The organism is Massilia paldalensis, from assembly GCF_044901715.1.
In the GTDB taxonomy this organism is placed as follows: Bacteria; Pseudomonadota; Gammaproteobacteria; order Burkholderiales; family Burkholderiaceae_D; genus Telluria; species Telluria paldalensis.
Map to the genome: position 1 here is coordinate 512,139 of NZ_JBJCIU010000004.1, position 224,728 is coordinate 736,866.

203 protein-coding genes, 1 tRNA gene and 1 riboswitch (1 of these 205 running past the window's edge) are annotated in these 224,728 nt (G+C 66.6%); of the genes, 84 read left to right on the plus strand and 120 right to left on the minus strand.

The annotated features are described in order from the left end of the window. Both pdxH and ACI1V7_RS21665 read left to right on the plus strand, forming a co-directional pair. Window positions 1-1,041: the 3' portion of a pyridoxamine 5'-phosphate oxidase gene (pdxH, locus tag ACI1V7_RS21660; protein WP_404533921.1), read on the plus strand. The gene continues 198 nt to the left of window position 1, outside the view; only the last 1,041 of its 1,239 coding nucleotides appear in the window; its start codon lies off the left edge, out of view; its stop codon occupies window positions 1,039-1,041. Window positions 1,042-1,082: 41 nt separating this feature from the next. Next, window positions 1,083-2,285, plus strand: coding sequence for a class I SAM-dependent methyltransferase (locus tag ACI1V7_RS21665; RefSeq protein ID WP_404533922.1), 1,203 nt, complete (start codon window positions 1,083-1,085; stop codon window positions 2,283-2,285). An 83-nt stretch (window positions 2,286-2,368) separates the two neighbouring features. Here the strand turns inward: ACI1V7_RS21665 and msrA are convergent, their stop codons facing one another. Beyond that, entirely contained in the window at window positions 2,369-2,908 is a 540-nt protein-coding gene (gene msrA / locus ACI1V7_RS21670; protein WP_404533923.1) for a peptide-methionine (S)-S-oxide reductase MsrA, read from the minus strand. Between the two features lie 118 nt (window positions 2,909-3,026). Between msrA and ACI1V7_RS21675 the strand changes: the two genes are divergently transcribed. Together ACI1V7_RS21675 and ACI1V7_RS21680 are read left to right on the plus strand one after the other, a co-directional pair. Next, the gene (locus ACI1V7_RS21675) at window positions 3,027-3,536 is read left to right on the plus strand and encodes a flavin reductase family protein (protein WP_404533924.1); all 510 of its coding nucleotides are present in this window, start codon (window positions 3,027-3,029) and stop codon (window positions 3,534-3,536) included. A 126-nt stretch (window positions 3,537-3,662) separates the two neighbouring features. Then, complete coding sequence (locus ACI1V7_RS21680; protein WP_404533925.1) at window positions 3,663-4,853, plus strand: acyl-CoA dehydrogenase; 1,191 nt, start codon at window positions 3,663-3,665, stop codon at window positions 4,851-4,853. A gap of 119 nt (window positions 4,854-4,972) precedes the next feature. On the opposite strand, the gene ACI1V7_RS21685 is transcribed toward ACI1V7_RS21680, so the two are convergent. The 13 genes from ACI1V7_RS21685 to ACI1V7_RS21745 form a co-directional block, all read right to left on the minus strand. Further along, window positions 4,973-5,452, minus strand: a complete 480-nt coding sequence (locus ACI1V7_RS21685; protein WP_404533926.1) for an OmpW/AlkL family protein — start codon at window positions 5,450-5,452, stop codon at window positions 4,973-4,975. A gap of 3 nt (window positions 5,453-5,455) precedes the next feature. Then, complete coding sequence (locus tag ACI1V7_RS21690) at window positions 5,456-5,653, minus strand: hypothetical protein (RefSeq protein WP_404533927.1); 198 nt, start codon at window positions 5,651-5,653, stop codon at window positions 5,456-5,458. 29 nt (window positions 5,654-5,682) lie between these two features. Beyond that, window positions 5,683-7,047 (minus strand): SGNH/GDSL hydrolase family protein, encoded by a 1,365-nt coding sequence (locus tag ACI1V7_RS21695; RefSeq protein ID WP_404533928.1) that lies wholly within the window; start codon window positions 7,045-7,047, stop codon window positions 5,683-5,685. Window positions 7,048-7,241: 194 nt separating this feature from the next. Then, window positions 7,242-8,756 carry an alpha/beta hydrolase family protein gene (locus tag ACI1V7_RS21700; RefSeq protein WP_404533929.1) on the minus strand — a complete coding sequence of 505 codons (1,515 nt, stop codon included), beginning with the start codon at window positions 8,754-8,756 and terminating at the stop codon, window positions 7,242-7,244. A gap of 228 nt (window positions 8,757-8,984) precedes the next feature. Then, window positions 8,985-10,025: an L-threonylcarbamoyladenylate synthase gene (locus ACI1V7_RS21705; protein ID WP_404533930.1), complete on the minus strand. Its 1,041-nt coding sequence runs from the start codon at window positions 10,023-10,025 to the stop codon at window positions 8,985-8,987. 2 nt (window positions 10,026-10,027) lie between these two features. Continuing rightward, window positions 10,028-11,224 (minus strand): 5-(carboxyamino)imidazole ribonucleotide synthase, encoded by a 1,197-nt coding sequence (locus tag ACI1V7_RS21710; protein ID WP_404533931.1) that lies wholly within the window; start codon window positions 11,222-11,224, stop codon window positions 10,028-10,030. Next, window positions 11,221-11,730, minus strand: coding sequence for a 5-(carboxyamino)imidazole ribonucleotide mutase (gene purE, locus ACI1V7_RS21715; protein WP_404533932.1), 510 nt, complete (start codon window positions 11,728-11,730; stop codon window positions 11,221-11,223). Before purE ends, ACI1V7_RS21710 begins: the two co-directional genes overlap by 4 nt. Window positions 11,731-11,733: 3 nt before the next feature. Beyond that, on the minus strand, window positions 11,734-12,630 hold the full coding sequence (locus ACI1V7_RS21720) for a phosphoribosylaminoimidazolesuccinocarboxamide synthase (RefSeq protein WP_404533933.1): 897 nt from the start codon (window positions 12,628-12,630) through the stop codon (window positions 11,734-11,736). Between the two features lie 221 nt (window positions 12,631-12,851). Next, window positions 12,852-13,916, minus strand: coding sequence for a class II fructose-bisphosphate aldolase (fba, locus tag ACI1V7_RS21725; RefSeq protein WP_404533934.1), 1,065 nt, complete (start codon window positions 13,914-13,916; stop codon window positions 12,852-12,854). Window positions 13,917-14,147: 231 nt separating this feature from the next. Beyond that, window positions 14,148-15,608, minus strand: coding sequence for a pyruvate kinase (gene pyk, locus ACI1V7_RS21730; protein ID WP_404533935.1), 1,461 nt, complete (start codon window positions 15,606-15,608; stop codon window positions 14,148-14,150). A gap of 54 nt (window positions 15,609-15,662) precedes the next feature. Then, a complete protein-coding gene (locus ACI1V7_RS21735) occupies window positions 15,663-16,868 on the minus strand; it encodes a phosphoglycerate kinase (protein WP_404533936.1) in 1,206 nt (401 codons plus the stop codon). A 163-nt stretch (window positions 16,869-17,031) separates the two neighbouring features. Beyond that, window positions 17,032-17,376, minus strand: coding sequence for an AzlD domain-containing protein (locus ACI1V7_RS21740; protein WP_404533937.1), 345 nt, complete (start codon window positions 17,374-17,376; stop codon window positions 17,032-17,034). Beyond that, on the minus strand, window positions 17,369-18,124 hold the full coding sequence (locus tag ACI1V7_RS21745) for an AzlC family ABC transporter permease (RefSeq protein ID WP_404533938.1): 756 nt from the start codon (window positions 18,122-18,124) through the stop codon (window positions 17,369-17,371). Before ACI1V7_RS21745 ends, ACI1V7_RS21740 begins: the two co-directional genes overlap by 8 nt. A 206-nt stretch (window positions 18,125-18,330) precedes the next feature. Here ACI1V7_RS21745 and ACI1V7_RS21750 point away from each other — a divergent pair, with 206 nt between their 5' ends. The 3 genes from ACI1V7_RS21750 to ACI1V7_RS21760 are packed head-to-tail and all read left to right on the plus strand — an operon-like array spanning window position 18,331 to window position 20,165. Further along, the gene (locus ACI1V7_RS21750) at window positions 18,331-18,525 is read left to right on the plus strand and encodes a zinc-finger domain-containing protein (RefSeq protein WP_404533939.1); all 195 of its coding nucleotides are present in this window, start codon (window positions 18,331-18,333) and stop codon (window positions 18,523-18,525) included. 40 nt (window positions 18,526-18,565) lie between these two features. Beyond that, window positions 18,566-19,558, plus strand: a complete 993-nt coding sequence (locus ACI1V7_RS21755) for a YheT family hydrolase (protein WP_404533940.1) — start codon at window positions 18,566-18,568, stop codon at window positions 19,556-19,558. 4 nt (window positions 19,559-19,562) lie between these two features. Continuing rightward, complete coding sequence (locus ACI1V7_RS21760) at window positions 19,563-20,165, plus strand: DUF2946 family protein (protein ID WP_404533941.1); 603 nt, start codon at window positions 19,563-19,565, stop codon at window positions 20,163-20,165. A gap of 152 nt (window positions 20,166-20,317) precedes the next feature. On the opposite strand, the gene ACI1V7_RS21765 is transcribed toward ACI1V7_RS21760, so the two are convergent. Beyond that, window positions 20,318-21,919, minus strand: coding sequence for a M48 family metalloprotease (locus tag ACI1V7_RS21765; RefSeq protein WP_404533942.1), 1,602 nt, complete (start codon window positions 21,917-21,919; stop codon window positions 20,318-20,320). A 105-nt stretch (window positions 21,920-22,024) separates the two neighbouring features. Between ACI1V7_RS21765 and moaC the strand changes: the two genes are divergently transcribed. Beyond that, a complete protein-coding gene (gene moaC / locus ACI1V7_RS21770; RefSeq protein WP_404533943.1) occupies window positions 22,025-22,519 on the plus strand; it encodes a cyclic pyranopterin monophosphate synthase MoaC in 495 nt (164 codons plus the stop codon). 6 nt (window positions 22,520-22,525) lie between these two features. Here the strand turns inward: moaC and ACI1V7_RS21775 are convergent, their stop codons facing one another. Further along, window positions 22,526-23,950, minus strand: coding sequence for a sugar porter family MFS transporter (locus ACI1V7_RS21775; protein ID WP_404533944.1), 1,425 nt, complete (start codon window positions 23,948-23,950; stop codon window positions 22,526-22,528). A gap of 388 nt (window positions 23,951-24,338) precedes the next feature. Here ACI1V7_RS21775 and pqqA point away from each other — a divergent pair, with 388 nt between their 5' ends. Genes pqqA through pqqE form a run of 5 tightly spaced genes read left to right on the plus strand, consistent with a single transcriptional unit; the run spans window position 24,339 to window position 27,505 of the window. Further along, window positions 24,339-24,413, plus strand: coding sequence for a pyrroloquinoline quinone precursor peptide PqqA (pqqA, locus tag ACI1V7_RS21780; RefSeq protein WP_404534177.1), 75 nt, complete (start codon window positions 24,339-24,341; stop codon window positions 24,411-24,413). A gap of 54 nt (window positions 24,414-24,467) precedes the next feature. Continuing rightward, window positions 24,468-25,382: a pyrroloquinoline quinone biosynthesis protein PqqB gene (pqqB, locus tag ACI1V7_RS21785; RefSeq protein ID WP_404533945.1), complete on the plus strand. Its 915-nt coding sequence runs from the start codon at window positions 24,468-24,470 to the stop codon at window positions 25,380-25,382. After that, complete coding sequence (gene pqqC / locus ACI1V7_RS21790) at window positions 25,379-26,071, plus strand: pyrroloquinoline-quinone synthase PqqC (RefSeq protein ID WP_404533946.1); 693 nt, start codon at window positions 25,379-25,381, stop codon at window positions 26,069-26,071. Before pqqB ends, pqqC begins: the two co-directional genes overlap by 4 nt. Window positions 26,072-26,085: 14 nt before the next feature. Next, window positions 26,086-26,346: a pyrroloquinoline quinone biosynthesis peptide chaperone PqqD gene (gene pqqD / locus ACI1V7_RS21795; RefSeq protein WP_404534179.1), complete on the plus strand. Its 261-nt coding sequence runs from the start codon at window positions 26,086-26,088 to the stop codon at window positions 26,344-26,346. 10 nt (window positions 26,347-26,356) lie between these two features. After that, window positions 26,357-27,505, plus strand: coding sequence for a pyrroloquinoline quinone biosynthesis protein PqqE (gene pqqE, locus ACI1V7_RS21800; RefSeq protein ID WP_404533947.1), 1,149 nt, complete (start codon window positions 26,357-26,359; stop codon window positions 27,503-27,505). A 46-nt stretch (window positions 27,506-27,551) separates the two neighbouring features. On the opposite strand, the gene ACI1V7_RS21805 is transcribed toward pqqE, so the two are convergent. Next, a complete protein-coding gene (locus ACI1V7_RS21805) occupies window positions 27,552-27,878 on the minus strand; it encodes a hypothetical protein (RefSeq protein WP_404533948.1) in 327 nt (108 codons plus the stop codon). A gap of 328 nt (window positions 27,879-28,206) precedes the next feature. On the opposite strand from ACI1V7_RS21805, the gene ACI1V7_RS21810 reads away from it, so the two are divergent. The 3 genes from ACI1V7_RS21810 (at window position 28,207) to ACI1V7_RS21820 (ending at window position 33,056) form a co-directional block, all read left to right on the plus strand. Next, on the plus strand, window positions 28,207-29,994 hold the full coding sequence (locus tag ACI1V7_RS21810) for a methyl-accepting chemotaxis protein (protein ID WP_404533949.1): 1,788 nt from the start codon (window positions 28,207-28,209) through the stop codon (window positions 29,992-29,994). A gap of 61 nt (window positions 29,995-30,055) precedes the next feature. After that, a complete protein-coding gene (locus ACI1V7_RS21815) occupies window positions 30,056-32,143 on the plus strand; it encodes a S9 family peptidase (protein ID WP_404533950.1) in 2,088 nt (695 codons plus the stop codon). Window positions 32,144-32,339: 196 nt separating this feature from the next. Continuing rightward, complete coding sequence (locus ACI1V7_RS21820; RefSeq protein WP_404533951.1) at window positions 32,340-33,056, plus strand: flagellar brake protein; 717 nt, start codon at window positions 32,340-32,342, stop codon at window positions 33,054-33,056. 46 nt (window positions 33,057-33,102) lie between these two features. Here the strand turns inward: ACI1V7_RS21820 and ACI1V7_RS21825 are convergent, their stop codons facing one another. The 6 genes from ACI1V7_RS21825 to recA form a co-directional block, all read right to left on the minus strand. Continuing rightward, a complete protein-coding gene (locus tag ACI1V7_RS21825; protein WP_404533952.1) occupies window positions 33,103-33,564 on the minus strand; it encodes a pilin in 462 nt (153 codons plus the stop codon). 326 nt (window positions 33,565-33,890) lie between these two features. Continuing rightward, a complete protein-coding gene (gene sucD / locus ACI1V7_RS21830) occupies window positions 33,891-34,772 on the minus strand; it encodes a succinate--CoA ligase subunit alpha (RefSeq protein WP_290414538.1) in 882 nt (293 codons plus the stop codon). Window positions 34,773-34,789: 17 nt separating this feature from the next. Continuing rightward, on the minus strand, window positions 34,790-35,959 hold the full coding sequence (gene sucC, locus ACI1V7_RS21835; RefSeq protein ID WP_290414539.1) for an ADP-forming succinate--CoA ligase subunit beta: 1,170 nt from the start codon (window positions 35,957-35,959) through the stop codon (window positions 34,790-34,792). A 66-nt stretch (window positions 35,960-36,025) separates the two neighbouring features. Continuing rightward, window positions 36,026-36,583 carry a DUF2889 domain-containing protein gene (locus tag ACI1V7_RS21840; protein WP_404533953.1) on the minus strand — a complete coding sequence of 186 codons (558 nt, stop codon included), beginning with the start codon at window positions 36,581-36,583 and terminating at the stop codon, window positions 36,026-36,028. 410 nt (window positions 36,584-36,993) lie between these two features. After that, window positions 36,994-37,458 (minus strand): recombination regulator RecX, encoded by a 465-nt coding sequence (gene recX / locus ACI1V7_RS21845; RefSeq protein ID WP_404533954.1) that lies wholly within the window; start codon window positions 37,456-37,458, stop codon window positions 36,994-36,996. Between the two features lie 30 nt (window positions 37,459-37,488). Continuing rightward, window positions 37,489-38,568, minus strand: coding sequence for a recombinase RecA (recA, locus tag ACI1V7_RS21850; RefSeq protein ID WP_404533955.1), 1,080 nt, complete (start codon window positions 38,566-38,568; stop codon window positions 37,489-37,491). 189 nt (window positions 38,569-38,757) lie between these two features. Here recA and ACI1V7_RS21855 point away from each other — a divergent pair, with 189 nt between their 5' ends. From ACI1V7_RS21855 to ACI1V7_RS21870, 4 genes are read left to right on the plus strand one after another with little or no spacing between them, the layout of a single operon-like run. Beyond that, window positions 38,758-39,465, plus strand: a complete 708-nt coding sequence (locus ACI1V7_RS21855) for a response regulator (protein WP_404533956.1) — start codon at window positions 38,758-38,760, stop codon at window positions 39,463-39,465. Next, window positions 39,462-40,982, plus strand: coding sequence for a sensor histidine kinase (locus tag ACI1V7_RS21860; protein ID WP_404533958.1), 1,521 nt, complete (start codon window positions 39,462-39,464; stop codon window positions 40,980-40,982). The genes ACI1V7_RS21855 and ACI1V7_RS21860 overlap by 4 nt, the downstream gene beginning before the upstream one ends. Next, window positions 40,972-41,298: a DUF4212 domain-containing protein gene (locus tag ACI1V7_RS21865; RefSeq protein WP_404533959.1), complete on the plus strand. Its 327-nt coding sequence runs from the start codon at window positions 40,972-40,974 to the stop codon at window positions 41,296-41,298. The genes ACI1V7_RS21860 and ACI1V7_RS21865 overlap by 11 nt, the downstream gene beginning before the upstream one ends. After that, entirely contained in the window at window positions 41,295-43,388 is a 2,094-nt protein-coding gene (locus ACI1V7_RS21870; RefSeq protein WP_404533960.1) for a sodium:solute symporter family protein, read from the plus strand. Before ACI1V7_RS21865 ends, ACI1V7_RS21870 begins: the two co-directional genes overlap by 4 nt. A gap of 178 nt (window positions 43,389-43,566) precedes the next feature. On the opposite strand, the gene purM is transcribed toward ACI1V7_RS21870, so the two are convergent. After that, window positions 43,567-44,610, minus strand: a complete 1,044-nt coding sequence (purM, locus tag ACI1V7_RS21875) for a phosphoribosylformylglycinamidine cyclo-ligase (RefSeq protein ID WP_404533961.1) — start codon at window positions 44,608-44,610, stop codon at window positions 43,567-43,569. A 175-nt stretch (window positions 44,611-44,785) separates the two neighbouring features. Between purM and hda the strand changes: the two genes are divergently transcribed. The 7 genes from hda to thpR all read left to right on the plus strand — a co-directional run bounded on the left by hda (window position 44,786) and on the right by thpR (window position 49,875). Continuing rightward, window positions 44,786-45,481, plus strand: a complete 696-nt coding sequence (gene hda, locus ACI1V7_RS21880) for a DnaA regulatory inactivator Hda (RefSeq protein WP_404533962.1) — start codon at window positions 44,786-44,788, stop codon at window positions 45,479-45,481. Continuing rightward, window positions 45,478-46,161 (plus strand): HAD family hydrolase, encoded by a 684-nt coding sequence (locus tag ACI1V7_RS21885; RefSeq protein ID WP_404533963.1) that lies wholly within the window; start codon window positions 45,478-45,480, stop codon window positions 46,159-46,161. The genes hda and ACI1V7_RS21885 overlap by 4 nt, the downstream gene beginning before the upstream one ends. After that, window positions 46,158-47,540: a polynucleotide adenylyltransferase PcnB gene (gene pcnB / locus ACI1V7_RS21890; RefSeq protein ID WP_404533964.1), complete on the plus strand. Its 1,383-nt coding sequence runs from the start codon at window positions 46,158-46,160 to the stop codon at window positions 47,538-47,540. Before ACI1V7_RS21885 ends, pcnB begins: the two co-directional genes overlap by 4 nt. Further along, a complete protein-coding gene (folK, locus tag ACI1V7_RS21895) occupies window positions 47,537-48,013 on the plus strand; it encodes a 2-amino-4-hydroxy-6-hydroxymethyldihydropteridine diphosphokinase (RefSeq protein ID WP_404533965.1) in 477 nt (158 codons plus the stop codon). Before pcnB ends, folK begins: the two co-directional genes overlap by 4 nt. After that, window positions 48,013-48,360, plus strand: coding sequence for a DMT family protein (locus ACI1V7_RS21900; protein WP_404533966.1), 348 nt, complete (start codon window positions 48,013-48,015; stop codon window positions 48,358-48,360). Before folK ends, ACI1V7_RS21900 begins: the two co-directional genes overlap by 1 nt. 87 nt (window positions 48,361-48,447) lie before the next feature. Continuing rightward, window positions 48,448-49,317, plus strand: coding sequence for a 3-methyl-2-oxobutanoate hydroxymethyltransferase (gene panB / locus ACI1V7_RS21905; RefSeq protein ID WP_404533967.1), 870 nt, complete (start codon window positions 48,448-48,450; stop codon window positions 49,315-49,317). A 15-nt stretch (window positions 49,318-49,332) separates the two neighbouring features. Next, window positions 49,333-49,875 carry an RNA 2',3'-cyclic phosphodiesterase gene (gene thpR, locus ACI1V7_RS21910; protein WP_404533968.1) on the plus strand — a complete coding sequence of 181 codons (543 nt, stop codon included), beginning with the start codon at window positions 49,333-49,335 and terminating at the stop codon, window positions 49,873-49,875. A 70-nt stretch (window positions 49,876-49,945) separates the two neighbouring features. Here the strand turns inward: thpR and ACI1V7_RS21915 are convergent, their stop codons facing one another. After that, window positions 49,946-51,154 (minus strand): MFS transporter, encoded by a 1,209-nt coding sequence (locus tag ACI1V7_RS21915; RefSeq protein ID WP_404533969.1) that lies wholly within the window; start codon window positions 51,152-51,154, stop codon window positions 49,946-49,948. Continuing rightward, window positions 51,151-51,948: a DeoR/GlpR family DNA-binding transcription regulator gene (locus ACI1V7_RS21920; RefSeq protein ID WP_404533971.1), complete on the minus strand. Its 798-nt coding sequence runs from the start codon at window positions 51,946-51,948 to the stop codon at window positions 51,151-51,153. The genes ACI1V7_RS21915 and ACI1V7_RS21920 overlap by 4 nt, the downstream gene beginning before the upstream one ends. A 375-nt stretch (window positions 51,949-52,323) precedes the next feature. On the opposite strand from ACI1V7_RS21920, the gene ACI1V7_RS21925 reads away from it, so the two are divergent. The 3 genes from ACI1V7_RS21925 (at window position 52,324) to ACI1V7_RS21935 (ending at window position 55,867) form a co-directional block, all read left to right on the plus strand. Next, the gene (locus tag ACI1V7_RS21925; protein WP_404533972.1) at window positions 52,324-53,412 is read left to right on the plus strand and encodes a sensor histidine kinase; all 1,089 of its coding nucleotides are present in this window, start codon (window positions 52,324-52,326) and stop codon (window positions 53,410-53,412) included. Beyond that, window positions 53,409-54,152 carry a LytR/AlgR family response regulator transcription factor gene (locus ACI1V7_RS21930; RefSeq protein WP_404533973.1) on the plus strand — a complete coding sequence of 248 codons (744 nt, stop codon included), beginning with the start codon at window positions 53,409-53,411 and terminating at the stop codon, window positions 54,150-54,152. Before ACI1V7_RS21925 ends, ACI1V7_RS21930 begins: the two co-directional genes overlap by 4 nt. A 257-nt stretch (window positions 54,153-54,409) precedes the next feature. Beyond that, complete coding sequence (locus ACI1V7_RS21935; protein WP_404533975.1) at window positions 54,410-55,867, plus strand: high affinity choline transporter 1; 1,458 nt, start codon at window positions 54,410-54,412, stop codon at window positions 55,865-55,867. 88 nt (window positions 55,868-55,955) lie between these two features. Here ACI1V7_RS21935 and ACI1V7_RS21940 read toward each other — a convergent pair whose 3' ends face one another. The 3 genes from ACI1V7_RS21940 to ACI1V7_RS21950 all read right to left on the minus strand — a co-directional run bounded on the left by ACI1V7_RS21940 (window position 55,956) and on the right by ACI1V7_RS21950 (window position 59,704). Next, a complete protein-coding gene (locus tag ACI1V7_RS21940) occupies window positions 55,956-57,392 on the minus strand; it encodes an aspartate aminotransferase family protein (RefSeq protein WP_404533976.1) in 1,437 nt (478 codons plus the stop codon). 35 nt (window positions 57,393-57,427) lie between these two features. Further along, window positions 57,428-58,798 carry a glutamine synthetase family protein gene (locus tag ACI1V7_RS21945; RefSeq protein ID WP_404533977.1) on the minus strand — a complete coding sequence of 457 codons (1,371 nt, stop codon included), beginning with the start codon at window positions 58,796-58,798 and terminating at the stop codon, window positions 57,428-57,430. Between the two features lie 123 nt (window positions 58,799-58,921). Further along, window positions 58,922-59,704 carry a gamma-glutamyl-gamma-aminobutyrate hydrolase family protein gene (locus ACI1V7_RS21950; RefSeq protein ID WP_404533978.1) on the minus strand — a complete coding sequence of 261 codons (783 nt, stop codon included), beginning with the start codon at window positions 59,702-59,704 and terminating at the stop codon, window positions 58,922-58,924. A 567-nt stretch (window positions 59,705-60,271) separates the two neighbouring features. On the opposite strand from ACI1V7_RS21950, the gene ACI1V7_RS21955 reads away from it, so the two are divergent. Beyond that, complete coding sequence (locus ACI1V7_RS21955; RefSeq protein ID WP_404533979.1) at window positions 60,272-61,945, plus strand: methyl-accepting chemotaxis protein; 1,674 nt, start codon at window positions 60,272-60,274, stop codon at window positions 61,943-61,945. Between the two features lie 100 nt (window positions 61,946-62,045). Here the strand turns inward: ACI1V7_RS21955 and ACI1V7_RS21960 are convergent, their stop codons facing one another. From ACI1V7_RS21960 to ACI1V7_RS22005, 10 genes are all read right to left on the minus strand, one after another. Further along, window positions 62,046-62,411 (minus strand): nucleotide pyrophosphohydrolase, encoded by a 366-nt coding sequence (locus ACI1V7_RS21960; protein WP_404533980.1) that lies wholly within the window; start codon window positions 62,409-62,411, stop codon window positions 62,046-62,048. After that, window positions 62,408-63,088 (minus strand): carbonate dehydratase, encoded by a 681-nt coding sequence (gene can / locus ACI1V7_RS21965; protein WP_404533981.1) that lies wholly within the window; start codon window positions 63,086-63,088, stop codon window positions 62,408-62,410. Before can ends, ACI1V7_RS21960 begins: the two co-directional genes overlap by 4 nt. A 98-nt stretch (window positions 63,089-63,186) precedes the next feature. Then, window positions 63,187-64,314: a molecular chaperone DnaJ gene (gene dnaJ / locus ACI1V7_RS21970; RefSeq protein ID WP_404533982.1), complete on the minus strand. Its 1,128-nt coding sequence runs from the start codon at window positions 64,312-64,314 to the stop codon at window positions 63,187-63,189. Between the two features lie 262 nt (window positions 64,315-64,576). Continuing rightward, window positions 64,577-66,523 (minus strand): molecular chaperone DnaK, encoded by a 1,947-nt coding sequence (dnaK, locus tag ACI1V7_RS21975; protein ID WP_404533983.1) that lies wholly within the window; start codon window positions 66,521-66,523, stop codon window positions 64,577-64,579. 97 nt (window positions 66,524-66,620) lie between these two features. Continuing rightward, the gene (gene grpE / locus ACI1V7_RS21980) at window positions 66,621-67,169 is read right to left on the minus strand and encodes a nucleotide exchange factor GrpE (RefSeq protein ID WP_404533984.1); all 549 of its coding nucleotides are present in this window, start codon (window positions 67,167-67,169) and stop codon (window positions 66,621-66,623) included. Window positions 67,170-67,696: 527 nt separating this feature from the next. Beyond that, window positions 67,697-68,818, minus strand: coding sequence for a ferrochelatase (gene hemH / locus ACI1V7_RS21985; protein ID WP_404533985.1), 1,122 nt, complete (start codon window positions 68,816-68,818; stop codon window positions 67,697-67,699). A 63-nt stretch (window positions 68,819-68,881) separates the two neighbouring features. After that, a complete protein-coding gene (locus ACI1V7_RS21990; protein ID WP_404533986.1) occupies window positions 68,882-69,211 on the minus strand; it encodes a hypothetical protein in 330 nt (109 codons plus the stop codon). 5 nt (window positions 69,212-69,216) lie between these two features. Next, window positions 69,217-70,881 (minus strand): DNA repair protein RecN, encoded by a 1,665-nt coding sequence (gene recN, locus ACI1V7_RS21995; protein ID WP_404533987.1) that lies wholly within the window; start codon window positions 70,879-70,881, stop codon window positions 69,217-69,219. A 33-nt stretch (window positions 70,882-70,914) separates the two neighbouring features. Beyond that, window positions 70,915-71,817 carry an NAD kinase gene (locus ACI1V7_RS22000; protein ID WP_404533989.1) on the minus strand — a complete coding sequence of 301 codons (903 nt, stop codon included), beginning with the start codon at window positions 71,815-71,817 and terminating at the stop codon, window positions 70,915-70,917. A gap of 154 nt (window positions 71,818-71,971) precedes the next feature. Next, complete coding sequence (locus ACI1V7_RS22005) at window positions 71,972-72,973, minus strand: DUF3667 domain-containing protein (RefSeq protein WP_404533990.1); 1,002 nt, start codon at window positions 72,971-72,973, stop codon at window positions 71,972-71,974. Between the two features lie 127 nt (window positions 72,974-73,100). Between ACI1V7_RS22005 and ACI1V7_RS22010 the strand changes: the two genes are divergently transcribed. The 5 genes from ACI1V7_RS22010 to ribB all read left to right on the plus strand — a co-directional run bounded on the left by ACI1V7_RS22010 (window position 73,101) and on the right by ribB (window position 76,694). Continuing rightward, complete coding sequence (locus ACI1V7_RS22010; RefSeq protein ID WP_404533992.1) at window positions 73,101-73,424, plus strand: hypothetical protein; 324 nt, start codon at window positions 73,101-73,103, stop codon at window positions 73,422-73,424. Continuing rightward, window positions 73,421-74,719, plus strand: a complete 1,299-nt coding sequence (locus ACI1V7_RS22015) for a PQQ-dependent sugar dehydrogenase (protein ID WP_404533993.1) — start codon at window positions 73,421-73,423, stop codon at window positions 74,717-74,719. Before ACI1V7_RS22010 ends, ACI1V7_RS22015 begins: the two co-directional genes overlap by 4 nt. A 19-nt stretch (window positions 74,720-74,738) precedes the next feature. After that, window positions 74,739-75,167 carry an OsmC family protein gene (locus ACI1V7_RS22020; RefSeq protein ID WP_290413304.1) on the plus strand — a complete coding sequence of 143 codons (429 nt, stop codon included), beginning with the start codon at window positions 74,739-74,741 and terminating at the stop codon, window positions 75,165-75,167. A gap of 126 nt (window positions 75,168-75,293) precedes the next feature. Beyond that, entirely contained in the window at window positions 75,294-75,710 is a 417-nt protein-coding gene (gene gloA, locus ACI1V7_RS22025) for a lactoylglutathione lyase (protein WP_404533994.1), read from the plus strand. A gap of 76 nt (window positions 75,711-75,786) precedes the next feature. Next, window positions 75,787-75,940, plus strand: a riboswitch (FMN riboswitch). Between the two features lie 97 nt (window positions 75,941-76,037). Continuing rightward, window positions 76,038-76,694: a 3,4-dihydroxy-2-butanone-4-phosphate synthase gene (ribB, locus tag ACI1V7_RS22030; protein WP_404533995.1), complete on the plus strand. Its 657-nt coding sequence runs from the start codon at window positions 76,038-76,040 to the stop codon at window positions 76,692-76,694. Window positions 76,695-76,760: 66 nt separating this feature from the next. On the opposite strand, the gene ACI1V7_RS22035 is transcribed toward ribB, so the two are convergent. The 4 genes from ACI1V7_RS22035 to ACI1V7_RS22050 all read right to left on the minus strand — a co-directional run bounded on the left by ACI1V7_RS22035 (window position 76,761) and on the right by ACI1V7_RS22050 (window position 79,993). After that, on the minus strand, window positions 76,761-78,128 hold the full coding sequence (locus tag ACI1V7_RS22035) for a TolC family outer membrane protein (protein ID WP_404533996.1): 1,368 nt from the start codon (window positions 78,126-78,128) through the stop codon (window positions 76,761-76,763). 49 nt (window positions 78,129-78,177) lie between these two features. Continuing rightward, window positions 78,178-78,501, minus strand: a complete 324-nt coding sequence (locus tag ACI1V7_RS22040) for a rhodanese-like domain-containing protein (protein ID WP_314541776.1) — start codon at window positions 78,499-78,501, stop codon at window positions 78,178-78,180. 11 nt (window positions 78,502-78,512) lie between these two features. Next, complete coding sequence (locus ACI1V7_RS22045) at window positions 78,513-79,166, minus strand: protein-L-isoaspartate O-methyltransferase family protein (RefSeq protein WP_404533997.1); 654 nt, start codon at window positions 79,164-79,166, stop codon at window positions 78,513-78,515. Window positions 79,167-79,330: 164 nt separating this feature from the next. Beyond that, on the minus strand, window positions 79,331-79,993 hold the full coding sequence (locus ACI1V7_RS22050) for a TetR/AcrR family transcriptional regulator (protein WP_404533998.1): 663 nt from the start codon (window positions 79,991-79,993) through the stop codon (window positions 79,331-79,333). A gap of 147 nt (window positions 79,994-80,140) precedes the next feature. Between ACI1V7_RS22050 and ACI1V7_RS22055 the strand changes: the two genes are divergently transcribed. The 3 genes from ACI1V7_RS22055 (at window position 80,141) to recQ (ending at window position 83,249) form a co-directional block, all read left to right on the plus strand. Beyond that, window positions 80,141-80,413, plus strand: a complete 273-nt coding sequence (locus ACI1V7_RS22055) for a YkgJ family cysteine cluster protein (protein WP_404533999.1) — start codon at window positions 80,141-80,143, stop codon at window positions 80,411-80,413. Window positions 80,414-80,556: 143 nt separating this feature from the next. Continuing rightward, window positions 80,557-81,390 carry an undecaprenyl-diphosphate phosphatase gene (locus tag ACI1V7_RS22060; RefSeq protein ID WP_404534000.1) on the plus strand — a complete coding sequence of 278 codons (834 nt, stop codon included), beginning with the start codon at window positions 80,557-80,559 and terminating at the stop codon, window positions 81,388-81,390. Between the two features lie 38 nt (window positions 81,391-81,428). Continuing rightward, entirely contained in the window at window positions 81,429-83,249 is a 1,821-nt protein-coding gene (gene recQ / locus ACI1V7_RS22065) for a DNA helicase RecQ (RefSeq protein ID WP_404534001.1), read from the plus strand. Between the two features lie 140 nt (window positions 83,250-83,389). On the opposite strand, the gene ACI1V7_RS22070 is transcribed toward recQ, so the two are convergent. The 3 genes from ACI1V7_RS22070 to trmB all read right to left on the minus strand — a co-directional run bounded on the left by ACI1V7_RS22070 (window position 83,390) and on the right by trmB (window position 86,195). Then, window positions 83,390-84,148 (minus strand): LytR/AlgR family response regulator transcription factor, encoded by a 759-nt coding sequence (locus ACI1V7_RS22070; RefSeq protein ID WP_404534003.1) that lies wholly within the window; start codon window positions 84,146-84,148, stop codon window positions 83,390-83,392. Further along, window positions 84,145-85,386 (minus strand): sensor histidine kinase, encoded by a 1,242-nt coding sequence (locus ACI1V7_RS22075; protein ID WP_404534004.1) that lies wholly within the window; start codon window positions 85,384-85,386, stop codon window positions 84,145-84,147. The genes ACI1V7_RS22070 and ACI1V7_RS22075 overlap by 4 nt, the downstream gene beginning before the upstream one ends. 128 nt (window positions 85,387-85,514) lie before the next feature. Continuing rightward, window positions 85,515-86,195 carry a tRNA (guanosine(46)-N7)-methyltransferase TrmB gene (trmB, locus tag ACI1V7_RS22080; RefSeq protein ID WP_404534181.1) on the minus strand — a complete coding sequence of 227 codons (681 nt, stop codon included), beginning with the start codon at window positions 86,193-86,195 and terminating at the stop codon, window positions 85,515-85,517. A gap of 138 nt (window positions 86,196-86,333) precedes the next feature. Between trmB and ACI1V7_RS22085 the strand changes: the two genes are divergently transcribed. After that, window positions 86,334-87,452 (plus strand): succinylglutamate desuccinylase/aspartoacylase family protein, encoded by a 1,119-nt coding sequence (locus ACI1V7_RS22085; RefSeq protein ID WP_404534005.1) that lies wholly within the window; start codon window positions 86,334-86,336, stop codon window positions 87,450-87,452. 149 nt (window positions 87,453-87,601) lie between these two features. Here ACI1V7_RS22085 and ACI1V7_RS22090 read toward each other — a convergent pair whose 3' ends face one another. The 3 genes from ACI1V7_RS22090 to ACI1V7_RS22100 all read right to left on the minus strand — a co-directional run bounded on the left by ACI1V7_RS22090 (window position 87,602) and on the right by ACI1V7_RS22100 (window position 93,519). Then, on the minus strand, window positions 87,602-90,295 hold the full coding sequence (locus ACI1V7_RS22090; protein WP_404534006.1) for a bifunctional diguanylate cyclase/phosphodiesterase: 2,694 nt from the start codon (window positions 90,293-90,295) through the stop codon (window positions 87,602-87,604). Between the two features lie 185 nt (window positions 90,296-90,480). Beyond that, window positions 90,481-92,547: a hybrid sensor histidine kinase/response regulator gene (locus ACI1V7_RS22095; protein WP_404534008.1), complete on the minus strand. Its 2,067-nt coding sequence runs from the start codon at window positions 92,545-92,547 to the stop codon at window positions 90,481-90,483. A 69-nt stretch (window positions 92,548-92,616) separates the two neighbouring features. After that, window positions 92,617-93,519, minus strand: a complete 903-nt coding sequence (locus tag ACI1V7_RS22100; protein WP_404534009.1) for a LysR substrate-binding domain-containing protein — start codon at window positions 93,517-93,519, stop codon at window positions 92,617-92,619. A 101-nt stretch (window positions 93,520-93,620) separates the two neighbouring features. On the opposite strand from ACI1V7_RS22100, the gene dkgB reads away from it, so the two are divergent. The 4 genes from dkgB to ACI1V7_RS22120 all read left to right on the plus strand — a co-directional run bounded on the left by dkgB (window position 93,621) and on the right by ACI1V7_RS22120 (window position 96,868). Beyond that, on the plus strand, window positions 93,621-94,424 hold the full coding sequence (gene dkgB / locus ACI1V7_RS22105) for a 2,5-didehydrogluconate reductase DkgB (protein WP_404534010.1): 804 nt from the start codon (window positions 93,621-93,623) through the stop codon (window positions 94,422-94,424). A 10-nt stretch (window positions 94,425-94,434) separates the two neighbouring features. Then, a complete protein-coding gene (locus ACI1V7_RS22110) occupies window positions 94,435-95,376 on the plus strand; it encodes a TIGR03571 family LLM class oxidoreductase (protein WP_404534011.1) in 942 nt (313 codons plus the stop codon). Beyond that, window positions 95,369-96,484: an alkene reductase gene (locus ACI1V7_RS22115; RefSeq protein WP_404534012.1), complete on the plus strand. Its 1,116-nt coding sequence runs from the start codon at window positions 95,369-95,371 to the stop codon at window positions 96,482-96,484. Before ACI1V7_RS22110 ends, ACI1V7_RS22115 begins: the two co-directional genes overlap by 8 nt. A 117-nt stretch (window positions 96,485-96,601) precedes the next feature. Next, window positions 96,602-96,868 (plus strand): DUF1488 family protein, encoded by a 267-nt coding sequence (locus tag ACI1V7_RS22120; protein WP_404534013.1) that lies wholly within the window; start codon window positions 96,602-96,604, stop codon window positions 96,866-96,868. 7 nt (window positions 96,869-96,875) lie between these two features. Here ACI1V7_RS22120 and ACI1V7_RS22125 read toward each other — a convergent pair. After that, window positions 96,876-96,949 (minus strand) — tRNA-Gly (locus ACI1V7_RS22125). Between the two features lie 266 nt (window positions 96,950-97,215). On the opposite strand from ACI1V7_RS22125, the gene epsC reads away from it, so the two are divergent. Continuing rightward, entirely contained in the window at window positions 97,216-98,148 is a 933-nt protein-coding gene (epsC, locus tag ACI1V7_RS22130) for a serine O-acetyltransferase EpsC (protein WP_404534014.1), read from the plus strand. Window positions 98,149-98,245: 97 nt separating this feature from the next. Here epsC and ACI1V7_RS22135 read toward each other — a convergent pair whose 3' ends face one another. The 4 genes from ACI1V7_RS22135 to ACI1V7_RS22150 all read right to left on the minus strand — a co-directional run bounded on the left by ACI1V7_RS22135 (window position 98,246) and on the right by ACI1V7_RS22150 (window position 103,220). Continuing rightward, window positions 98,246-99,271, minus strand: coding sequence for a TraB/GumN family protein (locus ACI1V7_RS22135; protein WP_404534015.1), 1,026 nt, complete (start codon window positions 99,269-99,271; stop codon window positions 98,246-98,248). Between the two features lie 30 nt (window positions 99,272-99,301). Next, window positions 99,302-100,351, minus strand: a complete 1,050-nt coding sequence (locus ACI1V7_RS22140) for a TraB/GumN family protein (protein ID WP_404534016.1) — start codon at window positions 100,349-100,351, stop codon at window positions 99,302-99,304. A gap of 104 nt (window positions 100,352-100,455) precedes the next feature. Beyond that, window positions 100,456-101,994: a UdgX family uracil-DNA binding protein gene (locus ACI1V7_RS22145; protein WP_404534017.1), complete on the minus strand. Its 1,539-nt coding sequence runs from the start codon at window positions 101,992-101,994 to the stop codon at window positions 100,456-100,458. Next, window positions 101,991-103,220: a putative DNA modification/repair radical SAM protein gene (locus tag ACI1V7_RS22150; protein WP_404534018.1), complete on the minus strand. Its 1,230-nt coding sequence runs from the start codon at window positions 103,218-103,220 to the stop codon at window positions 101,991-101,993. The genes ACI1V7_RS22145 and ACI1V7_RS22150 overlap by 4 nt, the downstream gene beginning before the upstream one ends. A 189-nt stretch (window positions 103,221-103,409) precedes the next feature. Between ACI1V7_RS22150 and ACI1V7_RS22155 the strand changes: the two genes are divergently transcribed. Continuing rightward, the gene (locus tag ACI1V7_RS22155) at window positions 103,410-104,213 is read left to right on the plus strand and encodes an alpha/beta fold hydrolase (RefSeq protein WP_404534019.1); all 804 of its coding nucleotides are present in this window, start codon (window positions 103,410-103,412) and stop codon (window positions 104,211-104,213) included. Window positions 104,214-104,287: 74 nt separating this feature from the next. Here ACI1V7_RS22155 and ACI1V7_RS22160 read toward each other — a convergent pair whose 3' ends face one another. The 14 genes from ACI1V7_RS22160 to ACI1V7_RS22225 form a co-directional block, all read right to left on the minus strand. After that, complete coding sequence (locus ACI1V7_RS22160; RefSeq protein ID WP_404534020.1) at window positions 104,288-105,889, minus strand: tetratricopeptide repeat protein; 1,602 nt, start codon at window positions 105,887-105,889, stop codon at window positions 104,288-104,290. 16 nt (window positions 105,890-105,905) lie between these two features. After that, on the minus strand, window positions 105,906-108,137 hold the full coding sequence (locus ACI1V7_RS22165) for a putative bifunctional diguanylate cyclase/phosphodiesterase (RefSeq protein ID WP_404534021.1): 2,232 nt from the start codon (window positions 108,135-108,137) through the stop codon (window positions 105,906-105,908). 7 nt (window positions 108,138-108,144) lie between these two features. Further along, window positions 108,145-110,292, minus strand: a complete 2,148-nt coding sequence (locus tag ACI1V7_RS22170; RefSeq protein WP_404534022.1) for an HDOD domain-containing protein — start codon at window positions 110,290-110,292, stop codon at window positions 108,145-108,147. 321 nt (window positions 110,293-110,613) lie between these two features. Beyond that, window positions 110,614-111,885, minus strand: coding sequence for a multidrug effflux MFS transporter (locus ACI1V7_RS22175; RefSeq protein WP_404534024.1), 1,272 nt, complete (start codon window positions 111,883-111,885; stop codon window positions 110,614-110,616). Between the two features lie 5 nt (window positions 111,886-111,890). Beyond that, window positions 111,891-113,123, minus strand: a complete 1,233-nt coding sequence (locus ACI1V7_RS22180) for a THUMP domain-containing class I SAM-dependent RNA methyltransferase (RefSeq protein ID WP_404534025.1) — start codon at window positions 113,121-113,123, stop codon at window positions 111,891-111,893. Window positions 113,124-113,253: 130 nt separating this feature from the next. Beyond that, on the minus strand, window positions 113,254-113,853 hold the full coding sequence (locus tag ACI1V7_RS22185) for a 2-hydroxychromene-2-carboxylate isomerase (protein WP_404534027.1): 600 nt from the start codon (window positions 113,851-113,853) through the stop codon (window positions 113,254-113,256). A 53-nt stretch (window positions 113,854-113,906) separates the two neighbouring features. Next, window positions 113,907-114,317: a CopD family protein gene (locus ACI1V7_RS22190; RefSeq protein WP_404534028.1), complete on the minus strand. Its 411-nt coding sequence runs from the start codon at window positions 114,315-114,317 to the stop codon at window positions 113,907-113,909. Window positions 114,318-114,428: 111 nt separating this feature from the next. Then, a complete protein-coding gene (locus ACI1V7_RS22195; RefSeq protein WP_404534029.1) occupies window positions 114,429-115,694 on the minus strand; it encodes a glutamate-5-semialdehyde dehydrogenase in 1,266 nt (421 codons plus the stop codon). A gap of 65 nt (window positions 115,695-115,759) precedes the next feature. Beyond that, a complete protein-coding gene (gene holA, locus ACI1V7_RS22200) occupies window positions 115,760-116,773 on the minus strand; it encodes a DNA polymerase III subunit delta (RefSeq protein WP_404534030.1) in 1,014 nt (337 codons plus the stop codon). A gap of 134 nt (window positions 116,774-116,907) precedes the next feature. Further along, window positions 116,908-117,429, minus strand: a complete 522-nt coding sequence (locus ACI1V7_RS22205) for an LPS-assembly lipoprotein LptE (RefSeq protein ID WP_404534032.1) — start codon at window positions 117,427-117,429, stop codon at window positions 116,908-116,910. A gap of 3 nt (window positions 117,430-117,432) precedes the next feature. After that, window positions 117,433-120,078, minus strand: coding sequence for a leucine--tRNA ligase (gene leuS / locus ACI1V7_RS22210; RefSeq protein ID WP_404534033.1), 2,646 nt, complete (start codon window positions 120,076-120,078; stop codon window positions 117,433-117,435). A 200-nt stretch (window positions 120,079-120,278) separates the two neighbouring features. After that, window positions 120,279-120,605, minus strand: a complete 327-nt coding sequence (locus ACI1V7_RS22215; RefSeq protein WP_314541849.1) for a barstar family protein — start codon at window positions 120,603-120,605, stop codon at window positions 120,279-120,281. A gap of 177 nt (window positions 120,606-120,782) precedes the next feature. Then, window positions 120,783-121,607, minus strand: a complete 825-nt coding sequence (dapB, locus tag ACI1V7_RS22220; protein WP_404534034.1) for a 4-hydroxy-tetrahydrodipicolinate reductase — start codon at window positions 121,605-121,607, stop codon at window positions 120,783-120,785. A gap of 2 nt (window positions 121,608-121,609) precedes the next feature. Continuing rightward, the gene (locus ACI1V7_RS22225) at window positions 121,610-122,221 is read right to left on the minus strand and encodes an outer membrane protein assembly factor BamE (protein WP_314541852.1); all 612 of its coding nucleotides are present in this window, start codon (window positions 122,219-122,221) and stop codon (window positions 121,610-121,612) included. A gap of 204 nt (window positions 122,222-122,425) precedes the next feature. Here ACI1V7_RS22225 and fur point away from each other — a divergent pair, with 204 nt between their 5' ends. Beyond that, window positions 122,426-122,857, plus strand: coding sequence for a ferric iron uptake transcriptional regulator (gene fur / locus ACI1V7_RS22230; protein WP_314541854.1), 432 nt, complete (start codon window positions 122,426-122,428; stop codon window positions 122,855-122,857). 177 nt (window positions 122,858-123,034) lie between these two features. On the opposite strand, the gene hrcA is transcribed toward fur, so the two are convergent. After that, window positions 123,035-124,048 carry a heat-inducible transcriptional repressor HrcA gene (gene hrcA / locus ACI1V7_RS22235; protein ID WP_404534035.1) on the minus strand — a complete coding sequence of 338 codons (1,014 nt, stop codon included), beginning with the start codon at window positions 124,046-124,048 and terminating at the stop codon, window positions 123,035-123,037. A 93-nt stretch (window positions 124,049-124,141) separates the two neighbouring features. Continuing rightward, entirely contained in the window at window positions 124,142-124,915 is a 774-nt protein-coding gene (locus ACI1V7_RS22240) for an HAD family hydrolase (protein ID WP_404534036.1), read from the minus strand. Between the two features lie 219 nt (window positions 124,916-125,134). Here ACI1V7_RS22240 and ACI1V7_RS22245 point away from each other — a divergent pair, with 219 nt between their 5' ends. Both ACI1V7_RS22245 and ACI1V7_RS22250 read left to right on the plus strand, forming a co-directional pair. Continuing rightward, on the plus strand, window positions 125,135-125,728 hold the full coding sequence (locus tag ACI1V7_RS22245; RefSeq protein ID WP_404534037.1) for a hypothetical protein: 594 nt from the start codon (window positions 125,135-125,137) through the stop codon (window positions 125,726-125,728). A 20-nt stretch (window positions 125,729-125,748) separates the two neighbouring features. Beyond that, entirely contained in the window at window positions 125,749-126,432 is a 684-nt protein-coding gene (locus ACI1V7_RS22250) for a hypothetical protein (protein WP_404534038.1), read from the plus strand. 393 nt (window positions 126,433-126,825) lie between these two features. Here ACI1V7_RS22250 and ACI1V7_RS22255 read toward each other — a convergent pair whose 3' ends face one another. Together ACI1V7_RS22255 and ACI1V7_RS22260 are read right to left on the minus strand one after the other, a co-directional pair. Next, window positions 126,826-127,020 carry a hypothetical protein gene (locus ACI1V7_RS22255; protein ID WP_404534039.1) on the minus strand — a complete coding sequence of 65 codons (195 nt, stop codon included), beginning with the start codon at window positions 127,018-127,020 and terminating at the stop codon, window positions 126,826-126,828. Between the two features lie 32 nt (window positions 127,021-127,052). Next, window positions 127,053-127,247 (minus strand): hypothetical protein, encoded by a 195-nt coding sequence (locus ACI1V7_RS22260; RefSeq protein WP_404534041.1) that lies wholly within the window; start codon window positions 127,245-127,247, stop codon window positions 127,053-127,055. A 250-nt stretch (window positions 127,248-127,497) separates the two neighbouring features. Between ACI1V7_RS22260 and ACI1V7_RS22265 the strand changes: the two genes are divergently transcribed. Further along, complete coding sequence (locus ACI1V7_RS22265; protein WP_404534042.1) at window positions 127,498-128,298, plus strand: DUF6851 domain-containing protein; 801 nt, start codon at window positions 127,498-127,500, stop codon at window positions 128,296-128,298. A 1-nt stretch (window position 128,299) separates the two neighbouring features. Here the strand turns inward: ACI1V7_RS22265 and rsmA are convergent, their stop codons facing one another. The 4 genes from rsmA to ACI1V7_RS22285 are packed head-to-tail and all read right to left on the minus strand — an operon-like array spanning window position 128,300 to window position 134,006. Further along, window positions 128,300-129,076: a 16S rRNA (adenine(1518)-N(6)/adenine(1519)-N(6))-dimethyltransferase RsmA gene (rsmA, locus tag ACI1V7_RS22270; protein ID WP_404534043.1), complete on the minus strand. Its 777-nt coding sequence runs from the start codon at window positions 129,074-129,076 to the stop codon at window positions 128,300-128,302. Window positions 129,077-129,115: 39 nt separating this feature from the next. Next, a complete protein-coding gene (gene pdxA, locus ACI1V7_RS22275; protein WP_404534044.1) occupies window positions 129,116-130,156 on the minus strand; it encodes a 4-hydroxythreonine-4-phosphate dehydrogenase PdxA in 1,041 nt (346 codons plus the stop codon). Window positions 130,157-130,160: 4 nt separating this feature from the next. Then, on the minus strand, window positions 130,161-131,630 hold the full coding sequence (locus ACI1V7_RS22280; RefSeq protein WP_404534045.1) for a peptidylprolyl isomerase: 1,470 nt from the start codon (window positions 131,628-131,630) through the stop codon (window positions 130,161-130,163). 33 nt (window positions 131,631-131,663) lie between these two features. Beyond that, a complete protein-coding gene (locus ACI1V7_RS22285; RefSeq protein ID WP_404534046.1) occupies window positions 131,664-134,006 on the minus strand; it encodes an LPS-assembly protein LptD in 2,343 nt (780 codons plus the stop codon). 96 nt (window positions 134,007-134,102) lie between these two features. Between ACI1V7_RS22285 and ACI1V7_RS22290 the strand changes: the two genes are divergently transcribed. From ACI1V7_RS22290 to ACI1V7_RS22305, 4 genes are read left to right on the plus strand one after another with little or no spacing between them, the layout of a single operon-like run. Next, window positions 134,103-135,161, plus strand: a complete 1,059-nt coding sequence (locus ACI1V7_RS22290) for an aminoglycoside phosphotransferase family protein (protein WP_404534047.1) — start codon at window positions 134,103-134,105, stop codon at window positions 135,159-135,161. Between the two features lie 19 nt (window positions 135,162-135,180). Further along, window positions 135,181-135,900, plus strand: coding sequence for an N-acetylmuramate alpha-1-phosphate uridylyltransferase MurU (gene murU, locus ACI1V7_RS22295; protein ID WP_404534048.1), 720 nt, complete (start codon window positions 135,181-135,183; stop codon window positions 135,898-135,900). Beyond that, window positions 135,897-137,249 (plus strand): Xaa-Pro aminopeptidase, encoded by a 1,353-nt coding sequence (gene pepP, locus ACI1V7_RS22300; RefSeq protein WP_404534049.1) that lies wholly within the window; start codon window positions 135,897-135,899, stop codon window positions 137,247-137,249. The genes murU and pepP overlap by 4 nt, the downstream gene beginning before the upstream one ends. 7 nt (window positions 137,250-137,256) lie before the next feature. Beyond that, window positions 137,257-138,447, plus strand: coding sequence for an FAD-dependent monooxygenase (locus ACI1V7_RS22305; RefSeq protein ID WP_404534050.1), 1,191 nt, complete (start codon window positions 137,257-137,259; stop codon window positions 138,445-138,447). A gap of 66 nt (window positions 138,448-138,513) precedes the next feature. Here the strand turns inward: ACI1V7_RS22305 and ACI1V7_RS22310 are convergent, their stop codons facing one another. Genes ACI1V7_RS22310 through ACI1V7_RS22320 form a run of 3 tightly spaced genes read right to left on the minus strand, consistent with a single transcriptional unit; the run spans window position 138,514 to window position 141,465 of the window. Then, window positions 138,514-139,971 carry an NAD(P)(+) transhydrogenase (Re/Si-specific) subunit beta gene (locus tag ACI1V7_RS22310; protein ID WP_404534051.1) on the minus strand — a complete coding sequence of 486 codons (1,458 nt, stop codon included), beginning with the start codon at window positions 139,969-139,971 and terminating at the stop codon, window positions 138,514-138,516. After that, window positions 139,968-140,315: an NAD(P) transhydrogenase subunit alpha part 2 gene (locus tag ACI1V7_RS22315; protein ID WP_404534052.1), complete on the minus strand. Its 348-nt coding sequence runs from the start codon at window positions 140,313-140,315 to the stop codon at window positions 139,968-139,970. The genes ACI1V7_RS22310 and ACI1V7_RS22315 overlap by 4 nt, the downstream gene beginning before the upstream one ends. A 34-nt stretch (window positions 140,316-140,349) precedes the next feature. After that, a complete protein-coding gene (locus tag ACI1V7_RS22320; protein ID WP_404534053.1) occupies window positions 140,350-141,465 on the minus strand; it encodes a Re/Si-specific NAD(P)(+) transhydrogenase subunit alpha in 1,116 nt (371 codons plus the stop codon). Between the two features lie 276 nt (window positions 141,466-141,741). Between ACI1V7_RS22320 and ACI1V7_RS22325 the strand changes: the two genes are divergently transcribed. From ACI1V7_RS22325 to ACI1V7_RS22340, 4 genes are all read left to right on the plus strand, one after another. Continuing rightward, complete coding sequence (locus ACI1V7_RS22325) at window positions 141,742-142,224, plus strand: NUDIX hydrolase (protein WP_404534054.1); 483 nt, start codon at window positions 141,742-141,744, stop codon at window positions 142,222-142,224. Between the two features lie 16 nt (window positions 142,225-142,240). Further along, entirely contained in the window at window positions 142,241-143,350 is a 1,110-nt protein-coding gene (mnmA, locus tag ACI1V7_RS22330; protein WP_404534055.1) for a tRNA 2-thiouridine(34) synthase MnmA, read from the plus strand. Between the two features lie 242 nt (window positions 143,351-143,592). Beyond that, a complete protein-coding gene (locus ACI1V7_RS22335; RefSeq protein WP_290413376.1) occupies window positions 143,593-144,072 on the plus strand; it encodes a chemotaxis protein CheW in 480 nt (159 codons plus the stop codon). Between the two features lie 113 nt (window positions 144,073-144,185). Beyond that, a complete protein-coding gene (locus tag ACI1V7_RS22340; protein ID WP_404534056.1) occupies window positions 144,186-145,877 on the plus strand; it encodes a methyl-accepting chemotaxis protein in 1,692 nt (563 codons plus the stop codon). Between the two features lie 78 nt (window positions 145,878-145,955). Here ACI1V7_RS22340 and ACI1V7_RS22345 read toward each other — a convergent pair whose 3' ends face one another. Then, on the minus strand, window positions 145,956-147,743 hold the full coding sequence (locus tag ACI1V7_RS22345) for a putative bifunctional diguanylate cyclase/phosphodiesterase (protein ID WP_404534058.1): 1,788 nt from the start codon (window positions 147,741-147,743) through the stop codon (window positions 145,956-145,958). 236 nt (window positions 147,744-147,979) lie between these two features. On the opposite strand from ACI1V7_RS22345, the gene ACI1V7_RS22350 reads away from it, so the two are divergent. Next, window positions 147,980-148,729 carry a GAF domain-containing protein gene (locus tag ACI1V7_RS22350; RefSeq protein ID WP_404534059.1) on the plus strand — a complete coding sequence of 250 codons (750 nt, stop codon included), beginning with the start codon at window positions 147,980-147,982 and terminating at the stop codon, window positions 148,727-148,729. Between the two features lie 4 nt (window positions 148,730-148,733). Here ACI1V7_RS22350 and ACI1V7_RS22355 read toward each other — a convergent pair whose 3' ends face one another. From ACI1V7_RS22355 to ACI1V7_RS22365, 3 genes are read right to left on the minus strand one after another with little or no spacing between them, the layout of a single operon-like run. Beyond that, window positions 148,734-149,138: an ANTAR domain-containing response regulator gene (locus tag ACI1V7_RS22355; RefSeq protein ID WP_404534060.1), complete on the minus strand. Its 405-nt coding sequence runs from the start codon at window positions 149,136-149,138 to the stop codon at window positions 148,734-148,736. 25 nt (window positions 149,139-149,163) lie between these two features. Beyond that, window positions 149,164-149,937 carry a 5'-3' exonuclease gene (locus ACI1V7_RS22360; RefSeq protein ID WP_404534061.1) on the minus strand — a complete coding sequence of 258 codons (774 nt, stop codon included), beginning with the start codon at window positions 149,935-149,937 and terminating at the stop codon, window positions 149,164-149,166. A gap of 19 nt (window positions 149,938-149,956) precedes the next feature. Continuing rightward, window positions 149,957-150,640 (minus strand): glutathione S-transferase, encoded by a 684-nt coding sequence (locus ACI1V7_RS22365; protein WP_404534062.1) that lies wholly within the window; start codon window positions 150,638-150,640, stop codon window positions 149,957-149,959. 191 nt (window positions 150,641-150,831) lie between these two features. On the opposite strand from ACI1V7_RS22365, the gene ACI1V7_RS22370 reads away from it, so the two are divergent. From ACI1V7_RS22370 to ACI1V7_RS22385, 4 genes are all read left to right on the plus strand, one after another. Beyond that, window positions 150,832-152,388 carry a methyl-accepting chemotaxis protein gene (locus ACI1V7_RS22370; protein ID WP_404534063.1) on the plus strand — a complete coding sequence of 519 codons (1,557 nt, stop codon included), beginning with the start codon at window positions 150,832-150,834 and terminating at the stop codon, window positions 152,386-152,388. Window positions 152,389-152,499: 111 nt separating this feature from the next. Then, window positions 152,500-154,428, plus strand: a complete 1,929-nt coding sequence (locus tag ACI1V7_RS22375; protein WP_404534064.1) for a CocE/NonD family hydrolase — start codon at window positions 152,500-152,502, stop codon at window positions 154,426-154,428. 166 nt (window positions 154,429-154,594) lie between these two features. After that, the gene (locus ACI1V7_RS22380) at window positions 154,595-155,164 is read left to right on the plus strand and encodes a PEP-CTERM sorting domain-containing protein (RefSeq protein WP_404534065.1); all 570 of its coding nucleotides are present in this window, start codon (window positions 154,595-154,597) and stop codon (window positions 155,162-155,164) included. Window positions 155,165-155,288: 124 nt separating this feature from the next. Then, on the plus strand, window positions 155,289-156,170 hold the full coding sequence (locus ACI1V7_RS22385; protein WP_404534066.1) for a DUF72 domain-containing protein: 882 nt from the start codon (window positions 155,289-155,291) through the stop codon (window positions 156,168-156,170). Between the two features lie 88 nt (window positions 156,171-156,258). Here ACI1V7_RS22385 and ACI1V7_RS22390 read toward each other — a convergent pair whose 3' ends face one another. Genes ACI1V7_RS22390 through ACI1V7_RS22400 form a run of 3 tightly spaced genes read right to left on the minus strand, consistent with a single transcriptional unit; the run spans window position 156,259 to window position 158,702 of the window. After that, window positions 156,259-156,528, minus strand: coding sequence for a DUF6587 family protein (locus ACI1V7_RS22390; RefSeq protein WP_404534067.1), 270 nt, complete (start codon window positions 156,526-156,528; stop codon window positions 156,259-156,261). A 1-nt stretch (window position 156,529) separates the two neighbouring features. Further along, a complete protein-coding gene (feoB, locus tag ACI1V7_RS22395) occupies window positions 156,530-158,419 on the minus strand; it encodes a ferrous iron transporter B (RefSeq protein WP_404534068.1) in 1,890 nt (629 codons plus the stop codon). Between the two features lie 13 nt (window positions 158,420-158,432). Then, window positions 158,433-158,702 (minus strand): FeoA family protein, encoded by a 270-nt coding sequence (locus ACI1V7_RS22400; RefSeq protein ID WP_290413388.1) that lies wholly within the window; start codon window positions 158,700-158,702, stop codon window positions 158,433-158,435. Between the two features lie 251 nt (window positions 158,703-158,953). Between ACI1V7_RS22400 and ACI1V7_RS22405 the strand changes: the two genes are divergently transcribed. The 3 genes from ACI1V7_RS22405 to bfr all read left to right on the plus strand — a co-directional run bounded on the left by ACI1V7_RS22405 (window position 158,954) and on the right by bfr (window position 160,735). Continuing rightward, the gene (locus ACI1V7_RS22405) at window positions 158,954-159,172 is read left to right on the plus strand and encodes a (2Fe-2S)-binding protein (protein WP_404534069.1); all 219 of its coding nucleotides are present in this window, start codon (window positions 158,954-158,956) and stop codon (window positions 159,170-159,172) included. A 289-nt stretch (window positions 159,173-159,461) separates the two neighbouring features. Then, window positions 159,462-160,142, plus strand: coding sequence for a PepSY-associated TM helix domain-containing protein (locus ACI1V7_RS22410; protein WP_404534070.1), 681 nt, complete (start codon window positions 159,462-159,464; stop codon window positions 160,140-160,142). A 122-nt stretch (window positions 160,143-160,264) separates the two neighbouring features. Beyond that, window positions 160,265-160,735, plus strand: coding sequence for a bacterioferritin (gene bfr / locus ACI1V7_RS22415; protein WP_404534071.1), 471 nt, complete (start codon window positions 160,265-160,267; stop codon window positions 160,733-160,735). Between the two features lie 167 nt (window positions 160,736-160,902). Here the strand turns inward: bfr and ACI1V7_RS22420 are convergent, their stop codons facing one another. Together ACI1V7_RS22420 and ACI1V7_RS22425 are read right to left on the minus strand one after the other, a co-directional pair. Further along, entirely contained in the window at window positions 160,903-161,829 is a 927-nt protein-coding gene (locus tag ACI1V7_RS22420; RefSeq protein WP_404534072.1) for a PfkB family carbohydrate kinase, read from the minus strand. Between the two features lie 16 nt (window positions 161,830-161,845). After that, a complete protein-coding gene (locus ACI1V7_RS22425; protein ID WP_404534073.1) occupies window positions 161,846-162,460 on the minus strand; it encodes a glutathione S-transferase C-terminal domain-containing protein in 615 nt (204 codons plus the stop codon). A 149-nt stretch (window positions 162,461-162,609) separates the two neighbouring features. On the opposite strand from ACI1V7_RS22425, the gene purB reads away from it, so the two are divergent. From purB to ACI1V7_RS22445, 4 genes are all read left to right on the plus strand, one after another. After that, complete coding sequence (gene purB, locus ACI1V7_RS22430; RefSeq protein ID WP_404534074.1) at window positions 162,610-163,986, plus strand: adenylosuccinate lyase; 1,377 nt, start codon at window positions 162,610-162,612, stop codon at window positions 163,984-163,986. 397 nt (window positions 163,987-164,383) lie between these two features. Then, a complete protein-coding gene (locus ACI1V7_RS22435; protein WP_404534075.1) occupies window positions 164,384-164,923 on the plus strand; it encodes a cytochrome b in 540 nt (179 codons plus the stop codon). A 13-nt stretch (window positions 164,924-164,936) separates the two neighbouring features. Then, window positions 164,937-165,491: a YceI family protein gene (locus ACI1V7_RS22440; protein ID WP_404534076.1), complete on the plus strand. Its 555-nt coding sequence runs from the start codon at window positions 164,937-164,939 to the stop codon at window positions 165,489-165,491. A 50-nt stretch (window positions 165,492-165,541) separates the two neighbouring features. Beyond that, complete coding sequence (locus tag ACI1V7_RS22445) at window positions 165,542-166,117, plus strand: YceI family protein (protein WP_404534077.1); 576 nt, start codon at window positions 165,542-165,544, stop codon at window positions 166,115-166,117. Between the two features lie 106 nt (window positions 166,118-166,223). Here the strand turns inward: ACI1V7_RS22445 and ACI1V7_RS22450 are convergent, their stop codons facing one another. Further along, window positions 166,224-167,720 carry a hypothetical protein gene (locus ACI1V7_RS22450; protein WP_404534078.1) on the minus strand — a complete coding sequence of 499 codons (1,497 nt, stop codon included), beginning with the start codon at window positions 167,718-167,720 and terminating at the stop codon, window positions 166,224-166,226. A gap of 339 nt (window positions 167,721-168,059) precedes the next feature. On the opposite strand from ACI1V7_RS22450, the gene ACI1V7_RS22455 reads away from it, so the two are divergent. From ACI1V7_RS22455 to ACI1V7_RS22465, 3 genes are all read left to right on the plus strand, one after another. Continuing rightward, window positions 168,060-168,329 (plus strand): GlsB/YeaQ/YmgE family stress response membrane protein, encoded by a 270-nt coding sequence (locus ACI1V7_RS22455; protein WP_020656446.1) that lies wholly within the window; start codon window positions 168,060-168,062, stop codon window positions 168,327-168,329. Between the two features lie 90 nt (window positions 168,330-168,419). Further along, window positions 168,420-169,679: a cardiolipin synthase gene (gene cls / locus ACI1V7_RS22460; RefSeq protein WP_404534079.1), complete on the plus strand. Its 1,260-nt coding sequence runs from the start codon at window positions 168,420-168,422 to the stop codon at window positions 169,677-169,679. A 116-nt stretch (window positions 169,680-169,795) separates the two neighbouring features. Beyond that, window positions 169,796-171,955, plus strand: coding sequence for a S46 family peptidase (locus ACI1V7_RS22465; protein ID WP_404534080.1), 2,160 nt, complete (start codon window positions 169,796-169,798; stop codon window positions 171,953-171,955). A gap of 165 nt (window positions 171,956-172,120) precedes the next feature. Here the strand turns inward: ACI1V7_RS22465 and ACI1V7_RS22470 are convergent, their stop codons facing one another. After that, entirely contained in the window at window positions 172,121-173,605 is a 1,485-nt protein-coding gene (locus tag ACI1V7_RS22470) for a SulP family inorganic anion transporter (RefSeq protein ID WP_404534081.1), read from the minus strand. 401 nt (window positions 173,606-174,006) lie between these two features. On the opposite strand from ACI1V7_RS22470, the gene ACI1V7_RS22475 reads away from it, so the two are divergent. After that, window positions 174,007-175,107 (plus strand): NADH:flavin oxidoreductase/NADH oxidase, encoded by a 1,101-nt coding sequence (locus tag ACI1V7_RS22475; RefSeq protein ID WP_404534082.1) that lies wholly within the window; start codon window positions 174,007-174,009, stop codon window positions 175,105-175,107. Between the two features lie 199 nt (window positions 175,108-175,306). On the opposite strand, the gene ACI1V7_RS22480 is transcribed toward ACI1V7_RS22475, so the two are convergent. Continuing rightward, on the minus strand, window positions 175,307-176,797 hold the full coding sequence (locus ACI1V7_RS22480) for an APC family permease (RefSeq protein WP_404534083.1): 1,491 nt from the start codon (window positions 176,795-176,797) through the stop codon (window positions 175,307-175,309). Window positions 176,798-177,040: 243 nt separating this feature from the next. Between ACI1V7_RS22480 and ACI1V7_RS22485 the strand changes: the two genes are divergently transcribed. Then, a complete protein-coding gene (locus ACI1V7_RS22485; RefSeq protein ID WP_404534084.1) occupies window positions 177,041-178,234 on the plus strand; it encodes a globin domain-containing protein in 1,194 nt (397 codons plus the stop codon). Window positions 178,235-178,310: 76 nt separating this feature from the next. Here ACI1V7_RS22485 and ACI1V7_RS22490 read toward each other — a convergent pair whose 3' ends face one another. From ACI1V7_RS22490 to ACI1V7_RS22535, 10 genes are all read right to left on the minus strand, one after another. Further along, window positions 178,311-179,177, minus strand: coding sequence for a GIN domain-containing protein (locus ACI1V7_RS22490; RefSeq protein ID WP_404534085.1), 867 nt, complete (start codon window positions 179,175-179,177; stop codon window positions 178,311-178,313). A gap of 122 nt (window positions 179,178-179,299) precedes the next feature. Continuing rightward, the gene (locus ACI1V7_RS22495) at window positions 179,300-180,415 is read right to left on the minus strand and encodes an NADH:flavin oxidoreductase/NADH oxidase (RefSeq protein ID WP_404534087.1); all 1,116 of its coding nucleotides are present in this window, start codon (window positions 180,413-180,415) and stop codon (window positions 179,300-179,302) included. A 118-nt stretch (window positions 180,416-180,533) separates the two neighbouring features. Further along, a complete protein-coding gene (locus tag ACI1V7_RS22500; RefSeq protein WP_404534088.1) occupies window positions 180,534-181,538 on the minus strand; it encodes a succinylglutamate desuccinylase in 1,005 nt (334 codons plus the stop codon). 4 nt (window positions 181,539-181,542) lie between these two features. After that, window positions 181,543-186,249 carry an NAD-glutamate dehydrogenase domain-containing protein gene (locus tag ACI1V7_RS22505; RefSeq protein ID WP_404534089.1) on the minus strand — a complete coding sequence of 1,569 codons (4,707 nt, stop codon included), beginning with the start codon at window positions 186,247-186,249 and terminating at the stop codon, window positions 181,543-181,545. A 197-nt stretch (window positions 186,250-186,446) separates the two neighbouring features. Continuing rightward, on the minus strand, window positions 186,447-187,790 hold the full coding sequence (astB, locus tag ACI1V7_RS22510) for an N-succinylarginine dihydrolase (protein ID WP_404534090.1): 1,344 nt from the start codon (window positions 187,788-187,790) through the stop codon (window positions 186,447-186,449). 14 nt (window positions 187,791-187,804) lie between these two features. Beyond that, window positions 187,805-189,274: a succinylglutamate-semialdehyde dehydrogenase gene (astD, locus tag ACI1V7_RS22515; RefSeq protein WP_404534091.1), complete on the minus strand. Its 1,470-nt coding sequence runs from the start codon at window positions 189,272-189,274 to the stop codon at window positions 187,805-187,807. A 44-nt stretch (window positions 189,275-189,318) separates the two neighbouring features. Next, entirely contained in the window at window positions 189,319-190,359 is a 1,041-nt protein-coding gene (gene astA / locus ACI1V7_RS22520) for an arginine N-succinyltransferase (protein WP_404534092.1), read from the minus strand. A gap of 14 nt (window positions 190,360-190,373) precedes the next feature. After that, on the minus strand, window positions 190,374-191,414 hold the full coding sequence (locus tag ACI1V7_RS22525) for an arginine N-succinyltransferase (protein ID WP_404534093.1): 1,041 nt from the start codon (window positions 191,412-191,414) through the stop codon (window positions 190,374-190,376). Window positions 191,415-191,484: 70 nt separating this feature from the next. Next, window positions 191,485-192,726, minus strand: coding sequence for an acetylornithine/succinyldiaminopimelate transaminase (locus ACI1V7_RS22530; RefSeq protein ID WP_404534094.1), 1,242 nt, complete (start codon window positions 192,724-192,726; stop codon window positions 191,485-191,487). A 258-nt stretch (window positions 192,727-192,984) separates the two neighbouring features. Then, entirely contained in the window at window positions 192,985-193,926 is a 942-nt protein-coding gene (locus tag ACI1V7_RS22535) for a GlxA family transcriptional regulator (protein WP_404534095.1), read from the minus strand. A 43-nt stretch (window positions 193,927-193,969) separates the two neighbouring features. Here ACI1V7_RS22535 and ACI1V7_RS22540 point away from each other — a divergent pair, with 43 nt between their 5' ends. The 3 genes from ACI1V7_RS22540 (at window position 193,970) to ACI1V7_RS22550 (ending at window position 195,301) form a co-directional block, all read left to right on the plus strand. Beyond that, window positions 193,970-194,122 carry a hypothetical protein gene (locus tag ACI1V7_RS22540; protein WP_404534097.1) on the plus strand — a complete coding sequence of 51 codons (153 nt, stop codon included), beginning with the start codon at window positions 193,970-193,972 and terminating at the stop codon, window positions 194,120-194,122. Beyond that, on the plus strand, window positions 194,119-194,400 hold the full coding sequence (locus ACI1V7_RS22545) for a hypothetical protein (protein WP_404534098.1): 282 nt from the start codon (window positions 194,119-194,121) through the stop codon (window positions 194,398-194,400). The genes ACI1V7_RS22540 and ACI1V7_RS22545 overlap by 4 nt, the downstream gene beginning before the upstream one ends. Window positions 194,401-194,467: 67 nt before the next feature. Next, entirely contained in the window at window positions 194,468-195,301 is an 834-nt protein-coding gene (locus ACI1V7_RS22550; RefSeq protein WP_404534099.1) for an HDOD domain-containing protein, read from the plus strand. A gap of 365 nt (window positions 195,302-195,666) precedes the next feature. Here ACI1V7_RS22550 and secF read toward each other — a convergent pair whose 3' ends face one another. The 5 genes from secF to queA all read right to left on the minus strand — a co-directional run bounded on the left by secF (window position 195,667) and on the right by queA (window position 201,424). Beyond that, a complete protein-coding gene (secF, locus tag ACI1V7_RS22555) occupies window positions 195,667-196,689 on the minus strand; it encodes a protein translocase subunit SecF (RefSeq protein WP_404534100.1) in 1,023 nt (340 codons plus the stop codon). 16 nt (window positions 196,690-196,705) lie between these two features. After that, window positions 196,706-198,598, minus strand: a complete 1,893-nt coding sequence (secD, locus tag ACI1V7_RS22560; RefSeq protein WP_404534101.1) for a protein translocase subunit SecD — start codon at window positions 198,596-198,598, stop codon at window positions 196,706-196,708. A 67-nt stretch (window positions 198,599-198,665) separates the two neighbouring features. Beyond that, window positions 198,666-199,001: a preprotein translocase subunit YajC gene (gene yajC, locus ACI1V7_RS22565; RefSeq protein ID WP_404534102.1), complete on the minus strand. Its 336-nt coding sequence runs from the start codon at window positions 198,999-199,001 to the stop codon at window positions 198,666-198,668. Between the two features lie 240 nt (window positions 199,002-199,241). Continuing rightward, complete coding sequence (gene tgt / locus ACI1V7_RS22570) at window positions 199,242-200,381, minus strand: tRNA guanosine(34) transglycosylase Tgt (RefSeq protein ID WP_404534103.1); 1,140 nt, start codon at window positions 200,379-200,381, stop codon at window positions 199,242-199,244. Between the two features lie 8 nt (window positions 200,382-200,389). Further along, on the minus strand, window positions 200,390-201,424 hold the full coding sequence (gene queA, locus ACI1V7_RS22575; protein ID WP_404534104.1) for a tRNA preQ1(34) S-adenosylmethionine ribosyltransferase-isomerase QueA: 1,035 nt from the start codon (window positions 201,422-201,424) through the stop codon (window positions 200,390-200,392). A 159-nt stretch (window positions 201,425-201,583) separates the two neighbouring features. On the opposite strand from queA, the gene recG reads away from it, so the two are divergent. Further along, the gene (recG, locus tag ACI1V7_RS22580; RefSeq protein WP_404534105.1) at window positions 201,584-203,656 is read left to right on the plus strand and encodes an ATP-dependent DNA helicase RecG; all 2,073 of its coding nucleotides are present in this window, start codon (window positions 201,584-201,586) and stop codon (window positions 203,654-203,656) included. 131 nt (window positions 203,657-203,787) lie between these two features. On the opposite strand, the gene ACI1V7_RS22585 is transcribed toward recG, so the two are convergent. From ACI1V7_RS22585 to pyrC, 7 genes are all read right to left on the minus strand, one after another. Then, entirely contained in the window at window positions 203,788-204,081 is a 294-nt protein-coding gene (locus ACI1V7_RS22585) for a hypothetical protein (RefSeq protein ID WP_404534106.1), read from the minus strand. Window positions 204,082-204,118: 37 nt separating this feature from the next. Further along, window positions 204,119-204,496 (minus strand): hypothetical protein, encoded by a 378-nt coding sequence (locus ACI1V7_RS22590; protein ID WP_404534107.1) that lies wholly within the window; start codon window positions 204,494-204,496, stop codon window positions 204,119-204,121. Between the two features lie 137 nt (window positions 204,497-204,633). Next, the gene (locus ACI1V7_RS22595) at window positions 204,634-205,011 is read right to left on the minus strand and encodes a hypothetical protein (RefSeq protein ID WP_404534109.1); all 378 of its coding nucleotides are present in this window, start codon (window positions 205,009-205,011) and stop codon (window positions 204,634-204,636) included. Between the two features lie 146 nt (window positions 205,012-205,157). Further along, entirely contained in the window at window positions 205,158-205,532 is a 375-nt protein-coding gene (locus ACI1V7_RS22600; protein ID WP_404534111.1) for a 50S ribosome-binding protein YggL, read from the minus strand. Between the two features lie 26 nt (window positions 205,533-205,558). Continuing rightward, on the minus strand, window positions 205,559-206,545 hold the full coding sequence (locus ACI1V7_RS22605) for a Gfo/Idh/MocA family protein (RefSeq protein ID WP_404534113.1): 987 nt from the start codon (window positions 206,543-206,545) through the stop codon (window positions 205,559-205,561). After that, window positions 206,542-207,336 carry a DUF3025 domain-containing protein gene (locus tag ACI1V7_RS22610; protein ID WP_404534114.1) on the minus strand — a complete coding sequence of 265 codons (795 nt, stop codon included), beginning with the start codon at window positions 207,334-207,336 and terminating at the stop codon, window positions 206,542-206,544. Before ACI1V7_RS22610 ends, ACI1V7_RS22605 begins: the two co-directional genes overlap by 4 nt. 7 nt (window positions 207,337-207,343) lie before the next feature. After that, window positions 207,344-208,393, minus strand: a complete 1,050-nt coding sequence (gene pyrC, locus ACI1V7_RS22615) for a dihydroorotase (protein WP_404534116.1) — start codon at window positions 208,391-208,393, stop codon at window positions 207,344-207,346. Between the two features lie 117 nt (window positions 208,394-208,510). Here pyrC and ACI1V7_RS22620 point away from each other — a divergent pair, with 117 nt between their 5' ends. Beyond that, window positions 208,511-209,287, plus strand: coding sequence for a sulfite exporter TauE/SafE family protein (locus ACI1V7_RS22620; protein ID WP_404534118.1), 777 nt, complete (start codon window positions 208,511-208,513; stop codon window positions 209,285-209,287). Window positions 209,288-209,325: 38 nt separating this feature from the next. Here ACI1V7_RS22620 and ACI1V7_RS22625 read toward each other — a convergent pair whose 3' ends face one another. Further along, complete coding sequence (locus tag ACI1V7_RS22625; protein ID WP_404534120.1) at window positions 209,326-210,051, minus strand: amino acid ABC transporter ATP-binding protein; 726 nt, start codon at window positions 210,049-210,051, stop codon at window positions 209,326-209,328. A gap of 270 nt (window positions 210,052-210,321) precedes the next feature. On the opposite strand from ACI1V7_RS22625, the gene ACI1V7_RS22630 reads away from it, so the two are divergent. Together ACI1V7_RS22630 and ACI1V7_RS22635 are read left to right on the plus strand one after the other, a co-directional pair. Then, a complete protein-coding gene (locus ACI1V7_RS22630; RefSeq protein ID WP_404534121.1) occupies window positions 210,322-211,593 on the plus strand; it encodes a dicarboxylate/amino acid:cation symporter in 1,272 nt (423 codons plus the stop codon). Between the two features lie 76 nt (window positions 211,594-211,669). Beyond that, window positions 211,670-212,740: a type II asparaginase gene (locus ACI1V7_RS22635; protein ID WP_404534123.1), complete on the plus strand. Its 1,071-nt coding sequence runs from the start codon at window positions 211,670-211,672 to the stop codon at window positions 212,738-212,740. 112 nt (window positions 212,741-212,852) lie between these two features. On the opposite strand, the gene kdoO is transcribed toward ACI1V7_RS22635, so the two are convergent. Both kdoO and ACI1V7_RS22645 read right to left on the minus strand, forming a co-directional pair. Then, window positions 212,853-213,734: a Kdo hydroxylase KdoO gene (kdoO, locus tag ACI1V7_RS22640; protein WP_404534125.1), complete on the minus strand. Its 882-nt coding sequence runs from the start codon at window positions 213,732-213,734 to the stop codon at window positions 212,853-212,855. Window positions 213,735-213,748: 14 nt separating this feature from the next. Next, window positions 213,749-215,587, minus strand: coding sequence for an ABCB family ABC transporter ATP-binding protein/permease (locus ACI1V7_RS22645; protein WP_404534127.1), 1,839 nt, complete (start codon window positions 215,585-215,587; stop codon window positions 213,749-213,751). A 63-nt stretch (window positions 215,588-215,650) separates the two neighbouring features. Between ACI1V7_RS22645 and ACI1V7_RS22650 the strand changes: the two genes are divergently transcribed. Further along, window positions 215,651-216,085, plus strand: coding sequence for an acyl-CoA thioesterase (locus ACI1V7_RS22650; protein ID WP_290413437.1), 435 nt, complete (start codon window positions 215,651-215,653; stop codon window positions 216,083-216,085). A 19-nt stretch (window positions 216,086-216,104) separates the two neighbouring features. After that, complete coding sequence (locus ACI1V7_RS22655; RefSeq protein WP_404534129.1) at window positions 216,105-217,688, plus strand: alkaline phosphatase D family protein; 1,584 nt, start codon at window positions 216,105-216,107, stop codon at window positions 217,686-217,688. Window positions 217,689-217,801: 113 nt separating this feature from the next. On the opposite strand, the gene ACI1V7_RS22660 is transcribed toward ACI1V7_RS22655, so the two are convergent. The 4 genes from ACI1V7_RS22660 to ACI1V7_RS22675 all read right to left on the minus strand — a co-directional run bounded on the left by ACI1V7_RS22660 (window position 217,802) and on the right by ACI1V7_RS22675 (window position 224,698). Further along, window positions 217,802-219,484, minus strand: a complete 1,683-nt coding sequence (locus tag ACI1V7_RS22660) for a long-chain-fatty-acid--CoA ligase (protein WP_404534131.1) — start codon at window positions 219,482-219,484, stop codon at window positions 217,802-217,804. Between the two features lie 148 nt (window positions 219,485-219,632). Then, on the minus strand, window positions 219,633-221,315 hold the full coding sequence (locus tag ACI1V7_RS22665) for a long-chain-fatty-acid--CoA ligase (RefSeq protein ID WP_404534132.1): 1,683 nt from the start codon (window positions 221,313-221,315) through the stop codon (window positions 219,633-219,635). Window positions 221,316-221,488: 173 nt separating this feature from the next. Next, a complete protein-coding gene (locus ACI1V7_RS22670) occupies window positions 221,489-222,607 on the minus strand; it encodes an aminopeptidase (protein ID WP_404534134.1) in 1,119 nt (372 codons plus the stop codon). Window positions 222,608-222,616: 9 nt separating this feature from the next. Beyond that, window positions 222,617-224,698: a molybdopterin-containing oxidoreductase family protein gene (locus tag ACI1V7_RS22675; RefSeq protein ID WP_404534136.1), complete on the minus strand. Its 2,082-nt coding sequence runs from the start codon at window positions 224,696-224,698 to the stop codon at window positions 222,617-222,619. Window positions 224,699-224,728 lie beyond the last annotated feature (30 nt).

A 224,728-nucleotide genomic window follows, 5' to 3' on the forward strand; every position in this document is an offset into this window, starting at 1 on the left:
CACCACGAGGACGAGGAACAGGACCTGATCCCCATGCTGCACGCGACCGCCACCGGCGAGGACGCGGCCACGCTGGCCGCGCTGGCGCCGCAGATCCTGCAGGAGCACAAGGACATGGATGCGATGTGGCAGGACCTGCACGAGCAGCTGAGCCTGATCGCCGATGGCAGCGGCACGCAACTGTCGGCCGGCACGGTGCACCGTTTCGTGCAGTGCTACCGGCAGCACATGGAGCGCGAGGAAGGCACGATGGCGCCGATGGCCGTTCGCATTTTCGACACAGGCCAGATGGCCAGGCTGGGCCAGGCGATGCGGCAACGGCGCGGTATTTCCGTTAATAATGATGTGAGCATAGGCAACGCCGCGACGGCATCCCCATGCGAGCCGGCCGCGGCCGGCATCGGCGAGCGCGTGGCCGACCTGCGCAAGGATTACGGCCAGGCCAGCCTGGACGAGGGCGATGTCGCCGCCGACCCGATCGCGCAGTTCACGCGCTGGTTCGAGGAAGCGCTGAAGGCCGAGGTCAACGAGCCCAATGCGATGGGGGTATCGACGGTCGGCGAGGATGGCCGGCCGAGCTCGCGCATCGTGCTGGTCAAGCAGTTCGACGAGCGCGGCTTCACCTGGTACACGAATTACGACAGCCAGAAGGGCCAGCAGCTCGCCAGCAAACCTTTTGCTGCTCTGCTATTCTTTTGGAGTGAACTGGAACGGCAGGTGCGCATCGAAGGCAAGGTCGTGCGTACATCCGCGGAGGAAAGCGACAAGTATTTCAACAGCCGGCCGTTGAAAAGCCGACTGTCGGCGATCGCGTCGGAACAGAGTGCGCCGATCGCCAGCCGTGCGGATCTCGAGCGCAACTACGACGAGGTCGCGCGGCAATACGGCGAGTCGCCGTCACGGCCATCGCACTGGGGCGGCTATCGCTTGGTGCCGGAACGGATCGAGTTCTGGCAGGGGCGGCGTTCACGCTTCCACGATCGCATCGTGTACACGCGGTCGGAGGACGGCAGCTGGACGCGGCAACGTTTGCAACCCTGAGCCGGGAGGCAGCATCCGGCCAGACAAGCCGGAGAAACCACGTGTTCGATCAACTGAAGCTGTCCGCCTGGAGCACAGGCATCCGTAACAAACTCAACCTGCCGCTGCGTGTGGAATTGTGGAATGGCGACCACGTCGACCTCTCGGCCGAGCAGCCGCGCGTCAAGATCCGGGTGCCCAGCGCCGGCAACCTGCGCTACCTGCTCTCGCCCACGCTGGACAACCTGGGCGAGGCCTACGTCGAAGGCAACCTCGAGATCGAGGGGCGCGCAGCGGACATGATCCAGATCGGCAGCGCGCTCGCGGAGAACAGCGGCAAGCCGGCACGCGTGTCCAAGGTATTGAGCCTGCTCTCGCCGCACACGCGCGAAAAGGACGCGGAAGCGATCCGCTACCACTACGACGTCTCCAACGAGTTCTACAGCAACTTCCTCGATCCGGCCATGGTGTACTCCTGCGCCTATTTCGAGAACGGCGACGAAGACCTGGAAACGGCGCAGGTCAAGAAGATCGACCACATCCTCACCAAGATCGGCGTGCAGCCGGGCCAGACGCTGCTGGACATCGGCTGCGGCTGGGGCGCCCTCGTCATCCGCGCCGCGCAGAAGTTCGGCGCGCGCTGCGTCGGCATCACGCTGTCCGAGCGCCAGTACGAGCTGGCGCGCGAACGCGTCAAGCGCGCCGGACTCGAAGACCGGATCGACATCCGCATCCAGGACTACCGCGACATCGACGGCCAGTTCGACCGCATCACCAGCGTGGGCATGTTCGAGCACGTGGGCGTGCAGCACCTGCCGGCATACTTCAGCCAGATCAACCGGCTGCTTGCGCCGGGCGGCGTGGTCATGAACCACGGCATCACCACCACCGACGTCGGCGAGCGCAACAGCCCTTACGGCGCCGGCAACTTCATCGACAAGTACGTGTTCCCGCACGGGGAACTCGCGCACCTGTCGACCGTGATCCGCACGATGCAGGAAGGCGGCCTGGAAGTGCGCGACGTGGAAAACCTGCGCCGCCACTACGCCCGGACCTGCGCGCTCTGGACCGAGAACTTCGAGCGCAACGCCGAGCGCATCCGCCAGACCGCCGATCCGAAGACCTTCCGCATCTGGCACGTGTACCTGGCCGGCTGCGCGTACGCGTTCACGCACGACTGGATCAGCCTGTACCAGATCGTGGGCGGCAAGGCCGGCCAGGATCCGGCGCAGATCCCGTGGTCGCGCAGCTATATGTACCGTTAAAAATACCCATAGGGGTCAGGGCCCGGTGTTGCTTTTCAAGGGGCTCTGACCCCGGTGTGGAGCGGAGCCATCGGGCCCTGCGGTTATTTGATGCGCTCCGCGAAGGTCTTGCGGAACTTCGCCACCTTCGGCGCCACCACGAAGGCGCAATAGCCCTGCAGCGGATGCTGGGCAAAATAATTCTGGTGATACTCTTCGGCCTTGTACCACTGCTCGGCCGGCTGCACCTGGGTCACGATCGGGGCGTCCCATACGGCGGCCATCTCGGCCATGACCTGGCGCGCCGTCGCGTCCTGCTCCGGCGAGGTGGTGAAGATCACGGACCGGTATTGCGTGCCCACGTCGTTGCCCTGGCGGTTCGGCGTGGTCGGGTCGTGGATGGTGAAGAAGATCTCGAGGATGTCGCGATAGCCGATCACGGCCGGGTCGAACTCCAGGCGGACCACCTCGGCATGGCCGGTCGTGCCGGAACACACCTGTTCGTAGGTCGGGCTGACGGACTCGCCGCCCATGTAGCCGGACTCGACGCGGGTGATGCCACGGGCCTCGAGGTACACGGCTTCAGTGCACCAGAAACACCCGCCGCCCAGGATTGCCACTTCGGTTGCGGATTGCTGGCTCATAACAGCTCCTTCGTTGGGGATGGATGGTCGATGGCTTCACTCTAACGCAAAGCGCACGCCTGTGCAGAAACCGCCGCCGTGCGGCGGGTGCCCCGGGTATTGGTGGCATAATGCGTTCATGAACACCAGCTCTCCCCGCGCCACCGAACGCGGTTTCGACTCCGCCCATTTCCGGCAAGCCCTGTCCCAGTTCGCGACCGGCGTCACCGTCATCACCACGCGCCTGGCCGACGGCAGCTTCCGCGGCCTGACGGCCAGTTCCTTCAATTCGGTCTCGCTGGATCCGCCGCTGGTGCTGTGGAGCCTGTCCAACGGCGCCAACAGCCTGCCCATTTTCACGGGGAATTCCCATTACGTGATCAATGTGCTGGCGGCCGGCCAGGAAGACCTGGCGCGGCGTTTCTCGCGCCGCGGCGAAGACCCGTTCCTCACGGCCGACTACGCGCTGTCGCGCACCGGCCAGCCGATCCTGAAGGGCGCCGTGGCCTGGTTCGAATGCCACAACCGCAGCCGCTATCCGGAAGGCGACCACGTGATCTTCGTCGGCGAGGTCGAGGACTGCGCCGTGCATGCCCAGCCCGCGCTGCTGTTCCACAGCGGCAAGTTCGGGACGACGGCGTCTTGCTGAAACGCGCGGGCTCCCCGGCGCCGATTTCTTGTTCGTTGAAAAATGAAAATGCCTGTCGCAGTTTGAAAAGATGCGGTCAGGCCGGGTTTCTATAATGGTCCGAAACATTTTGGAGACAGGATTCCCATGAGCAGTTCCGCCACCCGCAAGGCCCAATTCCACTGGGACGACCCGCTGCTGCTGAACGAGCAGCTGCTTGACGACGAGCGCATGGTGCGCGATGCCGCCAGCGCGTATTGCCAGGACAAGCTGCAGCCGCGCATCCTGGAAGCCTTCCGCCACGAAGCCATGGACACGTCCGTGTTCCGCGAGATGGGCGAGCTGGGCCTGCTGGGCCCGACCATCCCCGAACAGTATGGCGGCCCGGGCCTGAACTACGTGGCCTACGGGTTGATCGCGCGCGAGGTGGAACGCGTCGATTCCGGCTACCGCTCCATGATGAGCGTGCAGTCCTCGCTCGTGATGGTGCCGATCCACGAGTTCGGCAACGAGGAAACGAAGCAGAAATACCTGCCCAGGCTGGCCAGCGGCGAATGGATCGGCTGCTTCGGCCTGACCGAGCCGAACCACGGTTCCGACCCCGGCTCGATGGTCACCCGCGCGCGCAAGGTCGACGGCGGCTACCGCCTCACCGGCTCGAAGATGTGGATCACCAACTCCCCCGTCGCCGACGTGTTCGTCGTCTGGGCCAAGGACGACGAGGGCGCGATCCGCGGCTTCGTGCTGGAAAAGGGCTGGACCGGCCTGTCGGCCCCCGCCATCCACGGCAAGTTCGGGCTGCGAGCCTCGATCACGGGCGAGATCGTGATGGACGACGTGTTCTGCCCGGAAGAAAACGCGTTCCCGGAAGTGCGCGGCCTGAAGGGCCCGTTCACCTGCCTGAACTCGGCCCGCTACGGCATCGCCTGGGGCGCGCTGGGCGCGGCCGAGGACTGCTGGCACACGGCGCGCCAGTACGTGCTCGACCGCCAGCAGTTCGGCAAGCCGCTCGCCGCCAACCAGCTCGTGCAAAAGAAACTGGCCGACATGCAGACCGAGATCACCCTCGGCCTGCAGGGCGTGCTGCGCCTGGGCCGCATGAAGGACGAAGGCACGGCCGCCGTCGAGATCACCTCGATCATGAAGCGCAATTCCTGCGGCAAGGCCCTGGACATCGCGCGCACGGCACGCGACATGCTCGGCGGTAACGGCATTTCGGACGAGTTCGGCATCATCCGCCACATGGTCAACCTGGAAGTGGTCAATACCTACGAAGGGACGCACGACATCCACGCACTGATCCTGGGGCGCGCACAGACGGGTATCTCGGCGTTCTGACGCCGCCCCGTCGTCCCTGCGCAGGGACGGTGTCGTCTGCAAGCGCGCCAGCCCACGGGGCCGCTTGCACAACAAAAAAACCCGCCGAAGCGGGTTTTTTTGTTGGAAGCGGCTGCCGCTCAGAAGCGGTAGCCGACCGTCACCAGGAAGGAATCCGGATCCAGCTTCATGCGCTGGTTCTGGCCCGTCGAGAAGTGCACGTCGGTGCGCAGGCGGGTCTTGACGTAGGCCGCGTTGGCGAACCATTTTTCGTTGATCGCCACGGTGGCGCCGACCTGGCCCGACACGGTGACCTTGTTGTCGATGCTGAAGGTGGTCGCGGTGCCGGCGCCCGGGTTGGTCAGCGCGGTCATCTTGAACGAGCCGGTTTCCTTGAAGAAGTAGGCATACGTGACGCCCAGCCCCACGTAAGGACGGATGAAGGCGTTCGGCTCGAAGAAGCGGTACTGCAGGAAGGCCGTCGGCGGCAGGGCCTTGACCGAACCCAGCTCGCCACCGGCGGCAATCGCGCCGGCGCCGTACAGCTTGTGCTTGTACGGGGTGCCGATGGCGGCTTCCGCGGTGATGTTGTCGGTAATGCCGTAGTTGAACACGGCCACCGGCTAGGTATCCTTGCTGACGTCGCCGAACGAGTTCGGCAGTGCGGGCGCCGAGATCGCGCCGCTCGTCACGTCCGGCCGGATCTGGTTGGCACCCACCGACACGGCCCACTGGCCCTTCGATTGCGCGGCGGCGCTGCCCGCCGCGGCCAGCGCGCCGGCCACGACCAGCAGTTTCACGACCTTGTCATTGCATTTCATGGTATCTCCTGATTTTTATATGTCGTGAATTACAGCCAGCCCTTGCCGCTCATCTGCAGCAGGACATAGCGCGCCACCAGGGCGTTTTCGAACGGGGTCGGGTGCACTTCGTCGGCGAACATGTAATGGCTGACGTCGCCGCTGATCACGTTGCTCGCGTTGCAGACGAGCGAGGATGCGGCGAGGGCGTTGTTGCCGCAGGCCGGGGTCGAGGTATTGGTGAGGCCGTACGGACCGGGGTTGGTGACCTGGTCGTGGCTGACCGACCACAGGTCGACGTACAGCACCTTGGCTTCGCTGGCCACACCGTTCTTGAGCTGGGTATTGAAGGTATCGACGGCGGTCTTGATCAGGCCCTGGATCGCTTCGCTCTTCGACTTGCCGGCCGGCGTCGAGGCGACGTCCGGCAGGTTGTTCACGAGGACGTAGCTGGCGCCCTTGGCGACGATCTGGGTCTTGACCAGGTTGGCCAGCTCGGCGCCGGCGGTGCCCATGGCCTGCACGATGGCCGGGCCGTTGGCGGCGGCGTAGTCGGCGCCGGCCTTAGCGCCGGCGGTCGTGGCGGCGGCCTGGGCGGTGGCGGCGATCGCGCTCGCCTGCGACGGCGCGCCCGTGTTGCCGGCCTGGACGGCGGCGACGACGCCGGCCTGGACGATCGTCTGCGGCGTGCTGCCGCTGCGCGCGGCTTCCGTCTGCACGGCCAGGCCGATGCTCTGGGCAGCGGTCTGCGGATTGGTCGCGCCGGCGGCCAGCTGGCTCACCAGCGAGGTCGCGAAGGCCGTGTTGCCGGCGGCGGTACCGGCGGCGGTGGCCTTGGTCGACAGGTCGCCCAGCAGGAACAGGATGTCGTTGCCGCCGGCCATCACGGTCACCAGCTCGGTGCCGCTGAATTTGCCGCCCGTCTTGGCCAGGTGGTTCGCGATCTGGGTCACCACCGGCACGGTGGTCAGGCCCAGCGTCGGGTTCAGCAGCTTGTTGTTCGGGCCGACCGGGTTGGTCACGCGCGCGCCGCCCTGGGCATAGTTGAAGCAGTTGGCGTTCCTGGTGACGGGGACGTTGAAGCCCTTGCTGGCGTCGCCTTCCAGGCCCGTCTGCGCGGCGCAGGGTGCCGGCAGGTTGAGCTGTGCTGCCACGTATTCGGTCCAGTTCTTGCCCGTCAGTTCGGGATTGATCGACGTATTGTTGCCGTTGATCGTGAACTTGCCGCCCTTGAGGGCCGCGACCGCGCCGACGTTGTAGCTGCCCACGTCCGACAGGCTGTCGCCGAACGATACCTGGCCGCTGAACTGGGTTTTCGGGGTCTGGTCGCCGCCGCGCGGGCTGGTGCTGCTACCGCCGCACGCGGCCAGGACGGCCGCGGTCATCAGCGCGAGCGCATAGGTGGTCTTACGCATTGTGTCTCCTGATATAAAAATTTTTGTATGAAACGAACGGCCGTGCTATTCGTGTCCTGATTAATATGCCAGCGTTCAGATCGGTTGTATAGCGAAAACGTTTCTGCTAGTGCACCCGTAACAACAGCACACATCCAGGGCCGGAAAGCGCCCGTCGGCACGGGATTATAACCATGCAATAGTCCTTGCCCCTATCAAAAGGCCAGGGTTTTTTGGAAATAATCGCGGGCCGCGATCATGCAGAACGGCGCCACCAATCCGGCGTGGTAATTGGTCTGCACGGCAGCGTCGCCTTCCGCCGCTTTCAGCAGCGACCGCGCCGCCACGAAGCCGGCCTTGGCCGTGCGGTAGGGGTCGTTCAGCGTCGGCGTGTCGTCGATGTCGAGCTCGGTGACGTTGGCGCCCCTGCCGCGGAAATAGACGGCCGCCGTGCTCGTGTTGAAGTAAGGGACGATGGGATCGTCGTGGCCCGCGCACAGCAGCGTGGGCGCGGCCGGCTGGTAGCTGCGCAGGTCGTTGCGCACCAGCCATTTGCGCAGCGCCTGCGCCGGCGCGCAGGACAGCGGCGCCGTGGCACTGGTGTCGCACGGATGCGCAGCCAGGTCGGCCAGGTAGGCGGCGCGGTAATCGCTCCTGATCAGGTTGCCGGCGCCGAAGTATTGCGTGTAGCCGGCCGTCTGCGGCATCGAGTCGGCCGCGAACAGCGCGCTCGGCGGCAGCTTGCCCTGGTCGACGAGCGCGCCCGTCCCCAGCGTGCCCGGGACCAGGTCGGCGATCGTCGCCGCGTACCGGGCTTCGTAGATCTCGGCCGGATTCGCGTACAGCGCGGCGCTCGCGTGCTGGCCGGCGTTGACGATCATGGGGACGATCACGGTGGCGCCGTTGCGCGGCGCGCCGCCGAACAGTTCGTCGCCGAAGCGGGCCAATGCATACGGGCCGGACAGGCCGGCCGCCGCCGTCACGGTGAATTCCGCGTTGCCCGCTTCCTGCATCGCACGCTGCGCGGCCAGCGCGACGTAGCCGCCCTGCGAGTAGCCGGACACCAGCAGCTTGCCGGAATCGCGCACGCCCAGCGCCGTGAACGACGCACGCGCGGCGCGCAGCGCATCGACCATGTCGGCGCCCTGCTGCACGCGATCGAGGTAGGCGTGGTAGCCGAGCGACGATCCCGCATAGCCCGCATAGTTCGGCGCGACGACGATGAAGCCCTGCGCCGCGAACACGGCCGCCGCCAGGCGCGCTTCCGTGTTGCCGGCGATGTCGGCCATGTCATAGGACTTCTGCAGCGAGGTGCCGTGCGCGTACAGCAGCACGGGACGCGAATTGCCGCACGAGGCGCCGCTCCCCGAGGGCACGAAGATCGCCGCGCTGGCCTCGGTGCTCTCGCCCGCGCCGCCGACCGTGTTGTAGCGCACGCGGTAGACGGAGACCGCGCATTGCGGCTCGCCGGCCACGACGGTGGTGCCCTTCTGGGCCGATTCCAGGAAGCCGGCCAGCACGGACGGCGACAACGTGGTCACGCTCGATCCGGCGACGCCGAGGGCGACCGGACTGGCCTGAGCGACGATGCTGCCGCGCACGGTGCCCGGCAGCGGAGTGGGATTGCCGACGCCTTGCGGGGTGCCGCCGGTGGTGGTGCCGCCGCCGCCGCAGGCGGCGAGCAGGATGCCCAGGCCGAGGCTCCGGCCCAAGGTAGAGAACAGACGCATTGTTTTCCTTCGATTGACTCTGCACCGTCGCCCCTGCGCAGGCAGGGGCCCGATGTGCACGCATCCCTGCTGCGCACACAGAATTGGGTCCCTGCCTGCGCAGGGACGACGTGCGTGCTGCGAGCAGCGTCAATACAAGGAAGACGAATGACGGCCCTGCCCGGCACATCCGCCAAGGATGCACCGCGCATAAGCTTTTGGGAAGTTTCCCGGCAGATTTAGCGCCGTTTACGGCCGGGACGTGGCGCCGGCGAGACGTTCGACGATGCCGCTCGAGCCGTGCGCCGCGCGGCGCAGGCGGTCGTTGACGCCGAGCCAGGCATCGTCCTGCGGCGGCGCCTCGACGAGGATCAGGCTCGCACCCGTCTCGTCCATGCTGCGCAGGGCCGCGTACAGGCCGTGGGCATAGCCGGCCGGATCGAACGGCAGCTGCGTGGCCGCGTGCACGACGGGGATCGCGCCATGATGGATGACGGCGACGCGGTGGCCGGAAGCGTGCAGGCGCTGCACGGCGTGCGCGAGTTCGATCCCATCCAGCAGCGCCACCGGCGTGCGCGGCGCGTAATGCGATTCGAGCGTGCCGGATGCGCGCGGCGCCGCCACGTCGGGGCTCGCCGGCAGGCGTCCGATGACGTCCGCGATCTGCCCGGCCGAGACGTGGCCGGGGCGCAGCAGCACGGGGCCGTGCGTGGCCAGGCGCGACAGGTCGACGATCGTCGATTCGATGCCGACGTCGCTCTGGCCCCCTTCCAGCACGGCGGCCAGCAGGGGCTCGTCGCCGAATTCCGCGCGCACGTGGGCGGCGGTGGTCGGGCTGACGTGGCCGAACTTGTTGGCCGACGGCGCCGCCAGGCCGCCCTGCCCGCCCTTGAACGCCTGCAGCAGGCGCAGCGCGACGGGGTGCGAGGGGCAGCGGATGCCGACCGTGTCCTGGCCGCCGGAGACGGCGTCCGGGATGTGCGGCGCGCGCTTGAGGATCATCGTCAGCGGACCGGGCCAGAAGGCGGCGGCCAGAAGGCGCGCTTCCTCGGGGATGTCCGTGGTCCAGTGGTCGAGCGCGGCGGCGGACGCCACGTGCACGATCACCGGGTGGTCCTGCGGACGGCCCTTGGCCGTGTAGATGGCGGCGACGGCCGCCGGGTTCTCGGCATCGGCGCCGAGGCCGTACACGGTCTCGGTGGGGAAGGCGACCAGCGCGCCCCCTTCGAGCGCGCGCGCGGCGCGCTCGATCTCGGCCTGGCCGGCTTCCTGCGTCGGCGTCGACGTCATCGTCAGACCTCGATGCCCAGGATGGCGCAAGCGGCGTCGAAGCTGGCCTGGGCCTGCGCCAGCGTGGGCGCGACGAAGGTCACGTGGCCCATCTTGCGGCCGCGGCGCGGGTCGGTCTTGCCGTACAGGTGCAGGTTGGCGCCGGGCAGCGCCAGCACCTCGTCCCAGGCCGGCTCACGCGCGACGTTGCCGTCGCCTTCGAACCAGACGTCGCCCAGGATGTTCAGCATGACGGCCGGCGAATGCTGGCGCACGTCGCCCAGCGGCAGCCGTGCCATCGCCCGCACCTGCTGGGCGAACTGGCTCGTCACGCAGGCGTCGATCGTGTAGTGGCCGCTGTTGTGCGGACGCGGGGCCATCTCGTTGACGACCAGCGAACCGTCCTGCAGCACGAAGAATTCGATGCACAGCACGCCCACGTAACCCAGTTCGGCGACGATGGCGCGCGCCGCCTGCTGGGCCTTGACCGCGCGCTCCTCGGACACGTTCGGTCCCGGCACGGTGGTGGTGAACAGGATGCCGTCGCGGTGCACGTTTTCCGCGATCGGGTAGACGACGGATTCGCCGTCCGCGCCGCGCGCCGTCAGCACCGACACCTCATAGGCCAGCGGCAGCATCTTCTCGAGCAGGCAGGTAACGCCGCCCATCGAGGCGAAGGCGGCGCGCACGTCGTCGCGCGAACGCACGCGCACCTGGCCCTTGCCGTCGTAGCCCATGCGCACGGTCTTCAGGATGCCCGGCAGCAGGTCGTCGCCGATGGCGTCGATGTCCGCTTCGGACGCGATGGTCTTGTGCGGCGCCGGCAGCACGCCCGACTTGGGCGCGCAGGACACGAAGAAGGCTTTTTCCGCGATGCGGTCCTGGGCCACCGAGACGCCGTGGGCGCCCGGCGCCACGAACACGCGTTCGGCCAGGCGCGACAGGCTCGCGGCGGGCACGTTCTCGAATTCGGTGGTCACGGCCACGCATTGCGCGGCCAGCGCATCGAGGCCGGCCGCGTCGTCGTAGCCCGCCTCGACGAGGCGCTCGGCGACCTGCCCGGCCGGGCAATCGCCGGAGGGTTCCAGCACGGCCACGCGGTAGCCCATGGCCTGGGCCGCGTGCGCGAACATGCGGCCCAGCTGGCCGCCGCCCATCACGCCCAGCCAGGCCGGCTCGGCCGCGGCCGGCAGCGCCGGGGAAAACGTCGTGCCGCTCATCGCTGTTCGTTCACCGGCAGGACCATGGCCTTGGCGGCCGCGGTCTGTTGCGCGCGGAACGCTTCCAGCTTGCCGGCCAGCGCATCGTCGACGGTGGCGATGATGGCGATGGCCGTCAGCGCGGCATTCGCGGCGCCCGCTTCGCCGATGGCGAAGGTCGAGACCGGCACGCCCTTCGGCATCTGCACGATCGACAGCAGCGAATCCTCGCCGCGCAGGTATTTCGACGGCACGGGCACGCCCAGCACCGGCACGACGGTCTTGGCGGCCACCATGCCCGGCAGGTGGGCCGCGCCGCCGGCGCCGGCGATGATCGCGCGCAGGCCGCGCGAACGGGCGGTCTCCGCATACGCGAACATCTCGTCCGGCATGCGGTGCGCCGAGATCACCTGCGCCTCGAACGGCACGCCGAATTGTTCGAGGATGGCGCAGGCGTGCTGCATTACGTCCCAGTCCGAGCTGGAACCCATGATCACGCCGACGAGCGGCTTGTTCTGCTCAGCCATCGCTTATACCTTCAGCTTCTCGCCGGTCAGGCGTTCGATGGCTTCGAAGTACTTGGCCTGGGTTTTTTCGATGACTTCCGGCGGCAGCGCCGGCGCCGGCGGGGCCTTGTTCCAGTCCTTCAGCGTTTCCAGGTAGTCGCGCACGAACTGCTTGTCGAACGACGGCGGCGACATGTCCGGCGCGTACGAGTCGGCCGGCCAGAAGCGCGAGGAATCGGCGGTCAGCACTTCGTCCATCAGGTGCAGTACGCCGTTCTCGTCCAGGCCGAACTCGAACTTGGTGTCGGCGATGATGATGCCGCGGGTGGCCGCGTAGTCGGCGGCGGCCGTGTACAGCTGGATGCTCACGTCGCGGATCTTGTTCGCGAGTTCCGTGCCGATGCGCTGTTCCATGTCGGCGAAGCTGATGTTCTCGTCGTGCTCGCCCAGGTCGGCCTTGGCGGCCGGGGTGAACAGCGGCTCCGGCAGCTTGTCCGCCTGGCGCAGGCCGGCCGGCAGGTCGATGCCGCAGATGGAACCCGTGGCCTGGTAATCCTTCCAGCCCGAGCCGATGATGTAGCCGCGCACGACGGCCTCGACGAGGATCGGCTTGAGGCGCTTGGCGACGACGGCGCGGCCCTTCACCTGGTCCACTTCCTCCGGGGCGACCACGGACTCCGGCGCCACGCCGGTCAGGTGGTTCGGCACGATGTGGCCGAGCTTCTCGAACCAGAAATCGCTCATCTGGTTGAGCACCATGCCCTTGCCGGGGATCGGCTCGTTCATCACGACGTCGAACGCCGACAGGCGGTCGGTGGTAACGATCAGGATCTTGTCGTCGCCGACGGCATAGTTGTCGCGGACCTTGCCGTGGCCGAGCAGCGGCAGGGAGGAAATAGTGGACTGGTAAAGGCTTTTCATAGAGGGGATGTCTTGATAAAGCGAAACCGGCGGTGTTGGCCGCCGGTATGAGGATTCAGGGCTTGATGCCTGCGCCAAAGCGGTATTTTACGCGAATTCTTCGCTACTTCTTTCAATAAAAACGTCGTCCCCGCGAAGGCGGGGACCCAAGTTCGTGGCTCGGCGACGAAAATTGGGTCCCTGCCTGCGCAGGGACGACGGCTTCAAGGACGTGGCGAAGGTTACTGCACGATCTGCGCCAGCTCGCCCTTCTTGTAGCGCTCGGCCATCTTGTCCAGCGGGATCGGCTTGATCTTCGCGGCCATGCCTTCGCAGCCGAAGGCCAGGTAGCGCGCCTTGCAGACTTCCGTCGCCGCTTCGCGGGCCGGCTTCAGGTAGTCGCGCGGGTCGAACTTGGCCGGGTTCTCGAACAGGTACTTGCGGATCGCGGCCGTCATCGCCAGGCGGATGTCTGTGTCGATGTTGATCTTGCGGACGCCGTGCTTGATGCCTTCCTGGATTTCCTCGACCGGCACGCCATAGGTTTCCTTCATGTCGCCGCCGAATTCGCGGATGATCGCCAGCAGTTCCTGCGGCACCGACGAGGAGCCGTGCATCACCAGGTGGGTGTTCGGGATGCGCGCGTGGATTTCCTTGATGCGGTCGATGGCCAGGATGTCGCCGGTCGGCTTGCGCGTGAATTTATAGGCGCCGTGCGAGGTGCCGATGGCGATGGCCAGCGCGTCGCACTGGGTCTTGGCCACGAAGTCGGCGGCCTGGGCCACGTCGGTCAGCAGTTCTTCGCGGGTCATGGTGCGGTCCGCGCCGTGGCCGTCTTCCTTGTCGCCCTTCATCGTTTCCAGCGAACCGAGCACGCCCAGTTCGGCTTCGACGGTGACGCCGATCGAGTGCGCGAACTTGACGACTTCCTTCGACACTTCGACGTTGTACTCGTACGAAGCGACCGATTTGCCGTCCGCTTCCAGCGAACCGTCCATCATCACCGAGGTGAAGCCCGAGCGGATCGCGGCCATGCACACGGCCGGCGACTGGCCGTGGTCCTGGTGCATGACGACCGGGATGTGCGGATAGGCCTCGACGGCGGCGTCGATCAGGTGGCGCAGGAAGGCTTCGCCGGCGTACTTGCGGGCGCCGGCCGAGGCCTGCATGATCACCGGGCTGCCGGTGGCGTCGGCCGCGGCCATGATGGCCTGGACCTGTTCCAGGTTGTTGACGTTGAACGCCGGCAGGCCGTAGCCGAATTCGGCGGCGTGGTCCAGCAGTTGACGCATTGATACGAGTGCCATGGTTTAAGCTCCATACAATAAAGAAAACGGTACAAAAGCAATGCTCACCGTCGCCCCTGCGAAGGGAGGGGCCCAATTTGCCGGCGTTACGGCTGCGCTCGCCAAATTGGATCCCTGCCTGCGCAGGGACGACGTGGTTTGAGCACTACTTTTACGGGAGCCATACAAACCTGCTGCGCTCACATCCTGGCACGTTCAGCCAGAATGCATGCGGTGCTCGCTACGGTTTGTTCAAGCTCCCGTTTGATCGAGATCGCCGACACGGACGATCTTCAGTGCATTGGTGCCGCCGGCCTGGCCCATCGGGGAACCCCAGGTCACGACGATCAGGTCGCCCTTGCGTACGACGCCTTCGCGCATCAGCAGTTCCTCGGCCTTGCGCAGCACGGCATGGCTGCCGCCTTCCTGCAGCAGGTGGAAAGCCTGCACGTTACGATACAGCGACGCCTTGCGCTGCGTCGTCTGCGACGGGGTCAGCGCATAGATCGGGGTATCGATCGAGTGGCGGCTCATCCACAGCGCGGTCGAGCCCGATTCGGTCAGCGCCACGATCGCCTTCACGCGCAGGTGGTGCGCGGTGAACAGCGTGCCGTAGGCGATCGACTGGTCGATGCGGGTGAACTGCACGTTCAGGAAGTCCGCTTCCAGCTTGTTGTACTCGGAACGCTCCGCTTCCACGCAGATCGCCGACATCATCTCGATGGTCTCGACCGGGTACTTGCCCGATGCGGTCTCGGCCGAGGTCATCACGGCGTCGGTGCCGTCCAGCACGGCGTTGGCCACGTCCGAGACTTCGGCGCGGGTCGGGACGGCGTTGACGATCATCGACTCCATCATCTGGGTCGCGGTGATGGCCAGCTTGTTCGATTCGCGCGCCATGCGGATCATGCGCTTCTGCAGCGCCGGCACGGCGGCGTTGCCGACCTCGACGGCCAGGTCGCCGCGGGCGACCATGATGCCGTCCGATGCGTCCAGGATTTCCTGCAGCACGGGAATCGCCTCGGCGCGCTCGATCTTGGCGATCATCATCGGCTTGTGGCCGAACGGCTCGCCCGCGATATTGGCCAGCTGGCGCGCCATTTCCATGTCGGTCGCGCTCTTCGGGAACGAGATCGCCAGGTAGTCGCACTGGAAGCTGGCCGCCGTCTTGATGTCCTCCATGTCCTTCGAGGTCAGCGCCGGCGCCGTCAGGCCGCCGCCCTGGCGGTTGATGCCCTTGTTGTTCGACAGTTCGCCGCCGACCTTGACGACGGTATAGATCTCGTGGCCCACGACGCGGTCCACGACGAGCACGATCAGGCCGTCGTTCAGCAGCAGGCGGTCGCCCGGCTTGACGTCGCGCGGCAAGGCCTTGTAGTCCAGGCCGACGCGTTCCTGGTTGCCCAGTTCGCCGTTATCGCCCCACTTCGCATCCAGGATGAACTGGTCGCCATTGTTCAGGAAGATCTTGCCTTCCTCGAACTTGCCGACGCGGATCTTCGGACCCTGCATGTCGGCCATGATGGCGACTTCGCGGCCGCACTCGGCGGCGGCGCGGCGCACGAGGGCAGCGCGGTCGATATGGTCCTGGGCCTTGCCGTGCGAGAAATTCAAGCGCACGACGTCGACGCCGGCACGAATCATGCGGACGAGGGTGTCGAAATCCTGGGAAGCAGGGCCGATGGTGGCGACGATCTTGGTACCACGAGACATTGATCTATCCTTGAAAGAAAAGCGCAGCCCGAAGCTGCGCCGATACCGTTTATATTATTTTGCAGCACTGCGCTGCAGCAGGATCTCCACTGCCGGCAGCGTCTTCCCTTCGAGGAACTCGAGGAAGGCGCCACCGCCGGTCGAGATATAGCCGATCTGGTCGGCAATTTGGTATTTGGCGATCGCAGCCAGGGTGTCTCCTCCACCTGCAATCGAGAATCCTTTGGAACGTGCAATGGCGTGCGCCAGGGTCTTGGTTCCCTCGGCGAACTGGTCGAACTCGAACACGCCGACGGGGCCGTTCCACACGATGGTGCCGGCCTGGCCGATCTGCTCGGCGAGCTGGGCAGCCGTCTTCGGGCCGATGTCCAGGATCATGTCGTCGTCGGCGACATCCTTGACGTCCTTGACGGTCGCGGCGGCGGTCGGCGCGAATTCCTTGGCGCACACGACGTCGACGGGAATCGGCACCTGCGCGCCGCGCGCGGCCATCTTGTCGATAATGGCCTTGGCTTCGTTCACCAGGTCCGCTTCGGCCAGCGACTTGCCGATGTTCAGGCCCACGGCCTTCATGAAGGTATTGGCGATGCCGCCGCCGACGATCAGGTTGTCGACCTTGTCGGCCAGGCTCTGCAGGATCGACAGCTTGGTCGAGACCTTGGAGCCGGCGACGATGGCCAGCAGCGGGCGCTGGGGCGCGCCCAGGGCCTTGCCCAGCGCATCCAGCTCGGCCGCCAGCAGCGGGCCGGCCGCCACGACCGGCGCGAACTTCGCGATGCCGTGGGTGGTCGCCTCGGCGCGGTGGGCGGTGCCGAACGCATCGTTGACATAGACGTCGCACAGCTTGGCCATCTTCTGGGCCAGGCCGTCGTCGTTCTTCTTTTCACCCTTGTTGACGCGGCAGTTCTCCAGCAGCACGACCTGGCCGGGAGCGACGTCCACGCCATCGACCCAGTCCTGTTTCAGTGCGACTTCCTGGCCCAGCAGCTCGGACAGGCGCTTGGCGACGGGCGCCAGGCTGTCTTCCGGCTTGAATTCGCCCTCGGTCGGACGGCCCAGGTGCGACGTGACCATTACGGCAGCACCGGCATCAAGCGCGGCGCGGATCGCGGGAACCGAAGCGCGCACGCGCGTGTCTTCGGTAATGTTGCCGGCGTCGTCCTGCGGTACGTTCAGGTCGGCGCGAATGAAGACGCGCTTGCCTTTCAGCGCGCCTTGGTCGATCAGGTCTTGCAAGCGGGTGAAATTGAGAACGGCCATTGTCAGCAGTCTTGTCTGGTGAAAAAAAAGCTATTTTACTCTACGAAGAAGCTTGATCCAGCGTCGCGAGCGGCAGCAGGACGGGATGAGAAGCGCAGCTGTACGGACGTACAGCGAGCATCGCAGGCCCGCCCTGCAACGCGCAGCAGCTGGCTCGGGCTTCTTAGCTAACGTTGCCAAAAATATGAGATATGCGCAAGAGTGTGAAGACCAGCATGCCAAACACGATGGTCTGCAGCATGTTACGGCGCCACAAGTAATATCCCAGCGACGCCATTGCCGCCAGCAGCTTCGGATTGGCCAGGTCGAGTTCGACTTCGCCATGCGTACCGAGTACGAGGTCGGGGCCGATGATGGCCGCCAGCGCACAGGCCGGCGCATAGCGCAGCATCTCCTGCACGCGCGGCGGAATATTGACGCGGTGGCCGACCAGCCAGAACACGCTGCGGGTGCACGCCGTCGCCGCGCACAGCACGGGGATCACGAGCCAGATTTCCCACTCAGCCATGGCGCCCTCTCTTGCGCAGGATGTTTTCCTCGACCGCCATCGCCGTCACCATGCCCACCAGCACGGCCAGCAGCAGCCCCAGTTTGTACGGCAGGCCACAGGCCAGCACGGCGACGACGCCGGACACCACCACCCCGCACAGCGCGGCGCTGTTCACCGTCAGGGGCACCATCACGCACAGGATCGCCAGCGTGCCGGCAAAGCCGAGCTGCCATTCGCTCGGCACGGCGCTGCCCAGGAAGATGCCGGCCAGCGAGCCGATCTGCCACGACACCCAGTTCGGCACCATCAAGCCCTTGAGGAAGGACAGCTTGCCCGGCGCCGGCGTCGGGTTCGGATAACGCTGCAGGTAGAGGGCGATGGAGATGTCGCCAGAGATATAGCCGAGATAAAAGCGCTGGAACCACGGCAGGTGCGAGAAATGCGGGCCGAGCAGGACGGAAAAGATCACGAAGCGCAGGTTCACGACGAGGGCCGTCGCGAAGATCACCCACAGCGGCGCGCCGGCGACGATCAGCGGCAGCGAGGCCAGCTGGGCCGAGCCGGCGAACACGGTCAGCGTCATGACGGTGGCCTGCCATACGGTCAGGCCGCCCTTGACCATGGCCACGCCGATGACGAGGCCCCAGGCGCCGATACCGAACAGCGTCGGCAGGCCGGTCTGGAAGCCGTCGCGCCAGGCCACGGGGTCGTGACGGTCGAATGCCGCAATGTCGAGCTTGCCTGCGTCCGGATGCGCCGAATTCATGTCGCATTCCTGCAACAAAAGCAATGATCCAGGGCGGCAAGCAAGAGGCGATGGGGCATACAACGTTGTGATAGTTCGCGTGAATTTCTAAATAGAAACTCTACTCGACAGTAATCGGCTCGCTATTCTACCGAAGGCCGCCGCCAATGAGGTCGAATCCGTTAAAATCATGATCTTGTCGATATTATTTCTTGATGGAGCTGTCAATGAACGAGAAGACCATCCCCGTGGTGGAACTGCAGGCGAAAGATTTGCCCGCGTATTGCCCGAACCCGGCCATGCCGCTGTGGTCGTCCCACCCGCGCGTCTTCCTGGATTTCGATCACCACGGCCATGCCAAGTGCCCGTACTGCGGCACCCAGTACCAGCTGGCGGCAGGCGTATCGCTCGGCCACCACTGATCCGGCTCCCGCGCCGCCTGCCGGCCTGTACTGTAGCGCCATGAAGGAATACCGGGCGCCATGGTGGCTGCCGGGCGGCCACCTGCAGACGATCTATCCGGCGACGTGCATCGCCAAGCCGCCGGTCGCGTTCCGTCGCGAGCGCTGGGACACGCCCTGCGGCCAGGATTTCATCGACGTCGACCACGTCGACGGCGAGACGGGCAGTCCCTGCGTGCTGCTGTTCCACGGCCTGGAAGGCTCGTCGGACAGCCATTACGCACGCTCGCTCATGGCCGCCGTCAAGGCGCGCGGCTGGCACGGCGTCATCCCGCATTTCCGCGGCTGCTCGGGCGAGGCGAACCTGGCCCCGCGCTTCTACCATTCCGGCGACGCCGAGGAACTCGACTGGATCATCCGCCGCCTGCGGCCGCGCCATCCGGGGCCGTTCTACGCGGCCGGGGTCTCGCTGGGCGGTAACGTCCTGCTGCGCTGGCTGGGCGAGCAGCGCCACGGCGCGGCCATCGTCGATGCCGCCGTGGCCGTCTCCGCCCCGCTCGACCTGGCCGCCGGTGGCGCGGCGCTGTCCACCGGTTTCAACCGCTTGTACACGCGCATGTTCCTGGAAACCCTGAAACCCAAGGCGCTGGCCAAGCTGGAGCGCTATCCCGGCCTGTTCGACCGCGAGCGCTTGATGGCCGCGCGCGACCTGTACAGCTTCGACAATGTCGTGACGGCGCCGCTGCACGGCTACCGCGACACGGACGACTATTGGCACCGCGCCAGCGCCAGGCACGTCCTGCCCGACATCACGGTGCCCACGCTGGTGCTGAACGCCCGCAACGACCCTTTCCTGCCGGGCCACCACCTGCCGACCGCGGCCTCGCGCGCCGTGACGCTGGAGTATCCGGAACAGGGTGGCCACGTGGGCTTTTCCACCGGGCCATTTCCAGGCCGCCTGGACTGGCTGGCAACACGCATCCTGCATTTCTTCGACACGCTGGCGGGGTCGCCGATGCGCGCGCCGGAACCGGCAAAGGTATGCCAAGCTTGATCGCATGGACGACATCGTAAGACAGGCAATGGCCAAGTGGCCGAACGTGCCGCACTGCTACGGCTGGCTGGCCCTCGATGCGCGCGGCGCCTGGCGCATGCGCGACGAAGCGGCCCAGCAAGCGGGCAGCCCCGGCGACAAGCTCAACAACGAGGCGCTGGTCGGCTTCATCAACCGCAACTACCTGCACGACGAACGCGGCTGCTGGTATTTCCAGAACGGCCCGCAGCGGGTCTACGTGAACCTGGAAGCGACGCCCTTCATCGCGCGCACCGACCCGGTCCACGGCTTCGTGCTGCAGACGGGCCAGCCGCTGGCCGCGCCGGACGAGGTATTCCTCACCGAGGCGGGCGCGATCGTGCTGCGCGCGGGGGACGTCACCGCCCAGGTCGACGACCGCGACGTGGCCTACCTGCTGCATGCGCTGGAGCGCGACGGCAAGCCGGTGGGCGACGAGGAACTGCTGGCGTGGCTGGAGCACGGCGGCGGGGAACTGGCGCTGTGCTGGAAGGGAGGCTTGGTGAACGTGCAGCGGATCCGGGCGGACGGGATGGCGGAGCGGTTTGGGTTCGTGCAGCGGCCGGATCGGTTGAACCCGCCGAAATAGCATTGTCCGCACCACGTAACGACAAACCACGTCGTCCCTGCGCAGGCAGGGACCCAAGTTCTGTTAGCGTTACGGCTGCGCCTACAAATTGGGTCCCTGCCTGCGCAGGGACGACGGCACTGATGACGTCGCGTTGATGACGCTTATTCCGCTTACTCGTCCTTCTTGTCCTTCTTGTCCTGCTTCTGCTTTTCCTTCAATTCCCGCTCGCGCGCATCGATCACCGACTGGTCGTAGAACGACACGTCCTTCGCCTTGCGCGCCAGGTCGAGCTGATCGACGGCCGCCGGTACCGCCCCCGTCAGCACATAGGACTCGGCCAGCGCCATGTGCTGCAGGGCGATCTTGCCCTGGGCCGCATAGGTCTTGGCCAGCTTGTCGTACAGCTTGGGTTCCTCGCGGTACTGCTGCACCTGATCCCGCAGGAAGGCGCCGGCCTGGTCCAGCTTGCCGGCCGCGATCAGCGCATCAGCATACTGGCGCGCCGCCATGCGCGACAGCGGGTAGCGGTGGTAGACCTGTTCCGCCTGCTGGGCGGCCTGGGCCACCACCTCGGGCGGCTGGCCGGGTGCCATCTTGATGTCGATCTCGAGCTGGGCGAACATCGCCTCGCCGTTCGGACCGGGACGCTCCGCGGACAGCACGCCGGGTTTCGGTTTCGTCGAGGCACGCGCCTTGTCGAGCCAGGACTGGGCCCCTTTCAGGTCGCCCTGCCTGAAGGCCAGGAAGGCCATGCCGTACATGCCGGCCGTCTGGTGCTGGGTGTTCTGCTCGGCCATCTGGGCCTCGAACGTGGAGCGCGCCTCGTCGCGTCCGTTCTGGCTTTCGTCCTGCAGCACGCGGGCGCGCGCGCGCACAAGGTGGAATTCGATGCTGTCCGGCTTGATGCGGCCCGGCTTCGGATTGTCGCGGATGCGCGCCTGGATGTCGGCGATGCGCTCGCCCGTCAGCGGGTGGCTGGACAGCCAGGCCGGCGCCTCGCCGTACAGCCGCGTCGTGCTCTGCAGGCGCTTGAAGAAATTGACCATGCCGGTCGTGTCATAGCCCGCCGTGCGCATCGTCTGGAAGCCGACGCGGTCGGCCTCGCGCTCGGCGTCGCGGCTGAAATTCAACTGGCGCTGGATCGCCAGGCCCTGCCCGCCCATCGCCACGCCGATCGCCGCATCGGCCCCGCCGCCGGCCTTGCCCACCAGCGCCGCCAGCAGCAGCGCGGCCAGCGGCAACAGCGCATCCTGCTTCTGCTGGCCGATCATGCGCGCGATGTGGCGCTGCTGCACGTGGCCGATCTCGTGCGACAGCACGGAAGCGAGCTCGGATTCGTTCTGGGCCGCGATCAAGAGCTGCGAGTGCACGCCGATGAAGCCGCCGGGCAGCGCGAACGCATTGATCATCGGATCGCGCACGGCAAAGAAGAAGAAATCCGCATTCGTCTCGCCGCGCGCGCCCGGCGCCGCCTGCACGAGGTTCTCGCCGAAATTGTTCAGGAACTCGAGGGTCGGGTCGTCGTCGAGGTAGTCGCGGTCGCGCCGGATGTCGTTCATGATCTCCTCGCCGATCTTGCGCTCGAAGACGGGCGACAAATCGGCGCGCGCCGTATCGCCCAGCGTCGGCAGGCTGTTGAGATCGGTAACGCCGCGCAGGACGGGCGTCGTCGGCGTGGGGGACGTGGCGGGGGCGGCCAGCGCAAAGCCGGCGGCGACGGCCAGGCAGGCGGCCGTGACCACGCGCCGCCAGGATGGTGATTGCTGCAACATCGCTCGAATCGGGTTCGGTTTCACGGTGCTATGATACCCGCTTCCCGGCCGGTGTTACCGTCCGGCCAAACTTCGATACGACAGCTCAGACCCAGCATTCACACCATGACGACGCCCGCCTCCGACCACCTCACCCACTTCGACGACGCCGGCCAGGCCCATATGGTGGACGTCGGCGCCAAGAACGAGACCCACCGCGTCGCCGTCGCCGCCGGCACCATCCGCATGAAGCCGGAAACCCTGGAACTGGTTAAAAGCGGCAGCGCCAAGAAAGGCGACGTCCTCGGCGTCGCCCGCATCGCCGCCATCATGGCCGCCAAGCGCACCAGCGACCTGATCCCCCTGTGCCATCCGCTGGCGCTGACCCGCGTCGCCGTCGACTTCGAGATCGACGATGCGAAGAACAGCGTGCACTGCCGCGCCCAGGTCGAGCTGGTTGGCAAGACGGGGGTCGAGATGGAGGCGCTGACGGCCGTGCAGGTCGGCTTGCTGACCATTTATGACATGTGCAAGGCGGTCGACCGCGGCATGGTCATGACGGACGTGCGCGTGCTGGAAAAGCATGGCGGCAAGTCCGGGGACTGGACCGCCGCCGTCTAGTCGCCCTCAGGCGCCCGTCAATTCCTTCTCCAGGTACTTCTCCAGCCCTTCCAGCGACTTGCCCTTGGTCTCCGGCAGGCAGGTCGCGACGAAGATCAGCGAGCCGACATTGATGGCGGCGAACACGAAGAACGTGGCGCTACCGAACTGGGCCATGGCGATGGGGAACAGCAGCGCCACCAGGGCGTTGAAGATCCACTGGCAGGCGACGGCGGTGCCGGTCAGCACGCCGCGCAGGTGCATGGGGAACAGTTCCGACATCAGCAGCCAGTACACGGGCGAAATCAGCATCTGCATGAACAGCAGGAAGCACAGGATGCAGGCCAGCGCCGTATAGCTTTTCGCCAGGCCGTCTGGCATCCACAGCAGCACGGCGCCCAGCGCGGCCTGGGAGGCGACGACGAAGCCGAGGCCGGTCATCAGCATCGGGCGGCGGCCATGCTTGCCGATCAGCCAGATGCCGAAGAAGGTGGCGATCACGGCCACGACGCCGTTGCCGATGGTGGCCGTCAGCGCCGCGTTCGTGCCCAGGCCCGTCGACTTCAGGATGATCGGCGTGAAGTACATGAAGGCGTTCACGCCCGTGAACTGGGCCACGAAGCCCAGGCCGATGCCGATCCACAGCAGCTTGCGGATCCAGGGCGTCGCCATCACGGCCGACCAGCCGACCTGGTCGTGCTCGATCTCGTTCAGCTTGACCATGTCGGCCATTTCCTTGTCGATCTGCTTGTCGCTCGACCGGATCTGTTGCAGCACGGCGCGCGCCTCCTCCATGCGGCCCTTGCTGGCCAGCCAGCGCGGCGACGCCGGCACGAACAGCATCCCGATGCCCAGCAGCACGCCCGGCACCGCGGCAATGCCGAGCATGTAGCGCCACACGTGCGGGGAATCGGACAGGTAGGCCAATAGCGCGTTGAGAATGTAGGCGATCAACTGGCCGCTGACGATCATCAATTCGTTCTGGCTGACGAGCCGGGCGCGGCGGCTGGGGCCGGCCATTTCGCCGATGAACACGGGCACCGTCGACGAAGCTCCGCCCACGGCCAGGCCCAGCACGAAGCGCATCGCGACCATGACGGCGACGGAGGGCGCCAGCGCCGTGCCCAGCACGCCGATCATGAACACGAGCGACAGGCCCAGCAGCGTCGTGCGGCGGCCATAGCGGTCGGAGAGCGTACCGGCCATCAGCGAGCCGAACGCGGCGCCGAACACGAGGGCCGAGGTCACGATGCCTTCCGTGACGGGGGTGAGGCCGAGGCCGCCGTTTGCGACCGGGGTGCTCATGAAGGGCAGCGCACCCGAGATGACGCCCGTGTCGTAGCCGAAGGCGAGCGCGCCCATGGTGGCGGCGAGCGCGACTTTGAAGACGAAGCGGCTTTCCTTCGTATCGGGCGGCGCCGTTACGGCGGCCGGCGTGGTAGTGGTAGACATCGATGCGTATCCTTTGGCTGGTGGACGGAACTGTCGCAAGACAGCGGGTCTCCTCCTTCTCGCCCAGGAACACGTCTGGAACACGATTGATTGCTTATATCGCAATAGCTTCGCTTTTCTTTCATGAAGGATACATCAACCCCATTTGCACGAATGTTTGGGAACGTACATAATTCACCATTCGACACCTTTTTTGCTGTGCCGGAAGCGTGTCAGTACGCGTCGGTCGTTGTTCAGTTTTGCCACACATGAAGGCCTGGACGGGCGGCGGCCGGGCGTCTGCCAGTGGCATGGTTATTGCGTGTTCCATATCGCCTACACCCTGCGTGGCTTTCCAGTAGAGTTACGTGTAGATGCATTCTTCCTCAACACTTCCAGGAGAACGACCATGAGCTGGACCAAGCCGCAATTCATCGACCGCCGTTTCGGTTTCGAAATCACGATGTACATCCTGAATCGCTGATATGCACGGTGTCGGCAATAATGACGCCATGTCCGGCACCGGCTGGCTCGCCCGATGAAGATTCTCGTCCTGGGCTCCGCCGCCGGTGGCGGTTTTCCGCAGTGGAATTGCAACTGTCGTAATTGTGCCGGGCTGCGCAACGGCACCCTCCGCGCCACGGCGCGCACGCAATCGTCGATTGCCGTGTCGTCCAACGGGCAGGACTGGGTGCTGATCAATGCCTCGCCCGATATCCTGACCCAGATCCGCGCCACCCCTGCCCTGCAGCCGGCACGCGCCGCGCGGGATACCGGCATTGCCGCCGTCATGCTGATGGATGCGCAGATCGACCATGTCACCGGCCTGCTGATGCTGCGCGAGGGGAAGACCCTGCCGCTGTACTGCACGGCGCCCGTGTGGAACGAACTCGAGCACGGACTGCCGCTGGCCTCCGTGCTGTCCCATTACTGCGGCGTGCACTGGCACGCATTGCCCGTCGACGGCAGCGCCGCGACGCAGGTGCCCGGCATCGATGGCATCCGCTTCACGCCGCTGGCCCTGCGCAGCAAGGCCCCGCCCTATTCCAAGCACCGCGAGCGGCCCGAGCCGGGGGACAATATCGGCCTGCTGATCGAGGACATCGCCAGCGGCCGCTCCGTGTTCTATGCGCCGGGACTCGGCGTCATCGAGCCGCACGTGGAGGCGGCGATGCAAGCGGCCGACTGCGTGCTGGTCGACGGCACGCTGTGGACGGCCGACGAGATGATCGCGCTGGGCCTGTCCAAGAAGATGGCGGCCGACATGGGCCACCTGCCGCTGTCGGGCGAAGGCGGCATGATCGAGGTGCTCGACCGCATCGGCGACCGGCGCAAGATCCTTATCCACATCAACAACACCAATCCGATCCTGGACGAAGACTCGCCCCAACGCGCGCAACTGGCGCGCCACGGCATCGAAGTCGCGTTCGACGGCATGGAGATCGTCCCATGACGCTTGCTGCACCCTGGAACCGCGAGGAATTCGAAGCGCAATTGCGCGCGCGCGGTGCCGGTTACCACATCCACCATCCGTTCAACGTCCGGATGAACGAGGGCCTGTTGCGGCCAGAACAGATTCGCGGCTGGGTCGCCAACCGCTTCTATTACCAGATCAACATTCCGCGCAAGGATGGCGCCATCATCGCCAATTGCCCGGACCGCGAGACGCGGCGCAAGTGGGTGCGGCGCATCCTCGACCACGACGGTACCGGCGAGGACGAAGGCGGCATCGAAGCCTGGGTGCGGCTGGGCGAAGCCGTCGGTCTCGGCCGCGACGAACTCTGGTCGCAGCGCCACGTGGTGCCGGGCGTGCGCTTCGCCGTCGACGCCTACGTGAATTTCGCGCGCCAGGTGCCGTGGCAGGAAGCCGTCTGTTCCTCGCTGACGGAAATGTTCGCGCCCAAGATCCACAAGGACCGGCTGGCCAACTGGCCCGTCCATTACGGCTGGATCGACCCGGCCGGCCTGCAGTATTTCCGCAGCCGCATCTCGCTGGCCGAACGCGACGTCGAACACGGCCTGCAGGTCACGCTGGACCATTTCACCACGCGCGCCCAGCAGGAACGCGCGCTCGAGATCCTGCAGTTCAAGCTCGACATCCTGTGGGCCATGCTCGACGCCATCGACAACGCCTACCCCTGACGGAAGATGCCATGATGACCGTTCCAGAAAAGCCCGCCTTGTCCCGCCTGTTCCGCATGCAGTGGGAAGAGGCGCAGAACAGCTACGTGCTGCTGTATCCCGAAGGCATGGTGAACCTGAACCAGAGCGCGGCCGAGATCCTCAAGCGCTGCGACGGCAAGCATTCCGTGCCGGACATGGTCGCCGAGCTCGAACAGGCGTTCGACCAGCGCGGCCTGCAGGACGACGTCGAGGAATTCCTGCGCGCGGCCAGCGAGCGCGGCTGGATCAGCTGAGGCCGCGACCATGAACGCGCCCCTACCTGCCGCCGTCACGCCGGCCATCGCGCCACCGCTGTGGCTGCTGGCCGAGCTGACCTACCGCTGCCCCCTGCACTGCCCGTTCTGCTTCAATCCCGTCGGCTATGCGAACGAGCGCGCCGAGCTGGACACGGCACAGTGGTTCGACGTGATGCGCCAGGCGCGCCAGCTCGGCGCGGCCCAGCTCGGCTTTTCGGGCGGCGAACCGCTGATGCGCGACGACCTCGAGGAACTCGTCGGCGAAGGCCGCCGGCTGGGGTTCTACACGAACCTGCTGACGTCCGGCATCGGCCTCACCGAGGCGCGTCTGGCGCGCATGAAGGAACTGGGCCTCGACCACATCCAGCTGTCGTTCCAGGATTCGACCCGGGAAATGAACGACTTCCTGTCGAGCACGAAGACCTTCGACCTGAAGTCGCGGGTCGCCCGCCTGATCAAGCAGTACGACTACCCGATGGTGCTGAACGTCGTGCTGCACCGCTTCAACCTCGACCACGTGGAGCGCATCATCGAGATGGCGCTCGACATGGGCGTGGAATACCTGGAGCTGGCCAACACGCAGTATTACGGCTGGGCGCTCGTCAACCGGGCGCAGCTGATGCCGACGCGCGAACAGCTGGCGCGCGCCGAGGCAACGGTCGAGGCATGCCGCGCGCGCATCGGCAACCGGATGCGCATCCTGTTCGTGGTGCCCGACTATTTCGAGGAACGTCCGAAGGCCTGCATGAACGGCTGGGGCTCCGTCTTCCTCGGCATTGCACCGGACGGCAGCGCCCTGCCCTGCCACGCGGCGCGCTCGCTGCCTGGGATCGCCTTCCCCAACGTGCGCGATACATCCTTGCGCGACATCTGGTACGCCAGCGGCGCCTTCAACCGCTACCGCGGCGATGCGTGGATGAAACCGCCCTGCCGCGATTGCAGCGAAAAACACCGGGACTTCGGCGGTTGCCGCTGCCAGGCCTATGCGATGACGGGGGACGCGGAGAATGCCGACCCCGTCTGCGCCAAATCGCCCAGCCATGGCGACGTGCACGCCATCGTGATGCATGCCCAACGCGCGCAGGCATTGCCGCAGGGTACACAGCCGATCCTGTTCCGCACCGACGCCAATTCACGCACGCTAAGCCCGAAATAGGCAGGGGCAGGCGCCGCGCCGCGCCTCACGTGCGTGGCCTGCCCCCTCAGGCCTTGCCGTCGCCCGTCCAGCCCGCCGTCCATGCCCGCCCCATCAGGCCGAGCGCCTGCTGGTGCGCGTCGGCGAACCGCACCATCGATTGCTGCTGCACCGTCATGGCATTCCTGGCCAGCGCCTCCGCGCAGGCATTGGATGCGGCCATGAAGGCACGCATCGTCTGTTCCTGGATGATGCTCGCCGAACTGAGCACCAGTTGCTGGACGCTGGCCTGCATGGCGTCCCGGTACAGGGAGGCGACGCCGGACCAGGTATCGACCCACTGGGCGGGTACGGGGGTAAGGGAAAGGATTGCTTCCGGTTTCATGCTCGTCATGATGACTCCTGAGGGTTACGGTGGATACCGCGCATCGAGCTTACTTCCGGATCCGGCACGCACATTGATCGCGCCGGACCGTGCGCCGAATCTGGGACAACCATTACATGATGAATGTAACTTAATGACACGATCTGGCGCCAGTGGCGCGCTGCCACCTGGGCAATATTGTCAATGTAACGTGGGAAAAATACGCCAGTCTCGACGATTTATTTCACATATCCTTCGATAATTTCCACGGATCAATTAACATTTCTCCAGAAACCACTAATTGCCGGCTACGCCGAATCCTCGCCTGCCTGGCCCATCCATTCTGGAGAATGACGACATGTTTCAACAAATGAAGGTCGGCACGCGGCTGATCCTGGGTTTTCTTGCCATTGCCCTGCTCGGCACCATCGTGGCCGCCATCGGCATCGTCAGCATGGACCAGATGAACGAGCGCGCCAAGCGCCTGTATCAGAACGAGCTGCTCGGCCTGTCCTATACCAAGGAAGCGAACATCGACCTGATCTACATCGGGCGCGCCTTGCGCGGCGTGATGCTGGCATCCAGCGACGAGCAGCGCAGCAAGACGCTGGCGAATCTCGAGAACTACAAGAAGATGATGCATGACAACCTGGACCGCGCCCGTCCGCTGTTCACCACCGACGACGGGAAGCGCGCCTTCGCCGAGCTCGATGCGCAGCTGAGCAGCTATGACAACGACATTGCTGCGCTGCTCAAGCTGGCCAAGGACGATGCCCTGCAGCCGCAGCGCGCCTCGATCGACTACCTGTTCGGCACCTTCATGCCCCGTTCCCAGGTGGTCGACGACAAGATGACGGAACTGGCCAAGCGCAAGGAAAAGCTGGCCAGCGATACCAACGACGCCAACTTCGCCTCCTACCGCACCAGCCGCACGATGATGCTGCTGCTGGTCGTGTGCAGCGCCCTGTCCGGCGTCGCGCTGGGCGTGCTGATCACGCGCAGCCTGACGCGCCAGCTCGGCGGCGAACCGGCGTATGCGGCCGACGTCGCGGGCCGCATCGCTTCGGGCGACCTGGTCAGCGACGTGCAGCTGCGCGCCGGCGACACGTCGAGCCTGTTGTTCGCGATGAAGAGCATGCGCGACCGCCTCGCCACCATCGTCACCGAAGTACGCGCCGGCACCGATGCGATCGCCTCGGCCTCGAGCCAGATCGCCAGCGGCAATATGGACCTGTCCTCGCGTACCGAAGAGCAGGCCGGCTCGCTCGAAGAAACGGCCTCGTCGATGGAAGAACTGACGTCGACGGTCAAGCAGAACGCCGACAATGCGCGCCAGGCCAACACGCTGGCGATGACGGCCTCGAGCGTGGCAACGCAGGGCGGCGCCGTCGTGGCGCAGGTGGTCGAGACCATGGGCTCGATCGACGCCTCGTCGAAGAAGATCGTGGACATCATCGCCGTCATCGACAGCATCGCCTTCCAGACGAATATCCTGGCGCTGAACGCCGCCGTCGAGGCGGCTCGGGCCGGCGAGCAGGGCCGCGGCTTCGCCGTCGTGGCGGGCGAGGTGCGCACGCTGGCGCACCGCTCGGCCACCGCCGCCAAGGAAATCAAGGAACTGATCGGCGACTCGGTCGACAAGGTCGGCGCCGGCAGCAGGCTCGTGGGCCAGGCCGGCAGCACGATGCAGGAAGTGGTCGACAGCATCCAGCGCGTGGCCGACATCATGGCCGAGATCACGGCGGCGAGCGGCGAGCAGACCACAGGCATCGAGCAGATCAACGAAGCCATCAGCCAGATGGACCACGTCACGCAGCAGAACGCGGGCCTCGTCGAGGAAGCGGCGGCGGCGTCGGAGTCGCTGCAGGCGCAGGCCGGCAAGCTGTCGGAACTGGTCAGCGTGTTCCGCACCGCCGCGCGCCAGGCGACGCCGGCGTCGGCCCCTGCATCGGCAATTGCGTCGGCCCGTGCTTCGGCCCCTGCAGCCGCGTCCGCTCCGGCACCGGCGCCAGCATCCGGCGCGAAGCAGCCGGCCAAGGCCGCGCTGGCGGCACCGTCCGCCGCGGCGCGCACCGTGCGTCCTGCCAAAGCCGGCAAGACTGCCAAGGCCGCCGCAACGGCCGAAGGAGACTGGGAAGAGTTCTGAACGATTCCCGGCCCAGCTTGCGCATGGTAAATTGTTCCCTTTGCCTTGCATGAGGACGGGAATGAAAGTAAGTACGCTAGCGCTGGCTGTGGCCATGGCGGCATCGAGCGCGGTTGCAGTGCCCGCAGTGGCCGCGCCGCGCGGTTTCACGGTCGAGGACATGGTCGCGATGGACCGTGTCGGCACCCCGGTGGTGTCGCCGGACGGCAGCCGCGTCGTCTACACGGTGCGCAGCACCGACGTGGCCAAGAACAAGAGTCACACCGACCTGTACCTGGTCGACCTGAAGGCGGCCAGGCCGGCGCCGCAGCGCCTGACCTCCCATGCCGCCAGCAGCACCGACCCGGAATGGTCGGGCAAGGGCGACGCCATCTATTTCCTGTCCGCGCGCTCGGGTTCGTCGCAGGTATGGCGCCTGCCGCTGAAGGGCGACAAGGCGGGCGAGCCGGTCCGCGTGACCGACCTGCCCCTCGACGTCGACAACTTCCGCGTCTCGCCCACGGGTGACCGCATCGCCCTCAGCATGGCCGTGTTCCGCGACTGCGCCGACCTCGCCTGCACCAAGGCACGCATGGAAGCGAAGGCCAAGGACAAGGCCACGGGCATGGTCTACGACCGCCTGTTCGTGCGCCACTGGGACACCTGGGCCGACGGCCGCAACGCCGTGCTGTATTCGCTGCCGCTGGACGCCGCCGGCAAGGTCGCCAAGGGTGCCGGCGAGCCCGTCAGCCTGTCCGGCATGCTCGACGGCGACGTGCCCTCGAAACCGTTCGGCGACCGCGAGGAATACCGCTTCAGCCCGGACGGCAAGGCTATCGTGTTCTCCGTGCGCATCGCCGGCAAGACCGAGGCATGGTCGACCAACTTCGACCTGTACACGGTCCCTGCTGCGGGCGGCCAGGCGCCGCGCAACCTCACCGCCGACAATCCGGCCTGGGACGCCAAGGGCGTATTCTCGCCGGACGGCCGCACCCTCGCTTACCTCGCCATGGCGCGTCCCGGCTTCGAGGCCGACCGCTACCAGGTGATGCTGATGGACGTGGCCAGCGGCGCCAAGCGCAAGCTGGCCGCCGACTGGGACCGTTCGGCCGGCGGCCTGCAGTGGAGCGCAGACGGCAAGGCGCTCGTCGTCGATGCGGAAGACGTCGGCCAGCACCGCCTGTTCTCGATCGATACCGCCTCCGGCAAGGTCACCGCCCTGACCGGCAAGGGCGCCATCGGCGGCTACGACCTGCGCGGCGGTACGCTCGCCTACACGCAGGCGAACCTGTCCTCCGGCGCCCAGCTGTATGCCGTCAAGGCGGGCAGCGTCAACCCCGTCCAGCTGACCACCCTGAACACGGAACGCCTGGCCGACGTGCGCTGGGGCGAATCCGAACAGTTCTCGTTCAAGGGCGCGAACGGCGACACCGTCTACGGCCACGTGATGAAGCCGTGGAACTACGAACCGGGCAAGCAGTACCCGATCGCCTTCCTGGTCCACGGCGGCCCGCAAGGCAGCTTCGGCAACGGCTGGAGCTACCGGTGGAATCCGCAGACCTATGCCGGCGCCGGCTATGCGGCCGTGTTCATCGACTTCCACGGCTCGACCGGCTACGGCCAGAAGTTCACGGACGCCATCAGCGGCGACTGGGGCGGCAAGCCGCTCGAGGACCTGCAGAAGGGCCTGGCCGCCGCAGTGGCCAAGTATCCGTGGCTGGACCGCTCGCGCGCCTGCGCGCTGGGTGCTTCCTACGGCGGCTACATGATGAACTGGATCCAGGGTAACTGGTCCGACGGCTTCAAGTGCATCGTCAACCACGACGGCGTGTTCGATACCCGCGGCATGGCCTTCTCGACCGAGGAACAATGGTTCACCGACTGGGAAAGCGGCGGCTCCTACTTCAAGGTGCCGCAGAACCACGAGAAGTTCAATCCGGTGCTGTTCGTGAACAACTGGAAGACGCCGATGCTCGTCGTGCAGGGCGACCTCGACTTCCGCATCCCCACGGCGCAAGGGCTGTCGGCATTCACGGCGCTGCAGCGCAAGGGTATCGAGAGCAAGCTGCTCGTGTTCCCGGACGAGAACCACTGGGTGCTGAAGCCGGCCAACTCGCTGCTGTGGCACCATACCGTGAACGGGTGGCTCGACCAGCACTTGAAGCAATAAGTCACTCCTCACTACCCGTCGTCCCTGCGAAGGCAGGGACCCAATTTTTCCGCGCCGTCGAGATGCGTAATGAACTTGGGTCCCTGCCTGCGCAGGACGACGGACGGTCCCGTTTGTATGAACGGGACCATATTATTGCCAGCAATAAAATGTTTCCTCACTTATACTGTCAGTATCTCATCAATTGACAGTAACAATGAGGATGAACGACGCGCCGGCGGAGCGCGAATTCCCACCGCAAACCTTCGACTTCGAATCGATGAACCTGCAGGTCGGCGTCCGCCTGCAACTGCTGACCCACCGGCGCCTGAAGCCAGTCCAGCATTTCTCTACCCTCATCGGCTGGCTGAAGGACGAGTACCTGATCGTCAAGATCCCGTTCGAGAAGAATGCGCCGATCGCGCTGACGGAAGGCGAGCGCGTCACCATCCGCGTGTTCTCGGGCGTGAACGTGTGTTCCTTCGCCTGCACGGTCGAGCGGGTCTTCGACCGGCCGCTGTTCTACGCCCACCTCTCCTTCCCCCGCACCATCCAGGGCACGAGCCTGCGCACGGCGATGCGGGTGCGCGTCGACATCGCTGCACAGCTGGACGCCGACTGGGCCGGCATGCGGGACTGCCAGCTGACGAACCTGAGCGTGCACGGTGCGCGGGTGGAGATGCGCGAGCCCCTGCCGCGCGAGAGCGGCGAACTGGACTTGATGTTCTCGCTGGTGTCACCGGCGAACGAGGAAGACGTGCCGATCAAGGCGCGGGCGGCGATCCGCAACGTGAACGTGCTGGGCGGGGGGACGGAACAGTCGGCGGGATTCGCGTACGGGGTGCAGTTCGTGGACCTGGATCCGGTGCACTTCACGCTGCTGCAGAATCTGACGTACGAGGTGGTGCTGGCGGATCGGCAGCGGATTGTGTAGGCGAAAAAAAACCCGGCCGAGGCCGGGTTTTTTCTGCATTGCTGTATTACTGAGCGGCTGCAATAGTAATGGTGTTGGTGCCATCGCACTTGCTCGTTCCAATCACGTTGGCAGAGCCAGTGCCGATGTTCTGGTGGCAAACCCAACCGTCGGCGTCGGTACGACGCAGGCTAACGATCTTGCCAGCGACGGCCGACGGGCCGCCTTGGATCAGGCAGGTGATACCATCAGCGCTAACGCCCACGCGGCTGCAGTTGGCAGTGCCGTCTTTCATACCGATTTCGCCAGCGCTGGTCGGAGCAGTACCGTTTTCGTTCAGTTTGACATCGAAACCGGTTTTACCGGCCGAGATTTCAGCCAGCGCAGCCGAAAACTTCGACTTGGCCACATAGTTCTGGTACTGCGGAATCGCCACAGCAGCCAGGATGCCGATGATCGCGACGACGATCATCAGTTCGATCAGGGTGAAGCCGCCTTCGGCCTTCTTGTTGATGTGCGGTGCTTTCATGGTATCTCTCCAGTTGGGTGATGCGTTAAAGGTCGTATTGCGTATCCGGTTACTGCTTGCTTCTGCTCTTCTATATGCAAGCGGCGTGCCAGTTTATTTCCGTACGGAATTTTTCGGTTTTTGCCACCAAACCCGGCAAAACCCGTCGTTTGCACGGGCCCGAGTGACAATTTTTGTCACTTGGCATGCGCAAAATTTGTCGGCCTGCCAAAACCCGTCGGTACGCAGCCAAAAATTGTCGCCCCAGGCCGCCACCCATGCCACCCGCACAAACAAAAAGGAGCGCCGTAGCGCTCCTTTTCAGTGGCAGATCGAAGACCGCAGGGTTACAGCATGGCCTTCAGCAGGCGTGCCATTTCCGACGGGTTCTTGGTGACCTTGATGCCGCAGGCTTCCATGATTTCCAGCTTGGCTTGCGCGGTGTCGGCGCCGCCCGAGATCAGCGCGCCGGCGTGGCCCATGCGCTTGCCCGGAGGAGCGGTGACACCGGCGATGAAGCCGACGACCGGCTTCTTCATGTTGTCCTTGATCCAGTAAGCAGCGTTCGCCTCGTCCGGGCCGCCGATCTCGCCGATCATGATGACGGCATCGGTATCCGGATCGTCGTTGAACATCTTCATCACGTCGATGTGCTTCAGGCCGTTGATCGGGTCGCCGCCGATGCCGACTGCCGACGATTGGCCCAGGCCCAGCGCGGTCAGCTGGCCGACTGCTTCATAGGTCAGGGTGCCCGAGCGCGAGACGACGCCGATGCGGCCCTTCTTGTGGATGTGGCCCGGCATGATGCCGATCTTGATTTCGTCCGGGGTGATCAGGCCCGGGCAGTTCGGGCCCAGCAGCAGGGTCTTCGAACCGGCCTTGGCCATGCGATCCTTGACTTCCATCATGTCGCGGACGGGGATGCCTTCGGTGATGCAGATTGCCAGGTCCAGCTCGGCTTCCACGGCTTCCCAGATGGCGGCGGCGGCGCCTGCCGGCGGGACGTAGATGACCGACACGTTGGCGCCGGTTTCGGCCTTGGCTTCTTTGACGTTCGCGAAGATGGGGATACCTTCGAAGTCTTCACCGGCTTTCTTCGGGTTCACGCCGGCGACGAATGCCTCGCGGCCGTTCGCGTAGTCACGGCACATGCGGGTGTGGAACTGGCCGGTCTTGCCGGTGATGCCTTGGGTGATGACTTTGGTGTCTTTGTTGATCAGAATCGACATTTTGTTTCCTTCGCGAATTAGGCTTGTCCAGCAGCAGCGGCGACGACCTGCTTCGCTGCGTCTTCCATGGTATCGGCCGAGATGATCGGCAGGCCGGAGTCGGCCAGCATCTTCTTGCCCAGGTCTTCGTTGGTGCCCTTCATGCGGACGACCAGCGGCACCTGCAGCGAGACGGCCTTCGAAGCGGTGATCACGCCTTCGGCGATCACGTCGCAGCGCATGATGCCGCCGAAGATGTTGACCAGGATGGCTTTCAGGCCCGGGTTCTTCAGCATGATCTTGAAGGCTTCGGTGACCTTCTCCGCGGTGGCACCGCCGCCCACGTCCAGGAAGTTGGCCGGCTCGCCGCCGAACAGCTTGATGGTGTCCATGGTGGCCATGGCCAGGCCGGCGCCGTTCACCAGGCAGCCGATGTTGCCGTCCAGCGAGATGTAGGCGAGGTCGAATTTCGACGCTTCGACTTCGGCCGGATCTTCTTCGTCCAGGTCGCGGTAGGCGACGATTTCCGGGTGGCGGAACAGGGCGTTCGAGTCGAAGTTGAACTTGGCGTCCAGGGCGATGACCTTGCCGTCGCCGGTCAGGATCAGCGGGTTGATTTCAGCCAGCGACGCGTCGGTTTCCCAGTAAGCCTGGTACAGGCCTTTCAGGTTCGCGCGGGCGGCTTCGATCGAGCCTTCCGGCACGCCGATCTTGCGGGCGATGTCGTCGGCCTCGGCATCCTGCAGGCCGGCTTTCGGGTCGATCGCGATGCTGTGGATTTTTTCCGGGTTGCTGTGTGCGACTTCTTCGATGTCCATGCCACCTTCCGACGAGGCCATCAGCACGACTTTCTGGGTGACGCGGTCGGTGACCAGCGACACGTACAGTTCTTTCTTGATGTCGGCGCCTTCTTCGATCAGCAGGCGACGGACTTTCTGGCCTTCCGGACCGGTCTGGTGGGTGACCAGTTGCATGCCCATGATCTGGTTCGCGTATTCGCGCACTTGATCGATCGACTTGGCGACCTTGACGCCGCCGCCCTTGCCGCGACCGCCAGCATGGATCTGTGCCTTGACAACCCAGACCGGGCCACCGAGTTCTTCAGCTGCCTTGACGGCTTCGTCGACCGACATGCACGGAATGCCGCGCGGAACGGTCACTCCGAATTTCCGGAGGATTTCTTTGCCCTGATACTCATGGATCTTCATGCTGGCTTCCCTTCTTCGTTACTGATTAAGTACGGTTGAATAAATAAAAAGCGAGAAATCGCGATACTACCCCGGCACCGCCTTCACAGCCCAGCGCGGATAATACTTTTCGACGACGGGGCCGTCGAGGCGCAGTGCATGGCAGCGGTCCAGTTCATACGGCCGTTCGGACGCGGTCTCGCCCGGACGGTTGGCCATCTCGTCATCGGCAAAGGCCTGGATTGCCGCGGTGGGCAGGATTTGCGCGAGTTCGGTCAGGTGGGTGCAGCCGAGGACGCCGGACAGGCGGTCTTTCAGATGCAAACGGAAATGTTTCAGCAGCGACAAGCCGATCAGCTGCTTGTAGGCAGGCGTGATGGCGTCGCAGAAACCGGGATAGGGAACGGCATCGGACGCAGCTTCTGCGTCGACGATGACCATGTCGCGATCGATGGTCACGCGCAGCTTGAGGTCGTGTACCGGCACATTGGCCGGACGGCGCCCGGAAGGCAGCTCGATGTCATGCTTCTTGACGTCGCGGATGCACGCGTCGAGGTCCCACATGCCGTCGTCGCGCAGGAACGCTTCGACGGTAATGGCGCGCGTGTGCCTGAGCTGACGCGGAGCTGGTGGAGACAGGGGCATAAACACCAATGCCGGAATGCGGCGAAAAATATTGCAGCCGTTGTGCCTGATGCACGTTGCCGCAGCTTCTACGGCAACAACCGCTCTTGCGGCGCTGCTTAAACCACGAAAGTTTAGCACAGCACGTCACCGGTTGCACCGTTACCGCGGCTATATAAGGGTTTTTACGGAGGGAAGCGGGGAGGAATGTTGCCGTCTGCGCCAGAAAAGCGACAGGAACGCGCGGGGAGAGAAGCGCAAGCGTGCAGCGTCATGACGCCGTTTGAGGAGTGTGCCCCGGTCGAGCGGCACATCGGCGGATGGCGCTGGACGCTTGCGCTTCGAATGACAGCGGTACTTGCCTGTCATAAATAAAACAACAGGCAGATATTCACGACAGGTCAGCCGTTCAGATATTCATGCGCTGAAGCTCAGTCATGAAAATCCTCGTCGTCGACATGGCCCTTGAGCGCGGCACGCACCGCGCCCTGGGAAAACCCGCGCTGCAGCAGGAAACGCATCTGCTTGCTGCGTTCGGCGGCGTCCTGGGGGACGCGGTCGAACTTGCGGCGCCAGACTTCCTTCGCGCGGGCGACTTCGGTGTCCTTCAGTCCTGCCTTCAGTTCATCGAGGTCGTCGCCCTTCACGCCGTGCTGCTGCAGTTCGGCCAGCACACGGCTGTTGCCGTAGCGGCCGGCACGACGGTGGACGAGCGATTCGGCAAACCGCTCCTGGGACAGCCAATTGTTCCGTTCGAGGAAGTCGAGCAGCGCTTCGACGTCGTCGCCCTCCTCGGCGTAACGGGCCAGTTTGCGTCCCAGTTCGAGACGGCTGTGCTCGCGCGTCGACAGGTACTTCAACGCGCGGGCCTTCAGGCTGAGCGGAGGCTGCCTCATGCCGACAGCCTTTCAACCACCACCGTCGGATTACTCGTCGTCGGCGACGGTCGCCGCCTGCGGGGCAGCGTCACCGGCCGGCGCCGGCGGCAGTTCGCGCACGCCCAGGGCGGCACGGACCTTGTTCTCGATCTCGCGTGCCAGTGCCGGACGCTCTTTCAGGTAGACACGTGCATTGTCCTTGCCCTGGCCGATGCGTTCGCCGCCGTAGCTGTACCACGAACCCGACTTCTCGACGATCTTGTTGTCCACGCCCAGGTCGATGATCTCGCCTTCGCGCGACGTGCCTTCGCCGTACAGGATGTCGAAGTGCGCTTCCTTGAACGGGGGCGCGATCTTGTTCTTGACGACCTTGACCTTGGTTTCGTTACCGATCACCTCGTCGCCCGACTTGATCGAACCGGTACGGCGGATGTCCATGCGCACGGAGGCGTAGAACTTCAGCGCGTTACCGCCCGTCGTGGTTTCCGGGCTGCCGAACATGACGCCGATCTTCATACGGATCTGGTTGATGAAGATGACCAGGGTGTTCGTACGGTTGATCGAGGCGGTCAGCTTGCGCAGCGCCTGCGACATGAGGCGGGCTTGCAGGCCCGGCAGGGAGTCGCCCATGTCGCCTTCGATCTCGGCGCGCGGGGTCAGTGCCGCCACCGAGTCGATGACCACGAGGTCGACGCTGCCCGAACGCACGAGCGCGTCGGTGATTTCCAGGGCCTGTTCGCCCGTGTCCGGCTGCGAGATCAGCAGTTCGTCCAGCTTGATGCCCAGCTTTTGCGCATAAGTGACGTCCAGCGCGTGCTCGGCGTCGATGAACGCGCAGGTACCGCCCAGCTTCTGCATCTGAGCAATGGTCTGCAGGGTCAGCGTGGTTTTACCCGACGATTCCGGACCGTAGATTTCCACGATACGGCCGCGCGGCAGGCCGCCGACACCCAGCGCAATGTCCAGGCCCAGCGAGCCGGTGGACACGGTTTGCACTTCTTCCACGGGGGCATTGGCGTCCATGCGCATGACGGAGCCCTTGCCGAATTGTTTCTCGATTTGCGCGAGGGCTGCTGCCAGCGCCTTGCCCTTCTCAGCTACGTTCAGTGCAGTTTTTTTGTCGTCCATGATATTCATTCAGTCCTAGAGTGAACCAAGATAGGGGCCGCTCGCGCGATTTCAATAGGAAGTACTGTATAAAATCCCAGTGGTTTTGGCAAGGCTTATTTACGTCTTCCGACACATTCGACACGTTGCGAAATATCAAACACAATATGCGCGCAAGCCAGGTCAAACGATCCACGAAGGAGATGCAAGATGCGTATTCTACTCGCCGAAGATGATAGCGTACTGGCCGACGGCCTGACGCGTTCGCTGCGCCAATCCGGCTACGCCATCGATTGCGTCAAGAACGGCCAGGATGCCGACACCGCGCTGTCGACCCAGGAGTTCGACCTCCTCATCCTCGACCTCGGCCTGCCCAAGCTGTCCGGGCTGGACGTGCTGCGCCGCCTGCGCGCGCGCGGCTCCCTGCTGCCGGTGCTCATCCTCACCGCCGCCGATTCCATCGAGCAGCGCGTGGGCGGGCTCGATGCGGGCGCCGACGACTACATGCCCAAGCCCTTCGCCCTGTCCGAACTGGAAGCGCGCGTGCGCGCCCTGACGCGGCGCGGCCAGGGCGGCGGCTCGACCATCATCCGCCACGGCCCGCTGGTGTACGACCAGGTCGGACGCAGCGCCACCATCAACGACCAGATGCTGGACCTGTCGGCGCGCGAACTGGGCCTGCTGGAAATCCTGCTGGCGCGCACGGGACGCCTCGTCTCCAAGGAGCAACTGGTCGACCACCTGTGCGAATGGGGCGAGGAAGTGTCGAACAACGCCATCGAGGTCTACGTGCACCGCCTGCGCAAGAAGATCGAGACGGGCGGCATCCGCATCGCCACCGTGCGCGGCCTCGGCTATTGCCTCGAACGCTACGCCGACAGCGCCCGCAAGGCCGCCGCCGCGGCCGGCAACCCGTGAGACGGGGAGCCAACGCCATCGCCGGGGACACGGCGGCGCCCGAGCCGCTCTACGTCCCGCCCAAGCCCGAACCCGAGGAAAGCATCCAGCATTCGCTGTTCGGCGAGATCCTGGACTGGATGCTGGCCCCGCTGCTGCTGCTGTGGCCGATGAGTATCGCCATCACCTACCTGGTGGCGAAGTCGATCGCCAACCAGCCGTTCGACCATGCGCTGGAAGACAGCGTCACCGTGCTGGCCCAGCAGGTCAAGGAAGTCGACGGCAAGGTGGCCGCGCGCCTGCCCGGCACGGCGCGCGACTTCCTGCGCGCCGACGACGTCGACAGCGTCTACTTCCAGATCACGGGGCCGCGTGGCGAAGCCATCGACGGCGACCGCGAGCTGCCGCAGCCGCCGCCGGACGACGCCGAACGCAGCGGCCGCGTGCACTTCCGCAACGAGAACCTGCACGGCACGCCCGTGCGCGTGGCCTATGCCTGGGTCAACCTGCAGCCCCTCGCCGATCCGAAAGTCGAGCCGCGCCTGGCCCTGGTGCAGGTGGCGGAGACGCTCGACAAGCGCGCCCAGCTGGCCAACGAAATCATCAAGGGCGTGATCCTGCCCCAGTTCATCATCCTGCCCGTAATCCTGGCCCTGGTCTGGTTCGCCCTGTCGCGCGGCCTGTCGCCGCTGGCCCAGCTGCAGGAACGCATCCGCGCGCGGCCCTCGGACGACCTGTCGCCCATCGATCCGCGCCAGGTGCCGGAAGAGATCTCCCCGCTGGTCGGCTCGCTCAACGACATGCTGGCGCGCCTGACCCACACGATCGACGCCCAGAAGCGCTTCATCGCCGACGCCGCGCACCAGATGAAGACGCCGCTGGCCGGCATGCGCATGCAGTCGGAACTGGCACTGCGGCAGGTCGACCCGGACGAGATCCACCGCTCGCTCGAGCAGCTGGCGAAGAGTTCGGAATCGGCCACGCGCCTCGTGAACCAGCTGCTGGCGCTGGCGCGCGCCGAAAACCAGCCGCAGGCCGGCGTGGCGCTGGAACCGCTCGACCTCGGCATGCTGGCGCGCGACGTCGTGCAGGACTGGGTGACGGCCTCGTTCGCGCACGAGATCGACCTCGGCTACGAGGAGCCGGAGGCGAGCGTGGAGATCGACGGCAGCGCCATCATGCTGCGCGAGCTGCTGTCGAACCTGATCGACAATGCGCTGCGCTACACGCCGGCCGGCGGCAGCGTCACCGTGCGCGTGCGCGCCAGCGGCAACCTGGCGCTGCTGGAAGTCGAGGACACCGGCCCCGGCATCGCCCCGTCCGAACGGCGGCGCGTGTTCGAGCGCTTCTACCGCATCCTCGGCTCCAGCGCATCCGGCTCGGGCCTGGGCCTGGCGATCGTGCGCGAGATCGCGCGCCAGCACGGCGCCGACATCGAGATCTTCAACAACCCGCGCAGCACGCACAAGAAATTCCCGGGCAGCCTGTTCCGGCTGACCTTCCCGCCACTTGCCATGCCTGACCCCGATGTCGACTGACCATTCCGTCCCTCTTCCCGCCGATCCGCCCGATCCCGACCTGCAGCGCACGCGCATCGTCGCCGCCCGCGCCCTGCACTGGACACGCGCGCGCCGCCTGATCGCCTGGCTGCTGGCGCTGTGGCTCGCCACCAGCTTCTGCACGGTGTTCTTCGCGCGCGACCTGGCGCACCTGTCGGTGTTCGGCTGGCCGCTGTCGTTCTACCTGGCGGCCCAGGGCGCGTCATTGATCTACCTGGCCATCATCGGCGCCTACGCCTGGCGCATGCGCGTGCTCGACCGCGACTTCGCGCGCCGGCTCGGGGAGGCCACGTGAACGCGCCGGGCACGCCCGCCGCCAAGGCCGCCACGAAAGAGAACACGCGGCGCTACTTCCGGCGCCTGTCGCGCTACTACCTGTGGTTCACGCTGTGCTTCGGCCTGTTCCTGGGCGCGCTGGGCATCCTCGAGAAGGAAGGCATGCCGCGCCAGTGGATCGGCCACCTGTACATGTTCGCCACCATCGTGCTGTACGCCACCATCGGCGTGGTCAGCCGCACGTCGAACGTGTCCGAATACTACGTGGCGGGGCGCAGGGTGCCCGCCCTGTTCAACGGCATGGCGACGGCCGCCGACTGGATCTCGGCGGCCAGCTTCATCAGCCTGGCCGGCACGCTGTACCTGCACGGCTTCGACGCGCTCGCCTACGTGATGGGCTGGACCGGCGGCTACTGCCTGGTGGCCCTGCTGATCGCCCCCTACCTGCGGCGCTTCGCCCAGTACACGATCCCCGACTTCCTCGCCGTGCGCTACGGCGGCGGCGACGGCAACGGGCGCCGCGGCAACCAGGTGCGTGCGCTGGCCGTGGCCGCCACGATCGTCGTGTCGTTCACCTACGTGGTGGCGCAGATCTATGCGGTGGGCCTGATCGCCTCGCGCTTCACGGGCGTGGATTTCTCGGTCGGCATCTTCCTGGGCCTGGCCAGCATCCTGGTCTGCTCCTTCCTGGGCGGGATGCGCGCCATCACCTGGACCCAGGTGGCGCAGTACATCATCATCCTCGTGGCCTTCCTGATCCCGACCATGTGGCTGTCCATGAAATTCGCCGGCAACCCCGTGCCGCAGGTGGCCTACGGTTCGGTGCTGCCCAAGCTGGCGCTGCGCGAGGCGCAGCTGGCGATCGACCCGGGCGAGGAAGAGGTGCGCGCCCGCTTCCGCGCCCTCGCCGACGGCTACGGCGCGCGCCTGGCCGGCCTGCCGCAGTCCTGGGAGGCGGGCAAGATCGAAGCCCAGCGCCGCCTGGACGCGGCGCGCGGCCGCAACGCCTCGCTTGGCGAGATCCGCAACGCCGAGCGCGCGCTGATGGAGTACCCGCGCAGCGCCGAGGACGCCGCGCGCGCCTGGGCCGAGCTGCGCGCCGCCAACCTGGAGCGCGCCCGCCCGCCCGTGCCGCACGCCGAGCCCTTCCCGGGCGACACGCGCGAAGAGTCCGACATCCGCCGCAACAACTTCCTGGCGCTGGTGTTCTGCCTGATGTTCGGCACCGCCGCCCTGCCCCACATCCTGATGCGCGCCTACACCACGCCCTCCGTGCACGAGACGCGCGTGTCCGTGTTCTGGACGCTGTTCTTCATCCTGCTGATCTACCTGACGATGCCGGCTCTGGCCGTGCTGGCCAAGTACGACATCTACACGGCGGTGGTGGGCACGGAGTACTCCTCGCTGCCGACCTGGGTGTCGTACTGGGCCAACGTCGACAAGGCCAATCCGCTCATCAGCATCGTCGACATCAACGGCGACGGCATCGTGCAGCTAGCCGAGATCGCCATCGACGGCGACGTGCTGACGCTGGCCACGCCGGAAATCGGCGGCCTGCCCTACGTGGTATCGGGCCTGGTGGCGGCCGGCGGGCTGGCGGCGGCGCTGTCGACGGCGGACGGCCTGCTGCTGGCGATCTCGAACGCGCTGTCGCACGACATCTACTTCAAGATCGTGGATCCGGGCGCGTCCACGCAGAAGCGGGTGACGATCTCGAAGCTGCTGCTGCTGGCCGTGGCCTTCATCGCCGCCTACGCCGCCTCGCAGAAGCCGGCCGACATCCTGTCGCTGGTGGGCGCCGCCTTCTCGCTGGCCGGCTCGACGATGTTCCCGGCGCTGGTGGCCGGCGTGTTCTGGAAGCGCGCCAACCATGCCGGCGCGGTCGCCGGCATGGCCGCCGGCTTCCTGGTATGCCTGTACTACATGCTGCACGCGAACCCGATCCTGGGCGGCAGCGCGGACGCCGCCTGGTTCCACATTGCGCCGATCTCGGCGGGCGTGTTCGGGGTGCCGGCGGGGCTGGCGACCCTGGTCGTCGTCAGTTTGCTGACGAAGGCGCCGCCGGCGGCGAGCAGCGGGCTGGTCGACCATATCCGGGCGCCGGAATAAAACGTCGTCCCCGCGCAGGCGGGGACCCAATTTGCGCGCGTTTCGATAGCGCATGCAAAAATTGGATCCCCGCCTGCGCGGGGACGACGGTGTTTGCTGCTCGGTGCCGCTCGGTGCTTGCTGCTCGGTGCCGCTCGGTGCTTGCCGCTCGGTGCCGCTCGGTGTTTGCCGCTCGGTTTTAAACGACGATCGTCTGGTGCTCGCCTTCCGCACGCGCACGGATCTCGCCGATGCGGTACACGGTCTCGCCGGCCGCCTGCAGCTGGGCCATGGCGGCGTCCGCGTTCTCCTTGGCGACGATCACGGTCATGCCGATGCCGCAGTTGAACACGCGGTGCATTTCGGCGTCGGCCACGCCGCCGTGCTGCTGCAGCCACTGGAACAGCGGCGGCAGGGTCCAGGACTTGCTGTCCAGCACGGCGGTCAGGTTGTCCTGCAGCACGCGCGGGATATTCTCGACGAGGCCGCCGCCGGTGATGTGCACGAGGCCCTTCACTTCCATCGACTGCATCAGCGCCAGCAGCGGCTTGACGTAGATGCGGGTCGGCGCCATCAGGGCGTCGGACAGCTTCTGGCCGTGGAAATCGCCTTCCAGGTCCGGTTTCGAGACTTCGATGATCTTGCGCACCAGCGAGTAGCCGTTCGAGTGGATGCCCGACGAGGCCAGGCCCAGCACGACGTCGCCCGGGGCGATCTTGGTGCCGTCGATGATCTGCGATTTTTCCACGGCGCCGACGGCAAAGCCGGCCAGGTCGTATTCGCCGTCCGGGTACATGCTCGGCATTTCGGCGGTCTCGCCGCCGATCAGCGCGGCGCCGGCCTGTTCGCAGCCGGTGGCGATGCCCTTGACCACGGCGGTGGCGGTCGGCACGTCCAGCTTGCCGCAGGCGAAGTAGTCGAGGAAGAACAGGGGCTCGGCACCCTGCACGAGGATGTCGTTGACGCTCATGGCGACCAGGTCGATGCCGACAGTGTCGTGGCGGTTCAGCTCGAACGCCAGCTTGAGCTTGGTGCCCACGCCGTCGGTACCGGACACCAGCACCGGTTCCTTGTATTTCTTGCTGATCTCGAACAGCGCACCGAAACCACCGATGCCACCGAGCACGCCTTCGCGCATGGTGCGCTTGGCAAATGGTTTGATCGCTTCGACCAGGGCGTCGCCGGCATCGATATCGACACCGGCATCGCGGTAGGAGAGAGAAACATTAGATGGTTGGCTCATGGTATTTGGCAGCGGAGGCGGTAAAATAGTAGGCGGTTGACCGATCGACACATTTGCGGCACGAGAGCCGACGGCCAACTGGTCAATCCGTTATTTTATCAAAACGGCCCGCTACGACGCTGTTTTACCGCCATAACAATAAATACCTGATTTTTAAAAACGTGAGAATCGCGCGATGAAACAGCTGGTGCTCGATTTAGGCGCCGAACCGGCGTACAGCCTCGACACCTTCCAGATAGGCGAGAATGCCGAAATGGCGCACCTGATGCACCAGTTCGCGCAGCGCGCCTCGCGCGAGCATTTCTGCTACCTGTGGGGCGAGACGGGCGCCGGCAAGACGCACCTGCTGCAGGGCCTGGCGGCCACGCCCGGCTCGCGCTACGTCGCGGCCGGTGCCGCCGCGTCGGAATTCGTCTACGCGCCCGGCACCAGCCTGTACCTGGTCGACGACATCGACCAGCTCTCGCCGCAACGCCAGATCGACGCCTTCGCCCTGTTCAACCAGGTGCGCGAGCACGGCGCCTACATGGTATGTACGGGCCCGGTGCCGCCGGCCGTGCTGCCGGTGCGCGAAGACCTGCGCACGCGCATGGGCTGGGGCCTGGTCTACCAGATCCACGGCCTGTCCGACGACCAGAAGATCGCCGCGCTGACCCAGGCGGCCGAGGCGCGCGGTTTGACGCTGTCGGCCAGCGTGTTACCCTATTTGCTGTCCCACTTCAAGCGCGACATGCGCTCCCTGTCGACCATGCTGGATGCCCTCGACCAGTATTCCCTCGAGACCCAGCGGCCCGTCACGGTCCCGCTGCTGCGCGACCTGCTGCTGCAGGAAAACCAAGGCAATGCGCCGCACAACGAAACCAAAGAATGAAGAACCTCGCGCTGTTTGACCTCGACCATACGCTGCTGCCGATCGATTCCGATCATGAATGGGGCGAGTTCCTGGTGCGCCAGGGCGTCGTGGACGCCGACGATTACCAGCGCCGCAACGACGCCTTTTTCGCCCAGTACAACGCCGGCAAGCTCGATCCCGTCGAGTACCTCGAATTCGCCCTCGGCACGCTGGCCGGCTTCGAGCCGGCCGTCCTGCGCGACCTGCACGGCCAGTACCTGAAGGAGGTGATCGAACCGGCCATCCTGCCGTCCGCCCGCGCGCTGCTGGCGCAGCACCAGGATGCCGGCGACCTGGTGGCCATCGTCACCGCCACCAACGCCTGGCTGACGGCGCCCATCGCCAGGCTGCTGGGCGTGGAACACCTGCTCGCCGCCCGTCCGCAGCTGGACGAGCGCGGCCACCCGACGGGCAAGCTGGACGGCCTGCCGTCCCACGGCCCCAACAAGGTGGTCCACATGCACGCCTGGCTCGAGACCCTGGGGCGGCCGTTCGACAGCTTCGAGCGCAGCTATTTCTACAGCGATTCGCACAACGACATTCCGCTGCTGTCGGTCGTCTCCCATCCGGTGGCGACCAATCCGAGCGCGTTACTGCGCCAACACGCAAGCGCCAATGGCTGGCCTTTACTGCATCTGTTCGACGCATCTGTTCAATGATCAAAAAATTCATCCGTAAAATCCTTGGCGTGAAAGACGAACGCGACCCCACCGAACCCGTAGTCCTCGGACCCGAACAGCACGGCATCGACCCGAAGCTGGTGTCCAGCAATGCCATCCGCGTGACCCAGACCCTGCAGGAAGCGGGCTTCAAGGCCTTCGTCGTCGGCGGCGCCGTGCGCGACCTGCTGCTGGGCGTGAAGCCGAAGGACTTCGACATCGCCACCGACGCCACGCCGGAAGAAGTCAAGCGCCTGTTCCGCCGCGCCTTCATCATCGGCCGCCGCTTCCAGATCGTGCACGTGATGTTCGGCCAGGACCTGCTGGAAGTGACGACCTTCCGCGGCCGCGGCAGCGACAATGCGCCGAAGGACGAGCATGGCCGCGTCCTGCGCGACAACAACTTCGGTCCGCAGCACGAGGATGCCGAGCGCCGCGACTTCACCATCAACGCCATGTACTACGATCCGGCCACCCAGACGGTGCTGGACTACCATGGCGGCATCGAGGACATCCGCGCCAGGATCCTGCGCATCATCGGCCAGCCGGAAGCGCGCTATCGCGAAGACCCCGTGCGCATGCTGCGCGTGGTGCGCTTCGCCGCCAAGCTGCAGTTCACGATCGAGCCGGCCACGCGCGCGCCGATTCCCGTCATGGCCCCGCTCATCAACAACGTGCCGGCCGCGCGCGTGTTCGACGAGATGCTCAAGCTCCTGATGAGCGGCCACGCGCTGGCCTGCCTGAAGGAGCTGCGCTCGTCGGGCCTGCACCATGGCCTCTTGCCGCTGCTGGACGTGGTGCTGGAGCAGCCCATCGGCATGAAGTTCGTGACGCTGGCGCTGGACTCCACCGATGCGCGCGTACGCGCCGGCAAGGGCGTCTCGCCGGGCTTCCTGTTCGCCTCCCTGCTGTGGCACCAGGTGCTGGAAAAGTGGAACGCCTACCGCGCCGCCGGCGAATCGCCGATCCCGGCCCTGCACCTGGCCGCCGACGACGTGCTGGACAACCAGACCGACAAGCTGGCCCTGCAGCGCCGCATCGCCACCGACATGCGCGACATCTGGGCCATGCAGCCGCGCTTCGAACGCCGCAACGGCAAGGCGCCCTATAAACTGCTGGAGCACCCGCGCTTCCGCGCCGGCTTCGACTTCCTGCTGCTGCGCTGCGAATCGGGCGAACTGGATGCCGACGTGGGCAACTGGTGGACCACCTTCTATGCCGGTGACGTGGCCGAGCGCGAACGCCTGATCAACTCGGCGCGCGAGACCGCACCCGCCGCCGCCAAGAAGCGCCCGCGCCGCCGCGGCCCGCGCAAGACGGATGAAGGCGAAGCGGCCGGCTCCACCGTCGCCAACGAAGGCGGAGCCGCCGCCGAATGATCGCCTGGGTCGGCATCGGCGCCAACCTGGGCGACGCGCGCGCGAACGTGCTGGACGCACTCGATCGCCTGGCGCGCCTGCCCGGCGCGCGCCTGCTGCAGGCTTCCTCGCTGTACCGCACGGCGCCCATCGACTCCTCCGGCGACGACTACGTCAACGCCGTGGCCTCGCTCGATACCGGCCTGGACGCGCACGCGCTGCTGCGGGCGCTGTTCGACATCGAGCAGGCCCACGGCCGCGAACGCCCCTACCGCAACGCGCCGCGCACCCTCGACCTCGACCTGCTGCTGTATGGCGACGATATCATCGCCGACGCGCCCGTGTTGCTGGTGCCCCATCCGCGCCTGCACGAGCGCGCGTTCGTGCTGGCGCCGCTGGCCGAACTCGCGCCCGACCTCGTCATTCCCGGCCGCGGCAGCGTGGCGTCGCTGCTGCCGGGCGTGGCCGACCAATCCATCGAAAGGCTGTCCTGATGCAACTTCCCGTGATCGTCCAGACCGGCGGCCTGCTGGTCCTGTCCAACGTGTTCATGACCTTCGCCTGGTACGGTCATTTGAAGAACCTGTCGAACAAGGCCTGGTACGTGGCCGCCCTGATCAGCTGGGGCATCGCGCTGTTCGAGTACCTGCTGCAGGTGCCTGCCAACCGTATCGGCGCGACCCAGTACAACCTGGGCCAGCTGAAGATCATGCAGGAAGTGATCACGCTGTCCGTGTTCGTGCCGTTCGCCGTGTTCTACATGGACCAGCCGTTCAAGCTGGACTACGTGTGGGCGGCGCTGTGCATGCTGGGGGCGGTCTACTTCATCTTCCGTTCCTGAGGGTTCCCCGGCAGGAACCGGAACTTCGCATTACACTACGCCGTCGGTGAGTCGTCCCGACGGCTTTTTTGATTTCAAAGGAATACTATGAGCGGATATTTGGGTGGCAAGGACATGGCGGCCCCGGGGCAGACGAACGTGGCGAACGCGCCCGCCAAGCCGGTGCCGAAGGCCGTCACCATTCCATCGCTGATGGCCATGCGTGCCAGCGGCGACAAGATCGCCATGCTCACCTGCTACGACGCCAGCTTCGCGTCGCTGATGGACCGCTGCGGCGTGGAGATCCTGCTGATCGGCGATTCGCTGGGCATGGTCTGTGCCGGCTACGATTCGACGCTGCCCGTGACGGTGGCCGACGTCGCCTACCACACCGCCTCCGTCAAGCGCGGCAGCAAGAACGCCCTCGTGCTGGCCGACCTGCCCTTCGGCAGCTACGGCAGCAAGGAACAGGCCTACGACAACTGCGCGGCACTGATGCGCGCCGGCGCCCACATGGTCAAGATCGAGGGCGGCGAATGGCTGGCCGAGACCGTGCACTTCCTGGTCCAGCGCGGCATTCCCGTCTGCGCCCACATCGGCCTGACCCCGCAGTTCGTGCACCAGCTGGGCGGCTACAAGGTGCAGGGCAAGACCGACGCCGGCGCCGAGCAGTTGAAGCGCGACGCCGTGGCCCTGCAGGATGCCGGCGCCGCCATCGTGCTGCTGGAGGCCGTGCCGGCCGCCCTCGGCAAGGAAGTCACGGAGATGCTGCGCGTACCGACCATCGGCATCGGCGCCGGTCCGGACTGCTCGGGCCAGGTGCTCGTCATGCACGACCTGCTGGGCGTCTTCCCCGGCCGCAAGGCGCGCTTCGTGAAGAACTTCATGGAAGGCCAGACCAGCATCGACGCGGCCGTCAGTGCCTACGTGGCGGCCGTCAAGGACGGCAGCTTCCCGGCGCCGGAACACTGCTTCTGAGCGTAGGATGGGGGCATGGACGACATGGCCCCCTCTTTCCCCTCTTCTCCCTCTTCCCTGCGCCTGTTCCTGGCGCTGTGGCCCGACGATGCCGTGCGCGCGCAATTGCGTGCATGGCGCGACCTGTGGACCTGGCCGCGCGGCGCGGCGCCCGTCGACACGGCCAAGCTGCACCTGACGCTGCACTTCCTGGGCAGCGTGCCGTCCGACCGCTTGCCCGACCTGCTGGACGGCTTTGCCCTTCCCTTCGCTCCGTTCGAACTGCAGCTGGGCCGCCCCGAGGTATGGCACAACGGCATCGCCGTGCTGGCGCCGCATGCCGTTCCGCAGGCGTTGCTGGACCTGCATGCGGGCTTGTCGCAATCGCTGCAGGACCTGGGCCTGCAGGCCGAGGAGCGCGCCTATCGCCCGCACGTGACGATGGCGCGCCGGGCACGAGAGGCCATCCTGCCGCAGGATGGGCCGGAGATCGCGTGGCGGGCGGAGCGCTATGCGCTGGTCGAGTCGCGGCCGGGCGTGGGTTATACGGTACTGCGCGAATACCCCGCCGGTGCGTGATGGTGGGCACGTGGTGCCCACCCTACGATGCCGATGACGATGCGTAGGGTGGGCACCATGTGCCCACCATTCACCGCTTCACGACACGCGCATTCAATGCCACCACGATACCCGCCAGCGACAACACCCCCAGCGCCACCGCGATATTGCTGTGCGCCGCGATCGAGCCGATGATCGGCGGCGCCAGCAACAGCCCCGCATAGCCGAGCGTCGCCACCGCCGCCAGCCCGCCGCCGGCCGACATGCCGGGCACGCGCGCGGCCGCCGAGAAGATCAGCGGCACCACGTTCGCCGCGGCCAGGCCGATCAGCGCGAAGCCCAGCGCCGACAGCAGGAAATGGGTGCTGGTCACGGCCAGCAGCAGGCCCGCGCAGATGCCGATGCCGCCCGCCGTCATGACGGGCACGGCGCCGAAGCGCAGCACGAGGCGGTCGCCGGCGAAACGGCAGGCGGCCATCGTGACGGAAAACGCCGAGTAGCCGAGGGCCGCCGACGCCGGCTCCGCCCCCGTGCGCTCGGCCAGCAGCAGCGCGCTCCAGTCGACCAGCGCGCCTTCCACGGCGAAGCACAGCAGCGCCAGCAGGCCGAGGAACAGGGCCGGGCCGCGCGGGATGGCGAAGTGGCTGCCATGCGAGGCTGGCGGTACCGCCAGGATGAAGCGGGCGCACAGCGCGATCGCGACGGCGAAGACGACGCCGGCCGCCAGCGCGCCGCGGCCGTCGCCGAACCCGGCGCCGATCACGATGCCGCCCACCGCCGCGCCGATCAGGCCGCCCAGGCTGTAAAAGCCGTGGAACGAGGACATGGTCGGAATACCGCGCGCCGTTTCCACTTCGCTGGCATTGGTGTTCATCGACACGTCCAGCAGGCCGTTGCTGGCGCCGAACACGAAGGCCGCCGCGAACAGGGCCGTCGCGTCGCCGATGTTCATCAGGACGGCCGTCATAAGGGAAAACATCCAGCCGGCCGCGAGCACGACGGCGCGCGTGCCCCAGCGTCCGGACAGCCAGCCCGACATCGGCATCGCCGCGATGGCGCCGCCGGCGATCGTCAGCAGCAGGAAGCCCAGCGTGCCCGTCGAGATGCCCGTGCGTGCCTGCACCAGCGGCACGTGGGCGGCCCACAGGCCGATGCCGGCGCCGTTGAGCAGGAAGACCAGGGAGATCGCCCAGCGCGCCGCTTCCACGTGCGCGGGCGGGCGCGCCAGGGCGGCGCCGCCCTTCATTGGGCCATCATTCATTGCGCCGTCATTCATCGCGTCGTCATTCATCGTCGTCATGCCTTGCTCCTTCCCGTCGCGTGGGCGGCGCCCGCCAGGCGGATGTCGGGAGCCCGTTCGGCCTGGCGCAGGCGCGCCAGCACGTCCGGGGCGACGTCCGGTTCCAGCACCAGCTGGTCGACCTCGGACAGGGGCGCGATCAGGAACGGCGCCGGCGCTTCCAGCCGCTCGTTGAGCACGGCCACGACGCGGCGGCTGGCGGCCGCCAGCATCGCACCCTTGACCTCGGCTTCCTCGATATTGCTGGCGCCCAGTCCGCGGTCGGCCTCGACGCTGCAGGCACCGACGACGGCCAGGTTCACGCGCAGGCGCTGGATCTCGGCCACCGTGTGGGCGCCCAGCACCGCATCCGCATGCCCCGCATAGGTGCCGCCCAGCAGCAGCACGCGCGTCGTGCGCAAGTGGCCCAGCTCCAGCGCGATGCGCGGGCTGTTGGTGACGATGGTGGCCGCATGGCCATCCTCGAGCAGGCGCACGAAGGCGAGGTTGGTCGTGCCGGCATCGACCAGCACGGTATCGCCCGGCTGCACGCTTTCCGCCAACGCCCCCGCCAGCAGGCCCTTGCGGGCGGCGTCCGCATCGGCGCGCTGGCCGAAGCTGGGCTCGGCCCGCGTGCGGCGCATGGCCCCGCCGTGGACGCGGCGCAGCAGGCCGGCCGCATCGAGGTCGCGCAGGTCGCGCCGGATCGTGTCTTCCGATGTATTGAACTGCTGGGCCAGCTCCGCCGCCAGCACCTTCCCCTGGCGATCGACCATTTCCACGATCGATTGCCGGCGTTCTTCCGCAAGTTGCATGGTTCCTCCTTTGAATACCACGCACTGTACGGGTTTACGCACGAACATGCAAGTTCATGCAAAAACGTGCAATCCAAAAATTCGGGGTCAGAGCACATTTTTTCAATTATTCGGGGTCAGAGCACATTTTGTGGAAATTGATCGGCCTCTAGTTTGCACGGCGACCCACGCAGGAACGCCAGGGCGCGCTCCTTGAAAAGCAGAGCAGGCAATTGATCAAAAAAGTGCTCTGACCCCGAATTTCACCGGAAATGTGCTCTGACCCGCGCCCGGGTCGCCCGCGGTTTTTGCCCCGTTTCCGCACTTCGTTGCCGGCGATCCGCAGTTCGCGTCATCGCCGCCGCAAGCGATGTTTTCTGCGGCATACTTTTTGTTATGGAACAGCTCACCGACCAACGACCGTCCACGGACATCCCGACCTCGCGCATGTGGCGCAACTATGCGGGCGGCTGGCTTGCCTACATGCGGCTGCTCGCCGCAGCCCTCCAGCTCGACAATGGTGAAAGCACCGGTTTCAAGTGGAAAGGCCTTACCGCGGTGGCGTGGGTCATCCCACAGGCGCTGGTACTTGCCCTGGTGTGGCCCTTGCAAGGCTTCCTTGAACGCCGGCGCCTGCCGCCGGTGGCAGTCTTCCTCGTCCACGCCTTCCTGGCTGCGTCGTATGCGATCCTGTCCATGCTACCGGCAATGTACTACGGCACCACCAGGCCGCTCGCCTATTACGTATGGCCGACGCTATACGGTGCGATGATGTATATCGTGGTCGCCGGCGTCTTCCACGCCGTGCGCCTGGACGCCGCCCGCCAGCGCCAGGCGCTGACGATCCAGCAGGCGCATTCGCTGTTGATCGCCTCCGAGCTGAACGCCCTGCGCAGCAAGCTCAATCCGCACTTCCTTTTCAACACCCTGCATTCGATCATCGCCCTGACGAGGAGGAATCCGAATGCCGCCGAAACGGCGCTGTTCCAGTTCTCGGACATGCTGCGCTACGTGCTGGACACGGAAAAGACGGGCAGCGACCGCGTCACGCTGGAAGACGAGCTGCGCTTCGTGCGCGACTACCTGGAACTGGAAAGCCTGCGCCTGGGCGCGCGCCTGCGCGTCGACTGGGAGCTGGACGACGCGGCGGCGGGCTGCTCGCTGCCCGCGCTGTCGCTGCAGCCGCTGGTCGAGAACAGCATCAAGCACGCATTCAACCCGCACAGCCGGCCCGGGCGCCTGCTGATCCGCACCGGCATCGACGCACGGTCCGGCGCATTGCAGCTGACGGTGGGCGACGACGGCCCCGGCGCCGAGCTCGACGCCGTGCGCGCATCGAGCGGCCTGGGCATCCGCACCGTGGACCGCCGCCTGCGCCTCGCATACGGCCCCGCCGGCGGCCTGGCCATCGACACCCGCCCGGGCGCCGGCTTCAGCGTGACCCTGTCCATCCCCACCGCCACCGCACGAGGAGCCGCAACGTGAGTGCCCGCACCGTGTTCATCGCCGAGGACGAGCCGCTGGCGCGCGACGTGCTGCGCGATGCCATCTACGCCCACCCCGGCCTGCGCCTGGCCGGCGAAGCCGCCGACGGCGCCAGCGCGCTCGCCCAGATCGAGGCGCACCGCCCGGACATCGTGTTCATGGACATCCAGATGCCCGAGATGACGGGGCTGGAAGTATTGAAGCGCCTGTCGTGGATGCCGGCCATCGTGTTCACCACCGCCTACGACCAGTACGCCGTCACCGCCTTCGAGCTGAACGCCGTCGACTACCTCTTGAAGCCCTTCACGCGCGCCCGCTTCGATGCGGCCGTGGCGCGCCTGCTGGACGAGCCGGCCGCGCCGCGCGAGGCCATGGATGCGGCGCTGGTCCAGGCGACCGGACGCCCGGCCGGCTACCTCGACCGCATCCTGGTGCGCGACCGCGGCCAGATCTTCCCGCTGGCCGTGCACGAGATCGCCTACCTGAAGGCCGACTCGAAATACACGGCGATCGGCGCACGCGGGCGCACCTTCCTGGTCCGCATCGGCATCTCGGAACTGGAAGCCCGGCTCGATCCGGCGCGCTTCATGCGCGTGCACCGCTCGGCGCTCGTGAACCTCGACTTCGTCGATTCGATGAAGGCGGACGAGCAATCGCAGCTGCTGATCCGGATGCGGGATGGGACGATGCTGACGGCGAGCCGGGAGGCGTCGAAGGTGCTGCGGGACATGGCGATCTAGCCGCCGGCACGTCGTCCCCGCGCAGGCGGGGATCCAATTTTGCGGCGGCACGACGACATTGGGCCCCTGCCTGCGCAGGGGCGACGTGCACATTGCACCGTTCTTGCCCGCCGCCGCCCTCATCCGGCGCACGCTTGCCGCCCCACCGTTGTCATCCCGACACGCCCCGATAAAATCAGTCCAACCGGGGTTTTCTGCCGCTATAATCGCGAATTTTTCCAACCCGAAATTCCATTTCCGCCGGGGCACACCAACACATGAACACCATCCTGATTTCGTCTGTCGTGCTCTACCTGCTCGGCACGCTCGGCCTGGGCGTCTGGGCCGGGTCGCGGATCAAGAACACGGCCGACTTCGCCGTGGCCGGCCGCAGCCTGCCGCTGGTGATGGTCATCACGACCACCTTCGCCACCTGGTTCGGCGCGGAGACGGTGATGGGCATTCCCGCCAAGTTCGTGCAGGGCGGCCTGGGCGCGCTGGTCGAAGACCCGTTCGGCGCCGGCACCTGCCTGATCCTCGTCGGCCTGTTCTTCGCCGCGCGCCTCTATAAACTGAACCTGCTCACCATCGGCGACTACTACCGCGCCCGCTACGGCAAGGGCATCGAGGTGTTCTGCTCGGCGGCCATCATCCTGTCCTACCTGGGCTGGGTGGCGGCGCAGATCACGGCGCTGGGGCTCGTGTTCTCGGTGCTGACGGGCGGCGCGATGTCGGAAACGATGGGCATGATCGTCGGCACGCTGGCCGTGCTGATCTACGTGGTCGTGGGCGGCTTCCTGGCCGTGGCGATCACGGACTTCATCCAGATGATCGTGCTGGTCGTGGGCCTGTCGATCATCGCCGTGTTCTCGGCCAAGCTGGCCGGCGGCACCGGTGCCGTCATCGACATGGCGCACAAGGCCGACCTGTGGAAATTCCTGCCCGAGGCGAAGTTCACGGACATCGCCTTCTTCGTCGGCTCGGCCGTGACGATGATGCTCGGCTCGATCCCGCAGCAGGACGTGTACCAGCGCGTGATGTCTGCCAACAGCGCCCCGACCGCGCGGGCCGGCGCCGTGATCGGCGGCGCCAGCTACATCCTGTTCGCCTTCGTGCCGATGTTCATCGTCGCCTGCGCCGTCATCGTGATGGGCAACGATGCGATGGAACTGGCCAAGAACGACTACCAGCGCGTGCTGCCGACCTTCGTCATGACGCAAATGCCGCTGATCATGCAGATCCTGTTCTTCGGCGCCCTGCTGTCGGCCATCAAGAGCACCTCGTCGGCCACGCTGCTGGCGCCGTCGACCAGCTTCGTCGAGAACATCCTCAAGAACCTGCGCCCGGGCATGAACGACCGCCAGCAGCTGCTGGCGATGCGCGTGACCATCGTGGTCTTCGCGGCCCTCGTGCTGGCCTATGCGATCGCGATGCGCGGCACCTCGATCTACGACATGGTGTCCTCGGCCTACCAGGTCACGCTGGTCGGCGCCTTCGTGCCGCTGGTGATGGGCCTGTACTGGAAGCGCGCGACGACGCAGGGCGCGATCCTGTCGATCGGGGCCGGCATCGCGACCTGGCTGCTGTTCTTCCCGCAGGTCTCCTCGCTGGGCGAGGCCTTCCCGGGCCAGCTGGCGGGCCTGATCGCGGCGCTCGTCGGCATGGTGGTGGGCTCGCTGGCGCCGCAGGTGCTCAAGAACCGGCACGAGCCGCACAAGACGGCGCTGAGTGCGTGAGAGGAAATTAGGCCCCTGCCTGCGCAGGGGCGACGTGCATTGTTAGCGGCTGAACAGCCGTCGTCCCTGCGCAGGCAGGGACCCAATTTCAGCTCGCCATCCAGCCTCGCTTGACGACATCCTCCAGCGTCAAGTCCAGGCACGCCCAGATCCGCTCCGCCATCTCGTCGACCTGCGCGCACGTCATCACGAGCGGCGGCGCCACGATCATCCTGTCTCCCACGGCCCGCATCACGACGCCGTTGTCGAACATGTGCGCACGGCACAGCATGCCCACGCCCAGCGCACGGGCGAACGGCTCGCAGTCGTGCACGGTGTCCCCCTTGCGCCGCACCAGGTTCAGGCCGGCCGCGAAGCCGATGGTGTCCGCGTGGCCGACCAGCGGATGCGCCGCCAGCCGTGCGAACGCCGCTTTCAGCCAGGGTCCCGTCTCGCGCGCCACGCGCTCGACGAGTCCCTCGTCTTCCATGATGCGCAGGTTTTCCAGCGCCGCCGCGCAGGCCACCGGATGGCCGGAATACGTGAAGCCGTGGTGGAAGTCGCCGCCGCGCTCGACCAGCGCCTCGGCCACGCGCTCGCCCACCAGCACGCCGCCCAGCGGCACGTAGCCCGAGGTGACGCCCTTGGCGAAGGTGATCAGGTCGGGCCGCATGCCCATGCGCTCGCTGCCGAACCAGGCGCCCAGCCGGCCGAAGCCGCAGATCACTTCGTCCGCGATCAAGAGGATCCCGTACTTGTCGCAGATGCGCTGGATGTGCGGCCAGTAGGTCGACGGGGGAATGACCACGCCGCCCGCGCCCTGCACCGGCTCGCCGATGAAGGCGGCCACGCGCTCCGGGCCGACGGCGAGGATCTTCTGTTCGAGCCAGCCGGCCGCCTGCAGGCCGAATTCGGCCTCGCTCATGCCGGCGCCCGATTCGGTCATGCTGGGCTGGCCGATGTGCACGAAGCCCGGAAGGGGCAGCGCACCCTGCGCATGCATGGCCGCCATGCCGCCGAGCGAGGCGCCGGCGATGGTGCTGCCGTGGTAGGCGTTGTGGCGGCTGATGATGAACTGGCGCTCGGGCCGGCCCATCAGCTGCCAATAGCGCCAGGCCATACGCACGGCGGTGTCGTTCGCTTCCGAGCCGGAGCTGGTGAAGAACACGCGCTCGAAGCCGGCCGGCGCGAGGTCCGCGAGGCGCGCCGCCAGCTGCACGGCGGGCACGTTGGTCGTGCCGAAGAAGCTGTTATAGAAGGGCAGCGCGTCCATCTGCTGCGCCACCGCGCGCGTGATCGACGACCTGCCGTAGCCCGCGTTCACGCACCACAGCCCGGACATGCCGTCGATGATGCGCTGGCCGTCCGCATCCCACAGATAGATGCCGTCGCCGCGCACGATCACGCGCGCGCCCCGTTCGCGCAGCGCCTTGTGGTCGGTGAACGGGTGCAGGTAATGCGCGCCGTCGAGCTGCTGCAGCGCGCGGGTATCGATGACGTCAGGGGCCGGCGTGCACAGGCCCTCCTCGCATGCCATGTCGTTCATGACTGCCTCCCATTGTGTTCGGTCTCATCATGCGTTCAGACATGCAGGAGAAGATGCTCGCGTTCCCACGGGCTGATCACCGTCATGAATTCCTGGTGCTCGAGTTCCTTGACGGCGGAATAGACGTCGATGAAGCGCTCGCCCAGGATGTCGCGCAGGCGGTCCTCGCCGCGCAGGCGGCTCAGCGCTTCCGGCAGGCCTTGCGGCAGGTCGACGGCCATCTTGTAGGCATTGCCCTCGACCATCGGCGTTGGCTCCAGCTGCTCGCTGATGCCGAGGTAGCCGCAGGCCAGCGTGACGGCCAGGGCCAGGTACGGATTGGCGTCGGCGCCGATCACGCGGTTTTCCACGCGCCTGTCCTGCGAGCCGGACACCGGCACACGGATGCCGACGGTGCGGTTGTCGATGCCCCACTGCAGGTTGATCGGCGCGGCCGTGTGGCGCACGATGCGGCGGTAGGAGTTCACGTAGGGCGCGACGATCGCCATCGCCGACGGCATGTAGCGCTGCAGGCCGCCCACGTACCAGCGGAACAGGTCGGACGGCGAACCGTCGTCCTTGCTGAAGATGTTGCGGCCCGTCGCGCCGTCGACGACGCTCTGGTGCACGTGCATGGCCGAACCGGGTTCGCCGGCCATCGGCTTGGCCATGAAGGTGGCGTACATGTCGTGCTTGAGCGCGGCCTCGCGCAGCGTGCGCTTGAAGTAGAAGACCTTGTCCGCCAGGCCGAGCGGCTCGCCGTGCTGGAAGTTGATCTCCATCTGGCCGGCGCCGATCTCGTGGATCAGCGTGTCGACGTCCAGGCCCATCATGTCGCAATAGTCGTAGATGTCCTCGAACAGCGGATCGAATTCGTTGACGGCATCGATGCTGTAGACCTGGCGGCTGGTCTCGGAGCGGCCGCTGCGGCCCATCGGCGCGCGCAGCGGCAGATCGGGGTCGATGTTCTTGGCGGTGAGGTAGAACTCGAGCTCGGGCGCCACCAGCGGCTTCCAGCCCTTCTGTTCGTACAGCTTCAGGACGCGGCGCAGCACGCTGCGGGGGGCGAAGTCGACCAGGCGGCCATCGGAGAAATAGCAGTCATGGATGACTTGCGCGGTCGGGTCGACGGCCCACGGCACCATCGTGATCGTGCCGGGATCGGCCTTCAGGATCATGTCGCGGTCGGTGGTGGAGATGGCGCGGTCGAAGGCGTCGTCGTTTTCCGGCGAATTGCCGGTCACGGTCATGCCCAGCACGATTTCCGGCAGGCGCATGCCGCGGTCTTCGGTAAATTTAACGCGTGGCAGGATCTTTCCACGCGCGACACCGGTCAAGTCGGGGACCAGGCATTCGATTTCGGTGACTCGCTTGCCATTGAGCCACTCATCCATATCGTTGTAGGAAAAATTGTCGCGGATAGCCATGATGATTCTCTGTTCATTAAGTAAAAGCGCGGACGCGCGTGCAGGAACGCGCACGCCGCAGGGTGCATCGATGGGAACAGGGAAGCTATGGAACGGGCCGGACCGCCCACCTGGCATCGCGTGTCATAGGGCGTCCCGTATGGTCGCGTGCCGTGCTGCCTGCTTGGCTTGTTGGTAAGCGCGGCAGGCATTGCCGAACGCGCCGAACATCTTCATGGAGTGGGGATTGTGAATGATGCGCCACTCCGGATGCCATTGCACGGCCAGCGTGAAGCCGGGCGAGTTCCCCACCGTGAAGGCTTCCACCAGCCCATCCTCGGCGGTTGCCTCGACGACCAGGTTGGCGGCGAGTTCGTTCACGCCCTGCCCGTGCAGCGAGTTGACGGGGATTTCCGGCGTGCCCAGGATGCCGTGCAGCATCCCGCCCTCGACCAGCGCCACCTTGTGCGCATCGCCGTATTGTTCGTCCATGCCCAGCTCGGGGTTCTCGCGGTGGTCGAACTTGCCGGGCACCGTCTGCACCGCCTGGTGCAGGCTGCCGCCCAGCGCCACGTTCATCTCCTGGAAGCCGCGGCAGATCGCGATGATCGGAATGCCGCGCTCGACCGCCGCGCGGATCAGCGGCAAGGTCGTCTGGTCGCGCGCAGGATCCTGCGGCAGCGAAGGGTCGAGCACTTCTTCGGAGTAATAGCTGGGATGCACATTCGACGCCGAACCGGTCAGCATGATGCCATCGCACAAATCGAGCATCGTCTCGAGGTCGAGCGACGCCCCCAGCGACGGCAGGATGAGCGGCGCGCAGTCGGCGCCGAGCACGATGGCGTCGACATATTTGTGCTGGGCCGCGTGGTACGGGTGTTCGCCGAAGTCGCGGGTGCAAGCGGGGACGAAAACGATCGGGCGCATGGTCTCTACCTTTGTAAAGTGAGGCGCACACGGACCATCATACTGCAATCGGTGCCGAGTGCGAGTGGCCGTTAATCCAGATCAAGAAACGCGCGCTGTGCCTTGCGTTCCTTGTGGAATTTGCTAGTGGAATAGGTTTCCCTGTTTCGAAACCAGTAGCAAAATCATAACGGCAACTCGAAAACCATGCCAACACAAACGGGCAGACTCCTGGACGGGCCATCGATGACCCATTCTAGGATTGGCCTGTATTTGCTGACAGTAAAAAGACGTTTATCTCTATACGGTCGTTTACGTGCGCCTCTTCTATCGCTGCGATTCGGCGTTCAATTTCCACGAAATTAACTGATTGTATGATCAGATTTTTTACCCGTTGTATATTTTCCACAAGGCAACGATGTAATTTGTGAGGTAGGAGTACTCCTACTAAAATTTCTTATCGTCCGCCTTACACGCATTTGATCACGACGGAGCCATCTTCTTTCAGGACAGTACACCGCAGGCCCATCCGCGCCGTCTTCGAAAGTGTGCGCTCACAAACATTTTTCAACACAACCGGGAACGAGAATGAAGTTAAGCAACTTGAAGATCGGCCAGCGGCTTGCCCTGGGTTACGGCCTCGTGCTCGCCATGCTGTTGCTGGTGGCGTTTACTGGCATGCGCAGCATGAACGAGCTCAATGGCCTGACCGAACGGATCGTCAACGACAACAATGCCCAGCTGGCAGCGGCCAACGGCATGCGCGACACTCAGCGCCGCATCGCGATCGGCGTGCGCGACATTATCCTGACGACGGACGACGAGGGCATGACGCGCCTGGTCGCGACCATCGACACGGCCTGGAAGGAGTATTTCCAGTGGCGCGACAAGATGGAGAAGCTGAGCACGGACCCGGAGCGCCGCGCGCTGCTGGCGAAGATCGCCGAGGCGCGCCAGAAGGCCACGCCCCTGATCAACAAGGTCCAGGAACTTGGCCGCGCGAACAAGAACGAGGAAAGCCTGGCGCTGCTGAAAGGAGAAGCCGTCCCGGCGGTGAAAGCCTGGCAGCAGACGATCGCCGACATGATCGACGTCCAGGCCGCGCGCAACGAGAAGGAGCAGGCACAGGGCAAGGCCGATTTCGAGCAGGCGCGCAACGTGCTGATCGGCGTGTCCATCCTCGCGGCCCTGATGGCCGTGGCCGTGGCCTGGTTCATCACTCGCTCGATTACGGCACCGATGCAACGCGCCGTGGGCATCGCCCGCACCGTCGCCAGTGGCGACCTCACCAGCCGCATCGAGGTCGACAGCACGGACGAGACCGGCGAACTGCTGGCCGCGCTGAAGGAGATGAACGATTCGCTGCAGACCGTCGTGGGGCGCGTGCGCGGCGGCACCGACACCCTCGTCACCGCCGCCGGCGAGATCGCCAGCGGCAACCTGGACCTGTCGAGCCGCACCGAGCAACAGGCCAGCGCCCTGGAGGAAACGGCCTCGTCGATGGAAGAATTGACGTCCACCGTCAAGCAGAACGCCGAGAATGCGCGCCAGGCGAATCAACTGGCCAAGTCGGCCTCGGACGTGGCCACGCGCGGCGGCGCCGTGGTGGCCGACGTCGTTACCACGATGGGTTCGATCCACGCCTCGGCCAGCAAGATCGTCGACATCATCGGCGTCATCGACGGCATCGCCTTTCAGACCAATATCCTGGCGTTGAATGCGGCCGTCGAGGCGGCCCGTGCGGGCGAACAGGGCCGCGGCTTCGCCGTCGTGGCCTCCGAAGTGCGCAACCTGGCGCAGCGCTCGGCCGCCGCGGCCAAGGAGATCAAGGCGCTGATCGACGATTCGGTCGGGAAGGTCGACGAAGGCAGCCGCCTCGTGCAGCAGGCCGGTTCGACGATGGAAGACATCGTCATGAGCGTACGCCGCGTCACGGACATCATGGCCGAGATCTCGTCGGCCAGCCACGAGCAGGAAGCGGGTATCGAGCAGATCAACCAGGCGATCGGCGAAATGGACTCGGTGACGCAGCAGAACGCGGCGCTGGTCGAAGAGGCGGCCGCCGCCGCGCAGTCGATGCAGGAGCAGTCGAGCGCGCTGGAGCAGCTGGTCAGCACCTTCAAGATCGTGGGTGGCGCGACGGCGGGTAGCGCCAAGACCAAGGCCAAGCCGGCGCGCGCGGTGGCCGTCGTGGCCAAGCCGGCGAAGGCGCAGCGCGCGGCGGCACCGGCCAGGAAAGAAGAGGAGTGGGAAACGTTCTGAGTATGCATGGCGGGCACGTGGTGCCTGCACCGGCCGCGCCCACCCTGCGCGAGGGTTGCCGCGCACATCGTAGGGTGGGCATCCCATGCCCACCGAACGTTCACCCTTTGTACTCGTGGTACTTGCGCGCGTCGCCGCGCACCAGCTCGGCCGGGTACTTGGCCCGGTTGAGCACCATCTTGTCCTCCACGGCGGCGAACAGGTCGACGTCGAGCTTGTCCGCCAGGCGCACCAGGTAGACCAGCACGTCGGCCATCTCGTGGCGCACCTGCTCCAGCTTGTCGTCGCCCAGTTCCTCCCTGCTGCCGTCGCGCAGCCACTGGAAATGTTCCAGTAGCTCGGCCGCTTCCACCGTCAGCGCGGCGGCGAGGTTCTTGGGCGCATGGAACTGGTCCCAGTCGCGCTCGTCGACGAAGGCGCGCACGATGGCGCGCAATTGCTCGAGTTCGCCGCCAGGCCGGCTCACTTGTGGCTCCCGCCCGACTCCAGGTAGCGCTCCAGGATCAGGTCCAGCTTCGGCTGGATCTCGTCATAGGTGCTGACGGTAATGCCCAGGTCGCGCAGCAGGCCGTCGTGCACGCCGTAGACCCAGCTGTGGATGGTCAGGTCTTGGCCCCGCTCCCAGGCGTCGCGCACGACGGTGGTCTGGGCGATGTTGATGACCTGTTCGGCCACGTTCAGTTCGACCAGGCGGTCGGCGGCGGCCTTGCCGGCCACGGCGCCGAGGTATTTCTCGTGCTTGTCGCGCACGTCGCGCACATGGCCGAGCCAGTTGTCGGCCAGGCCCACGCGGGTATTGTTCAGCGCCGCGCCCACGCCCGAGCAGCCGTAGTGGCCGCACAGGATGATGTGCTTGACCTTCAGCACGTCGACGGCGAACTGCAGCACGGTCAGCGCGTTCAGGTCCGAGTGCGAGATCACGTTGGCGATATTACGGTGCACGAACAGCTCGCCCGGTGCCATGCCCAGCAGCTCGTTGGCGGGCACGCGGCTGTCCGAGCAGCCGATCCACAGGTATTCGGGGGCCTGCTGCGAGGCCAGGTCCTGGAAGAAGCCGGGGTCTTGTTCGACCATCGCGGCGGCCCATTGGCGGTTGCGCTCGAACAGGTCGGCGGCCGTCAGGCCGGTGGGGGTTTTTGCCATGTGAACTCCTCTCCTTGTTGCAGATACTTGCCTGACTGGCCATGCGCCAGTCAAAAAAAACCGCCGAAGGCTTGCGCCATTCAGCGGTTGTGGACTTCTTACTCGAAGAAGTCCTTCACTTTATCCATCCAGCCCTTGCTCTGCGGGCTGTGCTTGGCACCGCCGTCGTTGGTCAGGCGCTCGAACTCCTTGAGCAGGTCCTTCTGCTTGTCCGTCAGCTTGACGGGGGTCTCGACCACGACGTGGCAGAACAGGTCGCCCGCGTAGCCGGAGCGCACGCCCTTGATGCCCTTGCCTTTCAGGCGGAAGGTCTTGCCGGTCTGGGTGCCTTCGGGGATGGTGAAGGACACCTTGCCGCCCAGCGTCGGCACTTCGATCTCGCCGCCCAGGGCCGCCTTGCTGAACGAGATCGGCATCTCGCAGTGCAGGTCGTCGCCTTCGCGCTGGAACACGGGGTGCGGCTTGATGTGGATCTCGACGTACAGGTCGCCCGGGGGACCGCCGTTGGTACCCGGCTCGCCGTTGCCCGAGGAGCGGATGCGCATGCCGTTGTCGATGCCGGCCGGGATCTTCACCTCGAGCGTCTTGTTGCGCTTGATGCGTCCGGCGCCGCCGCAGGCCGCGCACGGTTCCGGGATGATCTTGCCGCTGCCGTGGCACTTCGGGCAGGTCTGCTGGATCGAGAAGAAGCCCTGCTGCATGCGCACCTGGCCGTGGCCATGGCAGGTCGAGCAGGTGACGGGCGAGGTGCCCGGCTTGGCGCCACTGCCGTGGCAGGTGTCGCACTTGTCCCAGCTCGGCACGCGGATCGTCGTATCGAAGCCGCCGGCCGCCTGTTCCAGCGTGATCTCGAGGTTGTAGCGCAGGTCGGCGCCGCGGTACACCTGCGGACCGCCACCGCCGCCACGACGGCCGCCGCCGCCAAAGATGTCGCCGAAGATGTCGCTGAAGGCATCGCCGAAACCGCCGGCGCCGAAGCCGCCGCCCATGCCGCTGTTCGGATCGACGCCGGCATGACCATAGCGGTCGTACGCCTCGCGCTTCTCCGGATTGGTCAGCATCTCGTAGGCTTCCTTGACCTCCTTGAACTTCTCTTCCGCTTCCTTGTTGTCGGGATTGCGGTCCGGATGGTATTTCATCGCAAGCTTGCGATAGGCCTTCTTGATGTCTTCTTCCGAAGCACCTTTCGCGACCCCGAGGATCTCGTAAAAATCACGCTTTGCCATTTGGCGGCACCTTGCTGTTATCTACTGTACTGGCGAACTGTCCAACCCCGGCAACCGTTGCGCGCGGCTTCGTCCCGGCCGGGACGGCAGTCCAAAACACGCGAGTATACCGTGAGCATGCATGGCTTGCTGCGTTCAGGCCGGAAATACAACGCGCTGGGACGGATGGGGGCTTTACAAAAAAACCGAGCCGGGCACCTGGTGGTTGCATCGGCTCGGCGGGTCAGGCAACGGAGCCGCCAGGGCGGCTCCGTTCGACGAATTACTTGGCGTCCTTGACTTCCTTGAAGTCGGCGTCGACCACGTCGTCGTCCTGCTTGGCGCCGGCGTCGGCACCCGGCTGCGCACCGGCACCCGCCTGGGCACCAGCAGCACCCTGCTGGGCCTGCATGTCGGCGTACATCTTTTCACCCAGCTTCTGGGCGGCGGTCGACAGGGCCGCGACCTTGGCGTCGATGTCGGCCTTGTCGCCCGACTTGATCGAGGCTTCCAGGTCGGTGATCGCCGCTTCGATCTTTTCCTTCTCGCCGGCTTCCAGCTTGTCGCCGTACTCGGTCAGCGACTTGCGGGTCGAGTGGACCAGCGCGTCGGCCTGGTTGCGCGACTCGGCCAGTTCCTTGACCTTCTTGTCTTCTTCCGCGTTCAGCTCGGCGTCCTTCACCATCTTCTGGATCTCGTCTTCCGACAGGCCCGAGTTCGCCTTGATGGTGATCTTGTTTTCCTTGCCGGTGGCCTTGTCCTTCGCGCCCACGTGCAGGATGCCGTTGGCGTCGATGTCGAAGGTCACTTCGATCTGCGGGGTGCCGCGCGGTGCCGGCGGGATGCCTTCCAGGTTGAACTCGCCCAGGCCCTTGTTACCGGCGGCGATTTCGCGTTCGCCCTGGAACACCTTGATGGTCACGGCCGGCTGGTTGTCGTCGGCGGTCGAGAACACCTGCGAGAACTTGGTCGGGATCGTGGTGTTCTTCTGGATCATCTTGGTCATCACGCCGCCCAGGGTCTCGATACCCAGCGACAGCGGCGTCACGTCCAGCAGCAGCAGGTCCTTGCGCTCGCCCGACAGCACGGAACCCTGGATGGCGGCGCCGACGGCGACGGCTTCGTCCGGGTTGACGTCCTTGCGCGGATCCTTGCCGAAGAATTCCTTCACCTTTTCCTGCACCTTCGGCATGCGGGTCATGCCGCCGACCAGGATGATGTCGTCGATGTCCGAGACCTTGACGCCGGCATCCTTGATGGCGGTGCGGCACGGCTCGATGGTCTTGGTGATCAGTTCCTCGACCAGGGCTTCCAGCTTGGCGCGGGTGATCTTCAGGTTCAGGTGGACCGGGGCGCCGTTCGCCATGGCGATGTACGGCTCGTTGATCTCGGTCTGCTGCGACGACGACAGTTCGATCTTGGCGCGCTCGGCCGATGCCTTGATACGCTGCAGGGCGATCGGGTCCTTGGACAGGTCCAGGCCGTTGATCTTCTTGAATTCGTCGATGATGTAGTCGATCACGCGCTGGTCGAAGTCTTCGCCGCCCAGGAAGGTGTCGCCGTTGGTCGACAGCACTTCGAACTGCTTCTCGCCGTCCACGTCCGCGATCTCGATGATCGACACGTCGAAGGTGCCGCCGCCGAGGTCATACACGGCGATCTTGCGGTCGCCCTTGTCGGTCTTGTCCAGGCCGAATGCCAGCGCGGCCGCGGTCGGCTCGTTGATGATGCGCTTGACGTCCAGGCCCGCGATGCGGCCGGCGTCCTTGGTCGCCTGGCGCTGCGAGTCGTTGAAATAGGCCGGCACGGTGATGACGGCTTCCGTCACTTCTTCGCCGAGGTAGTCTTCGGCGGTCTTCTTCATCTTGCGCAGCACTTCCGCCGAGATCTGCGGCGGAGCCAGCTTCTTGTCACGCACGCCGACCCACGCATCGCCGTTGTCGGCCTTGGTGATCTGGTACGGCATCAGCGCGATGTCTTTCTGCACTTCCTTCTCGTCGAACTTGCGGCCGATCAGGCGCTTGACGGCGAACAGGGTGTTCTTCGGGTTGGTCACGGCCTGGCGTTTCGCCGGCGCGCCGACCAGGATCTCGCCATCTTCCTGATAAGCGATGATCGAAGGCGTGGTACGGGCGCCTTCCGCGTTTTCGATGACCTTGGGCTGGCCATTTTCCATGATGGCCACGCAGCTGTTGGTGGTGCCCAGGTCGATACCGATGATTTTGCCCATAATATTTTTTCCTTTTTAGTACTTCAGTTTTCCAGATGTGCCGAATATTGGGAAATACCGCTTGCTTTCAAGAGCTTGAAGAAGCTTCAGCTCAACATTATTTGGGGGCGGCGGCCGTGACGATGGCCGGACGCAGCAGGCGGTCGGCGATCATGTAGCCCTTCTGCAGGACAGCCACCACGGTATTCGCTTCCTGGTCCGCCGGCACGACGGCCACGGCCTGGTGCTTGTTCGGGTCGAGCTTGTCGCCGGCTTGCGGCATCACCTCGACCAGGCGGTTCTTCTCGAAGGCGGCGGTCAATTGCTTCAGGGTCATCTCGACGCCTTCCTTGATCGACTCGACCGTCGGCGCCTCGACCTTCAGCGCCATCTCCAGGCTGTCGCGCACCGGCACCATGGCTTCTGCGAAGCTTTCGATCGCGAACTTGTGAGCCTTGGCGACGTCTTCCTGGGCGCGGCGGCGGACGTTGTCGGCCTCCGCCTTGGCACGCATGAAGGCGTCGTGCGTCTCGGCCAGCTTGGCTTCGGTAGCGCTCAGCTGTTCTTCGAGACCGGATGTGGCCGGCGCACCGGTCTGCTGTTCGGCCGCGGGCGCGGCGTCACCTTCGGGCTGCTTCGCCACTTCTTGGTTTTCTTGGTCTTGCATCGAAAAAACTCCTGGAATCAAGGACTTGGCTGATGAATGGACGAATGTTGTTCGTCTTACAGGCCCGCATATTGGGCGCTCTCCTACATTTTCAAGGGACTGCAATCCTTGTCATGCCGAAAAGCGTGTCATCTTTTGTTACAAGATTTACCAAGTGGCAGGCCCTGTCATCAGCGCATCATGTCAACATGTTTCCTATAAGACATCCTGCGCGCAGGCGCCGATCTCCGATAGGGAACCATCATGAAACTGCATCTGATCAGTGGCGCCGTGGTGGTTTACACCCTGCTGACGCTGCTTGCAATCTGCCTGGCCGAGCTCAATCCGGCGCCACAAAACGTGCCATTCTAGCAGCTTGATTGGGAATGTCTGTCGGCGATGCAATGGTGGGCACGGGGTGCGTACCCTACGATCCATCGCCGCGTAGGGTGGGCATCACATGCCCGCCGGCCTGCCGCTACCTTCGAAGAATGCGTCGTGCGGAGTAAATCGGGCACTGGCCCGATTTACCTGCCCACGCCTGGCGCTTAGGCGACAGGCGCCTGCTCCGCGCCGAGGGAAATGGCGTACTCGTGCCCGACCTGGGCATCGCGCTTGCGCGCCGCCTGCTGCACGGGCGTGAGCATGGTCGGCCAGCCGATCAGGTGCTGTTCGGCGACTTCCGCCAGGCCCGCGATCCAGTCGGGGCTGTCGTTCAGGCAGGGGATGTAATGGTATTCCTGGCCGCCGTTCGATTCGAAATCGTGGCGGACTTCCATATTGATCTCTTCCAGCGTCTCCAGGCAGTCGCTGGTGAAACCCGGGCACATCACGTCGATGCGGCGCACGCCGCCCTGCGCCAGCTGCTGCACGGTCTGCGCCGTGTACGGCTGCAGCCATTCCGCCTTGCCGAAGCGCGACTGGAAGGTGACCAGGTACTCGTCCGCGCCCAGGCCCAGGCGGGTGGCCAGCAGGCGCGCCGTCTTGTGGCATTCGCAGTGATAGGGGTCGCCCAGCTGCAGCGTGCGCTTGGGCACGCCGTGGAAGCTCATCACCAGCTTGTCGCCGCGGCCGTGCGCTTCCCAGTAGGCTTCCACCCGGCGCGCCAGCGCCTCGATATAGCCTTCGTGGTCGTGGTAGTTGCGCACCAGGCGCAGCTCGGGAACGTTGCGCACGTCCTTGTAGTGGGCGAACACGGCATCCCACACCGAGGCCGTGGTCGTGCCCGAGTACTGCGGGTAGGCCGGCAGCACGACGATGCGCTCGACGCCGCGCGCCTTCAGGCCGTCGAGCACGTCCGGCAGCGACGGGGAACCGTAGCGCATCGCCATGACGACCTCCACATCCTGGTGGCCGCGCTCGGCCAGCTGCTTCTGCAGCTGCGCCGCCTGGCGCTTCGTGTACACCTTCAGCGGCGAGCCTTCGCGCATCCAGATCGTCTGGTACTTCTTGGCCGACGCGCCGGAGCGGAACGGCAGGATCGCCAGGTGCAGGATCAGGCTCCAGACGGCGCGCGGGATCTCGACGACGCGCGGGTCGGACAGGAATTGCTTCAGGTAGCGCCGCACGGCGGGACGGGTCGGCGCGTCGGGCGTGCCCAGGTTGACGAGCACGATGGCGCTGCGGGAAACGGTGCCGTGCTGGTGGGGCGGTTCTTTGCGGTAGGCCATGGGGAGCGATGATGATGATGTGGCGTCATTATAAATTGCCGCCGTATTGATGCCGAGTTGATATTACTGATCGGGACGATAGGCCTTTGTACCAGCACCTGGCGCCGCCGGGAACATGCTGGAAGACCAGTACCAGCGCGGATCGCGCAGCCAGGCGAAGCGCGGCTTGTCGGCCAGGACCGCCAGGGGTGCCAGGTCGATGCCGTAGCGCCACAGCAGCGCGATCAGCTCGCGCAGGGCTTCCGCGCCGAGGCGTCCCGTGTGCAGGTCGAACACGAGGTCCCGCACGACGCCCCTGACGTTGGAGATGCAGGCAATGTCGGCCAGTCCTTCGAAGAACCGGCGCTCGTCGCCATCCGAGTAGAAGGATTCCAGCCGGATGACGAGCTGCATCTGTTTCAGGACGCCAGCAGCTCGCGCGCGTGCTTGCGCGTCGTCTCGGTGATCTCGATGCCGCCCAGCATGCGCGCCACCTCTTCCACGCGCGCCTTGTTGTCCAGCACGTCGATGCGCGAGACGGTCTTGCCGTACTCGGTCGTGCCCTTGGCCACCTGGAAATGCTGGTTGGCCTGGCTCGCCACCTGCGGCAGGTGGGTCACGCACAGCACCTGCCGGCTCTGGCCCAGGCGCTTGAGCAGGCTGCCGACGACTTCCGCCACGCCGCCGCCGATGCCGGTGTCGACCTCGTCGAAGATCAGCGTGGGCACCGTCGTCGCGTGCGCCGTGATCACGGCGATCGCCAGCGAGATGCGCGCCAGTTCGCCGCCCGACGCCACCTTGGCCAGCGGCCGCGCCACGACGCCGGCGTGGCCGGCCACCATGAACTCGACCTGCTCCAGGCCGTAGCTGGCCGGCTCGCACGGGTTGAGCGCGACCTCGAAGCGGCCGCCGCTCATCGACAGTTCCTGCATCGCTTCCGACACCTGCGAGGACAGGCGCTGGGCCATCGCGGTGCGGGTGGCCGAGAGCTTGCGCGCCGCTTCCATATAGACGCCCCGGGCCTTGTCTTCCTGGCGCTTCAGGCCGTCGACGTCGCTGGCGTCGGCCAGCTGCTGCAGCTTGGCCTTCAGCGTCGCGTGCTCGTCCGGCAGTTCCTCGGGCGTGACGCGGAACTTGCGCGCCGTGCCGTGGATGGCATCCAGGCGCGCATCGACCTGGGACAGGCGTTCCGGATCGAGCTCGATCTTGTCGACGTAGTTGTTCAGCGCGTACACCGCTTCCTGCAGCTGGATGCGCGCCGGCTCCATGCAGTCGAGCACGGCCTGCAGGCCGGCATCGACGTCGGCCAGCTTGGCCAGCTTCTGGTTCAGCGAGGACAGCTGCGACAGGATCGGCTGCTCGGCTTCCGACAGCGCATTGAGCGCTTCCTGCGCGCCTTCGATCAGGCTGGCCGCATGCGACAGGCGGCTGTGCTCATTGGTGACCTCGGCCCACTCGCCGGGCTTGACGGCCAGCTTGTCGAGCTCGCCTACCTGCCATTCGAGGCGCTCGCGTTCCAGCAGCACGTTCTTGGCATTGGTCTCGTATTCCTCGCGCTGGCGCGCCAGCGCCTTCCACGATTTATAGGTGGTCGCGACCTCGCGCACCTGTTCGGCGGCGTCCGGGTCGCGCACGGCGACCTGGTTGTCGAGCAGCGCGCGCTGGGCATCGCCCTTGAGCAGCGACTGGTGCGCGTGCTGGCCGTGGATGTCGACCAGCAGCTCGCCCAGCTCGCGCAGTTGGCCCGCGGTAGCGGCGCTGCCGTTGATATAGGCCTTGGAGCGGCCGGCATTGTCGATCACCCGGCGCAGCAGCGCCCCGCCCTCTTCCGCCGAGAATTCGTTCTGGTCCAGCCAGCTGCTTGCGGCCGGCGTCAGCGCGAACTCGGCGCTGATGTCGGCCTTGAGCGCGCCTTCGCGCACCATGCTGGCGTCGCCGCGTCCGCCCAGCGCGAGCTGGAGCGCATCGATCAGGATCGACTTGCCGGCGCCGGTCTCCCCGGTGAATACCGTGAAGCCGTTCGAGAACTCGAGCTCGATCGTGTCGACGATGACGAAGTCGCGGATGGTCAGTGTGCGCAACATGAAGAAAGGGGTCTCCTGGTGGATGGCCTGCAATTACTTGGGTTTGTTGTCGCTGGACGGGTATTCGTTCCAGTGCAGCTTTTCGCGCAGCGTATGGTAGTAGCTCCACCCTTCCGGATGCAGGAAGGTGATGGTGTCGGGCGAACGGGAAATGACGATCTCGTCGCCGTGCTGCAGGCTCGTGAAGGTCTGCATGTCGAAGTTCACGCTGATGTCGCGGCCGTTGACGATCTCGACCACGATCTCGCTGTTGTCCGGCACCACGATCGGGCGGTTCGACAGCGCGTGCGGCGCGATCGGCACCAGCACGATGCCGGCCAGCGTCGGGTGCAGCAGCGGGCCGCCGGCCGACAGCGCGTAGGCCGTGGAGCCGGTGGGCGTGGAGACGATCAGGCCGTCCGAACGCTGGTTATACATGAACTGGCCGTCGACCGTGACTTTCAGCTCGGCCATGCCGGCCCCCGTGCCGCGCGCCACCACGACGTCGTTGACGGCGACGGAACAGTGGATCTCGGTGCCGCCGCGCATGACGCGCGCTTCCAGCAGCGTGCGTTCCTCGGCGCGCGCCTTGCCGCTCAGGATCTCGCCCAGCGCCGGCAGCATGCGGTCGATCGGGATGTCGGTGATGAAGCCCAGCCGGCCCGAGTTGATGCCGATGAGGGACAGCTTGAAGCGCGCCAGCTGGCGCGCGATGCCCAGCATGGTGCCGTCGCCGCCGACCACGATGGCGGTGGAGCAGTGCTCGCCGATCTCGCCCACCGTCATCGCCTCGACGCCGGACACGGCGACGTGCGACGCCGTCTCCTGCTCGAACACGACGCGGTAGCCGCGGCCGCGCAGGAAGTCGACGATGGCCTTGACGGGCTCGTCGATCCCGGCCGTGTTGTGCCGTACGACCAGCGCGATGGTTTGTTGCGGTTCAGGCGTCACGGACATACGACTCTCGGCGGCGGTAATGAGGAGACAGAAGATTAACCGATTCGCTTGGCTTCTGCACTATCGCAACTCAGCAAATACTGTACAAACACACAGTATAGTTGGGTGGATGCGCTTCCCGCAAGCGACTCGGAAAATACTTCTTGGCAACACCTCAATGCAGCACGCCGAACGCCACCGCCAGCAGCAGCGCGGCGCCGATCGACAGCCAATGGAAGCACATCAGCACGGCCCAGCGCAGCACCGTCAGCACGCGGCCGCCGCCGTACACGCGCCGCATGGCCTTGGGGAGGTACAGCGCCAGCCAGATCCACAGGGCGAAGGTGACGAGGCCGAAGCCATTCGGCACCAGACGCATCAGGGCCATCATCAGGAAGGCGAAGGCATTCGTGTGCAGCGCGAACAGCAAGTGTTCGCCGTAGCGCCGTCCCGAGCCCAGGTACAGCACCTTCAGGTACAGCGCGAACAGCGGCATCAGCAGGAAGATCGCGTACGGCGCGTAGCCGTAGAAGGCGGCCCGCAACACCCTCTCCCGCTCCGCTTGCGGCAGGTCGACGAAATGCCCGAACTTGTCGCCCAGGTAGGGACTGACGTCGTTGACCACCGCGCGCACGTCGCGCGTGCCTTCGCGGAATTCGCCCGGCTTGTCCTCGTTGATGACGGCGACCTTGCCGTCCCCGGTCCGGCCCGCGTCGCCGTCTGCAATCTCGCCGTCCGCGGTCTCGCCGTCCTTGCTCCCGCCTTTCTTGGCGGGCGCCGGCGCATGGCCGCTGCCGTGCTGCTTGCCGGCCGCCTGCTCCTTGACCGGGCCCGTGCGGATGATCTCCTTGTCGCCATGGTCGGTGAACTTCAGGACGGCGAAGAAGATCACGCTGAAGGTCAGGTACACGCGCAGCGGCTGGACGTAACGCACGCGCCGGCCCGCCATGTATTCCAGCGTCAGCTGCCCCGGCTTGAGCAGGAGCAGCCGCAAGGTCTGCCACAGCTTGCCTTCGAGGGCGACGTAGTGGCCGATGAATTCGTGCAGGAACTCGCGCGTGCTGGGCGGATGCAGTACCGTCTCCTGTCCGCACTGGTGGCAGAAGTTGCCGGAAACATCGGCGCCGCAATTCGGGCAGTCGCTGGCGGCATGGTGGTCGAGCGCTTCGTGTTTCACGGTAGTTCCTGGCAATTGTCGGGAAACTATATGGTAAACACGTAATTGCAAAAAAGCATCATCCAATTGCGCGACCGGCTTGTGGATGTGGCGTTAGGATTTAAACAATTAAATCTGGGAGGCCATCATGCCGCAGGAAGAAAAAGACCGTGTCGTGAACACGGACCGCAAGATCGAGGAACAAAGCTACAAGCGCGAACCGCACGAGCGCGACGAATCGCCGGACGGCCAGAGCGTCAAGCCGCGTGGCATCATCAAGCAGGCCGCCGAGGACATCGAGAACGGCCTGGTCGATACCGAGAACTACGAAGGCCGCGGCACGCCGGGCCTGGAACAGGCCGTGCAGCCGAAACCGGATGCCAGCGGCGAAGCCAATCCGCTGCCGGACCGTCACCGCGACATGCGCGACCACGACTCCGTCGTCCCCGTCGATGAAGGGAAGAACCGATGAAGGCACGGCTCCTGCTTACCCTCCTGGCGGGCGCCTTCAGCGTGTCCGCGCTGGCCCAGCAGTATCCCGTCGGCTGGGGTCCGAATCCCGCGCTGCCGGCGCCGCAGAAGTCGCTGATCCCGACGATGAACATCGCCAAGGCCGAGCCGTGGCCGCAGGGCACCCGCCCTACCCCTGCCGAGGGCCTGACGGCCACCGCGTATGGAAGCGGCCTCGACCATCCGCGCTGGCTCTACGTGCTGCCGAACGGCGACGTGCTGGTGGCAGAGAGCAACAAGCCGAAGAACGCGCCGAAGGAAGGCGGCATCAAGGCCAAGGTGCAGGGCATGGTGCAGGAGAGGGCCGGCGCCGGCGTCGAATCGCCGAACCGCATCACGCTGCTGCGCGGCCTCAGGGCCGACGGCACGGCCGAGACGAAGACGACGTTCGCGAAGGACTTGAATTCGCCGTTCGGAATGGTCTTGGTCGGCAACGACCTGTACATCGCCAACGCCGATGCGCTGTGGAAGTTCCCGTATAAGACGGGCGAGACCAGCTTGTCCGGCAAGGGCACCAAGGTCATGGACCTGCCGGCCGGCATCAACCACCACTGGACCAAGAACGTCATCGCTTCGCCGGACGGCAAGAAGCTGTACGTGACGGTCGGCTCGAACAGCAACGTGGGCGACAAGGGCATGGAGATCGAGGAAGGCCGCGCGGCCATCTGGGAAGTGGACGTCGCCAGCGGCAAGGGCCGCATCTTCGCCAGCGGCCTGCGCAACCCGAACGGGATGGCCTTCCACCCGCAGAGCAAGGTGCTGTGGACCGCCGTCAACGAGCGCGACGAGATCGGCAACGACCTGGTGCCGGACTACATCACCAGCGTCAAGGACGGCGGCTTCTACGGCTGGCCCTACAGCTACTACGGCCAGCACGTCGACGAGCGCGTCAAGCCGCAGCGTCCGGACCTCGTGGCGAAAGCGATCGCGCCGGACTATGCCGTCGGCGCGCACACGGCCTCGCTGGGCCTCGCGTTCTACGACGGCAACCTGCTGCCGCAATACAAGAACGGCGCCCTGATCGGCCAGCACGGTTCCTGGAACCGCAAGCCGCATTCGGGCTACAAGCTCGTGTTCGTCCCCTTCACGGACGGCAAGCCGAGCGGCCCGCCAAAGGACATATTGACAGGATTCCTCAGCAAGGACGAACATGCGTACGGGCGCCCGGTCGGCGTGACGGTCGCCAAGGACGGCGCCATCCTGCTGGCAGACGACGTCGGCAATATCGTCTGGCGGATCGCGCCCGCAGGCAAATAATCCACCTAGGGAGAAGAGCATGATCAAGCGTAAAGGCAGCGCCGTCTGGAGCGGCGGACTCAAGGACGGCAAAGGTGCGGTCTCGACCCAGAGCGGCGTCCTGAAGGACACCCAGTACGGCTTCAACACCCGCTTCGCCGACGGCATCGGCACCAATCCGGAAGAGCTGCTGGCGGCCGCGCACGCAGGCTGCTTCACGATGGCCCTGTCGGCCCAGCTGGCCGAAGCCGGCCTGACGGCAACCAAGCTGGAAACCAATGCTACCGTGTCGCTGGACCAGGTCGATGGCGGCTTCGCCATCACCGCCGTGCACCTGGACCTGACGGCCACCATCCCCGGCGCCAGCCAGGAAGCGTTCCAGGACGCGGCGCAGAAAGCCGAGAAAGGCTGCCCGGTGTCCAAGCTGTTCAATACGAAGATCACGCTGGATGCCAAGCTGCAGGCTTGATCCGCTTCGCGGCTGAAGTCCGGGGTCAGAGCCCCTTGGAAAACAAGACCCGGCTCTGACCCCTGCTGCAAAGATTCCCCCGAACGCATAGAATCCCTGTTTCCCCACACTCCAACAAGGATCACCATGCGCCTCCTTCACACCATGCTCCGCGTCGGCGACCTGCAGCGCTCGATCGACTTCTACACCAAGGTGCTCGGCATGAAACTGCTGCGCACCAGCGAGAACACCGAATACAAGTACAGCCTGGCCTTCGTCGGCTACGGCAGCAACCCGGACCACGCCGAAATCGAGCTGACCTACAACTGGGGCGTGGACAACTACGAGATGGGCACCGCCTACGGCCACATCGCCCTGTCCGCCGAAGACATCTACAAGACCTGCGAACAGGTGCGCGCGGCCGGCGGCAACATCACCCGCGAACCGGGCCCGGTCCTGGGCGGCAGCACCGTGATCGCCTTCATCACCGACCCGGATGGCTACAAGGTCGAACTGATCCAGCGCGGCGACAACGAGAGCGGCGGCGGGCTGACCAAGCAATAAGCGGCGGCTGCCAGCAGGGTCCGGCGGGCCCTGCTACAATCCTCCTGTCCGTTTCAAGCGGATACTGTTTATATAAATACGTCTTCGGGGCGGGGTGCGATTCCCGACCGGCGGTATGGCCATCACGGCCGAGCCCGCGAGCGCTCGCTGCATGGTTCTTATGCGGCGAGGTCAGCAGACCTGGTGAGAAGCCAGGGCCGACGGTATAGTCCGGATGAAAGAAGATGTGCGTCATTACGCGCCTGCGTGCCTGCCACGCCGGCTGCGCCGTTTCGCTTTGCCCTGATGCGTTTTTCGCTAGTTCACGATATTGCGAGGAGCGTCTCAATGACCATCGACACCTTTACCCTTCAAAGCGACGACCTGGAAGGCCGCATTGCCGCCGCCCTGGAAGCCACCCGCGCCGGCATTCCGGTGATCCTGCTCGACGATTTCGACCGCGAGAACGAAGCCGACCTGATCGTGTCGGCCGAAAAGCTCACGACCGAGACCATGGCGCTGATGATCCGCGAATGCAGCGGCATCGTCTGCCTGTGCCTGTCGGCCGACAAGGTGCGCGCGCTGGACCTGCCGCCCATGGCGGCGGAGAACGGCAGCAAGTACGGTACCCCGTTCACCGTCTCGATCGAGGCGCGCGAGGGCGTCACCACCGGCGTGTCCGCCGCCGACCGCGTGACGACGATCCGCGCCGCCATCGCGGCCGATGCCAAGCCGTCCGACCTGGTCCGTCCGGGCCACGTGTTCCCGCTGCGCGCCAACCCGGCGGGCGTGCTGGGCCGCGCCGGCCACACGGAAGGCTCCGTGGACCTGTCGATCATGGCGGGGCTGCAGCCGGCCGCCGTGCTGTGCGAACTGATGAACGAGGATGGCACCATGATGCGCGGCGACACCATCGAGCGCTTCGCGCGCGAGCGCGGTTTCCCGATCCTGACCATCGCCGAGATGATCGAGTGGCGCAAGCGCGAGCAGCGCGAAGCGGCTTGATTACGCTTTGATCCTGCAATGAAAAACGGCGCCGCGGCGCCGTTTTTTTATTGCTGCATGCCGTGCTTACGGCTGCTGCAGCAGCGCGTTGATCGGCATCAGGTCTTCTTCGCGCAGCGAGCCCGCGGCGGCCTTCAGGCGCAGGCCGGCGATGATCGTGTTGTAGCGCGCCTTGGCCAGGTCGGTGCGGGTCTGGTACAGCTGGCGCTGGGCGTTGAGGACGTCGATATTGATGCGCACGCCGACCTGGTAGCCCAGCTTGTTCGACTCCAGCGCCGAGTTGCTCGACACTTCCGCCGCTTCCAGCGCCTTCACCTGGGCCAGACCCGTGTTCACGCCGAGGAAGGACTGGCGCGCCGTCAGCGCGGCATTGCGGCGATTGGCCTCCAGGTCGTTGCGCGCCTTGTCTTCCAGCGCGATCGATTCGCGCACGCGGCTGGTGACGGCGTAGCCGCTGAAGATCGGGATGCTGTACTGGACGCCGATGGCGTTGTTGGTGGTCCTGCCCGACTGCGACTGCACCTGGCCGCCGACGTCGCGGTGCAGCGAGCTGGCCACCAGGTCCAGCGTCGGGTAGTGGCCGGCGCGGTTCTTCGAGATGTCGCGCTTGGCCGATTCCAGCGACAGCTGGGCCACGGCCACCGCATAGTTCTGGTTCTCGGCGGCCGACACCCACTGATCGACGTTGACCGGCTGCGGCGCGCTCAGGGTCACGCCCGTGCGCAGCGTGGCCAGCGTGGCCGGCGCGGTGCCGATGATGGCCTGCAGGGCCGTCTTCTTGTTTTCCAGGTCGTTCACCGCGGCCAGCTCCTGCGACACCACCAGGTCGTAGGCCGCCTGGGCTTCGTGGGTGTCGGTGATGGTCTGGGTGCCGACCTCGAAGTTGCGCTTGGCCGATGCCAGCTGCTCGGTGGTCGCTTCCTTCTGGGCGCGGGTCGATTCCAGCGTGTCCTGGGCCGACAGCACGTCGAAGTAGGCCTGTGCCACGCGCAGCACGAGATCCTGCTGGGCCTGGGCGAACTGGGCTTCCGCGATCGCCTGCTGCAGCTTGCTCTGCTGATAGGTTTCCCAGCGATCCCAGCGGAACAGCGGCTGCTGCAGCGCGATGGTGACCTCGTTGGTGCGCAGGGTCACCTTCTGGCCCGGCACGGTGCCAACGGGCGTCACGCCGTCGTCGCCGAACAGCGGAGAGCCTTCGTTGAACGGCGAGACGTCGGTATTGGCCCGAGTCCAGCTACCGTTGATGCCGACGGTCGGCAGCAGCCCCGAGCGCCCCTGGGTGATGCGTTCGCGGCCCGCCACGGCGGAGGCACGGGCGCTGGCATAGGTGGCGTCGTTCGCCAAGGCCTGCCGGTACACCTGGAGCAAATCGGCCGCCTGCGCCTGGAGCGAAAAAGCACTGGCCAGCAGCACGGCGATAAGGGGTTTCTGCATTACTTTCTCCGTCGGAGTCATCAAGTTATGGACGCAGGCCTTCGACGCTTCAGTACTTCGGCATCGAGGGATCGACCTGCACGGCCCAGGCGTGTATCCCGCCCGTCAAATTCGTTACGTTGCTGAACCCGTTACGCTCGAGGAAGGCGGCGACCTGCATGCTGCGCGCGCCGTGGTGGCACACGCAGACGATGTCCTGGTCGTCATCCAGTTCGCTCACGCGGATCGGAATCAGGTGCATCGGGATCTGGGTCGAGCCTGCGATCTGGCAGGTCTCGAATTCCCAGTTTTCCCGCACGTCGAGCAACAGCGGCTTGGGACGCGCGGGGTCGGCCAGCCAGGCCGCCAGCTCGGGTGCGGTAATGTGTTCCATGGTGCGTCCGCTCAGAACTGGAAGTGCGACGGCACCGGGGCGCCCGTCAGGTACTTCACGTTGGTTTCGAATACCTTCACCGTGCTCCAGGCGTTGTCGCCGGTGCGGGTGATGATCGACGCCTCCATCACCGGCGGCTGGCCGACGATGGCGGCGATGCGGCCGCCCGGCTTGACCTGCTTGAGCAGTTCTTCCGGCAGCACTTCCAGCGCACCCGAGATCACGATCACGTCGTACGGCGCACCCTTGCCGAACTCCACCACGCCATTGCCCTGCTCGACGGTCACGGTCGAGATGCCGGCCCTGGCCAGGTTCTTCTTCGCCAGCTCGACGCTTTCCGGATTGATTTCCACCGTGGTCACCTTGGCGGCGCGGTGCGCCAGCAGGGCGGCCATGTAGCCCGAACCGGTGCCGATTTCCAGCACGGTCTCATGCTTCCTGACCTTCAGCTCTTCCATGATGCGCGCCTCGATCTTCGGCGCGAACATCGCCTCGCCGCCCGGCAAGGGGATTTCGACGTCCGCGAACGCCAGGTTCTGGTAGGCGGCGGGCACGAACTGTTCGCGCTTGACGACGTGCAGCAGGTCGAGGATTTCGGTATCCAGCACGTTCCAAGGACGGATCTGCTGTTCGATCATGTTGAAGCGGGCTTGTTCGATGTTCATTTCAATACTCGGTTGAAAAAGAAATAATCCGATATTTTATCGTTGAACGGCTTCAGCAAACATATCTTATCGACACGTCTGCCGAGACCAGCGGAAATTGCGACAGTCTGCAGTTTGGAGGGGATGAAACCCGGAAAACCGCGCGCCGGTCGCAGGAGAGGGATTCACCTGGCGCCGGCGGGCGCCGCGGCGGTGGCAGGCGACAGTCCCTGCAGGGCCATGTCGAGGAAGGTATCGAGGAAGGCTTGCGGGTCGAGCTCGGCGCGCGGGCACGGGCCGACGGAGTGCTTCCAGGTGATCAGCATCAGCATGGGGGCTACCAGCACCTGGGTCATCATGGGGATATTGATGGGACGGAAATCGCCGCGCGCGATGCCCCGCTCCAGCATCGTGGCCATGGCGCGGGTGCCCCGGTTGATGACTTCTTCCTGGTAGAAGCAGGCCAGTTCCGGGAAATTGTCGGATTCCGCCGTCACCAGCTTGATGATGCCGGAGACCTTGGTCGCGCCCAGACGCTCCCACCAGGACAGCACCAGCTGGCGCAGCAGGTCGGCGCTGTGGCCCTCGAACGCGGCCACCGAGACTTCGGCGTCGCCGATGATGGGCACGATGCTGGAACGGACGACGGCCTTGAACAGCTCTTCCTTGTTCTCGTAGTACAGGTAGAGCGTGCCCTTGGACACCCCGGCGCGGCGCGCGACGTCTTCCAGGCGTGTAGCGGCATAACCACGTTCGACGAACAGGTCGAGCGCCGCCTCCAGCAACTCCTGGGGCCGCGCATCCTTGCGCCGCTCCCAGCGGGGCTTGGTGTCAAAAGGGCATGCCATGCTTCTGTCTGACAACTTATTGTTGAGTCAACCGACTATAAGACCGGCGTCCGGGGGAGTCAAGAAAGCCCCTGTCACGGATTGTATCTGGCACTCGTAGTATACTGGCGGGCTTGCCTGCCTTGTGTTTACTTCCGCACGTTCCCAGTGACTTCTTCCTCCGAACCCGCGCGCTGCCGCCCCGGTTGCGGCGCCTGCTGCATCGCGCCGTCGATCACGTCGCCCATTCCCGGCATGCCGGACGGGAAGCCGGCCGGGGTGCGCTGCGTGCAGCTGGACGAGGACAACGGTTGCCGCATCTTCGGCCAGCCGGGCCGGCCGCGCGTCTGCGGCAGCCTGCCGCCCTCGCACGAGATGTGCGGCGCGACGCGCGAGCACGCGATGTTCTTCCTGGCCGAGCTGGAAAGCTTGACGTCCTGACAAGCTTAACGAACGGCCCTTGCCTCCGGCAAAAAAAGCACCACCTGAGATTTGTAACTCGACGGTAAGCCCCTTCATGGTAAGCTTGCGGCCCGCGCCGTTCCCTTCCGCAATGATCCCCACAACCTGAACAAGATCACCACATGGACATCATTCTCGCCCTCAAAGCGATCATCATGGGCCTCGTCGAGGGCTTTACCGAATTCCTGCCGATTTCTTCCACGGGTCACCTGATCCTGGCCGGCAGCCTGCTCGATTTCACGACCGAAAAGGCAAAGGTGTTCGACATTGCCATCCAGGCCGGCGCCATCCTCGCCGTCATGTGGGAATACCGCGCGCGCATCGGCGCCGTGTTTTCGGGCATCACGTCCGTACCGCGCCAGCAGAAGCTGGTCGTCAACCTCATCATCGCCTTCCTGCCGGCCGCCGTCCTCGGCTTCCTGTTCGCCAAGGCGATCAAGGAACACCTGTTCACGCCCGTGCCCGTGGCCAGCGCCTTCATCGTCGGCGCGCTCGTGATCCTGTGGGCGGAAAAGCGCCACAAGACGCTGCCCGGCTCGCACCGCGTGGCCACGGTCGACGACATGACCATGCTCGACGCGCTCAAGGTCGGCTGCGCCCAGTGCTTCGCCCTGATCCCGGGCACCAGCCGTTCCGGCTCGACCATCATCGGCGGCATGCTGTTCGGCCTGTCGCGCACGGCCGCCACCGAATTCTCGTTCTTCCTCGCGATCCCGACGCTGCTCGCCGCCACCGTGTACTCGGTGCTCAAGGCGCGCCACGAGCTGTCGATCGCCGACCTGCCGCTGTTCGGCATCGGCGGCCTGGCCGCCTTCGTGTCCGCCTTCCTGTGCGTGCGCTGGCTGCTGCGTTACATCAGCACGCACGACTTCACGATCTTCGCCTGGTACCGTATCGTGTTCGGTGTGGTCGTGCTGGTCACCGCCCATTTCGGCTGGGTCGTGTGGGCCGACTGAACAGGCACTGAGTTCCCATCGAAGGATCGATTGACATCATGACGAGCGACATCCAGCAACGCGCGCTGCACGTCTTGGAGACGGTGTTCGGCTATCCCGCCTTCCGCGGGCAGCAGGCCGACATCGTCGAGCACGTGGCGGCGGGCGGCGACGCGCTCGTGCTGATGCCCACCGGCGGCGGCAAGTCGCTGTGCTACCAGATTCCGGCGCTGCTGCGCGACGGCGTCGGCGTCGTCGTGTCGCCCCTCATCGCGCTGATGCAGGACCAGGTCGACGCGCTGGCCGAGGTGGGCGTGCGCGCCGCCTTCCTGAACTCCACCCAGACCTTCGAGGAAACGCTGCGCATCGAGCGCATGGTGCGCACGGGCGAGCTCGATCTCGTCTACGTGGCGCCCGAGCGCCTGATGACGCCGCGCTGCCTGGAACTGTTCGAGTCGGCGCACATTTCGCTGTTCGCCATCGACGAGGCCCACTGCGTCTCGCAATGGGGCCACGACTTCCGGCCGGAATACATCCGCCTGTCGATCCTGCACGAGCGCTTCCCGCACGTGCCGCGCATCGCGCTCACGGCCACCGCCGACCAGCTGACGCGCGCCGAGATCGCGCACCGCCTGCAGCTGGAAGAGGCGCGCCAGTTCGTCTCCTCGTTCGACCGCCCGAACATCCGCTACGCCATCGTCGAGAAGACCAACGCCCGCAAGCAGCTGCTGGACTTCATCACGACGGAACACCTGGGCGATTCCGGCATCGTCTACTGCCTGTCGCGCAAGAAGGTCGAGGAGACGGCCGAATTCCTCAACGAGAACGGCATCCGCGCCCTCGCCTACCATGCCGGCATGGACCACCAGCTGCGCGCGTCGAACCAGTCGCGCTTCCTGCGCGAGGACAATATCGTGATGGTGGCGACCATCGCCTTCGGCATGGGCATCGACAAGCCGGACGTGCGCTTCGTCTGCCACCTCGACCTGCCGAAATCGCTCGAAGGCTATTACCAGGAAACGGGCCGCGCCGGCCGCGACGGCCTGCCCTCGAACGCCTGGATGGCCTACGGCCTGCAGGACGTCGTGCTGCAGCGCCGGATGATCGACGAATCCGACGCCGACGAGAATTTCAAGCGCACGCTGTCGTCCAAGCTCGACGCCATGCTGGGCCTGTGCGAGACGCTCAGCTGCCGCCGCATGCGCCTGCTGGAATACTTCGGCGAGCGCTCCGGCCCCTGCGGCAACTGCGACACCTGCCTGATCCCGCCGACCTCGTTCGACGCGACGGTGCCCGTGCAGAAGCTCCTGTCTGCGATCTACCGCGTCGACCAGCGCTTCGCCGCCGGCCACGTGATCGACGTGCTGCGCGGCGTCTCGTCCGAGCGCGTCGTCCAGTGGCACCACGACAAGCTGACCGTGTTCGGCGTCGGCACCGACCGCGGCGAACAGGAATGGCGCGCCATCGTGCGCCAGACCATCGCCCTGGGCCTCGTCACCGTCGACCACGACGCCTTCAGCTCGCTCAAGCTGACGGAAGCGGCGCGCGCCGTGCTGAAGGGCGAGCAGAAGGTGCAGCTGCGCCAGTACCAGAAACCCGTCAAGCCCAAGCGCACATCGACGCCGCGCGGCAGCTACGAAGAGATGGAACTGTCCAAGTCCGAGCAGGCCGTGTTCGACAAGCTGCGCTGGTGGCGCATGGAGACGGCGCGCACCCATGGCGTGCCGGCCTATGTCGTGTTCCAGGACGCCACGCTGCGCGAGATCGCCAAGGTCAAGCCGACCTCGCTCGACCAGTTGCGCGGCGTCTCCGGCGTGGGCGAGAAGAAGCTCAATTCCTACGGCGACGAGATCGTCAATATCATCAGCGAGATGGTGTAAGCGTAGGAGTCAGGGCAGAGGTCAGAGCAGGGGTCAGAGCCCGGTGTTGCTTCTCAAAGGGCTCTGACCCCGGTGTTTGCCGGAGCCGCCGTAGGGTGGGCACCACGTGCCCACCATGCCCACCATGCTCGCCAAACGGCCTAGTCGCGGAACAAATGCGCGAACGTCCGGCTGACCGTCAGCTTCTCATCGCACCCGCGCAACAGCACCTGCATCCTCTCCGCGTCGATACGCTCGGCCGCCGCGATCGCCGTCGCGTTGACGACGGTGCCACGGTGGATCTGCCAGAAGCGTTCGCGGTCCAGGCCTCCCAATAAATCCTTCAGCGGCGTGCGTACCAGCGCTTCGTAGTCGCGCAGCACCACGCGCGTGTACTTGGTGTCGGACTGGAAGAACAGCACCTCGTCGACGTCGATCACGCGGATCTGCCGGCCCACGCTCGCCTTCAGCCAGCGCGTGCGCTCCGGACGCAGGCCGGGCAAGGCGGTTTTCAGGTGGCTGAGCAGATCCCCGAGGTCCGCGGGAGGATGGGGAACGGCGGCGTGCAGCTTGTCGCGGATGCGCGCCACGGCCTTGTCGAGGCGGTCCGCCTGCACGGGTTTCAGCAGGTAGTCGACGGCGCCGGCGTCGAATGCATCGACGGCGTACTGGTCGTAGGCCGTCACGAACACCACGTGGGCCAGCTTGCCGATGCGCTGCGCCACCTCCAGGCCGGACAGGCCAGGCATGCGGATGTCCAGGAAGGCGACCTGCGGCTCGTGTTCCAGGAAGCCGTCCCACGCGTCGTTGCCGTTCTCCGCGGCCAGCACCACGCGCGCCTCGGGCCAGGCCGCGGCCAGCATCTCCAGCAGGCGCTCGCGCATCAGCGGTTCGTCCTCGGCGACCAGGACCGTCGTCATGCGGCCTCCGCTTGGGACGCGTGGGGAAGCGCGATCTCGGCCACCAGGCCCGGATCGGCATCTTGCAGCACCAGGCGGGCCGTCTCGCCGTAGGCCAGGCGCAGGCGGTGGCGCAGGTTGTCCAGGCCCACGCCGGCGCCGGCGGCTTCGCCTGCCTCATTGCCCGCAAGCGCGCTCATGCCGACGCCGCTGTCGGCCACGCGCAGCGTCAGCGTGCTCCCTTCCGCGCGCGCCGACAGCGCGATCGCGCCGCCGCGCAGCGCCGGTTCGATGCCGTGCTTGATCGCGTTCTCGGCCAGCGTCAGCAGGATCATGCTGGGCACGCGCACCTGGGCCAGGGCGCGCGGCAGGTCCAGCGAAAAGCGCAGGCGTTCGCCCAGGCGCACCTGCATCACCTTCAAATAGGACGCGACCAGGCCGAATTCCGCCTCCAGGCTCACCTGGTCGCAACGCATGTCGCCCAGGCTGGCGCGCAGGAAGGCGATCAGGTCGGCCGTCAGCTCGGCCGCGCGCGGCGCGCCGTGCTGGGCCAGCTGCTGGACGGCGCCCAGGGTATTGAACAGGAAGTGCGGCTCGATCTGGGCGCGCAGCAGGCGCAGCTGCGATTCGGACAGTTCGCGCGCCAGGCGTTCGCGCTCGGCGTCGGCCTGCAGCTGGGCGGTGAGCAGCTCGTACTGGCGGTTGCGCAGGATGCCGACGGCGATCATCGGTACCGCGAACAGCAGGCCGGCGCCCAGCAGCACGGCCAGGAAGCCGGGGACGACGTCCCACACGGCGCCGATGCGCGTGTCCGTCATGACCAGCACGCCGTAGGCCGTCACCACGCCGCAGACCACGGTCGCCAGCACGATCTTGCCCACCACGGTCCATTTCTTGCGGACGATCCTGCGGTAGTTGAACCACACGCCGACGATGCCGATGACCATGGAAAAGCCGGCCGCATTCGCCACCACCACGGGCGCCACCCAGTTGGCGTGGAGGAATACCAGGTTCAGCAGGACGCCGATGCCCGTGAACAGCAGGGCCAGCTTGGCCATAGCGAGCCAGCTGCGCCAGCCCCGGTAGTCCGCCGAAAACGCGAGCAGCTGGCTGCGCTCGATGGCCGACAGCGAAGCGACCTGCTCGGCCGCGCGGCGCCGGTAGCCGGCCGGCACCCTGGCCGCCAGCGCCGGTTGCGCGAGCACGGCGAGGATCTCCTGCTCCCATGCGTGGTGCCAATCCCGGATCCTGCGCCACATGACGGCCTCCTGTTCATTACTAATTAGCAATGATCATAGTGTAGGAGGCCGCGTCGCCGCTGCAAAGTGCGCGGCGACGGACGACGAAGACGGCGGGACGAACGACGATGCGGGCGCTTATTGGACGCTTATTTCTTCTTGAAGACCAGGTCCCACACCCCGTGGCCCAGCTTCAGGCCGCGGTTTTCGAACTTGGTGAGCGGGCGGTAGGCCGGCTTCTCGGCGTAACCCTCGGCCGTGTTCTGCAGCTGCGGCTCGGCGCCCAGCACTTCCAGCATCTGGACGGCGTAGTCTTCCCAGTCGGTGGCGCAGTGGATGTAGCCGCCCGGCTGCAGCTTCTGGCACAGCAGCTTGACGAACTCCGGCTGGATGAGGCGGCGCTTGTTGTGGCGCGCCTTGTGCCACGGGTCCGGGAAGAACACGTGCACGCCGGCCAGCGAACCGTCGGCGATCATGTTGTTCAGCACCTCGACGGCGTCGTGCTGGATCGCGCGCAGGTTGGTGACGCCTTCCTCGCCGATCAGCTTCAGCAGGCTGCCCACGCCCGGCGTGTGCACCTCGACGCCGATGAAGTCCGTGTCCGGCATTTCCTTGGCAATGTGGACGGTGGAGCCGCCCATGCCGAAACCGATTTCCAGCACCAGCGGCGCGGTGCGGCCGAACGGGGCGTGGAAGTCGAACGGCTCTTTGCGGTATTCGATCAGGAATTGCGGGCCCAGTTCTTCCAGCGCGCGCGCCTGCCCCGTCGACAGGCGTCCGGCGCGCGTGACGAAACTGCGGATGCGGCGTTCGGTCGGGTCGTAGAGCATCGGACGGCCTTGCTCGTTCAGGGGCGTATCTGCGGACATGGGAGGAGACAGTGTGAGGAAAAAACGGCGGCCATTATAACCCGGCGCTGTGCCGCCCCGATCTCCGACATAATGGCTTTCTTCCCCAGGAGATGCCAGATGCAGCAAAAAAGCCACCCGATCGCCACCGAAGACAACGTCGCCCGCTACCAGTTGACCTCCTTCCACTTCGGCGCGCCCGGCCAGGGCCGCAAGGCCTATATCCAGGCCTCGCTGCATGCCGACGAGGTGCCGGCCATGCTGGTCGCGCATCGCCTGCGCCAGGCGCTGGAACGGCTCGACGCCGCCGGCAGGGTCAAGGGAGAAGTGATCCTGGTGCCGGTGGCGAATCCGATCGGCCTGTCGCAAGTCATCCACGGCGCGCCGTTCGGCCGCTTCGACCTGGCCACCGGCGTGAACTTCAACCGCTCCTACAAGCACGTGGCGGACGACCTGAAGGTGTCCCTGCAGGGCAAGCTGGGACCGGACGCCGCGGCCAACGCCGCGCTCGTGCGCGAACACGCGCGCCGCTCGGTGGCGTCGTGGGTGCCGAAGAACGCGACCGAGGAACTCAAGAAAACCCTGCTCGGCATGGCGATCGATGCCGACGTCATGCTCGACCTGCACTGCGACAACGAGGCCGTGCTGCACCTGTACACGGGCACGCCCCTGGCCGACGATGTCAAGCCGCTGGCCGCGCTGCTGCAGGCGCACGCCGTGCTGCTGGCCACGGAGTCGGGCGGCGAGCCGTTCGACGAAGCCTGCAGCCGCGTGTGGTGGGAACTGGCCGGGCACTTCGGCGCGGCGACGCCGGTGCCGATGGGCTGCATCGGCGTGACGGTCGAGCTGCGCGGCGAGAACGACGTGCGCTACGACCTGGCCGAGCGCGATGCGCATGCCCTGCTCCAGTACCTGGCGCGCCTGGGCATCGTCGACATGGAACTCGACCCGCTGCCGGCGCCCCTGTGCGCGCCGACGCCGCTCGAAGGCGTGGAACCGCTGCACGCGCCGCAGTCGGGGGTGCTCGTGTTCCTGAAGACGCTGGGCGAGCGCGTGGCGGCGGGCGATACGGTGGCGGAGATCGTCAACCCGGTCAGCGGCAAGACGGTGCAGGTGAAGACGCCGCAGGACGGCATCCTGTTCGCCAGCACGGCGCACCGGCACCTGGTGAAGGGGATGCACGTCTGTAAGATCGCGGGAGCGCAGGGGTATCGCACAGGGAATCTGCTGACGGCCTAGAACGACGTCGTCCCTGCGCAGGCAGGGACCCAATTTTTACGCGCTACCGTGACGCACGCGAAATTGGATCCCTGCCTTCGCAGGGATGACGTTGTTGCCGTGTAGCGCCGTGCCGGGGGTGGCAACGTTGGTGCACGGTGCGGCGGCAACTACGCCGCCAGCGCCTGCTCCAGCAAGTAGCGCTTCTCCAGCAAGGTCTCGATCGCCTGCGCCGGCATCGGCCGCGCGATCAGGTAGCCCTGCACCTCGTTGCAATGGAGGTGGCGCAGGATCGCCAGCTGCTCGGCGTTCTCCACGCCCTCGGCCACCACCTCCATCCCCAGCGCGTGCGCCATCGACACGATCGCCTGGAAGAACACGGTGCCCTCCTTCGAGCGTCCCAGCTCGGCGGTGAACGAGCGGTCGACCTTGAGCACGTCCATCTTCATGCGCTGCAGCTGCGACAGCGACGAATAGCCGGTGCCGAAGTCGTCCACGTGCAGCTTGATGCCCAGCGCGCGGATCGCGGCCAGTTCGGCCAGGATCTCGTCCTGGTCGCCCATCATCGCCGATTCCGTGATCTCGACTTCCAGCAGGCGCGCCGCGACACCGTGGCGCGCCAGCGCCTGCGCCAGCTCGCGATGCACGCCGCCGCGCAGGAACTGCTTGGGCGAGACATTGATCGAGACGGGCACCGGGTCCAGGCCCGCGGCGCCCCAGGCGGCCAGCTGGGCGCAGGCCATGTCGATCACGATGGCGCCGATCGGCACGATCAGGCCGCTCGATTCGGCCAGCGGGATGAATTCGTCGGGGCGGATCATGCCCAGCTGCGGATGCTCCCAGCGCAGCAGCGCTTCCATGCTGAGCAGGCGGCCGTCGCGGGTGTCGACGCGCGGCTGGTAGTGCAGCACGAACTGGCGCTGCTCGATCGCTTCCAGCAGGCGCTGGCGCAGCTGGGCGCGGGTCTTGAGGGTGCTCGACTGGGCGGGGTCGAAGAAGCGGTACTGGCCCTTGCCCTCGTTCTTGCCGGCATACATGGCGATGTCGCTGTGGCGGATCAGCGTGGCGGCGTCCAGCCCATCGCGCGGGAACACGGAGATGCCGACCGAGGCGCCGATCATGTGCTGCTCGTCGGCGATGGCGAACGGCTTGGCGAACGCGCCGACGATGCGCGCGGCCACCGCCGCCACCTGCTGGTCGCTGTCGAAGGGGCTCAGGAGGACGATGAATTCGTCGCCGCCGAATCGCGCCACCCGGTCGCCCGGACGCAGCTGCGACAGCAGGCGCCCGGCCGCGTCCTTCAACAGGCGGTCGCCGACGGCGTGGCCGTGCGAATCGTTGACCTGCTTGAACTCGTCGAGGTCCACGAACAGCAGCGCCGCGCCGTGGCCGCCGGCCTGGGCATGCGACAGGGCCGAAGGCACGAAGTTGAGGAACCAGTGGCGGTTCGGCAGGCCCGTCAGGCTATCCTCGTTGGCCAGGCGCGCCAGCTGCGTCTCGTGCTCCTTGCGCTCGCTGATGTCCTGCAGCGTGACGGCCAGGCCGTCGCCCACGCGCACGAGGCGGCGGTGGCCCCAGCGGATGTTCAGGCGGTTATCGTCGGGCATGCGGCGGTCTTCCTGGTGGAAGCCGACCGTCATCGCCTGGCGGTACTCGTCGATCAGTTCCGGGCCGCCGACGCCGCGGTCCAGCTGCGACACCAGGCTGCCGACGAGGCTCGTGCGCGTCATGCCGTAGAAGAAGGCGCCGCGCTCGTTGCAGTCGACGATGCGGAAGTCGATGACCTGGCCCTTGCGGTCGCGCACGGGGGCGACCATGTAGAAGCCGTCGTTGCCGCTTTCGGTGGCGGTGCGGTAGGCGCGCTGCACCTCGGCCTGTTCGCGCGCCCGGCGCGAGGCGCGCAGCGACAGGATGCTGGCCGCCGCCGACATCGCCAGCAGCACGGCGCAGGCCACGATGGTGTTGTTGCGGCTGGCGGTCCAGTAGGCCTCGGCCCCGGCCAGCGCCGCGTCCCGCGACAGCGCCACCACGGCCACCAGCGGGTAGGCGGACGAACGGCGCCAGCCCAGCACGCGCGCGCGGCCGTCGCCGAATCCGCCGGCCCTGGCGGACCCCTCGACCAGCTGCACGCCGTGCGCCACGGGCCAGCGGTCGGCATTCGCGGGCAGCAGCGAGGCGGCCACGCCGGTGCGCAGCGCGCCGCTGGCATCCTGCTCCACGCGTAGGGTGTTACCACTGCCGACCAGCGCCAGCAGGCTGCCCGCGCCCAGTGTCGGCGCGCTGACGAAGGAAGTGAAATAGGCGGCATCGACGGCCATCAGCAGCACGCCGTCGAATTCGTCGTCGTCCGTGTCCAGGCGGCGCGTGAACAGGACCGCGCCGCGCGCCTCTTCCAGCTCGGGCGGCGGGGTGCCGATGCGCAGCGCGGTCGAGATATTGTCGCGGTGCTCGACGAAGAACGGCGCCGCCGCCAGGCTCAGGCTGCGTTCGGCGATGCGGCTCGACGAGCGGATATGGCCGTCGCGCCCGATCACGCTCACGCTGACGAAGGCGGCATCGGTGAACATGCCGTCGCGCCGCATGTCCTCGATCAGCGCGGGATTGCGCGAATGCTCCCAGCTGTGCTTGAGCTGCATGGTGATCTGGTCCATCTGCGCGACCGAACGCGTGACGTACTGTTCGTAGGCCTCGGCATAGGCATCGGCTTTCTTGAACACCTGCTCGGAGGCGCGCTGCTCCTCGCCGCCGGCGCGCAGGATGGCGGCGCTCCACAGCACGGCGCAGGCGAGCAGCGCCAGTGCCGGCCACAGGAGCGCGAGGTAGCGGTGGGTGCGCGGGGCGGCCGGCGCGCTGGTCTTGGACATGGGTTGGGTCGAACGTCGTTTCTTCTCAGCAATACAGTGTAAGAAACGAAGGTGACGGGGTGATGACAGGCGTGGCTCTCATCGCTTAAGCCGCGGGCTGAACACCGGGGTCAGAGTCCAACCTTCAACACCGGACTCTGACCCCTGCTCTGCCCCCTGCGCTGACCCCTGCTCTGCCTACTGCGCTAGCGCCGCGCTTCGGCCTCGGCCAGCACCTCGTTGACCTCGTTCAGGTCCGCGGGCTTGACCAGGTAGTGGTCGAAGCCGGCCTGGCGCGCCTCCTCGCGGTCCTGGCGCTGGCCGTAGCCCGTCAGCGCGACCAGCGTGGCGCCCGCGTTTTCCGGCTGGGCGCGCAGGCGCCGGGCCAGTTCGTAGCCGTCGATGTCGGGCAGGCCGATGTCCAGCAGCAGCACGTCGGGCCTTTCCTTACGCGCCCGCGCCAGCGCGCCGCCGCCGTCGTATTCGACGCTCACCGCATGGCCCTGCACCTCGAGCAGGGCGGCCAGCATCTGGGCGGCGTCGACGTTGTCGTCGACCACCATCACGCGCAGGCTGGCATCTTCGGGAGCACCCGTGCCGCGCGCCGCGGGGGTCTCGGCGCGCAGGCCGGCCGGCGGCGCTACCCGCGGCAGGCTGACGGAAAAGGCGCTGCCCTGCCCCAGCCCGCAGCTCTCGGCACGCACGGTGCCGCCGTGCAGGGCGATCAGGCTCTTCACCAGCGCCAGGCCGATCCCCAGGCCGCCCTGGGACCGGTCTGGCGTGCGCTCGGCCTGGGTGAACAGGTCGAAGATGTAGGGCAGCACCTCGGGCGCGATGCCGACGCCGGTGTCGCGCACGGTCACGTCGACCAGCTCGCCCTCCGTGTGCACGGCGAGCCCGATGCTGCCGCCCGGCGCCGTGTACTTGGCCGCGTTGTTGAGGATGTTGGAGATCACCTGGACCAGGCGGGTGCGGTCGCCGATCACGTGGGCCGGCTCGCCGGACAGCTGCAGCGTGAGCGAATGGCGGCGCGCATCGATCAGCGGGCGCACCTGCTCGACGGCCGCGGCCACGATCACGTTGAGGTCCAGTTCTTCCTTTTCCAGCGTCACCAGGCCGCGCGTGACGCGCGAGACGTCCAGCAGGTCGTTCACCAGGTCCGTCATGTGCTCGGCCTGGCGCGCGATGATGTCGCTGGCGCTGGCCACGCTGCGCGCGTCGGTGCGGCCCAGCTTGAGCAGCTGGGCGGCGGTGACGATCGGCGCCAGCGGATTCCTCAGCTCGTGCGCGAGCATGGCCAGGAACTGGTCCTTCTGCGTGTTCGCCGCGCGCAGCTCGTCCTCGACCAGCTTGCGGCTGGTGACGTCCGCCCCTTCGACGAAGATGCCGCTGACGTTGCCGGCCGCGTCGCGGATCGGCTGGTAGACGAAGTCGATGTAGCGCTCTTCCAGCGGCCCCTCGGGCTCGCGCTGCAGGCGCACGGGCAGCGCCTTGCCGACGAACGGCTCGCCGCTCGCGTACACGCGGTCCAGCAGTTCCAGGAAGCCCTGCCCCACCACTTCGGGCAAGGCGTCACGCGCGCTCCGGCCCAGGATCTGGCGGTGCCCGACCAGCTGCATGTACGAGCCGTTGGTCAGCTCGAACACGTGCTCCGGCCCGCGCAGCACGGCCATGATGCCCGGCGCCTGGGCGAACAGCCCGCGCAGGCGCTCGTTTTCCGCGTCACGGTATTTCTCGGCCAGCACCTGGTCGGTGACCTCGACGCAGGCGCAGTACATGCCGCCCACGGTGCCGTCCTCGTTGCGCACGGGGGAGTAGGAAAAGGTGAACCAGGTCGGCTCCTCGTAGCCATGGCGGTTCATCACCAGGTACATGCGGTCCGCATAGGTCGCCTCGCCCTGCAGGGCGCGCTCGACCAGGGGGCTGATGTCATGCCAGATCTCGGCCCAGATGTCGTGGAACGGGCGGCCCAGCGACGCCGGGTGCTTGTCGCCCAGGATCTCGCGGTAGGAATCGTTGTACAGGAAGCCGAGCTGCTCGCCCCAGGCCACGAACATCGGGAACTTGGAGTTCAGCATCAGGCCGACGACGGTGCGCAGCGCCTGCGGCCAGCCACGCGGATCGCCCAGCGGCGAAGCGGACCAGTCGTGGGCACGCATCATGGCACCGAGCTCGCCGCCGCCGCTCAGGAACATGAGGGCGCCGGCATCGGTGCCGGTGGCGGTGGCGGGACGGGCTGCGTGTTCGTCGGGCCGGTGGTCTTCTGCGGGCATGATCTGGGCTGGGTGAATCGACGGCCCCAGTGTGCCATAAGCCGCCTGAATGGGACGCACGCGGGAGGTTCACGCCTCGAACGGACGCTCCCCCAGCGCCTCGACGACGTAGTCGACGAAGCAGGTGATGCGCGCGGCCAGCGCCGTATTGCGGTAATAGACGGCATTGACGGGCTGGCGCACGTCGACGGCCACGTCCTCGAACAGCGGCACCAGGCGGCCGACGCGCACGTCGGCGCGCGTCATGAAATCCGACATGCAGGCCAGGCCCAGGTCGCACAAGGCCATCTGGCGCAGCGTCTCGCCGCTGGACGTGAGGATCGCCGGCTTGATGCGCAGCAGTTCACCGCCGGCGTCGCGCAGCGGCCAGTCGTTCAGGGTCTCGGGCTGGGTGAAGCCCAGCAGCGTATGGCGGTCCAGGTCGGCGGGCGTGGTGGGGATGCCGTGGCGTTCCAGGTAGCCGGGCGAGCCGAATACCCGGATGCGGCTGGCGCCCACCAGGCGCGCGTGCAGCGTCGAATCGCGCAAGGTGCCGATGCGCAGGGCGACGTCGGTGCGCTTTTCGATCAGGTCGACGATGCCTTCGTTGGAATTGAGCTCCAGTTCGACCTCGGGATAGCGCTCCCGGAACCCCGCCAGCAGCGGCACGATCACGTGCAGCATGAAGGGCGTGGCCGCGTCCACGCGCAGGCGGCCGACCGGACGCAGGCGGCGCGCCGCCATCTGTTCCTCGGCCTCGTCGACGGAGGCCAGGATGACGCGGGCATGCTGCAGGAAGGCCGCGCCCTCCTCCGTCAGTTCGAGCCGGCGCGTCGTCCGCCGCAGCAGCGTCGTCTGCAGCTTTTCTTCCAGGCGGCCGAGCGTGCGGCTGGCGGCCGAGATCGTCAGCCCGAGCTGTTCCGCGGCAGCCGTGATCGAGCCGCTGTCGACCACGGCCACGAAGGCCTGCATTTCATCGAGGGTCGTCTTCATATTTGCATCGAAAGCAAAAGAATTTTGAGCATATACAGCTTAATCGACAAATATAAAGCGCGCATACTGCGCCTCAGATTATCGTATTGAGGAGTTATCCAATGAGCATTCCATCGTTCGGCGTCGGCACCTTCCGCCTGACCGGCCAGACCGTCATCGATTCCGTGCGCACCGCGCTGGAACTGGGCTACCGCGCCGTCGACACCGCCCAGATCTACGGCAACGAAGCCGAGGTGGGCCAGGCGGTCGCCGCGAGCGGCGTGGCCCGTGCCGACCTGTTCTTGACGACCAAGATCTGGACCGACAACTACGCCAAGGGCAAGCTGGTGCCGAGCCTGCGCGACAGCCTGGACAAGCTGCGCACCGACTATGTGGACCTGACCCTGATCCACTGGCCGGCCCCCGGCAACGGCGTCGACCTGCCGGAGTACATGGAAGCGCTGGCCGAGGCGAAGTCGCTGGGCCTGACGCGCCGGATCGGCATCTCGAACTTCAACATCGCGCTGACGCGGCAAGCCATCGACGTCGTCGGCAAGGGAGAAATCGCCACCAACCAGGTCGAGCTGAGCCCCTATCTGCAGAACACGACGCTGGCCGCTTTCCTGAAGGAGCAAGGCATCGCCGTCACCTCCTACATGACGCTGGCCTACGGCAAGGTGCTGCAGGACCCGGTATTGAAACGCATCGCCGACAAGCACCAGGCCACCGTGGCCCAGGTCGCGCTGGCCTGGGCGCTGCAACTCGGCTATGCCGTGATCCCGTCCTCGACCCGGCGCGAGAACCTGGCCAGCAACCTGCTGGCGCGCGACCTGAAGCTGGATGCCGAGGACATGGCCGCCATCGCCGCGCTGGAGCGCAATGGCCGCGAAGTCGATCCGGCCGGCCTGGCGCCGGCGTGGGACTGAGGACGGCGCCATGCAATCCGCACTCGACCGCCTCGTCGCCGGAGGCCTGAGCATCGGCATCGAGGCGCCGCTGGACAACGACTGGACGCCGGACGGCGATGCCGCCCGCCGCGCGGCCGGCCGCCTGCCCGGCGAGCCCGACCTGCAGCGCCATGCCGAACTCGCCAGGCTGGCCGACCGCCTCGGCTTTCGCGCCCTGTGGGTGCGCGACGTGCCGCTGTACGACCCGTCGTTCGGCGACGCGGCCCAGGTCTTCGAGGTGTTTTCCTACCTCGGCTACCTGGCCGGCATCACGCGCGACATCCTGCTCGGCACGGCCGCCGTCGTGCTGCCGCTGCGCGAGCCACTGCTGACGCTGAAATCCGCCGCCACCGTGCAACACCTGAGCGGCGGGCGCCTGCTGCTGGGCGTGGCCAGCGGCGACCGTCCCGTCGAATACCCGCTGTTCGGGCGCGACTTCGACAGCCGCGGCAGCCGCTTCCGCGAGCAGGTCGCGCTGCTGCGCGGCGGCGCCGCGGACCTGCCGGGCGGCCTGGCGGTGCTGCCGCGGCAGGCCGCCCCGCTGCCCCTGCTGGTGGCCGGCCTCGCCCAGCAACAGCCGGACTGGGTCGGCGCCCGCATGGACGCCTGCCTGGCCTACCCGGGTTCGGCCGACGACCACCGGCGCCGCGCGGCGGCCTGGCGCGCCGTCGCGGGCGACAAGCCGTATGCCACCTTCATCCACCTGGACCTGGCCGAGGACCCGGACGAACCGCTGCAACGCCACCGCTTCGGCCTGCGCGGCGGACGCCTGGCGCTGATCGACGAGCTGCACGCGCTGCGTGCCGCCGGCGTCGGCCACGTCGGCCTGCAATTTCGCCGCAACCGGCGCCCGCTCGACGAGACCTTCCACGAGATCGCCGAGACGGTACTGCCCCACTTCCATGCACACACCGAGACGACCCATGCTTGAACAACACGATCCCCTGTTCCGCCCCGTGACCCTGGGCAGCCTGCAGCTACCGAACCGCATCGTGATGCCGCCGATGACACGCTCGCGCGCCAGCCAGCCCGGCGACGTGCCGAACGCGCTGATGGCCGAGTACTACGCCCAGCGCGCCAGCGCCGGCCTGATCGTCAGCGAAGGCACCTGGATTTCCCCGCTCGGCAAGGGCTATGCCTGGACGCCCGGCATCCACACCCAGGCGCAGATCGACGGCTGGCGCCTCGTCACCGACGCCGTGCACGCGGCCGGCGGCACCATCTTCGCCCAGCTCTGGCACGTCGGCCGCCTGAGCCATGCGAGCCTGCTGGGCGGCCAGGCACCCGTCTCGTCGTCCGCCATCCAGGCCGAGGGCGTGAACGTGTTCGTGGCCGAGGCCGACGGCAAGCCCGGCTTCGTGCAGGCCTCCATGCCCCGCGCCCTGTCGGTCGCGGAGATCCGCGCCGTCGTCGACGACTACCGCCAGGCGGCCGGCAACGCGGTGGCGGCCGGCTTCGACGGCGTCGAACTGCACGCGGCCAACGGCTACCTCGTCAACCAGTTCATCGACTCGCACGCCAACGACCGCGACGACGACTACGGCGGCTCGCTGGAGAACCGCCTGCGCTTCCTGGGCGAGGTCACGCGCGCGCTGGTGGAAGGCGTGGGCGGCGATGCCAAACGCGTTGGCGTGCGCCTGGCGCCGCTGACGACGCTGAACGGCTGCGTGGACGCCGATCCGGAAACGACCTACCTGGCGGCCGCAAGACTGCTGGGCGAGATCGGGGTGGGCTACATCCACATCGCCGAAGCGGACTGGGACGATGCGCCGCACATGCCCCTCGACTTCAAGGAGCGCCTGCGCGCCGCCTTCCCCGGCATCCTGATCTACGCCGGCAAGTACGACGGCGCGCGGGCGCGCGCAGCACTGGAAGCGGGCTGGGCCGACATGATCGCCTTCGGCCGTCCCTTCGTCGCCAACCCGGACCTGCCCGCCCGTCTGCGCCAGGGTGCGCCGCTCGCCGCGCACGACCGCGACACGCTGTTCGGCGGCGGCGCGCACGGGCTGACCGACTACCCATCCTTGCAGGCGGCCTGACTTAAGATCGGCTTATTTGCGCTCGCTTCGCTTGCCACGGAACCCATCCTTACGTAAGAATGGTGATGTCATGTAAACCACGTTTCCGGTTCATTGCGCCACCCAGTGAGGATTCCGATGGACATCTCCTTCCCGCCCCAGTCTGCGTACGAAGCCAGGGCAACGAGCGTTGCCTTCCCCGCCGTCGTCAACGGCCATACCCGGCGCTGCCTCGTCACGGAAGAGGCGCTGGAAGACCATTTCGGCGCCACCTCGATGGAGCCGGACCACCTGCGGCAGATCTTCGAAGCAAACCGGGGAGAAATCCAGGTCGTGGCGCAGGAGCGTTTCCTGAGCGGGGCGACGGGGGATGTGTTCTTGCGGACGCAGGATTTTCAGTCCTGACGGGAGATGGAGCGGGTGAAGGGAATCGAACCCTCGTCTTAAGCTTGGGAAGCTCCTGCTCTACCATTGAGCTACACCCGCGTTGCCTGCATTCTACGCGGGTTTCGCACGGCCTGACAACATCGTGGTCTGGCCGGGATACGAGGATCCACTGCGTCCTGCAGGCGCCAGTGACAGGCGGCGGGCTTGTCTGCTGACGTTTCAAGCACGACCTGTACGGCTGATCTTGATGCGCGGCCAAGCCGGTTAGATGGTTTTTACATAACGATCTAACTTCAACGTCCTTGGTGTGCGTGCCGGCGGACCGTATAGTGGAGGCTCCCCTTACTACGCATGGAGCCTGGCCAATGGCCGATTTCGATATCCACGGCATCGTGAATGCGCTGCACGATGTACGGCGCCAGTGGCGCGCGGCGCACCGGCCGCCCGGCGAACCGAACGGTATCGCCTTTCCTTCGCTCGATGCCGTTGCCGACATCGTGGGCCAGCTCAAGGGCGTGCTGTTCCCGATGCGCCTGGGCCCGCCCTGCCTGCGCCAGGACAGCGAGAATTTCCACGTCGCCCACGCGCTCGACTCGGCGCTGCACGCGCTGCTGGTCCAGGTGCGCATCGAGCTGCGCTACAGCGCGGCGCTGCGCCAGCTGGGCAGCACCGACATCGACGGCCAGGCCCTGGCCGCCGTGCGCGACTTCGGCGCGGCGCTGCCCGGCATCCGCCAATTGCTCGACAGCGACGTGCTGGCCGCCTACCACGGCGACCCGGCCGCGCGCAGCGTCGACGAAGTGCTGCTGTGCTACCCGGGCATCCTGGCGATGATCCACCACCGGCTGGCGCACCGCCTGTACGCGCTGGGCCTGCCGCTGCTGGCGCGCATCGTCGCCGAGCTGGCGCATGGCGAGACGGGCATCGACATCCATCCGGGCGCGCAGATCGGCGCCGGCTTCTTCATCGACCACGGCACCGGCGTCGTGATCGGCGAGACGGCCGTCATCGGCGAACGCGTGCGCCTGTACCAGGCCGTCACGCTGGGCGCCAAGCGCTTTCCCGCGCATGCCGACGGCACGTTGCAGAAAGGCCTGCCGCGCCATCCGGTGCTGGAAGACGACGTCGTCATCTATGCGGGCGCCACGCTGCTGGGACGCATCACCGTGGGCAAGGGCGCCGTCATCGGCGGCAACGTCTGGCTGACGCACGACGTGCCGCCGGGCGCGCGCGTGGCCCAGGCGGCATCGCGCGACGATACGGCCGCGCCGGGCGGGGACGGGCTGGGCGGACGCTAGCCGTCGCCCCTGCGCAGGCCGGGGTCCAAGTTGCCGGCGCAGCCGGTAGTCGCAGGAATTGGGCCCCGGCCTGCGCCGGGGCGACGTGCAAGGGCCGCTAGTTCGGGCTCTCGACCGCGTAGCCCTTGGCCTGCAAGGCCGCGAGATAACCCTTCGGGCCGACGATGTCGCGCATCTCCAGCACGGCGAACGTCGATGCGTTTGACGCCAGCGATTTCTCCGCCGTCCTGAGCCAGGACGCGCGCAGGCGTTCGCGCATCTGGCGCAGGCCGGCGGCATCCTTCACGAAGGAACTGCCCAGCACGGCATCGAGGCAGGTGTCCTGGCGGTCCGCGTAATCCAGGCTGCGGATCTCGGCGATATTGCCGTTGGCCCAGGCATTCGCGCGCAGGCGCATCGTTTCCAGGTCGACGTCGAGCGTGTCCAGCGTGCTCGCCAGGCAGGCGACGTCGTCGACCTGCGAGGTCTTGAATTCCTGCACCAGCTTGCGCGGATCGTCCAGCACCACGTCGTAGCCGGAATCGCTCACGCGCACCTTGTTCTTCTTGGCGATCTTCTCGATCTTGCCGATCACTTCGGTGCCGAAGGTCAGGCCGTTCTTCTTGACGCCGGCCAGCATCAGCTCCTCGCCGGCGAACAGCGGGCGGTAGTGCTCGATGCCGCTGTCGGCGCCGATGTATTTTTCCTTGAGCGCCGTCCAGTGCGTGTACAGCTCGGCCGGCAGCACGTCGCGCAGCTGGGCATCGTCCGGGTTCTTCTTGATGCCGATCAGTTCCGGCAAGGCGGTCAGGCCGCTGAAGAAGCCGATATGGGCTTTCGCGATCGGCGGCTTCAGCACTTCCTGCGAACGGCTCACGAGGCGCTCGATGCGCGCCGTGTCCCACTCCATCTTCGCCGGCAGCGGGGAATAGGTGCCGAACACCCACAGCACGTGCCCGCCGCGGCCGCTGACCTTCCACACGCCGGGGCCGGGACGGCGGCCGGACACGACCACGGTGGCCGGCGCGGCCACTTCCACGGACGCCACGGGCGGCGCGCTCGTCTCCGCCGTCTGCGCTTGCGCGCCGGACACCACCAGGCACAGGACGAACGCCAGGTGCTTTATATTCAGATCATGTTTCATCGCCATCATCTTACCCAATGACGGGTTCGCTTACCTGGGACTCTCGACCGTATAGCCTTTCGCCGCCAGGTCCGCCAGGTAGCCGCGTTCGCCGAGGATGTCCTTCATCTGCAGGATGGCGAAGGTCGAGGCATTGCCGGCCAGGGATTTTTCCGCACTTTGCAGCCAGGCCGCGCGCAGGCGCCCCGGCATGTCCTGGAATTGCGCGTTGTTGCGGGCCACCGAACTGTTCAGGATGGCGTTGTTGCAGGCATCTTCCCGCTCGGTGAAATTGACGCTGCGGATCTCGGCGATATTGCCGTTGGCCCAGGCATTGGCGCGTGCGCGCATGGCGTCGAGGTCGCCGTCGATGCTGTCGAGGGTTTTAGTAAAGCAGGCGACGTCGTCCATCTGCTGCTTCTTGAATTCCTGGATCATCTTGCGCGGCTCTTCCACGTCGAACTCGAAGCCCGTCTTGCTGACCTTGACCTTGTTCTTCCTGGCGATATCCTCGATGGCCTTGACCACTTGCACGCTCGTGGCGAGGCCGTTCTTCTTCATGCCGGCCTGGCGCAGTTCCTGGCCGGCGAAGATCGGGCGGTAGCGCTCCACGCCGTCGTCGTCGCCGAGGTATTTTTCCTTGAGGCCTGTCCAGCGCGCATACACATCGGCCGGCACCACGTCACGCAACTGGGCGCCGTCCGGGTTCTTCTTCAGGCCGACGAGGCTGGGCAGCAGGGTGATGCCGCGGAAGAAGCCGACGTGGCCGTTGGCGCCCGGCGGCGTCAGGACTTCCTGGGAACCGGCGACGAGGCGTTCGACGCGCGACGCGTCCCATTCCATCTTCGCGGGCAGCGGCGAGTAGATGCCGAACACCCACATCACGTGCTCGCCCTTGGACACCTTCCACACGCCGGGGCCGGGACGGCGGCCGGAGACGACGATCTGCGTCGGCGCTTCGGCCAGTTCGGGCGCGGCTGCGGCCGCTGCCGGGTGTGCCTCCTGGCCAGGCTCGGCGGAGGAAGGGGGCGCGCCGGTCTGCGCCAGCGCCGGCAAGGCAAGGACAGCGAAGTACAGCGCGCATGCGGTTCGTTTGCTCATCGTGCATCCCTTTATTGTTGTGTCGCAAAAGATTAGCGACAAAGACGAGCTTAGCCCATCTCAACAACAAAGTGTTACGATTTTGACATGCATATAGCACGGCATCACACGCCGAGGTCGCCCTGCTCGCCTTCCTCCGGCGGCCGCTCCAGCAGTTCGTGCGCCAGCTTGAGGCTGTCGACCATGACCTTGAACGCTTCGCGCTTGGCGTCCTCGCTCGGCACGCGCAGCACGTACGACGGGTGGTAGGTGGTGACGACCCAGTGCCCCTCGTGCCGCATCGGCTTGCCAAGGTGATTTTTCAGCGTGACGTTGGCGGTGCGCAGTACGGATTTCAATGCGGTGGCACCCAGGGCGACGATGACGGTCGGCTTGACGCTGGCCAGTTCCTTGTCCAGCCAGTAGTGGCAGGCCTCGATCTCGCGCTGCACCGGGGTCTTGTGCAGGCGGCGCTTGCCGCGCGGTTCCCACTTGAAATGCTTGACGGCGTTGGTCACGTAGATCGTGTCGCGGTCCACGCCGGCCTGCGCGCACACGCTGTCGAGCAGCTTGCCGGCGGGGCCGACGAAGGGCTGGCCGGCCAGGTCTTCCTGGTCGCCCGGCTGCTCGCCGACGAACATGATCTTCGCCTTCTTCGGCCCCTCCCCCGGCACGGCCTGGGTGGCGAATTCCCACAGCTCGCAGCGGCGGCACTCGTCCAGGCTGGACGGCTGCTGGCGCTCCGGCTGGGCATCGGCGGGGGCGATGGGAATGGTCGTGCCCTTGCGCTGGCCCACGGCCTCGTACTGGCCGACCTTGCGCGCGCCGCGCGACGCGTCCTTGACCATCTGCGGCACGATCTTCGCTTCCGGCAGGTTCTTCCAGCGGTCCGACGCAATGTGCTGGTGCATGATGTCCGCGTTCAGGCGCGCCGGGTTGAACACGCTGCGGTAATAGGTCAGCCACAGCGCCTCGCCGCTGTCGTCGAGCTCCTCCGGCCCTTTCACGATCGGGCCGGCGTCGTGCAGCGTCTGGCCGTCCCACAGCACGCTCGCTTCGGGCGTGGCGATCATCCAACTGACCTTGCCCATGCGGGCGACGAAGTGGCGCGCCACCTGGGGCAGCACGTCGTGGCGCGGCTCGTACCAGGCGACGAAGCGCGGCGGCCCCGCTTGCTCGGGACGTTCGCGGAATCGGATATAGGCATGCATGTCGTGCTCCTCGCGTCGCACCGCCTTGACCATCGCGTTCAGGCGCGCGCCGTCTTCGTCGGCCGGCGACTGCACGTCGTGCTCGCACTGCTGCCAGCGCCAGATCACGCGGTACAGGAATGCCCAGCGGTCCGGCACGCGGCAGCAGGCGGCGCTCTGCAGCATCTCCATGAAGGCACGCGGGATGTGCGGGGCGGGCCGTAGCGGCCGCTGCTGCTGCGGCAAGGACGGCGGCGATGGCGACGGTGTGACCCCATTATCCCCAGCCGCGGCCGGCGGCGGCGCACTCGTGAGCAGGTCGCCGCCCGTGTGCGGCGAACCCCAGGTGACGTCCTGGGGCGGGATGTCGTGCGCCAGCAGTGCGCGCGCGGCGTCGCGCCAGGCAGCAAAGCCGTCGACCAGCAGCGGCAGGCCTGCGCGCACCTGCTCGACGGCGCTGCTGCGCTCACTCATGCGGCCTGCAACTCCGGCCACAAGTTCATCTGCTCGGGCGCGTCGGCCATGCTGCGCCGGAGCAGTTCGGACGAGGCGGCGCCCTGCGCCGGCTTGTAGTCCGCGGTGACGACGAAGGGCGCCAGCTTCTTCATGCTGCAACGCAGGCGCGACAGGTCTTCCCAGCGGATGCGGCGCAAGCGGCGCAGGTCGATCAGGCGCTTGGCCGAACGCAGGCCGATGCCCGGCACGCGCGCGATCATCATCTCGTCGGCGCGGTTCAGGTCGAGCGGGAAGTGCTCGCGGTTGGTCAGCGCCCAGGCCAGCTTGGGGTCGATGTCGAGCGGCAGGTTGCCCGCCTGCGGCATCAATTCTCCCGCCGTGAAGCCGTAACCGCGCAGCAGGAAGTCGGCCTGGTACAGGCGGTGTTCGCGCAGCAGCGGCGGCGGCGCCGACGGCACGCTGGACGGGCTTTGCGGAATCGGGCTGAAGGCCGAGTAGTACACGCGCTTGAGCTTGTAGCTGCCGTACAGCGTCTGCGCCGTGTTCAGGATGGTGCGGTCGTCGCTGGCGTCGGCGCCGACGATCATCTGGGTGCTCTGCCCGGCCGGCGCGAAGGCAGGCGCCTTCGGATGGTCGTCCTTCTCGTCCAGCTTCGTGCGGATGGAACCCATCGCCAGCTTGATCGTGTGGACGTTCTTTTCCGGCGCCAGGCGCGTCACGCTGTCCTGGGTCGGCAGCTCGATGTTGACGGACAGGCGGTCGGCGTACTTGCCGGCCAGTTCGATCAGGCGCGGGTCGGCATCGGGGATGGTCTTGAGGTGGATGTAGCCGCGGAACTTGTGCACTTCGCGGAGGCGCCGTGCGACTTCGACCAGTTGCTCCATCGTGTAGTCGCTGGACTGGATGATGCCGGAACTGAGGAACAGGCCGTCGATGTAGTTGCGCAGGTAGAAATCCTGCGTCAGCTTGACCACTTCGTCGACGGAGAAGCGGGCCCGCGGCACGTTCGAGGTGCGGCGGTTCACGCAGTACTGGCAATCGTAGATGCAGAAATTGGTCAGCAGGATCTTCAGCAGCGAGACGCACCGTCCGTCCGGCGTATAGCTGTGGCAGATGCCCATGCCGGTGGACGCGCCCAGGCCGTCCTTGTCCAGCGAGTCGCGCTTGGGCGCGCCGCTGCTGGCGCAGGACGCATCGTATTTGGCGGCATCGGCCAGGATCTCCAGCTTGTCCTTGAGTTCCATCCACGGCTTCCGGTACTGTATGGAAGTACAGTATAACGCAGTGCGGTGCCAGCGACCGTACGTACGCGCACATCGGCGGGTCAAATCCTGGACAGCGTGGGAAAAATGCAATTTATCCACGTTGTCACGGTCCAAGGAAGAGGAGAATGTTACACTGCAAAAGTTGTCGCAAGACACCTCATAAAAGCTATGTCCGTACAGTATCGCAATAATGTGCACGTTGCCGGCGACGGGCCGCTGACCATGGTGTTCTGCCATGGCTACGGCTGCGACCAGAACATGTGGCGCTTCCTTGCGCCCGCCTACGCACGACGTTATCGCACCATCCTGTTCGACCTGGTCGGCAGCGGCCGTTCCGACCTGTCGGCCTACGACCGGCAGAAGTACGGCAGCCTGCACGGCTATGCCGACGACGTGCTCGAGATCCTCGATGCCTATGCGCCCGGTCCCGTGATCTTCGTCGGGCACTCGGTGGGCGCGATGATCGGCCTGCTGGCATCGATCAAGGCGCCCGGGCGCTTCGCGGCCCAGGTCATGGTCGGTCCCTCGCCCAGCTTCATCAACGACGGCGACTACGTCGGCGGCTTCAACCGCGAGGACATCGGCGTCCTGCTCGACACCATGGAAGACAACTTCGCCGCCTGGTCGGAGAAGGTGGCGCCGATGATCATGGGCGCGCCCAACCGCCCCGAGCTGGGCACGGAACTGATCGAGAGCTTCTGCCGCAACGACCCGTCGATCGCCAAGCATTTCGCGCGCGTGACCTTCCTGGCCGACCATCGGGCCGACCTGCCGAAATCGACCGTGCCGGCCCTGATCCTGCAATGCAGCGACGATTTGATCGTGCCGCGCGAAGTGGGCGCCTACATGCAGCGCCATCTGCCCGACAGCATCCTGGCCGTGATCGACAACGTCGGCCACTGCCCGCACCTGAGCGCGCCGTCGGCCAGCTCGCGCGTGATCGACGAGTTCCTGGCGCAGACGCTGGGGTAAGTGCCAAGCCTATCGCGGTTGACGTGCATGTACGCAGGGTGGGCACCATGTGCCCACCGAAGCGTGAGTGACGCTCAGCAGTCCGCCGCCCCCACGTAGGCATTCGCCTGCGCCAGCAGCGCCGGTTCCATGCGCGCGGCGATGCGCTGCAGGTAGCTGGCCGCGCCCGCCACGCCGCTTGCCGCGGCGCGGTGCAGCCAGGCATACGCTTCGACTGGGTCGGCCTGCACGCCCTGCCCGGCCGCGTACATCACCCCGAGGTTGAACTGGGCCCGCGCGTGGCCCTGGCGCGCCGCGCACAGGTACCAGAAATGCGCGGCCTCGACGTCGTGGTCGGCGCCGTTGCCGCTGTCGTGGCGCAGGCCGAGCGCGAACTGGGCCAGCGCATGGCCCTGGTCGGCCGCCTTGCGGTACCAGCCCGTGGCCTGGCGCGGGTCGACGGCGCCGCCGTCGTCGCGGTCCAGCAGCATGCCCAGCGCGTACTGGGCCGGCGCGTAGTCCTGGTCGGCCGCCTTGCGGTACCAGTACAGCGCCTCGGCGTCGTCGCGCGCATTGCCGGCGCTGCCATGCTCGTAGCGCAGCGCCAGGTCGAACTGGGCGCGCAGGTGGCCCTGCGCAGCGGCGCGGCGGTACCAGTCGAGCGCCTCGGCGGCGCGCCGGGCCGGGTCCTGGGCGCCGCCATGGCCGGCGTCGAGCAGCTGGGCGAGGTGGTACTGGGCGCCGGCGAAGCCCTGCTCGGCCGCCTGGCGGTACCAGTGCGCGGCCTGCGCGGGATCCTGCTCGACGCCCTGGCCGTGTTCGTAGGCGAGGCCGAGGTTGTCCTGGGCGCCCGGGTGGCCCTGCGCGGCGGCGCGGCGGAACCACGCCAGCGCCAGCGCGGGGTCGCGCACCGTGCCGTGGCCGCCGTCGTACACGAGCGCCAGGTTGAACTGCGAGCTCGCGTGGCCCTGCTCGCCCGCGCGGCCATACCACAGGATCGCCTTCTCGCTGTCCTGAGGCAGGTCCAGGCCCTTGTCGTAGCGCAGGCCGAGGTTGAACTGGGCCGGCGCATAGCCCTGCTCGGCGGCCTTGCGCAGCCATCCGATGGCCTGAGCCGCGTCGCGTTCGACACCCTGGCCGCTGTCGTAGCGCAGCGCCAGGTTGAACTGGGCGCGCGCATAGCCCTGCTCGGCCGCCTTGCGGTACCAGGCGACGGCCTGGGCCACGTTCTGGGCCACGCCCTTGCCGCCTTCGTACATCATGGCCAGGTTGTGCTGGGCGCCGGGGTCGCCCTGCTCGGCGGCGCGGCCGAACCAATGCAGCGCCTGGCGCACGTCGGCCTGCACGCCCTGGCCCTTCGCATGGAGCCAGCCCAGGTTGTACTGGGCCTGGGCATAGCCCTGCTCGGCCGCCTGGCGGTACCAGTACACGGCCTGCGCCAGGTCCTGCGGCACGCCCTGGCCCTTCTGGTACATCACGCCCAGGTTGTACTGCGCCTGTTCCAGTCCGCTGCTGGCCGCCATGCGGTACCAGGCGACGGCCAGCTCGTCGCTCTGCGCCACGCCCTGGCCGTGCGCGTACATGAAGCCCAGGCTGTGCTGGGCGCTGGCGACGCCGCGCTCGGCCAGCGCCTTCACGCGCAGGAATTCGGCCGTGTGGCGGCTGTCGGCGGAGACGGAAGCGTCGGCGACGGACATGGCGCGCGCGCTGGCCTCAGGCGTGGAAGGCCAGCGCCGCGGCGGCCGTCGCGCCCTGCTCGCGCAGCACGTCGATGAAGCGGCCCAGCGGCATCGGGCGGTGGTACAGGTAGCCCTGCATGGTCAGGCAGCCGTTGGCGCGCAGGTAGCGCGCCTGCGCCTCGGTCTCCACGCCCTCGGCGATCAGGCCCAGGCCCAGTCCGCGCGCGATCGAGATGATCGCCAGGATCACCGGATAGTGTCCGTACTCGTCGTGGATCTCCTTGACGAAGGACTGGTCGATCTTGACGGTATGGACCGGGAAGCGGTGCAGGTAGGCCAGCGACGAGTAACCGGTGCCGAAGTCGTCGATCGCCACCGACACGCCCAGCTGGCCCAGCTTGTTGAGCTGCTCGATCGCGTGCTGCGGGTTGCGGATGCAGATGTTCTCGGTGATCTCGACCTCGATCTGGCTGGGCGCGATCCCGTGGCGCACCAGCGCGCCGCGCATCTTCTCGAAGAAGTCGCCGCGGTCCAGGTATTGCGGCGACAGGTTCAGCGACAGCCGCACGGCGCCGCCGCCGATGTCCCGCCACTGCAGCATGTCGCGGCACAGCGCGCCGATCATCCAGTCCGAGATCGGGATCATCAGGCCGTTCTCTTCCGCGAACGGCAGGAACTCGCCCGGCGACACGACGCCGCGGGTCGGGTGGTTCCAGCGCATCAGCGCCTCGGCGCCGACGATCCGCCCGCCGATCGCATCGATCTGCGGCTGGTAGTACATCTCCAGTTCGCCGTTCTCGAGCGCGCGGCGCAGGCTCTGCTCGAGCGCGATCTTCTGGTGCGACACTTCCTGCATCGACGGGTCGTAGAACGCGTGGCCGTTCTTGCCCTGTCCCTTGACCTGGTACATGGCGATGTCGGCATGGCGCAGCAGCTCGTCGATCGATTCGCCGTGGCTCGGGTAGATGGCGATGCCGATCGAGGCCGAGATGTGGACTTCGTGGCCGTCCAGGTCGAACGGCAGGTGCAGGCATTCGAGGAACTTGTCGGCCACGGCGCGCGCGTCGTCGCGGTCGTGCAGCTCGGGCAGCACGATGGTGAACTCGTCGCCGCCCTGGCGCGCCAGCGTGTCGCCCTTGCGCAGGCATTCCTTCAGGCGCGCCGCCACCTGCTGCAGCAGCTCGTCGCCCTTGACGTGGCCGAGCGTGTCGTTGACCAGCTTGAAGCGGTCCAGGTCGATGAACATCACGGCGAGTTCGGTCTGCTTGCGCTTGGCCTGGATGACGGCCAGGCCCAGGCGGTCCTTGAACAGGATGCGGTTCGGCAGGTCGGTCAGGATGTCGTGATAGGCCTGGTAGGAGATGACTTCCTCGGCGCGCTTGCGGTCCGTGATGTCGCGCGCCACGCCATAGGTGCCGAAGAATTCCAGCTTCTTGACCTCCTGGTCGGGCACGTGCATGCCGATCGCGTTCAGCGAGATCGTCATCAGGGTGTTGTTGAAGGTGCGTTCCTGGCTGCTGCCGGCATGGCACTTCAGCCGCAGCTCGACGTTGCGCGAGGCGCGTTCGTCGACGCGGCGCTCGTTGAACACGTAGCGCGCGCGCTCCAGGTCCTCGTCGTGCACGAGGATCGAGTAATGCTGGCCGATCAGTTCGTCGCGCTTGTAGCCGAGCAGCTGGTAGGCGCGGTCGTTGATGAAGGTGAACTTGCCCTCGTGGTTCAGCGTATAGATGATGTCCGGCGACGAGTCCACCAGGTAGCGGTACATCTTCTCCGAGTTTTCCAGCTGGTTGGCGATGCGCGTATTCGCTTCCTGCAGGCGCCGCTGCTTGAGCGCGTTGCCCACGGTCTTGAGCAGTTCCTCGCGGCTGTAGGGCTTGCGCAGGTAGTCGTAGGCGCCGCGCTTGAGGGCGCCGATCGCGGCGTCGATGCCGACTTCGCCGCTCATCACGATGACGTCGGCGCCGACGCCGCGCTCGTTGATGAAGTCCATGATCTCGTGGCCGCCGATGTCGGGCAGGCGCAGGTCGAGCAGGACCAGGTCGAACTGCAGCCGGGACAGGTGGGCGATGGCCTCGGTGCCGGTGGAGGCGGTCGTCAGTTGGAAGCCGCGTCCCTGCAGCAGTTCGTAGAGCGAGGACAGCAGGCGGGGCTCGTCGTCGACCAGCAGGAGTCTGGGCTGGTACTCGGTGCCGGCCGTGGCGAGGGCCGGTGCATTCGCGTCGCGCGGGGAGTTGGGCGGGACGCTGGCGGAGAACGGGTTCATTGTTACCTTATACGGATCCGAGCGCGCGCACCGGCGAAGGGGCCGGGACGCCCGCGCCGGCGTGCGCCGGCAGCAAGATTTCAAAACTGGTTCCGGTGGAACCGCTGCGACAATCGATATGGCCGCCCAGCTTCTTGACCAGGCCGTGCACGATCGACAGGCCCAGGCCGTGGTGCGGGCCGTCCTTGGCGCTCTTCACGGCCGAGAACAGGTTGGCCAGGACCTCGCGCGACAGGCCCGGGCCGGTGTCGGACACCACCAGCTCCAGGTACAGCCGGCGCTCGCGCGCGACGTGGCCGCGGCTGGCGATGCCGATCCGCCCGCCCCCGGCGGCCAGCGCCTCGATCGCGTTCTTGACCAGGTTGACCAGGATCTGCTTGAGGACGTCCGGGTCGCCCTCGATGCGTCCTTCGCCATCCAGGTCGACCGTGATCTCGACGTTGTCCGGGATGAAGTTGGTGGTCCGGAACAGGCGCAGCACGTCGTCGACGACGCGCGCCACGTCCGCCGTCATGGCGGCGGCCCGGCCATCGCCACGGCCGCCGTCGCGCATCGCATCCATGTCCGGCTGGATCTCGGCCAGGCTGCCGACCAGCTGGCTGACGCGGTCGATTTCCTCGTTCAGGATCGACAGTTCGCCGCCCACCGGTTCCTGGCGTTCCAGCTTGCTGTCCAGGACCGACAGGTAGTTCTTGATGATCGACAGCGGGTTGTTCACCTCGTGCACGACGCGGCGCGAGGCCTCGCGGTATTCCTCGGCCACGCTGGCGAGCTGGCGGTGCGCTTGGGCGCGCTCGGCCAGCGCCGTCTCCAGCGCCGTCGCGGCCTGGGTCGCGAACGACTGCAGGAAGCGCTCGCGCTTCTGGCAGGCCGGCAGCTGCCAGTCCTTGACGCCGCCGACCAGCACGCCCAGGCAGCGCGCGCCGGCAACCAGCGGCACGCACACCAGCGCCTCGGCGCCGAGCAGGCGCAGCAACTGCTCCTCCGGCAGCGAGAGCGGGCGGCCGCCGGCGCCGTCGCGGCGCACGAAGCCCAGGCGCCGTTCCAGCGCCGACTGCGCCAGCGCGCCGCCGCGCGCGAGCGGGATCGCGAATTCGGCGACGCGCTGCGGGACGGCGCCCGGCGTGCCGACCAGCGCCTGGCCGCCCGGATTCTCGAGCAGCACGACGGCGCTGTCGAAGTCGAACAGGATGCGCGCCGAACGCGTCATCGATTCCAGCAGCCCCGGCTCGCCGCCGCTGCCGCGCTGGCGCGCGAACACCTGGCCGACTTCCGACACCAGCACCAGGTTGCGCACTTCCTCGGACAGGCGCTGCTGCACCGGATCGACGGGCGGCAGCGGCGCCTGGGCCGGCGGCACGGGCACCTGGTCGGCGCCGGCCAGGTCGATGCCCAGCTGGATCGCGGTGCGCTCGACCTGGCGCGCGGCCTGCAGCAGCAGTTCGCGCGGCTCGTCGGGGCCCAGGCCGCACAGCGTGCGCGCGTCCTCGACCAGCGCCGCATCGTCGCCGTGGATGGCCAGCACGTGGGCCACGCGCACGATGCGGATCAGGGGGTGGGCCGCTTCCAGGCGCACGCTCGGCTCGTGGTGGTACAACACGGAATCGGCCAGGAAGGAATCCAGCTGCCAGCGCTCGACCAGCCAGGCGCCCGCCTCCGTATGGGTGATCTGCAGCGTGCGCTGCTCGACGGCGCACAGATTGTCGTCGTCGCGCGCGCCGAAGTTGAACGCGTATTCCCGGGGCGCCGCCGCCAGCAGGGCCAGGCGTCCGACGTTGTGCAGCAGGCCGGCCAGATAGGCTTCTTCGAGCTGGCCGTAGCCGAGGCGGCGCGCCAGCTCGCGCGCCAGCACGGCGGCGGTCAGCGAATGCTTCCAGAACAGGCGCAGGTCGGTGGCGCCGGAATTCGGGAAGCTGTTGAACGTCTGGAACACCGAATCGCTGATGACCAGTGTCTTGATCATGTCGGTGCCCAGCGCCACCATCGATTGCTCGAGGCTGACCTGGCGCGCGTTGCGGTGGTAGGCCGAGCTGTTGGCGACGGTGAGGATCTTGCCGGTCATGCCGGCATCCTGGGCAACCAGCGCGGCCAATTCCGGCATTCCGAGGTCATCCGCCTGCAGGTGGGCGAGCAGCTTGATGAGGATCTGCGGCATCGCCGGCAAGCGGGCGATCAGCAGACGATGTCGGATGTCCTGGTCAGGTTGATGGTGAGTTTCAAGCACGGCCGCCACTAGTTTTCTTGGTTGATGGCGGCCTTCCCTCTGGGAGCGCTACCACATTGTGTCTTCATGTGCTCGCCGGAACAGAGCGGTGTTTGGCACCCTGTTCCACGCGTAAAAAACTTATCTTAGCATATATACATTTCTGATCGGGAACAATACTTTCCCGAGGATTTGCCGCTTTTTAGAGCAGATACTCGACCAGGATTTGTTGAAATCACACAAAAATGCTTTTGAGCAATATCAACAAACCCATCAGTGCAAGGCCTTCAGGCGCGTATAGCGGCGCGACATGCCCCACAGCGCCAGCGAGGCGATGGCAAACCCTGCCTGTCCCAGCGCCATCGCCAGCACCGAATGGTCGAGCGCCGGCACCACCAGGCCCGCCACGATCGCGCCCATCAGCGTGGTCATGAACGACTGGCAGGACGCAACCGTGCCGCGGATGTGCGGGAACAGGTCGAGCGCCAGCAGCGTCGCGCTGGGGTTGATGACGGAACTGCCGAAGTTGTAGAAGAACATCGGCAGCACGGTCCAGGGCAGCGCCGGCGGCAGGAAGGCGTGATACGTCACGCTGAACGCGACGGCACCCAGCATGAAGGCGTAGCCGATGCCGATCTGGCGCGCGTAGTGCATCTTCCCGGCGAGGCGGTTGGCCGCCAGCGCGCCCAGGAAGATGCCGGCCACGGCCGGGATGAACAGCCAGGCGAATTCTGATGGTCCCAGGTGCAGGTGCACGGGCAGCAGCACGGGCGAGGCGGCGATGAACAGGAACATGCCGCCGAAGTTCAGCGCCACGATGCCGGACTTCATCTGGAACATGAAGGAGCTGAAGATCGTCCAGTAGCTCTCGGCCAGGAAGCGCGGGTTGAACGGCTGGCGTTTTTCGCGCGGCATGGTCTCGGGCAGGTGCTGCCAGCAGATCCACCACAGGGCGGCGCTGAACAGCATCAGCGCCAGGAAGATCGCGCGCCAGTCCAGCAGCGTGACGATCCAGCCGCCCAGCACCGGCGCCACGGCCGGGGCGATCGAGAAGATCATCGTCACCATCGACAGCAGCCTTGCCGCCGGCGCATCCGAATACAGGTCGCGGATGATCGCCCGCCCCACCACCACCCCGGCCCCCGCCGAGACGCCCTGCAGGATGCGGAAGATCCACAGGTAGTGCACCGAGTGCGAGGCGGCGCAGCCGAGCGTGCCGACGGCGAACACGATCAGGCCGACCAGCACGACGTTGCGGCGGCCGAAGGCGTCGGCCAGCGCGCCGTGCCACAGCGACATGATGGCGAAGGCCAGCATGTAGGCGGTGAGCGTCTGCTGCACTTCGACCGGGGTCGCATGCAGCGTTTCCTGGATGCGCGGGAAGGCCGGCAGGTAGGCGTCGACGGAGAACGGTCCCAGCATCGACAGCGCGGCCAGCAGCGAGGCCAGGCCGCCGGCCGACAGCATCGTGACCTTGTGCGGGGTCGGCAGCGGGACCGGGGTGACGGGGTCTTTCGGCAGGTTCGAGGGTTCGGGGGGCAGCATGGTTGTTATCGGGGGGTGGCCTGGTCGGGTTTGGCGCCGTCCGGTTTCGCGCCGTCGCGGCGGTTGAAGCCGGCGACCATGTCGAAGCGGAACAGGCGGCATTCGAGGGCGCCGTTGAAGAACGGGGTCTTGCGCGATTCCTTCAGGCGCAGCATCTTGGGCACGCCCAGGTCGGCGGTGAACAGGTACACGGTCCAGCCGGCGAAGCGTTGCTTGAGCGTGCTGCTGAGCTGCTGGTAGAAGCCCACCGCCATCTCGTCCTGCGGGATGGTGGAATCGCCGCGCACGCCGATGCGCTCGCCGTACGGCGGGTTCGTCACCAGCAGGCCCGGGGTGCTGGTGGGCGCCTGCACCTGCTGGGCCTCGATCTGCTTCAAGGGTACCTCGAACAGGATGCCGGCCGCGCGCAGGTTATGGCGCGTCATCGCGACCATATCGCCGGAGATGTCGGAACCGAAGATCGTCGGCTCGGCGGGCAGCGGGTTCGGCTTGACAGCCGACTTGATCTCCTGCCAGGCCTTGGCGTCGAAGTTGCGGAACTTCTCGAAGGCGAAGCGGCGGCGCGCGCCCGGCGGGATGCCCTGCACCATCTGGGCCGCCTCGATCAGGATCGTGCCGGAGCCGCACATCGGGTCGAACAGGGGCACGCCCGGCTTCCATCCCGCCACGCGCAGGATGCCGGCCGCCAGGTTCTCGCGCAGCGGCGCGTCGCCCGTCTCTTCGCGCCAGCCGCGCTTGAACAGCGCTTCGCCGGACGTGTCGAGGTAGATCGTGAAATTGCGCTGGTCGAGGAAGCCGAAGATGCGCATGTCCGGCTCGCGCGTGTCGACCGAGGGACGCTTGCCGAACCGGTCGCGGAAGCGGTCGCACACGGCGTCCTTGATCTTGAGCGTCGTGAATTCCAGGCTCGTGAGCGGCGACTTGATCGCCGTGATGTCGACGCGGATGGTCTCGTCCAGCGTGAACCAGTTTTCCCAAGGCTGCTCGAGCACCAGGTCGTAGATGTCGTTCTCGTTGGCGTAGGTACGATTGGCGATGCGCATCAGCACGCGCGAGGCGATGCGCGAATGCAGGTTGATGCGGTAGGCGTCGAACATCGCGCCCGAGCAGTGCACGCCGCCCGGCACCTGGTTGTGCACCTTCAGCGTGGTGCTGCCGGTGGTGTGGGCGATCTCGGCCAGCTCGTCGGCCAGCGCCTGTTCCATGCCGCGCGGGCAGGGGCAGAAGTAGGAAGTCATCAGGGGTACCCTTTATCCGTTGTTGTTACCGCGGGGTCGGCGCACGGTTCATACGGTGTGCTCCGCCCCCGACTGCTTAATGCAAAACGGCCGGGTCAGCCCGGCCGCGACGTTCAAATTCGGTGAACCATCAAGTTTGAAGCAAACGTTCCACAAAGTCGAGGCGATCCTGCCCCCAGAAGCCCTGTCCGTCCACGATATACCACGGTGAACCGAAGATGCCGGCGTCCAGCGCTTCCTGGTTGAAGCCGTCGTATTGACGCCGCGTCTCGACGCTACGCGACGCCGCCAGCAGCGCGGCGCCGTCGCAGCCGCAATCGTCCGCCAGCGCCTGCAGCGTGGCCGGGTCGGCGATGTCGCGCTCTTCGGCCCACACGGCGCGCAGCATCGCGCCGGCCAGTTCCAGCGCCCGGTCCGCCCCATGTTGCGCACGCGCGGCGACGAGCAGCAGCGAAGCCGCGGTCTGGTCGACGGGGAAGAACTTCGGATGCAGGTTCAGGGACAGGCCCAGGAAATCGGCCCAGCGCTGCAGTTCCGCCAGCCGGTAGGCCTGGCGCTGCGGCGCCCGCTTGGCGATGGGCAGGCCGCCCGATTCGCTGAAGATGGCGGCCAGGTCGAACGGCTTCGGCTCTACCATCGCGCCGTATTGCGCCGCCAGCTTCAACAGGCGCGCATGCCCGAAATAGGCATAGGGCGACTGCGGCGCGAAATAATAATGAATGGTTTTCATGGTCAGTCGGGGTCAGAGCCCAAGCGAGTAAACCAGGCTCTGACCCCAGAAAATCAGAACGGTTTGACCGTTACGAGAATCACGATGGCGACCAGCAGCAAGACCGGCACCTCGTTGAACACGCGGAACCACTTCGAGCTGCGCGTGTTCGCGCCGCGCTCGAATTTCTTCAGCAGCGATCCGCAGGCATGATGGTAGCCGATCACCAGCACCACCAGCGCCAGCTTGGCGTGCAGCCAGCCGCCCTTCATGCCCATCATCATCAGCCACAGGCCCAGCAGCAGCGCGGGCACGGCCAGCATCGTCGTGAAACGGTACAGGCGGCGCGCCATGCCCAGCAGGCGTTCGGTGGCGGCCGGGTTGCTTTCCTCGGCCAGGTTCACGAAGATGCGCGGCAGGTAGAACAGGCCGGCGAACCAGGAGGCGATGAAGACGATGTGGAAGGCTTTGATCCAGAGGTACATGCAGAGTCCTGTAGGTTAACCGTCGTCCCTGCGAAGGCCGGGACCCAATTTTCTCTGCGTGGATGCGAAAAAATTAGGCCCCTGCCTGCGCAGGGGCGACGTGTTGGTTGTTTAGCTTCTTACTTCTCCGTGGCCGAACACCACGTATTTCAGGGACGTCAGTCCTTCCAGCCCCACCGGCCCGCGCGCATGCAGCTTGTCGTTCGAGATGCCGATCTCGGCGCCCAGGCCGTATTCGAAGCCGTCGGCGAAGCGCGTCGAGGCGTTCACCATCACCGAGGCCGAGTCGACCTCGCGCAGGAAGCGCATGGCGGCCGTGTAGTCTTCCGTGACGATGGCGTCCGTGTGCTTCGACGAATACGTGTTGATGTGGTCGATCGCCTCGTCCATGTCGGCGACGAGCTTCACGGCCAGGATCGGCGCCAGGTATTCGGTGCGCCAGTCCTCGTCGGTGGCCGCGGCCAGGTAGGGATAGTCCTGCAGGATCGCCTGCGCTTCCGTGTCCGCGCGCAGCTCGACCTGCTTGTCCGCATACAGCACGGCCAGGCGCGGCAGCACGCTGGGGGCGATCTCGCGCGCCACCAGCAGCGTCTCCATCGTGTTGCAGGTGCCGTAGCGGTGGGTCTTGGCGTTCAGGGCGATCGGCAGCGCCTTCTCGATGTCGGCCTTGTCGTCGATGTAGACGTGGCAGATGCCGTCCAGGTGCTTGATCATCGGCACCGTCGCCTCCTGCATGAGGCGCGCGATCAGGCCCTTGCCGCCGCGCGGCACGATCACGTCGACGTATTCCGGCATCGTGATGAGGGCGCCGACGGCGGCGCGGTCGGTCGTGTCCACCACCTGCACGCCGTGTTCCGGCAGGCCGGCGCCGGCCAGGCCCTCGGCTACCAGCAGCGCCAGCGCGCGGTTGCAGTGGATCGCTTCCGAACCGCCGCGCAGGATCGCGGCATTGCCGCTCTTGATGCACAGGCCGGCCGCATCGACCGTCACGTTGGGACGGGCTTCGTAGATGATGCCGATCACGCCCAGCGGCACGCGCATCTGCCCGACCTGGATGCCGCTCGGGCGGAACTTCATGCCGGAGATCTCGCCGATCGGGTCCGGCAGCGCGACGATCTGGCGCAGGCCGTCGACCATGGTGGCGATCGCCTTGTCGGACAATGCCAGGCGGTCCAGCAGCGCCGGCGCCAGGCCGCCCGCGCGGGCGGCCTCGAGGTCGCGCTCGTTGGCGGCGCGCAGCAGGGCCGCATCGCGTTCGATCGCGTCGGCGATCAGGAGCAGCGCCTTGTTGCGGGTGGCGCCGTCGGCGCGCGCCATCGCGCGCGAGGCGGCGCGCGCCTGGCGGCCGGTGTGGTGCATGTAGTCGGTAATGTCCATCGTGCCTCGTCCGTTCAATGTACGCATGGTGGCCATGTGGTGCCCACCGCGTTGTGCCACGCTTATTACGACGCCACGCGCAGCGCCAGCTGCAGCATCGCATCCCACGCGTCGCCCGCGAACTGCTTCGCGCGCAGGCCCTTGACCATCTTGTCGACCTGGGCCGCCTGCTGCAGCGCCGCTTCCAGCGTCGGCAACGCGATCCGGCGCAGCGCCGGTTCCATCATGCGCTCGCGCGGGCCCCAGATGCGGTAATCCTTGAGCAGCGCGCCCAGCGGGCGGCCCTGTGCCATGCCGGCCTTCAGTTTCAGCAGCGTGCGGATTTCCTCGGACACGGCCCACAGCACCAGCGGCAGTGCCTCGCCCTCGCCCTTCAAACCCTCCAGCATGCGCACGAGGCGCGCCGGATCGCCGGCCAGCATCGCTTCGGACAGCTTGAACACGTCGTAGCGCGCCACGTTGAGCACGGCGTCCATAACCTGCTCGTAGGACAGCTTGCCCGGCTCGTACAACAGGCCCAGCTTCTGGATTTCCTGGTGCGCCGCCAGCAGGTTGCCTTCCACGCGGTCGGCGATGAAGTCCAGGCTCTGGCGGTCCGCGCTCTGGTGTTGCGCGGCCAGGCGCATGCCGATCCAGCCCGGCAGCTGGGCGCGCTCGACGTTGGGAATCTCGACGTACACGGCGGCTTGCTGCAGCGCCGCCACCCACGACGATTTCGCCGTCTGCCAGTCCAGCTTGGGCAGCGTGATCATCGTCAGGTTGTCGGGATTCAGGTCCTTGGCATAGCTCTGCAGGGCCGCGCTGCCGTCCTTGCCCGGCTTGCCGCCGGGGATGCGCAGCTCGATCAGCTTCTTGTCGCCGAACAGGGACATTTCCTGGTTGGCGGCGAGCAGCTCGCCCCACTTGAAGCTGCGCTCGACCGTGAGCACGTCGCGCTCGGAAAAGCCCTGCGCGCGCGCCTTGCCGCGGATCTTGTCCGCAGCCTCGAGCGCCAGCAGGTGTTCGTCGCTGGTGATCACGTACAGGGGCGCGAGCCCCTTGGCGAGGTGCCCGTCGAGCGCCTCCAACCGCAACTGCATGATCCTTATCCTTTAGTCTTAAACCTTGAAAAACCGTAGCGAGCGGCAGCAGTTTTGGGGGAGAAGCGCAGCTGTACGAAAGTACAGCGAGCATCGCAGCCCGAAAATGCAACGCGCAGCAGGTTTTTCAAGGTTTATCCGGCGTTCTTGGCGGCGGCCAGGCGGCGGATGATCTGCTGCACCAGGTCGGCCTGCATGTCGCGATACAGCAGCGCTTCCTCGGCTTCCTTGGCCAGCACCTGGGTCTCGTCGAACGCCATGTTGCGGCGCAGGGAGATCTCGGTGGCCGGGATCAGCTCGACGCCCTTCGGATCGCGCACCGTGTACGACAGCGTATAGGTGAGCAGGTATTCGCGCGCGCGGCCCAGGCTGTTCAGCGACAGGATCGACTTGTTGCGGGTCTCGCCCAGCACGATGAACTGCGCCTCGGCGTTTTCCGGCTTGTCGGCGATGACCACCTGGTCGGTCGCGCGCAGGTTGCGCTTGAGCTCCGTGCCCAGCTGCGAATTGTCCGGGAAGCCGATGTAGATGCTGTGGTACGGGATCGTGTAGCTGCCGTTCGAGCCGCGCAGCTGGAAGCCGCAGGCGGACAGCGACGCTGCAACCAGCGCCGCCGCCGCCACGCGCACCATGACTTGCTTGTTCAGGGCGCGCATGGCTTACACCACGATGTTGACGAGTTTGCCGGGGACGACGATGACCTTCTTCGGCGTGCCTTCGACGAACTTCTGCACGGCCTCCGAGGCCAGCGCGGCCGCTTCGATGGCGGCCTTGTCGGCCTCCTTCGGCACCTTGACGGAACCGCGCAGCTTGCCGTTCACCTGGATCATCAGCTCGATCTCGGACTGTTCCAGCGCGGCCGGGTCGACTTCCGGCCAGCTCACGTCCAGGATGTCGCCATAGACCTTGGCATAGCCCAGCTCCTGCCACAGCGCGTGGGTGATGTGCGGCGCCACCGGGTTCAGCATGCGCAGGAAGATCGACAGGCCTTCGGCGATGACGGCGTCGCTCGCGGCGCCTTCGGCCAGCTTGGCCGACTCCAGCGTGTTGAGCATCTTCATGCAGGCCGAGACCACCGTGTTGTACTGGATGCGCTTGAAGTCGTAGTCGGCCTGCTGCAGCACCTTGTGCACTTCGCGGCGCAGCGTCTTCTGGGCGTCGTCCAGGGTACCCTGCTGCTGGCCGCCCAGCGCGGCGGCGATGCGCTCGCGCTGCGCATAGGCGAAGGCCCAGACGCGGCGCAGGAAGCGGCTCGCGCCTTCCACGCCCGATTCCGACCATTCCAGCGTCTGTTCCGGCGGCGCCGCGAACATGGTGAACAGGCGCGCCGTGTCGGCGCCGTACTGCTCGATCTGGGCCTGCGGGTCGATGCCGTTGTTCTTCGACTTCGACATCTTCTCGGTGCCGCCGATCACGACGGGCGCGCCGTCCGCCTTCAGGGCCGCCGCTTGCGGACGGCCGCGGTCGTCGAACACGAGGTCGACGTCGGCCGGGTTGTACCAGGTCTTCTTGCCGGAGTCGTCTTCGCGGTAGTAGGTCTCGTTCAGCACCATGCCCTGGGTGAGCAGGTTGACGAAGGGCTCGTCGAACTTCACGAGGCCGAAGTCGCGCATCACCTTGGTCCAGAAGCGCGCGTACAGCAGGTGCAGCACGGCGTGCTCGATGCCGCCGATGTACTGGTCCATCGGCATCCAGTAATCGTTGCGGGCCGGGTCGACCATCGCGTCGTTCGAGCCCGGCGAGGTATAGCGCATGTAGTACCAGGACGAGTCGATGAAGGTATCCATCGTGTCGGTCTCGCGGCGCGCCGGCGCGCCGCACTGCGGGCAGTCCACGTGCAGGAAGGCCTCGTGCTTCTTCAGCGGGTTGCCGGTGCCGTCCGGGACGCAGTCTTCCGGCAGCACGACCGGCAGGTCCTTCTCGGGAACCGGCACGGTGCCGCACTGTTCGCAGTGGATCATCGGGATCGGCGTGCCCCAGTAGCGCTGGCGCGAGATGCCCCAGTCGCGCAGGCGGAACGTGACCTTCTTGTCGCCCAGGCCCTTCTCGGCCAGGTCGCCGGCCACGGCGTTCACGGCCGACGTGTAGTCGAGGCCGTCGTACTTGCCCGAGTCGATCAGCGTGCCGCGCGTCTTGTCGCCGTACCACTCCTGCCAGCCGTCCAGCGAGAAAGTCTCGCCCTCGACCGCCACCACCTGCTTGATCGGCAGGCCGTATTTTTTCGCGAACGCGAAGTCGCGCTCGTCGTGCGCCGGCACGCCCATCACGGCGCCGTCGCCGTAGGTCATCAGGACGTAGTTGCCGACCCAGACCGGCACCTCCTCGCCGGTGATCGGGTGCATGACGGTCAAGCCCGTGGGCATGCCCTTCTTTTCCATCGTCGCCATGTCGGCTTCGATCACGGAACCCTGCTTGCACTCGGCGATGAAGGCCTGCAGTTCCGGCTTGTCCTTGGCGGCGTGGGTGGCCAGCGGGTGCTCGGCGGCGACGGCGCAGAAGGTCACGCCCATGATGGTGTCGGCGCGGGTGGTGAAGACGTACAGGCGGCCAGCGTCGATCAGCTCGCCCTGCTCGTCCATGATCACGTGCGGGAAGGCGAAGCGCACGCCGGTCGACTTGCCGATCCAGTTGGCCTGCATGATGCGCACGCGCTCCGGCCAGCCCGGCAGCTTGTTTTCGACGTGGTCCAGCAGCTCGTCCGCATAGTCCGTGATGCGCACGTAGTACATCGGGATCTCGCGCTTCTCGACCAGTGCGCCCGAGCGCCAGCCGCGTCCGTCGACGACCTGTTCGTTGGCGAGCACGGTCTGGTCGACCGGGTCCCAGTTCACGGTACCGGTCTTCTGGTAGATGATCCCCTTTTCCAGCATCTTGAGGAACATCCACTGGTTCCACTTGTAGTAGTCCGGCTTGCAGGCGGTCATCTCGCGCGACCAGTCGATGGCCAGGCCCATCGACTCCATCTGGCCGCGCATGTGGGCGATGTTCGAATAGGTCCACTCGGCGGGCGGCACGTTGTTGGCCATCGCCGCGTTTTCCGCGGGCATGCCGAACGCGTCCCAGCCCATCGGCATCAGGACGTTGTAGCCGTTCATCCGCAGGTAGCGGTACATCACGTCGTTGATCGTATAGTTGCGCACGTGACCCATGTGCAGCTTGCCCGACGGGTAAGGCAGCATCGAGCAGGCGTAATACTTGCCTTTCGGGAAACGCGGGTCGTTTTCGACGGCCTTGTAGGCGTCGATCGACTTCCAGTAGGCCTGGGCGGCCTGTTCGACTTCGGCTGGACTATATTTATCTTGCATGATGTTCTGCGGACTGAGATGGGGTGAGCAGAACATTATACTGGTTCATTCGTCCAGCGGCGTTGGCTGACCGGCAAGGAAATGGGCTGGTAGAACGGCCGGTGGGCACGTGGTGCCCACCCTACGGCGCGCATATGCCGGGATGCATGGCAAACATCGTAGGGTGGGCACCACGTGCCCACCATTGCGGCGACGCGGCGTCAGCGCAATTCGAGTTCGAGCGCCGGCTTCTCGCCGTAGTCCTCGTAGCGCTCGTTGATGCCGATGATGCAGAACGCCATTTCCTCCAGCACGTCCTCGGCGCGCTCGCGCAGCGCGTCGGAGTGGGTGACGACGATGTGCAGGGTCTCGTCCGGGCCCAGGCGGATGCTGCTCATGCCGTCCTCGTCGCGCAGGTAGCTCAGGCAGTCGACCCAGGAATCCATCGTGTGCGGATACGAGTCGGGAAAGCCGAAGGCGCGCGCGCTCTCGGCATGGAAGCTTTCGGCGTCGACGATTGCGGCGCCGTTCAGTTCGACGGTGGCCATGGGGTCTCCTTGGAATCGAGCAGCGTCGTCCCTGCGCAGGCAGGGACCCAATTTTGCTGGCGGACCGCGTAAAAATTGGGCCCCTGCCTGCGCAGGGGCGACGGTGAGGTAATGGTCAGTATGCCAGCAGTGCGACGGGCGCGCCGTCCAGTTCGACGGCGTCGTGGGAGCGCGGTCTTACTTGTTCAGGCCGAGCCCATTCAGGCCGAGCACGTCCTGCATATCGTACAGCCCGGTCGGCTTGTCGGCCAGGAAGCGCGCGGCGCGCAGCGAGCCCTGGGCGTAGCTGACGCGGCTGCTGGACTTGTGGCTGATCTCGATGCGCTCGCCGGTGCCCGCGAACAGCACGGTGTGGTCGCCCACGATGTCGCCGCCGCGCACGGTGGCGAAGCCGATCGTCGACGGGTCGCGCTCGCCGGTCACGCCTTCGCGGCCATAGACGGCGCATTCCTTCAGGTCGCGGCCCAGCGCGTCGGCGATCACCTCGCCCATCTTCAGCGCGGTGCCGGACGGGGCATCCACCTTGTGGCGGTGGTGGGCTTCGATGATCTCGATGTCGTAGCCTTCCGAGAAGTTCTGCGCCGCCATCTGGAGCAGTTTCAGCGTGACGTTCACGCCGATGCTCATGTTCGGGGCGAACACGACCGAGGTCTTGTCGGCCGCGGCCTGGATCGCCGCCTTGCCGGCCTCGTCGAAGCCGGTGGTGCCGATGATGACCTTGATGCCGTGGGCGGCGCAATATTCCAGGTGGCGCAGCGTGCCTTCCGGGCGGGTGAAGTCGATCAGGTAGTCGGCGCCGGCCAGGCCCTTGTCGAGGTCGGACTGGATCACGACGCCCGTCAGCTGGCCCGAGAAGGCGCCGGCGTCGGAACCGATGAAGGGCGAGCCCTCGCGGTCCAGGGCGCCGGCCAGGGTGGCGTCCGGGGCGGCGGCGATGGCTTCGATCAGCATGCGGCCCATGCGGCCGCTGGCACCGGCCACGGCGATACGCAACTGAGTCATGCTCATTCTCCCTTGGCCGACTTTTCGCGCGAGCGCTTCAGGTCGGACAGCGACTCGTCCTCGGACTTGGTCTCGTACTTCGAGATGCCGATCAGGCGGTTGATGTAGTCGCGTTCGCTCGGCAGGTTGCCGCCGTCGATGCGGGCGACCTGGTTGTCCTTGAAGAAGACGGTGACGCGGCTGGTGGTCAGCTCGCCGTTGCCGCGCGCCAGGTAGAACGGATAGTCCCAGCGGTCGGCGTGGAAGGCGTCGGTCAGCAGCGGGGTGCCGAGGATGAACTTGACCTGGTCGCGGGTCTGGCCGACCTTCAGCTGGTTCAGCATTTCCTGGGACACGAAGTTACCCTGCTGGATGTCCGGACGGTAGGGAGAAAACACCCACAGGAATTTCTGCAGCTTGGTGACGGTGGTGGTTTGCGCGCCGGAGTTGGCGATTGCCGCGGACTTGTCGGCATCGGCGGCGGCCGCGGCGGGCGCGGTGCTCACCGGGGCTGCCGGCTTGGTCTGGTTGCGCCAGGATGCGCAGCCCGAGACCAGCAGCGCCGTGCAGGCGAGGCCGGCCACGAGCGCTGCCCGCGCGTGGGAACGATGGAGAACGGCTTTCTTGGTGCGCATAAACTGACCCTAAAATCGATGGAGAACCCCGTGATGCTTGCTGCACGCCGCCCGGCTGGGAGAAAATACGTGCTGTACATCCGTACAGCCAAATATATTGCAAAAACGACCAGCTGGCGCGGCGTCTTTCGCAGCTTCCGAATGAGCGGGAGCCCCGAAAACGCTATATCATAAAGCACTCCGCCCATATACGAGTAACAAAACATGAGCAACAACCCAACCGACCTGAAGGCCAGCGGCCTCAAAGCGACGCTGCCGCGCCTGAAAATCCTCGAGATTTTCCAGAACAGTCCGGTACGGCACCTGACGGCGGAAGATGTCTACAAGACCCTGCTGAGCGATAACATGGACGTGGGCCTGGCCACCGTCTACCGCGTCCTGACCCAGTTCGAACAGGCCGGCCTGCTGAACCGCAACCACTTCGAGACGGGCAAGGCGATCTACGAACTGAACGCCGGCTCGCACCACGACCACCTGGTCTGCCTCGATTGCGGCCATGTGGAAGAGTTCTACGACGAAGAGATCGAAAGCCGCCAGACCAAGATCGCGGCCGAGCGCGGCTTCAAGATCGCCGAGCACGCGCTGGCCATCTACGGCAACTGCGTCAAGACGGACTGCCCGCGGCGCAATAACTGAGGCTGCGGTCCCCGTTGGTAAAAAGCCGCCCGATGCACCGGGCGGCTTTTTTTTCGGCCTGCTGCCTGCACACGTCGCCCCTGCGCAGGCAGGGGCCCAATCTCGCTCGCGTTTCGACAGCGCCGGCAGACATTGGGTCCCTGCCTGCGCAGGGACGACGGCGTATCGAGCGGTGATTCAGGACTGGCTGAGCGCGTTCGACAACAGCTTGGCCGTGATGTCGACGATGGGGATCACGCGTTCGTAGGCCATGCGGGTGGGGCCGATCACGCCGAGGGTGCCGACGATCTTGCCGTTGACCTCGTAGGGGGCGGTGACGACGCTCATCTCGTCCATCGGCACCAGCTTCGATTCGCCGCCGATGAAGATCTGCACGCCGCCGGCCTTGCTGGAGACGTCCAGCAGCTGCATCAGGCCCGTCTTCTGCTCGAACATCTCGAACAGCTGGCGCAGCGAGCTCATGTTGGAGGACAGGTCGGACACCGACAGCAGGTTGCGTTCGCCGGCGATGACCATGTCGTCGGTCTCGGCCAGCGCCTCGCTGCCCGCCTCCACCGCGGCCTGCATCAGGCGGCCCATGTCGTCGCGCAGCTGGCGCAGCTCGCCCGTCAGGCGGCCGCGCACCTCGTCGAAGGACAGGCCGGCGAAATGCTGGTTCAGGTAGTTGGCCGACTGCGTCAGCTGGGCCGGCGAATAATCGACGTCGGTCAGCAGCAGGCGGTTCTGCACGTCGCCGCGCGGGTCGACGATGACGAGCAGGATGCGCTTTTCCGACAGGCGCAGGAATTCGATCTGCTGGAACGCCGATTCGCGCCGCGGGCTCTGCACGACGCCGGCGAACTGGGACAGCGAGGACAGCATCTGGGCCGCGTTGGCGAGCACCTTCTGCGGCTGGTGGGCGGGCAGGCGCATGCCGGCCTGCACCGCGTTCTCGTCGATCGAGCCGACCGTCAGCAGCGTGTCGACGAAGATGCGGTAGCCGCGCGGCGTCGGGATCCGGCCGGCCGAGGTGTGGGGGCTGGCGACGTAGCCCATCTCCTCGAGGTCGGCCATGATGTTGCGGATGGTCGCGGGCGACAGGTCGAGCCCGGAAATCTTCGACAGCGCGCGCGAACCGACCGGCTGGCCGTCGGCGATATAGCGCTCGACCAGGGCCTTCAGCAGGGTTTGTGCACGGTGATCGAGTTGCATGGCAGTGTCGTGGGCGGACGGAACCGCCCGGTGTGATTCAATCTGGATAGGGTAATGGTTGCCATTATGCCTGTTCGGCGGTCGCGACGGGCCTCATCCGCGTGCGGGCTTGCGATTTTCCTCGCGCTGCTCTTCTTCCTCGCGTTGCGCATGCTCGCGCTGGAGCCAGTCGATCAGCTCGTGGAAATCGCGCACGATCGCATCCGGCACCACGTCGTGTTCCAGGTGCCGGGTGGAGCCCGTGCGGTTCATCCAGACGGCGCGCAGGCCGGCCTGCTGGGCGCCGCGCACGTCGAGCAGGACGTCGTCGCCCACATAGACGGCATCCTCGGGCGCCACGCCCAGTTTGCGGCAGGCGGCCAGGAAGATCGCCGCATCCGGCTTGGCCACGCCCAGCTGGTGCGCCGCCACCGACACCTTGAAGTGGTGCGACAGGCCGATGGCCTGCAGGTCGGCATTGCCGTTCGAGATGGAGCCGACCAGCAGCATGTCCTGCAGGCGCGCCAGGCCCGGCAGCACGTCGTCGTAGGGCACGACGGCATTGCGCGCCGCGAAGTAGCGGGCCATTGCCCCGTCGATGCGGGCCGCGTCCTCGCCCACGTCCTCGCCGGCCGCCTCGAACGCGGCCACCAGGCCGGCGCGGCGCAGCTTGCCCAGGTCGAGGTGGAATTCCGGCTGGCGCGCCAGCAGGTCCAGGCGCGCCTGGCGCAGGCTCTCGATGGTGAAGCGCTCGGCGACGCGCGGCGCATGCTCGCGCAGCCAGGCGTACACGGATTCCTCGGCCTGCAGGATCGCGGGCGCGATCGGCCACAGGGTATCGTCGAGGTCGAACAGGATGGCCTTCGGCCAGGGGCGGGTGCGGGTCATGCTGGGAGGAATGGTAGGAAGCGGTCCAAGCATAGCGAGGCGCGCCGTGAAAATCAATGGCGCGCTCCCGCGACGCCGTTGCATAAAGCCCATCGTTACACCGCGATACAAAGGCAAACCGGGCCGCCGCCTTGCAAATGGAATAAAATGACGGGCAATTTTATACTCAGCGGTACCGGCGCCGGCTGCGCGCCCTGTCCGTCCAAACTGGAGATTCACATGAAGAGTTCGATCCTGCGTGCCGGCGTAACGCTGGCATGCGCGCTGGGCCTTGCCGCATGCGGCGGCGGGGACGGTGATTTGTACCTGCAAGGTTCGGTATCCGGCGTCACCAAGGATGGCCTGGTGCTGAAGAACGGCGGCGACACGGTCAAGGTTGTCGCGCCGTACACCTCGTTCACCTTCCCCAACCGGGTATCGACCGACGACAGGTTCACTATCGAAGTGGTCCAGCCGCTGCCGTCGAACAATGCAAAGTGCGATGTCATCAACCCGACGGCGCGCGCCAACTATTACACCATCGCCCAGATCAGCGTGGTCTGCACGATCAAGACCCACAAATTCGCAGTCACGGTCAACGGCCTGACCGCCAGCGGCCTGACCATCGTCAACGGCACGGACCGTCGCGACGTAGCGGCAGGCACGTCCAAGGTGCAAATGAGCGATGTGTACGAAGATGGCCCCTACGGCGTTACCATCCTGAACCAGCCGGCCGGCCAGACCTGCACCGTCACTGGCGGCGACAACGGCAAGGGCTCGGGCACGATGGGTTCGACCGACCTGGACGGCAAGGTCGTCGTCAACTGCGCTTAATGCGAATGGAGATGAAGCACATGAAGTTTTCCCTCGTGCCCAAGGCATTGGCCCTGGCGGCAGCGGTCACGCTGGCATCATGCGGCGGCGGCGGCAAGGCTACCTTCCCGATCAATGTCACCGTCAGCGGCGTCGTGTATCCGAACCTGGTGTTCACTACCAACGGCCAGAGCTACAAGGTCGACCCGCCGGCCAAGAATGCCGACGGCAGCATTCCTCAAGTGAAGTTCGTATTCCCGCAAGAGATCGAGTACGGCACCGTCTATAACGTCATCCCGAACCCCAACCCGGCGCATCAGCGTTGCACGAACAGCCCCTTCCCCGCGACGGGCACGGCGGGCCAGCTGGCAGTGATCGATATCCAGTACACCTGCACGATCATCCAGTATCCGCTGTCCGGCGCCGTCAAGGGCCTCACCGGTACCGGCCTCGTGATCGCCAACGGCAGCACGGGTGGTACGGCCCCCGTGTCGCCCGTGCTCGACACCGCCAACAAGCCGACCGGCGCAGACACCACATTCCTGATGCCGGTCACAATCCCGTTCGCCAGCACCTACGGCTTGACCATCCTGAGCCAGCCCACCGGCCAGACCTGCAAGCTGACGGGTGGCGCCAACGGCACGGGCGCCGGCACCATCGACGAGTCGACGGAAGCCGCAGGCGGTGTCAGCAATTTTGTCGTCACGTGCACCAACAACACCTGAGCAATGGGTCCAGGAGACATAAGCCAGGCGCATATCATGTATTCCAAACAAAAATTGGACTGATATGCTGTAGCGCAGCATAATTGCACCTGTCTCCTCCAACTCTCCTCAAAAAAGAATTGGATTTAAGCCCGCCTCACCGCGGGCTTTTTTTTGTCCATTTTTTTGGCCGGGGGTAGCGGATCGCCCGGCTGGGCGGACGGGACGCTGCGCTTGCGTGCCGTCGGCTATCGATAGAGGGGCTTCGCCGTCTGTGCGGCCGGCGGTCCTTGTGCACCAGGACGACCATCGGTTCTTCTTTATTCGCTCGTGCCCGCTTCAAGCGGTGGCGCGGCGGACCTGCCTTTTGCTGCTGCTTCTTTTCTGCTCTTGCCTGCCCGGCTGCGAAGCCGCTTACAGCGCTGCCTTCTCGGCGGCGGTGAGGCGCTTGGCGGCGACTTTCACGACGGCGGTCTGCTGGCCTTCGATCGACACCTGGGCATCGTAGCGGACCTGCTTCACTTCGCCGGCGGCATTCGCGTAGCTGGTGCCGGCGACGATCACGGCGGCGGCGAGGAAGATCGCTTCCATGTGCTTGAGGACGTTCATTTTGCTTCTCCTTCAGGTTCGATTGACTTGGATCAGATAGCGGCTTTTTCTGCGGCGCTCAGGCGTTTCGCGGTGACCTTGACGACGGCCATTTGCTGGCCTTCGATCGACACCTGGGCGTCGTAGCGCACTTGTTTCACTTCACCGGCGGCGTTGGCGTAGCTGGTGCCGGCGACGATCACGGCGGCGGCGAGGAAGATGGCTTCCATGTGCTTGAGGACGTTCATTTTGCTTCTCCTTCGGTGGTTGGTTGGGCTTCAAATCGTGTTTCGATGGTGTCACTGTAGGCGTTCCGCCCCCTTCCTTCCATCGAACTGCGACGAACTGCAAAAAACGCGGGTTGGAAGCGCAAAAAGCCGGAGTATGCGTCGCAACGGCCGCGTTCGCGGTGCGCGCCTGGCTTGCGCACGCATGAGCACGCTCAAGGGCGGGCGCGACCGTGCTGGCGATACTCGCCCTTGGCATGCGGGAGGCGCGATGAGACGGCAGGATGACTTGGTGACAGGGGCGGCGGGAGCAGCGGGGGCGCCGGCGGCGGCCCCGGCGCCGGCGGACGGGGTCGCGGCCGCGGTGGCGGAATGGAACACGGCGGCGCTGGAGGCGGCCCATGCAGCGGGCATGGATGCGGCGCAGGCCGCACACACGCTGGCCGCCCTGCACACGTGCATGTACAACGCCTGGGCCGCCTACGACGACGAGGCGCGCCAGACCGTGCACGGCGTCGGGATACGCCTGCCCCGCGGCGAGCGCGACGCGGCGAGCCAGGCGGCGGCCATGCAGCATGCGGCGCGGGTGCTGCTGGGCGCGCGCCTGCCGTTCCAGGCCGCGCTGTTCGATATCCGCATGGCCGCATGCGGCCTCGGCCAGGACGCCGCCGCGCCGCCGTTCAGCCCGGCGGGTATCGGCAAGGCGCAGGCGCAGGCGCTGGCGATGCTCGATGCGAACCCGGCGATGCCGTTCGCCGCCCTGCCCGGCGGGATCGCTGCCGCGCCGGGCGCGCCGGACGGCGCCACGCTGGAACGCTGCTGGGCCAGGGCGCGGCAGGCGACCTGCGCCGGCCGCCTTGCCGGCGGCCAGGACGTGCTGCTGTACCTGGTGCTGGCCAATGCGCTGGCCGACGCGGGCGGTGCCGGCGCGAGCGCAGCGGCGGAGGTGTTGCGACGGTTCGGGGTGACGCGGCGCGATGGGCTCGTGCCGGGGCAGGCCGACGCGCTGGGCAGGGAAATCGGCGCGCGCGTGTTCGACAAGGCGCGCCGCTACCGGCAGGGAAGGTTGTAGCTCAGACGGGTTTCAGGATGTTCGCCAGCGCGACGTACTGCTCCAGCCCCACCGCCTCCGGACGCGCGCCCGGATCGACGCCCGCATCCACCAGCTGCTGCTCGGTGAACATGCCGGCCACGCAATTGCGGATCACCTTGCGGCGTTGCGAGAACGCCTTGGCGACGACGGCTTCCAATGTGGCGGCGTCGGCCGGCAGCTGGCGCCGGGTCGGTACCATGCGCACGATTGCGGAATCGACCTGCGGCGGCGGATCGAAGGCCGTGGGCGGCACCACGAACAGCATCGCCATGTCGTAGCGCCACTGCAGCATCACGGACAGGCGGCTGTAGGCCTTCGTGCCCGGCTCGGCCACCATGCGCTCCACCACTTCCTTCTGCAGCATGAAGTGCTGGTCCTCGACCAGGTGGGCGAAGTCCGCCAGGTGGAACAGCAGCGGGCTCGAGATGTTGTACGGCAGGTTGCCGACCACGCGCAGCTTCTTGCCTTCCGGGACGGGAATGCTGCCGAAGTCGAATTTCAAGGCATCGCCCGAGTGGATGGTCAGGCGCTCGCGCGGATACGCTTTTTCCAGGCGCGCGACCAGGTCGCGGTCCAGCTCGACCACGTGCATGTGGTCCAGTTCCTTGAGCAGCAGCGAGGTCATCGCGGCCAGGCCCGGGCCGATCTCGACCATGGTATCGCCGCGGCGCGGACCGATGCCGTCGATGATGTTGTGGAGGACGTGGTCGTCGGTCAGGAAGTTCTGGCCGAAGCGCTTGCGGGCTACGTGTTTCATGATTGATCTAATAAGTATGGGCCCCGTCCGGGGCCCGGGTCAGGCCGCGGCGCGCTGCGCCAGGACCATCGAGACGGCGACGCGGATCGCCTCTTCCATGCTGCCCGCATCGGCCAGGCCCAGTCCCTGGGCAGCCAGGTCGAGCGCCGTGCCATGGTCGACCGAGGTGCGGATCAGGGGCAGGCCCAGGGTGATGTTGACGCCGCGCCCGAACGTGGCGTGCTTGAGCACGGGCAGGCCCTGGTCGTGGTACATGGCCAGCACGGCGTCCGCGTCCTGCAGGTATTTTTGCTGGAACAGCGTGTCGGCCGGGTAGGGGCCGCGCGCATCGATGCCGCGCGCGCGCGCGTCTTCCAGCACGGGCGTGATGACGTCGATCTCCTCGCGTCCCAGGTAGCCGTTCTCGCCGGCGTGCGGGTTCAGGCCCGTCACCAGGATGCGGGGTGCGGCGATGCCGAACTTGGCCTTCAGGTCGGCGTGCAGGATCTCCAGCACCCGCGCGAGGCCGTCCTTCGTGATCGCGGCCGGCACGTCCTTCAGCGCCAGGTGCGTGGTGGCCAGTGCCACCCGCAGGTACGGTTGCCCGTCGCCCGGCGACCCGGCCAGCATCATGACGACCTTGTCGGTGCCCGTCTTCTCGGCCAGGTATTCCGTGTGGCCGGAAAACGCGATGCCGGCATCGTTGATGGTGCTCTTCTGCAGCGGCGCCGTGACGATGGCGTCGAACCAGCCGGCCCCCACGCCTTCGACGGCCAGGTCCAGCGTGGCCAGCACGGCGCGGCCGTTGGCGGCGTCCAGCTGCCCCGGCACGACGTGGGCGTCGAGCGGGACGTCGACGACGGGAATGGTGTCCGGTCCGAAGTGCGGCAGGCCGCTGTGGCGCAGCGCCAGCCGCGAGATGCCCGACAGGCGGATGGCCGGGTCGATCAGGCTGGCCGTCAGCGCCAGGAAGGCGGCGTCGCCCACCAGCACGCAGCGGGCGCGGTCGCGCAGCGCCCAGGCCGCGCGGATCGCGATGTCGGGGCCGATGCCGGCCGGTTCGCCGACCGTGACGGCCAGCACGGGACGCGCATCGGCCATGGCCTTATTGCTCCTCGCGGAACTCGACGTAGGCGCGGTCGCGGATCTGGCGGCTCCAGTCTTCCAGCGCTTCGTTACGCTTGCGGTCGGTCAGCACCTGGCGCGCCATCGAGCGCTCGCGGTCCTTCGACGTGTCTTCGCTCTTGCGCTCGAGGACCTGGATCAGGTGGAAGCCGAACGGGGTCTGGATGACATCGGAGACCTCGCCGATCTTCAGCCCGTTCATCGGGTTCTCGAATTCCGGCAGCGCGTCGCCCGGCGCCAGCCAGCCCAGGTCGCCGCCCTTCGAGGCCGAACCGTCGTTCGAGAACTGGCGCGCCGCGTCTTCGAAGGTGATCTGCTTGCTGTCGATCCTGGCCTTGATGTCGGCCAGCTTCTTCTTGGCCTCGTCGGCCGTCAGCGTCGGGGTGACCTTCAGCAGGATGTGGCGGGCGTGGGTCTGCTGGACCACGGCCTCGCCCTGCGCCTGCTGCGGCGCCTGCTTGCGCACGTCGGCCATCTTGAGGATGTGGAAGCCGACGTTGGTGCGCAGCACCGGCGTCACCTGGCCCGGTTTCATCTTGCGCAGCTCGGTGGCGAACAGCGGCGGCAGGCGGTCCGGGTCGCGCCAGCCGATCTCGCCGCCCTTCAGGGCGTCCGGGGCGTCGGAATAGGTGGCGGCCATCTTGGCGAAGTCGGCGCCGGTGCGCAGCTGGCGCGCCACTTCGTCGGCACGCGCCTTGCGGGCGGCGATCTGCTCGGGCGAGGCGTTTTCCGGGATGCGCACGAGGATCTGCGAGATGTTCATCTCGACGCGGTCGGCGGCGGCGGCCTTCTCGGCGGCCAGGTAGGTGTCGATCTCGGCTTCCGACACCTGCAGCTTGCTGTCGACCTCGTGGTCGATCAGGCGCTGCATCATGATCTCGTTGCGGATCTGCTCGCGGAAGGCCGGGAAGGTCATGCCCTCCTTCTCCATCGCGTTGCGCATGTCCTGCACGCTCATCTTCTGGTTCTCGGCGATGCGGCCGATGGCGCGGTCGAGTTCGGTGTCGCCCACGCGCACGCCCATTTCCTTGGCCAGCTGCAGCTGGGCGCGTTCGGTGATCATGGCTTCCACCACCTGGCGGCGCAGGTCGTCCGGTGCCGGCAGCTGGGCCTGCTGGGCCTGCAGGCGCTGGGTGATCTCGGCGACGCGCTGGTCGACTTCGCGCTTGGTGATGACTTCGTCGTTGACGATCACGTAGACCGAGTCGATGACCTTGGCGCTGCTCGCTGCCGGCGGCAGGAATCCCGTGTTCGGCTTGGCTGCAGCGGCGGCGGGGGCCTGGGCCGCGGGAGCGGCGGCCGGGGCAGCAGGTGCGGGGGCGGCCGGAGCGGCAGCCTGGGCCAGCACGTTGCCGGTCCCGAAAGCGCACAGCAGCACCGCTGCCAGCTTGGTTTGGCGCAGGCGCACTGCTTGAATACTGGTGGAACGCATAGTCAGGGAAGCACTCATTTCAGGGTTTCTAGTTGTCCTCCGCCCGCCGCCTCAAGGGCGGCCGACGTTGGTATTCAGCCGGGTGTAGCCGGTCACGCTCTTGTTGAAGGTTTCCAGCGGATTGCCGAAGCCCAGGCGCGACAGGCCGTTCAGCTCGATCTGGAAGAAGATCGGCGTCGACACGGTCTGCGATGCCGTCACGAAGCGCTGCGCGCCCATCCGGAAGATCCAGCAGTCGGCCTTGTATTCGAGGCCCAGCAGGCCCTCGAGCAGCTTGCGGTCGCGGATCGAGTAGCTGGCCCGGCTCACGCCATACCAGCGCCGTCCCAGCGGCCACTGTGCGGAAACGTCGGCGTTGCGGAAACCGTTGACGAGGCCCGACGTGTCGCGCTGGAAGCGGTACTCGAGGTTCAGCACCTTCATCGGCGCCGGCGCGAACTGCACGCCAAAGTTCGAGCTGTACAGGCTGCGTTGCTGCGCATCGTATTGTACGCCGCTGTCGAAGCTCCAGGCTTCCGAAATGCGGCCGGAGGCGGCCAGCAGCGCGTCCGAACGCTTCTGGTTGCGCTGTTCGCTGGCATCCAGGCGCACTTCCGGATCGCTGAAGTAGTAGCGGCTGCCGACCGCCACGCGCAGGCGCTCGATGCCGCTGCTCTCGATGAAGCGCGAGACGATGGCCGCCGTCAGCTGGTTCGCGTCGGACACCTTGTCGGCGCCGACGAAGCGGTTCTCGGTGAACAGCTGGGCGTAGTTGAAGCCGGCCACGCCGGTATCGAAGTTCGGGATGTCGCTCTGGTCGCGGTACGGCGTGCGCACGTAGAACAGGCGCGGCTCCAGCGTCTGGGTGGCCTCGCGCCCGAAGAACGAGGCTTCGCGCTCGAAGATCAGGCCCGAGTCCAGCGACACCGTCGGCAGCGTGCGGTTGATCTGGCGCACGGCGTCCGGGTTGTTCGGATTGTTGTCCAGGTCGTAACGCGTGGCGTGCATGATGACCTTGGGCGTGAAGAACCAGCCCGGACGCACGATCGGGTAGCTGACCTGGCCCACCAGGTTGGCGCGGTTGCCCTGCACCTGGGCCGGATCCGGGTGCGAGAAGCGCACCAGTTCGGCATCCATCGACCAGTCGAAGCCGCCCAGCACGTCGTAGCGGCCAGCGTGGAAATTAATCTGCGGCAGGCGGTCGTAGGGACGCGGCACCGTCAGCGCCGGATTCGCCGCCGCGCCCGGATCCTGCAGCACCTGGTAGCTCTGCACGCGCGCGTTCAGGCTCCAGTACTCGCTCCAGTAGTCGGTGCGCAGCTCGCGCAGCAGCTGGCGCTCGGCGCTGGCCGCCACCGTGCGCGAGAAGTCGGACGGGTATTCGTCGTCGGATGCGGCGTGGGCATTCCAGCCGTAGGTCCAGCCCGGCGCCAGCGTTTGGCTGTGCAGGGTATCGATCCACCAGCGGTCGCGCTTGGCCACGCGGTCGTTCGGCAGGACTTCGATGTGCGTCTCGCCGTTGTACGGGCCGCGCTCGGTCTCGCCGATGTAGCGGCCCGTCGCGCCCAGCTGCAGGCCGCGGTTGAAGATCAGGCGCGGGTACACGGTCAGGTCGCGGTTCGGGGCGATGTTGAAGTAGTACGGCACCATCACCTCGCCCGACCCTTTCGAGCCCGAGCCGATGGTCGGCGGCAGCCAGCCGGAGCGGCGCGCGCCCGACAGCGAGAACGACAGCGCCGGCGTGCCCAGGATCGGCACGTCCTTGAAATAGATGATGGTCTTGCCGGCGGTGCCGATGTCGCGGCCCTGGTCCAGGCGCAGGTTGCTCGACTTCAGGTACCAGTCCGGGTCCGGGCCTTCGCAGGTCGAATAGGTGCCGTCCTGCACCAGCGCCTGGTCTTCGCCGAGGAAGTCGATGCGCCGCGCCGTGCCCTGGGCATTGTTCAGCGCCAGGTGGTAGGACGGGTTCGTGACCCAGCCCTTGCCCGTTTCCAGGTTCAGCTGCAGCGCATCGCCCTTGTAACGGTCGCCGAAGCGCCACATATTGATGTTGCCCTCGGCCGTGACCTCGTCCTCGACGCGCCGGTAGCAGGCGGTGTCGGCCGTGATGCCGGTGGCGCCGCGCGTGATTTCCACGTCGCGGTACAGGTTCAGTTCGCGGTCGGGACGGCCGGTCAGCTCCTCGGCACGCATGGTGATGGGCAGTTCCTGCTCATCGACGCGCGCGTTCCCTGCCGGCGCGGCGGACGCGGGGGCAGCGGCGGCAGCAGGCGCGACGGGACCGGCGGCCGCGGCCGAAGCGGCCGGCGCGGGTTGCGTCGTCTGTGCGTACAGCGGCCCCGAGGCCACGGCGACGAAGGCGGACAAGGCGGCTGCTCGCCGCGACGGGAATGGTAGGGCCGTTTTCCAGCTCATGGAAGATCGCGTTGCACCATAGAGGGCGATTTTTTGGATTTAATCCCTTATTATATGGGAATATTTTCACCAACCGGTTTCATCTCAGGACGCTTCATGTCTTCTTCGTCTCAACACCTTCCCACCGCCCTAGACAAGGATGCCCGCCTCGCCCGTCTGACCGCATGGCTCGGCACCCTGGACCTGGTCGAGGTGGGGAGCCTGCGCCCTGCCTCGTCCGATGCCAGCTTCCGCCGCTACTTCCGCCTCGATGTTGTGCCGGCGCTACGCGCCAAGCTGGGCGACACCCTGATCGCCATGGATGCCCCGCCCGAGCGCGAGAACGTGCCGGCCTTCATCCACGTCGACGGCCTGCTGTTCGACGCCGGCGTCACCGTGCCCGCCATTGCGGCGCGCGACGTCGACAACGGCTTCCTGCTGCTGTCCGACCTCGGCACCACCACCTATCTGCAGCGCCTGGACGCCGACAACGCCAATTTCATGTATTCGGACGCCGTCGATGCCCTGATCAAGTTCCAGCTCGCGAGCCAGCCCGGCGTGCTGCCCGAGTTCGATCGCGCCTTCGTGATGCGCGAACTGAACATCTTCCCCGAGTGGTTCGTCGAGCGCCACCTGGGCGTGACCATCGACGAGGCGCAGCGCGCGCAGCTGGATAAAGTATTCGAAGCGATTGCCGCCAACGTGCTGGCCCAGCAGCAGGTGTTCATGCACCGCGATTTCCATTCCCGCAACCTGATGTTCCTCGACCAGGGCAACCCGGGCGTGCTGGACTTCCAGGATGCCGTCTACGGCCCCGTCACCTACGACCTGGCCTCGCTGCTGCGCGACGCCTACATCCAGTGGGACGAGGAATTCGTGCTCGACTGGGTGGTGCGCTATTGGCAAAGCGCCAAGCAGGTCGGCCTGCCCGTGAATCCGGACATCGACGCGTTCTACCGCGACTTCGAATACATGGCCCTGCAGCGCCACCTGAAAATCCTCGGCATCTTCTGCCGCCTGAACTACCGCGACGGCAAGCCGATCTACATGGGCGACCTGCCGACCGTGATGGACTACGTGCGCAAGACCGCCAACCGCTACACCGAACTGAAGCCGCTCGCGCGCCTGCTCGATTCCTTCGAGGACAAGGCACCGTCCGTCGGCTACACCTTCTGAACAGCGCAGGAACGCCGCCATGAAAGCCATGATCTTCGCCGCCGGCCGCGGCGAGCGGATGCGTCCGCTGACCGATACCTGCCCCAAGCCCCTGCTGAAGGTGCGCGGCCGCCCCCTCATCGTCTGGCACGTCATCAACCTGGTACGCGCCGGCATCAAGGACATCGTCATCAACCATTCCCACCTCGGCCACATGATCGAGGAGGAGCTGGGCGACGGCAGCCGCTGGGGCGCGCGCATCGTCTATTCGCACGAGCCGACGCCGCTGGAAACGGCCGGCGGCATCGCCAACGCCCTGCACCTGCTGGGCGACGAACCCTTCCTGGCCGTCTCGGGCGACATCTATGCGCCCTACTTCGACTTCGAGCAGGCGCTCGACGCGCTCAAGGACACCGACGCCGTGGGCCAGCCGATCCCTCTTGAGAAGCGCGACATCGCCTGGCTGTACCTGACGCCCAACCCGTGGCACAACCCGCAGGGCGACTTCGGCATGACGATGTACACGCTGAGCAACGACGGCGACCCGAAATGGAATTTCGCCGGCATCGGCGTCTATCGTCCGGAGATGTTCGATGGGATCAAGGCCGGCGAGTTCCTGAAATTCGGCCCGCTCATGCGCAAGTTCATCGACCAGGGCCGCGTCGGCGGAGAGCTCTACGACGGCCAATGGGTCAATGTGGGGACCGTGCAGCAGCTGGAAGAGCTGAACGCGCCGCCGAAGACGGCGCAGAAAGCATGACGGCCGCGGCACCGAAGGCCGACTACGGCGCGCGCCGCGCGCGCCTGGCCGCGCAGATGCAGCCGGGCGCCGTGGCCGTGCTGCCGACCGCCCCGGAAACGACGCGCAACGGCGACAGCGAGTATCCGTACCGCCACGACAGCCATTTCTACTACCTGACCGGCTTCAAGGAGCCGGACAGCGTGCTGGTACTGGTCGCCGCGCAGGGCGACCTGCCGGCGCGCTCGATCCTGTTCTGCCGCGAAAAGCACCCGGAGCGCGAGATCTGGGACGGCTTCCGCTACGGCCCCCAGGCCGCGCGCGACGCCTTCGGGGTCGAAGAGGCGCATGCCATCGATGCCATCGACACGGAACTGCCGCGCATCCTGGCCAACGCGCCGGCGCTGTACTACGCGCTGGCGTCGGACGCGGCGCTCGATGCGCGCGTGCAGGGCTGGATGGAGTCCGTGCGCGCGCTCGCGCGCAGCGGCACGACGGCGCCGGACACCTTCTGCAACCTGCTGCCCCTGCTCGACGAGATGCGCCTGGTCAAGGACGACGCCGAGCTGGCCATCATGGCGCGCGCCGGCGCCATCTCGGGCGATGCGCATGCGCGCGCGATGCGCGCCGCCCGCCCCGGCGTCTTCGAATACGAACTGGAAGCGGAACTGCTGTACGCGTTCCGCAAGCACGGCGCCCAGTTCCCCGCCTACACCTCGATCGTCGCCTCGGGCGCCAACGCCTGCGTGCTGCACTACAACGCCAACGACCGGCAAACGCAGGACGGCGAGCTGGTGCTGATCGACGCCGGCTGCGAGCTGGATGGCTACGCGTCCGACATCACCCGCACCTTCCCCGTCAACGGCCGCTTCAGCGATGCCCAGCGCACGCTGTACGAACTGGTGCTGGCGGCGCAGGAGGCGGCGTTCGCCGCGATCACCCCCGGCCGCCCCTACAGCGGCTTCCACGAGGCCGCGCTGCGCGTGCTGGTGCAGGGCATGCTCGACCTGGGCCTGGTCGACAAGGGCCTGTACGCGAGCGTGGACGACGCCATCGCCGCCAAGGCCCACGTGCCCTTCTACATGCACGGCACCGGCCACTGGCTGGGCATGGACGTGCACGACGTGGGCGCCTACCGCGATGTCACCCTGGCCGACAAGCCCTCGCGGCCGCTCCAACGGGGCATGGTGCTGACGGTGGAGCCGGGCATCTACGTGCGCCCCGGCGAGGGCGTGCCCGAGCAGTACTGGAACATCGGCATCCGCATCGAGGACGACGTGGTCGTCACGGAAGACGGCTGCCGCATCCTGACCGGCAACGCGCCCAAGGGCGTGGCCGAGATCGAGGCCCTCGTGGGCCGGGGCGAATGAGGATCGAATGAGCGCAACGGACGGAACGATCGACAAGGACACCGTGCAGGCGGACGTGGCGATCTGCGGCGCCGGCCCCGTGGGCATGGCGCTGGCGGCGCTGATGGCGCGCCGCGGCATCGAGGGAAGACGCATCGTGCTGGTCGACGCCAGGGCGCTGGGCCAGGCGATCGCCGACCCGCGCTCGATCGCGCTGTCCTGGGGCAGCCGCATGCTGCTGGACGACGTCGGCGCCTGGCCCGCCGTCGCCGGAGCGGCCACGCCCATCCATGACATCCACGTCTCGCGCCGCGGCCACCTGGGGCGCAGCCTGATGGACCGCGCCGAGCACGGCCTGGACGCCCTCGGCTACGTGGCGCGCTACGGCGACGTGGTCGACGCGCTGGCCCGCGCCTGCGAGGCCGCCGGCGTGCAGGTGCTGCGTCCCGCGCGCGTGGCCGCGCTGGAAGAAAAGCCGGACGGTGTGCTGCTGCAGCTGGACGACGGCCGCCGGATCGACGCGCAGGTGGCGGTGCAGGCCGAAGGCGGCGTGTTCGGCAGCCAGGAAGAACGGGCGCAGCGGCGCGACTACGCGCAGACGGCCATCATCGCGCGCGTGTCCAGCAGCGCCGCGATCCCGCACCGCGCCTTCGAACGCTTCACGGACGAGGGCCCGCTCGCGCTGCTGCCGCAGGACGGCGCCGACGGCCACCAGTACGCGCTCGTGTGGTGCGTGCATCCGGACCGCGCCCAGCGCCTGCTGGACCTGGGCGCCGACGACTTCCTGCGCGCGCTGGGTGAGGCTTTCGGCGAACGCCTGGGCAGTTTCACCCGCGTCTCCGAACGCGTCGCCTTCCCGCTCGGCCTGAACGCCGACGCCCGCTTCACGCGGCGCACGGTAGCCATCGGCAACGCGGCGCAGACGCTGCACCCTGTCGCCGGCCAGGGCCTGAACCTGGGCCTGCGCGATGCGGCCGTGCTGGCCCGCCTGCTGGCGCGCTCCCTGGATCGCGATGCCGGGCCGGATGCCATCGCGCAGTTCGCCGCCGAGCGCGAACGCGACCGCGGCGCCGTCATCCGCATCACCGACACGATGGCGCGCGTGTTCGCGAACAAGGGGCCGCTGCAGCCGCTGTTCGGGCTCGGACTGGCGGCGCTCGACACCTTCAAGCCGGCACGCATGCTGCTGGCCGAACTCATGATGTTCGGGCGGCGCTAAGGCCAGGGGTCAGAGCCCGGTGTTGCTTTTCAAAGGGCTCCGACCCCGGTGTCGAACGGAGCCGCATCACTCCACCGCCTTGACCATCGTCTCGATCACCTTCTTCGCATCGCCGAACACCATCATCGTGTTCGGCTGGTAGAACAGGTCGTTGTCCAGCCCCGCATACCCGGATGCCATCGAACGCTTGTTGACGATGATGCTCTTGGCCTTGTAGGCCTCCAGGATCGGCATGCCCGCGATGGGCGACTTCGGGTCCTTGGCGGCAGGGTTGACGACGTCGTTCGCGCCCAGCACCAGCACCACGTCGGTCTGGCCGAACTCGCCGTTGATGTCTTCCATCTCCGCCACCTGGTCGTAGGGCACCTCGGCCTCGGCCAGCAGCACGTTCATGTGGCCCGGCATCCTTCCGGCCACGGGGTGGATCGCGTAGCGCACCTGCACGCCGTGGTGCGTCAGCTTTTCCGCCAGTTCCTTCACCGAGTGCTGGGCGCGCGCCACGGCCAGGCCGTAGCCGGGCACGATGATGACGGATTCCGCGTTCTGGAGGATGAAGGCGGCATCCTCGGGCGAACCGGATTTCACGGGGCGCTGCTCCTTGGCGCCGCCGCCGTCCCCGCCCGCCGCCTCGCCGCCGAAGCCGCCCAGGATCACGTTGAAGAACGAGCGGTTCATCGCCTTGCACATGATGTACGAGAGGATCGCGCCGCTCGATCCCACAAGCGAGCCGGCGATGATCAGCATCGAATTGTTCAGCGAGAAGCCGATGCCGGCCGCCGCCCAGCCCGAGTAGGAGTTCAGCATCGACACCACCACCGGCATGTCGGCGCCGCCGATGGGGATGATGATCAGCACGCCCAGCACGAACGCGAGTACCGCCATGACGATGAACGGCGTCCAGGCAGGGGCCGCGCCGCTCGAGAAGCAGAACACGAGGCCCAGCACGACGATCGCGATCGCCACCGCCAGGTTGATCAGGTGCTGGCCCGGATAGCGCACGGGCGCACCCTGGAACAGGCGGAACTTGTACTTGCCGGCCAGCTTGCCGAAGGCGATCACGGAACCGGAGAACGTGACGGCGCCGACGAAGGTGCCGATGAACAGTTCCAGCCGGTTGCCGAAGGGGAGCCCCTCGCCGCGCGCGGCGATGTTGAAGGCCCAGGGCTCGGACACGGCGGCAATGGCGATGCACACGGCGGCCAAGCCGATCAGCGAGTGCATCGCCGCCACCAGTTCCGGCATCTTGGTCATCTCGACGCGGCGCGCGGCGATCGTCCCGATGGCGCCGCCCACGACCACGCCCAATAACACCAGGCCGAATCCCATGGAACCGGTCTGCATCTGCTCCTTCAGCTTGACCATCAAGGCGATGGTGGTCACCACCGCGATGCCCATGCCGGCCATGCCGAAGGCGTTGCCCAGGCGCGCGGAGCTGGGCGAGGACAAGCCCTTCAGGGCCTGGATGAAGCACACCGACGCCACCAGGTACAGGAGCGTCACGACGTTCATGCTGACGACATTCATGCGGCCTCCTTGGTGCTCGCGGCGGCCGGCGCGGTCCCGGCCGATGCCTTGGCCTTCGGCTCCTTCTTCTTGAACATCTCCAGCATGCGCTGGGTGACGAGGAAGCCGCCGAACACGTTGACGGCGGCCAGCGCCACCGCGACGGTGCCCGCCACCTGCCCCGCCAGGCCTTCCGTCAGGCCGGCGGCCAGCATGGCGCCGACGATGATGATGGCCGAGACGGCATTGGTCACCGCCATCAGCGGCGTGTGCAGCGCGGGCGTGACGTTCCACACCACGTGGTAGCCGACGTAGATCGCCAGCACGAAGATGATCAGGTTGATGATCGTGTGACTGATTTCCATTTGCGCTCTCCTGTCTCCGATGTTGTGGTTCGCCTCATGCCGCCCGCAGCACGTCGCCGCCTTGCGCCACCAGCACGGCGCGCACGATCTCGTCCTCGCGGTCGATGGCGAGCCTGCCATCCTTGTCGATGACGAGCTTGAGGAAGTCCAGCACGTTGCGCGCATACAGGGCCGACGCGTCGGCCGCCACCAGCGCCGCCAGGTTCGGCTCGCCGATGATGGTCACGCCGTGCCTGACGACCGTCTTGCCGTATTCCGTCAGCGGGCAGTTGCCGCCCTGGGCGATCGCCATGTCGACGATCACCGAGCCCGGTTTCATCGCGCGCACGGTCTCTTCGCCGATCAGCGTGGGCGCCTTGCGGCCGGGGATCAGCGCGGTGGTCACGACGATGTCGGCCAGCCTGGCCCGCTCGTGCACCAGTTCCGCCTGGCGCCGCATCCAGTCGGCCGGCATCGGACGCGCGTAGCCGCCCGTGCCCTGGGCGATCTCGCGCTCCTCGTCGGTGAGAAAGGGCACATCGATGAACTTGGCGCCCAGCGACTCGACTTGCTCCTTGACGGGCGGGCGCACGTCGGATGCCTCGATCACGGCGCCCAGGCGTTTCGCGGTGGCGATCGCCTGCAGGCCGGCCACGCCCACGCCCATGACCAGCACGCGCGCCGCCTTGACGGTGCCGGCGGCCGTCATCAGCATCGGCATGAAGCGCTGGTAGGCATTCGCCGCCATCATGACGGCCTTGTAGCCGGCGATGTTGGCCTGCGAGGACAGCACGTCCATCGATTGCGCGCGCGTGATGCGCGGGGCCGCCTCCAGGGCAAAAGCGGACAGGCCGCGCCGGGCCAGCGCGCCCATGCCCTCCGCGTCGAAGGGATCGAGCATGCCGACGAGGGCGGCGCCGGGCTGCATGAGGGCGAGTTCCTCGGCGACGGGCGCGCGCACCTTCAGCACCAGCTCGGCGCCCAGGGCCTCGGCCGCGCTGCCGATGCGCGCGCCGGCGGCCACATAGGCGTCATCGGTGACGGAGGCGGCCAGGCCGGCGCCGGACTGCACGACCACGTCGTGCGCGCCCGCCAGTTTCTTGACGGTTTCGGGGGTGGCTGCGACGCGGGTTTCGCCGGGCTTCGTTTCGGCCGGCACGCCTATCTTCATGATGTCTCCCTATCATTGATAAACTGTCTAGAATCTAGCATGTCGGGAATCCATGGATGGACCGGGCGTCAAGCCTTACCCACGCCACATGGTTTCAGTGGTTTTTCGTAAACACTTGGCCAATTCTGCAATTTTGCCCGCTACAGCTCGTAAGAAGCCCTTATCTTCTTGTCATAGATCAATATTCGCCGAAATCCAACGTGTTGCGTCGCAGCGTGCGCGTAAGCAATGTGCGTTCCATCAAGGTAGAATGTCGGCTCATTTTCAAGGACGCGCATGACCCATACCTTCAGACCGTCAGTCACCGTTGCCGCGATCATCGAACGCGACGGCCGTTTCCTGCTGATCGAAGAGGAGACCAGCGATGGCATCCGCCTGAACCAGCCCGCCGGCCACCTCGATCCGTTCGAATCGCTCGAGCAGGCCGTGATCCGCGAGGCGCTGGAAGAAACGGCGCACGAATTCATCCCGGAAGCGCTGGTGGGCATGTACATGTCGCGCTACCACTCGAAGTCGCGCGGGACCGACGTGACCTACCTGCGCTTCACCTTCTGCGGCAAGGCCGGCAAGTCTTTCGACCAGCCGCTCGACGAAGGCATCCTGCGCACGCTGTGGATGACGCGCGACGAGATCGCCGCCTCCCAGGACCGCCACCGCAGCCCCATCGTGCTGAAATGCGTGGACGATTACCTGGCCGGCAAGCGCACACCCTTGAACCTGCTGTACACCGACCACTCGGTCTTCGAGGGCGGAATCTAAATAGCGAAGAATTGACATGAGCAAGAAAAAAGTCGTGATCGGGATGTCGGGCGGAGTCGACTCCTCGGTCGCGGCGTGGATGCTGAAGGAACAGGGCTACGAGGTCGTCGGCCTGTTCATGAAGAACTGGGAAGACGACGACGACTCCGAATACTGCTCCACCCGCCAGGACTGGATCGACGCGGCCAGCGTGGCCGACGTGGTCGGCGTGGACATCGAGGCCGTGAACTTCGCCGCCGAGTACAAGGACCGCGTGTTCGCGGAATTCCTGCGCGAATACCAGGCCGGCCGCACGCCGAACCCGGACGTGCTGTGCAACGCCGAGATCAAGTTCAAGGCTTTCCTCGACCACGCGATGAAGCTGGGCGCCGACCTGATCGCGACCGGCCACTACGCGCGCGTGCGCCACAACGGCGCGACCGACCGCTTCGAGTTGCTGAAGGCGTTCGACGCGACCAAGGACCAGAGCTACTTCCTGCACCGCCTGAACCAGGCGCAGTTGTCGAAGGCGCTGTTCCCGCTGGGCGAGATCCCGAAGACGGAAGTGCGCAAGATCGCCGAGAAGCTGCAGCTGCCCAACGCGCAGAAGAAGGATTCGACCGGCATCTGCTTCATCGGCGAGCGCCCGTTCCGCGAATTCCTGGGCCGCTACCTGCAGCACAAGCCGGGCCCGATCAAGCTCGACAACGGCCAGACCGTGGGCGAGCACGTCGGCCTGTCGTTCTACACGCTGGGCCAGAGGAAGGGCATCGGCATCGGCGGCCTGAAGTCGCACAAGAACGCCGACGGCACCAGCGCGCCGTGGTTCGTGGCACGCAAGGACATCGCCACCAACACGCTGTACATCGTGCAGGGCCATGACCACCCGTGGCTGCTGTCGCAGGAACTGGGCGCCGGCCAGGCCAGCTGGATCGCGGGCGAAGCCCCCGAACCGCGCGCGCTGTCGGCCAAGACCCGCTACCGCCAGGCCGACGTTGCCTGCAGCGTCGCGCCGCAGGGACTGGAGCGCTTCACCCTCGATTTCACCGACCCGCAATGGGCGGTGACCCCGGGCCAGTCGGCCGTGCTGTACGACGGCGACGTGTGCCTCGGTGGCGGCATCATCGACGCGGCTTCCGCCGTCTAAGCCACACCCCCGTCGCCCCGGCGCAGGCCGGGGCCCAAGTTCCTGTACAACCTGCAAATTTGGGTGAAGAATGCCGGGGGCATTCTTCACGCCTGCGCAGGGGTGACGCGGGAAGTGTTGCATCCTTCCTGCAAACTGTGTCGTTTCCCGCGTCAATTATCATTTCTCCATCGCAACTGCATCGAAAATATCGTAATCTTCGGTTATATTGCCGTACGGAAAAACCCTCTGAAGGAAACATCATGGCCGAAGACATCGACAACAACGCTAACGAAGTACTCTCGTTCCGCCTGGGCGGTGAAGAGTACGCCATCAGCATCCTCAAGGTGCAGGAAATCCGCGGCTACGATGCCGTGACCCGCATCGCCAACGCCCCCGAGTACCTGAAGGGCGTCGTGAACCTGCGCGGCATCATCGTGCCGATCGTCGACATGCGCATCAAGTTCAACGTCGGCGCCCCGACCTATGACGCGTTCACCGTCGTCATCGTCCTGAACATCAACGGCCACACGATCGGCATGGTGGTCGACAGCGTGTCCGACGTCGTGACGCTGACCCCGGAGCAGATCAAGCCGGCGCCGGACATGGGCGCCAGCGTGTCGACCGAGTTCCTGCGCGGCCTGGGCACCGTGGGCGAGCGCATGCTGATCCTGCTGGACATCGACAAGCTGCTGGGCTCCGAGGAAATGGGCCTGCTGGCCGCCGCCCGCGCCGCCGCCTGATCGCGACAAATCGCAGTACCAGTCATACGCAGCACCATCCGCAGTATCAGTAGTGCCTCTCCCGGCCACGGCATGACGCCGTGGCCGTCTCCGCCTCACTTCCAACCATTGATATGAAACTGGGAAACCTGAAACTTCGCACGCGCCTCGTGCTCGGCTTCGGCATCATCTGCGCCATGCTCGTCGTGGCGCTCGTGCTGGGCATCGGCATGCTCCGCCACCTCAACCAGGGCACCAAGGAAATCGTCCAGACCCGCCTGCCCAAGATCGAGGGCGCCACCAAGTTCCTCGACCAAGTCAACAACATCTCCATCGCGCAGCGCAACCTGATCCTGAACGAAGACCCGGCCGACCGCCAGTCGCAGATGGCCGTCGTCATGAAGAGCCGCGCCGCGATCGAGGAACTGCTCGCCCATGACGGCAGCGATCCGGAAATCGCGACGATGCGCGAGCTGAACGAACGCTTCCTGAAGGTCCAGCAGGAACTGCTGGCCCGTATCGACAGGAACGACCTGGCCGGCGCCAAGACCTATCTCGTCACCGACTTCCGCCCCGTGCTGCAGGACCTCAAGAAGGCCATGAACGCCCAGATCAAGAGGCACCGCGACCTGATCCAGCAAGCCAGCAGCGACGCCGAGGCGACCTACCAGCGCGCGCTGACGCTGATGTCGGTGCTCGGCCTGGCGATCCTGGCCGCCGCCGGCACGGTGGCCTGGCGGCTGTCGCTGTCGATCACGCGTCCCCTGGCGCAGGCGCTGGACGTGGCCAATACCGTGGCCGCCGGCGACCTGACCAGCCGCATCGAGGCAAGCGCGAACGACGAGGTGGGCCAGCTGCTGCAGGCCCTCAAACGCATGAACGAGAACCTGGCGCGGACCGTGTCCACCGTGCGCGGCGGCACCCGCACCATCGCCACCGCCTCCAGCGAAGTGGCGGCCGGCAGCATGGACCTGTCGAGCCGTACCGAGCAGCAGGCCAGCGCGCTGGAGGAAACGGCATCGTCGATGGAAGAGCTGACCTCGACCGTCAAGCAGAACGCCGACAATGCGCGCCAGGCCAATATGCTGGCGGCCGGCGCCTCCAGCGTGGCCGAGCGCGGCGGCGCCGTGATCGAGCAGGTGGTCGGCACCATGAACGAGATCGACGCCGCGTCCGGCAAGATCGCCGACATCATCGGCGTCATCGACGGCATCGCCTTCCAGACCAATATCCTGGCGCTGAACGCGGCCGTCGAGGCGGCAAGGGCCGGCGAGCAGGGCCGCGGTTTCGCGGTCGTCGCCGGCGAAGTGCGCAACCTGGCCCAGCGCTCGGCCGCCGCGGCCAGGGAAATCAAGGAGCTGATCGAGGATTCGAGCGGCAAGGTGGCGAACGGCAGCAAGCTGGTGGCCGATGCCGGCGCCACGATGACGGACATCGTCGACAGCGTGCGCCGCGTCACGGGCATCATGGCCGACATCGCGAACGCCAGCCAGGAGCAGACGGCGGGCATCGAGCAGATCAACGCCGCGATCGCCCAGATGGACCAGGCGACCCAGCAGAATGCGGCGCTGGTCGAGCAGACCTCGGCCGCGTCGGCGGCGATGCAGGAGCAGGCCGACAAGCTGGCGCAGGCCGTGGGCATCTTCCGCCTCGACCATGAGGAAGCGGCGGCGCCGGCGCCGGCGGTGCGTGCGCAGCCCGCGGCCAGGAAGGCGATCGCGGCGGCCAAGCCGGCTGCCGCCGCGCGCAAGCCGGCCGTGAAAGCCGAACCGGCACCGCGCAAGCGGCCCGCGGTGACGACCGAGAGCGATTGGGAAGCGTTCTAGGAACACGCCGCCGTCCCCGCGAAAGCGGGAACGGCGATTTTTAGCTGGCGCTGCTACGCGCGAAAACGCACAGGCCGGCTACGCGACCTCGAGCCGCTCTGCGAACCACGCCTCGAACGCCGCCGCCTCCAGCGGCCGCGCATACAGATAGCCCTGCGCCTCGTCGCAGCCGGCGCCCTTCAGCACCTCCGCCACGGCGTCCGTCTCGACGCCCTCGGCCACCACGCGGTGGCCCAGGTCGTGCGACAGCTTGATCATGGTCGCGACCAGCGCCCGCTTGCGCGCGTCGCGCTCGATGTCGCGCACGAACGAGCGGTCGAGCTTGACCACTTGCGCCGGCAGGCTTTGCAGGTAGGCCAGGCTGCTGTAGCCGGTGCCGAAATCGTCGATGGCCAGGTGCACGCCGGCCCCGTGCAGCGCGTGCAGCGCGGCCGTCGCGCGGCGCGGGTCCTGCATCAGCGCACTTTCGGTGATCTCCAGCGCCAGGCTCGCCGGCGGCAGGCCGTGGCGGTGCAGGCCGTCGACCACGCGCACGCAGAAGTCCGGCTCCAGCAGGTTCACGGCCGAGACGTTGACCGACAGCTGCATGTGCAGTCCGGTGGCGCGCCATTCGGCCAGCTGGTGCATGGCCGCTTCCAGCACCCAGTTGGTGGTCGCGCGGATCATCGACGTGCACTCGACCACGGGGATGAATTCGGCAGGCGACACGTCGCCTGCTTCCGGATGGTGCCAGCGCAGCAGCGCTTCCGCGCCCGGGCAGGCACCGTCCGCCAGGTCGACCTTGGGCTGGAACACGAGGCGCAGCTGGCCCTTGCGGCCGGCGGCGGCGCCGTCCAGCGCGGCGCCGAATTCCTCGACCAGCCAGAACCGGCGGCGGTAGGCGGCGTCGCGCTCGGGCGAGAACACGGCCACGCCATAGCCCTGGTCGGAGGCCTGCTGGACGGCCGAATGCAGGTCGTGCAGCAGTTCGCCCGCCATCGTGACGCGCATGCGGAACGGCGCCACGCCGATGCGCGCCGTGGTGACGAAGCGCGCGGTGGTGGAGGCGGCGCGGCGCCGCAGCCAGTTTTCCAGCTCGGCGCAGAAGGCGATCGGATCGGCCGCGCGCGGGGCGATGAAGGCGAACGCGGTCGGCGCCAGGTGGTACACCGTCGTGTCGTGGCCGAAGCCGGCCTTCATGAGGTCCACGGCCTCGGCCACGATCTCGTCGATCCAGGACGCGCCCAGCGCGCGCACGGCATGGCCGGCCTGCTCGGGGCTGGCCAGGCTGACCAGGGCCGCCAGGCGCGCCTCGCCGCGCGGGCAATCCTGGCTCAGGTCCTGGTAGTCCTCGATGAATTGCTGCCGGTTCGGCAGGCCGCTGGCCGGGTCGACGCGGCCCAGCGCATGGCGCAGCTCGATCTGGGCCATCGCCATCGCCGCCAGGTCGGACAAGGCGGCCCGTTCGGCGTCGGTGACGGCGCGCGCTTCGTGGCCGAGCACGCACAGCGCGCCCAGGCAATGACCGTCCTGCGTGACGAGCGGCGCGCCCGCATAGAAACGGATGCCGCCCGCGGCCAGCAGGCTGTCGCGGTAGCGCGCATGGTGCAGCAGGTCGGGCACGACCAGCATCGTGGCCGTCTCGGCCACTTCGGCGCAGGGCGCGCCCGCGCGCGGGATCGCGTCATGGTCCACCCCTACGCGCGACTTGAACCACTGGCGGTCGCTGTCGGTCAGCGAGATCGCCGCGATCGGCAACCTGAACAGCGCCGCGGCCATGCGCGTGATGCGGTCGAAGGCTTCGCTGGGCGGCGTATCCAGCAGGTTCAACCTGCGCAATGCTTCCAGGCGCGCCGCTTCGCCCGCGAAGCGTAGGGATAGGTCCATGGTAAAACGTGATACCTTATTTGATGAAATTGACTAATCCGGCGAGTTTGACGACATACTTGCCATTGGTCAACCACAACGTGAATTAGTTACTGTTTGTTTTTAAATGATTATGAACGCAATTAACTTTCCGGCGTGATATTCGCCGTTAACCAATTGAAATCAATTCCATCAAATTTGTTGATGTATGAAAAGTCCGCAAGTAAAATAGATCATTCGTCCTTTTTGGATCAACTATGTCTATCTCGACCCAAGTCGACACCCAAGACCCCGTGTTGACGACTGCCGCGGCAGCACGCCTGCTGGGCGTGGCCGTCAGTACCGCCCAGCTGTGGCTGGAAAGCGGGGCCCTCCCGTCCTGGAAAACCCCGGGCGGCCACCGTCGCGTACGGCTCAGCGCCGTGACCCGATTGCTCGAGGAACGGGCAGGACGCAGCCGGGGCGCTTCGCCCTCCGTCGCACTCGCTCCCGATCCGGAATTCCTGCCCGTCGCGGCGCCGCCCTACCCTGTACCGGCCGGCGAGCGTGCGCGCCTGGCGGCGCTGCAGGCCAGCGGCCTGGTCGACACTGCCCCGGAAGACGTGTTCGACCGCCTGACCTGGCTCGCGACCCAGGTCACCGATTGCCCGATCGCGCTGATCACGCTGCTGACCTCGAAGCGCCAGTGGTTCAAGTCGCGCGTCGGCGTCGAGATGCCGGAAACCGCGCGCGAGATCGCGTTCTGCAGCCACACGATCCTGCAGCGCGGCCCGTTCACGGTGGAAGATGCGGCGCGCGACGCGCGCTTCGCCGACAATCCGCTGGTGACCGGCGAGCCGCACATCCGTTTCTACAGCGGCGTCCCCCTGGTGGATGCCGGCGGCCATGCGTTCGGCACCCTGTGCGTGATCGACCGCGAACCGCGCCGCCTGCGCGACCGCGAGACGAAGGCGCTGGCGGAACTGGCCGCGATCGCCTCCGAGGAACTGCAGCGCCGTACCGGCTGAGGCCTCAGGCCGGCTGCGCCGGATCCGTTCCGGCGCGGTGTTTCTTGACGATGGCCATGACGGTGGTGCGGATGGTGCGCAACACCGTGTCGGCCTTGAACGGCTTGACGATGAAACCGTGCACCCCGCGCGCCATCGCGGCCTGGATGGTGGGGGCGTCGAGCGTGCCCGACACCATGAAGATGAGGGTCTTGGGCAGTTCCGCGCGCAGGCGCTCGACGATGTCGCTGCCGTCCTCGACCTGTTCGCGCGCGATGCAGGCGATCTGCGGATGGTGCTTGACCGCCAGCGCATAGGCGGCGACGCCGGTATGGGCCTGGCCGACGACGTCGTAGCCGCCGTCGGTCAGGACGGTGTTGAGCAGGCCGCGCGAGATCGCGTTGGTGTCGACAATGATCGCCTTGAGCATCGTTGGATTCCTTGTTCCGTTCTGTTCAGGCCTCGTAGGCCAGCATGTTCCAGGTGACGCCCAGGCGCACGTCCAGCTTCAGCTGGACCAGCTGGCGCGAGATCTCGAGGATCTCGCGTTCGGCCCGCAGGCGCTCGCCCAGCGGCGTCTTGAGGATGCCCGCGCCGGCGATGACGGCATCCAGGTCGCCGTAGGCGTTGAGCAGGCGCGCCGCCGTCTTCATGCCGATCTTCGACACGCCCGGCACGCCGTCGGTGGGGTCGCCCATCAGCGCCAGCAGGTCGTGCAGGCGCTCGGGCGCGACCCCGAAGCGCTGGCGCACCCAGGCGTCATCGTGCCACTCCCCCTTGAAATGATCCCACACCAGGGCGCCATGGGCGACCAGGATGTGCAGGTCCTTGTCGGTGGTGGCGACCACGGCCTCGCCGCGTCCTTCCGACAGCCAGCGCATCACGCCGGTGGCGATGACGTCGTCGGCCTCCACCTCCGGCAGCGCCAGCACGTGCAGCCCGGCCGCGCGCAGGCGCTCGTGGAATTCCGGCAGCGCCGCGCGCAACACGTCCGGCATCGGCGTGCGGCCCTCGCGGTAGCGCGGATACAACGCATGGCGCCAGTTCGGGCCGCCGTAGTCGAAGGCCGCCAGCACGTGGGTCGGCGCATGCGCTTCGAGCAGGTTGCGGAACGACGAGAACGCATGGCGCAGCGCGATGCTCGCCTTCAGGTCCGAGTCCGGTTCGGGGCTCGCCTCGTACACGCGGCGCACGATGTTCAGGCCGTCGATCGCCAGCAGCTTCGCCATGTCCCGCGCCTGCCCTTCCTTACTTCACGAAGTCGTACTTGCCGCCGCGCTCCAGCGCGCGCTGGTAGCCGGGACGCGCATGGATGCGCTCGAGGAAGGCGACCAGGTTCGGGTACTGCCCGTCCAGCCCGCCGCGCGCCGCCGCCGCCTCCAGCGGGAAGCTCATCTGGATGTCGGCGGCCGAGAACGCGCTGCCGGCGAACCAGGTGCGCTTGCCCAGCTCTCCTTCGAGGAAGGCCAGGTGCTGGCGGATCTGCGGCATCACGAAGCTGTCCTTGACCTTGGCGGCGATGCCTTTCGCGATCGGCCGCACGAAGAACGGCGCCGGGCCGCTCCCGACCCGGTCGAACACCAGTTTCAGCAGCAGCGGCGGCATCATCGAGCCTTCCGCGTAGTGCAGGAAATACGTGTAGTGCAGGCGCTCGGGCGTGCCGGCCGCGGGCGCCAGCGGCCCCTCCGCGCGGCCGTCGCCATGGCGGCCGACCAGGTATTCGACGATGGCGCCGGATTCGGCCACGGTGACGTCGCCGTCCGTGATCACGGGCGACTTGCCGAGCGGGTGCACGGCGCGCAGTTCGAGCGGCGCCAGCATCGTCTTCGGATCGCGCTGGTATTTCCTGATCTCGTATTCCAGACCGAGCTCCTCCAGCAGCCACAGGATGCGCTGGGAACGGGAATTGTTCAGGTGATGGACGACGATCATGACATTCTGCACATTGATGATGGGCGCCAGCATAGCACCGTTGTCCGGATGACCAAAATCGAAATGGCATGGCCGCAATCGTGTGTATCCATACGGCAACTACCTGCTATACTCAATAATTGCATGTTCAATATTAAGTATTTCTTTTTTTCAACATCCTCATCCATCGCTGTTCCTCCCTTCCTTCCTTCATGAACTTTCTGTCCCGTCTGAGCATCGCCAGGAAAATGGCGCTGCTGTCCCTCGTCACCGGCGTCGGCATCCTCCTCGTGGCCGCCGGCTTCCTGTGGTCCGAGCGCCGCCTCATCAACGACGAACGCGGCCGCGCGGTGCGGCAGGCCGTCGAGGTCGCCGTCGGCGTCGTCGAGCGGCACCGCCAGCTTGCCGCCACCGGCGTCGTGTCCGAGGCCCAGGCCCAGCGCGACGCGCTGGAGGCGCTGCGTCCGCTGCGCTACGACGGCCACGAATACTTCTGGGTCAACGACATGACACCGCGCATGCTCATGCACCCGGTCAAGCGCGAGCTCGAGGGCCAGGAACTGGGCCAGATGGCCGATCCCCACGGCCTGCGCCTGTTCACGGTCATGGTCGACGTCGTGCGCCGCGATGGCGCCGGCTTCGTCGACTACCTGTGGACCAAGCCGGGCAGCGACGCTCCGGTCGCCAAGGTGTCCTACGTCAAGGGCATCCCGGGCTGGAACTGGGTCGTGGGCTCGGGCGTCTACCTGGACGCGATCGACGCCGTGTTCTGGCCGCGCCTGCTGCTGTTCGCGGGCGCCGCCGTGCTGCTGTCCGGCGTGCTGATGCTGTGCGGGACGGCCGTCTCGCGCAGCATCCGCGCCCCGCTGGCGCGCGCCGTCGCGCTGGCGCACACGGTGGCCGCCGGCGACCTCACCAGCCGCATCGACGTGCGCGGCAACGACGAGACGGCGCGCATGCTGGCGGCGCTGCGCGAGATGAACACGAGCCTGTCGGGCATCGTCGGCGCCGTCGACGGCGGCATCCGCACCATTGCCAGCGCATCGACCCAGATCGCCAGCGGCAACCAGGACCTGTCCAGTCGCACCGAGCAGCAGGCCGGCGCGCTCCAGCAGACGGCCGCCACGATCGAGGAGCTGACGGGCGCCGTGCAGCAGAACGCGGCCAATGCGCGCCATGCCAGCAGCCTGGCGTCCGGCGCCAGCGCGGTGGCACGGCGCGGCGGCGAGGTGGTCGGGCGCGTGGTCCAGACCATGGGCGCGATCGACGCCTCGGCGCAGCGCATCGCCGACATCATCGGCATCATCGACGGCATCGCCTTCCAGACCAATATCCTGGCGCTGAACGCCGCGGTGGAAGCGGCGCGCGCCGGCGAACAGGGGCGCGGCTTCGCCGTCGTCGCCAGCGAAGTGCGCGCACTGGCCCAGCGTTCCGCGAGTGCGGCCAGGGAAATCAAGGCGCTGATCGACGAGTCGGTGCGCCAGGCGGGGACGGGTTCCCAGCTGGTGCGCCAGGCCGGCGACACGATGCACGAGATCGTCGAGGGCATCGACCGCGTCACGGTCCTGGTCGGGGAAATCGCCGGCGCCAGCGCCCAGCAGCAGGATGGCATCGCCCAGGTGAACCGGGCGATCGCCGAGATGGACGGCGCCACGCAGCAGAACGCCGCGCTGGTCGAGCAGGCTGCGGCCGCCGCGGCGGCGATGAACGAGCAGGCCCGCCACCTGGGCGATGTGTTCAGCGTGTTCAAGGTCGCCCAACGGCACTAAACAAGCAGGCCGGCGGCGTGCACGATTGCACGCCGCAACACCCTTGGGTACTATGCTTTGATGCAACTTTTGACAACGTTGCTCTTTCAACCCAGTACCCGTGGAGACTCCATGTCGCGCCTGCCGTCCCTGTCCGTCCTTTCCCTCCTGCTCGCCGCGTCATACGGCACCGTCCAGGCGCAGACCGCGCCGATGGCCCCCGACATTCCCTCCACGCCATTCTCCGCGACGGTGCCGAACGCCGACTACGTCAAGCAGGAATTCATGATCCCGATGCGCGACGGCGTCAAGCTGTACACGGTGGTCGTGATCCCGAAGGCGGTCATGCAGGGCAAGGCGCCGATCATGCTGACCCGCACCCCGTACAACGCGGCCGGCCGCGCCGGCCGCATGAAGAGCCCGCACATCACGTCGATCCTGGGCGACGGCGACGACGCCTTCATCGAGAACGGCTACATCCGCGTGTTCCAGGACGTGCGCGGCAAGTACGGTTCGGAAGGCGACTACGTGATGACGCGCCCGGTGCGCGGCCCGCTCAACAATACCCAGGTCGACCACAGCACCGACGCGTACGACACCATCGACTGGCTGGTCAAGAACGTCCCGCAATCGAACGGCAAGGTCGGCATGGTCGGCTCCTCGTACGAAGGCTTCACCGTGCTGATGGCCCTCGTCGAGCCGCACCCGGCGCTGAAGGCGGCCGTGCCGATGAGTCCCATGGTCGACGGCTGGCGCGGCGACGACTGGTTCCACAACGGCGCCTTCCGCAACCCGAACCTGGCCTATGTCGTCGGCCAGAACGCCGCGCGCGGCAAGGGCGAGCAGATCGTCACCGGCGTCTACGACGACTACGAGGCCTTCCTGCGCGCCGGCTCGACCGCCGACTTCGCCCACGCCTACGGCATCGACCAGCTGAACTTCGTGAAGAAGCTGTTCGAGCATCCGGCCTACGACAGCTTCTGGCAGGAGCAGGCGCTGGACCGCATCCTGGCCAAGCGCCCGCTCACGGTGCCGACCATGAGCGTCGTCGGCCGCTGGGACCAGGAAGACATCTACGGCGCCTACGCCACCTATGCCGCCGTCGAGCCGCAGGACAAGACGAACAAGCTGAACTCGCTGGTCGTGGGCCCGTGGCGCCACAGCGGCGTGAACTACGAGGGCTCGACGCTGGGCGCGCTGAAATTCACGGGCGACACGGCCCAGCAATTCCGCCGCGACGTCATGCTGCCTTTCTTCAACCAGTACCTGAAGGATGGCGCGCCGGCCTTCGACACGCCGCCCGTGTGGTCCTACCAGACCGGCGTGAACCGCTGGCGCCGCCTCGAACAGTGGCCGCTGGCGCAGGCGACGAAGCCGCTGTACCTGAAACCGGGCTTCGGCCTCGGCTTCGAGAAAATGGAAGGCAAGGTGGACAAGGCCTCGTCCTTCGACGAATACGTGTCCGACCCGGCCAAGCCGGTGCCCTTCGTGCCGCGCCCCGTGCGCATGGGCGACGGCAACGTCTGGAAGCCGTGGCTGGTGACCGACCAGCGTTCCTACTCGGACCGGACCGACGTCGTCACCTACGTCACCGGGCCGCTGTCCGCCCCGCTGCAGCTGGCCGGCCAGCCGATGGTCAACCTGTTCGCCTCGACCTCGGGCACGGACAGCGACTGGGTCGTGAAGCTGATCGACGTGTACCCGGACGAGAGCGCGGCCCAGCCGGAACTGGGCGGCTACCAGCTGCCGATCGCGATGGACATCTTCCGCGGCCGCTACCGCCAGGGCCTGGACAAGCCGGTCGCGGCGACGCCCAACAAGGCCGAGCGCTACCGCTTCGCCCTGCCCAACGTCGACCACGTGTTCCTGCCGGGCCACCGCATCATGGTGCAGATCCAGTCCAGCTGGTTCCCCCTGTACGACCGCAACCCGCAGACCTTCGTGCCGAACATCTTCCATGCCAAGCCGGCCGATTACCGCAAGGCGACCCAGCGCATCTACCACGCGCCGGGACTGGAAAGCGTCATCGAGTTGCCGGTGGTGGAGGGTGCTCAGCAGTAAATGCATTCCCTTCCGCAACACATTGATTTCATTGGGGAAAGTTAAAAGGGAAATTGTCGCAAGCGGGCGACAGCAGAAACTGAACAACAGGGACTTTCATCGAGGACAAGAGTACGCTTGGCGTGTTGTTCCCCACAGCACGCCAAGTTTCCATCGAGGTCCAAACATGAAGCATCTGATATCCGCCGGCGCCCTGCTCGTCTGCAGCGCCCTCGCCCAAGCCCAAACCACCCACTGGACCTTCAGCTACGTCGGCTTCTACGACCGCGAAGCCGCCACCTTCCTCTCCGACATGCGCATTGACGGCTCGTTCACGGGCGTCGACGCCAATCTGGACGGCATCCTCGAACGCAGCGAGCTGACGTCGCTGCTGGTCGGCACGCGCGACTACGTCACCTGCGGCGGCGCCAGCCTTCCGGGCAATTACTGCGGCGCCGACAGCTTCCATTTCTCCACCAGCGACGGCCTGTCGTTCAGCCTCGGCGAATACGGCGGCGACCCCGAAGGCTGGTCGGGCGGCGGCCACCTGATCGAGTCGGGCAAGATGAGCTACGAGTACACGTATAACCCGGGCGGCAGCTACGAGCACCACCTCGACTGGACCGGCGCCACCACGCTGAACATGGCCTCGGTGGCGCCGAGCATCATCACCTCGGTGCCGGAACCGGGCGAATGGGCGATGCTGGTGGCGGGCCTGGCCGGCATGTGCGCCTGGTCGCGTCGCCGCCGTTCCTGACGGATCGCAGAGGTCAGAGCCCGGTTCTGCTTTCCAGGGGCTCTGACCCCGGTGTTCCGCCCGCTGCATAAGACAGTACGACACCGCACCGAACCAGAACGCTCACGTCCGTAGACTACGGCACATGGGCACAATCCACATCGGCATCTCCGGCTGGCGCTATCCGGCCTGGCGCGGCGTGTTCTACCCTCCCGGGCTCGTCCAGGCGCGCGAACTCGGCTACGCGGCGCGGCAGCTGCCAACCATCGAGCTGAACGGCTCCTTCTATTCCCTGCAGCGCCCGAACAGCTACGCGGCCTGGTACGACGCGACGCCGCCCGGCTTCGTGTTCGCCGTGAAGGGCAACCGCTTCCTCACCCACATGCTCAAGCTGCGCGGCATCGAGACGCCGCTGGCCAACGTGCTGGCGTCCGGCATGTTCGCGCTGCGCGAGAAGCTCGGCCCCATGCTGTGGCAATTCCCGCCGCAGCTGCGTTTCGAGCCCGAGCGCATCGACGCCTTCCTGTCCCTGCTGCCGCACGACACGGGCCAGGCCCTGCTGCTTGCGCGCGGCCACGACGACAAGCTGGACGGCCGCGCCCTGCTCGAGATCGACGCCGTGCGGCCGCTGCGCCACGCGGTGGAAGTGCGCCACGAGAGTTTCCGCTGCCCCGCATTCATCGCCCTGCTGCGCAAGCACAACATGGCGCTGGTCGTGGCCGACACGGCCGGCAAGTGGCCGGACTTCGAGGACGTGACGGCCGATTTCGTCTATATCCGCCTGCACGGGGAGCATGAATTGTATGCGAGCGGCTACGAGGACGATTCCCTGCAGCGCTGGGCGGATCGGATCCGCGCCTGGAGCACGGGCGGGCAGCCGCAAGACGCGCGCCTGGCCTCGGACGAGGCGCCGGCGCGCAGGAAGAGACGGGATGTATACTGCTACTTCGACAACGACATCAAGGTCAGGGCGCCGCAGGATGCGTTGCGGCTGATGGCGTTATTGGACGTGGCGTGGAACCCGTGACGCTGCGGGGGATGCGTGGTGGGCATATGATGCCCACCCTACGTCGGTGGGTATGTAGGGTGGGCACCACGTGCCCACCATTGCATCATCACCGCTGCACGTGCAGCTTGATCACCTTGCGCCCCTGCGCATCGCGTTCCGGCAGCGCCGCCGGCGCGCAGGTATTGCAGCCGCCGCTGTCGCAGCCGCCGCCGCAGCTCGAACCGGTGTCGAGCCAGGCGACCAGCCGGCCCTTGCCGGTGCCGTTCGAGAGGGTGTAGACGAGGCGCTGGCGCCAGGCCTTGGGCAGGTACTTGGCGCCGGCGTACAGGGCCGCCAGCAGGACGACGAATGCGACGATCAGGTATTGGAACAGCATGTCAGCCTCCCATGGCCAGCGCCACGTGATAGGTGATGAACGAAGCCGTGTAGGCCAGTGCGAACATGTAGCCGGCCATCAGCAGCGCGTAGCGGGTCTTGCCCGTCTCGCGGCGCACCACCGACAGCGTCGACAGGCACTGCGGCGCGAACACGTACCAGGCCAGCAGCGACAGCGCCGTCGCCAGGCTCCACGACGACGCGATGATCGGGGTCAGCGCGGTGGCGACGTCGTCGCCGGCCGACGACAGCGCGTACACGGTGCCGAGGGCGCCCACGGCCACTTCGCGCGCCGCCATGCCCGGCACCAGCGCGATGCAGATCTGCCAGCCGAAGCCGATCGGCGCGAAGATGACTTCCAGCGCGCGGCCCAGCATGCCGGCCACGCTGTAGTAGATCGGCGGGTGGGTGGCGCCTTCCGGGGCGCCCGGGAAGCTGGACAGGAACCAGACCAGGATCATCAGGGTCAGGATCGTGGTGCCGACGCGGGTCAGGAAGATGCGCGCGCGTTCCCACAGGCCCAGCGCCAGGTTGTGCAGGTGCGGCCAGTGGTAGGCCGGCAGCTCCAGCATCAGGGGCTGGTGGCCCTTGGCGCCCATGCTGCGCTTGAAGAACCAGGCCACGGCCATGGCGCTGACGATGCCGGCCGCGTACAGCAGGAACAGCACGAGGCCCTGCAGGTTGAAGCCCCAGCCGACCTCGCGGTTCGGGATGAAGGCCGCGATCACGAGCGCGTACACGGGCAGGCGCGCGGAACACGTCATCAGGGGCGCGATCATGATCGTGACCAGGCGGTCGCGCGGGTTCTGGATGGTGCGCGCCGCCATCACGCCGGGAATGGCGCAGGCGAACGAGGACAGCAACGGGATGAAGGCGCGGCCGGACAGGCCCACCCCGCCCATCATGCGGTCGAGCAGGAAGGCCGCGCGCGGCAGGTAGCCGCAGTCTTCCAGGATCAGGATGAAGAAGAACAGGATCAGGATCTGCGGCAGGAACACGAGCACGCTGCCGACGCCGCCGAAGATGCCGTCCACGATCAGGCTGTGCAGGGGACCGTCGGCCATGCCCGCGCTGACCCAGCGGCCGAGCGCGTCGACGCCGTCCTTGATGGCGTCCATCACGGGCGCGGCCCAGCTGAACACGGCCTGGAAGATCAGGAACATCAGCGCCGCCAGGATGATGGGGCCGGCGACCGGATGCAGCACGACGCGGTCGATCTGCTCGCTCAGGTTGCCCGTGTCCTTGTCGAAGCTGACGGTGGCGTCGATGATGCGGCGCACCTCGCGCTGGGTCTCCTCGACCGGCACCGCGTCGATCGCGGCCAGGGGCTGCGGCTTGGCGCCGCCGGCCAGCGGCATCGCGTCGAGCGCGGCCAGCAGCGCCTTCTCGCCGCCCGCCTGGACCGCCACGGTCTCGACCACGGGCATGCCCAGTTCGCGCGACAGGCGCGCCGTGTCGATCTCGATGCCGCGCTTCCTGGCGACGTCGACCATGTTCAGCGCCAGCACCATCGGCAGGCCGAGGCGCTTGATTTCGAGTACCAGGCGCAGGTTCAGGCGCAGGTTGGTGGCATTGACGACGCAGACGATGGCGTCCGGGCTGCGTTCGCCGGCGCGCAGGCCGGCCACGACGTCGCGCGTGATCGCTTCGTCGGGGGTATGGGCGGTGAGGCTGTAGGCGCCGGGAAGGTCGAGCACGCGCAAGGCACGCCCGCCGGGCAGGGTGAAGCTGCCTTCCTTGCGTTCGATGGTGACGCCGGCGTAGTTGGCGACTTTCTGGCGCGCGCCGGTGAGGCGGTTGAACAGTGCGGTCTTGCCGCAGTTCGGATTACCCAGCAGGGCGATGAGCGGCGTCGTCGCGGCCGCATGGACCTGCTGTTCTACTACTCCCATTGCATGTTTCCGTTCATTCCGGCTGGATCGAGATCAGCGCAGCCTCGAAGCGGCGCAGGGCAAACGTGGACTGGCCGACTTTCACGGCCAGCGGGCCGCCCGTCAGGCTGCGCTTGAGCATGCGGATGCGTTCGCCCGGAACGAAACCCAGCTCCATCAGGCGGCGCGAGACGTCGATACCGCCGTCGCGTTCGCTCGTCGCGCTTGGCTTGAGCGTGATCACGGTGGCGCTCTGGCCGGCCTTGAGGGCGTCGAGCGTGGTCAGGGTGGGGGCAAGAGTCATGGTGTCGCTTCCGTAAAGAGGTGCAGCGCTGCGGTCACAGATGTGTGCATCATAAACCTAAATGCGAATTATTTCTATTTGCGGTTTGTCTACTTCTTTTTGCAGCGGCCGTTTTCGGTGCGCACGGATGACGAAAAACGCTTGCGTTCGCGGTGTGACTCCGGGAGAATACGAAAGTGAATGAGAATGATTCGCATTATAGACAGAGCAACATTGTCGAGTGCGCATCCCCACTACTCCGGAATCGCCCCATGATCGTCTGCGTCTGCAACAACATCTCCGACCGCGAAATCCGCCAGGCGGTCGACCTCGGCCTCACCTCGATGGCCGACCTGTACAAGGAACTCGGTGTCGGCACCTGCTGCGGCAAATGCGTCAGCTATGCCCGCGAAGTCATGCACGAACACCTGGACAGCAAGATCACGGTCACCGAACTGCGCCGCACCCCGGCTACCGGCCTGACCGCCTGATTCCCTGGCCATTCGACTGGCTGACCGGGCGATTGCCTGTTATCCAGGCAATCCGTCTGGTTTACGCCACGGGCGCGGCCTCGCCTGCGCCCGGTTGCCGCCGCCGCGCGATCGCCGCACCGCGCGCCGGCGTACATCCTGCCGCTTGCCCACCGCTTGCCCGCCGCTTGCCCATCCATGTGCCGGCCGCGCGCGGCCCGTATTGCTCCGCACAATCGCTGCGTGTTCCCGACCGTGGTTTTGCCGCTCTTGGTAGTATGTGGGCTCCGACGCATCCAGGTCCTGTCCCATGCCAGTGATCCCGTTCCGTTCGCCAAGGGCTCCCTTCCGGGTCGAGCCGCCGCCCGCACCTTCGCGGACCGCCATCGCCGTCCACTGGCTGCGCCGGATGCACGTCTGGGTCGGCTTGTGGGGCGCCCTGCTGGGCCTGCTGTTCGGCGGCACCGGCATCCTGCTCAACCACCGCGACGTACTGCCCATCCCGGCCGCCCAGGTGCAGGCGAGCACGGTCCAGCTGCCGTTGCCGGCGCCCGCCCCGCGCACCCCGCAGGCGCTGGCGGACTGGCTCAGGCGCTCATTGCGGCTCGGCCAGGATCCCGTGCGGGTGCAGGCCGAGGCCGCGCGGCCCGTCGCCTGGGGCGACCGCTCCCTCATCCAGCCGGCACGCTGGCGCGCCAGCTTCGCGGCGCCGTCCGGCAGCGTGCAGGCCGAGTACTGGGTCGGCAACAGCTACGTCACCGTCACGCGCAGCGACAACAATTTTTTCGCCACGCTGTCCAACCTGCACAAGGGGACGGGCATGGGGGCGGCCTGGGTCTTGCTGGTGGATACGCTGGCCGGCTCGATCATCCTGCTGTCGCTGTCCGGGGTGCTGCTGTGGGCGCTTACCACCCGCGCGCGCACCGTCGGGCTGGCGATCGGCGCGGCCTCGCTGGTGGCGGCGGGCACGCTGGCGCTGGCTGCGCTCTAGCCTCGTTCGCGACCGTGGCCACCGTTGCATTTTGCGGCAATGGGCCAGGCGGGGGATGTCCGCCGGGTCCAGGGGTTTGCTATGATGCCGGGGTCACATCCACACGAAAATAAAGGCATTCCATGAAGGGCGACCCGAACATCATCCGTCTGCTGAACGCACAGCTGACCAACGAACTCACCGCAGTCAACCAGTACTTCCTGCATGCGCGCATGTACAAGCACTGGGGCTTCGACAAACTCGGCAAGAAGGAATACGAGGAGTCGATCGGCGAGATGAAGCATGCGGACAAGCTGATCGACCGCATCCTGATGCTGGACGGACTGCCGAACCTGCAGGCGCTGCACAAGCTGCTGATCGGCGAATCGGCCCAGGAAATGCTGGAATGCGACCTGAAGCTGGAACGCGCGGCCCAGGTCACCGTCAAGGAAGGCATCGCCGCCGCCGAAATCGCCCACGACTACGTGTCGCGCGACCTGTTCCTGATGATCCTGGAAGATACGGAAGAACACATCGAGTGGCTGGAGACGCAGCTGGACCTGATCGTCAAGGTGGGGATCCAGAACTACCTGCAATCGCAGATCGGCGAGTAAGCGCCGAAATACGTTAAGTGTTTTTCGACGAAAACACGTTAAGTGTTTTTCGACGAAAACACGTTAAGTGTTTTCGTCGCCCCTGCGCAGGCAGGGGCCAATTTTGCGTTACGACGACGCGGACAATATTGGGTCCCTGCCTGCGCAGGGACGACGGATTGATGGCATCACCGCCAGCGCGCCACCCACTGGTCGTAGAACCCCAGGTCGCGCGGCACCGCGCCGGCCACGGCGCAGATGGCGCCGGCGAATTCGTTGGCGCGCGCCAGCGTCGTCTCCAGGGGCCAGTCGCGCTCCCGTCCCAGCAGCATGATCGCCGCGAAGGCATCGCCCGCCCCCGCCGTGTCGATCACGTACGGCGGCACCGGATTGTCGCGGTGCGCGAGCAGGCTGCCGTCGGCGCAGAAGGTCACGGAGCCGCGGTGGCCCAGCGTCACGACGAGCGTCTCCAGCATGAAGCGGTCCATCAGCGCGCGGCAGGCGGCGTGCACTTCCTCGGTGGCCAGCGGCGGATCGTCCGGGCCGATCTGGAAATACCACTGGAACAGCGCCTGCAATTCTTCCTCGTTGACCTTGACCACGTCGGCCGCCGTGAGCGCGCGCGCGACGAGTGGCTCGCCGGCCTGGCCCGGACGCAGGTTCAGGTCGAGGAAGCGCTTGGCCGGCGTCGCGTCCAGCACGGCGTTCAAGGCCAGGCGCGAACGCTCCTCGCGCTGGGCCAGGGTGCCGAAATAGATGCTGCGCGCGCCCTGCGCGCCGGCGGCGGCGATACTGTCGCGGGCCGCCTGCGGGTCGATGAAGTCGTAGGCCTGGCCGGGCAGCAGCGTGAGGCGCTGGCCATTGCCGGTGCGTTCGACGAGCATGCGTCCCGTTTCTTCCATGGGGTCGACCTGCACGCCCGTCTCCGGCATCACGAAGCGCTCGAACTCGGCGCGCACGGCCAGGCCGTTGCGGTCGTCGCCGATGCGCGTGATCAGCAGGGGCGGCAGCATGAAGGCGGCCAGGTGGCGCGCCACGTTGAACGGCGCGCCGCCGATGCCCTGCTCCGCCGGCAGTTCCTCGACCAGCGCTTCGCCGAATACGATGGTGGTCATGCCCTCGCTCCCGGCATCAGGCGGACGGTGGGGCGGTGTCCTTGAACGAGGGCCGTTCGGACAGCTTGTCGAACAGGCGCGCCAGGTTCGGGTAGTCGCCGCGCCAGTCGATCTCGGGGAAGCGGAAGGCGAGCCAGCCCAGCGTGCAGCCGACGGCCACGTCGGCCAGCGTGTAGTGGATGCCCATGCAGTAGGCCTGCTCGCCGAGCTGCTCGGACAACTGCTTCAAGCCCCCGTGGACCTTGCCCATCTGGCGGTCGATCCAGGCCTGGCTCTGCTGGCCGGCCGGGCGCCAGGCGCGCTCCAGGAAGGCGGCCACGGCCGCTTCCAGCACGCCGTCGGCCAGCGCTTCGCGCACCTTGACGTTGGCGCGGTCGCGGCTGTTGGCCGGCAGCAGCTTGCAGACGGGGGTCAGCGTGTCGAGGTATTCCACGATCACGCGCGAATCGTACATGGCGCTGCCGTCCTCCATCACGAGGCAGGGCACCTTGCCGAGGGGGTTGAATGCGGAGATGCTGGTTTCCGGCGCCCAGACGTTCTCGAGCTCGAACACATAGTCGAGCTTTTTCTCTGCCAGGACGACGCGCGCCTTGCGCACATAGGCACTGGTGACGGAACCGATGAGTTTCATACATGCACGGGTGGTGGGGTGGCCGACAGTATAGCATCGGGGCATCCCGCGCCGCGGGTCGGCGACGGCCCTGCAACGCCGCTAAATAAGGGACTTGACAAGGCGGCCGGTGGTAGAATCCACGCTTTTGCACATCCTTCCTGCCTGCCATGACCTCTACCACCTCCTCGACCCTGTCGGCCCTGTCCCCGCTGGACGGCCGCTACGCCGCCAAGACCGACAAGCTGCGCCCGATCCTGTCGGAAGCCGGTTTCATGCACCATCGCGTGAAAGTGGAGATCGCCTGGCTGCAGGCGCTGTCCCAGGCCGGCTTCGCGGAACTGAAGCCCTTCTCGGCCGACGCGAGCGCCCTGCTCGACAAGCTGGCCGCGGACTTCTCGGATGCCGACGCCGCCCGCATCAAGGAGATCGAAGCCGTCACCAACCATGACGTCAAGGCCGTCGAGTACTGGCTGAAGGAACAGGTCAAGGACGTGCCGGAACTGGTCGCGGCCAGCGAATTCATCCACTTCGCCTGCACCTCGGAAGACATCAACAACACCTCGCACGGCATGATGCTCAAGGCCGCCCGCGACGGCGTGCTGCTGCCGTCGCTGCAGGCGATCATCGCCAAGCTGACCGAGATCGCCCACGCCAACGCCGACCTGCCGATGCTGTCGCGCACCCACGGCCAGACCGCCAGCCCGACCACGCTGGGCAAGGAATTCGCCAACGTCGTGGCGCGCCTGCAGCGTGCCGTCAAGCGCATCGCCGACGTCGAAATCCTGGGCAAGATGAACGGCGCCGTGGGCAACTACAACGCCCACCTGTCCGCCTACCCGGGCTTCGACTGGCCGGCATTCTCGAAGAACGTCATCGAGCAGCGCCTGGGCCTCGTGTTCAACCCGTACACGATCCAGATCGAGCCGCACGACTACATGGCCGAACTGTTCGACGCCGTCGCGCGCACCAACACCATCCTGCTGGACCTGAACCGTGACATCTGGACCTATGTGTCGCTGGGCTACTTCAAGCAGAAGCTGAAGGCCGGCGAGATCGGTTCGTCGACCATGCCGCACAAGGTCAACCCGATCGACTTCGAGAACTCGGAAGGCAACCTGGGCCTGGCCAACGCCACCCTGCGCCACATGGCCGACAAGCTGCCCGTCTCGCGCATGCAGCGCGACCTGACCGACTCCACCGTGCTGCGCAATATCGGCGTCGGCTTCGGCTACGCCCTGCTGGCCTACGACAGCTGCCTGCGCGGCCTGAACAAGCTGGAAGTCAATCCGGCGCGCCTGGAGCAGGACCTGGACGCGAACTGGGAAGTGCTGGCCGAGCCGGTGCAGACCGTGATGCGCCGCTACGGCATCGAGAACCCGTACGAGCAGCTGAAGGAACTCACCCGCGGCAAGGGCATCACCCGCGAGGCGCTGCAGGAATTCATTGGCAAGCTGGCCGTGCCGCAAGAAGCGAAGGACCTGATGCTCGCCATGACGCCGGCCAACTACACGGGCCTGGCGGCGCAACTGGCCAAGGCGATCTGATCGCTTCAGCCGAGCACATGAAGAAACCGGGGCATGTCCCCGGTTTTTTTATGTCCGCGCGATACCGTCGCCTCGGCGCAGGCCGGGGCCCAATTTCTTCAAGCGAAGCGGCGTTGCTCGTCCTGCGACTTCGGATGAAAAATGGGGTCCCTGCCTGCACAGGGAGTCGTTTCCGGCAATGCCGGGAACGACAGCGTGGACTGCCGACTGTTCCATTAACTGAACAATGTTATCCGCCCAGGTGGCTTCCTGCCGATATTTGGAACCGCTAAAGTGTCCGTATTGCATTTCCTGTCGAGACGGCAAATCGTGCTAGTGTCTTGAAGGAAATGCCAGCGCCTTTCAATGCCTGAAAACATTGGTAATATTTACGCCAATCGACCTACGGAGCCGCAGCATGCAGCAGCGTTACACGAAGACCGCCATCGCCTTGCACTGGCTGATCGCCCTGCTGATCATCGGTGCGTTCACGCTGGGCCTGGTCATGACGAACATCCCCGGCTTCTCGATGACCAAGCTGAAGTACTTTGCCTGGCACAAGTGGGCGGGCGTGACCGTGCTGCTGCTGGCCGCGCTGCGCCTGCTGTGGCGCCTGTTTCACCGCCCGCCGACGCTGCCGGACGGCATGCCTGCATGGCAGCGCGGCGCGGCCCACGGCCTGCACCACCTGCTGTACGTGCTGATGTTCGCGGTGCCGGTGTCCGGCTATTTCTATACGCTGGCAGCCGGCTTCCCCGTCGTCTACTTCAACCTGTTCCAGCTGCCCGTCCTGATCGAGCGGAACCTGGAGCTGGCGGAAACCCTGAAAGCAGTCCATTACTGGCTCACCATGTCCATGGCCGCCCTGGTCGTGCTGCACGTGGCGGCCGCCCTGAAGCACGCCATCGTCGACCGCGACGGCACCATGCGCCGCATGCTGCCCGGCCGCTCCCTTTGAGAAGGAGAACACCATGCAACTGAATAAAACCGCCGTCGCCGCCATCTTGGCAGGCACCGTCCTGGCCGCGAGCGCCGCGCCGCTCAAGACCGACGTCGCCCACAGCAGCGTCACCGCCACCTTCAAGCAGATGAACGTGCCGGTCGAATCGCCGTTCAAGAAATTCACGGCCGCCATCGACTACGACGCGGCGCATCCGGAAAAAGCCACGGCGCGCGTCGACATCGACACGGCCAGCTTCGACATCGGTTCGGCCGACTACAACAAGGAAATCGCCAAGAAGGAATGGTTCAATGCAGCCCAGTTCCCGAAGGCGACCTTCGTGTCGACCGCGATCAAGCCGGCCGGCGCCGGCAAGCTGAACGTCACGGGCAACCTGACGATCAAGGGCAAGACCGCGCCCGTCTCCTTCCCCCTGAACGTCAAGGCGGAAGGCGGCAAACAGGTATTCGAAGGCCAGCTGCCGATCAAGCGGCTGACCTACAACATCGGCGAAGGCGAGTGGAAGGACACGAGCATGGTCGCCGACGATGTCGTCATCAAGTTCCGCGTCGCCGCGGCGCAGTAAGCAGTCGCGCAGTTAGCAGTCAACACCACCTATAAAACAGAGGATCCAATATGAAACTGAAGCACCTGAGCATGGCCATCCTGGCAGCCGCTTTCGCATCGAGCGCCTTCGCCGCCGCCGACACCTACAAGATCGACCCGAGCCACACCTACCCGAGCTTCGAAGCCGACCACATGGGCGGCCTGTCGACCTGGCGCGGCAAGTTCGACAAGACCGACGGCACCATCACCCTGGACCGCGCCGCCAAGTCGGGCACCGTCGACATCACCATCGATACCACCTCGATCGACTTCGGCCACGCCAAGATGAACGACCACGCCAAGAGCGCCGAGATCTTCGACACCGCCAAGTTCCCGACCGCGACCTACAAGGGCAAGCTGGTGTTCAAGGGCGACGTGCCGACCAGCGTCAACGGCGAGCTGACCCTGCACGGCGTGACCAAGCCGGTCACCCTGACCATCAACAAGTTCAAGTGCATCCAGCACCCGATGCTCAAGCGTGAAGTGTGCGGCGCCGACGCGTCGGCCACCTTCAAGCGCAGCGACTTCGGCGTGAGCTACGGCGATTCGTACGGTTTCAACATGGACGTCAAGCTGGCGATCCAGATCGAAGCCGTCAAGCAGTAATCTGCCGGATTCACCCATGCGAAAAGCCCCGGACACCGCAAGGTGCCGGGGCTTTTCGCATGGCGGGCACGTGGTGCCCACCCTACGCGCTATCGAAGCGCGCGGATCAACGGCCGTCGCGGTCCGAATCGCCCGGGATGGCGCGCTCGACGCGGTCCCACGCGGCGCGGCTGGCCGACTTGGCCTGCTGCCACGACAGGCGCGAATGGCCCTTCACGCGATCCCATTCGTCGGCCATGTGCGGCTCGGCCAGGTCGTAGTTCGGGAAGCGGCGGGCATTGTTGTAGCCCAGCGCATAGGCCGGCGAGTAGTCGTCGTAGGTGTAGCGCGGCGTGTAGTAGGCCTGGGTCTGGTAGTTGCTGCGCCAGTAGGCGTCTTCCTCGGTCGGGTTGACCAGGTGGCCGGCACCCTTGCCCAGCATGCCGCCGGCGATGCCGCCGATGGCCGCGCCGGCCGCCATGCCCACCGGGCCGCCCACGGCGCCCACGGCCGCACCGGCAGCCGCGCCGCCGCCCGCGCCGACGCCGCCGGCCAGGTTGTGCTCGTGCAGGTCGTCACCCGCCTTCGGGTTCACGACTTCGGCCGCGCCCTTGCCGGCCATGTCGCCGGCGATGCCGCCCGCGACGGCGCCGGCCACCATGCCGATCGGGCCGCCGACGGCGCCCAGTGCAGCGCCGCCCAGCGCGCCGGCGCCGGCACCCGTGCCTTGAGCCAGGTTATGTTCGTGCAGGCGGTCTTCGGCCTTCGGGTTCACCACTTCGCCCGCGCCGCGGCCGGCAGCACCGCCGGCCAGGCCGCCGATTGCGGCACCAGCGGCCATGCCGACCGGGCCTGCCACCGCGCCGGCGGCGGCGCCCAGCGCGGCACCCGTGCCGGCGCCCACGCCCTTGGCCATATAGTGTTCGCCGAGGTCGTCGCCGGCCTTCGGATTCACGACTTCGCCGACGCCCTTGCCGGCCATGCCGCCGGCGATGCCGCCGATCGCGGCGCCCGCCGCCATGCCGATCGGGCCGGCTGCTGCGCCGATGGCGGCGCCGGTGGCGGCACCTGCGGCAGCGCCGACACCGGTACCGATCACGTGCGAGCCGCCTTCGTCGGTGAAGGCTTTCTCGATGTGCGGCACGTCATCGTCGTTGCGCACGTTCACGCCCATCAGGATGCCGCCCTTCTCGATGCCTTCCTCATAGTGCTTGACGCGTTCTTCCGGGATGCCGGCGCCGATCAGCGCGCCGATCAGGCCGCCCGTGATGCCGCCCGCGCCGGCGCCGGCCAGCGCGGCCGCCAGCGGACCGGCCACGACCAGGCCCGCGCCCGGGATCACCAGCGTGGTGCCCAGCGCGGCCACGCCGGCCAGCACGGCGCCGATGGTGCCGCCGATACCGGCACCGGCAGCGGCGCCTTCGGCGGCCTTGCTGCCCAGTTCGGTCTCGGTGTCATTGAAATGGGTCTTGCGGGTCGAGTCCGACATCATCAGGTTGACGTCGTCCTTGTTGTAGCCGCGGGTGGAGATGGTGTTGTAGGCGCGTTCGGCGCTGGCGCGGTCCGGGAACAGGCCGGTGACCATGCGGTTCTGGTTATTGGTGCGGGTCGTATCGAAGCTCATGATGTGTCCTTTCAAGGTGGTATGCGCGGAATGCGCACTGCTTGTTGGAGGTGCCCAGTGGATGCAACGATAGGCTCGCTTACTGCACCGTTTCTGTTCGATGACGCACTCATTGGGGGATATTCCGCTCAGCATTAACTGACCGCCAGATCAGCATTGCGGCCGTTCCGATGCCTGTTCCGGCAGGCGCCAATCGCGGCGCAAGAACGCGCTTGGCGTTTGCGCATCTAACGTTCGTTGCCGCACCGACCCTGGGTCGCGGGCATCCCTAGACTGCACACATGGCCTCGTCAATCAATTGGCCTTGGTTATGTGTTCCCAACTTGAGGAGGAAGCAACATGTTGTTCATTATCTGGATCGTCGTCGGTGGCATTCTGGGCTGGCTCGCCAGCATGGTCATGAAAACGGATGCCGAACAAGGCATGATTCTGAACGTCGTGGTCGGTATCGTCGGCGCCTTCCTGGGCGGCTGGCTGCTCTCCCCGCTGTTCGGCTCGGGTACCATCAACTCGGATGACTTCAGCGTCTCGTCGCTGCTGGTGTCGTTCCTGGGTGCCGTCATCCTGCTGGCCATCGTGAACCTGCTGCGTCGCGGCCGCGTTCGTTAATAGCGTGCAGTGCGCTTTCTAAAAACCAACGCCTAACAGCGTTGGTTTTTTTACGTCCTGGAACCCTAGCTCATGCGTGTAAAACGTCCCATGCTCATCGCGATCACTTGCCTGGCCACCCTCGTCGCGGGCCTGCTCCTGCTGAACTTCCTGCCGGGCGAAAAGAAGATCGAGACGCAGCTCACGCGCCAGTACGATACCAATGACCCCCAGTTCCGGCGCTCGCTGGGCGTGCTGCTGGGACCGCCCATCGTCGAGGGCAACAAGGTCGACGTGCTGCTCAACGGCGACCAGATCTTCCCCGCCATGCTCGACGCGATCCGCGGCGCGAAGAAGACCATCAATTTCGAAACCTATATCTACTGGTCGGAGACGATCGGCCGCGAATTCGCCGACGCGCTGGCCGAGCGCGCACGCGCCGGCGTCAAGGTGCACCTGCTGCTGGACTGGGTGGGCAGCATGAAGATCGAGGAATCCTCGCTGAAGGCGATGCACGACGCCGGCGTCGAGGTGCACCGCTACCACAAGCCCGTATGGTGGAAGCTGGCGCGCCTGAACAACCGCACGCACCGCAAGCTGCTCGTGGTCGACGGCAAGGTCGGCTTCACGGGCGGCGTCGGCATCGCCGACAAGTGGCGCGGCAACGCCCAGGACGCCGACCACTGGCGCGATACCCACTTCCGCGTCGAGGGCCCCGTCGTCGGCCAGATGCAGGCCGTGTTCAACGACAACTGGACCAAGGCCACCGGCGTCGTGCTGGATGGCGAAGACTACTTCCCGGCGCTGCCGCCCGCCGGCACCATGCCGGCCCAGATGTTCTCCAGCTCGCCCACGGGCGGCAGCGAGAGCATGCACCTGATGTACCTGATGGCGATCACGGCCGCGCGCCACTCGATCCACCTGTCGAATTCCTATTTCGTGCCGGACGAACTGGCCGTGAAGGCGCTGGTGGCGGCCGCCAAGCGCGGCGTCGACGTGCGCATCATCACGCCCGGCCCCATCATCGATTCCGACGTCGTGCGCGCCGCCTCGCATGAGCGCTGGGGCGAACTGCTCGCGGCCGGCGTCAAGATGGCCGAGTACCAGCCGACGATGTTCCACGTCAAATCGCTGGTCGTCGATTCGCTGCTCGTGTCGGTCGGCTCGACCAACTTCGACAACCGCTCGTTCAGCATCAACGACGAAGCCAACCTGAACGTGCTCGACCCCGCGTTCGCGAAACAGCAGGAAGCCATCTTCGACGAGGACTGGAAGCGCGCCAAGCCGATCTCGCTGCAGAAGTGGCAGAACCGTCCGCTGATGGACAAGGCGGCCGGCAAAGTGGCCGACCTGATCGGCGGGCAGCTGTAAGGACGCGGTCCGGAGCGTTAGCGCTCACAGGAAATTAGCGGTTGACGCTGGGTCATCGCTTTGTGGATACTGTCGCGGCTCCCCGGAGCCACGACAACACACCATAAAGACACGCGATGAAAAAGACTCTCCTTTCGCTCGCCGTTTTCACGACCTTCGCCGCCCAGGCGGATGAAGGCATGTGGATGCCGCAGCAGCTGCCACAAGTAGCCCAGCAACTGAAAGCCGCCGGCCTGAAGCTCGATCCGGCTTCCCTGACCAAACTGACCGAATTCCCGATGGGCGCGGTGGTGAGCCTAGGCGGCTGCTCCGCGTCCTTCGTCTCACCGCAAGGCCTGGTGATCACCAACCACCACTGCGTGTACAACAGCGTGGCCGTGAACTCGACGCCCGAGCGCGACCTGTTGACCAACGGCTTCCTGGCGAAGACGCTGGGCGAGGAACTGCCGGCCGCGCCGGGCAGCCGCGTGTTCGTCACCGAAGAAGTCGCCAATGTCAGCGACCGCGTGATCACGCCGGCCGTGGCGAAGATGAAGGGCAAGGCCCGCGTCGAGGCGATGGAAAAGAACCAGAAGGCGCTGGTGGCCGAGTGCGAGAAGGACGCCGGCTACCGCTGCACCGTGGCCAGCTTCTACGGCGGCCTGGAGTTCTACCGCATCAAGCAGCTCGAGATCCGCGACGTGCGCCTGGTGCACGCGCCGCCGTCGGGCGTCGGCAAGTTCGGCGGCGACACCGACAACTGGATGTGGCCGCGCCACACGGGCGACTACGGCTTCTACCGCGCCTACGTGAGCCGCGATGGCAAGGCCGCCGACTTCTCGAAGGACAACGTGCCCTACCAGCCGAAGCACGTGCTGAAGATCGCCAAGGAAGGCGTCAAGGAAAACGACTTCATCATGGTCGTCGGCTACCCGGGCCGCACCAACCGCCACCGCCTGCCGTCGGAAGTGGCGTTCACCTTCGACTGGAATTACCCGGCCTTCGTGAAGGCATCGGGCGAGACGCTCGCCATCATCGAGCGCGAGACCAAGAACGATCCGGCCGCCAAGCTGAAATACGCGGGCCAGGTCGCCGGCGTGAACAACTACTACAAGAACCGCAAGGGCATGCTGACCTCGTACGCGGGCAGCGACATCCTGGCGCGCAAGACCGCCGAGCACAATGCGCTCAAGGCCTGGGTCAATGCCGACGCCAAGCGCCGTGCCGAATTCGGCGCCGACATCGAGGCCGTCGAGAAGCTGATCGCCCAGCGCGACGCCGCCACCAAGCGCGAGTTCTTCCTGTCCTACGCCACGCCGCGCTTCCTGAACTCGGCGCGCACGCTGTACCGCCTGTCGAACGAGCGCGCCAAGCCGGATGCCGAGCGCAAGTCGGGCTACCAGGAACGCGACCTGCCGCGCCTGACCTCCGTGATCACGGGCCAGGACCGCACCTACGTGGAAAACGTCGACAAGGCGCTGGTGCTGAACTTCCTGAAACAGTACAACGCCCAGCCGGCCAATGAGCACAGCGAAGCCTTCGACAACGCCCTCGGCATCAAGCCGGGCATGGACGAAGCCGCGCTGAAGGCGGCGCTGGACAAGGTCTACGCCGGTTCGAAGCTGCAGGACAAGGAATTCCGCACCGCGTGGATGAACAAGGCGCCGGCCGACTTCAAGGCCAGCAACGACAGCTTCATCAAGGCCGCCGTCGCCATGTACGACGCTGACCGCAAGGACGAGGCGAAGGAAGAAGAATTGGCCGGCAACATCCAGAAGGCCTACGCCAGCTACATGAAGGCCAAGATCGCCTACATGAACAGCAAAGGCCAGGCCGTCTACCCGGATGCCAACAGCACGCTGCGCGTCACCTTCGGCAACATCAAGGGCCGCGACTACGGTGCCGACGGCACCGGTTCCTGGACCGCCTTCACCACCGTGAAGGGCGTCGTCGCCAAGGCCACCGGCGAAGGCGAGTTCAATGCGCCGCAGAAGCAGCTGGACGCGATCCAGAAGAAGGACTTCGGCCGCTACGTCGATCCGGTCCTGAAGACCGTGCCGGTGAACTACCTGGCCACGCTGGACATCACCGGCGGCAACTCCGGTTCGGCCGCGCTGAACGACAAGGCCGAGCTGATCGGCCTGGCCTTCGACGGCACGCTGGACTCGATCATCTCGGACTGGGACTTCAACCCGCGCGCCACGCGCGACATCCAGGTCGACGTGCGCTACATCCTGTGGAACATGGAGAAGGTCGACCACGCGGACAACCTGCTGAAGGAAATGGGCGTCAACTAAGCAGCGCCCTGCCCCGCAAAGCCACGCCGCCTCCGGGCCGCGTGGCTTTTTTTCGACCTAATGAAAACGTCGTCCCCGCGCAGGCGGGGACCCAATTCCGCGAGCGTTCCCGCAATGCGCGCAACAATTGGATCCCTGCCTGCGCAGGGACGACGTGCCTCTGTCTCAGGCGCCGACGTCCACGCCCGCGCGCTGCAACAGCGCCTCACTACGCCTCGACAGGTGCAGCACCTGCAGGTGCTTGCCGGCCTTGTCGTAACGCTGGACCAGGCTTTCCATCGCGGCGATCGCCGAGTGGTCGGCCAGGTGCAGGTGGCGGCAGTCGACGACGACGCGCGCCGGATCGGTCGCGGGCGCGAACAGTTCCTGGAAATGGGCGCTCGACGCGAAGAACAGCGTGCCGTGGGGGCGGTAGGTGCGCACGCCCGGTTCGCCGTCGTCGACGTCGGCGCGCATGTCCAGCGCGTGCTGCCAGGCGAAGCTGAGGGCGGCGATCACGACGCCGCACATGACGGCCACGGCCAGGTCGGTGAACACGGTGATGATGGTGACGGCGACGATGACCAGCGCATCCTGTTTCGGCACCTTGCCCAGCACGCGCAGCGAGCCCCAGGCGAACGTCTCCTGGGCCACCACGAACATGACGCCGACCAGCGCGGCCAGCGGGATGTGGGCGATCAGCGGCGAGAGGAACAGGATGAACAGCAGGATCATGACGCCGCTGGTGAGGCCGGACAGGCGCGAGCGGCCGCCCGAGCTCAGGTTGATCATGGTCTGGCCGATCATGGCGCAGCCGCCCATGCCGCCGAACAGGCCGGAGACGATGTTGGCCCCGCCCAGCGCGATGCATTCGCGGTTCGGCTGGCCGCGCGTTTCCGTGATGTCGTCGGTGAGGTTGAAGGTCAGCAGCGTCTCGAGCAGGCCCACCATCGCCATCAGGGCGGCATACGGGAAGATGATGCGCAGCGTCGTCATGTCCAGCGGCACGGTGGGAACGTGGAAGGCCGGCAGGCCGCCGGCGATCTGCGCCAGGTCGCCCAGCGTGCGGGTCGGCAGCTGGAAGGCGTAGCCGAGCAGGCCGACGCCGAGGATGGCGACCAGGGCTGGCGGCACCGCCTTCGTCAGGCGCGGCAGCAGGTAGACGATGGCCATCGTCAGCAGCACCAGGCCGCCCATGATCAGCAGGGGCGTGCCCTGCAGCCAGGCTTCGCCGTGCGGCGTCTTCTCGCGGAAGTGCTCCAGCTGGGCCATCGCGATGACGATCGCCAGGCCGTTGACGAAGCCGAGCATGACGGGGTGCGGCACCATGCGGATCAGCTTGCCGAGCCGCAGCAGGCCGAACGCGGCCATCAGGATGCCGCCCAGGACGACGGTGGCCAGCAGGTACTGCACGCCATGCCGGGCGACGAGGGCCACGATCACCACCGCCATCGAGCCGGCGGCGCCGGAAATCATGCCCGGCCGGCCGCCGAAGATGGCCGTCAATGCGCAGATGATGGCGGCGCCGTACAGCCCCATGAGCGGATTGAGCTGCGCCACCAGGGCGAAGGCGATGCATTCCGGGACCAGGGCGAACGATGTCGTGAGACCGGCGAGGATGTTTTTTTGCGGGTTCGAGAACCACTCGTCTCGAAAGGCGTGATTGATCATGGGGCGAAAAGCCTGGCGCAGGCAGGCGTGCAATATGAAACGGTGAATAGTGAATGCGCGCGCGACCGGGACGATCGCGCGCACCCATGCTCGGGAACCTCCGGGTCGGAAGCCGTGGGGACGGTGTGGAGGTTCGCTTGTCGTTACATGGGTATGGGGGCAGCAGGATGATCGGGCGGCTCGCGCGGAGCCGGTGATGCAGCCGGGATTATACAAGATAAGCCCCAGCCGGACCGGCCGAGGCCGTCGCCGGCAGGTTTTGCGGCAATCGTGCATACTGTCGGGCCGCTTCCTCGCGGCCGCCGCGCCGGACATCCAACCTATCGCGCCGTCCCGCCAGGCATCGACCTTTCGCCGCGGACCTGTCCGCGGCCGTATTCATCCGACCGAAAAGATTACCCATGTCAGCACTGTTCACCCCTTTCACACTCAAGGACGTCACCCTGCGCAACCGCATCGCGGTGCCGCCGATGTGCCAGTACCAGGCCAATGACGGTTTCGTCAACGAATGGCACCAGGTCCACTACGCCGGCCTCGCGCGCGGCGGCGCCGGCCTGGTGATCGTGGAGGCGACCGCCGTGTCGCCGGAAGGCCGCATCACCCCGGGCTGCGCCGGCCTGTGGAGCGACGCGCAAGTCGAGGGCATGGCCCATATCGCCACCCGCATCAAGGCCGCCGGCGCCGTCGCCGGCATCCAGATCGGCCATGCCGGCCGCAAGGCCAGCGCCAACCGCCCGTGGGAAGGCGACGACCACATCCCGTCCACCGACGCCTATGGCTGGGACACCATCGCCCCGTCGGCGATCGCCTTCGGCAACAACCTGCCGAAAGTACCGAAGGAGATGACGCTGGACGACATCGCCCGCGTGAAATCGGACTTCGTCGACGCCGCCCGCCGCGCCCGCGAGGCCGGCTTCGAATGGCTGGAACTGCACTTCGCCCACGGCTACCTGGGCCAGAGCTTCCTGTCGCCGCACTCGAACAAGCGCACCGACGGCTACGGCGGCGACTTCGCCGGCCGCAGCCGCTTCCTGCTCGAGACCCTGGACGCCGTGCGCGCAGTCTGGCCGGCCAACCTGCCGCTGACGGCCCGCATGGGCGTCATCGAATACGACGGCAAGGACGAAGAGACGCTGGCCGAATCGATCGAGCTGACCCGCATGATGCGCGCGCGCGGCCTGGACATGCTGAGCGTGAGCGTCAACTTCACCATCCCGGACGTGAACATCCCCTGGGGCCCGGCCTTCCTCGGCCCGGTGGCCAAGCGCGTGCGCGAACAGGCCGGCCTGCCGGTGGCATCCGCCTGGGGCTTCGACGGCCCGAACCTGGCCGAGCGCGCCGTGGCCGACGGCCAGCTGGACCTGGTGATGGTGGGCCGCGCCCACCTGGCCAATCCGCACTACCCGCTGCAGGCCGCCAAGGAACTGGGCATCGAGCGCCCGACCTGGGTGCTGCCGGCGCCGTATGCGCACTGGCTGGAGCGCTACAGCATGCAGAAGTAAGCGCCTGCTTGCGCACATCCCCACATCATCTCGCTGCCACTGGCAGATGAACCGTCGTCCCTGCGCAGGCAGGGACCCGATGTGAAGTGCCGAAGCCGCAGACAACAAAAAGCCGCGTCCCCATCAAGGTACGCGGCTTTTTTCATTGATGCCGACTTCGGTGCGGAAATTGGGTCCCCGCCTGCGCGGGGACGACGTATCAAGGCTGGTGGGTCACTTCGGACGCAGGCACCTTGTTCAAGCGGCTGTGCCGGATGCCGTACCCGAAGTACGTCACCACCGCCACCGCCATCCACAGGGTGAACACGACATAGGTCGTGTGCGACAGCCCGAACACGAGGTACAGGCAGGCCAGGATCGACAGGCCCGGCACCAGGTACGGCCCGAACGGCACGCGGAACCCCTTGCGTCCCGTCTCGCCCTGCTTGGCGCGGATCACCGGCACGGCGATGGAGACGACGATGAAGGCGGTCAGCGTGCCCATGCTTACCATGTCCCACAGGAAGGTGGCGTCGACCAGGCCGGCGACGAGGCCGACGACGAGGCAGACGATCACGGTATTCGCCACCGGCGACTTGGTGCGCGGATTCACGGCCTGGAACGCCTTCGGGATCAGGCCGTCGCGCGAGATCGCATACAGGATGCGCGTCTGGCCGTAGATCGTCACCAGCGTCACCGAGAACACGGAGATCACGGCGCCGGCCGACAGCACCAGCGCGGGCCAGGCCTTGCCGGTGACGTTCTGCAGGATGACGGCGAGGCCCGCCTCCTGCCCTTCGAACATGCGGGCCGGCTGGGCGCCCATCGCGGCCACGGCCACCAGCATGTAGAACACGGTGACGATGACGAGGGCCGCCAGGATCCCGATCGGCACGTTGCGGGTCGGGTTCTTGACCTCCTCGCCGGCGGTGGCGATGGTGTCCAGGCCGATGAAGGAGAAGAACACGGTGCCGGCCGCCGCCGTCACGCCGGCCATGCCGCCCAGCCCATGGCTGGTGGCGGAGGCATAGAACGGGTGGAAGTTGTTGATGTCGAAGCCGGTGAACGCGATCGCCGAGAAGAACACGAGGATCGCCAGCTTGATGACCACCATGATGGCATTGGTCGTCGCCGATTCCTTGGTGCCGCGCACCAGCAGCACGCAGCACAGCACCACCAGCAGGATCGGCGGCAGGTTGATGTGGCCAGCGTGGAGCTCCACGCCGTTCTTGCCGGCGACGACCAGGGGCGAGCGCAGCGCGTCCGGGATGTGCCAGCCGAGCGCGTTCTGCAGGAAGTTGTTCAGGTAGTCGGACCAGCCGATCGCCGTGGCGCTGGCCGCCAGCCCGTATTCGAGCAGCAGGCAGGCGGCGACGACGAAGGCGCCGAACTCGCCCACGGTGGCGTAGGCGAAGGAATAAGAGGATCCCGATGCCGGCACGCGGTCGGCCAGTTCGGCGTAGCACAGCGCGGTCAGGCCGGCCGTGATCGCCGCAAACAGGAAGGACAGCACGACGGCCGGACCGGCCTTGGGCACCGCCTCGACCATCGTGAAGAAGATGCCCGTGCCGATGGTGGCGCCGACGCCGATCATCGTCAGCGGGAACAGGCCAAGCGACCTGCCCAGGCCACCGCCATGCGCATGCCCGGCTTCGAACTGGTGCTGGGAATTCTTGGTTCGGAAGAGCTTTTGGCCCAAGGTCTCGTTCACGGGTAGTGTCCTCTGTCGCGGGTCGCGGTCACGCTGTCGTCATGCGGATGAGATATACCCACCCAAAACCTGCGATTATAGGGCCTTTGCCAGTGCTATCTTCAATGCAAGAAAAAATAACTTCTAAAAGATGCATTTGCTGTGCATCTTTGATTACAATGGTCGCGTTGCCGCCGGATTCGTCCCGTCGGCATTTTTTGAGGCACAAACATTCATTTTAAATACATCATTAAAGGACCGATCATGATCTCCGACACTTCCCGCCCCTACATCGATGCCAGCGTGCCCGTCCTGCGCGCGCATGGCGCCACGATCACCAGCCGCTTCTACGCCGACATGCTCGGCACGCACCCGGTGCTGACCCGCCTGTTCAACATGGGGAACCAGGCGCAGGGGCGCCAGCAGCAGTCGCTGGCGGCGGCGGTGTTCGCGTACGCGGCCAATATCGGCAATCCGGCGGCCCTGGGTCCGGTGATCAACCGCATCGTCCACAAGCACGTCTCGGTCGGCATCCGCGCCGAGCACTACCCGATCGTCGGCCACCACCTGATCAAGGCCATTGCCGACACGCTGGGCGACGCCGCCACGCCGGCCCTGCTGGACGCCTGGCGCGAAGCCTATGGTTCGCTGGCCAGACTGCTGATGCAGGCCGAGGCCGAGATGTACGCCACGGCCGGCATCGCGCCGGGGGACACGCGTCCGATGCGCGTGCTGGAGGTGGTGCGCGACAGCGACAACGTGCTGTCGATCCGCTTCGAACCGGCCGACGGCCTGCCGCTGCCCGCCTTCCGCGCCGGCCAGTACGTCAGCGTCGCCGTCGACCTGCCGGGCGGCCGCCACCAGCTGCGCCAGTACAGCCTGTCCGATGCGCCGGACGGACGCACGATGCGCATCTCGGTCAAGCGCGAGGACCCGACGGCGGACGCGCCCGCCGGCGACGTGTCGAACTGGCTGCACGCCAACGTGGCGGCGGGGTCGACGCTGCAGGTCTCGCATCCGTTCGGCGAGTTCACGCCGGATACCGAATCGGATCGTCCCATCGTGCTGCTGTCGGCCGGCATCGGCATCACGCCGATGGTGGCGGCCGTCAAGCGCATCGCCCAGGTGGCGCCGCAACGCCGCGTGATCTTCGCGCACGCCGCGCGCGATGCCGCCCACCATGCGCTGGGGGCGGAAGTCGAGGCGCTGAAAGCCGTCATGCCGAACCTGGCGGTCGTGAATTTCTATGAAGAGACGGACGGCGCGGATGGCGTCCACTCGGGCCGCATGGACCTGGCGAAGCTGCCGGCCTGGCAGCACGAGGATACCGACGTGTACCTGTGCGGGCCGCACAAGTTCATGCAGGGGCAGTGGCTGGCGCTGCTGCAGGCGGGGGTGCCGGCCGGCCGCCTGTATCGCGAGGTGTTCGGGCCGGAATTGCTCGACCATCTGCTCTGATGGTCCGGTGGGCATGTGATGTCCACCCTACTCAGGGCTCAGCCGTAGGGTGGGCACCACGTGCCCACCATCACGCTCAATTCACCACCTGCACCCGGTTGCCGTTCACGGAACGCTGCGCCGGGTTGCCGTACACGCGGATGCCGCCCGAGCCGCCGTTCTGCGCGATCAGCGCCTGCTTGACGTTGGCCGTGATGCCGCCCGATCCCGTCGAGGACAGGTCGGCCTCGTCGCTGGCGAGGTTGGCCAGGTCGAGGTGGCCCGAGCCCGTCGAGCGCGCCGTCAACGCGTGCACGCTGCCGCCCACGCTCAGCTGGCCGGAACCGTCCAGGCGCGCGATCGCATAGTCGCCGCGCACCTGGCCCACCTTGACGCGGCCCGATCCCGTCAGGCGCAGGTTGGCGCTGGCGCTTTCCAGGCTCGCGCCATCGATGCTGCCCGAGCCGTTGCTGTCGACGTCCAGGCTGGCCACGCGGCCGGCCAGCTGCACCGAGCCGGAGCCGCGGCTCGACACCGTCAGCGGCGCGCCGTTCAGGCCCTGCACCGAGACGGATCCGGAGCCGCTGTGGCGCACGTCGGTCAGGTTCGGGACCGTATAGATCACGCGGATCGGGTTGCGGCTGCGGTAGGAGCCGCTGGTCTCGACGATCAGGCGGTCGCCGCGCACGTCGGTGCGCACCAGCGGCAGCAGGTTGCGGTCCGCTTCCACGGAAAGCGACGTGGGCTGGCCGACGCGCACGTCGACGACGACCGCACCGTTGGTCTCGAGCCCCTGGACGGTGCCGATGGTGCGCTGCTCGCGCGTGACGACGCCGTCGCCCTCGGTGCCGCCGGAGAACGGGGTACGGACCTGGACGTCGTCGCCGTTGGGGGCGACGACGATGGCGCAGCCGCCCAGGGCGGCGCAAGTGACAGCGAGGACGATGGCGAGCTGGGTACGCATGATGGACCTTTTCTTGTTGTCGATAAAATCACTCTAACAAGGTCCCTCGGCCCCCGCCCGCCATCTGCGACGATCTGCAGGAACAGCGGAATGAACGGTTGCCCGGCCGGATGAGCGAACCGTCAGCGCTGGCCCAGGCGGGTGTCGCCGAACAGGTTCTTGTGCTCGCGCGGCTGCGAGCGCCAGTACTGCGGCGGCGCCGTCACCGTGGCGCCCAGTTCCGCCGCCGCATGCCACGGCCAGCGCGGGTCGTACAGCATGGCGCGCGCCAGCGCCACCATGTCGGCCTGGCCGTCCTGCACGATCGCCTCGGCATGCTTCGGTTCCGTGATCAGGCCGACGCCGATGACGGGCATCGCCACTTCCCGCTTGATGCGCGCGGCGAAATCGATCTGGTAGCCGGGCGACAGCGGGATCTGCTGGCGCGGCGACACGCCGCCGCTGGACACGTGGATGAACTGGCAGCCCAGCTTGTCCAGTTCCTTCGCCAGCACGGCGCTCTGCTCGACGTCCCAGCCGCCCTCGACCCAGTCGCTGGCCGAGATGCGCATGCCCACCACCATCTCGCCCGAGACGGCGGCGCGGATCGCCTGGAACACCTCGAGCGGGAAGCGCATGCGGTTTTCCAGCGAGCCGCCGTACTCGTCGTCGCGCTGGTTCGCCAGCGGCGACAGGAACTGGTGCAGCAGGTAGCCGTGGGCGCCGTGGATCTCGATCGCATCCAGGCCCAGCGCATCGGCGCGGCGCGCGGCGGCGACGAAGTTGTCCTTCACGCGCTGCAGGCCGGCCCGGTCCAGCGCGACCGGCACCGTTTCGCCCTCGGCGTGCGGCAGCGAGGACGGCGCCACGGTCTGCCAGCCGCGCGCGTGGCCGACCGGCACGTTGGCGCCACCCTCCCAGGGCACTTCGCTCGACGCCTTACGGCCCGCATGGCCCAGCTGCATGGCGATCTTGACCGGGGCGTAGCGGCGCATCGCGGCGACCACCGGTTCCAGCGCGGCCACGTGCTCGTCCGACCAGATGCCGAGGTCGTCGGCCGTGATGCGGCCTTCCGGTTCGACGGCGGTCGCCTCGATGATGAGGAGGGCCGCGCCGGACAGCGCCAGGTGGCCCAGGTGGATCATGTGCCAGTCGGTGGGAAAGCCGTCCTGCGCCGAGTACTGGCACATGGGGGCGATGACGATGCGGTTGGGCAGGTCGAGGGGACCCAGCTTGATGGGGGAAAACAGTTTGCTCATGAGGGAAGACTCCCGCTTGGTTCGAAGCGGCTAGTCTAGCGCCCTGGGGAGAATCCTGCCGGACGCGTGGACGGTGGAGCCGCCCACGCATTCAACCGGCGTGCGACCGGACGATGCGTTATCGATCGGCGCGCACCACCATGATCCCCGCCCGCAAGCCGACGCGCACGTCTGGATTCGGGAACACGACGAATTCCTCGTCGTGCTGCACGGTGTACACGGTGTCGCCATCGGTGGCGATGATCTCGCCCTTCGACAGCGGCGTGAAGTTCTCGGTGTCCTTGCCGAACGCCATCCGGAAGGCATCGGACAGCTTCATGATCGAACGGGCCGTGTCGAACACGATCGGCGCCGTGTCAGCCTGTCCCGCGGGTGCGCCACGCAGCAGGCCATGCAGGGCGGACGCCATCGCGGCGAACTGCGACAGGTCGTTCCGTCCCAGCGTGCCGATGCGGCCCAGCTCCACCGTCGTCGCGGCGGCGCCGTGCTGCTGCGCCGTCCAGTAGCTGTAGGTGCCGGCCGATGCGGGATTCATGATGACGGCCTCGATGCCGCCCGTGCCGAGCCAGCCGATCAGGGCGTTGCGCGCGCCCTCCTCGATCAGCTGCGGCACGATGGCAAAGCGCGGATAGCGCGAGCCGCGGATCGCCGTGTGCAGGTCCAGGTGCCAGCGGCGCGCACCGGCGCCCTCGAAGAAGGCGGCCGTGGCGGCGATCAGGTCGTCCGCGCGGCCGGCCTCGAAGGTGCCGGCCAGGTCGCCCCGCTCGGCGCGGAACATGCGATTCAGGTCGGCATCGATGAAGCGCTTGCCGGCCGCGATCGCGTCGATGTTCCCGACGCACAGCATCAGGTCCACGGCCAGCGCGGACGGCTCGCGCGACAGGGCCTCGATGGCGTGCGCCACCATCTCGATCGGCCCCGTCTCGTCGCCGTGCACGCCCACCGACAGCAGCACGCTGGCGCGGTCCTCGGCAGCTGCCGCGCCGCGGACGGTCAGCACGCCCCTGGCGGGCAGGCCGACCGCGAAGCCGGCGTCCGTGAAACGCCGGGCGACTTCGCCGAAATCGGCCCGGGCCAGGGCCCGTACCGATTCCGGCAGCGCGTCGTGGGAAGTCGCGCTCATGGCATCAAGCCGCCAGGCGTTCCGGGCTCGAACCTTCGGACAGCGACCACACGTCCAGCATGGCCTGCTCGAGGTCCGTCGCCTGGGCATAGCCCGTCAGGCCCATCGACGCGGCCAGCGCATCGACGCCGGCCAGCATGTCGCCACCACGGCTGCGTTCCAGCACCAGCATCAGCAGGCGCTGCTGCGTGCGGCGCAGGGCCTGCAGCGCGTAGTTGCGCAGCTGTTCCTGCGACTTGCTGGTGGCGGGCAGCTTCAGGCCGCGCTCCAGCGTGTCGATGCCGGCTTTCGCGCGCAGCGCCATGCCCACTTCCAGGAACTGCGCCAGCGACATGCCTTGCGGACGCTGGACCGACACCGCTGCGAACAGGAAGGCGGCCAGCGACTCGATCGTGTCGACGGTCTTCCAGGCTTGCGCGAACGCCGGCGACAGGGTGCTCTGCATGTCCGCCTCGGTACGCGCCGGCAGCAGTTTCGCCACCTCGTCCGGCGAGCCAAACAGCGTCGACAGCTCGGCCATGCCGCCCGCGCCGCTCTGTTCCGCCGGCAGCGACAGCACGCCCTCGATCACGGTGCGCAGCATCAGGCGGGTGCGCGCGTCGACCTGTTGCGACACGTCGCGCGGCACCGCCAGGGCGTCGGCGTCGAGCGCATCGAACACGGGCGCCAGGTGCAGCGCGGCCCAGGCCTGGCCCCAGGCCAGGACCACGGCGGTGTCGTCGATGCGGTGTTCCAGCGCCAGGTCGCGCAGCATCAGCGGACCGCAGCGGTTGACGGCCTCGTTGGCCAGCACGGTCGCCAGGATGGCGTTGGCCAGCGGGTGCGCCAGCGGATCGCGGGTGGCGACCAGCTGCGCCGGGAAGTACGGGCGCAGGATGGTCTCGGCCCACGGCTGCTCGGTCAGCGGCAGCGCGGCCAGCGTGCGCTTGAAGCGGTTCTTGACGTTGGCGACGACGACGGCCAGTTCCGGCGTGGTGAGGCCCAGGCCCAGTGCCTTGCGGCGCTGCAGCTCGGTCTCACTCGGCAGCTGTTCCAGCTCGCGCGAGACGGCGCCCTCGGCTTCCAGGCTGGCGATCAGGGCCGCATAGCCGTCGACCACGGCGCCGTTGCCCTGCGACTGCGCTTCACGCACCAGCAGGTGGGTCTGCAGCGTGTTGTCGCGCAGGACCAGGTCTTCGATGTCGCCCGTCATCTCGTTCAGGATGCGGTTGCGGTCCGCTTCCGGCAGCTGGCCCGCGTTGACTTCGGTGTCCAGCCAGATCTTGACGTTGACCTCGTGGTCGGAGCAGTCCACGCCGGCCGAGTTGTCGATCGCATCGGTGAAGATGCGGCCGCCCGCCAGCGCGAACTCGATGCGGCCGGCCTGGGTCGCGCCCAGGTTGCCGCCCTCGGCCACGACCTTCACGCGCAGCTCGTTGCCGCTGACGCGGATATTGTCGTTGGCGCGGTCCTTCACCTGGGCGTGGGTCTCGGTCGACGCCTTGATGTAGGTGCCGATGCCGCCGTTGTAGAACAGGTCCACCGGCGCCAGCAGGATGCGGTGCATCAGCTCTTCCGGCGTCAGGCTGGTTTCCTGGATGTCCAGCGCGGCGCGCACTTCCGGCGAGATGTCGATGTGGCGTGCCGAGCGCGGATACACGCCGCCGCCCTGCGAGATCAGCGACTTGTCATAGTCTTCCCACGAGGAGCGCGGCAGCGCGAACATGCGCTGGCGCTCGGCGAACGAGACGGCGACGTCCGGGTTCGGGTCGAGGAAGATGTGGCGGTGGTCGAACGCGGCCAGCAGCTTCAATTGGCGCGACAGCAGCACGCCGTTGCCGAACACGTCGCCCGACATGTCGCCCACGCCCACCATCGTGACCGGGGTCGTGTTCATGTCGTGGCCCATCTCGTAGAAGTGGCGCTTGACGGCTTCGAACGCGCCCTTGGCCGTGATGCCCATCTTCTTGTGGTCGTAGCCGTTCGAGCCGCCCGAGGCGAACGCGTCGCCCAGCCAGAAGCCGCGCGCGACGGCGATGCTGTTGGCGATGTCGGAGAAGGTCGCGGTGCCCTTGTCGGCCGCCACCACCAGGTACGGGTCGTCCTGGTCGTAGCGCACGGTCGCTTCCGGCGCCACGATCTCGCCGCGCACGCGGTTGTCGGTCACTTCCAGCAGGCTGGCGATGAACAGGCGGTAGACTGCCTCGCCTTCGGCCGCCACGACGTCGCGCGCGGCGTTGGCCGGCATCTGCTTGCAGACGAAGCCGCCCTTGGAGCCGGCCGGCACGATCACGGCGTTCTTGACCATCTGCGCCTTCACCAGGCCCAGCACCTCGGTGCGGTAGTCTTCCATGCGGTCCGACCAGCGCAGGCCGCCGCGGGCGACCGGGCCGCCGCGCAGGTGCACGCCTTCGAAGCGGCGCGAGAACACGTAGATCTCGCGGAACGGACGCGGTTCCGGCACCAGCTGCAGGTTGCTGGTGTCGAACTTGAAGATGATCTTCTCGCCGTCGTTCTGGTAGTAGTTGGTGCGCACGGTGGCCATCACCAGGTCGATCAGGGCGGCCATGATCTCTTCGGTATCGGCGTGGTTCACGCCGGCCAGCGCAGTCTTCAGCGCTTCCAGCTTGGCGGTGCCCGATGCGCGCTGGTCTTCCGGCAGCGCCGGGTTGAAGCGCAGCTTGAAGCCTTCGACCAGTTCGCGCACCAGGTCGGCGCGCACGCGCAACGTCTCGGCCATGTAGCGGGTCGAGAACTTGCTGCCGGCCTGGCGCCAGTAGCCCAGGTAGGCGCGCACCAGCTGCACTTCGCGCAGCGACAGGCCGCCTTCGAGGGTCAGGCCGTTCAGGCGGCCGTCTTCCGCCTCGTCGTTGATCAGCGCGGCGAACAGTTCCTCGGCCGCTGCGCCGATGCCCGGCTTGGCCAGCTTGGCGGCGGATTCGGCGTCGACGATCAGGCTCGTCACGTAGTGGCGGGTGCCGTCGGCGGTGGCGATCCAGAAGCTCTGCTCGCGGTCGATGGCGATGCCGGCGTTCTGCAGCGCCGGCAGGATGCGCGACAGCGAGGGCACGGAACCGGTCGAGTACAGGCGGACGGAGGAACCTTCGCCGGCATCGGCCTCGATGCGCACCGACACGTGGTTCGGCTTGCCGTTGTTCAGGATGGCGACGACGTCGCGGAATGCGACTTCCGGCGCCGTGGCGGCCACGTAGTTGACGGGCAGCGTCGGCAGGAGTTTACGCAGCGCGTTGCGGGTCAGGACGTCGGCGACGGAATCGGTCAGGGCGGTGTAGCGGTCATGCCAGCCGTCCAGCACGGACAGCAGGGGCTTCTGGATGTCCGCTTCCAGGTCGAGCGGATTGCGCGCGGCCTGGGCGATCAGGTAGACGCGGGCCAGCGGACCGTCGGCCACCAGGGTCTGGGTGCGCACGTCGCTGGCGCCCGAGCTGTCCTTCAGCGCCTGCGCCATGGCGGCGACGATGGCGGCGCTGTAGCGCTCGCGCGGCAGGTAGACCAGCACGTTCAGGTGGCGGTCGTAGACGTCGCGGCGCGCGAACACCTTGGCGCGCGGCTGCTTGTACAGGGAGACGACGGCGCTGCAGACCTGGGCCAGCCATTCCGGATCCGCTTCCAGCGCCTCGGTGCGCGGCAGCGATTCCAGGATCTCGATGAATTTCTCGGCGCGGAAGCCTTCCTGGCGCACGCCGGCGATGCCCAGCACCTTGGCCACGCGGCCGCGTGCGAACGGCAGGCGCGCCAGCGGGGTCGAGGTGGCGGCGCGGGTGAACAGGCCGACGAAGCAGTGTTCGCCGACGGTGTTGCCCTGGGCGTCGGTGGCGCGCACGCCGATGAAGTCCAGCGGCTGGTCGCGGTGCAGCGTGCCGGCCACGTCGGCGCGCACGATCGACAGCGTCTCGTCGCGCTTGGACAGGATGTTCAGGTCGCCCGGGATGTTCTGCAGGCAGGTGCCGTACACGGGGTGCGCCGTGTCCTGCAGCACGCCGATGCGGCTCGGGATGTCGCGTTCCAGCTCGGTCTCGCCCGGCTTGACGAAGTAGTAGGCGTAGCCGAACGGCTCGAAGCCTTCGTTCTTGGCCCACTCCAGGAAGGACGACACTTCCTGGCCGTTGGCCGTGCCCTGGCTGGCCGACGCGGCAGCGACCTGCGTCATGCGGTCGCGCATGGCGAGGTTGTCGCGGTGGACGATGGCGGCGTCGCGCGCCACCATCTGCAGGCGCGCGATCAGGTCGGTCAGTTCCTGCTGCGGCAGGTCCTCGGCCAGCAGGCACAGGACGTAGGATTCGAGCGGGGCGCCCGCCTCGCCGACGGTGCTCACCTTGCCCGACGCGTCGCGGCGCACGGGCAGCACGGCGTTCATGACGCCCGAGGCGACCACGCGCTGGCGGCGCAGCGCCATCACGAAGGAGTCGACGAGGTAGGGCATGTCCTCGTTCAGGATCAGGAGGGCGGTCGACATGCCGCGCGCGCCGTCGCTGTAGCGCATCTGGGCGATCTGGCAGCCCGGCCCGGTGCGCTGGGTCACCTGCGCGAAGCCGTCCCACAGGACCGGCGCCAGCGTGGCGGGCGCGATGCCGGCCAGGTCTTCCCCGTCCAGGGAGCCGAGCCAGGCGCCGATCAGGGCGCCGGTCTGCTCGCCCGCGTTGGCCGGCTTGTTCTCGTTGACCAGCGCGAGGATGTTGCTGCGAAGGTCTTGAGGCATGTCTTTGTTCATTTGCTTCTCCAGAGCTGATTGATTGCGCGGGTTGCGCCGCCGCTTGTGGCAGCGCCGCTTCTCGTTTCTTTTCCCGCTTTTACGGACAGGGTTGTCCCGTCCCGATCTACGTGCTTCCTTGTGGCCGGAAGCTAATCCGTTATTAGAACATGCCGCCCGGCCGGTCCGCTGGCCGCGGCAGCATCCTTGTGCATTCCTTACGACAGGTCGTACAAACCGGGCAGGCCGAGGATGCGTTCCAGCTCCTCGAGGGCCGCCATGCATTCGCGCGCCAGCTGCGGGTCGGCCAGGTCCTTCGGCTCGACGCGGTCGCGGTAGTGGCGCTCGACCCACGGCACCAGGCGCGCGTACAGGTCGTCGTCCATCAGCACGCCCTGGTGCATGGCCCGGGCCTCGGCATCCGTCAGCACCACGCGCAGGCGCAGGCAGGCGGGCCCGCCGCCGTTGCGCATGCTCTGGCGCAGGTCGAACTCGACCAGTTCGTCGATCGCGCCGCCGGACGCCACCAGCTGCTGCAGATAGCCCGACACGGCCGCGTTCTCGCGGCATTCGTGCGGCACCACCAGGGCCATGCGGCCATCCGGCTTGGAGAGCAGCTGGCTGTTGAACAGGTAGCTGGCGACGGCGTCGGCGACCGGCACCGCGGCCGTGTCGACGCGCACGGCCTGCAGGTCCGTGCCCACGCCGGCCAGCGCGCGGCGCAGGGCGTCCAGCGTGCCCGCCTCGTCGGCGAAGGCCTGCTCGTGGTAGAACAGCACGTTGCCGTTGCCGACCGCGATCACGTCGTTGTGGAACACGCCCTGGTCGATGACGTCCGGGTTCTGCGACGCGAACACGGTGCGCGCGCCGTCCAGGCCGTGCAGGCGGGCGATGGCCTGCGACGCTTCCAGCGTCTGGCGCGCCGGGTATTTTTTCGGCGCGGGTGCGGACGGGTCGAACTCGACGCGGCCGTAGACGAAGAACTCGACGCCGGCGGCGCCGTAGCTGCTCGCGAAGCGCGTGTGGTTGGCGGCGCCTTCGTCGCCGAACGCCGGCGTCGACGGCAGGGCGTCGTGCACGACGAAGCGGTCGCTGTCGGCGAACAGGGCGCGCAGCGTGCGCGTGGCCTGCACGTGCTCCTCGGCGCGATGCAGTTTGTTGTTCAGGTTCGCCGCCGTGAAGTGCACGCGGCCGTCCGCCGTGTCGGCCGAGGGGCTGACGGTGGCGGCGTTCGCCGTCCACATGGGCGAGGCGGAATACGCGCAGGCCAGGATCACGGGCGCTTCGCGCCAGGCGCCGGCCAGCACGTCGGCGTCGGTGCCGGAAAAGCCGAGGCGGCGCAGCATGCGGAAGTTGGGGCGCGACTGCGGCGGCAGCAGGCCTTGCGCGAAGCCGCGCGCGGCCAGCGCGCGCATCTTGGCCAGGCCCTGCAGCGCGGCCTGGCGGGGGTTCGATGCGCTCTTGACGTTGTTGAAGGAAGCGACGTTGCCGAACGACAGGCCGGCATAGTTGTGCGATGGCCCGACCAGGCCATCGAAGTTGAATTCACGGGCGTTGTACATGGAGTGGTTCGTCCTCAGAAGCTCAGGCCCGGCGACAGCTTGGCCGGCATCTCCAGTTCGGACGTCTCGATCGAGGCGACCGGATAGGCGCAGTAGTCGGCCGCGTAATAGGCGCTGGGGCGGTGGTTGCCGGACTTGCCGACGCCGCCGAACGGCGCCGAGCTGGCCGCGCCGGTGGTGGGGCGGTTCCAGTTGACGATGCCGGCGCGCGCGCGGATCGCGAAGCGCTTCCACAGGTCTTCCGATGGCGACAGCAGCGCGGCGGCCAGGCCGAATTCCGTGGCGTTGGCGGCGGCGATGGCGGCATCGAAATCCGCCACGCGCATCACCTGCAGCAGGGGGCCGAACCATTCCTCGTCCGGGATGCCTTGCGCCGCCGTGACGTCGACGATGCCGGCCGTGACGAAGCCCGTTTCCGGGTCGCGCTGGCGCAGCGGCAGCAGCACCTTGCCGCCCTTCTCTTCCATCATCGCCTGGGCCTTGACCAGTTGCGCGGCCACGGCGGCCGAGACCACCGGTCCCATGAACGGCTGCGGCTCGGCGTTCGAGGGGCCGACGGCCAGCTTGCCGGCCACCTCGACCAGGCGGTCGATGAAGGCCTGCCCTTCCGGCGTATCGTGCACGATCAGGCGGCGCGCGCAGGTGCAGCGCTGGCCGGCCGAGATGAAGGCCGACATCACCGTGTGGTGCACGGCGGCGTCGATGTCCTTCACGTCCCACACGACGAGCGGATTGTTGCCGCCCATCTCCAGCGCCAGCATCTTGCCCGGCTGGCCGGCCAGCTGCTTGTGCAGGGCCACGCCCGTGTGGCTGCTGCCGGTGAACAGGATGCCGTCGATGTCCGGGTGCTGCGACAGGGCCACGCCCGTGTCGCGGCCGCCGTTCACGAGGTTCAGCACGCCCGCCGGCAGGCCCGCCTGTTCCCACAGCTGCACGGTGCGCACGGCCGTGCGCGGCGCGTACTCGCTGGGCTTGAACACGAGCGTATTGCCGGCGATGAGGGCCGGCACGATGTGGCCATTGGGCAGGTGGCCGGGGAAGTTGTAGGGGCCGAACACGGCGAACACGCCGTGCGGGCGGTGGCGCAGCACGGCATTGCCGTCGGCGACTTTCGCATTCGTCTCGCCGGTGCGGGCGGTGTGCGATTGCACGGAGATGTCGACCTTGGCCGCCATCGTCGTCACTTCGGTGCGCGCTTCCCACAGGGGCTTGCCCACTTCCTCGGCGATGATGCCGGCCAGTTCCTCGTTGTGCTCCTTGAGCAGGTCGCGGAAGCGCTGGCAGATCGCGATGCGCTGCTCCAGGTCCGTGAACGCCCAGGCCTCGAAGGCGGCGCGGGCGGCGCCGACGGCCTGGTCGATGTCCTCGGCCGTCGACGCATTGCTGGTCCAGGTGCGGCGTCCGGTGGACGGGTCGATGGTCGCCAGTTCCGCGCCGCTGCCGGCGCGCCAGGCGCCGTTGATGTAGTTCGACAGGTTCGCCATGTTCTTCCTCCGTGTTTGCTCGGGGCTTGCGCTCCGGGCCTTGCTTAGTTCTTTCGCGCCTGCGCCTTGCCCGGATTCAGGGTCAGCGTGCGCACTTCGTCGCCGGGCTGGCAGTGCAGCAGCTGCAGCTCGCGCACCGACAGGGCGACCTTGCCGTCCTCGTTGGCGGCATGCGCCAGCACCATGCGGAAATCGTCCAGGCGCGTGTTCGACACCAGCAGCGGCGCCGCATCGGGCGCCGGCTGTCCCTCGTCGGCCACGGCCAGCATCGACTCGCGCACGGCGCGCAGCTCGGCCGCGCGGCCCTGCAGCACGGGGCCGGCGTCGAAGATGTCGACATAGCCTTCGTAGTGCATGCCTTCCTGCTCCAGCAGCTTCCTGGCCGGCTGCGTCGAGTTGTGCACCTGGCCGATCACCTGCTGCGCATCGTCCGGCAGGTAGGCCACGTACAGCGGCTGGCGCGGCATCAGCTCGGCGATGAAGGATTTCTTGCCGACCGCCGTCAGGCCGTCGACGTGGTCGAAATCCATCTTGAAGAAGTGGCGTCCCAGGCCCTCGTAGAACGGCGAGGTGCCATCATCGAGCTGGTAGCCGCGCATCTCGGCGATGATCTTCTCGGTGAACAGGTGCTGGAACTGGGCGATGAACAGGAAGCGGCTCTTGGACAGCCATTTGCCGTTGTAGCCCTGGCGGTATTCCGGCATCAGGAACAGCGAGCACAGTTCGCTCGAACCGGTCAGGTCGTTCGACAGGTACAGCGTGTCCATGCGCGTGAACACGTTCAGTTCGCGGCTGGAATGCACCAGCGTGCCGATGCGGTAGTTGTAGAAAGGCTCGGTCAGGCCGACCGCCGCCTTGATGGCGCACACGCCGGCCAGGCGGCCGGTGGCGGTGTCTTCCATCACGAACATGTAGTCGCGCTGTTCGGGCGGGATGGCCTGGGCGAACGAGGCGACGGCGATGGCGACGCGCTCGCCCAGCATGGCGCGGTCGGGCTTGAGCGTGGTCATGCCGCTGCCGACCTGGTGCGCCATCTCGATCAGCGGGTCGACGTCGCCCTGGGTGATTGCACGGATGACGAACATGGATTCCTCTTTCTTCACAGGCGCACGCAGGTGACGTTGTCGCCGGCGGCCACGCCCAGCGCCGCGCGCGCTTCCGGCGGCAGGCCGATGGCGTCGCCGACGTCGAGCGGGGGACAGGACAGCACGATGGCGCGGAACTTGCGCTCGCTGCTGGCGATGGCATAGTCGACCAGCGCCGGCTTGCCGCCCCTTGCGGGCGGCTGCTGCTCGCTGCTGGCGACCTTGCGCACCACGGCGCCGCGGAACGAGCGCAGGCCGTTCTTGTGCGCCTGCAGGATCGGGCCGCCGTCGAAGATGTCGATGTATTCGTCGGCCTCGAAGCCCTCTTCCGTCAGCAGGTCGAAGGCGAGCTGGCCGTTCGGGTGGATCTGGCCCATGGCCGCCTGCGCCGGGCCGGGCAGCAGCGGCACGTACACCGGGTAGTGCGGCATCAGCTCGACGATCAGCGTGCGGTTGCGCGCGCCGCCGATGGTGCGCTCGGCATCGAGGAAGTCCATCTTGAAGAACTTGCGGCCCAGCGCATCCCAGAACGGCGACTGGCCGTTGTCGTCGGTCACGCCGGCCAGCGGCACGAAGAAGCGGTCGCCGAAGCGGTGCGGCGCCAGCACGGCGTACAGCAGGCGGGCGCGCGACAACAGGGCGGCTTCACGCGCCGTGTCCTCGCCGCGGTTGATGTAGAAGCCGGACAGCTGCGAATACGAGGTCAGCTCCGAGCACAGGGTGAGCGCGTGCACGCTGTGGCTGATGTTCAGGTCGCGCGAGACCTGCTGGATGACGTCGTTGCGGAACGCGAAATAGGTACCGTTCGAACCGGCCGACGCATGGATGGCGGCGGTGCCGGCCAGCGCGCGCGTGGCCAGGTCTTCCAGCACGAACAGGTAGGACTCTTCGCTGGGAATGTCGACGTGGGCCGCGAACGAGGCGACGGAGCGCTCGACGAACGCGGCGATCTTCTCGCGCGTGCGCGGCAGCGTATGCACCCCCGGCGTGGACGCGGCGAGCAGCGTCTCGAGGGCGCCGACATCCGCTGGTTCTACCGGACGGACTACGTACATGGATACTCCCGGAAAGGCATCGGTCGGAACGCGGCGGCCCGGTGTCCGGGACGCCGCGCAGCGTGGCGGATTACGCTGCCGCGAACTCGTCGGCGGCGGCGCGCATGATGCGATCCGCTTCCGCGATCTGCTCGTCCGAGACGATCAGGGCCGGGGCCAGGCGCACGACGTCCGGGCCGGCGATCAGGAGCATCAGGCCCAGCTTTTCCGCGACCTTGGTGTAGTCCTTGGCCTTGCCCTTGCTGCCTTCCGCCATCGGCAGGCCGATCAGGAGGCCCTTGCCGCGCGGCTTGCCGAACAGCTGCGGGTAGTCGGCGGCCAGCTTGTCCAGGTTGGCGAAGACCTTGGCGGATGCCTCGCGCACGCGCGCCAGGAAGGCCGGCTGGTTGATCTGCTCGACCACGTTCAGCGCCACGGTAGTGGCCAGCGGGTTGCCGCCGTAGGTGGTGCCGTGCGAGCCGACGTTGAAGTGCTGGGCGATCTCCTCGGTCGTCAGCATCGCGCCGATCGGGTAGCCGTTGCCCAGCGCCTTGGCCGAGGTCAGGATGTCCGGGGTCACGCCCACGTTCATGTAGTCGTACAGGGCGCCGGTGCGGCCCACGCCCGACTGCACTTCGTCGAACACGAGCAACGCGCCGGTCTGGTCGCACAGCTCGCGCAGCGCCTGCAGGAACGCGGTGTCGCCCGGGATCACGCCGCCTTCGCCCTGGATCGGCTCGACGATCACGGCGGCCACGTCGTCCTTGATCGCGGCGCGCGCGGATTCGATGTCGTTGTAGTTGATGTGGTTGATTTCCGGCGGCAGCGGCTCGAAGCCTTCGGTGTACTTCGACTGGCCGCCGACCGACACGGTGAACAGCGTGCGGCCGTGGAACGAGGAATAGCACGACACGATGCGCGACTTGTGCGGGCCGAACTTGGTGTGGGCGTACTTGCGCGCCAGCTTCAGCGCCGCTTCGTTGGCTTCCGCGCCCGAGTTGCAGAAGAAGGCGCGGTCGGCGAAGGTCGCCTCGGTCAGCGCGGTCGCCAGGCGCAGCACCGGCTCGTTGGTGTAGCCATTGCCCAGGTGCCACAGGGTGTTGATCTGGCGCGTCATGGCGTCGACGAGGACCGGGTTGCAGTGGCCCAGGCTCGAGACGGCGATGCCGGAGGTAAAGTCGAGGTAATGCTTGCCGTCCTGGTCCCAGACGTCCAGGCCCGCAGCGCGCACCGGCACCATCGCGGCCGGGGCGTAGGTCGGGACGAGCACCTCGTCGAAAGTCTGGCGTGTGACAGGACGCGTGGTGACACCCGATTCGAGCTTAGCATTCATGACGTTTTCCTCATCCAAATTAAGGTTCGCGCGAACTCCAGCAGCCGCGCCGAGCGCTTCATTATAAGGAAGCCAAACCTCGCCCTTCTTTCCGATCTGCGACAGGCATTTTCATTTTTGGACTGGCAACAAAACCCCAAAATTCGGGGTCAGAGCACATTATTTTTGCAACTTCGCCCAAGTTCGGCCGATGCTCGGGCTATGTCGGCCATTGCCGGCCAACCTGCCAACATAATGTGCTCTGACCCCGAATTTTCGCTAGTCGCTGAGCTTGCGCTGGCGTTCTTCGCGTGGGGTATTGCCGAACAGGGCGCCGAAGGCGGTGGAGAAGTGCGAGCCCGACGAGAAGCCGCACATCAGGCCGACCTGGACGATCGAGTAATTGGTGTCGCGCAGCAGCTGGCGGGCGCGTTTCAGGCGCAGTTCGAGGTAGTAGCGCGAGGGCAAGGCGCCCAGGTATTGCTTGAACAGGCGCTCCAGCTGGCGCCGCGAGATGCCGGCCAGCTGGGCGATCTCGTCGGTGGAGAGCGGTTCCTCGATGTTCGCTTCCATCAGGGTCACGGCATCGGTCAGCTTCGGCTGCAGCACGCCGAAGCGCGCCTGCAGGGCCACGCGCTGGCGCTCTTCCGGGCCGCGCACGCGGTCCACGCACAGGATTTCCTTCACCTGGGCCTGGACCGTGGCGCCGAACAGCAGGTCGACGAGGGTCAGGGCGAAGTCGAGGCTGCCGGCACCGCCGCAGCAACTCAGGCGGATGCCGTCGACTTCGTACAGGTGCGGGCTCAGCAGGGGCTGGTCGGCCAGCATGTCGGCGTCCGGATACAGCGACCAGGGCAAGGCGATGCGCACGCCGCCCAGCACGCCGGCCTCGGCCAGCCACAGCACGCCGGCGCCGACGCCGCCCCAGCACGGCGCCTCGCGGCAGCGCTGCGCCAGCAGGCGCAGGTTGGCGGGCCGCAGTCCCGCTTCGGCCTCGTCGGCGGCCAGCAGCACCAGGTGCCAGTGGCGCTGCGCTTCGCTGGCGAACTTGTCGGGACTGCGCACGTCCACGTGCAGGCGCGCGGGGCCCAGCAGCTTGGCCGCCAGGCGCAGCGGCTGGACCAGGCCGGACCAGGTCAGCGAGTCGGGCTCGCCGCCGTTGACCAGCAGGATGCGCAGCGGCGCCTCTTGCGCCAGGCGGGACAGCTCAGCTTGCGCCATGGAAGGACTGTGCGCGGCGGTTCGTGGACATTGCGGTGACGGGATGAGGCTTGCGCCGGAAGTTGATTCGGTTGTCTATGATACTGGAGAACAACTGCATGGCGGCGGCTATAATCCGCCTGTCCGCCGTCATGGCGGCAGCGATTTCGATCATCTGGACCGCGCACCAGGCAACACCATAAAGGAACACCCGTGAAAACAGCCCTGCTGGAAGGTAAGAAGCCCGCCCATTTCGACAAGCACATCATCGGCAACCTGCTGCTCGACGTGGCCACGCCCGACGAGGTGCGCGAGGAAGAAATGCTGATCGGCGTGCGCAACGAGGCCGGCGACATCTATCGCCTGATCGGCGCCACCAAGCTGAACAGCTTCATGAACGCCGTCGAAGAATTGTTCGACCTGGGCCTCGTCGACGAGCTGCAGGATACCGAGGAGCCGAAGGACGGCTGCGACGCCATCTTCAGCGAACCCTGACGCCATCGCCACGGCCTGCGCCGGAATTTTTTGCAGGCAAAATGTTTCTTGGGAGTATAATTTTCCCATGGACCGAATCGACGCCCTCAAGAGCATTGCCGCGCAAGCCGGGCGCGGCGACCTCGCCTTTCCGACCCACGTCGACGCGACGCTGAAGTTGCAGCGCGCGCTCAGCGACTCCGAATGCCACATCGAGGAGGCCGCGCGCCTCGTGCAGACCGAGCCGCTGCTGGCCGCGCGCACCGTCGCGATCGCCAACTCGGCCGCCTACAACCGGACGGGCCAGGATGTGACCAACGTCAAGGCGGCCGTGCAGCGCGTCGGTTTCCGCACCCTCGGTGCCCTGGCCGCGGCCGTCATCGTGCGCCAGCTCGCCAGCGAGATCACGGATCCCGTGTTGCGCGCCAAGGCCGACCGGCTGTGGGAGCACTCGGCCCACGTGGCCGCGCTGGCGCAGGTGATCGCGCGCCGCGTCTCGCGCGTGGATCCGGAAACGGCGATGTTCGCCGGCATCGTGCACGAGGTCGGCGGTTTCTACCTGCTGTCGCGCGCGCCGGAATTTCCCGGGCTGCTCGACGGCGACCCGTACGACTGGATCGAGCACGGCGAAACGGCCATCGGCCGCGGCGTGCTGCAGAAGCTGGGCGTGCCCGCCCCCGTCATGGGCGCCATCGAGGCGCTGTGGAACGGCATGCGCGCGCTGCCGCCGGAAACCCTGGGCGACACGCTGCTGCTGGCGAACGACCTGGCGCCCGTCGCCTCGCCCCTGCTGGAGCGCCCGGAACTGTCCGGCCTGCAGGCCTCGGCCACCATCGACTTCGCCGTCGGCGAAGGCAGCCTGACCAGCATCCTGGAAGAATCGGCGGAAGAAGTGCGCAGCCTCGGCGTGGCGCTGTCCTGAACGCACGCCGTACGGGCAAAAAAAATCCCGCTGCATGAGCGGGAAAAGTCCAAAACTAGGGATGTCCTGAAAGAGACAGGTACATCTTAGTTCCCTACGTCCCCCAACTCTGTGCGTTGACTCACATTTGTTAAATTTTTTCCAAAATGTGAATTGACGAGCCAACGCATGGCAAGGCAAGGCAAGGCAAAAAAAAACCCGCTCCTTGCGGGAGCGGGTGAAGTCCAAAACTAGGGATGTCCTGAAAGAGACAGGTCCATCTTAAGCCTCGCCTAAGCCATCCTCTGTGCGCTGTTTCACTTTCAGCAAAAGAAAAAGCCGCATGGCTAGACACCATGCGGCTTTTTCATCGGGCCGGCGCAAACTCAGACGACGGCGCCATCCGTTTCGTCGCGTTCCTTGACCGGCTTGATCAGGTCTTCGCGCTTCACGCCCAGCCATTTCGCAATGGCGGCCGCCACGAACACGGACGAGTAGATACCGAACAGGATACCGATCGTCAGCGCCATCGCGAAGTAGTGCAGGCTCTGGCCGCCGAAGAACAGCATCGACAGCACCATCATCTCGGTACAACCGTGGGTGATGATGGTACGCGAGATGGTGCTGGTGATCGCGTGGTCGATGACTTCCGAAACGCTCATCTTGCGCTGCTTGCGGAAGGTCTCGCGGATCCGGTCGAAGATGACGACCGATTCGTTGACCGAATAGCCCAGCACGGCAAGGATACCGGCCAGCACGGTCAGCGAGAATTCCCACTGGAAGAAGGCGAAGAAGCCCAGGATGATCACGATGTCGTGCAGGTTGGCGATGATCGCCGCCACCGCGAACTTCCACTCGAAGCGCACGGCCAGGTAGATCATCACGCCGACCACGACCATGATCAGCGCGTTCAGGCCGTTCTGGGCCAGCTCGTCGCCGACCTGGGCGCCCACGTAGTCGACGCGCTGCAGGCTTACCACCTCGGCGCCGGCGGCGTTCACGCAGCTGGTGCGGGAGACGTTCTCGCCCTTGTCCGTGGTCTGCTGGACCTGCTTCGGCGCGCCGCCCTCGGCCGCGCACAGCGCGTTGAACACGGCCGCCGAGGCGTTGTTCGCATTGCTGCCCTCGCGGATCGGCAGGCGCAGCAGCACGTCCTGGGCGGTGCCGAAGCTCGACACTTCCGGCTGCTCGTAGCCCAGCTTGGTCAGCGAGGCACGGATCTTTTCCTGGTCGGCCGCGTGCGGGTAGCGCAGCTCCATCACGGTACCGCCGGTGAATTCCACCGAGAAGTGCAGGTGCTTGGTCACCAGGAAGTAGACTGCTGCGACGAAGGTCAGCGCCGAAATCACGTTGAAGATCAACGCGTAGCGCATGAACGGGATGTCCCGTTTAATCTTGAAAAATTCCATGTTCTACCCCGGTTCCTTATTCCTTGACGGCGGTCTTGCGGGCGCCTGCGGGCGTCATGCCCGGCGTCCAGACGGTGCCGATGGCAATCTTGCTCAGCTTCTTCTTGCGGCCGTACCACAGGTTGACGACGCCGCGCGACACGAACACGGCCGAGAACATCGAGGTCAGGATGCCCAGGCAGTGCACGACGGCGAAGCCGCGCACGGCGCCGGAACCGAACACGACGAGGGCCAGGCCGACGATCAGCGTGGTCACGTTCGAGTCCAGGATGGTCGCCCAGGCATGGCTGAATCCGGCCGAGATGGCCGCCTGCGGCGTATTACCGGCACGCAGTTCCTCGCGGATGCGCTCGTTGATCAGCACGTTCGAGTCGATCGCCATGCCCAGCGCCAGCGCGATTGCCGCGATACCTGGCAGCGACAGCGTCGCCTGCAGCGTGGACAGCAGGGCCAGCAGGAACAGCAGGTTGCAGGCCAGCGCCAGCACGCTGAAGAAGCCGAACAACTGGTAGTAGACGATCATGAAGACGGCGATCGCCACGAAGCCCCACAGCGTCGAGTGCAGACCCTTGGAGATGTTCTCGGCGCCCAGCTGCGGGCCGACGACACGTTCCTCGACGAATTCCATCGGCGCCGACAGCGCGCCGGCGCGCAGCAGCAGCGCCAGTTCCGAGGCGGCGGCCGGGCTGGCCATGCCGGTCGTCTGGAAGTTCGCGCCGAATTCGCTCTGGATCGTCGCGACCTGCAGCACGGTGTACTTGCCCTTTTCCTTCAGCAGCGTCGCCATGCGCTTACCGACGCGCTCGCGCGTCATGGCGCGCATCTTGCGGCCCGCTTCGGCATTCAGCTCGATGCTCACGGCCGGACGCTGGTTCTGGTCGAAGCTGGCCGTGGCGCTGATGATCGAGTCGCCGGACACGATGACGTCCTTCGAGACGACGACCGGCGCGCCCGCGCCCTGGGTGAACAGCTCAGAATTCAGCGGGATCGTGGAGGTCAGCTCGGTGCCCGGGGTGATCGTGTCGTCGGTGACGCGGAATTCCAGCGTCGCCGTGCGGCCGATGATGTCCTTGGCGTGCGCCACGTCCTGCACGCCCGGCAGCTGGACGACGATGCGGTCGCGGCCCTGCTGCTGGATGATCGGTTCCGTCACGCCCAGTTCGTTGATGCGCTTGCCCAGCGAGCTGATGTTCTGCTTGACGCCCTCTTCCACCACTCGCTGCAGCGCTTCCGGCTTGAGGGTGACCGCCAGCTTCAGGTCGGTGCCGTCGGCGCTCTCGGCGAATGCGAGGTCGCTGTTCTGGCCCAGCACGCTGCGCGCCTTGGCGCGGGTGTCGGCATCGCGGAAGGTGATCTGGATGGTGTCGCCGACGCGCTCGATGCCGGCGTGGCGCACGTTGGCGTCGCGCAGCTGGGCGCGGGCCGAGGCCAGGGTGGTCTTGATGCGGGTGTCCTGCACGGCCTTGGAATCGACCTGCAGCAGGAAGTGCACGCCGCCGCGCAGGTCCAGGCCCAGGTTCATCGGCAGGGCGTGCAGCTTCTGCATCCAGACCGGCGTGTTCTTGGCCAGGTTGACGGTGACGATGTAGTCCGGGTCGGCCTGGTCGCGGTTCAGGTCGCGCTCCAGCGCCAGCTTGGCCTTGAACTGCTCGTCGGTGCTGGCGAAACGGGTACGCACCGCGCTGGTATCGCCGGCGCCTTCCAGGCTGATGGCATCCGCATTAATGCCAGCGCGCTTGAGCGCCTGGGCAACTTCGCCGGTCGTGTCGCTGTTGACCTTGACGGTCGACTTGCCGGCCGTGACCTGCAGCGCCGGCGAATCGCCGAAGTAGTTGGGCGATGTGTAAAGCAGGCCGAGCAGTACTGTCACGAGGATCAGTATGTATTTCCAGAGGGGATAGCGGTTCATGATGTTCCAGCGTTCAAGGTTGGAGCAGCTGCGGGGCTGGAGCGCGGCGCTGGCCGCGCGGGCCGGCTTACAGGGACTTCAGGGTGCCTTTCGGCAGCAGGGCGGTGACGGCGTTCTTCTGCACCACCATTTCGGTACCGGGAGCCACTTCGATGGTCACGTAGGTGTCGGTGACCTTGGTCACGCGGCCCAGCACGCCGCCGACGGTGACGACTTCGTCGCCCTTGCCCAGCGCATCCATCATGGCGCGCAGTTCTTTCTGGCGCTTCTGCTGCGGACGGATCATGAGGAAGTACATGACCACGAACATCAGGATCAGCGGTGCGAACGTCGTTAGGCTGCCCATCAGGCCAGCATCGGCGGCGCCGGCTGCGGTTTGCGCGTAAGCGTTGGAAATGAACACAAGGACTCCCGGATATTAGTATGTTGGTTAAAAAACGAGCGCTGTATTCTAGCACCCCAAAAAAGGCGACAGCCAGTTTCCCGGCATGTGGGAGCGGCATGCCTGTTTGCAAGACATTATCGAAAAATTCATTTCGTGTATGCCGTATGCGTAGGGTGGGCACCACGTGCCCACCATGGCGTGCGCCGCGTGGACGCATGGTGGGCATGTGATGCCCACCCTACGCGCAGCGTCCCTGGCTTAGACGCCGCGCGCCCGGTCCGCGTTGAACTGCAGGCGGAACTCATGGAACTTGTCCGCATCGATCGCGTCGCGGATTTCCTGCATCAGGTTCAGGTAGTAATGCAGGTTGTGGATCGTGTTCAGGCGGGCGCCCAGGATTTCCTTCGAGCGGTGCAGGTGGTGCAGGTAGGCGCGCGAGAAATTCTTGCAGCAGTAGCAGGTGCAGGATTCGTCCAGCGGCGCCTGGTCGTCCTTGTAGCGCGCGTTCTTGATCTTGAGGTCGCCGAAGCGGGTGAACAGCCAGCCGTTGCGGGCATTGCGGGTGGGCATCACGCAGTCGAACATGTCGACGCCGTTGGCCACGCCCGCCACCAGGTCTTCCGGCGTGCCGACGCCCATCAGGTAGTGCGGCTTGTTTTCCGGCAGGCGCGGGCCGACGTGCTCCAGGATGCGCATCATGTCTTCCTTGGGCTCGCCGACCGACAGGCCGCCGATCGCCAGGCCCGGGAAGTCGATCTCTTCCAGGCCGGCCAGCGATTCGTCGCGCAGGCGCTCGTACATGCCGCCCTGGACGATGCCGAACAGCGCGTTCGGGTTTTCGCCCTTGTTGAACTCGTTCATCGAGCGCTGGGCCCAGCGCAGCGACATGCGCATCGACTTCGCCGCTTCCTCGCTCGTGGCCGGACGGCCGTCGATCTCGTACGGCGTGCATTCGTCGAACTGCATGACGATGTCCGAATTCAGCGAGCGCTGGATCTGCATCGAGATTTCGGGCGACAGGAACTGGCGTGAACCGTCGATCGGCGAGGCGAACTTGACGCCCTCTTCCGTGATCTTGCGCATGGCGCCCAGCGAAAACACCTGGAAGCCGCCGGAGTCGGTCAGGATCGGCTTGTCCCAGCCCATGAAGCCGTGCAGGCCGCCGAACTTGTCCATGACTTCCGTGCCCGGGCGCAGCCACAGGTGGAAGGTATTGCCGAGGATGATCTGCGAACCGACCTGCTTCAATTCGTTCGGATCCATCGCCTTGACGGAGCCATAGGTGCCGACCGGCATGAAGATCGGCGTCTCGATGGTGCCGTGGTTCAGCTTCAGTCGGCCGCGGCGGGCGTGCGACAGGCCGCTCGTGTCTTTCTTAAGGAGGGTAAATTCCAGCATCGTGATGGTCAGGCTTGCGTGTAGCGTGAATGGGTGGTGAGCAGCATGGCGTCACCGTAGCTGAAGAAGCGGTATTCGCTGGCGATCGCGTGGGCATAGGCCTTGCGGATCTCGTCGTAGCCGGCAAAGGCCGAGACCAGCATCATCAGCGTCGACTTCGGCAGGTGGAAGTTCGTGATCAGGCGCGTCACGGTGCGGAAGGCATAGCCCGGCGTGATGAACAGGCGCGTGTCGCCGCTGCCGGCGGCGAGTTCGCCCGACTGCGAGGCCGATTCCAGCGCGCGCAGCGAGGTGGTGCCGACGGCGACGACGTCGCGTCCCGCGGCCTTGGCGGCGGCGACCTTGTCGACGGTCTCCTGCGGGATCGTGTACCACTCGCTGTGCATCTGGTGCTCGGCCAGGTTTTCCACGCGCACGGGCTGGAAGGTGCCGGCGCCCACGTGCAGCGTGACGTAGGCGATGGTCACGCCCTTGGCGGCCAGCTTGTCCAGCAGCGGCTGGTCGAAGTGCAGGCCGGCCGTGGGCGCGGCGACGGCGCCCGGCTCCTTCGAATACACGGTCTGGTAGCGCTGCTCGTCGAAGTCGTCGGCGTCGTGCTCGATGTACGGCGGCAGCGGCAGGCGGCCGTGGGCCTCGATCAGCTCGAACACGTCGGCGCCGAAGTGCAGCGTGAAGAATTCGCCCGCGCGTTCACCCGTCGTCACGTCGAAGGCGTCCGCCAGGCGGATGCGCGTGCCCGGCTTGGGCGACTTGGAGGCGCGCACCTGGGCCAGCACGGTACGGCTGTCGAGCACGCGCTCGACCAGCACCTCGACCTGGCCGCCGGACTCCTTCTGGCCGAAGAAGCGCGCCTTGAGCACGCGGGTATTGTTCATGACCAGCACGTCGCCGGCTTGCAGCTGGTCGACGATGTCGGCGAAGTGCCGGTCCGTGATGCGGTCGCCGTCGAGCTGCAGCAGGCGCGACGCGCTGCGGTCCGGCAGCGGTACCTGGGCGATGCGTTCGGGTGGCAGGTCGAAATCGAAATCGGAAAGGGAATACATTCTGCTCATCTGGGAAAACAGGCCCGCGAGCCTTACAATATGGGCTCTAGCGTGTAGGGCGAACCCTCTATTTTACACCCGGTTTCCGGTGCGAGGGCGCAGTCGAGCGGCTTTGTGGCCGATCCTGCAACGCCGCCGACACGCGCCAACCGATCCGCCATGCCAGCCACCAAAGCCCCAGCCGCTGCGAAAGCGGCACCGAAAAGCATCGAAAGCAAGCTCGCCAAGCTCGGCCTGCGCACCGACATGGACCTGGTGCTGCACCTGCCGATGCGCTACGAAGACGAGACGCAGATCGTCCCGATCCGCGAAGCCTGCCTGCGCGGTGGCCACGTCTCCCAGGTCGAAGGCATCGTCACCAAGAACGAAGTCGCCTACAAACCGCGGCGCCAGCTGCTGGTGACCATTGCCGACGACTCGGGCGACATCCAGCTGCGCTTCATGAACTACTACGGCAGCCAGGTCAAGCAGCTGGCCGAGGGCACGCGCGTGCGTGCGCGCAGCGAGGTGCGCCACGGCTTCTTCGGCGCCGAGATGGTCCATCCCGTCTACAAGATCGTCAACGAGGGCGCGCCCCTGCCCAATTCGCTCACGCCCGTCTACCCGGCCGGCGAAGGCCTGTCGCAGACGGTGCTGCGGCGGGCCATCGCCGATGCCATGAAACGCGTCGACTGGACCGACACCGTGCCCCAGGCCGTGCGCGCCCGCCTGAACCTGGCCGAATTCCAGCCGGCCGTGCGCCTGCTGCACTACCCGCCGCCGGACGTCGACGAACACGCGCTCGTCGAACGCAGCCACCCGGCCTGGACCCGCGTGAAGTTCGACGAGCTGCTGGCCCAGCAGCTGTCGCTGAAGAAGGCCCAGCAGTCGCGCCGCGAGAAAGGCGCGCCCGTCCTCGGCGCCGTGGGCACGCTGTCCAGCGCGTTCCTGCAGGCCCTGCCCTTCAAGCTGACCAATGCGCAGCAGCGCGTGGTCGAGGAGATCCGCGCCGACCTGCGCGAAAGCTACCCGATGCAGCGCCTGCTGCAGGGCGACGTCGGCAGCGGCAAGACCGTGGTCGCGGCGCTCGCCGCCGCCCAGGCCATCGACAGCGGCTACCAGGCCGCGTTGATGGCGCCCACGGAGATCCTGGCCGAGCAGCACTTCCGCAAGATCGCATCCTGGATGGAACCGCTGGGCGTGAAGGTCGCCTGGCTGACGGGCAGCCTGAAGAAGAAGGACAAGCAGGCCGCCAGCGAACTGGTCGAATCGGGCGAGGCGAACCTCGTGATCGGCACCCATGCGCTGATCCAGGACACCGTGCAGTTCGCGAAGCTGGGCCTGGTGCTGGTGGACGAGCAGCACCGCTTCGGCGTCGGCCAGCGCCTCACGCTGCGCAACAAGGGCAGCGACGGCCTGGTGCCGCACCAGTTGATGATGTCCGCCACGCCGATCCCGCGCACGCTGGCGATGACCTATTACGCCGACCTCGAAGTGTCCGTCATCGACGAGCTGCCGCCGGGCCGCACGCCCATCGTCACGCGCGCCATCGACCAGAACCGGCGTGACGAAGTGATCGAGCGCGTGCACGCGGCCGCGCTGGAAGGCCGGCAAGCCTACTGGGTCTGTCCGCTGATCGAGGAATCGGAAGCGCTGCAGCTGCAGACGGCCACCGACACCTACGAGACGCTGGCGGCCAGCCTGCCCGACCTCGTCGTGGGCCTCGTGCACGGGCGCATGAAGCCGGCCGAGAAGCAGGTCATCATGGACGCCTTCTCGGCGGGCGACGTGCACGTGCTGGTGGCGACGACCGTCATCGAGGTCGGCGTGGACGTGCCGAATGCGTCGCTGATGGTGATCGAGCACGCCGAGCGCTTCGGCCTGTCGCAGCTGCACCAGCTGCGCGGCCGCGTGGGCCGCGGCTCGGCGGCCAGCGTGTGCCTGCTGCTGTACCAGAGCCCCCTGGGCCACGTGGCCAAGCAGCGCCTGATGACGATGCGCGAGACGACGGACGGCTTCGAGATCGCGCGGCGCGACCTGGAGATCCGCGGCCCCGGCGAATTCCTGGGCGCGCGCCAGTCGGGGGAAGCGATGCTGCGCTTCGCCAACCTGGAGACGGACCAGGACATCGTCGAGCAGGCCCGCGACGTGGCGGCCTGGCTGCTGGGCTCCAGCAAGCCGGAGGCGGAGGCGATCGTGGATGCGCACCTGCAGCGCTGGCTGGGCGGGCGGGAGGAATTCCTGAAAGTGTAAACAACGTCGTCCCCGCGCAGGCGGGGACCCAATTTCTGCCAGCGTTTCGTCTACGCTTACACATTGGGTCCCCGCCTGCGCGGGGAGTCGTTTCCGGCAGTGCCGGGAACGACGTTGCTTTATCGAGCGGCTTACTTGGCAGCGACCGGCGTGGTGGCCGGATCCGCCGCTTCCTTGCCGTCCTTCTTCTCCTTGCTGTCCTTGGTGGCCTTGGTAGCCTCGCCCTTCTTGTCGTGCTTGCCCTTGGCCGGCTTGGCTTCCTGCTTCTCGTGCTTGGCGGCGGCCTTGGAGACGGCCGGCGACGTGCTCGCGTCCGGCACCGCGGTCTGCGACGGCGTCGTCGGCGGCGCGGTCGGGGTCGTGGTCTGGGCGAAGGCGGCGCTGGCGAACAGGGCGGCGATCAGGGTGGCGGCGGTACGTTTCATGGCGAATCTCCTTGCGGATCGGTGATCGGGGGGCGGATTACTTGGTCGCCGCAGTGGTGGTCGTGGTGGTGGCCGGGGTCACGGCGGCGACGGTCGCGTCCTTGCCTTCCTTGGCGACTTCCTTGGCCTTGTGGCCGGCCTTGACGCTGGCGTGCTTGGCCTCGGCCGTGGTTTCCTTCGCCTCGGCCTTCACGGTGTCCTTGGCCTGCTTGGCATCGGCCTTGGTGTCCTTGGCCTGTTCCTTCACGGCCTTCTTCGTCTCATGGGCTTCGGATTTCACTTCGGCCTTGGCGCTCTTGGCGTCGGCCTTCGCTTCGGCCTTGACGGTGGGCGAGGTGGTGGCAGGGGCCGGCGTCTGGGCGAATGCAGCAGTGGCGAACAGACCGGCGATCAGGGCAGCGATGGTGTTTTTCATGATAAGTGGTCCTCAGCTAGTTTTGGGATTCTCGTGCACGTTTGCGTGTCACTTGTCCCTAAAACGAGCCCGCCCCTGCCCTTGTTGACAGCCTTTACAAATGCTTACCGGGCTGACAAACGCTTACATCCAAGCAATCATTCGCGCTTCGTGAGCTCGATGCCGTCGACCGTCATCTTCCACTTGCCCTGCTCGCGATGCGGCGGCTTGCCGACGACGAAGGTCGACTTGATGAAGCTGGTGCCGACGTCGAAGTCGTCGCCGTGGAAGCCCTGCAGATCGACGGTGAGGTCGACGTTCTTGCCGGGCCGGTCGCGCTTGTACTCGACGTGGCCGTCCGGCTGGATCTTCAGGCGCATCTTGTCGCCCAGCCATTCGCCGACGTAGTTCGCCTTGTCGGCGGGGACCGGTACCGGGTCGGCGAAGCTCGGCGCGGCAGCAAGCAGGCCGGCTGCAAACAGGGTGGCACGCAGAGTGGGACGCGCAGTGAGACGCGCAGTGGGACGCACAAGCATCGGACATCCTTTCGAGTGGGCGGAACAGCCAGTATCCGAACCCGCGCGGGCGCCGTCAAACGGAATCGGGTATGCATGCGCCCCGTCCGTGCGCGATAAACGACAAAGCCCGCAGGCGCGGGCTTTGTCGGCAAAAGCGGAAAGGATCAGAAACCGTAGCCGTGCCACGCATCCTTGAAGTCCTTGGCGCGGGCATCGACCACTTCCTGGCGCGCGCGCAGCCACGTCACGACGGCCTCGCGGTCTTCCTCGCCCGGCGAGCCCCGTTCGATGCGGGCGATCGCGCCCTCGGTCTCGCTGAACGGCTCCTTGCCGCCAAAGCCGCCGCCCAGCAGGCCGCGCTGCTCCAGGAAGCCGAAGAAGTCGTTGATGAAGTCGTGGTACGGTTCGCCGCGCATCGGGGCGTGGAACACGAGCTCCACGTCGAAGCAGTGTTCCTGGAATTCGCCGACGCGCAGCTTCTTGCGCTGGCGCGGCTTGAGCTGGCGGATGCGGCTGGTCGAGCGGGGATCGCGTTTCATGGTTCTCCTTGTGGCTTATGAGTGGATCAGTCGTTGTCGGATGCGTACTGCAGGCCGATCTGGCGGCGCGCCTCGTCCATCACGCCCATCAGCATCAGCGTATCGGCATGCGTCATGGCCGGGCTCTCGATCTCGCCGGCGCGCCAGCAGCGCTGCGCTTCGGCGATTTCGTGCACGTAGCCGTTGCCGAGGAAGGGCGTGTCGACGGTGCGCGTGCTGCCATCGGCCAGCGCCACCGTCACCGAGCGGGCGCGGTGGAACATCGTGTTCATGCGCACATGGCCCCGTTCTCCGGCCACCGTCAGTTCGCTGGCCAGGCGCGCGCGCAGCGAGCAGCTGAGGACGGCCATGCCGCCCCCTTCATGGCGCAGCACCAGCGCCGTCTGTTCGTCGACGCCGGTGAGACCCAGGTCGGCCTGGGCCAGCACGCCCGTCACGGGGCCGAGCAGCGCCGCCGCGATCGACAGCGGATAGATGCCCAGGTCCAGCAGCGCGCCGCCGCCCAGCACCGGATTGAACAGCCGGTGTTCGGGGCCGACGTCGGCCTTGAAGCCGAAATCCGCGCTCACCTGGCGCACGGCGCCGATCTCGCCGGAGGCGACGATGCGCCGCACCTCGGCGAAGGCCGGCAGGAAGCGCGTCCACATGGCCTCCATCAGGAACAGTTTCTTGTCGCGCGCCAGCGCCACCAGTTCCTCGGCCTGGCGCCGGTTCACAGTGAATGCCTTTTCGCACAGCACGCCCTTGCCCGCTTCCAGCGCCATGCGCACGTTCTCGTAATGCATCGGATGCGGCGTGCCGACGTAGACCAGGTCGACGTCATCAGCCTGCACCAGCGCTTCGTAGGAACCGTAGGCCGCGCCGCCGAATTGCGCGGCGAATGCCTGCGCGCCTTCGAGCGTGCGCGAGCCGACGCCGGCCAGCACGCCATCCGGCGTGTCCTTCAATGCCGTGGCGAAGGCCTTGGCGATCTTGCCCGTGCCGAGGATGCCCCAGCGGACCTGTGCACTCATGCTTGTCTCCTTTTCGGTCGGAATACGGTCTCGTCCCGGTAGAACGCCTCGTCCTGGCCCGGCCACCAGCCGGGCACGCCCAGCGCCTGCAGCGGCATGAAGCCGGCGGTCGACAGGCCTTGCGTGGCGAGCGCCGCGGATTCGGCGCCGTCGATCCAGTCGCAGCGCGCCTGCCAGGGCAAGGCGAACACCTCGCCCGGCGCGAACACGACGCGCGTGTGCGCCGTGATCGCCTTGCGCGGCGCGACGAGCTTTTCCATCAGCGCGTGGCCGAACAGCCAGACCTCGGCGCCGGCGCCGGCCGCGAACTGCGCGCGGCGCGTCCACAGGGCGTCGACCCAGCGGTGTTCGCGCAGGTCGTCGACGAGGGCATGGCCCGCGTCGTCGTCGCGCACCAGCAGCAGCGCGGCGTTCTCGTCGTAGATGGTGGCGGCATCGCGCGCGGGGCCACGCGACTTGCCGACGCCGGCGGCCTGGATCTGCGCCGCCTGCAACGCATTCAACGCGCGCTTGGTGCGCGGGAAGGTCTGCCACACGAGGCCATTGAAGAAATCGTGCAGGTTCTCGCGCGTGGGTACGCAGCCGGTGGCGCCGATGAATGCCTCGTACGCCGTCTCGGGCGGCAGCGCCTCCTGAGGCACGAAGCGGATCGCCTGGCCGCGGTGGTTGACGAGGCCCAGGCGGGCCGCGTTGGCGTTGAAGGCGTCGATGAACGGGCCCTGACCGAGGCGCTCGAAGGCGGGACGCACCGTGTCATACCACGGCCGCGTCCAGTCGATCTGCGCGAACATCCAGGAATTACACCATCTTCCAGCCGATCTGCTCGCCGCCGTTGAGCGGGACCAGTTCGTGCTCGCCCATCGGCACGGTGGCCGGCAGCGTCCAGGTTTCGCGCTTCAGCGTGACGGTGCCCGTGTTGACCGGCAGGTCGTAGAAGGCGGGGCCGTTCAGGCTGGCGAAGGCTTCCAGCTTGTCCAGCGCGCCGGCCTGCTCGAAGGCGGTGGCATACAGTTCCATCGCGTGCAGCGCCGTGTAGCAGCCGGCGCAGCCGCACGACGTCTCCTTGGTGTGGATGGCGTGCGGGGCCGAATCGGTGCCGAGGAAGAAGCGCTCGTCGCCGCTGGTGGCGGCCGTCACCAGCGCCAGGCGGTGTTCCTCGCGCTTGAGCACGGGCAGGCAGTACATGTGCGGGCGGATGCCGCCGCGGAAGATCTCGTTGCGGTTGTACAGCAGGTGGTGGGCGGTGATGGTCGCCGCGATCGGGCCTTCGGCCTCGGCCACGTACTCGGCCGCATCCTTGGTCGTGATGTGCTCGAACACGATCTTCAGTTCCGGGAAGTCGCGGCGCAGCGGGCGCATCACGCGCTCGATGAACACGGCTTCGCGGTCGAACAGGTCGATGTGGTTGTCCGTGACTTCGCCGTGGATCAGCAGGGGCATGTCGGTCTCCTGCATCGCCTCCAGCGTCTTGTAGCACTTGCGCAGGTCGGTCACGCCGGCCGCCGAATTGGTGGTGGCGCCGGCCGGGTACAGCTTGACGGCGTGGACGAAGCCCGAATCCTTGGCGCGGCGGATCTCGTCCGGGTCCGTGTTGTCGGTGAGGTACAGCGTCATCAGCGGCTCGAAGGACATCCCCTCCGGCAGCGCCGCCAGGATGCGCTCGCGGTAGGCCGCGGCCAGCGCGGTGGTGGTGACCGGCGGCTTCAGGTTCGGCATGACGATGGCGCGGGCGAACTGGCGCGCGCTGTGCGGCAGCACGCTGGCCATGGCGGCGCCGTCGCGCAGGTGCAGGTGCCAGTCGTCGGGACGGGCGATGGTGATGGTGTCGGGGGATTCGATGATGGACATGGCGGCTCTCGGAATGCGAACCCCGGCATTTTACCTGCTGCCACCCCGGCCGGCACGCGTTCTCCCGCCCGCACGGTACGTTTCTTTCCAGCACTAATGACCCGTCCGGCGCTAGAATTGCCATACCGACCACAGCCGGCCAGCGCCGTCCCGTCCATGGCTTACGAGTTCCACACGATCGCGCAACTGGCCGCCGTCATCGCCCTCGCCTACGTCGTCTACGGCGTCACGGGATTCGGCTCCGCGATCATGGCGATGCCCGTGCTGGTGCTGCTGGTACCGCTGCGCGTGGCCGTGCCGCTGATGCTGGTGTTCGATCTCGTGTCCGGCCTGCTGCTCGGCCTGCGCAACCGGCGCCACATCGTGCTGCGCGAAGGGCTGCGCCTGCTGCCCTGCATGCTGGCCGGGATGGCGCTCGGCGTGGTGGCGCTGGTGCGGGCGCCGGAACGGCTGCTGTTGCTGCTGCTCGGGGCCTTCATCCTGGCCTTCGCGGCCTGGAGCCTGCTGGCACGCCCGCCTGCGCGGCCCCTGGCGGCCGGCTGGGCGCTGCCGTTCGGCGCCGTCGGCGGCGTGTTCACGGCGCTGTTCGGCACGGGCGGACCGTTCTACACGATCTACCTGACGCGGCGCCTGGACGACAAGCTGGCGCTGCGCGCGACGATCAGCGCCGTGCTGCTGTCCAGCGCCATCGCCCGCCTGGCCCTGTTCTCCGGCGCCGGCCTGTACGCGCAGCCCGGCTTGCCGCTGCTGGCGGCGGCCCTGCTGCCGTTCGCGCTGGGTGGCCTGTATCTCGGCAACCGGCTGCACCTGCAGCTGCCGGCGCAGCGCGTCCGCCAGGCCGTCTGGGTGGTGCTGATCGCGGGCGGCGCCAGCCTGGTGCTGCGTAATCTATAGGCAGGCAGGCGCGGGCTCAGTGGATGCTCAGTGGATGCTCAGTGGATGATCCGCGCGAGGAATTCGCGCGCGCGCTCCGAGCGGGGCGCGTCGAAGAAGGCGTCCTTCGGGCTGTCCTCGACGATGGCGCCCGCATCCATGAACACGACGCGGTCGGCGACGCGGCGCGCGAAGCCCATCTCGTGGGTGACGACCATCATCGTCATACCCTCCTGGGCCAGGCCCGTCATCACGTCCAGCACCTCGCCCACCATTTCCGGGTCGAGCGCGGACGTCGGCTCGTCGAACAGCATGGCGACGGGATCCATCGCCAGCGCCCGCGCGATCGCCACGCGCTGCTGCTGGCCGCCGGAGAGCTGGCTGGGAAACTTGTCCTGGTGCGCCAGCAGGCCCACGCGGTCCAGGTATTTCAGGCCGTTGGCCGTCGCTGCGTCGCGCGAGCGCTTCAGCACCTTTACCTGGGCCAGGGTCAGGTTGTCGCGTACCGACAGGTGCGGGAACAGCTCGAAATTCTGGAACACCATGCCGATGCGGGCGCGCAGCTCGGGCAGGCGCGTGGCCGGGTCGCCGACCGAGGTGCCGTCGACGCGGATGGTCCCCTGCTGGAAGGGTTCGAGGCCGTTGACGGTCTTGATAAGGGTCGACTTGCCCGATCCGGACGGGCCGCACACCACCACCACGTCGCCGCGCGCGACGCTGGTCGTGCAGTCGCGCAGCACCTGGAACGTGCCGTACCATTTGCTGACATTGTCGATGTCGATCATCGCTTGTTCATCCCTCACAATCATCCGTAAACATTTGCGCGCCAAGCTCGCCCGGCAACCGTATTGTCGTCTATTTACGGGGATTTGCGCATGCTTGACAGCACTTGCAACGCCAAGGATACTGCGGGACTTGTCAATATTGTCAGCATCAAAGGCACTCGCGCACGATCACCGTTTTGCCCGAGTTTCCGCCCGAGCCAGCTCGGGTTGCGCCGGCGCAGGACGGACGATCTCTTCCTGACCGCCGTGGCGCCATCACAGAGGACGTCTATGAACAAACGAAACCGCCTCACCACCTACATCATGGTAGGACTGGTGCTGGGCATCGCCGTCGGCTACGCGGCCAATACGCAGATGGCCGATCCCGCCGCCTTCGCGGACAATATGTCGCTGATCACGACCCTGTTCCTCCGCCTGATCAAGATGATCATCGCGCCGCTGGTGTTCTCGACGCTGGTCGTGGGCATCGCCAAGATGGGCGACGCCGCGGAAGTGGGCCGCATCGGCGTCAAGGCGCTGGGCTGGTTCGTCATCGCTTCCGTGATGTCGCTGACGCTGGGCCTGATCCTCGTGAACCTGTTCCGTCCGGGCGACGCGATGGCGCTGGCCGGCAACCTGCCGGCGGCGAACGCTTCCTCGGGCATCGCCGTCACCGGCCTCACGCTGAAGGACTTCATCACCCACCTGGTGCCGACCTCGATCGCGGACGGCATGGCCAAGAACGAGATCCTGCAGATCGTGATCTTCTCGATCTTCTTCGGCACGGGCGCCGCCGCCGTGGGCGCGCGCGCCACCCCGCTGATCGACGCCATCGACGGCGCCGCCCACGTGATGCTGAAGGTGACGGGCTACGTGATGAACTTCGCGCCGGTCGCCGTGTTCGCCGCCGTCGCGGGCGTGATCGCCAAGAGCGGCGTGGGCGTGCTGGCCACCTATGGCGTGTTCATGGGCGAGTTCTACCTCGGCATCATCCTGCTGTGGCTGATCCTGATCGGCGTCGGCATCCTGTTCGTCGGCCCGCGCCTGCTGAAACTGATCGCGGAACTGCGCGAGCCGACCATCCTCGCCTTCACCTGCGCCTCGTCGGAAGCGGCTTTCCCGAAGACGCTGGAAGGCCTGGAGCGTTTCGGCGTGAAGAACCGCCTGGCCGCCTTCGTGCTGCCGATCGGGTACTCGTTCAACCTGGACGGCTCGATGATGTACTGCACCTTCGCGACCATCTTCATCGCCCAGGCCTACGGCATCGAGGTGCCGCTGTCGACCCAGCTGACGATGATGCTGGTGCTGATGCTGACCTCGAAGGGCATGGCCGGCGTGCCGCGCGCCTCGCTGGTCGTCATCGCCGCCACGCTGAACCAGTTCCACATCCCGGAAGCGGGCCTGCTCCTGCTGCTGGGCATCGACCACTTCCTGGACATGGGCCGCTCGGCCACCAACGTGATCGGCAACGGCATCGCCACCGCCGTCGTCGCCAAGTGGGAAGGCGAACTGACGACGCCCACGCCGTCCGACAAGGATATCTCGACGGCGCCCCTGCGCTGACGGCCACGCATTCCATCCAAGGCTTTCCCTCGCCGGAAAGCCTTTTTTGTTTCAGCTCTCATCCCTAGGAGACTTCATGCTGCATCCGAAATCCGTCCGCGCGCTGCTCGCGCTGTGCGGGCTTGTCCTCACCATGGCTGCCGCCCAGGCGCAGAAACTGCCCAACGTGACCATCCTCGCCACCGGCGGCACCATCGCCGGCAGCGGCGCCACCAGCACGACGACGGTGGGCTACACGGCCGCCACGGTCGGCGTCGACGCGCTGATCAAGGCCGTGCCGGAACTGCAGAAGGTCGCCCACGTCAGCGGCGAGCAGGTATTCCAGATCGCCAGCGAGAACATGGGCAACGAGCAGTGGCTCGCCCTCGCCAAGCGCGTGAACACCCTGCTGGCCAAGCCGGACGTGGACGGCATCGTCATCACCCACGGCACCGACACGATCGAGGAGACCGCCTATTTCCTGAACCTGGTCGTCAAGAGCAGCAAGCCGGTGGTGGTGGTGGGCGCGATGCGTCCGTCGACCGCGATCTCGGCCGACGGCCCGATCAACCTGTACAACGCCGTGATCACGGCCGGCAGCAAAGACGCCGTGGGCAAGGGCGTGCTGGTCGTGATGAACGACCAGATCAACGCCGCGCGCGAGGTCACCAAGACCAATACCACGACCACCGATACGTTCAAGTCGCCGGAACTGGGCATGCTGGGCTACGTGGTCGACAACAAGCCGCACTTCTACCGCGCTTCCACGCGCAAGCACACGGCGGACACCGAATTCGACGTCAGCAAGCTGGACGCCCTGCCCCAGGTTGACATCGCCTACACCTACGCCAACGTCGGCCCCACCGCCGTCGAGGCGCTGGTCAATGCGGGCGCCAAGGGTCTCGTGCATGCGGGCGTGGGCGACGGCAGCCTGCCGACCAAGGTGCGTCCGGCCCTGTCGGCCGCCCGTGCCAAGGGCGTCGTCGTCGTGCGCGCCAGCCGCGTGGGCCAAGGCATCGTGGCACGCAACGGCGAAGCCAACGACGACCAGCTCGACTTCGTGGTGGCCGATACGCTCAATCCACAGAAGGCGCGTATCCTGCTGATGCTGGCGCTGACCAAAACCAGCAGCACCAAGGAGATCCAGCGGATGTTCTACACCTACTGAGGTCGTCGGTGTGCGTGGTGGGCACGTGGTGCCTACGCCGGCCGCGCCCACCCTAAGGCCGGCTTTGTCGTCCACGCGTAAAAACGGCCGCTCGAAGCGGCCGTTTTTCTTTTTATACCAGCGCGTGCCCCTGCAAGCGCGTCAGGATCGCCAGCGGGCTGGATTCCTTGTCGTACTGCTGCATCGGCGACAGCTGCAGCGTGTGCTCCATCATGTACTGGCCCGCCATCACGGCGTGCGAGGTCTGGTCCGAGAAACACACCCAGGCGCAGCCGGGTGGAAAGCCGAAGGTGACTTGCGGGGCGCTCTTCTGGTAGTCCAGGTCGGACTTCATGGCGTCGTGCAGCTGCAGCATCAGGTGGTCGTATTCGCTGCGCAGCGATTTCGTCACGCCCAGCATGTTCAGCGCTTTGGCCTGCCAGCCCACATAAGGTTTCAGCTTCGGCAGGAAACGCTTCGCCACGTCCTCGAACGGCTCGCCCACGCGCCACACGCGCGGCTCACCCTCCAGGTTGACGTTGGTGAAGATGCGCAGCAGGCGCTCGCCGCGGTTCGGGCGCGACGGGAAGGAATCGACGTGCATGCGGCGGTCGTCGGCGCGCCAGGACTGCACCCGGTTCTGCACGACGGACGGGCGGAAGCTGGTGGCGCCGCGGCGCAGGTGTTCGCCGTAGCGCGGCACCAGGTTGCCGACCAGCGCCTCGGCCTCGGCGCGGAAGCGTCCGATCATGCCGGCGGCCAGCGCCCTGGTGGCGTCGTCGCCGACGACGCCTTTCAGGTCGCCGCTGGGGGACAGGCTGATGTTGCGTACCTTCGGGTCGCGGATGTCTTCGCGGAACAGCGCCAATTCTTCCTTCTGCGGCGCAAAGCCGGCCTTGCCGTAGCTGCCGAAGTTGGGGAAGTACAGCACCTTGCCCGCTTCCAGCGCGGCGATCCAGGCCGGATTGCCGTGGCCGACGTCGGCCATGTCGATCTCGACGATCTGATTGTCCATGTTCTCTTGGTTTCCTAGTCTTGTCCCATCGCTTCCGGCGCGGCCGCGAGATCGTCGTCCTGCTTTGCCTGCTGCCGGTCCCACATCTGCCGATACAGTCCGTCCGCCGCGATCAGCTGCGCATGCGTGCCGCGCTCGACGATGCGGCCATGGTCCAGCACGAGGATCTGGCCGGCATCGGCGATGGTCGACAGGCGGTGCGCGATCACCAGCGTCGTGCGCTGTTTCGCGATTTCCTTCAGCTGCGCCTGGATCGCCTGCTCCGACTTCGAGTCGAGGGCCGACGTGGCTTCGTCGAAGATCAGGATGGCGGGGTTCTTCAGCAGCGTGCGCGCGATCGCCACGCGCTGCTTTTCGCCGCCGGACAGCTTCAGGCCGCGCTCGCCCACCATTGTCGCATAGCCGTCCGGCAGGCTCTCGATGAAGTCGTGGATCGACGCCGCGCGCGCCGCCGCCACGATGTCCTCGCGGCGCGCGCCCGGGCGGCCGTAGGCGATGTTGTATTCGATGGTGTCGTTGAACAGCACCGTGTCCTGGGGCACGATGCCGATCGCGTGGCGCAGCGAATCCTGGGTCACCTGGCGGATGTCCTGGCCATCGATGCGGATCGAGCCCTGCTGCACGTCGTAGAAGCGGAACAGCAGCCGCGACAGGGTCGACTTGCCCGAGCCGCTGTGGCCGACGACGGCCGTCGTGGTGCCGGCCGGGATCGTGAAGTCGACGTCGAACAGGATCTGGCGCTTGGGGTCGTAGCTGAATTCGACGTGCGAGAACTCCACGCGCGCCCCCTGCGTCTGCAGCGGCTTGGCATCGGGCGAATCCGCCACTTCGCGGTGCTGCTCCAGCAGGCCGAACAGGCGTTCCATGTCGGCCAGGCTCTGCTTGATCTCGCGGTAGATCACGCCGAGGAAGTTGAGCGGGATGTACAGCTGGATCATGAAGGAATTCACCAGCACCAGGTCGCCCAGCGACATCGTGCCGTCGATGACGCCCTGCGTCGCGCGCCACAGGATCGCGGTGACAGCGGCCGCGATGATCAGGGACTGGCCGCTGTTGAGCAAGGACAGCGAGGTCTGCGAGCGCACGGCGGCGCGCTCGTAATTCTGCAGGCCTTCGTCGTAGCGCTTGGCCTCGTAGTCCTCGTTGCCGAAGTATTTCACCGTCTCGTAGTTGATCAGCGAGTCGATCGCCTTCGTGTTCGCCTTCGAGTCCAGTTCGTTCATCGTGCGCCGGAAGTGCGTGCGCCATTCGGTGACGGTGACGGTAAACACGATGTAGGTGAGCAGCGCCACGCCCGTGATGATGGAGAACCACTTGTCGTAGTGAAAGGCCAGGTAGCCCAGCACCAGCGAGATCTCCACCAGCGTCGGCAGGATCGAGAACAGCGAGTAGGACACGAGCGAGCTGACGCCGCGCGTGCCGCGCTCGATGTCGCGCGTCATGCCGCCCGTCTGGCGGTTCAGGTGGAAGCGCAGCGACAGCGCGTGCAGGTGGCGAAACACGCGCAGCGCGATGGTGCGCACGGCGCGCTGCGTCACCCGCGCGAACAGGAATTCTCGCAGCTCGGTGAACAGCGTGGTGGAAAAGCGCAGCGCGCCGTAGGCGACGAGGGCGCCCAGCGGCAGCACCAGCAGCGCATGCGGATGGTGCGGGTCGATCGAGAGCTGGTCGACGATCTTCTTGAGCACCAGCGGCACGCCGATGTTCGCCATCTTGGCGCCGACCAGGCACACGAGGGCGGCGAGCACGCGCCATTTGTAAACCCACAGATAGGGCAGCAGCGTACGGATGGTCGACCAGTCGTTGCGCTTGGCATTCGGGTCGGCGGGAGGGGGCAAGGATGAGCGGCGCATGACAATATTTCGGTTTTTATGGTTCAATCCAGCGTTGATTGTAGCTTTTACCGAGATTTCAAGATGACCCAGCCAGAAAACCAGTCCGCCTCCCCCGTCCGCCTGCCCGAAGGAAAAATGCCGGTGCTGCGGATGATGCCGGGCGCTGCCGACATCAACGTCTATGGCGACGTGTTCGGCGGATGGATCATGGCCCAGGTCGACATCGCCGGCTCGCTGCCGGCCGTACGCCGCGCCAACGGCCGCGTCGCCACCGTGGCCGTGAACTCCTTCCTGTTCAAGAATCCCGTGTTCGTCGGCGACCTGCTGTCCTTCTACGCCGACGTCGTCAAGGTCGGCAACACGTCGATCACCGTCTCCGTCGAGGTGTACGCGGAGCGCAACCGCCTGCAGACGGACGTGGTCAAGGTGACGGAGGCGACGCTGACCTACGTGGCCACGGGCCCGGACCGCAAGCCGCGCCAGCTGCCGCCGCTCGAATCGCTGATGACCCAATAAGGCCGCAACAAGACCGACCATGCAGCACGCGCGCCGCCTGTTCCTGCTGGATGCGGCGCGCCTCGCGGCCGCCGCCACGGCGGCGACGCCGTCGCTGGTGCTGTCCGCGCCTCCGTCCAACCGCGCCGGCTATCCGTTCGGCCTGGGCGTGGCGTCGGGCGCGCCGCTACCGGATTCCGTGATCCTCTGGACGAGGATCCTCCCCGATCCGCTCGACGCGTCATCAAGCCCGCGCCTGGCCGTGCCGCTGCGCTGGGAAGTGGCGCACGACGAGGCCTTCCGCAACATCGTCGCGCACGGCAGCGCCATCGCCACGCCGGAACTGGCGCACAGCGTGCGCGTGAACGTGACGGGCCTGCAGCCGGCGCGCTGGTACTGGTACCGCTTCATGCTGGGCGACGCCGTCAGTCCCGCCGGCCGCACGCGCACGGCGCCCGCCGCCGGCAGCATGCCCGACGTACTGAAGCTGGCCGTGGCCTCGTGCCAGCACTGGGAATTCGGCAGCTACGCGGCGCACCGCCACATCGCCGCCGCGCATCCGGACCTGGTCGCCTTCCTCGGCGACTACATCTACGAATGGGGCGCCTACCAGCTCCAGCATCCGCAGCGCGCCGTGCGCCGCGACGAATCGTTCACGCTGGACGATTACCGGCGCCGCTATGCCCAGTACAAGTCCGACCCGCAGTTGCAGGCGGCGCACCTGGCGGCGCCCTGGATCGTCACCTGGGACGACCACGAAGTCGCCAACGACTACGCGGCGCTGCGCGACGAGCGCCTGTCCGCCACCTTCGCCCAGCGCCGCGCCGCGGCCTACCAGGCCTTCTACGAACACATGCCGCTGCGCCTGCCGGCGCCGAAACACTTCGCCAGCGTGCGCATGCTCCAGCGTGTCGACTGGGGCAGGCTCGCGCGCTTCCACGTGCTGGACGACCGCCAGTACCGCGCCGTGCAGGCCTGCCCGCGCCCGAACGCGGGCGGTTCCTCGTCCGTGACGGCGCGCGCCTGCCCCGCCCTGCTCGATCCGCGCCGCTCGATGCTGGGCGCCGAGCAGGAAGCCTGGCTGGAGGCGGGATTACGATCCTCGAACGCGCGCTGGAACGTGCTGGCCCAGCAGACGCTGATGGCGCCGTCCTCGCAAGTGCCGACGGCGACGGCGGACGGCGGCCGCGTCTGGACCGACGGCTGGGACGGTTATCCAGCCGCGCGCCGGCGCCTGCTCGACACGCTCGCGACAACGCGCGCGGCGAATCCGCTGGTACTGGGCGGCGACGTGCACACCTTCTATGCGACCGAGCTGCGGCGCGACTTTTCCAGGCCCGCGTCGAAGGCCAATCCGCTGGTGGCGACGGAATTCGTGGGCACGTCGGTGACGTCCAGCTCGCGCCCGCAGGAACGGACGGCGCAGTACGTGGCGATGAACCCGCACATCAAATACGGGCGCAGCGACAAGCGCGGCTGGATGCTGCTGGAAGTGACGCCGAAGGAAGTGCGCACGCGCTTCCTGGGGCTGGACGACGTGCGCGATGCGGGCAGCGCTCAGCGTGTGCTGGCGCAGTTCAGGGTAAAGGATGGGAAAGCGGGCGTGGAGCAGACCGCGGGCTGACTGCTGCAGCACGTCGCCCCTGCGCAGGCAGGGGCCTCATGTTGCTGGCGCTGCCGCAACGCCGAGAAATTGGGCCCCTGCCTTCGCAGGGGCGACGGTGGTGCGAGGCTGACTTAGGCCGGCTGCTTCTCGTCCCGCAGCTCGCGCCGCAGGATCTTGCCGACGTTGGTCTTGGGCAGGCTGTCGCGGAACTCGACGTACTTCGGACGCTTGTAGCCCGTCAGCTGTTCCTTGCAATAGGCCATGACGTCGTCCTTGGACAGCGCCTTGTCCTTCTTGACCACGTACAGCTTCACGGCCTCGCCCGAATACTGGTCCGGCACGCCCACGCACGCCACTTCGAGCACACCAGGATGCGCGGAGACGACGTCTTCGACCTCGTTCGGGTACACGTTGAAGCCCGAGACCAGGATCATGTCCTTCTTGCGGTCCACGATCTTCACATAGCCCTTCGGATCCATCACGCCGATGTCGCCCGTCTTGAAGAAACCGTCCGGCGTCATGACCTTGGCCGTTTCGTCCGGACGCTGCCAGTAGCCGGCCATGACCTGGGGACCGCGCACGGCGATCTCGCCGGCGGTGCCGAACGGGACCTCGACGCTGGCCTCGTCCAGGATGCGGATCTCGGTCGAGGGCATCGGCAGGCCGATGGTACCGGTGAACTCGGTGATGTCGCAGCGGTTGGCGCTGACCACGGGCGAGGTCTCGGACAGGCCGTAGCCCTCCACGATGGGAATGCCCGTCAGCGCGAACCACTTGTCGGACACGGACTTCTGCACGGCCATGCCGCCGCCCGGGCAGACCAGCAGGCCGGAGAAATCGACCTGGGCAAACTCGGCCTGGTTCAGCAGGCCGTTGTACAGCGTGTTCACGGCCGGGAAGATGTTGACGCGGTACGACTTGAGCTCCTTGATGAAGCCCTTCATGTCGCGCGGATTCGGGATCAGGAGGTTCATGCCGCCCACGCGCATGCCCAGCAGCGCGCACACGGTCAGCGCGTAGATATGGTACAGCGGCAGCGCGCACACGAACTGCGCCTGCGCGCCGGCCGGCAGCTTGGCCAGCGTGGGCGCGAACCAGGCTTCGTTCTGCAGCACGTTGGCGATCACCTGCTTGTGCAGCAGCACGGCGCCCTTGGACACGCCGGTGGTGCCACCCGTGTACTGCAGGAAGGCGACGTCGTCCTGGCCCACGGTCACCGGCTTGAGCGTCAGGCGCGCGCCCTCGGCCAGCATGCGCTTGAACGGCACGGCCTGCGGCAGCGACCATGCCGGCACCAGCTTCTTCACGCGGCGCACGACGAAGTTGACGATGGCGCCCTTGGCGCCGCCCAGCAGGTCGCCCATGGTGGCCACGATCACGTGCTTGACCTGGGTCTTGGCGACGACGTCCGCCACGGTGTGGGCAAAGTTCTCCAGCACCACGATGGCTTCGGCGCCGGAGTCGATCAGCTGGTGCTGCAGCTCGCGCGCCGTGTACAGCGGGTTGACGTTCACGATGGTGTAGCCGGCGCGCAGCACGGCGGCCATCGCCACCGGGTACTGCAGCACGTTGGGCAGCATGATGGCCACGCGCGCGCCCGGCTTCAGGCCGCGCTGCTGCAGCCAGGCCGCCATCTGCGCGGACATGCGGTCCAGCTCCGCGAACGTCATGGACTTGCCCATGCACGCATAGGCATTGCGGTCCGCGTACTTGCGGAAGGCTTCCTCCAGCAGGTGCGTGAGGGAGCGGTATTGCGTCCAGTCGATCTCGGCCGCCACGCCCTCCTCGTACGACTTCAGCCAGAATTTGTCCATGTTCGTTGCCTCGTTATTTTCTCGTTAAAACGTCGTCCCCGCGCAGGCGGGGACCCAATGTGCGTGCGTCGTCGAGACGCATGAAGACTTGGGTCCCCGCCTGCGCGGGGACGACGGTGATTCATGCTACCGGTGGTTCATGCTGCCACTATGCCGCCTGTTTTTCCTCGCGCAGCGCGCGGCGCAGGATCTTGCCCACGTTGGTCTTCGGCAGCTCGTCGCGGAATTCGATGTACTTCGGTTTCTTGTAGCCGGTGAACTCCTGCCTGCAGTAGTCCATCAGCTGTTCGGCCGTCAGGTCCCGGTCCTTGCGCACCACGAACACCTTGACGGCCTCGCCGGAATGCTCGTCCGGCACGCCGATCACGGCGCATTCCAGCACGCCGGGATGGGCCGCGATGACGGCTTCCAGTTCGTTTGGGTACACGTTGAAGCCGGATACCAGGATCATGTCCTTCTTGCGGTCGACGATCTTCACGTAGCCGTTGTCGTCCATGATGCCGACGTCGCCCGACTTGAAGAAGCCGTCCGCCGTCATGACCCTGGCCGTCTCCTCGGGCCGGTTCCAGTAGCCGGCCATCACCTGCGGGCCGCGGATGGCGATCTCGCCGATGCTGCCGACCGGCAGCGGCCGGCCGTCGTCGTCGACGATGGCGACCTCGGTCGACGGCACCGGCAGGCCGATCGTGCCGGTGAAGGCTTCCACGTCGCAGCGGTTGCAGGTGGCCACCGGCGCCGTCTCGGACAGGCCGTAGCCTTCGATGATGTGGGTGCCGGTGATGGCATGCCATTTGTCGTCGACGGCCTGCTGCACCGCCATGCCGCCGCCATTGGACACCTTCAGCCCGGAAAAGTCCAGGTGGCGGAAGTCCGGATGGTTGACCAGCGCGTTGTACAGCGTGTTCACGGCGGGCAGCATGTTGATGCGGTACTTGGCCAGCTCGCCGATGAAGCCCTTGATGTCGCGCGGGTTCGGGATCAGGATGTTCAGGGCGCCCACCCGCATGCCCCACAGCGCGCATGCCGTCAGCGCGAAGATGTGGTACAGCGGCAGCGCGCACACGATGGTCGGGAATTCGACCAGCGGCGGGCGGCTCATCGCCGGCTTCGACCAGGCTTCGCTCTGCAGCACGTTGGCGATCACGTTCCGGTGCGTCAGGATCGCGCCCTTCGAGACGCCCGTGGTGCCGCCCGTGTACTGCAGGAAGGCGATGTCCGAGGACTTCAGCTGGGCGGGAACGAAGCGCATGCGCGCGCCCTGCGCCAGCGCATCCTTGAAGCGCACCATGTGCGGGATCGAGAAGTCCGGCACCATCTTCTTGACGTGGCGGACGACGAAGTCCACCAGCATGCCCTTGGCCCCGCCCAGCAACTCGCCCATGCTGGCGACGAGCACGTGGCGCACCGACGTCTTGCCCAGCACCTGGGCGACCGTGTGGGCGAAGTTCTCGAGCACGACGATGGCTTCGCTGCCCGAGTCGACCAGCTGGTGTTCCAGCTCGCGCGGCGTGTACAGGGGATTCACGTTGACGACCGTGTAGCCGGCGCGCAGGATCGCGGCCAGCGCCACCGGGTATTGCAGCACGTTCGGCATCATGACGGCGACGCGCGCGCCCGGCTGCATGCCGCGGCTCTGCAGCCAGGCCGCCAGGCGCCGGGACAGCGTGTCCAGTTCCCCGTAGGTGAGGAACTTGTCCATGCAGACGAACGCATTGTTGGCGGCGTACTTGCCGAACGACTCGTCCAGCAGCTGCACCAGCGAGTCGTACTGCCCGGGATCGATGTCCGCCGGCACGCCCGGCGGATAAGCCTTCAGCCAAATCTTGTCCATCGGGTGCCTCTGTCTCCGTTATTTTTCTTTCTGAGTCGGCTCCGGAGGTGGCTGCGGAGCCTGTCGGCAGCCCGACCGAAAAAAAACGCACGGTCGTGCTTAGATTACCAGGCATGATGCTATCGGGCAGCGCGTCCGGATGCAAGCATTTTCCGCGCAATGGGACGCAAACGCTAGCGCGGCGCTTCGCTGCGCTGCACCATCAGGGGCGCCGCGGTGATGGGCGGTACCATCGCCTTCAGGATGCGGTGGCGATCGTCGCGGTCCATGTCGGCCAGGCGCTTGACGGCCTGGTAGAAACGCGGGAAGCTGCCTTCGCGCTGGAGCAGCGCGCGGAAGGCCGGCACGAAGTCCTCGTAGGTCGCGATCGATGCCAGGTGGGCGTTGGACAGCGGCTGCTCGAAGAAACGGTCGTAGCCCGCGTAGCCGCCCCAGTTGCCTTTCAGGACCTGGTACTCGTCCTTCAGCTCCTGGAACAGGCGCGCCTTCACGGCGCGCTTTTCGGCATCGCTGCGGTCGACCAGCGCGTAGTTCTTTTCCAGCGCCTTGCGGTACTTGACCAGCAGGTTCAGGAAATCCTTCTTGCGGCTGCGGTAGCGCGCGTAGGCGTCGCGCATCGGCGGGCTGCCGAAGCGTTCGAGCCAGTGCTCGACGCCGACCTCCTCTACCGTGGACGCGAACGATTCGTTGAATTGCGAATCGCCGGCCACGTACACGACCTGGTGCGCCAGTTCGTGGAAGATCATGCGCGCCAGTTCGCCGTCCGGATAATTGATGAAGGTGGAAATGAGCGGATCGTTGAACCAGCCGAGCGTCGAATACGCGGCCACGCCGCCCACCTCGACGTCGTTGCCCTCGGCCTGCAATTCCTTCGCATACGCCTGGGCCGCGCTCTTGCTGTAGTAGCCGCGGTAGTTGACGCAGCCGGCCACGGGGAAGCACCACTGCAGCGGCTTGAGCGACAGCTCGGGCGTGGCGACCACGTTCCACAGCACGTACTGGCGTTTCAGGGCGGCGTAGTTCTTGTAGCTGTTGTTATCGGGTAAAGCCATTTCGCTAACGGCGTAGCGGCGGATCTGGCGCGCCGTCTCGAGCCTCAGGCGCAGTTTGGAGCTGGTGCCGGGGTCGGCAATCCAGTCGTCGATCGGACGGGCGTCCGAGATGAGTTCAAGCTGGCCCTGGGCCGCCTGCGTGTAGTAGTTCAGCGTGGAGCAGCTGGCCAGCAGCGCGCCGGCCGTGCCGGCGACCAGCACGGGGCGCAACCACGGGGTGATTCGCGATAGCAATGTCATATGTCAGGTTCATGGTGCGGCTTTCTCGACCTGCACCAGCGTGTCGTAAAAGGTAGGCGCCCGGCCCATGTCGGTCAGGCGCTGACTGGTTACTTCGTTGGCATTCTTGCCGTCGCTGGCGAGCTTCTTCCACCAGATCGACAGGCCGACCACGAGGCCGGGCCTTGCCTTGGCGGTGACGCGGGCCCGCGCGACGAACGAGCCCCGGTCGTTGAAGATGCGTACCATTCCGCCGTCCTCGATGCCGCGGCTGGCGGCGTCGGCGGGATGGATGTCCAGGTGCGGTTCACCTTCCGTGGCACGGAGGCTCTGGACATTGACAAAAGTTGAGTTGAGGAAGTTCCTGGCCGGCGGAGAAATCATCGCCAACGGATATTTCTCGGCCAGTTCGGGGCTGGAGGCGACCGACTCGTAGTTCGGGATGTAGGTCGGCAGCGGGTCGAGGCCGTCGGCCAGCATCGCGCTCGAATAGAACTCGCACTTGCCGGACGGCGTCGGAAAGCCGCCCTCGGCGAACGGGGCGGCCGGCATGTTCAGCTTTTGCCATCCGGTGCGCTTGAGCGAGGCCCAGTCGAAGTGGATGGCGCGCTGGTCCTTGGTATTGAATGCCTTGGCGGCGATCTCGTCGTCGGTCTCGTCGAAGGCGGGATCGGTGAAGCCCATGCGCTTGGCCAGCAGGCGGAAGATCTCCGTGTTCGGCTTGGATTCGCCCAGCGGCGCGATGGCGGCGTTGTTGGCCATCATGTACAGGTGGCCGTAGGTCAGGTGCGCATCCACGTGTTCGAGCTGCGTGGTGGCCGGCAGCACGATGTCCGCGTAGTCGGCGGTATCGGTCTGGAAGTGTTCCAGCACCACGGTGAACAGGTCTTCGCGCTCGAAGCCGCGCTGCACCTGCGACGAGTCGGGCGCGATCGCCACCGGGTTGGCGTTGTAGACGATGACGGCCTCGATCTTCGGGCCGAAGGCGGGCGAGGCCTCGCGCTGCAGGTCGTCGCCGATGGTGTTCATGTTGATCGTGCGCGGCAGGCGGCCGCGCAGCAGGTCCGGGCGCTGCAACGCCACCTTGTCGGTCGGGAACGAGCCCGAGGTCGACAGCTGGATGCCGCCGGCCGCATGGCGCCAGGCGCCCACCAGCGCCGGCAGGCAGGTGATGTTGCGCACCGCCATGCCGCCGCCGCGCACGCGCTGCAGGCCGTAGTTGATGCGGATGGCGACCGGCTCGCCCTGCCGTGCCGTGCGCCCGTACTCGCGCGCCAGCTCGACGACTTCTTCCACGCTGATGCCGCAGGTCTCGGCGGTGCGCTCCGGCGTCCACTCGGCCACGCGGTCCTTCAGTTGCGCGAAGCCGAACGTGTAGTTGTCGATGTACTCGTGGTCGAGCAATTGCTCCTTCACGAGCACGTGCATCATGCCCAGCGCCAGCGCGGCGTCCGTGCCCGGCATCAGCGCGATGTGCTGGTGGCATTTCTCGGCCGTAAGCGAGCGGTAAGGGTCGATGGCGATCAGTTTCGCGCCGCGCCGCTTGGCTTCCTGGATGCGCATCCACAGGTGCAGGTTCGACGCGATGGGGTTGCCGCCCCAGATCAGGATCAGCTTGGCATCCTGGAACTGTTCCATGTCGGTGCCGATCGAGCCGCCGATCGTGTACTTGTAGCCGGTAAAACCGGCCGTCGCGCACACGGTGCGGTCGAGGAAGGACGCGCCCAGCTGGTTGAAGAAGCGCATCGCCATCGCCTCGCCCTGCACCAGGCCCATCGTGCCGCAATAGCTGTACGGCAGGATCGCCTGCGGGTCGTGCGCGGCGATCGGCTTCAGGCGCGCGGCGATCTCGTCCAGCGCCTCGTCCCAGGAGATGGGTTCGAACTTGCCCTCCCCCTTCTTGCCGACGCGGCGCAGCGGGGTCAGCAGGCGGTCCGGGTGGTAGGTGCGCTCGACGTAGCGCGACACCTTGGTGCACAGCACGCCGGCGGTGGTCGGATGATCCGGGTCGCCCTTGACCTCGGTCGCCACGCCATCCTCCACGGTGACGAGGAGGGCGCAGGTATCGGGGCAGTCGTGCGGGCAGGCGCCCCTGACAACGGTCTTGGTCATCGGATCAATCCAGGAAAAAAACGTCGAGAA

What these genes read in the sequence shown, in the direction of transcription:
- msrA (WP_404533923.1), bottom strand. Translation starts at nt 2,908, where the DNA reads ATGAGCCAGCAATCCGCAACCGAAGTGGCAATCCTGGGCGGCGGGTGT.
- ACI1V7_RS21675 (WP_404533924.1), top strand. Translation starts at nt 3,027, where the DNA reads ATGAACACCAGCTCTCCCCGCGCCACCGAACGCGGTTTCGACTCCGCC.
- ACI1V7_RS21680 (WP_404533925.1), top strand. Translation starts at nt 3,663, where the DNA reads ATGAGCAGTTCCGCCACCCGCAAGGCCCAATTCCACTGGGACGACCCG.
- ACI1V7_RS21690 (WP_404533927.1), bottom strand. Translation starts at nt 5,653, where the DNA reads ATGAAATGCAATGACAAGGTCGTGAAACTGCTGGTCGTGGCCGGCGCG.
- ACI1V7_RS21695 (WP_404533928.1), bottom strand. Translation starts at nt 7,047, where the DNA reads ATGCGTAAGACCACCTATGCGCTCGCGCTGATGACCGCGGCCGTCCTG.
- ACI1V7_RS21700 (WP_404533929.1), bottom strand. Translation starts at nt 8,756, where the DNA reads ATGCGTCTGTTCTCTACCTTGGGCCGGAGCCTCGGCCTGGGCATCCTG.
- ACI1V7_RS21705 (WP_404533930.1), bottom strand. Translation starts at nt 10,025, where the DNA reads ATGACGTCGACGCCGACGCAGGAAGCCGGCCAGGCCGAGATCGAGCGC.
- ACI1V7_RS21710 (WP_404533931.1), bottom strand. Translation starts at nt 11,224, where the DNA reads ATGAGCGGCACGACGTTTTCCCCGGCGCTGCCGGCCGCGGCCGAGCCG.
- purE (WP_404533932.1), bottom strand. Translation starts at nt 11,730, where the DNA reads ATGGCTGAGCAGAACAAGCCGCTCGTCGGCGTGATCATGGGTTCCAGC.
- ACI1V7_RS21720 (WP_404533933.1), bottom strand. Translation starts at nt 12,630, where the DNA reads ATGAAAAGCCTTTACCAGTCCACTATTTCCTCCCTGCCGCTGCTCGGC.
- fba (WP_404533934.1), bottom strand. Translation starts at nt 13,916, where the DNA reads ATGGCACTCGTATCAATGCGTCAACTGCTGGACCACGCCGCCGAATTC.
- pyk (WP_404533935.1), bottom strand. Translation starts at nt 15,608, where the DNA reads ATGTCTCGTGGTACCAAGATCGTCGCCACCATCGGCCCTGCTTCCCAG.
- ACI1V7_RS21735 (WP_404533936.1), bottom strand. Translation starts at nt 16,868, where the DNA reads ATGGCCGTTCTCAATTTCACCCGCTTGCAAGACCTGATCGACCAAGGC.
- ACI1V7_RS21740 (WP_404533937.1), bottom strand. Translation starts at nt 17,376, where the DNA reads ATGGCTGAGTGGGAAATCTGGCTCGTGATCCCCGTGCTGTGCGCGGCG.
- ACI1V7_RS21745 (WP_404533938.1), bottom strand. Translation starts at nt 18,124, where the DNA reads ATGAATTCGGCGCATCCGGACGCAGGCAAGCTCGACATTGCGGCATTC.
- ACI1V7_RS21750 (WP_404533939.1), top strand. Translation starts at nt 18,331, where the DNA reads ATGAACGAGAAGACCATCCCCGTGGTGGAACTGCAGGCGAAAGATTTG.
- ACI1V7_RS21755 (WP_404533940.1), top strand. Translation starts at nt 18,566, where the DNA reads ATGAAGGAATACCGGGCGCCATGGTGGCTGCCGGGCGGCCACCTGCAG.
- ACI1V7_RS21760 (WP_404533941.1), top strand. Translation starts at nt 19,563, where the DNA reads ATGGACGACATCGTAAGACAGGCAATGGCCAAGTGGCCGAACGTGCCG.
- ACI1V7_RS21765 (WP_404533942.1), bottom strand. Translation starts at nt 21,919, where the DNA reads ATGTTGCAGCAATCACCATCCTGGCGGCGCGTGGTCACGGCCGCCTGC.
- moaC (WP_404533943.1), top strand. Translation starts at nt 22,025, where the DNA reads ATGACGACGCCCGCCTCCGACCACCTCACCCACTTCGACGACGCCGGC.
- ACI1V7_RS21775 (WP_404533944.1), bottom strand. Translation starts at nt 23,950, where the DNA reads ATGTCTACCACTACCACGCCGGCCGCCGTAACGGCGCCGCCCGATACG.
- pqqB (WP_404533945.1), top strand. Translation starts at nt 24,468, where the DNA reads ATGAAGATTCTCGTCCTGGGCTCCGCCGCCGGTGGCGGTTTTCCGCAG.
- pqqC (WP_404533946.1), top strand. Translation starts at nt 25,379, where the DNA reads ATGACGCTTGCTGCACCCTGGAACCGCGAGGAATTCGAAGCGCAATTG.
- pqqD (WP_404534179.1), top strand. Translation starts at nt 26,086, where the DNA reads ATGACCGTTCCAGAAAAGCCCGCCTTGTCCCGCCTGTTCCGCATGCAG.
- pqqE (WP_404533947.1), top strand. Translation starts at nt 26,357, where the DNA reads ATGAACGCGCCCCTACCTGCCGCCGTCACGCCGGCCATCGCGCCACCG.
- ACI1V7_RS21805 (WP_404533948.1), bottom strand. Translation starts at nt 27,878, where the DNA reads ATGACGAGCATGAAACCGGAAGCAATCCTTTCCCTTACCCCCGTACCC.
- ACI1V7_RS21810 (WP_404533949.1), top strand. Translation starts at nt 28,207, where the DNA reads ATGTTTCAACAAATGAAGGTCGGCACGCGGCTGATCCTGGGTTTTCTT.
- ACI1V7_RS21815 (WP_404533950.1), top strand. Translation starts at nt 30,056, where the DNA reads ATGAAAGTAAGTACGCTAGCGCTGGCTGTGGCCATGGCGGCATCGAGC.
- ACI1V7_RS21820 (WP_404533951.1), top strand. Translation starts at nt 32,340, where the DNA reads ATGAGGATGAACGACGCGCCGGCGGAGCGCGAATTCCCACCGCAAACC.
- ACI1V7_RS21825 (WP_404533952.1), bottom strand. Translation starts at nt 33,564, where the DNA reads ATGAAAGCACCGCACATCAACAAGAAGGCCGAAGGCGGCTTCACCCTG.
- sucD (WP_290414538.1), bottom strand. Translation starts at nt 34,772, where the DNA reads ATGTCGATTCTGATCAACAAAGACACCAAAGTCATCACCCAAGGCATC.
- sucC (WP_290414539.1), bottom strand. Translation starts at nt 35,959, where the DNA reads ATGAAGATCCATGAGTATCAGGGCAAAGAAATCCTCCGGAAATTCGGA.
- ACI1V7_RS21840 (WP_404533953.1), bottom strand. Translation starts at nt 36,583, where the DNA reads ATGCCCCTGTCTCCACCAGCTCCGCGTCAGCTCAGGCACACGCGCGCC.
- recX (WP_404533954.1), bottom strand. Translation starts at nt 37,458, where the DNA reads ATGAGGCAGCCTCCGCTCAGCCTGAAGGCCCGCGCGTTGAAGTACCTG.
- recA (WP_404533955.1), bottom strand. Translation starts at nt 38,568, where the DNA reads ATGGACGACAAAAAAACTGCACTGAACGTAGCTGAGAAGGGCAAGGCG.
- ACI1V7_RS21855 (WP_404533956.1), top strand. Translation starts at nt 38,758, where the DNA reads ATGCGTATTCTACTCGCCGAAGATGATAGCGTACTGGCCGACGGCCTG.
- ACI1V7_RS21865 (WP_404533959.1), top strand. Translation starts at nt 40,972, where the DNA reads ATGTCGACTGACCATTCCGTCCCTCTTCCCGCCGATCCGCCCGATCCC.
- purM (WP_404533961.1), bottom strand. Translation starts at nt 44,610, where the DNA reads ATGAGCCAACCATCTAATGTTTCTCTCTCCTACCGCGATGCCGGTGTC.
- hda (WP_404533962.1), top strand. Translation starts at nt 44,786, where the DNA reads ATGAAACAGCTGGTGCTCGATTTAGGCGCCGAACCGGCGTACAGCCTC.
- ACI1V7_RS21885 (WP_404533963.1), top strand. Translation starts at nt 45,478, where the DNA reads ATGAAGAACCTCGCGCTGTTTGACCTCGACCATACGCTGCTGCCGATC.
- pcnB (WP_404533964.1), top strand. Translation starts at nt 46,158, where the DNA reads ATGATCAAAAAATTCATCCGTAAAATCCTTGGCGTGAAAGACGAACGC.
- folK (WP_404533965.1), top strand. Translation starts at nt 47,537, where the DNA reads ATGATCGCCTGGGTCGGCATCGGCGCCAACCTGGGCGACGCGCGCGCG.
- ACI1V7_RS21900 (WP_404533966.1), top strand. Translation starts at nt 48,013, where the DNA reads ATGCAACTTCCCGTGATCGTCCAGACCGGCGGCCTGCTGGTCCTGTCC.
- panB (WP_404533967.1), top strand. Translation starts at nt 48,448, where the DNA reads ATGAGCGGATATTTGGGTGGCAAGGACATGGCGGCCCCGGGGCAGACG.
- thpR (WP_404533968.1), top strand. Translation starts at nt 49,333, where the DNA reads ATGGACGACATGGCCCCCTCTTTCCCCTCTTCTCCCTCTTCCCTGCGC.
- ACI1V7_RS21915 (WP_404533969.1), bottom strand. Translation starts at nt 51,154, where the DNA reads ATGACGACGATGAATGACGACGCGATGAATGACGGCGCAATGAATGAT.
- ACI1V7_RS21920 (WP_404533971.1), bottom strand. Translation starts at nt 51,948, where the DNA reads ATGCAACTTGCGGAAGAACGCCGGCAATCGATCGTGGAAATGGTCGAT.
- ACI1V7_RS21925 (WP_404533972.1), top strand. Translation starts at nt 52,324, where the DNA reads ATGGAACAGCTCACCGACCAACGACCGTCCACGGACATCCCGACCTCG.
- ACI1V7_RS21935 (WP_404533975.1), top strand. Translation starts at nt 54,410, where the DNA reads ATGAACACCATCCTGATTTCGTCTGTCGTGCTCTACCTGCTCGGCACG.
- ACI1V7_RS21940 (WP_404533976.1), bottom strand. Translation starts at nt 57,392, where the DNA reads ATGAACGACATGGCATGCGAGGAGGGCCTGTGCACGCCGGCCCCTGAC.
- ACI1V7_RS21945 (WP_404533977.1), bottom strand. Translation starts at nt 58,798, where the DNA reads ATGGCTATCCGCGACAATTTTTCCTACAACGATATGGATGAGTGGCTC.
- ACI1V7_RS21950 (WP_404533978.1), bottom strand. Translation starts at nt 59,704, where the DNA reads ATGCGCCCGATCGTTTTCGTCCCCGCTTGCACCCGCGACTTCGGCGAA.
- ACI1V7_RS21955 (WP_404533979.1), top strand. Translation starts at nt 60,272, where the DNA reads ATGAAGTTAAGCAACTTGAAGATCGGCCAGCGGCTTGCCCTGGGTTAC.
- can (WP_404533981.1), bottom strand. Translation starts at nt 63,088, where the DNA reads ATGGCAAAAACCCCCACCGGCCTGACGGCCGCCGACCTGTTCGAGCGC.
- dnaJ (WP_404533982.1), bottom strand. Translation starts at nt 64,314, where the DNA reads ATGGCAAAGCGTGATTTTTACGAGATCCTCGGGGTCGCGAAAGGTGCT.
- dnaK (WP_404533983.1), bottom strand. Translation starts at nt 66,523, where the DNA reads ATGGGCAAAATCATCGGTATCGACCTGGGCACCACCAACAGCTGCGTG.
- grpE (WP_404533984.1), bottom strand. Translation starts at nt 67,169, where the DNA reads ATGCAAGACCAAGAAAACCAAGAAGTGGCGAAGCAGCCCGAAGGTGAC.
- hemH (WP_404533985.1), bottom strand. Translation starts at nt 68,818, where the DNA reads ATGGCCTACCGCAAAGAACCGCCCCACCAGCACGGCACCGTTTCCCGC.
- ACI1V7_RS21990 (WP_404533986.1), bottom strand. Translation starts at nt 69,211, where the DNA reads ATGCAGCTCGTCATCCGGCTGGAATCCTTCTACTCGGATGGCGACGAG.
- recN (WP_404533987.1), bottom strand. Translation starts at nt 70,881, where the DNA reads ATGTTGCGCACACTGACCATCCGCGACTTCGTCATCGTCGACACGATC.
- ACI1V7_RS22000 (WP_404533989.1), bottom strand. Translation starts at nt 71,817, where the DNA reads ATGTCCGTGACGCCTGAACCGCAACAAACCATCGCGCTGGTCGTACGG.
- ACI1V7_RS22010 (WP_404533992.1), top strand. Translation starts at nt 73,101, where the DNA reads ATGCCGCAGGAAGAAAAAGACCGTGTCGTGAACACGGACCGCAAGATC.
- ACI1V7_RS22015 (WP_404533993.1), top strand. Translation starts at nt 73,421, where the DNA reads ATGAAGGCACGGCTCCTGCTTACCCTCCTGGCGGGCGCCTTCAGCGTG.
- ACI1V7_RS22020 (WP_290413304.1), top strand. Translation starts at nt 74,739, where the DNA reads ATGATCAAGCGTAAAGGCAGCGCCGTCTGGAGCGGCGGACTCAAGGAC.
- gloA (WP_404533994.1), top strand. Translation starts at nt 75,294, where the DNA reads ATGCGCCTCCTTCACACCATGCTCCGCGTCGGCGACCTGCAGCGCTCG.
- ribB (WP_404533995.1), top strand. Translation starts at nt 76,038, where the DNA reads ATGACCATCGACACCTTTACCCTTCAAAGCGACGACCTGGAAGGCCGC.
- ACI1V7_RS22035 (WP_404533996.1), bottom strand. Translation starts at nt 78,128, where the DNA reads ATGCAGAAACCCCTTATCGCCGTGCTGCTGGCCAGTGCTTTTTCGCTC.
- ACI1V7_RS22040 (WP_314541776.1), bottom strand. Translation starts at nt 78,501, where the DNA reads ATGGAACACATTACCGCACCCGAGCTGGCGGCCTGGCTGGCCGACCCC.
- ACI1V7_RS22045 (WP_404533997.1), bottom strand. Translation starts at nt 79,166, where the DNA reads ATGAACATCGAACAAGCCCGCTTCAACATGATCGAACAGCAGATCCGT.
- ACI1V7_RS22050 (WP_404533998.1), bottom strand. Translation starts at nt 79,993, where the DNA reads ATGGCATGCCCTTTTGACACCAAGCCCCGCTGGGAGCGGCGCAAGGAT.
- ACI1V7_RS22060 (WP_404534000.1), top strand. Translation starts at nt 80,557, where the DNA reads ATGGACATCATTCTCGCCCTCAAAGCGATCATCATGGGCCTCGTCGAG.
- recQ (WP_404534001.1), top strand. Translation starts at nt 81,429, where the DNA reads ATGACGAGCGACATCCAGCAACGCGCGCTGCACGTCTTGGAGACGGTG.
- ACI1V7_RS22070 (WP_404534003.1), bottom strand. Translation starts at nt 84,148, where the DNA reads ATGACGACGGTCCTGGTCGCCGAGGACGAACCGCTGATGCGCGAGCGC.
- ACI1V7_RS22075 (WP_404534004.1), bottom strand. Translation starts at nt 85,386, where the DNA reads ATGTGGCGCAGGATCCGGGATTGGCACCACGCATGGGAGCAGGAGATC.
- trmB (WP_404534181.1), bottom strand. Translation starts at nt 86,195, where the DNA reads ATGCTCTACGACCCGACCGAACGCCGCATCCGCAGTTTCGTCACGCGC.
- ACI1V7_RS22085 (WP_404534005.1), top strand. Translation starts at nt 86,334, where the DNA reads ATGCAGCAAAAAAGCCACCCGATCGCCACCGAAGACAACGTCGCCCGC.
- ACI1V7_RS22090 (WP_404534006.1), bottom strand. Translation starts at nt 90,295, where the DNA reads ATGTCCAAGACCAGCGCGCCGGCCGCCCCGCGCACCCACCGCTACCTC.
- ACI1V7_RS22095 (WP_404534008.1), bottom strand. Translation starts at nt 92,547, where the DNA reads ATGCCCGCAGAAGACCACCGGCCCGACGAACACGCAGCCCGTCCCGCC.
- ACI1V7_RS22100 (WP_404534009.1), bottom strand. Translation starts at nt 93,519, where the DNA reads ATGAAGACGACCCTCGATGAAATGCAGGCCTTCGTGGCCGTGGTCGAC.
- dkgB (WP_404534010.1), top strand. Translation starts at nt 93,621, where the DNA reads ATGAGCATTCCATCGTTCGGCGTCGGCACCTTCCGCCTGACCGGCCAG.
- ACI1V7_RS22110 (WP_404534011.1), top strand. Translation starts at nt 94,435, where the DNA reads ATGCAATCCGCACTCGACCGCCTCGTCGCCGGAGGCCTGAGCATCGGC.
- ACI1V7_RS22115 (WP_404534012.1), top strand. Translation starts at nt 95,369, where the DNA reads ATGCTTGAACAACACGATCCCCTGTTCCGCCCCGTGACCCTGGGCAGC.
- ACI1V7_RS22120 (WP_404534013.1), top strand. Translation starts at nt 96,602, where the DNA reads ATGGACATCTCCTTCCCGCCCCAGTCTGCGTACGAAGCCAGGGCAACG.
- epsC (WP_404534014.1), top strand. Translation starts at nt 97,216, where the DNA reads ATGGCCGATTTCGATATCCACGGCATCGTGAATGCGCTGCACGATGTA.
- ACI1V7_RS22135 (WP_404534015.1), bottom strand. Translation starts at nt 99,271, where the DNA reads ATGAAACATGATCTGAATATAAAGCACCTGGCGTTCGTCCTGTGCCTG.
- ACI1V7_RS22140 (WP_404534016.1), bottom strand. Translation starts at nt 100,351, where the DNA reads ATGAGCAAACGAACCGCATGCGCGCTGTACTTCGCTGTCCTTGCCTTG.
- ACI1V7_RS22145 (WP_404534017.1), bottom strand. Translation starts at nt 101,994, where the DNA reads ATGAGTGAGCGCAGCAGCGCCGTCGAGCAGGTGCGCGCAGGCCTGCCG.
- ACI1V7_RS22150 (WP_404534018.1), bottom strand. Translation starts at nt 103,220, where the DNA reads ATGGAACTCAAGGACAAGCTGGAGATCCTGGCCGATGCCGCCAAATAC.
- ACI1V7_RS22155 (WP_404534019.1), top strand. Translation starts at nt 103,410, where the DNA reads ATGTCCGTACAGTATCGCAATAATGTGCACGTTGCCGGCGACGGGCCG.
- ACI1V7_RS22160 (WP_404534020.1), bottom strand. Translation starts at nt 105,889, where the DNA reads ATGTCCGTCGCCGACGCTTCCGTCTCCGCCGACAGCCGCCACACGGCC.
- ACI1V7_RS22165 (WP_404534021.1), bottom strand. Translation starts at nt 108,137, where the DNA reads ATGAACCCGTTCTCCGCCAGCGTCCCGCCCAACTCCCCGCGCGACGCG.
- ACI1V7_RS22170 (WP_404534022.1), bottom strand. Translation starts at nt 110,292, where the DNA reads ATGCCGCAGATCCTCATCAAGCTGCTCGCCCACCTGCAGGCGGATGAC.
- ACI1V7_RS22175 (WP_404534024.1), bottom strand. Translation starts at nt 111,885, where the DNA reads ATGCTGCCCCCCGAACCCTCGAACCTGCCGAAAGACCCCGTCACCCCG.
- ACI1V7_RS22180 (WP_404534025.1), bottom strand. Translation starts at nt 113,123, where the DNA reads ATGACTTCCTACTTCTGCCCCTGCCCGCGCGGCATGGAACAGGCGCTG.
- ACI1V7_RS22185 (WP_404534027.1), bottom strand. Translation starts at nt 113,853, where the DNA reads ATGAAAACCATTCATTATTATTTCGCGCCGCAGTCGCCCTATGCCTAT.
- ACI1V7_RS22190 (WP_404534028.1), bottom strand. Translation starts at nt 114,317, where the DNA reads ATGTACCTCTGGATCAAAGCCTTCCACATCGTCTTCATCGCCTCCTGG.
- ACI1V7_RS22195 (WP_404534029.1), bottom strand. Translation starts at nt 115,694, where the DNA reads ATGGACATTACCGACTACATGCACCACACCGGCCGCCAGGCGCGCGCC.
- holA (WP_404534030.1), bottom strand. Translation starts at nt 116,773, where the DNA reads ATGCAGTTGCGGTTGGAGGCGCTCGACGGGCACCTCGCCAAGGGGCTC.
- ACI1V7_RS22205 (WP_404534032.1), bottom strand. Translation starts at nt 117,429, where the DNA reads ATGCGCGCCCTGAACAAGCAAGTCATGGTGCGCGTGGCGGCGGCGGCG.
- leuS (WP_404534033.1), bottom strand. Translation starts at nt 120,078, where the DNA reads ATGCAAGATAAATATAGTCCAGCCGAAGTCGAACAGGCCGCCCAGGCC.
- ACI1V7_RS22215 (WP_314541849.1), bottom strand. Translation starts at nt 120,605, where the DNA reads ATGGCCACCGTCGAACTGAACGGCGCCGCAATCGTCGACGCCGAAAGC.
- dapB (WP_404534034.1), bottom strand. Translation starts at nt 121,607, where the DNA reads ATGACTCAGTTGCGTATCGCCGTGGCCGGTGCCAGCGGCCGCATGGGC.
- ACI1V7_RS22225 (WP_314541852.1), bottom strand. Translation starts at nt 122,221, where the DNA reads ATGCGCACCAAGAAAGCCGTTCTCCATCGTTCCCACGCGCGGGCAGCG.
- fur (WP_314541854.1), top strand. Translation starts at nt 122,426, where the DNA reads ATGAGCAACAACCCAACCGACCTGAAGGCCAGCGGCCTCAAAGCGACG.
- hrcA (WP_404534035.1), bottom strand. Translation starts at nt 124,048, where the DNA reads ATGCAACTCGATCACCGTGCACAAACCCTGCTGAAGGCCCTGGTCGAG.
- ACI1V7_RS22240 (WP_404534036.1), bottom strand. Translation starts at nt 124,915, where the DNA reads ATGACCCGCACCCGCCCCTGGCCGAAGGCCATCCTGTTCGACCTCGAC.
- ACI1V7_RS22245 (WP_404534037.1), top strand. Translation starts at nt 125,135, where the DNA reads ATGAAGAGTTCGATCCTGCGTGCCGGCGTAACGCTGGCATGCGCGCTG.
- ACI1V7_RS22250 (WP_404534038.1), top strand. Translation starts at nt 125,749, where the DNA reads ATGAAGTTTTCCCTCGTGCCCAAGGCATTGGCCCTGGCGGCAGCGGTC.
- ACI1V7_RS22255 (WP_404534039.1), bottom strand. Translation starts at nt 127,020, where the DNA reads ATGAACGTCCTCAAGCACATGGAAGCGATCTTCCTCGCCGCCGCCGTG.
- ACI1V7_RS22260 (WP_404534041.1), bottom strand. Translation starts at nt 127,247, where the DNA reads ATGAACGTCCTCAAGCACATGGAAGCCATCTTCCTCGCCGCCGCCGTG.
- ACI1V7_RS22265 (WP_404534042.1), top strand. Translation starts at nt 127,498, where the DNA reads ATGAGACGGCAGGATGACTTGGTGACAGGGGCGGCGGGAGCAGCGGGG.
- rsmA (WP_404534043.1), bottom strand. Translation starts at nt 129,076, where the DNA reads ATGAAACACGTAGCCCGCAAGCGCTTCGGCCAGAACTTCCTGACCGAC.
- pdxA (WP_404534044.1), bottom strand. Translation starts at nt 130,156, where the DNA reads ATGGCCGATGCGCGTCCCGTGCTGGCCGTCACGGTCGGCGAACCGGCC.
- ACI1V7_RS22280 (WP_404534045.1), bottom strand. Translation starts at nt 131,630, where the DNA reads ATGAGTGCTTCCCTGACTATGCGTTCCACCAGTATTCAAGCAGTGCGC.
- ACI1V7_RS22285 (WP_404534046.1), bottom strand. Translation starts at nt 134,006, where the DNA reads ATGAGCTGGAAAACGGCCCTACCATTCCCGTCGCGGCGAGCAGCCGCC.
- ACI1V7_RS22290 (WP_404534047.1), top strand. Translation starts at nt 134,103, where the DNA reads ATGTCTTCTTCGTCTCAACACCTTCCCACCGCCCTAGACAAGGATGCC.
- murU (WP_404534048.1), top strand. Translation starts at nt 135,181, where the DNA reads ATGAAAGCCATGATCTTCGCCGCCGGCCGCGGCGAGCGGATGCGTCCG.
- pepP (WP_404534049.1), top strand. Translation starts at nt 135,897, where the DNA reads ATGACGGCCGCGGCACCGAAGGCCGACTACGGCGCGCGCCGCGCGCGC.
- ACI1V7_RS22305 (WP_404534050.1), top strand. Translation starts at nt 137,257, where the DNA reads ATGAGCGCAACGGACGGAACGATCGACAAGGACACCGTGCAGGCGGAC.
- ACI1V7_RS22310 (WP_404534051.1), bottom strand. Translation starts at nt 139,971, where the DNA reads ATGAATGTCGTCAGCATGAACGTCGTGACGCTCCTGTACCTGGTGGCG.
- ACI1V7_RS22315 (WP_404534052.1), bottom strand. Translation starts at nt 140,315, where the DNA reads ATGGAAATCAGTCACACGATCATCAACCTGATCATCTTCGTGCTGGCG.
- ACI1V7_RS22320 (WP_404534053.1), bottom strand. Translation starts at nt 141,465, where the DNA reads ATGAAGATAGGCGTGCCGGCCGAAACGAAGCCCGGCGAAACCCGCGTC.
- ACI1V7_RS22325 (WP_404534054.1), top strand. Translation starts at nt 141,742, where the DNA reads ATGACCCATACCTTCAGACCGTCAGTCACCGTTGCCGCGATCATCGAA.
- mnmA (WP_404534055.1), top strand. Translation starts at nt 142,241, where the DNA reads ATGAGCAAGAAAAAAGTCGTGATCGGGATGTCGGGCGGAGTCGACTCC.
- ACI1V7_RS22335 (WP_290413376.1), top strand. Translation starts at nt 143,593, where the DNA reads ATGGCCGAAGACATCGACAACAACGCTAACGAAGTACTCTCGTTCCGC.
- ACI1V7_RS22340 (WP_404534056.1), top strand. Translation starts at nt 144,186, where the DNA reads ATGAAACTGGGAAACCTGAAACTTCGCACGCGCCTCGTGCTCGGCTTC.
- ACI1V7_RS22345 (WP_404534058.1), bottom strand. Translation starts at nt 147,743, where the DNA reads ATGGACCTATCCCTACGCTTCGCGGGCGAAGCGGCGCGCCTGGAAGCA.
- ACI1V7_RS22350 (WP_404534059.1), top strand. Translation starts at nt 147,980, where the DNA reads ATGTCTATCTCGACCCAAGTCGACACCCAAGACCCCGTGTTGACGACT.
- ACI1V7_RS22355 (WP_404534060.1), bottom strand. Translation starts at nt 149,138, where the DNA reads ATGCTCAAGGCGATCATTGTCGACACCAACGCGATCTCGCGCGGCCTG.
- ACI1V7_RS22360 (WP_404534061.1), bottom strand. Translation starts at nt 149,937, where the DNA reads ATGGCGAAGCTGCTGGCGATCGACGGCCTGAACATCGTGCGCCGCGTG.
- ACI1V7_RS22365 (WP_404534062.1), bottom strand. Translation starts at nt 150,640, where the DNA reads ATGATCGTCGTCCATCACCTGAACAATTCCCGTTCCCAGCGCATCCTG.
- ACI1V7_RS22370 (WP_404534063.1), top strand. Translation starts at nt 150,832, where the DNA reads ATGAACTTTCTGTCCCGTCTGAGCATCGCCAGGAAAATGGCGCTGCTG.
- ACI1V7_RS22375 (WP_404534064.1), top strand. Translation starts at nt 152,500, where the DNA reads ATGTCGCGCCTGCCGTCCCTGTCCGTCCTTTCCCTCCTGCTCGCCGCG.
- ACI1V7_RS22380 (WP_404534065.1), top strand. Translation starts at nt 154,595, where the DNA reads ATGAAGCATCTGATATCCGCCGGCGCCCTGCTCGTCTGCAGCGCCCTC.
- ACI1V7_RS22385 (WP_404534066.1), top strand. Translation starts at nt 155,289, where the DNA reads ATGGGCACAATCCACATCGGCATCTCCGGCTGGCGCTATCCGGCCTGG.
- ACI1V7_RS22390 (WP_404534067.1), bottom strand. Translation starts at nt 156,528, where the DNA reads ATGCTGTTCCAATACCTGATCGTCGCATTCGTCGTCCTGCTGGCGGCC.
- feoB (WP_404534068.1), bottom strand. Translation starts at nt 158,419, where the DNA reads ATGGGAGTAGTAGAACAGCAGGTCCATGCGGCCGCGACGACGCCGCTC.
- ACI1V7_RS22400 (WP_290413388.1), bottom strand. Translation starts at nt 158,702, where the DNA reads ATGACTCTTGCCCCCACCCTGACCACGCTCGACGCCCTCAAGGCCGGC.
- ACI1V7_RS22405 (WP_404534069.1), top strand. Translation starts at nt 158,954, where the DNA reads ATGATCGTCTGCGTCTGCAACAACATCTCCGACCGCGAAATCCGCCAG.
- ACI1V7_RS22410 (WP_404534070.1), top strand. Translation starts at nt 159,462, where the DNA reads ATGCCAGTGATCCCGTTCCGTTCGCCAAGGGCTCCCTTCCGGGTCGAG.
- bfr (WP_404534071.1), top strand. Translation starts at nt 160,265, where the DNA reads ATGAAGGGCGACCCGAACATCATCCGTCTGCTGAACGCACAGCTGACC.
- ACI1V7_RS22420 (WP_404534072.1), bottom strand. Translation starts at nt 161,829, where the DNA reads ATGACCACCATCGTATTCGGCGAAGCGCTGGTCGAGGAACTGCCGGCG.
- ACI1V7_RS22425 (WP_404534073.1), bottom strand. Translation starts at nt 162,460, where the DNA reads ATGAAACTCATCGGTTCCGTCACCAGTGCCTATGTGCGCAAGGCGCGC.
- purB (WP_404534074.1), top strand. Translation starts at nt 162,610, where the DNA reads ATGACCTCTACCACCTCCTCGACCCTGTCGGCCCTGTCCCCGCTGGAC.
- ACI1V7_RS22435 (WP_404534075.1), top strand. Translation starts at nt 164,384, where the DNA reads ATGCAGCAGCGTTACACGAAGACCGCCATCGCCTTGCACTGGCTGATC.
- ACI1V7_RS22440 (WP_404534076.1), top strand. Translation starts at nt 164,937, where the DNA reads ATGCAACTGAATAAAACCGCCGTCGCCGCCATCTTGGCAGGCACCGTC.
- ACI1V7_RS22445 (WP_404534077.1), top strand. Translation starts at nt 165,542, where the DNA reads ATGAAACTGAAGCACCTGAGCATGGCCATCCTGGCAGCCGCTTTCGCA.
- ACI1V7_RS22450 (WP_404534078.1), bottom strand. Translation starts at nt 167,720, where the DNA reads ATGAGCTTCGATACGACCCGCACCAATAACCAGAACCGCATGGTCACC.
- ACI1V7_RS22455 (WP_020656446.1), top strand. Translation starts at nt 168,060, where the DNA reads ATGTTGTTCATTATCTGGATCGTCGTCGGTGGCATTCTGGGCTGGCTC.
- cls (WP_404534079.1), top strand. Translation starts at nt 168,420, where the DNA reads ATGCTCATCGCGATCACTTGCCTGGCCACCCTCGTCGCGGGCCTGCTC.
- ACI1V7_RS22465 (WP_404534080.1), top strand. Translation starts at nt 169,796, where the DNA reads ATGAAAAAGACTCTCCTTTCGCTCGCCGTTTTCACGACCTTCGCCGCC.
- ACI1V7_RS22470 (WP_404534081.1), bottom strand. Translation starts at nt 173,605, where the DNA reads ATGATCAATCACGCCTTTCGAGACGAGTGGTTCTCGAACCCGCAAAAA.
- ACI1V7_RS22475 (WP_404534082.1), top strand. Translation starts at nt 174,007, where the DNA reads ATGTCAGCACTGTTCACCCCTTTCACACTCAAGGACGTCACCCTGCGC.
- ACI1V7_RS22485 (WP_404534084.1), top strand. Translation starts at nt 177,041, where the DNA reads ATGATCTCCGACACTTCCCGCCCCTACATCGATGCCAGCGTGCCCGTC.
- ACI1V7_RS22490 (WP_404534085.1), bottom strand. Translation starts at nt 179,177, where the DNA reads ATGCGTACCCAGCTCGCCATCGTCCTCGCTGTCACTTGCGCCGCCCTG.
- ACI1V7_RS22495 (WP_404534087.1), bottom strand. Translation starts at nt 180,415, where the DNA reads ATGAGCAAACTGTTTTCCCCCATCAAGCTGGGTCCCCTCGACCTGCCC.
- ACI1V7_RS22500 (WP_404534088.1), bottom strand. Translation starts at nt 181,538, where the DNA reads ATGAGCGCGACTTCCCACGACGCGCTGCCGGAATCGGTACGGGCCCTG.
- ACI1V7_RS22505 (WP_404534089.1), bottom strand. Translation starts at nt 186,249, where the DNA reads ATGAACAAAGACATGCCTCAAGACCTTCGCAGCAACATCCTCGCGCTG.
- astB (WP_404534090.1), bottom strand. Translation starts at nt 187,790, where the DNA reads ATGTACAACGCCCGTGAATTCAACTTCGATGGCCTGGTCGGGCCATCG.
- astD (WP_404534091.1), bottom strand. Translation starts at nt 189,274, where the DNA reads ATGGCGAACCTGTCGAACTACATCAACGGCGCCTGGCGCGCCGGCAGC.
- astA (WP_404534092.1), bottom strand. Translation starts at nt 190,359, where the DNA reads ATGTTCGTCATCCGTGCAATCACCCAGGGCGACGTCGACCCGCTGATC.
- ACI1V7_RS22525 (WP_404534093.1), bottom strand. Translation starts at nt 191,414, where the DNA reads ATGTACGTAGTCCGTCCGGTAGAACCAGCGGATGTCGGCGCCCTCGAG.
- ACI1V7_RS22530 (WP_404534094.1), bottom strand. Translation starts at nt 192,726, where the DNA reads ATGAATGCTAAGCTCGAATCGGGTGTCACCACGCGTCCTGTCACACGC.
- ACI1V7_RS22535 (WP_404534095.1), bottom strand. Translation starts at nt 193,926, where the DNA reads ATGGCGCAAGCTGAGCTGTCCCGCCTGGCGCAAGAGGCGCCGCTGCGC.
- ACI1V7_RS22540 (WP_404534097.1), top strand. Translation starts at nt 193,970, where the DNA reads ATGAGGCTTGCGCCGGAAGTTGATTCGGTTGTCTATGATACTGGAGAA.
- ACI1V7_RS22550 (WP_404534099.1), top strand. Translation starts at nt 194,468, where the DNA reads ATGGACCGAATCGACGCCCTCAAGAGCATTGCCGCGCAAGCCGGGCGC.
- secF (WP_404534100.1), bottom strand. Translation starts at nt 196,689, where the DNA reads ATGGAATTTTTCAAGATTAAACGGGACATCCCGTTCATGCGCTACGCG.
- secD (WP_404534101.1), bottom strand. Translation starts at nt 198,598, where the DNA reads ATGAACCGCTATCCCCTCTGGAAATACATACTGATCCTCGTGACAGTA.
- tgt (WP_404534103.1), bottom strand. Translation starts at nt 200,381, where the DNA reads ATGCTGGAATTTACCCTCCTTAAGAAAGACACGAGCGGCCTGTCGCAC.
- queA (WP_404534104.1), bottom strand. Translation starts at nt 201,424, where the DNA reads ATGTATTCCCTTTCCGATTTCGATTTCGACCTGCCACCCGAACGCATC.
- recG (WP_404534105.1), top strand. Translation starts at nt 201,584, where the DNA reads ATGCCAGCCACCAAAGCCCCAGCCGCTGCGAAAGCGGCACCGAAAAGC.
- ACI1V7_RS22585 (WP_404534106.1), bottom strand. Translation starts at nt 204,081, where the DNA reads ATGAAACGTACCGCCGCCACCCTGATCGCCGCCCTGTTCGCCAGCGCC.
- ACI1V7_RS22590 (WP_404534107.1), bottom strand. Translation starts at nt 204,496, where the DNA reads ATGAAAAACACCATCGCTGCCCTGATCGCCGGTCTGTTCGCCACTGCT.
- ACI1V7_RS22595 (WP_404534109.1), bottom strand. Translation starts at nt 205,011, where the DNA reads ATGCTTGTGCGTCCCACTGCGCGTCTCACTGCGCGTCCCACTCTGCGT.
- ACI1V7_RS22600 (WP_404534111.1), bottom strand. Translation starts at nt 205,532, where the DNA reads ATGAAACGCGATCCCCGCTCGACCAGCCGCATCCGCCAGCTCAAGCCG.
- ACI1V7_RS22605 (WP_404534113.1), bottom strand. Translation starts at nt 206,545, where the DNA reads ATGAGTGCACAGGTCCGCTGGGGCATCCTCGGCACGGGCAAGATCGCC.
- ACI1V7_RS22610 (WP_404534114.1), bottom strand. Translation starts at nt 207,336, where the DNA reads ATGTTCGCGCAGATCGACTGGACGCGGCCGTGGTATGACACGGTGCGT.
- pyrC (WP_404534116.1), bottom strand. Translation starts at nt 208,393, where the DNA reads ATGTCCATCATCGAATCCCCCGACACCATCACCATCGCCCGTCCCGAC.
- ACI1V7_RS22625 (WP_404534120.1), bottom strand. Translation starts at nt 210,051, where the DNA reads ATGATCGACATCGACAATGTCAGCAAATGGTACGGCACGTTCCAGGTG.
- ACI1V7_RS22630 (WP_404534121.1), top strand. Translation starts at nt 210,322, where the DNA reads ATGAACAAACGAAACCGCCTCACCACCTACATCATGGTAGGACTGGTG.
- ACI1V7_RS22635 (WP_404534123.1), top strand. Translation starts at nt 211,670, where the DNA reads ATGCTGCATCCGAAATCCGTCCGCGCGCTGCTCGCGCTGTGCGGGCTT.
- kdoO (WP_404534125.1), bottom strand. Translation starts at nt 213,734, where the DNA reads ATGGACAATCAGATCGTCGAGATCGACATGGCCGACGTCGGCCACGGC.
- ACI1V7_RS22645 (WP_404534127.1), bottom strand. Translation starts at nt 215,587, where the DNA reads ATGCGCCGCTCATCCTTGCCCCCTCCCGCCGACCCGAATGCCAAGCGC.
- ACI1V7_RS22650 (WP_290413437.1), top strand. Translation starts at nt 215,651, where the DNA reads ATGACCCAGCCAGAAAACCAGTCCGCCTCCCCCGTCCGCCTGCCCGAA.
- ACI1V7_RS22655 (WP_404534129.1), top strand. Translation starts at nt 216,105, where the DNA reads ATGCAGCACGCGCGCCGCCTGTTCCTGCTGGATGCGGCGCGCCTCGCG.
- ACI1V7_RS22660 (WP_404534131.1), bottom strand. Translation starts at nt 219,484, where the DNA reads ATGGACAAATTCTGGCTGAAGTCGTACGAGGAGGGCGTGGCGGCCGAG.
- ACI1V7_RS22665 (WP_404534132.1), bottom strand. Translation starts at nt 221,315, where the DNA reads ATGGACAAGATTTGGCTGAAGGCTTATCCGCCGGGCGTGCCGGCGGAC.
- ACI1V7_RS22670 (WP_404534134.1), bottom strand. Translation starts at nt 222,607, where the DNA reads ATGACATTGCTATCGCGAATCACCCCGTGGTTGCGCCCCGTGCTGGTC.
- ACI1V7_RS22675 (WP_404534136.1), bottom strand. Translation starts at nt 224,698, where the DNA reads ATGACCAAGACCGTTGTCAGGGGCGCCTGCCCGCACGACTGCCCCGAT.